The following is a 224,106-nucleotide window of genomic DNA, read 5'->3' on the forward strand; positions in this document are numbered from 1 at the left end:
CAGGCCCGTGGTATCGAGAAAATGCGGGGTTTCAGCCATTTTGCCTTCATTTCTGTGGGTTTGACGGGGTTCCAACGGCAAGATAACCTTCTGCAATGCGCATCGCAACTTATGATTTTCCGCGCTGTCGCCGTCATCGAATTAACCTTTTCTACACTCTATTCTGACAAAATTCGCCTCTAGGGTCCGCCCTATGGACTTACGGAATTTGATGTGTGCAGTTAAAGACAAGGTGACGATGCGGAACCGGATGGGTCATCCGTCGGAAATCAATCCCGACTACTTTAACCAGGGCAGAGCAACGGACGAGAAAAAGCCGTATCCTGCGTCGGGTGAGGTGAAGCATTACGAAATCGGCGAGGCCACGAGTTTCCTAAGACCCTTTGGCAAGACCTACCACGAAGCCCTTGAAAACCTTATCACCGGCAGTATCCAGATCATCGGTCTGGACGAGGTGAAAGCGCGCTATGCCGAGCAATGGGGCAACATCAAAAGAAATGTCATGGAAATCGCCGAGGCCTTCATCAGCCGCAAGCTGGATCGCCATGATATCTTCGTTCCGCTCGATGAGGGGCATTTTGCGCTGCTGTTCGCCGATGCGACGCGCAAGCAGGCGCTGGAACGCTCCAAGGCGATCGCGCAGGACCTGGTGAACAAGCTGTTCGGCGAACTTCCGGGCGGCGAGTTGATCTCCGTTGAGGCGGCGATGCTCAAAATCGAGGATTTCGAAGGCCTCGACAAGATTCGCTCCCTCGAAGGACTGGTCAAATGCTTCCGCGAGGCGATCGTCAAGGCGCAGACGCGGGAGGAGCGCGACTTCCAGGAACGCGAGATGGAACTCTCCGTTCGCTTTCGTCCGCTGATAAATCGCCGCAAGGGATTTATCGGCATGTATGAGGCGGTGAGCATCAAGGAAGCCGAAGGCAAGCAGGAAGACGTGGCCTCCGATGACCCGCTTTTCAACGGCTCGCCCCGCCTGCGCGCCGAGATGGATTGCGTGATTCTGCGGGAGGCCGGGAGTTTCATCGAAAAGCTTGGCGCCCAGGGCAACAAGCCGGTGATTTTCCTCTCCGTTCATTTCGAGACGCTGGCCAACAGTTACTTCCGGAGCAAATACGCCCGCCTTCTTGCGGCGCTGCCCAAATATACGGAACGCCATGTCCTCCTCAATGTGCAGGATATCGCGCCGGGCGTGCCGAACAGCCGCTATCGCCAGATTTTCACCTCCCTGCGCCAACTCGTGCTGGGTTTCACCTTCGAGGTCGGGCCCAGCTGGAACGAATTCGGCGCCATTCGCGATTTGCCCATTCTTGCCGTCACGCTCTCCGGGCATGAGAGCCTGCAGATTTCGGAGATCGAGGGATTGTTCGAGCGGGCGAAGAAGAACGGATTGAAATGCATCTGGCGCTCCGTCGATAACGATGCGCTGGCGCGTGCCGCCTTCAAGATGCAGGTCGATTATGTCAGCGGACCGATTTTCGGCGCGGTCCAGACCGCCCCCGCCAAGCCCTTTTCCCTGCCAAAATAAGCCTTGGGCCAGACCCCTAGGTCCGCGTCAGCAACGCCGCCATCTCGACATGCGGTGAAAAGAGGAACTGGTCGACCGGCTGCACCGGGCCGAGGCTGTATCCGCCATCGATCAGCGTTTTGACATCCCGCGCGAATGTGATCGGATTGCAGGAAATCGCCATGACTTTGGGGATGTCGCTCTTTGCGATTTCCTCGGCCTGCACCTTGGCGCCGGCGCGCGGCGGATCGAACAGCAACCCGTCATAGGCATTGAGCTCATCGGCGATCAGCGGCCGCTGGAACAGATCACGGGTCTCCGAGGTGACGGGAAGGATGGCCCGGTTGGCGGCGGCCTGTAGGGAGGCCGTCAGTTCCGCATCCCCCTCCACCGCATGGACGCGGGCGGCCCCGGCGAGGGGGAGGGAGAAGGTGCCCGCCCCGGCAAAGAGATCGGCAATCTGGCGCGCGCCGTCAAGGCCCGCCATCGCCGCCGCAATCAATACCTGTTCCCCGGCTTCCGTCGCCTGCAGAAAGCCGCCGGGGGAAAGCGCCACGGTAATGTCGCCAAGATGAATGTCGGGGCTGCGGATCGTCGCGATCACCTCGGGCAGGCTGCGGTCCGTCTGCCGCCAGGCGAGGCGGGCGAGATTATGGGTGCCTGCGAACCCGGCAAGCGCCTCGCGCATCTCCAGACCGAGATCGATTTTGGCGGTGATCATCAGATCTATGCCGGTCTCCGTCGCGGTTGCCGTAATCTTCGCCTCGCTGTTGCGGGGCAGCAGGGCGGGCAGCGCCGCCCTGAGTGGTTTGACGAGCGCTAGCAGTTCCGGCGCGATCAGCGGGCAATCACCGACATCGAATATCTGGTGGCTCTTGCGCAGGTGATAGCCGATCATCACCCCTTTCTTGCGTTTCGCGGCGATAAACTCGACGCGGCGGCGGCTCGCCAAGGGGCTGGTCATTGTGGGCCGCACATCGGCGTCCTCGATCCCGGCGCGTGCAAGGCAATCAATGATCCGCCGGCGTTTCCATTCCGCCGTGAAGGCCGGGGTCAGATGCTGCAACGCGCAGCCGCCGCAGGTGCCGAAATGACGGCAGAGGGGGGCGGTGCGATCCGCTCCCGCCTCAAGAAGATCGCCGAGCTCCCCAAGCGTGCCGTTGCCGCGCGCCTCCACCGCCGTTGCGGTCACGCGATCGCCGGGCGCGGTGAAGGGGACGTACCAGGTCTCGCCGCCCTGAACGGCGACGCCGTCGCCGCTCGCGCCGATATGATCGATGGTGAGGTCAACGGTCATGGTGGGCTCCAATCAGGAATTCAAGATTACCGTCGCTGCCGAGGATCGGGCTCTCGATCGTGCCGAGCGACGTCCAGCCGGGGCAGGCATTGATCCAGCTTTCCAGATCCACCGGCACGCGGCGGGCAAGCGCCTCATCGCGGACGATGCCGCCCTTGCCGACATTGCCCTTGCCGACTTCGAACTGTGGTTTGACGAGGGCGATCAGATGCGCGCCAGGGGCCGCGAGGGCGAGCGCCGCGGGCAGCGCCTTTGCAAGCGAGATAAAACTGACATCGGCGACGATGAGATCGAGCGGATCGGGGATGTGATCGCGGGTGAGGTCGCGGGCGTTGGTTTTTTCAAGATTGATCACGCGGGCATCCTCTGCGATCAGCGGGTCAAGCTGGCCATGGCCGACATCGACCGCATAGACGCGTTTTGCGCCTCTCTCCAGCAGGACCTGAGTGAAGCCACCGGTCGAAGCGCCAATATCGGCCGCGATCTTGCCCTCCGCGCCGATCCGGAAATGATCGAGGGCGGCGAGGAGTTTCTGAGCCCCGCGCCCGACCCAGTCCGTCTCCGGCTGATCGACGGTGATCTCCATCTCCGCCGTGACCTTGCGGTTCGCCTTGGTCGTGACGCCGCCATCGACGTAAACCCGACCGTCCGCAATCAGGCTCTGCGCTTTTGCGCGGCTCTTCACAAGATCACGGGCGACGAGCGCGAGATCAAGCCGATGCGGGGACTCTGTCATGTCAAATGCCTAGATGGCGGAGATATTCCGCTGTTTTGCCTTGCCGGAGTGGAGGGCGGTGAGGGCCGCCTCGACAATCTGTCCGTGATTGACCCCGGCCTCTTCATACATATCCTCAATTTTCTGCTGATCGATAAAGATATCTTTCATGCAGAGCGGCCGAACCTTCAGCCCTTCGTCCAGCAGGCCATTCATGGCGAGGAATTGCATCACATGGCTGCCGAAGCCGCCAACGGCGCCTTCCTCGACGGTAATCAGCACCTCATGGCGGGCCGCGAGATTTCTGATCATCTCTTCATCGAGGGGCTTGCAGAAGCGCGCGTCGGCAACGGTGGTGGAGATCCCCTTGGCCTCCAGTTCCTCCGCCGCGAGCAGGGCTTCCTTCAGGCGCGTGCCGAAGGACAGGATGGCAACCTTGTCGCCCTCCTTGATCATCCGGCCCTTGCCAATGTCGAGGATTTCGCCTTTTTCCGGCATCTCGATGCCGACGCCTTCGCCGCGCGGATAGCGAAAGGCGCAGGGCCCGTCGTTATAGGCGGCGGCGGTCGCCACCATATGCTTCAGCTCCGCCTCGTCCGCCGGGGCCATGACCATCATGTTGGGAAGCGTCGCCATATAGGTGATATCGAAGGAGCCCGCATGGGTCGCGCCGTCGGCACCGACAAGCCCGGCCCGGTCCATGGCGAACCGCACTGGCAGATTCTGGATCGCGACGTCATGGACCACCTGGTCATAGGCGCGCTGCAGGAAGGTCGAGTAGATCGCAACGAACGGCTTCAGCCCTTCCGTCGCCATGCCGGCGGCGAAAGTCACCGCATGCTGCTCGGCGATGCCGACATCGAAGGTGCGGTCCGGAAATTCCTTTTCGAACAGGTCGAGGCCGGTCCCGTCCGGCATGGCGGCGGTGATGGCGACGATCTTGTCGTCCGCCTTCGCCTGCTCGATCAGGCTTTGCGCGAAAACCTTGGTATAGGTCGGGGCGTTCGGCGTCGCCTTCGCCTGGGCGCCGGTGATCACGTCGAACTTCGAAACACCGTGGTATTTGTCCGGCGCGGCCTCGGCGGGCGGATAGCCCTTGCCCTTTTGCGTGACGCAATGGATCAGGATCGGCCCGTATTTCGATTCCCGTGCGTTTTTGAGGACCGGGATCAGATGTTCCAGATTATGCCCATCGATCGGCCCGACATAATAAAACCCCATCTCCTCGAACAGGGTGCCGCCGGTCATCATGCCGCGGGCGAATTCCTCGGCCCGGCGCGCCGTGCGTTCCAGCGGATCGGGGAGGAGGGAGGCCACCTGTTTCGCCAGCTCGCGCAGGCTCCGGTAGGGCTTGCCCGAGAGCAGGCGGGAGAGATAGGCGCTCATCGCGCCGACCGGCGGGGCGATGGACATGTCATTATCATTGAGGATGACGATCTGCCGCGCATCCATGGCGCCGGCATTGTTCATCGCCTCATAGGCCATGCCGGCGCTCAGGGCCCCGTCGCCAATCACCGAGATCACATTGTTATGTCGTCCCTGCAAATCACGCCCGACCGCCATGCCGAGCCCAGCGGAAATCGAGGTTGAGGAATGGGCCGCGCCAAAGGGGTCATAATCGCTTTCGGCCCGCTTGGTAAAACCCGACAGGCCGCCCGGCTGACGCAGGGTGCGGATGCGGTCGCGCCGCCCGGTCAGGATCTTGTGCGGATAGCATTGATGGCCGACATCCCAGATCAGCCGGTCCGTCGGCGTGTTGAAGACATGATGAAGCGCGACCGTCAGCTCGACCACGCCAAGGCCCGCGCCGAGATGCCCGCCGGTCACCGAAACCGCGCTGATCATTTCCTGGCGGAGTTCGTCCGCCAGCTGCTTCAACTGCGGCAGCGTCAAATCCCGCATATCCCGTGGATATTTGACGGTGTCCAGCAACGGGGTTTCCGGTCTCTTGGTCACTTTACTTACCCATCCTCAGTTGCGGCGCTCAATCGCGAAGCGCGCCGCATGTCTTAACAAGTCGGCCTTCGGCCCGAAAATCTCCAGATGCTTGATCGCCTGATCGACCAGCATGGCCGCGTGGATGCGCGCTTCCTCAAGCCCCATCAGCGATACGAATGTCGCCTTGCCCGCGGCCGCGTCCTTTCCGGTCGCCTTGCCCATTTCCTCAGGGCTGCCTTCGGCATCCAGTATGTCATCTGCAATCTGAAAGGCCAGCCCTAAATCATGGGCGTAGGCCTTAAGCGCCTGCTGCTGTGGCGGCGATGCATGGCCAAGGATTGCCCCCGCCTCGCAGGCGAAGGTAATCAGCGCGCCCGTCTTCATTTGCTGCAGGCGGGTGATGGTCACGATGTCGATATCGTCATCGCCCGCATACATGTCCATGGTCTGGCCGCCGACCATGCCGCGCGCGCCGATCGCTTGGGCGAGACTGCCCGCAAGCTTGATGCGCACTTCGGCGGAAGAATGGGTCTTCGCGTTGGCGATTATCTCGAAGGCGAGGGACTGCAGCGCATCCCCGGCAAGCACCGCCGTCGCCTCGTCGAATTTCCGATGCACCGTCGGCAGGCCGCGCCGCAGATCGTCATCATCCATGCAGGGCAGGTCATCATGGATGAGAGAATAGCTATGGACCATCTCGATCGCCGAGGCGACCCGCGTCGAATGCAGGCGCGGAACCGAGAAAAGGTCGGCGGCCTGGATCACGAGAAGCGCCCGCAGGCGCTTGCCGCCCGACAGCACCGAATAGCGCATCGCTTCGTAAAGCTGTCTTTCCAGCCCCTCGTTGAGTGGCAGAAATTCGCGCAGTTCCCTGTCCATCAATTCCGCTGTCTGACGGAGGGCCTTACTGAAATCATCTTCCATGTAAATGTCTCAAATCCGCACTGCGCATGATTATTCGATGTCGGCCGGCTCGGTGGACAGGGCGCCATTCCGGCCGACAATCTTGTCGACCCGCTCCTGCGCGTTCCTCAGCTTGGCGTCGCAATGCTGTTTGAGATGCGATCCGCGGGTATAGATTTCGATCGACTGGTCGAGGTCGACCTGGCCGGAATCAAGCTTTTCGACAATCTGTTCCAATTCTTTCAGAGCCTCTTCGAAGCTCATCTTGGCGATATCGTCCGGGATTTTTTGGCTATTCGGATCAGACATGTTTACTCCTTTGCCATCTTATACCCTTCTCCTAGGCGCGGAGCAATGCTTTCACATGGGCATCGACGCCGTCTGCAAGGCCTTCAAGATCGTAGCCTCCCTCCAGCGCCGAGACGATGCGGCCTTTCGCATGGGTATCGGCGATTTGCACAAGTTTTCGCGTGATCCAGGCATAATCGCTGCCGGTCAGGCTGAGATTGGCCAGCGGGTCCTTGGCATGCGCGTCGAAGCCCGCCGATATCAGAAGAAGCTCCGGGCGGAAGGCCGAAAGCGCCGGCAGGATCACCTCGTCATAGGCTTCGCGGAATTCCTTCGGCCCGGCGCCGGCGGCAAGCGGGACATTGACGATATTGCCAACGCCTGTTTCCGTTACCTCCCCGGTGCCCGGATAGAAGGGCGCCTGATGGCTGGAGGCATAGAACATGCCGGGATCGGTCCAGAAAATCGCCTGGGTCCCGTTGCCGTGATGCACGTCAAAATCGACGACGGCGATCCGCTCAAGGCCATATTGTTTGCGCGCGTGATAGGCCCCGATGGCGATATTGTTATACAGGCAAAAGCCCATGGCGCGGTCGGCCTCCGCATGATGGCCGGGCGGGCGGATGGCGCAGAAGGCATTCGCGGCGGGCTCCGTCATGACGACATCAACGGCGGCGACCACGGCGCCAACGGCGCGCAGCGCCGCCATCTGCGATCCCGGCGACATGGTGGTGTCCGGATCGAGATTGATGATCCCGGCCGCGGGCGCACGGGCGGCGACGCCGTTGATATGGGCCTCCGTATGGGCAAGCGCCAGATGCTCGCGCGTGCCGAGCGGGGCCTCTTTACGGACCAGGTCGGGGAAATTATCCGCATCCAGCTGATGCAGAACCGCGCGGACCCGGTCGGCCCGTTCCGGATGCCCCGCACCCGTATCGTGAAAAAGGCAATCGCGATGACTGAAAAGATAGGTTGTCATAGGCTGACGATCCCGGTTTTATCGTTTAATCAATTTTTAGTATGTGCAGACTTTTTTGTTGCTTTTCAAGCAATTCACACACAATTCTGTTAGGATACGGGCGGAGCGAAATAATAACTGAATGAACAAAACAGCACAATTCATCATCATTCTGGTGGTCGGGGCGCTGGGCTATGGCGCCTGGCACTATCAGGACCGGCTTCCCTTTATCGGTGGCAATGGCGACGCGCCGGCTGCGGTCAAGCGCGACCGGCCGCCGCAAAGCGTCATAGTATCTGCGGTTGTCAAAAGGCCGCTGCCGCGGACCATTACCGCCGTCGGCACGGCGCGGGCTAACGAATCCGTCAACATCACCTCGAAAGTGACGGGCAAGATCAGCACGCTCGATTTCAACGAGGGGCAGAGGGTGAAGGTCGGCAAGCTGCTGGTTCAGCTCGACGATACGGAGCTGCGCGCCAACCTGACCGAATCGGAGGCGGCGCGCGACAACGCCCAGAAGCTCTATGACCGGGCGATCAAGCTCTATGAGACGCGCAACGTCCCGAAGGCGCAGGTTGATTTGCTGCTCTCCGAATTGCAGGCAGCGGAGGCGGCCGTGTCCGCCGATAAAGCACGGATCAGCGATTACCGGATCGTTGCGCCGTTTTCGGGCGTGCTGGGATTTCGGGAGGTGAGCGTCGGCTCGCTCGTCCAGCCGGGCGTTGTCATCACGACGCTTGACGATATGGATACGATCCGGGTCGATTTCGATTTGCCCGAAGCCTTTATCGCCGATGTCGGGTCGGGGCAGAAATTCTCCGCGAAGAATATCGCCTATCCGGACCGGATATTCGAGGGCGTGGTCGATACGGTTGCTACCCGGGTCAATGAAACGACCCGCGCCGTCCGGGTGCGCGGATCGGTTCCGAACGGGGAAGGGCTGCTGAAGCCGGGAATGTTCCTATCCGTCGAACTGGAGGTCAGCGTCGATGAAGATGCGCTGCTGGTCGCCGAGGAAGCGGTGGTCCTGACGATTTCCGGGCCGCTCGTCTACGCCGTCCGGGAGGGCAAGGCCGTGCGTACGCCGATCAAGATTGGCCGCCGGATCAGGGGCTTCGCCGAAGTTATTGAGGGACTGGACGAAGGCGATCAAGTGATCATCGAAGGGCTCCAGAAAGTCAAGGACGGTGCGCCGGTTGACGCGACCTCTGCGGTCAAAACCTCCGAGGCCTCCTGATGCGGCTTCCTGACATTGCCATCAAGCGCCCCGTTCTCGCCATCGTCTTTTCGGCGGTTCTGGTGCTGTTCGGTCTGTTCTCCTATCAGACGCTGAGCGTGCGGGAATATCCCGATATCGACAGCCCGAATGTGTCGATCCAGACGGGCTATCGCGGCGCCTCGGCGGAGATTATCGAAAGCCAGATCACCCAGGTGATCGAGGATGCCGTTGCCGGTATCAGCGGGGTGGAGCGGATTTCCTCGAGCAGCCGGGAGGAATATTCGACGGTCAATGTCGAGTTCAGCCTCAGCCGCGATATTGAATCGGCGACCAACGACGTGCGCTCGCGTATCTCGCGCATCGTCAACCAGCTTCCCGTCGAGGCGGATACGCCGCAAATATCGAAGACCGAGAGCGACGCCCGGCCGATCCTCTGGCTGTCGCTCACCAGTAACCGGCTGAGCCAGCTGGAATTGACCGACTACGCCGAACGCAATCTCGTCGATCCGCTTTCAACGGTGGACGGGGTCGCACAGATCCGTATTGGCGGCGCCCGGCGCTATGCCATGCGAATCTGGCTCAATACCTCCGCCATGGCGGCGCGCGGTGTTACCATCAGCGATGTCGAATATGCGATCCGCGAGCAGAATGTGCAGATACCGTCGGGACGGATCGAATCCAACATGCGCGAATTCAGCATCAAGACGCAGTCGGATTTGAAGACGCCGGAGGAATTCCGCCGGATCATTATCTATGACGACGTCAACGGGCGAGTCCGTCTTGGCGATGTCGCGGACGTCGAAATCGCGGCGGAAAATGACCGGACGAACCTCCGGGTGAACGGGCGGGCCGCCATCGGTCTCGGCGTTGTCCGCCAGTCGGGCGCGAACGTGCTGGAGGTGGCCAACGGCGTCAAGGCAATCGTTGAGCGGCTCGAGCGCAATCTTCCCTCCGGCCTCAATATCCAGGTTTCCTACGACCAGTCGGTCTTCATCAGCCAGTCGATCAAGGAGGTGTTTATCGCCCTCGGTATCGCCATGGTACTGGTCATTCTGGTGATCTTCTTCTTCCTGCGCTCCATCGCCGCGACCTTCATTCCCGCCGTTGCCATCCCTGTCTCGATCATTGCGACCCTGACGGTGCTGGCGGCGCTCGATTATTCGGTGAATGTGCTGACCCTGCTGGCGCTGGTGCTGGCCATCGGGCTGGTGGTGGATGACGCCATCGTCGTGCTCGAGAATATCCACCGCCGGATCGAGGAGGGGGAACCACCGCTTCTCGCCGCCAGCCGCGGATCGAAACAGGTCGCATTTGCGGTCGTGGCGACAACCATCGTGCTGATCGCGGTGTTCATCCCGATTTCCTTCCTGGACGGGACAACCGGTCGGCTGTTCCGCGAATTCGGCGTCGCCGTTGCCGCGGCGGTGATGTTCTCCAGCTTCGTTGCGCTCACGCTGACGCCGATGCTCTGTTCGAAACTGCTGGTCGAGGCGAACAAGGAGGGCTGGTTCTACAAATCGACGGAGCGGATTTTTACCGGGCTTGCCGTCGGTTACGGCAAGGCCCTCAAATGGACGCTCAAGATTCCGCTGATCGTGGTTGCGGTGGCAGTCGGATTGTCGGCCATTGCCTATAATCTCTATGATGCCATCCCGAAGGAATTCGCGCCGACGGAGGATCGCGGCATTTTCTTCATCCCGGTCAAGGCGCCCGAAGGGGCGACGATGGACTACACCCGGGCCAATGTCGACAAGATCGAGGCCGTCCTCAAGCCGCTTGAGGAAAGCGGGGAGGCCTCCCGCATCTTCGCCTTTCTCGGCACCTTCCGCCAACCCGGCCCGGTGAACGAGGCCTTCATGTTCACGCGGCTTGTCCCCTGGGAGGAGCGGGAGCGGTCGCAGCAGGAAATCGTCAACAGCATTTTTCCAAAGTTGCTGTCGATCCCCGGCGTGCGGGCGTTCGCCATCAATCCGGCCAGCCTCGGTCAGCGCGGCTTCTCGGCGCCGGTGCAGATCAATATTGGTGGTCCGTCCTATGATGTGATCAATGAATGGGTCGACCGGGTTATCGAGCGGGCGCGGGAAAATCCGAAACTTCTCAATCTCGACAAGGATTTCGAGGAGACGCAGCCGCAGATCCATGTCGAAATCGACCGGGCGCGGGCGTCCAATCTGGGCGTGACCATCGAGACCATCGGCCGGACGCTGGAAACCCTGATGGGCGCGCGCAATGTCACCACCTACGATCAGGGCGGCAAGCAGTATGAGGTCATCGTCCAGGCGCGCAAGGAGGACCGCAGCAGCCGCGACGACCTCTCGAACGTCTATGTGCGGTCCGACGAATCCTGGCAGATCATTCCGCTTTCCGGCTTCGTGACTTTGAGCGAACAGGCGGGACCGGGCGAGCTCAAGCGCGTCGACCGGCTCCGTACGGTGCAGATCAGCGCGTCCCTCGGCCCGGATTACACGCTGGAAGAGGCCATCAGCTATCTTGAGGATATCATCAAGGAGGAAGCGGGCGAGGAGGCATCGATCTCCTACGACGGGCTGAGCCGGTCCTTCAAGGATTCGAACCAGGCGCTGATCTTCACCTTCGTCACTGCGCTGCTGGTGGTGTTCCTTGCGCTTGCCGCGCAGTTCGAGAGCTTTATCCATCCGTTCATCATCATGACGACGGTTCCGCTCGCCATCACGGGGGCGCTCGGCTCGATCCTGCTGACCGGGCTCACCCTCAATATCTACAGCCAGATCGGGATGATCATGCTGATCGGGCTGACGGCGAAAAACGCCATTCTGATCGTTGAGTTTGCCAATCAGCTCCGCGACGAGGGTGCTGATATCCTGACCGCCATACAGGAAGCGGCGATCATCCGTCTGCGCCCGATCCTGATGACGACGATTTCAACCGCGCTTGGCGCGGTGCCGCTTGCCATCGCGACCGGGGCGGGCGCCGAAAGCCGGGAGGCCATCGGCATCGTGATTATCGGCGGGATGATGTTCTCGACGATCCTCTCGCTGTTCGTCGTGCCGGTCGTCTATCTTCTGCTCGCCCGGTTCAGCAAACCTTCCGGTTACCTTGCCGCGCAGCTCAACGAACTCGAAGCCGCCCATTCGGCGGTCCGCGAATAATTCGGACGGCGGACGGCAGCGCTAGAGGGTTTTGCCGATCCAGCGGACGCGGCCAATGATGATCAGCTGATCGAGGTCGGCATCGCGGATCTGGTGCGGCGGGTAGAATTCCTTGTTATCGCTGACGATATCGATGCCGCCGAAAAACTTCTGCAGCCGCTTGATATAGGCGCAATCCTCGAAGACGAAGGCCATGATAGAGCCGGACACGTCCTGATCCATCTGGTCGACCATGACCAGGCTGCCATCGCTGATCGTCGGCTCCATGCTGTCGCCGCTCACTTCCAGAACCGCCAGCCCGTCGGCCGTGCCGCGGCCAAGCTTCTGCTGCAGGTAGGGCCGCGAGAAGGGCACATAGCCACGGATTTGCAGGCGGTCGTTGAGCGCCCCGTGCCCGGCGGCCAGCCGCGCCTCGATATGCGGAATATTGACGAGCGTGCCGCTGTCGTCGCCGCCTTCGATCATCGCGCCTTCGCCGGAGAGCAGCCAGTCGATGCTGACGCCTAACATATTAAGCCTTTGCAGGATACGCCCGCCCGGGAGGTTGTTGCCCGCCTCATATCCCTGCCAGGCCTGATAACTGCAGCCGAGCCTTTCGGAGATCGCCTTTTGCGACAGCCCCAGATATTCCCGCGTTTCCCTGATTCGCCTGTAAATGCTGTTGTCGCCCGTCATTCGCCCTGCATCGTCCGATCGATAGGTTGGGTCGGAGCATAGCCCATATATTCCAATGTCGTAACTAAAAATATAGTCATGAACACTGATTTAATATTTAAATGCCTAAAAAAATATATATACTGGCCGAAAATGGAACATAATAGGAACATATGAGGGCGAGACATTGGCATCGATAATGGCGGAAGTGATCGACGGATATGACCGGGTCCTGGACGGTGAATTGAGCGGCATCGCCTATCTGTTTGACCTGATCGATACCTATCGGCTCACCAATGATGAAATTCTCTATCTCGCCTATATGGCCGCGGATATTATCGAACGCCGACCGGTTGTCGAAATGGCCGCCGCAAAATGCCGATCCGGCTGATTTTTCGCGGTCACGCCGGAATCACTGTTTCATCACGGGCCGGGCGCAGCTATGATGGGGCGCGAAAGATGGCGATAAGGCCTCAATTCTCAGGGATCGGTTGAATGGCGGACAGACAGAAGGTTCTATTGCTGACCGGGGCGAGCCGGGGAATCGGACATGCCACGGTCAAGAGGTTTAGCGCGGCGGGCTGGCGGGTGCTGACGGTATCGCGTCAGGCCTTTTCCGAATATTGCCCCTGGGAAGGGGGCGAGAAGGATCATCTGCAGATTGACCTCGCGGATATCGAGGCCCTGCCGAAATCGATCGAGCGTATCCGCGAGAAACTGCCCGGCGGCGCCCTGCATGCGCTGGTGAACAATGCGGGGATTTCGCCGAAAGGGCCGGATGGCGCGCGGTTCAATACGCTCAACTCCCGATATGCCGACTGGCTGCATGTCTATAACGTCAATCTTTTTGCGCCGCTGATGCTGGCGCAGGGGCTGTTTGACGAGCTGGTGGCGGCCAAGGGTGCCATCGTTAATGTCACCTCGATCGCCGGTGGGCATGTCCATCCCTTCGCGGGCTCCGCCTACGGCACGTCGAAGGCGGCGCTCTCCGCGCTCACCCGTGAAATGGCGTCGGATTTCGGCCCCTTCGGGGTCCGCGTCAATGCCATTGCACCCGGCGAGATCGACACCTCGATCCTGTCGCCCGGCACCGAAGACATGATCAAGGATATTCCGCTCCGCCGTCTTGGACGACCGGAGGAGGTCGCCTCGACCATCTATTTCCTTTGCGATGCCCCGTCCTCCTACGTGACCGGCGCGGAGGTTCATATCAATGGCGGCCAGCATGTGTAGGACGGTGCGGTGAGCGGAGCGGAGAAATATCTCTCGCGGCTGATCGAGCGGTTTTATCACGAGGCCTGGAATGCGAAGGATGAGGATTGCGCGCGCGAGATCCTGCATAAGGACTTCGATTTTCGCGGCTCGCTCGGCCCGGTGCGGACGGGACCGGAGGGGTTCATCAAATATATGCATGAGCTCTGGGTTGGCCTGCCTGATTTCCGCTGTGATATCGAGGAGATTGTGGACGCCGGCGACAGTGCCGCCGCGAAGATGGCCTTTTCCGGAACGCATGACGGGCTGTTCTACGGCGTCCCCGGTACCGGCAAGAGGGTTGTCTGGTCGGGCGGTGCTTTCTTCAAAGGGGACGGCCGGCAGATCACCGCGCTTTGGGTGCTTGGCGATATCGATGCCATCAAGCGACAACTCGGCCCCGCCGCAAGCTCGGATTTTGTCTGAACGGGCGCGCGAATGAACCTTCCCGGAACAGCCGGCTATGTGGAGACGGCGGAGCGGTTGATTCCGCGCTATGAGGCGCTGGATTTTGACGAATTACATGCCGCCATGCTCGATCTGATGCCGGAAAAGCCGTTGCGTTTGCTGGATATCGGCGCGGGAACGGGGCGGGATGCCGCCTGCTTCGCGACAGAGGGCCATCAGGTGACCGCGGTGGAGCCGACCGACGCCCTTCGCAATGCGGGAATACGTCTCCATGCTGACCATGATATCGAATGGATTGACGACGGCTTGCCGGACCTTGCGACAATCAAGGGGCGCGAAGGGGCGTTCGATCATATCCTGCTGACAGGCGTCTGGATGCATCTGGAGAAGACAGAACGGATGAGAGCGATGCCGGTGCTTGCATCCCTCATGGCGCCGGGCGCGCGTCTCATGCTCTCGCTTCGTCACGGGCCGGTGCCGGAGGGGCGGCGGATGTTCGAAGTCACGGGCGCGGAAACAGCAGATCTCGCCGCAAAGGCGGGCTTGACCCTGATCCGGGAACGGCACACGGAGTCCATCCAGCCCGATAATCGCGCCCAGGGTGTTCATTGGACAATGCTTGCCTTCGACCGTTAAGCGTTAAAGGTTTTGAGTGCGGTTATGGCGATATGCGGGTTGTCGATGATGGCCGGGTCGGTGAAGCGGCCGTTCCTGATTTGCGCGAAGCCCGGAATGCCCGCAAGATCCTCCGCATTGACCGCGCGAAAACCCATCGACCAGCCCGGAAAGTTCCGCCTTTCCGTTTGTCCCTTGCGGAGCAGGATAAGCCCGTCATGGCGGGGATCCTTGCCGATCCGGGCATAGGTCTTTTCGATAACTTCCGCGCGTCCTTCCAGCACCTGCATGAAGCTGCCATCCTTATAGAGCAGCATGCCGGTGATATGGTCGGCCGTGTTGCGGGCGCGGCTGGTCTCCAAAATCGCCATCAGTTCCGCCTCATTCATGAGATGGCGGGCCGTGCTCACATAAACGAGATAGTGCATATCAACGCTCCTCTCGTGGTGGCGGGAGAGGAGAGACTAGTCCTCCCGCCAGTTTTCCCGGAACGCCATCGCGGCGACGTCGTCGAGGCCCTTTCCAAAGCGGTCGAACATCTCGTCGATTTCCGCCTCCGTGATGATCAGCGGCGGGCAGAGCGCGAGATTGTCACCGGCGACCGCGCGGCTGATAACCCCGGCATCCTGCATGGCCTGCGCGGTCTTCGGGCCCGCCTTGTATTTCGGATCGAAGGGACGCTTGGTCTTCTTGTCGGCCACCAGCTCGATCGCGCCGATCAGCCCCATTGAGCGGACTTCGCCGACCAGCGGGTGATCCGCGAGGGCGTTGAACCGTTCGTTGAAGCGTTTGGCGACATGGCGCACGTGACCCAGGATATTGCGCTCCTCCATCAGTTCCATCGTCCGCAGGCCGACGGCCGCCGGCACCGGATGGCCGGAATAGGTGAAGCCATGGGCGAAGGCGCCATGCTTCTCGCTCTGCTTAACCATTCCATCGAATATATCCTGCGATACCATTACTGCCGAGATTGGCAGATAGGCGCTGGAGAGGGCCTTCGCGCAGGAGAGGATGTCCGGCTGGATGCCAAAGGTCTGCGATCCCCACATCTGGCCGGTCCGACCAAAGCCGCAGATCACTTCATCGGCGATCATCAGCACGCCATATTTCTTCAGCACCGCCTGTATCTTCTCGAAATAGGTGGTGGGCGGAATGATGACGCCGCCGGCGCCCATGATCGGCTCGGCGATAAAGGCGGCGACCGTGTCCGGCCCCTCCTTCAGGATCAGCTTCTCCAGATCATCGGCCATCCGGCTTGCGAATTCCTCTTCCGTCTCTCCGTCCTTGCCATAGCGGTAATAATGCGGGCAGGAGGTATGCAGGATATTCTTAATCGGCAGGTCGAAGTCGTTGTGAAGCGGCGGCAGGCCCGTCAGGCTCGCCGCGGCCACCGTGACCCCGTGATAGCCTTTCTGCCGCGAAATGATCTTCTTCTTCTCCGGCCGCCCGAGGCTGTTATTGTAGTACCAGACGAGCTTCACCACCGTATCGTTCGCCTCCGACCCCGAATTCGCGAAGAAAACACGCGAAAACTCGACCGGCGCAATCTCCAGCAGCTTCTCGGAGAGGCGGATGCTGGGCTCCGTCGATTTGCTGGCGAAGGTGTGGTAGAAGGGGAGCTTGCGCATCTGCTCGATGGCGGCGTTGATCAACTCCTCCTCGCCGAAGCCGAAGGACGCGCACCAGAGACCCGCCAAACCCTCTATATATTCCTTTCCGCCGTCGTCATAGACATGGACGCCCTTGCCGCTTTCGATGATCAGCGGCCCGTCCGTGAGGTGGGTGGACAGGTTGGTATAGGCATGGATCATGCTTCTGGCATCGCGGGCGGCGAGGGAGTTTCCCTGGAGAAAGCTTGGGCTGTTCATGGCGATATCCTCGGTTTTTATAATTCGTATGGGATATTTGTAGAGCCATTGCCGAGGCGCTGTCAAAGGGCGTTTACAACTATATTGTCTGCGCGCGCCGTTCATGGCTTAATGGGACGGAGGGCGGAGCGTTGCAGGGGGCGTCAAGCGTATGCGAGAGGAGTTTACCTATTCAGGCACCGACGGGGTGCCGATCCATGTCTACCGCTGGCAGGGGGAGAAAAAGCCGAAGGGGATCGTGCAGATCGCCCATGGCATGGCGGAACATGCGGCGCGATACGGCCGCGTCGCCGACATGCTGAACGAATTCGGCTATATCGTCTATGCCAGCGATCATCGCGGGCACGGGCAAACCATCCCCGATGGCGCGGTGCCGGGCCATATGGGAGAGAGGGGCTGGAATAAGTCGGTGGAGGATCTCTTCCTGCTCAACCGGAATATCGCGGTGGAGCATCCGGGCCTGCCGATCCTGATGCTTGGCCATTCCATGGGCTCCTTCATGGTGCAGCAGTATCTGGCGCAGCATGGGGAGACAATCGCGGGGGCGGCCCTTTCGGCGACCAACGGACCGCCGGGCGCCCTGGGCCGGATCGCGCAAATTCTGATCCGCGTTGAAAGGCTGCGGTTCGGGGCGACCGGGCACAGCCCGCTGATCGCCGGCATGACCTTCAAGACCTTCAACAAGCAGTTCGCGCCTAACCGGACGGAATTCGACTGGCTTTCGCGCGACGAGGCGGAGGTCGATTTATATGTCGCCGATCCGCTGTGCGGCTTTGACTGTTCGGTCGCCACCTGGTGCGGGCTTCTGGACGCCCTGCCGAAGGTGGCCAGCGGCTCCGCACTCAAGAAGATGAACAGGCAGATGCCGATTTTCGTCTTCAGCGGCAGCGAGGATCCGGTGGGCGAGAACACCAAGGGCGTAAAACGCCTGCTCGCCGCCTATCACCGGCACAATTTCACCCGGGTCACCCATAAATTCTATATCGGCGGGCGGCATGAGATGCTGAACGAGATCAACCGCGATGAGGTGATGACCGATATCATCGCCTGGGCCAACAGCGTTATCGGCTGACCTTTTCCGCCGGTCACGCCGTTGCGTCTTGCGCTGGACAGGCTGCGGGCGTTGCCCTAGAGTTTTTCCGCTCTCAATCAATAAGGAACAACAACAGGAGCCCGGCCATGGATCGTTATACCCTTATCGGCGGCAATGCGTCGCCTTATTCCCTGAAAATGCGCGCCCATATGCATTACCGGCGGCTGCCCTATAACTGGATTTTGCGCACCGAAGAGAATGATCACCTGCTGGAAGGCTTGAGGCCTGTCCTGGTGCCGGTCCTGCAGCTGCCCGAGGATGGCAGCCTGCATCTCGACAGCACGCGGCTGATCTATATGCTCGAAGACCGGCACCCTGAGAACCGTTCGGTCATTCCCGATCACCCCGCTCATGCCTTCCTCGCCCATCTGATCGAGGATATGGCCGATGAATGGGTAACGAAGATGATGTTCCATTATCGCTGGGCCTATGAGGCGGATATTCACTACGCCGCGCGCTGGATCGCCGATGACCGCGCGCCCGCCGCGACGGAGGAAGAGCGGGAGAAATACGCGAAATTTTTTACCGACCGGCAGATCGGGCGGATGCCGATCGTCGGCTGTACACCGGAGAACGCCCCGATCATCGAGGCAGGCTTCCATCATATCCTGGCGCTGCTCAATGCCGATGTCGGCCAGTATAAATATCTGTTCGGAACGCGGCCTTCCATCGCCGACTTCGGGCTATATGGACAACTCAGGACGCTCTCCATCGATCCGACGCCCATGTCGATCATGCGCGATGAGGCCCAACGCGCCGAAAGCTGGCTGCGGCAACTCGATGACGCGTCCGGGATCGAAGGGGACTGGTATGAACTCGGCGATTTGCCGCCAATGACCAAGGGGATGATCGCCTATAGCGCGGAGGTTTATCTCCCCTTCCTTGCGGCCAATGCGGCGGCGATCGATAAAGGGGCCGAAACATTCTCCGTCGAACTTGAGGGCAGGCTCTATTCGCAGGGGGTCTTCAAATATCAGGTGAAATGCCTGGGTGAATTGAAGGCACGCTACAACGCACTCCCCGAGGCGGCCAAAGACATCGTGGGGGGGCTGATCGGGGAGGCGGGGGTTAAAATCCTGCGCTGACGTTAAACGGAGAAGCCGCCAAGCTTGGTTTCCAGATATTCCATGATCCCTTCCCTGGCACCTTCACGGCCGAGGCCGCTGTCCTTCATGCCGCCGAAGGGGGCGGCGGCGCTGGTCGGGTTGATGTCATTGATGCCGATGATGCCGAAACGGAGCCCTTCGAACATCCGCATGGCGCGGGAGATATCGCGGGTATAAACATAGGCCGCGAGGCCATATTCCGTATCGTTCGCCTTTTCCAGCACTTCGGCCTCACTCTCGAAGCGGATGATCGGCGCGACGGGACCAAAGGTTTCCTCGCGATAGATCAGCATGTCTTCCGTGACATTGGCGAGGACCGTCGGCGCGTAGAAATATCCTTTATCAAGCCCGTTGGATTTGAGAGCCATCCCGCCGGTCACAAGCTCGGCGCCTTTACTGATGGCGTCCTGCACCTGCCGGTCGACCTTGTCGATGGCCGCCTGATTGACGAGCGGACCGATGGCGACGCCGTCCTCGAACCCGCTGCCCGCCTTCATCTTGGAGACCCGCTCCTCAAAGGTGGCGACGAACTGATCGTAGGAGCCGTTCTGCACGAAAAAGCGGTTCGGGCTGATACAGGCCTGCCCGGTATTAAGGAATTTGACGAGGGAGCCGCCCTTGGCCGCATGGGCCGGGTCCACATCCTCGAACACCACGAACGGCGCATGACCGCCCAGCTCCGCCGAGACGCGCTTCATGTTGGCGCTGGCCTGACCGGCCAGCATCTTGCCGACATTGGTGGAGCCGGTGAAGGTGAGCTTGCGGACCGACGGATGGCTGGTGAACACCTCCCCAATGGGTTTCGGATCCAGCGCGGTCACCAGATTGACCACCCCCGGCGGGATACCCGCGGCCTCGAAAATCTCGAACATCGCGACGGCGCAGAGCGGGGTCGCTTCGGCAGGCTTCAATACGACCGTGCATCCGGCGGCAAGCGCGGGGCCGACTTTTCGCGTGATCATCGAAATCGGATAGTTCCAGGGCGTGACCGCCGCCACCACGCCGACGGGCTGATGCAGTACCATGAAACGTTGATCCCCGCGCGAGGAGGGGAGGATTTCCCCGTTCACGCGTTTCGCTTCCTCGGCATACCAGAGCAGGAAGTCGGCGCCGTATTGCACCTCGTTCCGGGCGGCTTTAAGTGGCTTGCCCTGTTCCTCGGTCATGATACGGGCGAGATCCTCTTTGCGCTCGATCATGATCTGATAGGCCTTGTAGAGATAGGCGCTCCGCTGATAGGCGGTGGTTTTCGACCAGTCGCGAAAGGCTGAGTCCGCCGCCTCGATCGCGCGGGTGGCCTCTGCCGCCCCGCCATCGGCGACTTGCTTGATCACATCGCCCGTCGCCGGGTTGGTCACCTCGAAGCTTTTGCCGCTGTCGGCGGCGACCCATTTTCCGTCTATATACATTCGTCTGAAACCTTTCGCGTCGGCGGGAAGTCCGTAATCTTGATTTTCGCGCAGTCTACTGATTTATCCGGGTCCGTAAAGCGGGTCAATCCGCCGCCTCCGCCGTCTGACCCGCAAGGCGGGCTTGTTCGCGCTCCTTGATCATCCGGGAGGTGAGGCGGGAGCCATCCTCGCTCCAGCCGGGCGGACCGAAGATATACATGAACGCCGCTTTCAGGCTCTTCGCATGGAGAAGATCGGAAAAAATCCCGGCCCATTCGTGAAAGGCGATGATCAGGGGATTGAAGCTTGCGATCTGCTTGACGATGCCATAGCGGCAGGGCTCGGCTTTATCCTCGGGCACGAAGGTTCCGAACAGCCTGTCCCAGATGATGAAGATGCCGGCATAATTGGCATCCAGATAGCGCGGATTGATGGCGTGATGCACCCGGTGATGCGAGGGGGTATTCATCACCGCCTCAACCGGTTTCCACATCCTGTCGATGGCTTCGGTATGGATCCAGAACTGATAGACCAGGCTGATCCCCTTCTGGAAGACAATCAGCGCCAGCGGAAATCCGATCAGCGAGAGCAGGAGCCAGGGAATCCAGGTGCCGATAAAGGAGCCGGTCCAGGTCTGGCGCAGCGCGGTCGACAGATTGTAATATTGCGATGAATGGTGATTGACATGCGCGGCCCACCAGATGCGATGCTCATGGCTCAGGCGGTGGAACCAGTAATAGCAGAAATCCTCCGCGAACAGGATCAGGACGAAGGCCCACCACTGATAGCCGATATCGAACAGGCGATACTGGTAAACCCAGAGCGAGACCGCGCCGACAACCCCGAAATTCACGAGCCCAATGGCGAAATTGCCGAGCCCCATCAGGAGGGAGGCGGCGCTGTCCCGCATCTCGTAGTTCGATTTCGCCGGCGCATAGCGGCCGATGACGGCCTCGATAATGATCAGCAGGACGAAGGCCGGTATGGCGAAGGTAACCGGATCAGGCAGCTGCATCAGTCTCTCCGTTCAGATAGTCCTCAAGCGTCGCGCGGTCCGTGTCGGGGACGGCGAAATTCACGGGCGGAAAAGCGAAGCCCTGACGCGGAATATAGAGCACTTTCTTTTCCTCTCGCCAGGCGCATTTCGCCAGCATGTCCGGGCCCAGCATCTCCAGCACGAGTTTATTGCCGAAACTGCGAACGAGGCCGATCCCCTTGCCGTTGTCCCAGCGCACAAGGGCATGGCGCTTGTCCTCGCTCAGGACCGAACTCACGATTTTCCCGCCCGGTTCCTGATGGCGGAGGAAGTCCGCGAGGCTCTCGGCTGTCAGCAAGGCTTCCCGCCGACCGGCCAGCAGCCGGATCAGAAGGATCACAATCAGCACCGCGAGCGCCGCTGCGGGCAGGAGGATCAGGGGGTCGATGGCCATTCCCGGAGACCTGTGATTCGTTGTTTTCTGCGCTATTGATACAAAAATTATGGCATTTTGACAAAATTACCCACGAACGGGGCCCGCTATCCCGCAGTTCCCTTACGTAAAGCAGGGCCGCCTGCGACAAAATCGCCCGAATCTCAAAGGGCCTTTACCTCGGGCGAGGGCGGTTTTATGCTGCGGCAAAGCTCAAACAAAATAAGCATGGGAGACAAAATGCTAGGTCTTATTCAGGATCGGCCACTGCTGATTTCTTCACTCATCGAATATTCCGGACTTAATCACGGCGACGTTGAAATCGTTTCGCGCACCGTCGAGGGCCCTATTCACCGCACCAATTACCGCACCCTCAATCTGCGCTCCAAGAAGCTGGCGCAGGCACTCGGCAAGCTGGGCGTCACGCTCGGTGACCGCATCGGCACGCTCGCCTGGAACAGTTACCGCCATATGGAGATTTACTTCGGTGTCTCCGGCATGGGCGCGGTCTGCCACACCATCAACCCGCGCCTGTTCCCCGAGCAGATCGCCTATATCGTCAATCACGCGGAAGACAAATATATCTTTGTCGACTTGACCTTCATCCCGCTACTGGAGGCGCTGAAGGATCACCTCAAGAACGTCAAGGGCTTCGTCATCATGACGGACGAGGCGCATATGCCGAAAACGACGCTCGATAACGTCCTTTGCTACGAGACGCTGGTCGAGGCGGAGGATGGCGATTATGAATGGCCGCAGTTCGACGAGATGACCGCTTCCTCGCTCTGCTACACCTCGGGCACGACGGGCAACCCGAAGGGCGTGCTCTATGCCAACCGCTCCACCGTGCTCCACAGCTTCTGCGTCTGCACGAATGACGGCCTCGGCGTCAGCAACCGCGACAGCATCCTCGCCGTGGTGCCGATGTTCCATGCCAATGCCTGGGGCCTGCCGTATGCGGCCGCCATGTGCGGCGCGAAGATGGTGATGCCGGGGGCGGCCATGGACGGCGCCTCCCTCTTTGAACTGATGGAGGCCGAGGAGGTTACGCTCGCCGCCGGGGTACCGACCATCTGGATGATGCTGCTTGGCCATGTGAAAGAGAATAATCTCAAGTTCTCGACGATGAAGCGCACGGTGATCGGCGGCTCCGCGGCACCGCGTACGATGATTGAAACCTTTGTCGATAAATACGGGGTTGAGGTGATCCACGCCTGGGGCATGACGGAGACGAGCCCGCTCGGCACGACGGGCAACCTGCTCAAGAAGCATGAAAATCTCTCCGGCAAGGAGAAGACCGATATCCGTGTCAAGCAGGGACGCGTCGTCTTTGGCGTTGAACTCAAGATCACCGGTGATGATGGCAAGGAGCTGCCGCGCGACGGCGTCGCGTTCGGCGATCTCAAGGTCCGCGGCCCATGGATCACCAGCGGCTACTTCAAAGGCGAGGGCGGGGACGTGCTGGACGCGGACGGCTGGTTCACGACCGGCGACGTCGGCACCATCGACCCCGACGGCTATATGCAGATCACCGACCGCTCCAAGGACGTGATCAAGTCCGGCGGCGAATGGATCTCTTCCATCGATGTCGAGAATGAGGCACTCGGCTGCCCCGGTATTGTCGAGGCCGCCGTGATCGCCATCCCGCATCCGAAGTGGGACGAACGCCCGCTGGTCATCGCGGTGAAGGAAAAGGACCATCCGGTCACCAGGGAAGATGTGATCAAGCATCTGGAGGGATGCCTCGCCAAATGGCAGCTTCCCGACGATGTGGTCTTCGTCGACGAACTCCCGCATACGGCGACCGGCAAGCTCCTCAAAACCAAACTCCGCGAGGACTTCAAGGACTACAAACTACCGACGGCGTAAGGCGGCACCTCAGGAACTAGATCAAAAAACAAGCCGGAAATTTCCGGCTTGTTTTGTAGAGACGTAAAAAAATTATCGTATTGATTGAATTGATCCCCTTGGCTATCATACGAAAAAATAGCTTTAGGTGGCTCCCAATGTTCCAATTACGTGTCCTTTTTTTTCTTGTCATTTCCGGCCTTTTTCTCTCGTCTTGCGCGCCGACATTTACAGAAAGCAAAACTGCAGGAAATGGCAGTGCAGAAAGTGTCGCGTTGGTATCCGATAATGAAACGCCGACGCTCTCTGACGTGCGAGATAGAACTGAGCGGCCCACGCCTAAGATCCAGCCGGCGAAAACGGTGACGGAGGGTGACTTGGGAGCTGGTAATAAAATCCGTATTAAAATGTTACCTGGATTTAGTTCGCAACCATATCTTTGCAGCAGCTCGAATAGCTGCGAGCCGGTAAAAATATTGTCTGCCACGTCAAGTAATGTGTCTATGCATAATCCAGACAATGGTTCCTCAAAAGAAGCCGCAAATATTATTGCAGACGTCGAATTGAGCGACGAAACTTTGGAGGTCGTTGGCAAGAAAATTGAGGATAGCGCAAAGGGAAAAAAGATTTTAATCATGACGCCGGATGCGGAATTGAGTGAACTTTCTGCCGGCGGCCTGACGGAACCAAATGCCCTCTGGACTTCAGCGGCGAAAGGCTATGTGACGGAATTCATGGCGCAGTATTTTACGGATTTGGGGTACAGCGTCGCAATTTATTCCGATGAAGCCCAACTCGTCCCGACGGAAACCGCGCAGGATCTTGTCGATCTGCATGAAGCTGTCGGACAGTCGATTTTCATTTATCAATACAACACGCTTTTTCAGCTTCCGACGAAAAAAGATGGCAGCTTTAACTGGACGCTCGGCAAGACGGCCCATGACCTGAAGGAAGCTTACGGCGCAGACTTGGGGCTGTTCGTTTATATCCGGGATTCCTATTCCAGTGGTTCGCGGGTTGCCGCTCAAATTCTTGCGGCGGCGGTTTTCGGCGTTGGTATTCCTGGGGGGCAACAGGTCGGTTTCGTTTCCCTCGTCGATCTCGAGACCGGGAATATCCTGTGGTATAATCGTTTGATTTCGGGCGGCGGCGACCTTCGAACATTCGAACCCGCTTTCGATGCGACAGAGAATCTTTTGGAAGACATTCCTTTATGAGATTGATAAGCGTAGCCGCAGGGGTGAGTTTTTTCATGTCGGCCTGCGCTAGCAGCGGACCAATCGGCGATGTGAAACCCGGTGAAGAGTTGAAGTTGACCTCTTTGGAAGCGGGCCTTCGCATGAAAATGGATGAAGCGGAGCGAAGTTTCTCGACAAGTGAACTAATCATCAAGGATCCGGAACTTCAAGATTATCTCGATGGGCTGGTTTGCCGACTTTCCGCAGATATTTGCCCGGATATAAGGCTTTACATTGTCAAAATACCATACTTCAACGCCTCTATGTCGCCGAACGGCGTGATGCAGGTCTGGACGGGGCTCATGCTGCGAGTAGAAAACGAGGCTCAGCTTGCGACAGTTCTTGCGCATGAACTGGTGCATTATAGGAAACGCCATTCCATCAAGATGTGGAATTCCGCAAGGAATACGACGGACTTTCTTGCGTTTTTCAATCTTACGCTGGGTGGCGTCGGTTATGGTCTGGTTGGTCTCGCCGCGACGTTGGGAGCGACGGGGTCAATTCAGGCTTACTCGCGAGATTTGGAAAGAGAAGCGGACGAAATAGGGCAGGACTCACTGTACGCCGCTGGATACGATCCGTCGGAATCCGCGAAACTTTGGGAAAACATCAAGGGCGAATATGACGCGGGAGAGCGGGAGACGACCGCCATCTTTTTTGCGTCTCACCCACCCGCCGAAGATCGGGTGGAAAATCTTAAGGGGCGGGCTGAAACCTATCCGGAGCGTTCTCTTCAAACTCAGCGGCTTACTGACAATCGCTTTCGGGAGTTGGTCGACGCGCGCTGGCAGGGCTGGATCAGAGACCTGATTGATACTGGTTCATACAAAGAGACGCTGTTTGTTATCGACAAGCTTGAAAAACGAAATTTCAGCCCTGTGGCGCTCGCTTTCTATCGTGGTGATGTCTATCGGCGACGTAGTGAGGAAGGGGACCTCGAAAAAGCAAAGGAAGCCTATTTGGCGGCCGCAGCGTCACCAGATGCGCCGCCTAAAACCTATAAAAATCTTGGTCTTGTCGCTAAACGCCAAAAAGAGAGTGGTAAAGCCATCGAATATTTTGAAATTTACCTCACTCGGTATCCGGAAGCGTCGGATCGTTTTCTGGTCGAGTCTTACATCACGCAACTGAGGGAATCATGAGACTTTTAATCATTCTGCTGCTGACATTGACCATCGCGAGCTGTGCGCCGACTTTCCAGCTCAAAAAAGCCGGTCAGGGAACCATGTGGGACAGTTATTCGGTGGCGACGTCCGAAGATATTAATGAACTTAAGGCCGAACGATCCGTAATGTGGACACAGGACGGACCTATTCTGGAGCGAGTGGAATTCTGGGCGCCGGTCGCGAATGACAATAAACTTCCATTGATATACGCGCCAGGAAATGACGAGCGCGCGGGAAAATTCCGATCGGACATGACTCCGGAAGAAATCGTCGAACTTGTCAGAAACGGGTTTTCGCTCACTGTCTCGACGCCGACTTTTATCGGTAATCTGCAACCCGTCCCCTTCGGTGACCTGCAGGGCTATATGATAGATGTCAATCTTTCCACCAAAGACGGAGCCGATTTCAAAGGAAAGCTTTTGTTTGCGACAATGGAAGGCAAGCTGATGGTTATTTTCTTCGCCGCCCGCGAAACCCATTATTATGAAGCGCGGTTACCCTATTTCAATAATATCGTGCATTCCATTAAACTTAGTTGAGTTTTACCAACTCTGGAGAAAGCCGGGCACCCGCCCGGCTTTTTGCTTGCTTCCGCCTTGCATTCCCGGGTGGTTGGTATATCTCAAAAGGGCGCAGGAGTAAGAACAGGAAATGACAGGAAAAAGCATGTCTCTAACCAACAAGCAATATCGTCTCGCGGCGCGGCCCGTCGGGGTACCGAAGGACAGCGACTGGGAGTTCACGACGGAGCCGGTGCCGGAGATTGGCGCGGGCGACGTGCTGGTGAAAAATCACTATGCCTCCCTCGATCCGGCCATGCGCGGCTGGATGAACGAGGGCCGCTCCTATATTCCGCCGGTCAAGATCGGCGCGGTGATGCGCGCCGGCACGGTCGGCGAGGTGATTGCCTCCAACAGCCCGGACATCAAGGTCGGCGAGTTCGTGAGCGGGATGCTCGGCATCCAGCAGTATGGCAAGGCCGCCGCGAAGGAGCTGACGAAGGTCGATCCGAACCTCGCGCCCATCGAAAATTATCTTGGCGGCCTCGGTATGCCGGGCCTGACCGCCTATTTCGGTCTGCTTGACGTCGGCGCGGTGAAGGAAGGCGATACGGTGCTCGTCTCCGGCGCGGCCGGGGCGGTGGGCTCTATTGTCGGCCAGATCGCCAAGATCAAGGGCGCGCGCGCCGTCGGCATCGCCGGAGGGGCGGAGAAATGCGCCTATGTGGTCGATGAGCTCGGATTTGATGCCTGCCTCGACTACAAGTCGGACAGTTTCAAGCAGGACCTGAAGGAGCCGCTCAAGACCGGCGTCGACGTCTATTTCGACAATGTCGGCGGCGAGATCCTCGATATCGCGCTGGCCCGCATCAACCGCCATGCCCGCATCGTCATTTGCGGGGCGATTTCGCAGTATAACAACACCACGCCCATGCGCGGGCCGCAGAATTATATCAACCTGCTGGTCCATCACGCGCGCATGGAGGGATTCGTCGTCTTCGACTATGTCACCCGCTATGGTGAGGGCGTTCAGGACCTGGCGACATGGTACCGCGAGGGCAAGCTCAAACTCCGCAACCAGATCGAGACCGGGATCGGGAATTTCCCCTCGGTCCTTCTCAAGCTGTTCAAGGGCGAAAATACCGGCAAACTGCTCTTGAAAGTCGTCGAGGACTGACAAAAATAACAAATACATCATGACGATGAGGGCGCCGCCGATTTACGGCGGCGCCTTTTCTCTGTAGGCTGCTAACTTAAGTAGGATGTATTGAAAGGCTGTCGATGGAGTCGCTTGAGTTAATTCTTGTATTTGTCTCGTTTCTGTTCCTGATCGGCTGCCTGCTTACGCCTGTCGCCGACCGACTCGGTGCGCCATTCCTGCTGCTGTTTCTCTGCATCGGCTTGCTGATGGGGGAGAACGGCATCGGCGGTGTCCGGTTTGGCGATTTCAACATGGCCTATAATATCGGCTCCATCGCGCTGGCGCTGATCCTGTTTTCCGGTGGTCTTGACACCAGTCGCGAGATTTTCAAAAAAGCGGCAGCGCCGGCCATGTCGCTGGCCGTTGTCGGCGTGATCGCGACCTGCGTGATTGTCGGGGTGCTGATCCATTTCCTGTTCGACTTTCCAATCGGCATTGCGCTGCTTCTGGGCGCGGTTATCGGCTCGACGGACGCGGCCGCGACCTTCCTGCTGCTGCGGCAGCGCAATATCCAGCTGAAAGACAATCTTGGCGAAACCCTGAAGGTGGAGGCGGGGATCAACGATCCCATGGCGATCTTCCTGACCATCACCATGGTGACGATCGTCGATAACGACCTGCCGGTCGACCTGCCGACGCTGGTCTCCTTCCTGCCGGAACTCGCGCGCCAGCTCGGCCTCGGCGTTATCGGCGGCGTTATCGGCGGATTTGTCAGCGCCTTCCTGATCAACAAGGTCAAGATGCCGGTCAGCCTGTTCGCGCCCTTCGCCATGGCCTCGGCCCTGCTGTTGTTCAATCTGACGGCCTTAAGCGGCGGCAGCGGCTTTCTCGCCGTCTTTATCTGCGGGGCGATCCTGCGCGATCGCATGACCCACCAGACAGAGCGGGTCCGCCAGTTCCATGACGGTCTTTCCTGGATCAGCCAGATTGTCCTGTTCCTGATGCTTGGCCTGCTGGTGACGCCGAAGGACGTGCTTGCCCATATTCCGCTCGGCCTCGGTGTGGCGGCGGTGCTGATCTTCATTGCCCGGCCCCTTGCGACCAGCCTGTCGCTGACGCCCTTCGGCATCGGCTGGCGGCAGCAGGCTTTCATCGGCTGGGTCGGGCTGCGCGGCGCGGTGCCGATCTTCCTCGCCATCATCCCGGTGATCAGCCCGGGCCCGCTCAGCACGGGCTTTTTCGACGTCGTCTTCGTGGTCGTCGTTTCCTCGCTCCTGCTGCAGGGCTGGACCATCTCGCTCGCCGCGCGCTGGCTTGGCCTTGTCGCCGAGCCGGAGGACGGGCCGGAGCTGCCGCTTCGCGAAGGCAAGGATTGATTTTTTCCGCCAAAGGCCTTATCTAGTCGCGAGCCCGCGATGGGAAATTTCCCGACCGCCGGCTCTTTTTTTCAACCTCCGGCGCCGCGTGCGCGGGAGATCGGGACATATCATGACGATACTGGAAGAACGGGTCGCCAACCGGCGGACCTTCGCGATTATCGCCCATCCGGATGCGGGCAAGACGACGCTGACCGAGAAGCTGCTGCTGTTCGGCGGCGCCATTCAGCTTGCCGGCGCGGTGAAGACACGCGGCGAACAGCGGCGCGCGCGCTCCGACTGGATGAAGGTGGAGCGCGAAAGGGGCATCTCGGTCGCCTCCTCGGTGATGACGTTCGACTATCGCGACAAGACCTTCAACCTGCTCGACACCCCGGGCCATGAGGATTTCAGCGAGGATACCTACCGCACCCTGACCGCGGTCGACAGCGCCGTCATGGTGCTCGACGGTGCCAAGGGTATCGAGAGCCAGACCCGCAAACTGTTCGAGGTCTGCCGCCTTCGTGATATGCCGATCACCACCTTCATCAACAAGTTCGACCGCGAGGCGCTGGATCCGTTCGACCTCCTCGATGATATCGAGCAGACGCTGGCGCTCGACGTCGTGCCGGCAAGCTGGCCGATCGGCATGGGCCGGAATTTTCTCGGCTGTTATGACCTGTTCAACGACCGGCTGGTGTTGGTCGCGAAGGGCAAGGACAACCATATGGACGAGGGGGTCACCTGCAACGGCCTCGACGATCCCAAGCTCGATGAACTGTTGCCCGCCGATGCGGTGCAGAAACTGCGCGAGGATGTCGAGATGGCGCGTGGCCTCTGCCCGGAATTCGACCTGCAGGCGTATCTCGAGGGCACTATGACTCCGGTCTATTTCGGCAGCGCAATCAATAATTTCGGTGTGGAAACCCTGCTCAACGGCCTGACCGAGGCGGCGCCGAGCCCGCGGGCCGCGCCGGCGGCGGGACGCAATATCTCACCGCTTGAAGACAAGGTCAGCGGCTTTATCTTCAAGATCCAGGCGAATATGGACCCCAAGCATCGCGACCGCATCGCCTTCATGCGGCTGGTCTCCGGCCATTTCAAGCGCGGCGCCAAGCTGAAGCATGTGCGCAGCGAGAAGACGCTCAATATCCATAACCCGGTGCTGTTCCTTGCGCAGGACCGCGAACTCGCGGAGGAAGCCTGGCCCGGCGATATCATCGGCATTCCGAACCATGGCAACCTGCGCATCGGCGATGCCCTGACGGAGGGCGAGGAAATCCGCTTTACCGGCATCCCGAGCTTCGCGCCCGAACTGCTGCAGAAGGTGCGCCCCGTCGATCCGATGCGCGCCAAGCATCTGGGCCGGGCGCTGGTACAGCTCGCCGAGGAGGGCGCGGCGCGGACCTTCAAGACCCGCATGGGTTCCGACTGGGTGGTCGGCGTCGTCGGCGGCCTGCAATTCGAGGTGCTGGCCGATCGCATCCGCACCGAGTATGATATCCCCGTCAATTTTCAGGCAACGGAGCTTTACACCGCGCGCTGGGTCGAATGCGACGATGCGCGCGAGATGAAGAAATTCACCGACGCCAACCAGGCCTCGCTCGCGGAAGATCATGATGATGCGCCGGTCTTCCTCGCGCGCAATTCATGGCATCTGGAGCGGGCGGAAAAGGACTGGCCGAAGATCCGGTTCCTCAAGACCAAAGAACAATCCGCGTAAGGACCAGAAGAGGGAGAGAAAACATGCCTTCATTCGATATTGTCTCCAAGACCGACATGGCGGAGGTGGAGAACGCGCTGAACAATATCCGCCGCGAGATCGAGACCCGCTATGACTTCAAGGGCAGCAATTGCAAGATCGAGCGGGCCGATACCGCGATCACCATCTTTGCCGATGACGATCTCAAGCTGAAACAGATGCATGAGCTGCTGGCGACGCATCTCACGCGCCGCAAGATCGATGCGGGCGTCCTCGACTACAAGACGCCGGAGAAAGCCGCCGGGCAAAGCGTGCGGCAGGTCGTGACCGTCCGCCAGGGCATCGACAAGGAACTGGCGAAGAAGCTGGTGAAGGAGATCAAGAACTCCAAGATCAAGGTGCAGGTCTCAATCCAGGGGGACGAGCTCCGCGTTACCGGCAAAAAACGCGACGATCTGCAGGAGACCATCGCGTTTTGCAAGGGGCTCAAGCAGGAGCTGCCGCTGCAATATGTGAATTTCCGGGACTAGCGGAGCCTACTCCGGGCCGAAATAGCGCATCTCGATCTTCGGCGGGCCGTCTTCGTAAATCTGCATGATGGCGATCTCGCCATATTTGTCCGGCTGGCGGCCGTCCCCGCCCAGCTGGCCATAGATCGTTTGCAGATTATCCGTATTACCGACCCACATCACCGTCTTGCCGGGATTTTCCTCGACCAGCCGTTTGGCGACATTGCTCACCTCGATGACCCGAAGCTCGATCCCGCGTTCCTCGATCAGCGGCGCGACGGTGTCGAGGTTGCGCTTCTTGTCGGGGCTGTAGATCACGTCGATGTCAAGATCGGCAACGGCGGCGGGCAGGGCCCTTGCCCGGGCGATTCCCTTTTCATTGAGATCGCTCTTGAACGGAATGCGGTCGGCATGGCGAAGGAGAATGACGGTCGTTTCCGTGCCGGGGGGAGAATGGACCGAACTGCAGGCGGCCAGCAGTAACACACCTATGAACGCAGCAAGCGCCGCGCGCACAAATCCTCTTTGTTTCATGACGATCCCTCTCCCATAAACCCCGTGTCTCGCGATACTACTCAATTTCCCCATAAAAAGGCAATAAAGGTCATTTTGCGGCGATCTTATTGCTGCCAGAATGTGATTTTAGGAATGTATTCTTTCTACAAGTGACTCTCTTTCTTGGACGGGACGATTTTTATGATTGATTTACTCCATACTATTTTAAAGTTTACTCATATAGGAAGCCTTGCACTTGGTATTGGCGGGGCGATTATTTCCGACCTGTTTGTTCTTGGGCTGTTGAATAAAGCCATTACAAGAAGTGATCTCCGATTGCTGGAGAATCTTGAAAAAATTGTGTTTCTCGGCTTGATGATGCTGTGGATTTCGGGCGTTGGCTTTTTTGTTGAGTATCAGCTGTTTTCGCCGGAGAATTTGAGCAATCCGAAGATCATGGCGAAACTGACGATTGTCATGATCGTGACCTTGAACGGCCTGTTATTTCACATGTTTTTTCACAACCGCGTCTTCCGGGAGGGGATGGTGATCGTTGAGTTGCCGGTGGTGACCTATTACTCGTTGATCCTGTTCGGAACGCTCAGTTGCTTCAGCTGGATCGGCGCGATGACCCTCGGCGCGGTGTCGCAGCTCAACTACGCCTTTCCCTATCTGCATATCATGGCGGGATATCTTGCCATCGTCGCCATCGGCATGGTGTGCGGTTGCACATTCGCCACCTTCAAGCGCTGGCATGCGAGCCGCAAGGCGGGGCTTGCCACCGGTGATGTCACGGAACAGCGGTTCCAGGCACCGCCGCAATTCGCCGTGAAACGTTAGGCCAGAACCCACCGGTCCGGGCTCACTCCCCGGGCCGGCTGATTTTCAGGTCAGCCTGTAAAGGTCCAACTCATCCCCGTCGCCATTCGCGCTGATCTCTCCGCTTTCGACCATATGCAGGATATGGGCGAAGACGGAGCGGGCGGCGGCCGGGTGCAGGGTCTCCGGGACATCGACATACATCCTTTTGACCATATCCTTGATGGTCATCGGACCGGAACTCAAACAGCTGCGGATCTGGTCCATGCGCTCATGGCGGTGGGCGATCAGCGCCTCGACGAAGGGTTTGGTCTCCGTGATCGCCGGGCCATGGGTCGGCCAGTAGGTGTCGTAATCGAATTGCAGCAGCTTTTCGAGGCTCTGCATATAATCGCTCATATTCCCGTCCGGCGGCGAGACGACGGTGGTGGACCAGCCCATGACGTGATCGCCGGTGAAGAGGGTTTTCTCCTCGCGCAGGCCGAAACAGACATGGTTCGACAGATGCCCCGGCGTATGGATCACATCGACGGTCCAGCCGTTTCCGAGGATGACGTCGCCATCCTCGAGCTTGATATCGGGCGTGAAGTCCATGTCGCCGCCTTCTTCCAACCCGGCCTCCGCCTTGCCGCCGCCATGCGGGCCGAAGCCGTAGGTTTTCGCACCGGTCAGCTGTTTAAGCGGCTCCGCGGCCGGGGAATGGTCGCGGTGGGTATGGGTGATCAGGATATGGGTGACCATCTCGCCCTTCAGCGCGGCCATCAGCGCGCCGACATGCGCGCCATCCAGCGGGCCGGGATCGATCACCGCCACTTCCCCCTTGCCGATGATATAGGTGCCGGTGCCGTGAAAGGTGAAAGCGCTCGGGTTCCGGGCGATCACCCGCCGGACAAACGGGCTCAGCTCGTCCGAGACGCCATATTCAAACTCGAGCTCTCTCTTGTAGGGAACCGTTACCGCCATAAACCTGCCTTCTGCATTTTTCCGGCAATTGTAACCATAAGCGCCATGGCGGCAACAGGAATGTTTGGAGGATCACTGATGTGAGAGAACACGGAAATCATTGAATACCGCCAAAGTAGTAAATACATAAATAATTGAAGAAAATCTCCGGGGAGAGAGAATGTGCCTGCCGGGAATTATGAAGAGGGTATCGAGCGAATAAATCTCACGGGTGCCGCCAATATGCCGGATCAGCGCGACTTACGCGCCCGGCAGCGCGAAAGAATGCGCTCAAAAATCATCGGCTGTGCCGTCGCAATAATTTTGGTCTTTGTCTTCTATGGTGGTTACTGGATACAGACTCTGGGTCGTACCGATGCCGCGGTAAAAACCGCAAATGCGGCGTCCCTGATATATGCGGGGGATTATGAACAGGCATTGGTGGTGGCGGACGATGTTGTAAATTCCGGCCATTACCAATGGTACGGCCATTTATATAAAATCGTCTCGCTCATTCATCTCCAGCGGTTTAAGGAAGCGGATGCCGAGGCGGATAAGCTGGCGTCCTATTATTCGAGCGGACTGACGATGCCGCGCCGGTTTTTCAAAACCTTTTTGCTCGCGAAAATGCTGAACAATAAATACGATGAGGATTTAAAGGGATCGCTCTCCGATCGCTATCCGCCGGCGATCGTGAAGATTATTCGTGAGGTGAGGGAGCTTAAGAATGTTTGCTATCCGATTGTGAGCGCTGCGGATATTGCGGATCTGCATTCGGTCCCGAAAGCGAAGGGCTGTTTCTCGTGGCCGAATTATTGACGTTTCTACCGGGCCAGAGAATAGGTCTGTTTGAGCGGGACGCCGGAGCGGTGTCGATTTGTTTGAGGCGGCTGACGCTCCGTCGGTCAGGCCTGTTTCACGAAATTTCTCATATGCGCGAGGACGAATTCCTCGGCCTCGTCATAGTCCGGGGTCGCGATCGCCTCCATCTCGATATCCTTGGTTAGGGCGATGGCCTTGATTAGCTTGATCATGTTGTCATAGGCGGGGTCGCTGGTGACAACGGCGTAATAGAACCGCTTGATGCCCTTGCTGACCAGCAGGTCGCCGAAATGCGACATATCCGAAATCGACAGCAGGCTCTCCCTGCCGGTTCGGTTGTCGAGGATGCAGAAATAATTTTCGGTTTTGTTGAGGTTGAGGGTTTCCTCATACACGGGCGCGCGATCATCGCGGTCGAGCAGGCCGCCCGGCGTCACAACATGCAGCAATTCACCGCCGCTTTCTTTCGTCTCATAATGCAGGTTATCGAAAGAGCCCGATGCGACATTACGCCATTTCATTTAATATCCTCACGACGCTTATTTCAGTTCGCTGCCCTCCGCCGGTGACAGCCAACCCAATATGAACAGTAAACCTAATGATTAACGCGTTCAAGTTATAGCCAAAACGGTTTCAAGGCCGAATTAAGCGGCCTTTTCGCGTTCCCTATTTATCGATAGGGCGCATTTTCCGAAAATCAAATATTCTTTAAATTTTTAAGCCGATTTCCGCATAATTTCTTGCGGGGGCAGGGGCGATGGGTGGCGGAATGACGGAGGCCTAGCTCCATTCCGCAAGTTCGACCGTGATATTCTCCGGACCGGTGATGAAGAACAGGCGGCGGTTATGGAAGGCCTTGAGCTCGCTCCTGACCTCGACCCCGTGGGATTTGAGATGACGAACCATTGCCGCCGCATCCTTCACCGCAAAGCAGATATGATTGAAGCCAAGCTTGTCGAGGCGCGCGTCATTTTGCGGCATCTGCGCCGCCACAGGATGGCGGTAATGCAGCACCTGCACCTCGAACCGCGGCGCGGCACCGGGAATGGCGAGGGTCACGTGATCGGCCTCGATATCCGGCACGCCCATGTAACCGGCAAAGGGCTCGCCGGCGATGACAACCCGTTTATCCTCCTCAAAGCCGAGGAGCGCGAAGAAGTCGATCGCCGCCTGAAGGTCGCGGACGGCAACGGTGACATGGTCGAAATGAGTGATCACGGGCGGTGTCTCCGAAATAATTACTGGATGGGATAGCAGGGGTCGTCCTTGCCTTCGCTTTCCCAGTTCACCCAGAGCTTCTCATCGGTGCCCATCTGCAGCGTCACATAGTTGCGGCGGCGGATATACTGGTCGGAGGCGAAGGGGGTGAGCATGGAAATGCGGATATCCCGATTTTCGTCGAGATATTCGGTGTCGTCATTGGTCACCGTCATGATGCCGATCCATTGCAGGCGGCTTGGCGCCGGATGGACGATGCCCGAGGAGACCACCTGATGCACCTTGCAGTGCCGTTTGCTGTCATGGATGACGCCGATGCAGCCGATATGCACGTCGCCCGAGAGGATCACCGTCTTGAGATCTTTCTGGGAATTGGCGCCGTCGCGTTTTTCGACATTATCCAGCAGCCGGTGGATCAGCCGCGCCCGCTCTCCCTGATGGTTTTTCGACCGCCAGTGATCCTTGAGGTCGTCCGTCAGTTCCTCCTCCCAGGGGGTGGCGTCGAACACCCCCTCGGTGAAGGAGAAATCGCGGTAGACGACCGGTACGGCGGAGAGAACCAGCAAATGGCCGTCCGTCTTCTTTTTCAAGTAATCGATCACCTTGTCCCACTGCGCCTCGCTCATTACCCGCTCCAGCGTCCGCTCCGCCCGGTTATCGAGCGCGAGGACATTATATCCCCGGAATTTAAGGGCGAAGGCATAATGATCCGCCTGATTGTCGAGCAGGCTCGCATTGAAGCGGGAGCGGATCTGGAACATCTCGAAATATTTCTTTGCGGTTGTGAAGATATACTGGAACACCTCGCATTCGAGAAGGTCATCGGGGAAGCTGCCCCAGCCATCGAAAATATCGTGATCGTCCCACATCATGACAGAGGGGATGGAGGCGAGCATCAGGCTCATATGCGGGTCGGTCCAGCGGCTCTGGTAAAGCTTGTCATAGAATTTGTCGATCTGCGGGCGCATGGTGGTGTTGGCGACGCGGGTGATCTTTTCGGTGCGGGGAAGCGCGTTCCATTCCTGCAGCTCGGGCACGGCGGTCCAGATACTGTCCGCATAGAGCTGGTCTCCGCCGAGGAGGAGGAGGGAGAAGGGAGCCTCATCCCCGTCACGATGTTTTTCGGCCATTTCTTGCCAGAGAAGATAGGGCTTTTCGGTCTTGTGCATGAGGTCGAGGGAAGAAAAGCCGTTGCAGGACGCATAGGCGAATTTGGGCCTCTCCCCCTTGCCGGGCACATAAAATTCCCAGTTGCTCCGCCCGTTTCCGCAGTCCGCCGTCGCGCCGTCGATCTCGATCCGATACTCGACTTTCTTGCCGGTCTGGCCGGTTGGCGCCGCAATCGTCTGCTCCCCCCGCCAGACACGGGAGGAGGGCGTTTCGCCCACGATCCTGCAGGGTTTGGGCGTGCCATCAACGATCCATTCCGCCGCCTGCACCTCCGGCGCGGTGGAGAAGATAACCGTATAGGCCGTCTCCGCCTCCACCCCCAGAATTGGTCCAACCTTCAGATTCGGCATCTCTCCCTCCCGCCTAGAATGCGCGCGATCAATACCCGCTGGCTCCGATACTACGTCGTGGACTTCATGGCATCAAGTGTTGCGGGGGAAGGAGGATTTTAAGATAAAATGGTCGAAGGAAGAGAATATTGGTGTTTCTCCCCGAACCAAAAGAAAAATTTTAGACATCCTATCAATGATTGGGTGACGCAATTGCGAAATCATTCATCTTTGTTAAAGTTTTGCGTATTAGAAATTTCCCGGATATGTTTTGGGAGGGGCGTCTAAACTACTAGCGGGGGTAAATACCAATGAACCGCGGATCATTTTTTTTACTTATGATTTGGTCGATTTTTTTCGGATGTAATGCGTCGGCTGAGGATCAACCCCTTTGGAAGACAGTAGGGGAATGGGAAGTAAGAGTAGATCTTTCACTAAACAATGGATGTTTTGTGCTCGCTAGATATGAAACAGGTACGTTTTTTAGGCTCGGTTTTAATCCTCCGGTTGGCAACGCGTATATAATGTTTGGTAGTCTGGATTGGCAATCTTTAGAGCACGGCAAGGAGTATTTGATAAAGATTCGGTTCGATGATGAAGAACCTTGGAGTGGTTATGCAACAGGCACAGGGTTATCAAAAGATCTAACCGCACTTACGCTAGTCGTCGATGAAGCTGATTTCATTCGAGAGTTTATGAAAAAAAATGTAATTGTCATTGAATACCGAGGAAAAGAAATAAGTCGGCTTTCTTTACGAGGATCATTTGCTGCAGGGATGGAATTGTTGCAATGCCAAACGGAATTTGATGACCATAAGAATAAAAAGAAGAAAATTGATCCCTTTTCAAATCATTCAAATAAGAAAGATCCATTTAGCAGTTAAATTTTTTATACGATTAGCAATTAAGCTGTCCATCTAATTTCGTTCCACCATGGACATGATGCTCTATTTTTGTGACAGCTTATAGAAGGCAGAAAGCCAGTTCATTATTCTATGCGGAGATAGGAAAAGTTTAGAAAAGAATGGTCGGGGCGAGAGGATTCGAACCTCCGACCCCATCGTCCCGAACGATGTGCGCTACCAGGCTGCGCCACGCCCNACGGCACTCCGGAGCAGCCGTTAGCTTGGCGAGTCCGTCAGGTTCGCGGTGTTATAGAGGCCGATTACCTTTTCGCTCGTCAGCAGCCCGCTGAAAAACCCGTCCTCCTTCTTTTTGGGGATGAACACGGCTTTCACCCAGAAGGCCTTATCGGGGGCGAGGGAGAATTTGCCGGGGACAATGCCGGTGACCCAGCCATTGCCATGGACAATATAGCGGCTGTCGTCGGAGAAGCCCTCCGGACCATCCTTGACCTCGCTGATGCGCAGCTGGACCTTGTCGCCGTCCAGCAGGCGGTCCATGAAGAAGGTGACAATGGAATATTCCGCCATATCCTGCGGCGCATTGGGATCGCCCACGGTCACCGCATGCGTCAGGATGTGGCTGCGGAAGGTCGTGTAGTCGCGCACCTCTGCCTCGGTCATCTGCTCAATCGCCGCAATCGGGACGATATAGCTTTCCGCGACCGGGAATTCGGCGCGCATATAGCCCCATTGGTGGCCCATCAGGACCACTTTTTCGTCCTTGAGCTCATAATCGGCGACAAACGATACGCCCACGCGGCGGCCCGTCGCATCGACCAGCACCAGGCTCGCGCCGAGCCGGTTGATCGCGGGCATATCTTTCGGATGGAAAAAATCGTTGAGCTGGACCTTCTCGACGCCGAACCAGGAAAGATCGATATTCTCGTCTGTGGCAATGCCAGCGCTGCCGACAACGTCGAACTCCTCATCGATGGCATCCGGTTCCCCGTCCTTGAGGCGGAGCACCGTCGCTGCCACCGCCGACTGGATATGCCAGGCAACCTCTCCGGGGTTCAGCGCGACGGCATTGATGACTTCCTCTTCCTCGTCGCTGGAGCCGAACGGGTTAGTGAAGATATTGGTGACGCTCTCGCTCACGCCCTCCTGACAGCCGCCAAGAAGCAGGGGCAGCAGGACGGCGCCGAGAGCGAAAAGCCGGTGGATGGGGATCGGTTTTGCGATTTCAGTCATTTTCGTTCCCCCTAAAAACGGTGCCGGTCGGCAAGGGCCTTGGTGACCGCTGCCTTCACATCGGGCGTAGCATAGTCCAGGTAATTCTTCGCCACTTCCGGATCCCGGAGCGCGGCCTGCACGGCCTTGTTGATCAAATCCTGTTTCTCCTTCTCCGCAGCCGCCGCGGCCGCTTTCGCCTTCACATCCGGATTTGACGCCGTCCAGAGGCCCTCCTGTGCCTGTTCCGGCGTCGCGGGGTTTGCCGACGGGCTTCGCTCGTAATAAAACTGCGGGAAGGTCAGGGCAAAAAGGAAATAGCGGATCGAGTGGGCGAAGACATACTGGAAAAAGGTAACGGTAAATTCGGTCGTCAGGGCCAGAATCGCGCGCGCCCTCAACGCCGGTGGCAGCGTCAGGATCTGCGGCCCGAACAGGTTGACGACGATGGCGTAACTCAACAGAACGATGGTAACAAAGGTCGTTGGCTTGGTGAAGGCCGACACCGTGTTCAGGATCACGATGCCGCCGCCATCCCCACTTGCCGAGGCCATCCGGATCGGGGTCCAGAGCATCAGAACCATTAACAGGACAGTGACTAATTTCCGCATCGGTAGTCCCCCTCGTTATATGATGTTTTTATACTAGAGAGACTGCCAAGTTGAGTCAAACCCGGCCGTATAATGCTAATATACGGTCTTTCATTCTTGTATTCTTAGGACATTTCCGCCTGCTTGCCGGGCGTCTTGTCTCTATCTATTGAGCTTATACAGCGCTATGGCGTTCTCATACCCAATCTTGCGCGCGACCTGCGGGGGTAACAAGGTCAGGAAATGATCCGTTCTCCGGCGAATTTTCTCCGCGTAACCCGAATAGCGGGAAGCCGCGCCGGAACTGAACGGCGCGGTAAAAAACTGGTCTCCACCCAGAACGAACCGGTCTGGAAAGTCTATCAGCAACTGCCGCCACTCCGGTCTAAGAATGCCTCCTGCGCCGATTGGATGGTTCATCTTTGCCGTGGCATCGCCTTGCCCGGCGCCCATGCGCAGGCTCATATAGAGGTTTGGATGTGCCGTCAGAAGGCGGCGGGAAACGTCTACCGTCCAATGTCCCACATTGTCTGAACCCGCATGAGCCCAAATTATTTTTGCTTTGATATTGTGGTCCAACAGACGTTCAAGCCCGTCGATGTTTTTGATCAGGGAAGGTGGGTTGGCAGGTGAGGAGAGCCATTCCGGTGTTTTTATGTCTTTCACTATCAGCTCATTATGGAAATCTATGACCACATCATGTTCCGCCGCAATGTCAGCAAGCAGCAACAGAAGCGGATGATCGGCCGGCACGGACTCAAAGGGATGATCGAAAGAGAACGACAGGTGCAATCCGGCGATCTCTCCAAACCCGACCGCGCCGAGGGCCAGTATCTCTTCCGCCCTCCGCCGGAAACGTTGCGCCAGTTCAGACGAAACAACCCCGTCCCGGGCTTCTTCATGAATCATGGGATTAAGCGTTCCGCCGCCCCCCAGGAATGCCAGGCGCCCCGAATAATTCTTTGCTTCATTCAGAAAATCCTCCAGGCGCCATCTCGCGGCGTTTTGCGGTGTCGGCATAAGCACCGCGCCGACCATGGCGGTCTCGTTAATTGTTTTCGCGATATCCTGAACGACGCCACTATAATCAGCATTCTTTGCCCCGGCGGCGGGATGCACATGGACATCGATCCAATCGATTATTTGGGAACTTTTATTTTGCCCGGAGGGCGAATTTTTCCGTCGACGATCAAGGAAAATGTCGATCTCATCACGCGTTAATACACCGTCCTTGTTGAGATCGAAATTGCGAAAGACGTGAGGTTGGCCTAACCATTCTTCTTTCGCAATCCGCCCATCCCCGTCCGTGTCCATACGGGCCAGCATTCTCTCGGCAGATGGCCCCTCTGCGGGGGTCGCGGAGACGCTTCCAATCAAGCAGAGGATTAATCCGCAAAAGACCATTAGACAGAAATTTCTCAATCTCATTGGCGGCCCTCCCACATGTGCGCCCTCACATCTTTTGCCCTTCCTTGGAGGCACGTTGTTTGCGCAGCGCTACTGATCCCGGCGGATTGTCCATTTGATTGGTACCCCATCGGGGTGGGTTAAACTCAGCCGATCGTCCTCACGAACCAGTCTGGGGCAAAGCTGTTGGCCATTGGCGAACCGAGAAAATTGCATACAGTATTTGTAATTTTCAACCCACCATTTCCCGGTTTCACGGTAAAATGTACCGGCCATGCTGCCAACCCGTTCCACTTCAAATTCAGCCACGCCGTCAGGCAAAACCCTTATCGTGAAAGGACCTCCTGTTTTCTTTGTCGTTCCCTGAATGATGAAGCCGGGCATCAACTCGCCTATTTGCTCCGCTTTGAGGGAGTCTGTCGAAAAATTGGCCGGTAACGTCGATAGTGATACGGGCGGCGTCGAAGCCTCTCGCCAAGCCATGAAACCGGCGAACAGTATCAAAAGAAATGCCGCGGCAGTTAGGCTGGCTATTGTCCGCCGGCCCAAAATTTTCCGTTTTCCCTGCGCTTTCCGGCCAGGCGCAATGGAAACGGGGCCGGGCATAATGCGGAACGCACCAACTGGATGCCCAATGTTTTTCACTTCCTGTGGACCGAGATCTTCAAATCCGATGGAAAGTTTGTCTTTGACCTGTTCAAATGTGTTGGCCGAAATACAGATACTACCAGGCTGGGCAAGACCTTCCAGCCTGGCGGCGATATTGACACCGTCGCCGAAAAGGTCTTCGCCTTCTATCATCACATCACCGACATTTATGCCGATGCGTAGCTTGATCTGCTTGTCGTCGGGCAATAGCGCATTTCGTGTGCTCAGTTCCTCTTGAATGGAAATGGCGCAGCGAACACACTCAACGGCGCTGTCGAATTCGGCGAGGACGGCATCGCCTGCTGTATTGAAGATGCGTCCACGATGCTTCTCTATCAGCCCATCAATAATTTTGCGGTAATTTCTAAAGGTCCGGAGGGTGTTTTCTTCGTCTTCCGACATCAATCGAGAGTAACCGACGACGTCGGCGGCCATGATGGTGGTCAGTTTGCGAACAACGTCATCCGTGCTCATACCCTGTTTCCCGCATATTTTATCTCCGCGCGCCAAGCGAACAGGATAAAATGAGGATACAGCTTCCGATTTTATCCACCGGCTGCGATACTTGTATACTAGCAACTATCTCGGACGACGTAAAATCAATATCTTGGAAAGAATGGTCGGGGCGAGAGGATTCGAACCTCCGACCCCATCGTCCCGAACGATGTGCGCTACCAGGCTGCGCCACGCCCNNNCGTGCCGTGCCCGTGGAATGATGGGCCCGGCGAAAAGCAAGAGGGTTATAATCAGGTTTGGGCGGCTTCTGCAAGGGCGAAATGATGCCGCCGCCCATTTTCCTCAAAAAATTCTAGAATGCCCGCTCGATGGAGAAATCGACAGCCTCCAGCAGCGCGGCCTTGATCTCGCTCTCCTCGAAGATGCCGAGGGCGTCCTTCGCCATCGCTCCGTAATGCCGCGCGCGTTCAATGGTATCCTCAAGCGCGTTGTGGCGGCGGATAATTTCGAGCGCCTTTTCTAAATCGCTGTCCGTCTGCTCGCCATCTTCGACGACGCGCTTCCAGAAGGCCCGCTCCTCGGTATTGCCACGGCGGAAGGCGAGAAGGATGGGGAGCGTCACTTTCCCCTCCCGGAAGTCATCGCCAATGGCCTTGCCGAGGGCCAGTTGCTCGGCGGAATAGTCAAGCGCGTCATCGACAAGCTGGAAGGCGATGCCGAGATTGCGGCCAAAGCTTTCAAGCGCCTCGGCCTCCGCCTTCGGCCGTCCGGCGACTACGGCCCCGACCTCGCAGGCGGCGGCGAAGAGCGCGGCGGTCTTGGAGGAGATGACCTGAAGGTAGCTGTCCTCCGTCGTGTTGGTGTCGCCGACATTCATCAGCTGCATTACCTCGCCCTCGGCGATGACGGCGGAGGCGTTGGAGAGAATCGACAGCACTTCGAGCGAGCCGTCCTCGACCATCAGCTGGAAGGAGCGGCTGAACAGGAAATCGCCGACCAGCACGCTTGCCTGGTTGCCCCAGAGCACATTCGCCGTCTCGTTGCCGCGGCGCAGGTTGCTCTCGTCGACCACATCGTCATGGAGGAGCGTCGCGGTATGGATGAACTCGACACAGGCCGCGAGCTTCTTCGCCCGATCCCCCTCATAGCCGCAGAGTTTCGCGGACCCGAGGGTGAGAACCGGGCGCAGCCGCTTGCCGCCCGCGGCGATCAGGTGGCGCGCCAGGGTCGGGATCAGCTCGACCTCGCTATGCATGCGCTTGAGAATGATGTCGTTCGTGTCCGCGAGATCCTGTTCCACGATTGCCAGCAGGCGGGCGATCGACGCCTTCGTCTCGCGATCTTTTCGCGCGTCCAGATTTACGATAATAGCCAATTTTTCCTCATTCGGCGGACTTGTCTTCCAATGAGCATAGCTTAAGATTGCGAAGGGTCAAGTAAGCGCGGTATATTGGCAATTCTGGTCCTGATACGGCGGTTTGGGGGATATGTGAAGGAACTGATACGGAGCAATGACCCGGTACTGCTGTCCTATCTGATGAGCGTGCTGGAAGAGGAGCGGATCGATGCGATCCTGCTCGATGAACATACGTCCATTCTGGAAGGCAGCATCGGCGCGATCCAGCGGCGGATCATGGTGCTGGAGGAGGATCTTGAGCGCGCCAAAGATATCCTCGACGATATCGGGGAGGGAGAGACGCCCGCATGACGTCGATTGAGAAACGGAACCTGCCCGAAACCGCCGGGGAGGGGCTGACGCGGGATATGTTCCTTGGCGGGGCGCTCAGTATCCTGCAGCCGCGCGACGGTTTTCGCGCCGGCTCCGACGCGGTGCTGCTGGCCTCGGCGGTCGAGGCGAAGGCGGGCGAGTCGCTGCTCGATATCGGCGCGGGCGTCGGCACGGCGGGGCTCTGCGCGCTTTACCGGCTCGCAGGAATAGAGCTTTGGGGGATCGAGCTGCAGGACGATCTTGCAGAACTCGCCCGGCTCAATGCGGCCAATAATGATTTTGCCGGACGCAGCCATATCATCGCCGCCGATATCGGCGCGCGTCAATCCTTCCGGGGCGTCGCGGGCCCATTGGGCAAGTCCTTTCTCGAGGCGGGGTTCGATCATGTGATCACCAATCCGCCCTTCTTCGGGCGGGGCCGCGCGCGTGAGGCGAAGACGGAAGGGCGGACGCTGGCCCGCGTCGAGGGGCATGTCAACCTTGCCGACTGGCTCAAATTCGCGGTGGCGCGGGCGAAAAGCCGGGGCACGGTCACCGTCATCCACCGGGCCGAGCGGCTCGGCGAGATTCTGGCGGGCCTTGGCGCCGGCTGCGGACGGCTCAGGGTCATTCCGCTCTGGCCGGAGTCGGGGATGCCGGCAAAACGCGTTATCGTTACCGGCCTCAAGGGCGACAAGGGGCCGCTGGAGCTTACCGCCGGGCTCGTCCTGCACGAGATGGGCGGCAAACCGACGGCCGCCGCCGACGCCATCTCCCGCCGCGGCGCGGCGCTCCGGGATGTCCTGTGATGAAAAGACTTGTACAGCGCAAGTAAATCCTTACCTTAACGGCCATGAAAATAATGGACTTCCTCAAGAAAACGCCGCTCAAGCGGTTCCTCGACAAGGCGCCTGTGGTCGCCGTGCTGCCGCTTTACGGCGTGATCGCGCCGGGCGGCAACAAGCTGCGCGGGGAGCATCTCAATCTCGCCAGCCTAGCGGAGCAGATCGAGGAGGCGTTCGAGACGAAGAATCTCTCGGCGGTGGCGCTCGCCGTCAATTCGCCCGGTGGCTCGCCGGTGCAGTCCGCGCTCATCTTCGATCGCATCCGCCAGCTCGCCGACGAGAAGGGCGTTTCCGTCTATGCCTTCGCGGAAGATGTGATGGCTTCGGGCGGCTATTGGCTCGGCCTCTGCGCCGACGAGATCTATATCAACCGGAATTCGGTGGTCGGCTCCATCGGCGTCGTCTCGGCGGGCTTCGGCTTTCCGGGGCTGCTTGAGAAGGTCGGTGTCGACCGGCGGCTCTATGCGGCGGGGGAGAACAAGGTGAAGCTCGATCCCTTCAGCCCGGAAAAGGACGAAGATATCGTCTGGCTGATGAAAATCCAGGGCGACATCCATGAGAATTTCAAGGAACTGGTGAAGACCCGGCGCGGCGAACGGCTCAAGAAACGCAAGGACAAGGAACTGTTTTCGGGCGATGTCTGGATCGGCGAGAAGGCGGTCGATCTCGGCCTTGTCGATGGCATTGCCGACATCCGGTCCTTCTGCCGTGAAAAATATGGCGAGAAGGTCAAATTCAAGCGGATCGAGGGGCGGCAGGGATTCCTGGCGCGCAAACTCGGCCTCGGTCAGCAGATCATCGGCGCGGACGCGGTGGATGCGCTTGTGGCGGCCATCCGCAACCGGTCCCTCTGGGGCCGGTTCGGCCTGTGATTCGCCACCGCCGCGACGAGGGGAGATAACGCATGCTGTCACCGGTCAAGATCATTCTCATCATTCTGGTGCTGATCGGGGTTTTCTTTGCCCATCGCTTCTATCGCAGCACCATCGCGCCCAGCCTCGATAAAGCCCGTAAGAACGGGAATATCAAGGGACGCTCTGGCGACAAGATGCTCGATCTTGAGGAATGTCCGGACTGCGGCGCCTTCGTCGCCGACCTCGACGGGCATCGCTGCAAGGATAAATAGGCGAAACCTCGAGAGGCCGGTTGACCCTTTCGGTGCAGGGCTTTATGTTGCACCGCAAATTCTCTCAAAGCAGTGTGGTCTGTAGTTATGGCGGGTAATCTGGCCTCCGCGCCGTCCAACTCTTTTCAGGACCTGATCCTGACCTTACAACATTTCTGGTCGTCGAAGGGCTGCGTGATCCTGCAGCCCTACGATATGGAGGTGGGCGCGGGGACCTTTCATCCGGCGACGACGCTCCGTGCGCTCGGTCCCGAGCCCTGGAATGCGGCCTATGTGCAGCCGTCGCGCCGTCCAACCGACGGGCGTTATGGCGAAAATCCGAACCGCACGCAGCATTACTATCAGTTCCAGGTCCTCCTGAAACCCTCCCCGGACAATATCCAGGAACTCTATCTGGAAAGCATCTATGCCCTCGGGATCGATCCGAAAAACCACGACATCCGCTTTGTCGAGGATGACTGGGAAAGCCCGACCTTGGGCGCTTGGGGGCTTGGCTGGGAAGTCTGGTGCGACGGGATGGAGGTAAGCCAGTTCACCTTCTTCCAGCAGGTCGGCGGGTTTGAATGCAGCCCCGTCTCCGGCGAGCTCACCTACGGGCTCGAGCGGCTTGCCATGTATGTCCAGGGCGTTGACCGCATGTTCGATCTTAAGTGGAATGACGCCGGCGTGACCTATGGCGACGTCTTCCTGCAGAACGAGAAGGAATTCTCCGCCTATAATTTCGAACATTCTAATGTCGATATCCTGCTCCGTCATTTCGAGGATGCGGAAATCCAGTGTCAGGAAATTCTGGCCGAGGGGCTTGCGCTGCCGGCCTATGACCAATGCATGAAGGCGAGCCATCTGTTCAATCTTCTGGACGCGCGCGGCGTCATCAGCGTGACCGAGCGCGCCGCCTATATCGCCCGCGTGCGGGCGCTCGCGAAGGGCTGCGCAACCCAATGGCTCAAGGGGCGCGGGCACCTGAAGGAGGAGGCGTAAATGGCGGAACTGCTGCTGGAGCTCTTCTCCGAGGAAATCCCTGCGCGCATGCAGAACAAGGCGGCGGACGATCTCGCCCGCCTTATCAGCGCCGGCCTGAAAGAGGCGGGGCTGGACTGCGACGACATCCGTGGCTTCGCAACCGCGCGGCGGCTTGCGGTTGTTGTGGATGGCCTGCCGGCCGCCCAGCTCGATACCTTCGAGGAGAAGCGCGGCCCCCGTGTCGGCGCGCCGGACAAGGCGGTCGAGGGCTTCATGAAATCCGCCGGGCTTAGTCGCGACCAGCTGGAGGAGCGGGAAACCGAGAAGGGCAGCTTCTATTACGCTGTGATCGAGAACAAGGGCCGCCCGACGATGGACGTGCTGCCGGGGCTTTTGAACACCGCCATCTCCGCCGTGCCCTGGCCCAAACCGATGCGTTGGGGCGCCTATTCGGCGCGCTGGGTGCGGCCGCTGCATAACATCCTCTGCCTGTTCGATGGGAAGACGGTGCCGCTTGCATGGGAGCATCTGACCGCCAACAACCAGACCTTCGGCCATCGCTTCATGGCGCCGGAGGCGATCACGGTGAAGGATTTCGCCGATTACCAGGCGCGGCTCAAATCCGCCTATGTGGTGCTCGATGCGACGGATCGCGAGAAGATCATCGCCAAGGATGCCGCCCGCCTCGCCGCGGCGGAAGGGCTGGCGCTGATCGAGGATCCGGCGCTGCTCTCCGAGGTTGCCGGCCTTGTCGAATGGCCGGAAAGCCTGATCGGCTCGATTGATACAAGCTTCCTTGAGGTGCCGCAGGAGGCCCTGATCTCCGCCATGCGCAGCCATCAGAAATATTTTTCCTTGGCAGGGAGTGACGGCAGGATGGCCCCGCGCTTTATTGTGGTCGCGAACCTCCGCGCGGAGGATGGCGGCAGGGAAATCACCGCCGGGAACGAGCGGGTGCTGAGCGCGCGCCTGTCGGATGCGAAATTCTTCTGGGACAAGGACCGGGAGAAGAGCCTGGAAAGCCGCGTTCCTGATCTAGAAAAAATCATCTTTCATGCGAAGCTCGGCACCGTGCGGGAGAAGGTGGAACGCATCATCAAACTCACCGCCGAGATTGCGCCCTTTGTGCCGAATTCCGATGCCGAGGCCGCGGCGCGCGCCGCGCTGCTCGCAAAAGCCGACCTCACCACGGAGATGGTCGGGGAGTTTGCCGATCTGCAAGGATTGATGGGCCGCTATTATGCGGCGCATGACGGCGAGAGCGTGGCCGTCGCGACGGCGATTGAGGAACATTATTCGCCCTTGGGCCCGAACGATAGCTGCCCGTCGGAACCCGCCAGCGTCATCGTCGCGCTGGCCGACAAGATCGATACGCTCACCGGCTTTTTCGCCATCGACGAAAAACCGACCGGATCGAAGGATCCCTATGCGCTTCGGCGCGCCGCGCTGGGCGTGATCCGGCTGGTGCTGGAAAACAGGCTGCGCCTTCCGCTCCTCGATATATTCCGCAAATCCGGCGCGTTACACGACGTTCCTGAGACACTGGATGAGTCTGAGCTGCTCGCGTTCTTTGCCGACCGGCTGAAGGTCCATCTGAAAGAACAGAATGTCCGCCACGATTATATCACCGCGGCCTTTGCGCTTGGCGAAGATGATCTGCTCCGTCTGATGGCGCGGGTTGAGGCGCTCTCCAGCTTCCTTGATTCCGAGGATGGGGCGAATTTGCTCATCGCCTACCGCCGCGCGGCCAATATCCTCCGGATCGAGGAGAAGAAGGACGGCGTAACCTATGATGCGCCGGTGGATGAAGCCCTGCTTGCCGACGCGGAGGAACTGGCGCTCGACAAGCGGATCAAGGAAGTCTCGGGCCTTGTCACTGCCGCGATCGACATGGACGAGTTCGAAGCCGCGGGGGCGGCGGCGGCGCGGCTCAGGAAGCCGGTCGATGCCTTCTTCGACAAGGTCACCGTGAATGCGGAGGATGCCGCGCTCCGGGCGAACCGGCTCCGGCTTCTCTCCACAATCCGCAACCTTTTGGATCAATTGGCGGATTTATCGAAAATCGAAGGCTAATCTTTACTTTTTAAGCGTATGTGCATGTGACGAACTCAGTAAGACGAGAGCATTAACATCAGAAGGGCGATATCGAGATGACGAAGTGGGTATATTCTTTTGGCGATGGCAAGGCAGACGGCACGGCGGATATGCGCAACCTGCTTGGCGGCAAGGGCGCGAACCTGGCGGAGATGAGCAACCTCGGCCTGCCGGTTCCGTCCGGTTTTACCATCACCACGGAAGTCTGCACGGCCTATCTTGAGAATAACGAAACCTATCCGGACACGCTGGCCGGTCAGGTGGATGCGGCGATTGCCGAGATTGAAGACTCTGTCGGCGGCGGCTTCGGCAATCCCGAAAAGCCGCTTCTCGTCTCGGTCCGGTCCGGCGCGCGGGCCTCGATGCCCGGCATGATGGACACCGTCCTCAACCTCGGCCTCAATGACGAGACGGTCAAGGGGCTGGAAGCGCAGAGCGGCGACAAGCGCTTCGCCTATGACAGCTACCGCCGCTTCATCCAGATGTATTCCGACGTGGTGCTCGGCGTCGAGCATTATCATTTCGAGGAACTGCTGGAAATCCTGAAAGAGGAAAACGGCTATCATCTCGATACAGATCTGGTGGCGGAAGACTGGGAACGCCTCGTCGGGCAGTATAAGGCGAAGGTCGAGGAAGAGCTCGGCCGGCCCTTCCCGCAGGATGTGCAGGACCAGCTCTGGGGTGCCATCGGCGCGGTGTTCAGTTCCTGGACGAACCAGCGCGCCATCACCTACCGCCGCCTGCATGACATCCCGGCCAGCTGGGGCACGGCGGTCAACGTGCAGGCCATGGTGTTCGGCAATATGGGCGACGACAGCGCGACCGGCGTTGCCTTCACCCGCGATCCGTCCACCGGGCAAAAGATTTTCTACGGCGAATTCCTGGTGAATGCGCAAGGGGAGGACGTGGTTGCCGGTATCCGCACGCCCCAGAACCTCACCAAACAGGCGCGGCTCGATGCGGGCTCAGAAATGCCGTCGATGGAGGAAATCTTCCCCGACGTCTTCGCCCAGCTTGTCGAGGTGTACAAGAAGCTGGAAGCCCATTACCGCGACATGCAGGATATCGAATTTACCGTCCAGCAGGGCAAGCTCTGGATGCTGCAGACCCGGTCCGGCAAGCGCACGGCGAAGGCCGCGCTCAAGATCGCCATCGACATGGTGAACGAAGGCCTGATCGACAAGAACGAGGCGGTGAAACGCATCGACCCGGCCTCCCTCGATCAGCTGTTGCACCCGACCCTTGATCCCGCGGCGGAGCGGGAGGTTATCGCCCGCGGACTGCCGGCCAGCCCCGGCGCCGCCTCTGGGCAGATCGTCTTCAACAGTGACGAGGCCGAAGCCCTGGCAGGCGAGGGGAAATCGGTCATCCTTGTCCGGATCGAGACGAGCCCTGAGGATATTCACGGCATGCATGCGGCGAAGGGCATTCTCACCAGCCGCGGCGGCATGACCAGCCACGCGGCCGTTGTTGCGCGCGGTATGGGCCGGGCCTGCGTCTCCGGCGCCGGCGCGCTCAATATCGATTACAAGAACGAGACCCTGAGCGTGCTCGGCGAGACCTATAACAAGGGTGATATCGTCACCATCGACGGCGGCAGCGGCGAGGTCATGCTGGGCGCGGTCGACATGATCATGCCGGAACTTTCCGGCGAGTTCGGGGAGCTGATGTCCTGGGCCGATGAAATCCGCCGCATGAAGGTGCGCGCCAATGCGGAAACGCCGCTGGATGCGGAAACCGCGCGGAAATTCGGCGCCGAAGGTGTCGGCCTCTGCCGCACAGAGCATATGTTCTTCGATGCCGAGCGGATTGTCTCTGTCCGCCAGATGATCCTGGCCGAAACGACGGAAGAGCGGCGCGCGGCGCTTGCGAAATTGCTGCCTTATCAGCGCAGCGACTTTGTCGAGCTGTTCCGCATCATGGCCGGGCTGCCCGTCACGATCCGCCTGCTCGATCCGCCGCTCCATGAATTCCTGCCGAAAACCGACGAGGAGATCGACGAGCTTGCCGAGGCCCTTGGCGCCGATCCGGGAAAACTCCGTCACCGGGCGCTGCAACTGCATGAGTTCAACCCGATGCTCGGCCATCGCGGCTGCCGTCTCGGCATTTCCTTCCCGGAAATCTACGAGATGCAGGCCCGCGCGATCCTGGAGGCCGCGGCCGAGGTCAGCAAGGAGCTCGGCGAGACCGTGATCCCCGAAATCATGATCCCGCTGGTCGCGACCCGGCGGGAGCTCGAAATCCTGAAAGGCAAGATCAAGGCGGTCGCCGATGCGATCCATGATGAGACCGGCAAGGAGATCGAGTATCTCATCGGCACGATGATCGAGCTGCCGCGCGCCGCGCTCCGGGCCGGCGATATCGCGCGGGAGGCGGAGTTCTTCTCCTTCGGCACCAATGACCTGACCCAGACGACCTATGGCATCAGCCGCGATGATAGCGGTTCGTTCCTTGAGGATTACGTGAACCAGGGCATCTATGAAACCGATCCCTTCGTCTCTCTCGATCAGGAAGGGGTGGGCGAGCTGGTGCAGATTGCCGCCGATCGCGGCCGCGAAACCCGCGAGGATATCAAGCTCGGGATTTGCGGGGAGCATGGCGGCGACCCGGCGAGTATCGATTTCTGTGAGCGGGTCGGCCTCGACTATGTCTCCTGCTCACCCTACCGTGTGCCGATCGCGAGATTGGCCGCCGCGCAGGCCGCCCTCGGCCTCCAGCGCGTCTCGGAAGCGTAAAATAAAAAGCCCGGAGCGATCCGGGCTTTTTCGTTATTCAATGACGATTTTCGGGCCTGAGGCGGTGGCTAGGCTCTGTTCGATCTTTTCCTGCACCTTTGCCGCCAGATCGCGGTAGATTTTGGCGTGGGCGCTGTCGGGCTCCGTCGCGGTGATGGGCGTGCCGGCGTCGGAGGTTTTGCGGATATCCATATGCAGGGGCACTTCGCCCAGGAAATCGACGCCGAGTTCCTTCGCCGTTTCATGGGCGCCGCCATGGCCGAAGATATCCGACCGCTCGCCGCAGGACGGGCAGAGAAAATAGCTCATATTCTCGATAATGCCAAACACCGGCACATCGACTTTGCGGAACATATTCAGACCTTTACGGGCGTCAATTAACGCAATATCCTGCGGGGTGGAGACGATCACCGCGCCGGCGAGCGGCACTTTCTGGGCCAGCGTCAACTGCGCGTCCCCGGTACCGGGCGGCATATCGACGATGAGCACGTCGAGTGCGCCCCAGTCCACATCGAACACCATCTGCTGCAGCGCGCTCATGATCATCGGTCCGCGCCAGATCATCGGCGTGTCCTCCTCCACCAGGAAACCCATGGACATGACCTTGAGGCCCCATTTCTCCATCGGGATCAGCTTCTTGCCGTCCTTTGACTGCGGCTTGCCCTTGAGGCCGAGCATGCGCGGGAGCGACGGGCCATAGACATCCGCATCCAGCATCCCGACCTTGAGGCCGAGAGCGGCAAGGCCGAGCGCAAGATTGACGGCGCAGGTCGATTTGCCGACGCCGCCTTTGCCGCTTGCGACCGCGACAATCGCGGCAACGCCCGGCACTTCCGGTTTCTGCGCCGGTTGTTGCTGGGGCGGCGTTTGCGGGCGGGACGGCGCGGCGGCCGCCTGCTCGGCGGTAAGCACAGCGCTCACCGATTTCACGCCGGGCAGCGCAAAGACGGCATCTTCGCATTTCTTGCGAAGAAGCTCCATCTCGTTTGCTTCCTTGGGATTGATTTCCAGCGCGAAACCGACATTACCGTCCTTGATCACCAGACCGGCGATCAACCCGAGCGCCACCGCGCTCTTGCCCGATTTCGGATCGATCACCTGATCGAGGCAATTGATGACAGTTTGCTCATTTATCGCTGACATGCTTGAAAACTCCGCTTCGGACACAAAATGGTAGGCATAGATTAAAAATCTGCACGAATGCGGATTGAGAGAAATAAAGCGTTTCTCTCTCCGTGTTCCGTTGCAGAAAGTTGCAGGGTGTCATATAACGCGACTACGCAAAGTTAGCAAACGCGCAAAATCTGCGCAGAAATAAAGGAGAGGCGACCATATGCCTTGGAACAATCAGGGTGGTAATGACGGAGGCTGGCAAGGCGGCGGTGGTAATCGCGGACCTTGGGGGCAGGGGCCAAGCGGCCAACAACCCCCCAATCTGGAAGACATCATCAAGAAGGGCCAGGACCGGCTGAAAGATATCATCCCGGGGGGCGGTGGCGGCAAGATCGGCATCATCATCCTGTTGCTGGTAATTCTCTGCGCCTGGCTGATCAGCGGCTTCTACAAGGTTGAGACCACGGAGCAGGGCGTTGTTCTTCGCTTCGGCAAATGGTCGGAAACCACCCAGCCCGGCCTGAACTATCATCTGCCATATCCGATTGAGACGGTCCTGACGCCCGAGGTAACGAAGGTCAACAGTGTCGAGATCGGCTTCCGCCCGACGCGCGGCGGCGGATCGACTCCGGTTGAGGCGGAAAGCCTGATGCTGACCGGGGACGAGAATATCGTCGATGTCGGCTTTACGGTTCTCTGGCGGATCGCCGATGCCGGCAAGTTCCTCTTTAATGTCGATCAGCCGGAGCTCACCATCAAGGCCGTGGGTGAGAGCGCCATGCGTGAGGTGATCGGGCGTACGGACCTGACGGCGGCCATTACCGAAGGCCGGCTGCTGGTCGAGACGGAAGTGTTGAAACGGCTTCAGGAAGTGCTCGACGAATATGGCGCGGGTGTTTCCATTCTGCAGGTACAGCTTAAAAATGCGGAACCACCGAGCCAGGTGATTGCCGCGTTCCGCGATGTGCAGGCCGCCGAGGCCGACAAGGAGCGGGCGCAGAACGAAGCGCTGGCCTATGCCAACGACATCATCCCGCGGGCCCGTGGTCAGGCGGAAATGATCCGCCAGGAAGCCGAAGGTTATAAGCAGCGTGTGATTGCCGAAGCCGAAGGTGAGGCGGCGCGCTTTATCTCCATCTATAACGAATATGCCAAGGCGCCCTATGTGACGCGTCAGCGTATCTATCTTGAAACGCTGCAGGAAGTGTTCACGGGTAAGCAGAAAATGATCATTGATATTGGTAAGGACGGCGCGCAAGGCGTTGTTCCCTACCTGCCACTCAATGAACTGCAGAAAGGGGCGACCAAGAAATGAATAAGACATTTTTGACAGTTATCGCCATTTTGCTGGTGGCGCTCGGTGTGGTGGCGTCCAGTGCGCTCTTTACCGTTTACCAGACGGAGCAGGCGATCGTCATGCAGTTTGGTAAGCCGCAACGGGTCATCCAGGAACCGGGGCTTAACTTCAAGCTCCCCTTCGTGCAGGATGTTGTCTATGTGGACAAGCGTGTCCTATCCGTCAGCACACAGCGTGAAGAGGTCGTGACACGGGACCAGAAGCGCCTGATGGTGGACAGTTTCGCCCGGTTCCGTATTGCCAACCCGCTGCAGTATTACCAGTCCTATGGCAATATCCAGATCGCCTATGCGCGTCTGGAAACGATCCTGAACTCGCAGCTCCGGCAGAACCTCGGTCGCCAGTCCCTGAACAATATCGTTTCGGGCGAGCGGTCCAACCTGATGAACCAGATCCGCGAACAGGTGAATACGGAAGCCAAGGCCTCCGGCATTGACGTGATCGATGTGCGGATCGTCCGGGCCGACCTGCCGAAGGAAAACAGCGAGAAGGTCTTTGACCGGATGCGGTCCCAGCGTGAGCAGGAAGCCAAGGAGATCCGGGCAACGGGTGCGGAAATCGCCCAGCGGATCACGGCCAATGCGGACAAGGAACGCACGGTCCTGATCGCCAATGCCCGGAAGGATTCGGAAATCCTCCGCGGTGAGGGCGACGGTGAGAAAAACCGTATCTTCGCTGAGGCGTTCGGCAAGGATGAGGATTTCTTCGCCTTCTATCGCTCCATGCAGGCCTATCGCGGGTCGATGGCGGATACGGACACAACCATGGTGCTGTCGCCGACTTCGCAGTTTTTCAAGTACTTCGATCGACAGAATGTCACCTCTGAAGAAGACAAATAGGTAACAGTATGAAAACGGCCCGTATCTGACTGCGGGCCGTTTTTTACAAGAGGCGGGACGCGTGGTAACGGATATTATGCTGGCGGCGGCGTTGGTGCTGTTTTTTGAAGGCGCGCTCTATGCCCTGTTTCCCGACGGCATGAAGCGGATGATGGTGACGGCGATGGGGACGCCCAGTCATATTTTGCGCATATTCGGCCTGGCGGCGGCGGTGATCGGCGTTATTCTGGTCTGGGTGATCCGGGGATAATGGGCTCATGGCTGTTGAAATTGCAGGAATTTTTAATTTAACCGACATTTCTTGAAAAACGGGTTCGTTTTGCACATTTCTGCCTTAATTGATTTCTAGGTACATACGGCGAAATGCAGCCGCCGGCCCCGCCGGAGGTTAGGGAAAAGAGGGGTTAATATTGTCAGTTGATCCTCTGCTTGCGATCTTTGGACCCCGGCAGAGAATCGAATTATAGAAGGAAGATGAGCTTGTATAACCGATACTCAGCACTGCCAAAATCGGCGGAGAATGACGTCCGGGTGGCGGCGGAACGCACGCCGGGCGCACGTAAGTACGGCGCCATGATCGTTACGACCTTGACGGTGTTCGCCGTCATGACCGTTTTCGCCTTTAACGCGAAGGCGCGTGGCGTCCCCGACAGCTTTGCCGACCTCGTCGAGAAACTCTCGCCGGCGGTCGTCAATATCTCGACGACACAGACCGTCAAGGGGCCGAGCGGCGCCTTCCCGAAACTGCCGGAAGGTCATCCGTTCGAGGATTTCTTCAAGGAATTCGGCAATCGCGACAAGAACGGCGAGGAGCGGGAGCGCAAGGCGACCTCGCTCGGGTCCGGCTTCGTGATCAATGCGAAGGACGGCTATGTCATCACCAATAACCACGTGATCGACGGCGCCGACGAGATCAAGGTGATCTTCCAGGACGGTGAAAAGGTACCGGCGACCCTGGTCGGCAAGGATCCGAAGACCGATATCGCGGTTCTCAAGATCGATCCGAAAGCGCATCCGCTGACCGACGTCAGCTGGGGCGATAGCGACAAGTCCCGCGTTGGCGACTGGGTGCTGGCGATCGGTAATCCCTATGGCCTGGGCGGCACGGTGACCGCCGGTATCATCTCGGCCCGGGGACGCGATATCCGCTCCGGTCCCTATGACGACTATATCCAGACGGACGCCTCCATCAACAAGGGCAACTCCGGTGGTCCGCTGTTCAATATGGATGGCGAGGTGATCGGCATCAACACGGCGATCTTCTCGCAGTCCGGCGGCAGCATCGGCATCGGCTTCTCGGTTCCCTCCGAGCTGGCAATGCCGGTTGTTGAGCAGCTGATCGAGTTCGGTAAGACGAGCCGCGGCTGGCTTGGCGTCGTCATCCAGCCGGTGACCGAGGAAATCGCCGAAGGGCTTGACCTCAAGAGCACCGACGGCGTTCTCGTGGCCGGTGTCCCCGAAGACGGCCCGGCCTTCAAGTCGGGCATCAAGGCCGGTGACGTGATCCTGAAGTTTAACGGCGAGAAAGTCAGCGAACCGCGCGAACTGTCCCGCCTGGTGGCTGAATCCAAGGTTGGTTCCGAAGTCGCGGTCGAACTCTGGCGGGGCGGCAAGACGACGGACGTGACGGTCACGCTCGGCGAGCTTGAGAAAGCCGAAACCGCCATGGCGAGCGCTTCGCCGTCGTCCGGCACGAGCCAGGCCGTCGAGCTTCTCGGCATGGAACTTTCGGCGATCAACGACAGCGCCCGTGAACAATACGGCATTGCCGCCGATCTGAACGGGGTTGTGGTGACGGATGTCGATCCGAACTCCGAAGCGGCGGAGAAGGGCATCCGCCCCGGTGACGTCGTCGCCGAGGCGCAGCTCGAGCCGGTCGCCAGCCCGGAGCAGATGAAGGAACGCATCGCTGAAATTCAGGCAACGGACAAGAAATCTGTCCTGCTGCTCCTCAAGCGCGGCGATAATTCCCGCTTCATCGCGCTCAAGCTGAACAAGGAAAGCTGAGGCTGACCTCCCTTTGACGGAAGATGGCGCCCCTCGCAAGAGGCGGCGCCATTTTTTATGCCTCCACGAATTCCTCGCGCCGGTAGCCCTGGAAATAGAGCAGCGTCGTCAGGTCGCCGTAGCGGATATTGGCATCCGCCGCCGCCGCGGCCTTTTCCTTCGCATGAAAGGCGACGCCGAGGCCCGCCGCCTCGATCATCGGGATATCGTTGGCCCCGTCGCCGATGGCCAGCGTTTCCTCCCGCCGCAGATTTTTCTCATGCCGCAGCGCTTCGAGCGTGTTGAGCTTGGCGGTGGAGTTCAGGATCGGCTCGGCGGCAATGCCGGTGAGCGCGCCCCCCTCGAACAATAGCTCGTTGCTCATGTCCATATGGAAGCCGACCTCGTCGCGGACCCGGTTGGTGAAAAAGGTGAACCCGCCGGAGACAAGCGCGGTATAGACGCCGTTCGCCCGCATCGTCCGGACCAGCGTCGCCGCGCCGGGGGTCAGCCGGACGCGCTCATCGAAGACCCGCTGCAGCGCCTCCTCCTTCAGGCCCTTCAGCATGGCGACACGGGCGCGAAAGGCCTCGTTGAACTCAAGCTCGCCATTCATCGCCCGCTCGGTGATCGCCGAGACTTCCTCGCGAAAGCCCGCGAAGTCGGCCAGCTCGTCAATGCATTCGACGGTGATGATGGTGCTGTCCATATCGGCGAGGAAAAGCTTCTTGCGCCGGTCGGCGAGCGGCTGGAGGCAGTAATCGATGCCCGCCGGCAGGTCCGCGTCCCGGACGCAGGCGTTGGCCGCTTTCGTTTCCAGCCCGGAAAAGGCGATATCAACCGCCTGATCGGCGGCAAGCCAGTCCGGCGCATCGCACCTCGCACCGGCGCGTTTGAGCGCCGCGGCGAGATCCTCTGCGATATTGCGAATTGTGCTTCCGGCTGTATGATCAGCGACGAGGGTGAGAACCGATTTCTGTATCATGACGTGAGGCTGTACTTCCTTGACGGATAAAAACGCAACGCCGATCCGGCGCCAGGCGGGGGCGGTCCTGTTGGCCGGGCCCACCGCCAGCGGCAAATCCGCTTTGGCCATTGCCATAGCAGAGGAATTTGACGGTGTCATCATCAATGCGGACAGTATGCAGGTTTATAGCGGCCTCCGCGTTCTCACGGCCCGCCCCGACGCGGAAGAGGAGGCGCGCGCGCCCCATCGGCTCTACGGCGTGCTCGATCCCGCCGATTACTGCAACGCCGCGCGCTGGCGCGATATGGCCCTCGAGGAGATCGAGGAAGTCCGGAGCGCGGGCAAGCTGCCCGTCATCGTCGGCGGCACCGGGCTCTATTTCGATATCCTGACCAAAGGCATCGCCGAGGTGCCGGAGATTTCCGACGCGGTGCGGGGCCGGTTGCGGGAGCTGCAAAAACGTGAGGGCAATGCGGTCATACATAAAATGCTCAGCCAAAAAGACCCCGAAATGGCGGCAAAGCTCAACGAGGGGGATACGCAGCGACTTCTCCGCGCGCTCGAGGTGGTGGAGGAGACGGGCGTGACCCTCGGCGAATGGCAGAAGCGCGCGCCCTCTGGCGATATTCTCGAAGGGCCGCGGCTCTGGCTCGCGCTCACTCCCGACCGCGCCTGGCTCTACGAAAGATGCGACCGCCGTCTCGACTGGATGGTGGCGGAGGGCGGCGCGCTCGACGAGGTGCGGGCGCTGCGGGCGCGCGGTCTCGATCCGGCGCTGCCCGCGATGAAGGCGCTCGGCGTGCCCGAACTGATCGCCGTTCTTGAGGGCAGGCTTGAACAGGCGGAGGCAGTGGATCGCATCAAGATGCTCACACGGCGCTATGCGAAACGTCAGTTAACCTGGGTCCGGAATAAGATGTGCGAAGCAAATCGATCTTTTGCGCAAGATTTGGAAAGTTTAAAAGACGAATTCTTTCCATTTATTCGTCGATTTTTGTTGACTGACGAGAATTGAAGGTCTAGTTTCGCCAATGAGGCCAAGGGTTCATGGCCCGTAAATGACGCCCGGTATTGCGCCGGGCGCTTTTTTTCTATTGGAATTTAACCGGTGCGTGCCAAGCACGAAAATCAGGATCAGGCAGATGGCAAACCAGGACATGACAGGAGCAGAAATCGTAATCAAAGCGCTCAAGGATCAGGGCGTGGAAGTGATTTTCGGATATCCTGGGGGCGCCGTGCTACCGCTCTATGACGAGATTTTCAAGCAGAACAGCATCCGTCATATCCTCGTCCGCCAGGAAGGCGGCGCGGTGCATGCGGCGGAGGGCTATGCCCGCTCGACCGGCAAGCCCGGCGTCGTCCTCGTCACCTCCGGCCCCGGCGCGACCAACGCGGTCACCGGCCTCGCCGACGCGCTGATGGACAGCATCCCCGTTATCTGCCTGACCGGGCAGGTGGCGACCCATATGATCGGCAATGACGCCTTTCAGGAGGCGGATACCGTCGGCATCACCCGCCCGGTGACCAAGCATAACTATCTCGTCAAGGACGCCAACGATCTTGCGCGGGTCATGCATGAGGCCTTCTATGTCGCGACCAACGGCCGTCCGGGCCCGGTCGTCGTCGACCTGCCGAAGGACGTGCAGCTGGCGACGGGCACCTATGTTCCGCCGGCGCTTGTCAAGCACAAGAGCTACAAGCCGCAGCTGAAAGGCGACCTCAAGGCGATCAAGGCGGCGGTCAAGCTGATCTCGCATGCCAAACGGCCGGTCTTCTATACGGGCGGCGGCGTCATCAATTCGGGCCCCAAGGCGTCGAAGCTGCTGACCCAGCTCGTCCGCCTGACCGGTTATCCGATCACCAATACGCTGATGGGCCTCGGCGCCTATCCGGCTTCGGACAAGCAGTTCCTCGGCATGCTCGGCATGCATGGCACGTTCGAGGCCAACAACGCCATGCATGACTGCGACGTCATGGTCTGTATCGGCGCGCGCTTCGATGACCGGATCACGGGGCGGCTCGATGCCTTCTCGCCGAAATCGAAGAAGATCCATATCGACATCGATCCGTCCTCGATCAACAAGAATGTGTCCGTTGATATCCCGATCGTCGGCGATGTCGCCCATGTGCTGGAAGACATGATCAAGGTCTGGAAGTCGGAAGTTCACAAATCCGACGGATCGGCGCTCAAGAAATGGTGGGCGCAGATCGACGAATGGCGGGGCAGGGAGTGCCTCAAGTTCGAACAGAAGGGCAAGTTCATCAAGCCGCAATATGCGCTGACCCGGCTGAACGAGCTGACGACGGGCATGGACCGCTACTTCACCACCGAGGTCGGCCAGCACCAGATGTGGGCGGCGCAGTTCCTCCAGTTCGAGGAGCCGAACCGTTGGATGACCTCGGGCGGGCTCGGCACCATGGGCTACGGCCTTCCCGCCGCGATGGGCGTGCAGATCGCCCATCCCGATGCGCTGGTCGTCGATATCGCGGGCGAGGCCTCGACAATGATGAATATCCAGGAACTCTCGACGATCCTGCAATACCGGCTGCCGGTGAAGGTGTTCATCCTCAACAATGAATATATGGGCATGGTCCGCCAGTGGCAGGAACTTCTCCACGGCGGGCGCTATTCGGAAAGCTACATGGAAAGCCTGCCCGATTTCGTGAAGCTGGCGGAAGCCTTCGGCTCGACGGGCCTGCGCTGCTCCGATCCCGACCAGGTCGATGACTGCATCAAGGAAATGCTGTCCATCAAGGGGCCGGTCGTGGTCGATATGATCGTCGACAAGGCGGAGAATGTCTTCCCCATGGTGCCCTCGGGCGCGGCGCATAACGAGATGCTGCTTGGCGACGAGGTGGAGGGCACGGGACCGAAAGTGACCTCCGACGGGCTGTCGCTGGTCTAAAATCCGCCGATTTTCCTTCGAAAAGCTATGGATTTAACTCTAATGCTGGTTTACAAGTGACCCGCGCTGGCAAAGGGATGTCTGGACAATGAGTAACGATAACGAAATTTTCCGCCATACCATCTCCGTTCTCGTGGATAACGAGTTCGGTGTGCTGGCCCGCGTGGTCGGCCTGTTCTCGGGCCGCGGATATAATATCGAAAGCCTGACGGTGGCCCGCGTCGACGAGGCGGAGAACCTGTCGCGTATCACCATCGTCACCACCGGCACGGCCATGGTGATCGAACAGATCAAGGCGCAGCTCGGCCGTCTGGTTCCGGTACACAAGATCGCCGACCTGACCACCGACGGGCCCAGCGTCGAGCGTGAAATGGCCCTTGTGAAGGTGGTGAGCCGGGGCGAGAAACGGGTGGAGGCGCTGCGCATGGCGGATATTTTCCGTGCCCGCGCCGTCGACACCACGGAGGATTCCTTTGTCTTCGAGGTGACCGGCGTCCCCGACAAGGTGAAGGCCTTCATCGGCCTGATGGAGCCGCTTGGCAAGGCGGAGGTCTGCCGCACCGGCGTCGTCGCCGTGCATCGCGGCACCGACGTCATGTGAGGCGGCTGGCCGGGAATTACTGAATAGAAAGCTTTATATCGAGAAGGAAGAGACAAGATGCGCGTTTACTACGACAGCGATGCCGATGTTAATCTGATCAAGGGCAAGAAAGTTGTCATCGTCGGCTATGGCAGCCAGGGCCATGCCCATGCCAACAACCTGAAGGATTCCGGTGTCAAGGAAGTGGCTGTCGCGCTGCGCGCGGGCTCGAGCTCCGCGGCGAAGGCCGACGCGGCCGGCCTCAAGGTCATGACCCCGGCGGATGCCGCCAAATGGGGCGATGTGATCATGATGCTCACCCCCGACGAATTGCAGGCGGAAATCTATGAAGAGGAACTCGCGCCGAACATGAAGGACGGCGCGGCGCTTGTCTTCGCCCACGGCCTGAATGTGCATTTCAACCTGATCGTGCCGCGCGCCGACATGGATGTGTTCATGATCGCGCCGAAGGGCCCGGGCCACACGGTCCGCTCCGAATATCAGCGTGGCGGCGGCGTGCCCTGCCTTGTCGCGGTTCATCAGGACGCGTCGGGCAATGCGCTCGATATCGGGCTCTCCTACGCCTCCGCCATCGGCGGCGGCCGCGCCGGCATCATCGAAACCAGCTTCAAGGAAGAATGCGAAACCGACCTCTTCGGCGAGCAGGCGGTCCTCTGCGGCGGCCTTGTCGAGCTGATCCGTGCCGGCTTCGAGACCCTGGTCGAGGGCGGCTATGCCCCGGAAATGGCCTATTTCGAATGTCTGCATGAAGTGAAGTTGATCGTCGATCTGATCTATGAGGGCGGCATCGCCAACATGAACTACTCCATCTCCAACACGGCGGAATATGGCGAATATGTCACCGGTCCGCGCATCGTGACATCGGAAACCAAGGCGGAGATGAAACGCGTTCTTGACGATATCCAGTCCGGCCGCTTCACCCGCGACTGGATGCTGGAAAACAAGGCGCGCCAGACCAGCTTCAAGGCGATCCGCGCCCGCAACGACGCCCACCAGATCGAGGAAGTCGGCGCCCGCCTGCGGGCCATGATGCCCTGGATCGCCGCCGGCCGTCTCGTCGATAAATCCAAGAACTAGGTCTCCCGTCGAGATTTTAGGAAAAGCCGGCCATTGCGCCGGCTTTTTGCGTTGGGGTTTTGCCGCCTCTCTTATATATCAGGAAAAAATTTTCGATTGTTCTTCATAATTTATGGTTAATGGCATTTGCGTAATCGTCGCATCTGCTTTACAAATCAGTTGCCTAAAATTGGGAATAAATCGTATTTGTCTGCGGATGGTGGGAAAAAATTAACTATCTTCTGCAATAACGGTAAAGCGGTGTCAGGGCCTGTATCGACAAGGGCCGCCGGCAACGCGGAAATCGGCGTGACGGCAGAATGTAGGCGAGGGATGAATTCGGTCCGAGCTTACGGCAAAAACGGGATGTTGGACGCGCATTCTATCGCAATTCAGGGGCCCGGCGCGGGTCCCGTCAAAGGGTATGTGAGGCAAATTTAATGTTAAACGGATTACTCGGCTGGATGTCGGCCGATATGGCCATCGACCTCGGAACGGCAAACACGCTGGTTTATGTCAAGGGCCGCGGTATTGTGTTGAATGAACCCTCGGTTGTGGCCATCCTCCATAATAAGGGCAAGAAACAGGTTCTGGCCGTTGGGGATGAGGCGAAGATGATGCTCGGCCGGACGCCGGGGAATATCGAGGCCATTCGCCCGCTGCGGGACGGGGTTATCGCCGACTTCGAGATTGCCGAGGAAATGATCCGGCATTTCATTCACAAGGTTCATCATCGCCGCAGCTTTGCGCGGCCGCTCATCATCATCTGCGTCCCGTCGGGCTCCACCGCCGTTGAACGCAAGGCCATCAAGGAGGCCGCCGAGAATGCCGGCGCCCGCCAGGCGATCCTGATTGACGAGCCGATGGCCGCGGCGATCGGCGCCGGCCTCCCGGTGACGGAGCCGACCGGCTCCATGGTTGTCGACATCGGCGGCGGGACGACGGAAGTCGCCGTTCTCTCCCTCGGCGGTATTGTCTATTCAAAAAGCGTCCGTGTCGGCGGCGACAAGATGGACGAGGCGATCATCGCCTATATCCGCCGCAATCATAACCTGCTCGTCGGCGAAAGCTCGGCGGAGCGGATCAAGAAGCTGATCGGATCGGCCTGCGCGCCGGAGGACGGCGAAGGCGAGACCATGGAAATCCGCGGTCGCGACCTGATGAACGGCGTGCCGAAGGAACTGATCATTAGCCAGCGGCAGATCGCCGAGAGCCTGGCCGAGCCGGTGGGCGCCATTATCGAGGCGGTGAAAGTCGCGCTCGAACATACCGCGCCGGAACTGGCCGCGGATATTGTTGACAAGGGCATCATCCTGACCGGCGGCGGCTCGCTGCTTGGGAATTTCGATCATGTGCTGCGCCAGGCGACGGGCCTTCCGGTCTCCATCGCCGAGGAGCCGCTCTCCTGCGTCGCCATCGGCACGGGACGGGCGCTTGAAGAAATTAAAACGCTCCGCCACGTCTTGAGCGGAGAAAACTAAACCCTTGGGCAAGAGGTATTTAAGTCCGGAGGGAAAGTGAATGGCGCCTCGACAGGGCAGTGTATTCAAACTGGCATGGCCGCTGAAGACAATCATTCAGCGCTTCGCCTTCCTTGCGCTCATTTCCCTCGCGATCGCGCTTCTTTTCCTTGGCAAGGCCAATATCGGCGTTGTCGAGAAGATGCGCACCTCCGCCACCGATTTTCTCGCCCCGATCCTCGCCACGATTTCCGAGCCCGTCGATGCCTTTCACAAGGCGGTCGCCCGCGTCCAGAAGCTGACCAGCCTGATCGAGGAAAATGAACGGCTACGCGAGGAGAATGCGCGACTGCTGAAATGGCAGGCCGTTGGCCGCACCCTGGAACAGGAAAACGATAATTTCCGCCAGCTCCTGAACGCCCTTTCCGATCCGCTGGTGCTGCCGATCACGGCGCGCGTGGTCGGCGATAGCGGCGGACCCTTTGTCCGGACGCTGCTTCTCAATGCCGGCCGGCGCGACGGTGTCCGCGTGGGGCAGGCGGTGGTTGCTCCGCTCGGACTGGTGGGGCGTATTGCCGAAGTAGGGGAGCGCTCGGCCCGGGTCCTGCTGCTCACCGACCTTAACTCCCGCATTCCCGTGGTGATGGAAAAATCGCGCCACAAGGGCATCCTGGTCGGGGATAACTCCTCCATGCCGCTGCTGGATTTCCTGCCGACCAATGCGACGGTCTCGCCGGGTGACCGGATCTTTACTTCGGGCGATGGCGGCATGTTGCCGGCCGGCCGTCCGATCGGATTTGTCTCCTCCCTCTCCGAAAAAGGGATCCGCGTGCAGGCCTATGCCGACTGGACCCGTCTGGAATATGTCAGCGTGCTGCGCTATGATCTACCGGGGATGAGCAGCCCGGACATGAACCCCGGCGATCTTGGCGAAAGCAGATTGGATGCAAAGTGAGCCCGACACTTGCCTATCAGTTTAACCGCTTCCTGCGCGGCAGTGTGCCGTTTGCGGTCACGGTGCTGCTGGCCTTGATGAGTGTTGTGCCGATCGGGATTGCGGGCTACGCCATCGTCACCCCGTCCTTCGCCGCGATTTCCGTCTTTTACTGGAGTATTCACCGGCCCTATCTGATGGCGCCGCCGCTCTGTTTCCTGCTCGGGCTGCTGTCCGACTGCCTGACGGGCGCGCCGCTTGGCCTGTCGTCCTTCCTCTATCTGCTGATCCATGGCATCACGGTGTCGCAGCGGCGGATTTTCATCGGCAAATCCTTTGTCCTGACCTGGTTCGGCTTCGCGCTGATCGGCTTCATTATCGCCATGCTGAGTTGGCTGATCGCCTGCCTCTATTCGCTGGCCCTCTTGCCGCTGACGCCCATCCTTGTGCAGTTCGCCCTATCGCTGCTCGTCTTTCCGATGTTCGCCTGGGGCTTCGGGATGCTCCAGAACAGCCTGTTGAGGACCACCTGATGGCGGGTGACCAGCATAAGGAGAAGGGCCGGGTCTTCACCCGCCGCTCGCTGCTGATGGCGGGCGGGCAGGCGGCGCTGATGTCCGCGCTCGCCGGCCGCCTCTATTATCTGCAGGTCATCCATTCCGACGAATATTCGGTGATGGCGGATGAAAACCGCATGAATTTGCAGCTGCTGCCGCCGCTCAGGGGCCGCATTGTCGACCGCTTCGGCGTCGAGATCGCCAGCAACCGCCATAACTACCGCGTCGTGCTGATCCCCGAACAGACGAAGAGCGTGACGGCGACGCTGGACGCGCTTGAACAATATGTCCCGGCGGAGGCCATCGACCGTGAGCGGATCCTGAAGGACGTCAAGCGCAAGCGCAGCTTCGTGCCCATCCCCGTGGTCGACAACCTGTCCTGGGAGCAGTTCGCCCGCATCAATGTCAACGCCCCGGACCTGCCGGGCATCCAGGTCGACGTGGGATCGACGCGCGACTATCCCTACGGCAATCTTTTCGCCCATATCGTCGGCTATGTCGGCGCGGTATCGGAGCGGGACCTGCAAAATCAGGAATATGACCCGCTTCTGGAACTGCCGGAATTCCGCATCGGCAAGAGCGGGATCGAGAAATATTACGACAGGACCCTGCGCGGCAAGGCCGGTCTCAGCCGGGTGGAGGCGAACGCCTATGGCCGCATCATCCGCGAGCTCAACCGCCAGGAAGGGATTCCCGGCAATGACGCGGTGCTGACCATCGACAAGCAGCTGCAGGAATTCGCCGTCCGCCGCATGGGGGAGGAGAGCGCCGCCGCGGTCGTCATCGATATTCACACGGGCGATGTTCTTTCGATGGTCTCCGTGCCGTCCTTCGATCCCAACGCCTTCGCCAGCGGCATCAGCTCCGCCGACTGGAAACAGCTCGTCGAGGATCCGAAGCGCCCGCTCGGCAACAAGGCGATCGGTGGCCAGTATCCGCCGGGCTCCACCTTCAAGATGATCGTGGCCCTGGCCGCGCTCGAATCCGGGGTGATCAATGCCGGCCATAAGGTCTTTTGCGCCGGCCATACGCAGCTTGGTTCGCACCGCTTTCACTGCTGGAAACGCGGCGGCCATGGCAAGCTCGATCTGGAGAATGCGATCTCCCAGTCCTGCGATATCTATTTCTACGACATCGCCCGCAAAGTCGGCGTCGACAAGATCGCCGAGATGGCGCATCGCTTTGGCCTCGGCGAGGAACTCAATATCGACATGCTTGGCGAGCGCGACGGCCTGATCCCGACCAAGGCCTGGAAACAGGCGGTGCAGGGCGTCGCCTGGCAGCTGGGCGAGACCTATAACACCGGGATCGGACAGGGCTATGTGCTGGCGACGCCCTTACAGCTCGCGGTGATGACGGCGCGGCTCGCCAATGGCGGCAAGAAAGTCTCGCCCCGGCTCGTCCGCTCGATCAACGGCGAGACGCTGGAAGGGGCGGTGCTGCCGCGCCCGGAACCGGAACTGGACAATCTCGATCTCGGTATCAGCCAGAAGTCGTTACAGCATGTTCTGAATGGTATGTATAAGGTGGTGAACGGCCCCCGCGGCTCGGCCCGCGCCGCCAAGATCCGCGTCGAGGGATGGGAAATGGCGGGCAAGACCGGCACCGCGCAGGTCCGCCGCATCACCCGCAAGGAACGCATCGAAGGCGTGCGCAAGTCGGACGAAAAACCATGGGAGGAGCGTGATCATGCCCTCTTCGTCGGTTACGCTCCCTTTGACGATCCGCGCTATGCGGTCTCGGTGATTGTCGAGCATGGCGGCAGCGGCTCCGGCGCGGCGGCACCGATCGCCCGCGACCTGCTGCAGGAGACGTTGCGCCTCGATCCGTTGCGTCGGCCCAGTTACGATATCGCGATCCGCCGTCCGGCAGGAGGTGAAGGTGCTTAGGGAGCTTGGCGCGAAAAATGTCCAGATCCCGCTCTCGCGCAAGATCTGGGAAATCAACTGGGGCTTCGTGCTGCTGATCTGCGCGACCGCCTCCATCGGCTTCCTGATGCTCTATTCCGCCGCCAACGGCAATCTCGAGCCCTGGGCGTCGCGGCAGATGATCCGCTTCGGCGCGGGGCTTGCGCTGATGTTCTGTGTCGCCCTTGTCGATATCCGGGTCTGGCTCAATCTCGCCTATCCGCTCTATGGGGTGGCTCTGCTGCTGCTCGGCGCGGTCGAGGTGATGGGCGTCATCGGCATGGGCGCGCGGCGCTGGATCGATTTCGGTCCGTTCCAGTTGCAACCCTCTGAGGTTATGAAAATCGCCATTGTCCTCGCGCTCGCCCGCTATTTCCATAACATCGGGCTCGATGACGTGCGGCGCATCCGCTGGCTGATCCCGCCGATCCTGCTGGTGCTGGCGCCGGTTACCCTGGTGCTGCGCCAGCCTGACCTCGGCACGGCGCTGCTGCTGGCGGCGGGGGCGGGGATCATCTTTTTCGTCGCCGGGGTGCGCCTCTGGAAATTCGCGCTGGTGATCGGCACGGCGATCCCGGCCGGCTTCTTCGCCTTCCAGTTCCTGCATGACTACCAGAAGAAGCGCGTGCTCACTTTCCTCAATCCGGAGAATGATCCGCTCGGCGCCGGTTATCATATCATGCAGTCGAAGATCGCGCTCGGCTCGGGCGGGGTGTTCGGCAAGGGGCTTTTGCAGGGAACCCAGAGCCATCTCAATTACCTGCCGGAGATGCGCACGGACTTTATCTTCAGCATGCTGGCGGAGGAATTCGGCATGGTCGGCGGGCTGCTCCTGTTCGCGCTCTATATCCTGCTGATCGCCTATGGCTATGCTATCGCCTATCGCTCGCGCAACCATTTCGGCAAGCTGCTGGCCATCGGCATGACCGGCATCTTCTTCCTCTATATCTTCATCAATGTCGCCATGGTCATGGGGATGGTGCCGGTGGTCGGCGTGCCGCTGCCGCTGATCTCCTACGGCGGCACGGCGATGCTGACCCTGCTCATCGGCTTCGGCATGACCATGAGCGTCTATATCCACCGCGACATCGATATTCCGGGCAAGCGCTAGGCGCCGCCTCCGCCTCTCTCGCGATCAATTCCACATCATGTAATTTAAGGTTTTCGCCGATTTTCGCGCGAGAAAACCCGGATTAGTGGAATAAAGTACCGGAATTTCCTTATTTACGCCTTTCTTCGACCACAAAGCGGAACAAGGCTAACCCCATTAAAGAAATAAGCTATTACCCGTCTCCGGCGTGCCGGAGGGATATTTTTAACAGGAGATTACGATGAGAGTACGCAATCCATTTCTCGACCGCCGTCCCAATTCCCGTGATCGTGATGATCGCCCGCCTCGCGACGAGGATCGTCAACGCGACCCCGCCAATGATGACAGCCGGGGAGAGAACAATCCGCGCGATCCGCGTCCGCCGCGCGATAACGACCCGCTTGATATCCCCGCCCGCCCGGTCGATGGCACCGGCACGGTTGAAGAAAACCCGGACTGGGGCGCGGCGGGCCAGACGCTGCTCCGGCTGGGGGAGGCGAATTTCGCCGACGGCATCTCGGCGATGAGTGAGGATCTTCCCGGCGCCCGCGAGGTCAGCAATGCCGTCGCCGCGCAATCGGAAGATATTCCCAATTCCTTCGGCGCCAGCGATCTTTTCTATGTCTGGGGGCAGTTCATCGATCATGATATTGACCTGACGCTCTCGGGCGAGACCGCCGCCTCGATTGATATCCCGGAAGACGACGAATGGTTCGATCCCGATGTCGACATGGCCTTCAGCCGCGCCGACCCGGTGGAGGGGACGGGGGTCGATACGCCCGCCCAATATGCCAACGGCATCACCGCGTTTATCGACGGCTCCATGGTCTATGGATCGGATGCGGAAACCGCCGCGGCCATCCGCACGGAAGACGGCAAGCTCCTCCTTGACGAGCTTGGGCTCGCGACCTTCGATGAGAACGGCAGCATCCTTGTCGGCGATATCCGCGGCGCGGAGAATGCCGGTCTCTATTCGATGCAAAGCCTGTTTGCGCGCGAGCATAACCGCTGGGTGGACGAGCTTTCGGACAAGCATCCCGACTGGACGGCGGACGAGTTGTTCGACGCCGCTCGCGTCCGGGTCGAGGCGGAAATCCAGGCCATCACCTATAATGAATATCTTCCCCTGCTGGTCGGCGAGGATGCCATTCCGGCCTATAGCGGCTATGACGCCAGCGTCAATCCCGGCATCGCCCTCGAATTTTCGACCGCCGCCTATCGCTTCGGGCACAGCCTCGTCTCGGCGGCCGTGGAACGGCTTGAGGAAAATGGCGAGTCGATCGAGGCCGGGGCCCTGTCGCTCCGTGATGCCTTTTTCAATCCGGGCGCCGTGGCGGAGAATGGCGGGGTAGAACCGATCCTGCGCGGCCTCGCCGATGGTGTCTCGCAGGAGCTGGACACGCAAATTGTCGACGATCTCCGGAATTTCCTGTTCAGCCAGGATGGCGGCGTCGGGCTCGACCTCGCCTCCTTCAATATCCAGCGCGGCCGCGATCTCGGCCTGCCCAGCTATAACGACCTGCGCGAGGCGGTGGGGCTCACGCGGGCCGAGGATTTCACCGACGTGACCTCCGATCCCGATCTCGCCGATGCGCTCGCCAGCGTCTATGACAGCGTTGAGGATATCGACGCCTGGGTCGGCGGGCTGGCCGAGGATCCGTCGGGCGGTGGCATGCTGGGCGAGCTGTTCGCGACCATTGTCACCGACCAGTTCATCCGCATTCGCGACGGCGATCCCTTCTGGAGCGAAAACTCAGACCTGTCGCAAAAGGAAATCGATGCGCTTTGGGATACCACGCTTGCCGATATCATCGAGCGTAACAGCGATATCGACTCGATCCAGGACAACATCATGATCGCCTATGACCGCATCGGCGGGGACGAGGGCGACGACATCCTTGAGGGCGGGGAGGACAGCGATCTCCTGCTCGGCTTTGATGGCGACGATACCCTGATCGGCGGCGGCGGTGATGACCAGCTCGAAGGCGGGCGGGGCGATGACATCTTTGTCTTCGATCATCTGTTCGGCGAGGACCTGATCAAGGATTTCGATGATCGCCATGACATCCTCGACCTCCAGCTCTTGGAGCTCGCCTCCCTGGAGGACGTGCAAAGCGCCGCCCGGCAGGACGGCAAGGATGTGGTGATCGATTTCGGCGCGGACGGCATCCTCACGCTCGAGGATATGCATCTTCGGGATATCGATTCCGATAATATCCTGATCTGATCCGTCGCTTGGATCTAGCGGATGGGTTCGCGGCTGTCCTTGAGCTGGAAGATATCCTGCTCATCGAAGCCGCGGACGTCCTGCTTGCCGCGGTATTCGAAGCGGAACGAATCCCGGAGCACGTCATAGACCGGACCGTTGGTCGTGATCTCCATCGCCTCCGACAGGTCCTGCAGGCGCGAGGCGAGGTTCACCGCGGGGCCGAAAATGTCATAGACATATTTCTGGATGCCGACGACGGAGCCGACGACCGGCCCGCTGGTAATCCCGATGCGGCAGCGCCACTGGTTGGGATGCCCCTCGTTCCGCCGCTCCAGATAGCGGATGAAGCGGATCGCCGCGTTGGCGACGGCGCGGGCATGGTCCGGCGTCGGGTCGGGCAGGCCGGCGACGGTGATATAGGCATCGCCCATGGTCTTGATCCGCTCGCAGCCATATTGCTCGCCGATGCGGTCAAACGCGCTGTAGATGTCATTGAGCTCGCTCACCGTCACCGCCGGATCGGCGGACGCCGCCATCTGGGTGAAGCCGACGAAATCGAGCATCAGCACGGACACCGGATCATAAAGCTTCGGGATGACCACGCCGAAGGTCTTGAATTCCTCATAGACCGAGCGCGGCATCATGTTGAGCAGGAGCTTTTCCACCTGTTCCTTCTCGCGCTTGATCTCGCGGGTGTTGCGCTCGACCATCTGGGAATAGCTGTCGATCATCGATTCCAGCTCGCGGATGCGCGACACATTCTGGCAGACCATGATGATCATGCTGCCGCCGGTGTCGTCCGACAGGGTGAAGTCCGCGGCATAGATCCGCTCGCGGCGCTTGACCTTGCGCTTGACCTCGACCGTGAAGCGGCCGTTCGTCTTCAGCTCCGCCGAGAAGGCGCCCATATCGAGGTCGGGAAACAGCTCGGCGAGCGTGTCCTGCGGCTCCTCGCTATTGAACCATTCCTGGAAGGTGTCATTGCGGAACACGAACCGCATATCCGCCGCCGACAGCACGGCAACGCCCACGCCGATCGCGCGCAGAAGCTGCTCATTGATGGCTTCAATCGACATTGTTGCTGACAATCGCCGATCTCCTCTGTTCAAGCGCGTCACGGACGGCGGCAACATCGTCGGCGCTGAAGCTGTGCTTTTTAAGCGTGTCGCTGAGTGTCTCCACCACCTCGTCGAAATGGCTGTTTTCCAGGTTGAGGCGCTCGTGCAGCCGGTGAAGCTGCTCGTCGGTATAGGAGGCGGGCCCGCCCAGCAGCGACGCGATAAATTTCGTCTGGTGATCGATCAGCCGCGCCATATCGATATCGTCGAAAAACGGCCCAACGTCGTCGCTGTCCAGCAGAACGTCATAAAAATCGAGAACGATTTTGCTGACGGTGGAGAAACCGCCATATTTTTCGAACAGGCTTTGCTTGGCCATTCATGGGTTCCTTGTTCGGAATGGTTGTTAATTCTCGGCGCAAGTGATTGATGCGATTATGATAAAGGCGTGAAAAACCAATGTCGAGCGATTAGTGCCGCTCTTTCTCTTGTCGGCGGGAAATTCCTGTGCTAAACAGTCGCTCCCGGCGCGGAACCTTGCGGTTTCCGGGCCGTTATGCCGATTGCGGATGGTACCGCCTTCCGGCTTGCCACGATAGATTAAGCTTATTGTGGGCGCTTAGCTCAGTTGGTAGAGCAGCTGACTCTTAATCAGCGGGTCACAGGTTCGAATCCTGTAGCGCCTACCATTTCCTCCCTTGCAATCCGGAACTATCCGCTTCAGGCGGGGCGGGGGGTGGCCAGCAGTTTTTCCAGCACGAAGTCCTCGGCGGCGCGCAGATCCGCGGTCGAGGTGAGCTCGACCTTGAAATCGGACGCCTCGGCCTTCGCCTGGGCCATGGCGATCAGGATGCCGTAGGCCTTGTCATGGGTCACCACCGCGCCGCGCACATAGCGGATGCCGCCATCGAACAGCATCTGGTTGAGCAAGGTCATGTCTTCGAACGACAGGCTGATTTCGTGCCCGCCGCGGTTATCGAGAATATAGAAGAAATTGCCCGACCGGTTGCTTCTCAGGATTTCCCGGAAGACAGGCACCCGCTCCGCGTAGCCGACGGGTCCCGTCGCGGTGATCAGATGCAGCTGCTCGCCGCCGTAATCACGTGTTTGCAAGGCGCAATTATCGAACGCGCGATCCTGCATGACCCGAAACTCAGATTTCATCCCCGATAATCCGCCGTACTTTAAATCATATTCGGATAATATGACGGCTATTTTTCGCTTAATCAACAAATCTTGGTGTTTCCTGTCGCGACGGATTATGCTGGGGCAATGGCCGGACCGGGCAGGTGGGGCGGCGGGAGAGAACAGAGCATCATGAACCTCAATTTTTTGCGCCATCCCTTTGTCATGCTGCAGACCGTGCCGGCAGGCATTGCGCTCTCGGTCGGCGCCGCGTCGCTGGTGTTCGTCTATCTTGAGAAATTCCTTATATTCGACGCGTTCGCGGCCTTTCTGCCCGAACTTGCGCCGGAGACGGCGCGGACTGTCCTTGCGGTGATCGCCGGCGGCGCCATGTCGGCGCTGACCCTGACCTACTCGATCGTCCTTGTGGTTTTTGCGCTGGCCGCGGGGAACCTCGCGCCGCGGATGCTCAAGCGCTTCACCTCCGACATTGTCAACCAGGTGACCGCCGGCGTCTTCGGCGGCACCTTTCTCTATGCCCTGCTGACGGCGTCCTTTGTCGAGGCGGATTTCGTGCCGCGCGCCGCGCTTCTCGGTGCCGAGATTCTCGCCACCCTCTGCGTGATGCAGCTGATCTATTTCGTCCGCAACGTCTCGGAGAGCGTCGCCATCGACGATGAGATCGCCGCCATCACGCGCAATCTCAAATCGGCGATCGAGGCGCGCTGGCGACGGAACGAGCAGGAAAAGGAAGACGCCGTCGGCAAGGAGTCGGAGGCGCCCGGCGACTTCACCTTCGAGATCATCGCCGGCAAGCCGGGATATCTCGGCTCCCTCGATGAGGACAAGCTGATCGCGATCGCGGCGGAGCAGGACGTGACCTTGGAGGTGCAGAAGGCGCGCGGCGTCTATACCCTCGGCGAGGAGGTGATGGTCAAGGCGACGAAGGAGCTTGACGAGGAGACGGTGGAGGCGATCCAGAAGCGCATCTCGATCCGCCCCTCGCGGTCCTCCGACAGTCCGGTGGAATTTTCCGTCAACCTGTTGCTCGAGATTGCACTCCGGGCGCTATCGCCGGGCGTCAATGATACCTTCACCGCCATCGCCACCGTCGACAGCCTCTCCGACGTGTTCTCCCAGGCCGCCGCCCAGGAAAATGGATCGTCGCTGGTCCATCGGGACAAGGAGGGGAACATCCGCCTGCTGGTGCCGGAGCTGTCCATCGAGAATCTGATCAACCAGGCCTTCCACCCGCTGCGTCAGGCCTCGGGCAACAATATCCTGATGGCGATCTGCCTCGCGCGGGCCTATGCGCGGCTCTGCGCGACCTGCAGTCGCGGCGTCCAGAACCGCCTGAAGGAGCATGGTCTGCTGCTGATCCGCGAGCTTGAGAGAGCCGGGCACCTGCCCGACGATATCGAAAGCGTCATCGAAATCCTGCCGCCGGAGATCCGCAAGGCGAACCGCGAACGGCAGGACAAAAAGAAAAAGTGAGAATGCGCCAAGGCCCTTTCATTTGGGGATGAAATTTCGCCGCGGCCATAGTAAAAGAGACAGGCGCCGCCATCGGATGCGGGCGGACGCGCAAGATTCTGAAGGACAAAAATCATGAAAATTCTGATTGTGGGCGCCGGCGGCGTCGGGGGCTATTTCGGGGCGAAGCTGATCGAGGCGGGGGCGGATGTCACCTTCCTGCTGCGCGAGAAGCGCCACAAGCTGATTTCCGAAAACGGCCTGACCATCGAGACGCCGGACGGGACGTTCACGGTGCATCCGGCAACCGTGACCGCCGATCGGCTGACGCCGGATTATGACCTGATCGTCCTTGCGCCCAAGAGCTATGACCTCGCGGATTCGCTCGCCTCCCTCGACAAGGCGTCGGCGAAGGGGCTCTTCCTGCCGTTCCTGAACGGCTATAATCATCTGGAATTTCTCGACAAGAAATATGGCCGGGACCGGGTGATGGGCGGCGTCGCCCATATCGCCGCGACGATCACGGAGACGGGCGCGGTCAAGCGCATGGGCGATCTTGCGGGCCTCATTGCGGGCCATCGCAGCGCCGCGCAGGAGCCAATCGCGCGGGAGTTTGCCGCGCTCTGCGACAAGGCGGAATTCAACTTCACCTACAGCGAGGATATCGAGCAGTCACTCTGGGAAAAATGGGTGATGCTGGCGACCCTTGCGGGCATGACGACGCTCTGTATCGGCTCTGTCGGGGAGATTGTCGCGACCCGCTATGGCGCCGAGATGGCCCGCCGCATGCATGCCGAGGGCTGCGCCATCGCCGCCGCGAATGATCATCCGATCCCCGATAAGGTCAAGGCCGGACAGCTCGCCATGCTGACCAAGGAAGGCTCGATCTTCACGGCCTCGATGATGCGCGACCTTGTGGGCGGCCTGCGCACCGAGCATGAGCATATCCTCGGCGATCTCGTCGAGAAGGGCGCACCCAGGGATATCGACTGCCCCCTCCTCAAAATCGCCTACACCCATATGGCGGTGACTGCAGCGCAGGGGTAGCGGGGCGCCCAAATAAGACTGAACCTTGGGGCCTTTTTTTGTGCGGGATTAATTCAGGCGTCCGTACCCGGTTTCAATTTCAAGACTTCGAATTTGTAGTTTCCGCGCCTCATATTCTCGCATTGTCCATCCGCGAGATTTTTTGTGCTGAGATATCCCAATAATTTCGCCTGTCCGACCGGTGCGGTAATGCCGCCAAATGAGCGTAGTATTTTTTCGAGATCCGGGGCCGGCCGGGAATTTCCGGGCTCGAGTTTTCCGACCTTGACCGCGTTGACCTTGCCTGCCTCGACTTCGAATACCTCCAATGTGGGCCGATAGCATTTGTAGAGGGTATGCGTGCTGAAAGGTAATCTACTGGTAACAATAATCTGCGCGATCACGTATTTCCCGGGCGGGATTTCTTTCAGGTGATAAGCGGGCGTCTTCGTCGTTTTATTGTCGCCAAGAATAATAGCCCTGCCATAGAGCTCGCCATTTTCCATATTGACGCTGCGAATGACGGCCAACGCGGTCGGCTTTATCCGATAGTCGAGAACGGCGATCATTGCGTTTTGACTGGACGCGGAATAGCTGAAATTCTGATCCAGTTTCGGCGCCGCACAGGCATTGAGGAGAAGTAAGCCTAAAAAAAAGAAAATGCTGCGTTTCATTCTGTCAAACCGAACTTATTCGACGGAAACGGACCGGTAATGGAAAGAAGGTGCTGGCAGACTGGCGCCAAGCACCTTTTTGTCCTAGGGGGCCGGTTATTCCGCGCCGATCTCATTATATTCAATCTGCGTGACAACGCCGGTCTTGGGATCATAAGACACGATAAGTTCCTTACGACGGGCAATAATCTCCAACCCGCTGACGGTTGTCTGGGAGTGGACATAGACCTTGGCCCGCTCGCCTTCTTTAGCGACAAGTGGATGGATATACTCGCCTGACGGCTGCCCCATGAGGGCAATTAATTCGTCTAAAGTCGTTGAATTCTCCTTGATCATACTGATTTTCGATTCATCGAATTTCGTGGAATCACTCGCAAAGGAACTGGAGAATTCGCTGCCGACCAGAACATCATCTTTGAAATAGAAGGCTTGAGCACGTGCCGGTGTTACGCCTTCCTTGTCCGGTGTACCACCGGCGTCGGCGAATACATATGCGATGAGATCATAGGTAATTCCATCTTTCGTCTCTGTACCTGTTTTACCCGGTGAGCCTTGCTTTTGGACGACGTCGACTGACGTGCTCTCCCCGTAGGTCAACTGATTTGAATCGAGTTTTTTGAAGTCTGTTCCGGCTGCGCAGGCGGCAAGCGTCAAAGCGAAGGCGACAACGGCAATGTATTTCATATCTGTATCCCAGTTTTTCTTCCGACGGCAATATATGCGTTTTAGTTTATTTGTCATTCTACCTTGTCGATAATATATCAAGCCAAGCCTTGCAAGTTCTAAACGCACAAATGGTGCGGTTTCGTTGGTAAATGAAATCGGGGGATGTGGGCCTCTGTTTCGCCATGAGGTAAAAGTCAGTTGCATCGCGCATCGAACGTCGTATCCTCAATTCATAACAAACAAGAACGGTCCGAAGGCCGGAGGGGGAGGAGATGAGCGATACCTGGGAGATTTATGCGCTGCGCTATGCGGCGAAGGAAAACCGCACGCGGCGGGAATCCTTCCTGTTTGCCGACGATCATGACGCGCCGCATCCCATCGATTTCTATGTCTGGGTGCTGAAGAACGGGAGCGAGACCATTCTCGTCGATACCGGCTTCGATGCGGAGGAGGGGAAGCTTCGCGACCGGCCGATCTTTCAGACCCCGGCGCAAATGCTCGCCGATTTTGGCCTGCCGGCCGCCAGCATCGACAAGGTCATCGTCACCCATATGCATTACGATCATGCCGGATCGCTCTACGAATTCCGCCATGCCAAGCTCTATGTGCAGCCAGCGGAAATCGAATATGTCACCGGCCCCTGTATGTGCCACGGCGTGCTCCGCCATCCCTTCACCGGGGAGCATGTGATCGAAATGGTCCGCTCGCTCTATGCGGGCAATGTCGTCTTCTGCGAGGGATCGCGGGAGATCGCGCCGGGGGTCGAGGTGCATCATATCGGCGGCCATACGCGCGGCCAGCAATGCGTGCGGGTACGGACGCGCCGCGGCTGGGTGGTGCTCGCCTCCGACAGCAGCCATTTTTATGAGAATTACCGCACTGGCAAGCCGTTTCCCATTGTCGTCGACATGGAGGCGACCCTGAAGGGCTACGACACCCTCCGCGCCCTCGCCGAGAGCGACGATCACATCATCCCCGGCCACGATCCGCTGACACGGGCCTGGTACCCGATCATCGACGGCGGCTCGGAGAATATCGTCCAGCTCCACGCCGCGCCGACGCTTTAGGCGGGAAGGGCCGCCGCACCGCGCGGGCTGCGCTTCGCATTTCCGGCCGGTTCCGCTGGTGATGCGAACCGGCCGGATGCGGTTAATCGGACTCGGTCACGTCGATATTGATTTCCACCTGTCCGCCGCCCTGTTTCTCCTCGGAATCGCCATCGGATTCGGTGATATCGAGTTGCATTCCTGCGGTCGTGAAGCCGGTCAAGGGCGCATCGTCCGTATTTCCCGGGGTCTCGGTATCCAAATTTGGCTCCTCTTCCTTTTTTTCCGCAGAATCATGCTCGTCGTCATCGGACGGATGGGTAATCTCGTGGTCACTTGACCGGGGAATGTATTGGAGGCCGACAGAGGCCGCGAAAATTGGCATCAAATCAGGTGGATAGACGAACTCGGCTGTCAGAAGCGCAAGGTCACGTGAAAATTCCGGATCCAGCGTCATGAGCAATTTCGCAATACCCGGTATGTTGATAGCCTCCCTAATCAGGTCCAATGCGGACACGTCCGGCATATTCTCTTGGTCGGGTAGCGCTTTCAGCCGCATGCCGAGGTATGAGAAATCTGGTCCAAAAATGTCGTCTAACAACACCTGGCGCATCTGGTTTTCAAGAATGTCGTTGGTCCAGCGATTGCCCGATTGCGCGACATTTGAAAAATAAACGCATCCGCAGCAAATAACGCTGAAAAACACTATTATAGCAGCGAGTATGGGTATTTCCTTGGACAGCAAAACGAGGGAAAGTACGATGATGATAAGCAGGAGAACGTAAACAGCCAGGGACTTATTGTTGCAAATATATTTAAAACTTTCGGACCGGTGCATAGATTTATGTTGGTTGATATCACCCACCAGAATTACATCATTTGCATGTTGGACGATGCCGAAATTAAAATTTTCCAAATTTACGTATTTTTTGGTTCTGTTGCCGATCTGGTGCGAAATATCCTCGATGAAAGCGGTTTTTATGTCTTCCTGCTCGGCATCGCTGCGTTTCTTGTCGCCAAAAGTCGCGCGGTAGTTTTCATAAGCCTCATTCAGATTTTCAGTGATTTGCCTGGCTTGATTTGGCGTAAAAATTTTTTCGACGAGGTAATCTGCGGCGTCGGCCGACAGGCCGATCCGAAGCGCCGAAAATCTAGGGAAGAATACGTTGTCTTCCTTGAGCGTAAGCTCTTCAATAATATTGTTAATAATCCTATCAAGCATCAAATTCATTCCTTGGGTGAAAATAGTTGGTTTTGGTAATACTCAATAACGACGGGTACTGCTGCCTGTGAACAAAAGACGGGCAATTCCGCCGCCAACGCCTCCGGATCGATGGGTCGGCGCTGCCTGTATATTTGGCTAGGTGGCGGGGGAGACATTTGCTATTCTCCGGCAAATGGAAAAAACAACAATAAAACAGCCATTTCCCCTCTGGGCTCTTGTCTCTCTCAGTACCGCCTATTTCATGGTCGGGACGTCCAGCCTGTCGGTGATTGCGCTGACCTGGCAGATCTCGGACGGGCTCAGGGTGCCGCCCGCGGATATCGCCTTTCTGGTGACGGTGTTTGCGCTCACCTTCGCATTCGCCGCGCCGCTGACCCAGGTGATTTTCAGCCGCTTTGCCCGTTTCAACATCCTCTGCGCGGGGCTCGCCATCCTCGCGCTTGCGCTCATTCTCGGCGCCGTCTCGACCAGTTACGAGATGCTGTTCGCCTCGCGCGGGCTGATGGGGCTCGGCGCGGCGGCGATCAGCCCGATGTGCTCCGCCATCGGCGCCGGGCTCGCCCCGCCGGAGCAGCAGGGCCGGGCCATGGGCATCGTTTTTGCCGGGCTGACCTTCGCCTCGGTGCTGGGCACGCCGATTTCCGCCTGGCTCGGCACACTGATCGGCTGGCGGCCGGTGCTGATCGTGCTCGCCGCTGTCTCGCTGGCCTCCCTCGCGGCGATCTGGCTGCTCGTCAAGGACCGGCAGGCGGGCGCGAAGATTTCCTATGGCCATATCTTCGAGGCGCTGACCCGCCTCCGCTCCTCCTTCGCGATCCTTATGACCTTCCTGCAGATGACCTCCATCTTCTGCACCTATGCGCTGATCGCCCCTTATATGTCGCACAAGTTCGGCATGGCCGAGAACCTGATCGCCGTGGTGCTGCTCGCCTATGGGGTGAATGGCGTGCTCGGCAATGTGTTCGCGGGCCCCTTGAGCGACCGTTTCGGGCCGGAGAAGGTGATTATCTTCAGCCTCATCGGCCTTGGTGCGGGATATCTCGCCATCTGGGAGATTGACGCGAACCTCTGGCTTGCCTTCGTCGCCATCGCCGTCTGGGCGATTTTCGGCATGATGTTCCACTCCCCACAGCAGCAGCGCATCGCCAATATCGATCCCGAACGGCGCAGCCTCCTGCTGGCGCTGCATGCGGCGGCGCTCTATCTCGGGATTTCCGTCGGCTCCTGGATTTCGAATTTCGTCTTTGTGCGCTGGGGCTATGAGGTGCTGCCGCTCGTCTCGCTCGCCGTATTGTTCTTATGTATCGCGATTTTCGCCGCCTCGGCCTATGCGGCGAAGAACGGGACAAGCCACGGAGGAAACCGGCAGTGAAGGAACAGGAAATTCGCGAAATCTTTGATAATCAGGGCGAGGCCTGCGAGCGGCTCGGCTCCCCCTTTACCGGCCGCCTCTGCCGGCTTGCGGGGAAACGGCTGGCCCAGGGCGGCGCGGTTGCCGACGTCATTCTCGGCTGGCGGGGAGATGCCTCGGCGCTCGGTGATTCCGTGCCGCTTCGTCTTGCCGGCGCGCTGCACGCCCTCGTCATCAAGGGCCGCAGCCTGTTGCTTGCCGCCGTCTATCCGCCGAACCATGAGGCGGTGACCGATGAGGCGCTCTGGGCGGCGATTGCGGCCGCACTCCGGACGGAGGAGGCCTTTATCCTCGACCGCCTGACCGGTCCGCCGCAGACGAACGAGGTGCGCCGCATCGGCGCGACCCTGCCGATGTTTCTGGAGGTTGCGCGCCGGACCGGCCTGCCGCTGGTTCTCTCGGAAGTCGGGGCGAGCGCCGGGCTCAATCTCTTTCTCGACCGTTATCACGTGATCCTCGGCGAACAAAGCTGGGGCGATCCGGCCGCCGCCGTGCATCATGCGCCGAAATGGAGGGGGGAGGCCGCGCCCGTTGGCGATCTCACCATCGCCGATCGCGCGGGCTGCGACCTGCTGCCCGTCGATCCGGGCAATCCGGCGGACCGGGAGCGGATGCTCTCTTTCATTTGGGCGGATCAGCAGGACCGGCTGGACCGCACGCGCGCCGCCCTCGATATCGCCGCGGCAAGCCCGATCCGGGTGGAGAAGGCGGACGCCATCGACTGGCTGGCGCGGTGCACCGCGACGCCAATGCAGGGCGTTGCCCATGTCATCTACAGCACCATCGCCTGGCAATATATCCCGAAGGCGGCCCGCGACGAGGGGGAGGCGATCATCCGCGCGGCAGGGGCGCGGGCAACGACGGACGCGCCGCTCGCCTGGGCGCGGATGGAGATTGACGGGAAGACACCCGGCACCGGCCTCACGCTCGCCCTCTGGCCGACCGGCGAAGAGCATCTCGTCGGCCGCGCCGATTTCCATGGCCGCTGGATCGACTGGTACGGCTGGCCTTAGGCCATTTTCTCCATCCAGGGTCTCAAGTCCATTTCATGGGTCCAGGCGGTCCGGTTCTGGGCATGCAGGTTCCAGTAATTCTCGGCGATATCGTCGGGTTGCAGCAGGCCGTCCTGCTCGCGGAGCTTGTAGCGCTCGGGGAAGCGTTCCTTGACAAACTGCGTATCGATGGCCCCGTCAATGATCACATGGGCGACATGGATGCCCTGCGGCCCGAGTTCGCGGGCGAGGCTCTGGGCGAGGGCGCGAAGGCCGTGCTTGGCTCCGGCAAAGGCGGAATAGCCCGCGCCGCCGCGGATCGAGGCCGTCGCCCCGGTAAAGAGGATGGTGCCTTTCCCGCGCGGGATCATCACCTTCGCCGCCTCCCGTCCGGTAAGAAATCCGGCAAAGCAGCTCATCTCCCAGACCTTGCGGTAGACGCGGGAAGTCATCTCCTGAATCGGGAAATTGACATTGCCGCCGATATTGAAGACGACGACGCCGAGGGGGGCGATATCTTTCTCGATTCTGGCGAACAGGTTGACGATCTCCTCCTCGTCGCGGGCATCGGCGCCGAAGGCATGGGCGCTGCCGCCCGCCGACCTTATTTCCTCGGCAAGGCCGTTCAGCTGGTCGATATGGCGGGCGCGGCGGACGATACAGGTCTCAAACCCTTCGCGGGCAAATCTCTTGGCGATAGCGCCGCCGGTCGCATCTCCCGCACCGACGACAAGACAGGATTGCTTCGTCATTTTATTATCCTTGTGTTGACGGTTCTGCGCAGAAAAAGGCTAGGCCGGGACGTGGCACAAGTCAATCGGCGGGGCGGTCAAAAAAGAAACATATTCCTGTGTAGGCATGGGGCGGCCGCATCTGCTAGAAATGGGGGGTGGCAAGGGGGATGAGTTCATGGCGCGTATCTGGCCATTGACATATCGGCGGCGCGGGACGCCGGCGGGCGCGGACCGGCGGCTCAAGGGCGGCCGGAGTGATCCCGCGCGGCCGCTCGAATTTCGCTATGGCGGCCGCCGCCTCACGGGATATGCGGGCGATACGCTGGCCTCGGCGCTGCTGGCCAATGGCCTGGACCTGCCGGAAGGTCCGGTCCTTGCCGGGCGGACCGGCGGCGTCCTGCGCCCCGCCAGTATCTGGGAGCAGGAATTGTTCGACGGGCTCACCGCCCGCCCGCAAAGCCGCCGCCACGCGCCGGTCAATGCGTTGCGCCGCCTGCTGCATCTGGAACGCCCCATGCCGCAACAGTCGACGCCCCCGCCGGGGGAGGTCGAACATGTCTATGAGCATGTCGACGTACTCGTCATCGGCAGCGGGGCGCGTGGCCTCGCGGCGGCGCGGGAGGCAGCGGAGGCGGGCGCGGATGTGCTGCTGATCGAGCGGGACTTCACCCTCGGCGGTTGCCTGCTGTATGATGACGAGCCTCTCGCCGGCATGGCGCCGCGCGACTGGCGGGCGCAGACTCTTGCACGGCTAGCGGCGCTTCCCAACGTCCGGATGCTGACCCGGACCGAGGCGATCGCGGAGGAGGGCGCGCATCTCCTGCATTGCCGGGCCCGGCTTCAGGATCATTTGGCGCGCCGCGATACGCATCTTGCCGATACCCGCTTCTATCATGTCGAGGCCCGCGAAATCCGCCTTGAGACCGGCTCCGTCGATCAATCCTTTTCCTTCAGAAACAGTGACTTGCCGGGTATTTTTGATTTCCGCAATGCGCTGTCACTGGTCAGCCGCCACGGGGTCCGCCCGGGCGGGAGACTTCTTCTCTACACCGCCGGGGACGCGGGCTACAGGCTGGCCCAATCCCTTGCGGCGCGGGGCGTGCCGCCCGCCGCCATCATCGATGCGCGCGAGGAGGTGCCGGGCCCCTGTCACCAGTTTGCCCGCCGCCTCGCCGTGCCGCTTTATCCCGGCCACCGCATCATCCGGGCGGAGGGGTTGTTCCGGCTCCGCGGGGTCGTTCTTCGGAAAACGACGGAGGAATCGGAGGGGCGCGAAATCCATCTTGAGGGCGATTGCCTGATCCAGTCGGCGGGGTTGATGCCGCGGGCACTGCCGGAGGGGCGGAAAATCCCACCGCCCGAACGGCTCTCCCGGCTCCGCCGCAGCCCGCTCCATGGCGCGCTTGAGAAGGCGGGCGCGGTGATGGGGGAACGCGGCGACTGGCGGGTCCCGAAATATATCCCCAAGGGAACCGAAGAGGAGGAGGCCGCCGCCGCGCGCGAGACCCTGGCTGTTCGTCAGGGCGCGGGGCTTGGCGATATTTCCGCCCTCGGCAAGATCGATATGCAAGGGCCGGATGTCGGGTCGCTGCTGTCGCGCGCCTTCGGGGACGCATTTCGCCTCCCCGAAGAGGGCCGGATGCGCTACGGGTTCCTGACGCGCGAGGATGGCATTCTGATCGCCGATGCGCTGATCTGGCGGATCGCGCCGACGCGTTTCCTGATCACCACGGCGCCGTGGTTTCTTGAGGCGGCAATGAACCGTCTCACGGCGCTGACGGCGGCCGGGGAGGCGCGCCGTCTACAGCTTACCGACGTCACCGACCAATGGGGCGGTGTCGCCCTCTCCGGCCCGAAGGCGGAGGCGATCCTTGCCGCCGCGCTCCCCCTCGCGGTGATGGCCGAGGCTTTGCCGCCGATGGGCTTTCGCGATCTCACCCAGGATGATTTACCGCTCCGGATCGCGCGGCTCAGCCATGCCGGCGGCGTGGGATACGAGATCCTGACCCCCGCCGGCTATGCCGATCTTCTCTGGCAGTTGCTGATGGAGAAGGGCCGGCCGAAGGGGTTGACGGCGGTCGGGACCGATGCGCGGGAGATCCTTAGGATCGAGGCGGGGCGGTTCGGTCCCCTGGAAATCAACGGCGAGATAACGGCGGCGGAGCTCCGGGCGCAGCTTGTCGGCCTCGTTCCCACGCGCGACGCGGCGGATGAAAAGGATATGGCGCCGCTGGCGCCCGGCATGATCCTGTTCGAAGGCGACGGCACCGAGCCGAAGGGCCGGGGCATCGGCCATGTCACCTCGGTCGCCATGAGTCCGGACCTCGGCCACCAGATCGCGCTCGCGCTGCTGACGGAGGGGCGGGCGCGGACCGGCACCCTGATCCGCGCGGTCGGCGGCGAGGGCGAGACGGTCGTCGATGTGAAGGTCGGCGCGCCGCGCTTCGTCAGTCCGAGAGTGGAGAAACGCCATGCTTGACCGCAATTCCGCCTTGAGGGGCATGCGCGTACCCGGCCGGTTCGGCGGGAATGCTGAAGAACCGGGCGTAACTATCGAGGAAATAAAGGAATTTTCGCTGCTCGAAATCGCACTCTGGGACGGGGAGAGCGCCAGCCTGCGCTCACGCCTGTCCGAATTGCTGAACCTGCAGGCCCTTCCCGAACTCGGCAGGGCGATGACGATCGGGGAGGGACGCTTGATCCGGCTCGCGGCGGGGCCGCTCCTCTATTTCGGCGCGGCGGGGCCGGCGGATATTCTGGCGGCGGCGGTCACGCCGGAGGAGGGAAGCGTCGTCAGCCTGAGCCATGGCCGCTGCTGCCTGCGTCTTGGCGGGCCGATGGCGGCGGACCTGCTCAAGCGGGGCATTCGCACCGATCTTCGCGAGGCGGCCTTTCCCGCGGGAAGCGCGATGGCGAGCGATATCGGCGGTCTTGGGGTTCTGCTGATCCGGAACGACGCGGCGTCCTTCGATCTGCTGCTGCCGCGCTCGCGTGCGACCGTCTTCTGGCGCTGGCTGACCCGGCGGGCGTCGGCCTTCGGCTATGACGTGCTATAGGCCTTCAAGGCGGTCGCGAATCTGCGCGATCCGCGCCGTTACCGCCGCCGCGTCATAGGGCACCGCCTCGCCCACGCCCCAGATCGGGCGCGGCCAGGCCGCATCCTCGCGGGTGCGGGCGATGACATGCAGATGCAGCTGCGGCACCATGTTGCCGAGCGCAGCGACATTCATCTTATGGGCGGCGAAAAGATCCTGCATCGCCGTCGTTGCGCCCCGTATCTCCTTCATCAGGCGGGCATAATCGGGATCATCCAGATCGGTGATCTCGACCAGGCCGGGCCGCTCCGGCACCAGGATGATCCAGGGCCAGCGGGCGTCATTGGCGAGCAGGACGCGCGAGAGGCCAAGCGAACAGACGGGGAGGCTGTCCTTTTCAAGCTGCGGGTGAAGCTGGAACATTTCTTTCTTTCCTGCGATAATGGCGAGCAACAAACACGCGCATCAGGGTAGGGAAATTCTCATGAAAGACCAACGGCTTTTTATTCGCGTCGCGGCGTTACTGGTCCCCTTGTTCCTGCTGTTCGCCCTGCCGCTCCGGGCGGAGCTGCGGAAAGCGCGCCGTGGTCATTCTTTCGCTTTGCGTTGACGGCGCTCTCCCGCTACATTGCGGGAAAATTGCCACGGCCTTTTCAGGGAGGCCGAAAGACCAAGAACGGAGTTATCATGAGCCAGACAATCCCCGCCGATCCCGCAAGCGAGAGCTTTCCCTTTATTCATTATGCCGAGCGTATCCGCCGCGCGGCCGCCGCCAACCCGACGCTTGAGGTCATCAAATGCGAGGGCGAGACACGGACCTGGGCCGAATTCCTGCCGCGCACCAATCAGGTCGCCAACATGCTGGCGGACCGTGGCCTCGGGCGCGGCGACATGGTGGCGGTGCTGGCGAAAAGCAGCATCGAGTATCTGGAGGTTTTCCTGGGTGCCTTGCAGGCCGGGCTCTGCATCGTGCCGCTCTCGGGCATGGCCTCCAGCGAGCAGTTGGAAGTGATGATCCGCGACAGCGGCTCGAAGCTGGTGTTCGCCTCCCAATCCACGCGGGAGTTGATCGAGCCCTTCCGGGGCAAGATCGACGGTGTTCCGGAAGATGGCTATGTCGCGTTTGATTTTGCGGGCGAGGGATGGACCGCCTATGAGGATTTGATCAAGGGCGCGTCCACCGATCCACTTTATGTGGATGTCCAGGAGACGGACCCGTTCAACCTCATCTATTCGTCGGGCACCACCGGCGTTCCCAAGGGCATCGAGCAGAGCCAGAAAATGCGCAGCCAGCATATCATGCGCTTCGAGGGGATGGGCCTGCATGGCAAGGCGGTGACGCTCGTCTCGACGGCACTTTATTCCAACACGACACTGGTCGCGCTGCTGCCGACCCTGGCGCTTGGCGGGCGGATCGTTGTCATGCCGAAATTCGACACCGAGAAATTCCTGAAAATCGCCGAGGCGGAGAAGGTCACCCATGCGATGCTGGTGCCGGTGCAGTATCAGCGCATTCTCGCCCATCCGGATTTCGATAAATACGACCTCAGCAGCTTCGAGGTGAAACTCTCCACCAGCGCGCCGCTCCGCGAGGGAGTGAAGCGCGACATCATCACCCGCTGGCCGGGCAAGATGATCGAGATTTATGGCCTGACCGAAGGCGGCATCGGCACGGCACTGTCCTGCACCGAATTTCCGGACAAGCTCGCCTCCGTCGGCAAGCCGGGCGAGGGGGTTGAGCTGCGCATCATCAACGAGGCGGGCGAAGAACTTCCGCAAGGCGAGATCGGCGAGATTGTCGGCCGCTCTGATGCCATGATGACCGGCTATCACGGCCGGCCCGACCTGACCGAGGCCATGATCTGGCGCGCGCCGGACGGAAAGGTCTTCTACAAGAGCGGCGACATGGGCCGCTTCGACGAAGATGGCTTCCTGTTCCTGCTCGATCGCAAGAAGGACATGATCATCTCCGGCGGGTTCAACATCTATGCCGCGGATATCGAGGTGGAACTCGCCAAACATGACGATGTCGCCGACGTCGCCGTGATCGGTATCCCGAGTGAGGAATGGGGCGAAACCCCCCTCGCGCTGGTGGTGCCGAGGGAAGGCTCCGACCTGACGGAAGCGGCGCTCAAGGACTGGGTCAATGCCCGCCTTGGCAAGACCCAGCGGATCAGCGGCGTCGAGTTCCGCGAGACCCTTCCGCGCAGCACCATCGGCAAGGTCATGAAACGGGAACTGCGCGCGCCTTACTGGGCGGCGGCTAACGCCTCCTGAAATCGCGGTTTTCCGGGGTTTTGACGAAAATTCCGGTTTTACGAAGGGTTAAGTTTTTCCTGCAATAATTGCTTGCAATCCGGTTGAAAATTGGTGGAGAGGCCGGAGCCGATGATCAGGTAATGGGATGAGCGCAGGAACAAACAACCCGGACATGGAGCCGAAGCAGTCTATCAAACATCGATTTAAGGCCTGGTGGGAGGGCTATGAACTTGAGGAGGACAAGGCGCCGCCGAAGACCCTCAAGGAACCGCCCGAGCGCGAGAAAGTCGCCCTCGATGACGGCCCGCCCACGGTCAAGGGCTGGAGCCTCGCGCGTCAGCGTTCCGTCGTCACCCTGTTCGGTGAGGGCATGACCCGCTGTGTGCCCGATGACGTGAAATCGAAACTGACGAAGCCGCTCGGCATCAACAAGAAGCTGAGCGTCGCCGAGCTGGGCTCGGGCCTTGGCGGTTTTTCGCGCTGGGTCTCCCATGAATATAATGCCTATGTCACCGGCTATGAGCAGGACCAGATCCTCCAGGATGCCGCCGTCGAGATGACGAAGATGGCCGGGCTTAACCGCAAGGTGAATTTCTTCCACGCCGATTTCGATGAGTTCAGGCCAAAGGAACGCTCCGCCGATGTGGTCTATGCGTCCGAGGCGCTGTTTCCCGTCAAGAACAAGGCCGGCTGCTTTCGCGCCATTCACGATATGCTGAAACCCTCGGGGCAGTTCATGATGTCGGATTACATGCTCGAAGGGATCGCACCGGACGCGGCGGAGCTCAAGGGCTGGCTCGATGCGGAGCCGCAGCGCCCCTATCTCCATGACGTGCAGGAAATGCGCAAATTCCTGACCGGCGCCGGGTTCGAGGTGAGCATCGCCGAGAATATCACCACCGAATACAAGGCCAATGTGCTGCGCGCCTTCTCCGATTATGCCAAGCGCACCAGCAATGGCGAGAAGAGCGGCCATCTGCATGAATGGATCCTGAAAGAGGGGGAACTCTGGATGCGGCGGATCAAGGTGATGGAGGCCGGGCATCTCAAGGTTTTCCGCATTTACGCCCGCAAGCCCGTCGAAATCACCTGATCGGACGGGCAATCGGAAAAAGCGGAATTTCTTCGTAAATTCCGCCCTATTCACCATTGACAGGGGGCGGGGAGGCCAGTATGTTCCGGCCTTCGAATTCACTTAGCTGTTAGGATCTGGACAATGAAAGTCTTGAACTCGCTCAAGTCCGCGAAGAAGCGTCATCGCGATTGCCGCGTGGTGCGCCGCAAGGGCCGCGTTTACGTTATCAATAAAACCAACCGCCGTTTCAAGGCGCGTCAGGGCTAAGCTGCTCTAACCGAGCCATAGCTTCTGTATTGTGAAAAAAACCGTAATGCCCCGGCATTGACGGTTTTTTTGTTTGCAAAGCCCCGGCTTTCCGCCCTATGTCAGGGGGAAAGGAATTATCCGGGGGACCCGCCATGTTGATGCCAAAGCCGAATGCCGATGTGTTGGCGAAGCGCGACGAGCTGGTGGCGGGGCTCCGGCGCATCGTCGCCGATGCGGACGCGGTTATCGACGACAAGGACGATCTGCGCGCCTTCGAATGTGACGGCCTCAGCGCCTATCGCCAGCTGCCGATGATCGCGGTGCTGCCCTCCACCGTTTCTGAAATCTCCGACATCCTCAAATTCTGCAAGGCCGAAGGGGTCAATGTGGTGCCGCGCGGCGCCGGAACCTCGCTTTCGGGCGGGGCGCTGCCGCTCGCCGACGGGGTGCTGCTCGGCCTTGGCAAGTTCAACCGGATCCTGGAAATCGATTATGACAACCGCTGCGTCGTGGCGCAGCCGGGCGTCACCAATCTCGCGATCACCGATGCGGTGAAAAGCGATGGCTTCTATTACGCACCGGATCCTTCCAGCCAGATCGCCTGCACCATCGGCGGCAATGTGGCGGAGAATTCCGGCGGCGTGCATTGCCTGAAATACGGCCTGACCACCCATAACGTCCTCGGAATCGAGATGGTGACCATGGACGGCGACATCATCCGGCTCGGCGGCAAGCATCTGGATGCGGAAGGCTATGATCTCCTCGGCGTGATGACCGGCTCGGAAGGGCTGCTTGGCGTGATAACCGAGGTGACGGTGCGTATTCTCAGAAGCCCTGAGCATATCTCGGCGCAGCTGATCGGCTTTCCCTCCGGCGAGCAGGCGGGCGATTGCGTGGGGAAAATCATCGGCGCGGGAATCATCCCGGCGGGCATGGAGATGATGGACCGCTACGCCATTCACGCGGCGGAGGAATTCTGCCACGCGGGCTATCCGCTGGATGTCGAGGCCCTGCTGATTGTCGAGCTGGACGGGCCAGAGGTCGAGATCGCCTATTACCAGACGCAGATCGACAAGATCGCCAAGGACTGCGGCGCGACCGTCAGCCGGATCAGCGAGACGGAGGAGGAACGCATGACCTTCTGGGCCGGTCGCAAGGCGGCCTTCCCGGCGGTCGGGCGTATCTCCCCCGATTATATGTGCATGGACGGCACCATTCCGCGCGGGGCATTGCCGAAGGTGCTGGCGCGGATGAACGAGCTGTCGAAACAGTATGGCCTGCGCGTCGCCAATGTCTTTCATGCGGGCGACGGGAACCTGCATCCGCTGATCCTGTTCGATGCGAACAATCCCGGCGAGCTTGAAAAATGCGAGGCCTTCGGCGCCGATATCCTGAAACTCTGTGTCGAGGTGGGCGGCGTGCTCACCGGTGAGCATGGCGTCGGGATCGAGAAACGCGACCTGATGGGGGAGATGTTTTCGGAAGACGACCTCAAGCAGCAGCAGCGGCTTAAATGCGCGTTCGATCCGGACGGGCGGCTCAATCCCGGGAAAGTCTTCCCCGTTCTCCATCGCTGCGCCGAGCTTGGCAAGATGCATGTTCATAACGGCGAATTGCCCTTCCCCGATATCCCGAGATTCTGAGCATCATGCAGATCAATAAAATCACCGAAGAACAGCAGATTGCCGACATGCTCGACTGGGCGCTTGCGGGCAGGCATGGCCTCGCGATCCGGGGCGGCGGCACGAAGGAGGGGATAGGCCGTCCGGTCACTGCGGAGCAGGGGCTTGATCTTTCCGGCCTCACCGGCGTTGAGATGTATGAACCGGCGGAACTGGTGATGAAGGCGAAGGCGGGCACGACCATATCCGATGTCAACGCGCTTCTCCGCCAGAGCGGGCAACGGCTCGCCTTCGATCCGCCGGATTACGGCCCGCTGCTGGGCCACGCGGCGGAGGCGGCGACGCTTGGCGGGATTTTCAGTGCCAATCTCTCCGGATCGGCCCGCATCAAGGCGGGCAGCGCCCGCGATCATCTGTTGGGGGTTCAGGGCTTCACCGGCCGCGCGCAGGCCTTCCAGACCGGCAGCCGGGTGATGAAGAATGTGACGGGTTATGACCTCTGCAAGCTGGTCGCGGGAAGCTACGGCACGCTTGCCATCGCCACCTCGCTCACCTTCAAGGTGCTGCCGCGCCCCGAGAAGACCCGCACGGTGCTGCTCTATGATGTACCGCTGGAAATGGCGCAGCCTCTCATGACCCGGGGGCTTTCCTCCGTTCATGATGTTGCCGCCGCCGCCTACTTGCCCGCCGATATCGCCGCGCAATGCGATATTGACTATGTTAAGGGTCCCGGCAAGGCGGTGCTGGCCCTCAAGATCGAGGGGCCGGGCCCGTCCGCAGAATTCCGATGCGCCGCCATCCGTGAGATGCTGCAAGGCGAGGGCGCGCTTGAGGAACTGCACGGCATGAATTCCGAGACATTCTGGGCGTTTGTTAAGAATGTTTCACCTTTTGTCGGAACTACGGGGACGATCTGGAAAGTCTCCATCCCGCCCGCCAACGCGGCCAAAGTAATCGCGGACATTCTCGGCAAGGCGCCGGAGGCCCGCTATTTCCTCGACTGGGGCGGCGGGCTTCTCTGGATTGCGATGCCCGACGGCCTTGAGGAGGGCGGCGACGGCGTCGTTCGCGGCGCGCTTTCAGGCGCCGGTCATGCCACCTTGATCCGGGGATCCAGTGATCTCCGCCAAAAAATCGCGCCGTTCCAGCCGCAGCCGGAGGCCATCCGCAAGATCACGGCCCGCATCAAGGACGGGTTCGATCCGGAAAACATCCTTAATCCGGGGCGCATGTATGAACATGAAGATGTGAAGGCAAGCATTTGAGATGAAAACAGAATTTTCCATCCTTCAGCTTGCCGACCCGACGTTCGCCCGCTCCAACGATATCCTGCGCAACTGCGTCCATTGCGGCTTCTGCACGGCGACCTGCCCGACCTATCTGGAGCTTGGCGACGAGCGCGACAGCCCGCGCGGGCGCATCTATCTGATGCAGCAGATGTTGGAAAGCGGCCAGCCGGCCCCGGCCTCCACCGTGCAGCATCTCGATCGCTGCCTCTCCTGCTTTTCCTGCATGACGACCTGTCCGTCGGGCGTCGATTACATGCATCTGGTTGAGCATGGCCGCGAGTATATCGAGGAGACCTACAGGCGCCCGCTCACCGAGCGCTTTTTGCGCGGCATTCTCGGGCTGGTGCTGCCGCGCCCGGCGCTGTTCCGTCTCTCGCTCTTCGGCGCGAAGCTGGCGCGGCCGATGAAGGATCTCTTCTCCGGGCCGCTCAAGGCGATGCTGGAAATGGCGCCGAGAAGCCTGCCGCCCGCGTCGCGGCTGGACGGCAAGCTGCTGCATCCGGCGGGCGGACGACGGAAAAAGCGGGTCGCGCTGATGACCGGCTGCGCGCAGAAGGTGCTGGCGCCCGAGATCAACGACGCCACCATCCGCCTGCTCAATCGCCACGGGATCGAGGTGATCATCCCGAAGGCGGCGGGCTGCTGCGGCGCGCTGCCGCTGCATATGGGCAAGGAGAAACAGGCGATCCCCTTCGCCCACGCCAATATCCGCGCCTGGGAACGCGAGCTGGACGGGGAGGGGCTGGATGCGATCATCATCAACACCTCCGGCTGCGGCACGACGGTCAAGGACTATGGGGAGCTGTTCGCCCATCACAAGGACAAAAAACTCGCCGAGGCGGCCTCCCGCGTTGCGGCGCTCGCCTGCGATATCACCGAATTCCTGAGCCGGATCGAGCTGGAGGCGCCGAAGGTGAAACCGGCGCTCAAAGTCGCCTATCACTCCGCCTGCTCGCTCCAGCATGGCCAGCAGATACGGCAGGAGCCGAAAATGCTCTTGAAAAAAATGGGCTTTGACGTCAGGGATATCCCGGAATCCCATATCTGCTGCGGCTCGGCCGGCACCTATAACTTGTTGCAGCCGGAATTGTCGGCAAGGCTGAAGGCGCGGAAAGTCGCGAATATTGCGAAAACCGAACCCGATCTCGTCGCGGCGGGGAATATCGGCTGCATCGCGCAGATCGCATCCGGCATGGATCTGCCGGTCCTGCATACGGTGGAGCTGATCGACTGGGTGACGGGCGGGCCGAAACCGGCGGCGCTGAAACGCAAGACATAAGCCCGCTCACAGATTTGTGTGCGGCGCGGGTGCTATCAAATCGCGCAAAAATGCCGTATATTGCTTTTATGGTCCGAAGAATAATTGGCATTTTGGTGGTGGCCGGCCTCATCCTCTGGGGCAATCCCTCCCTCGCGCGCCAGGACGATCCGAAACTGGATGAGCTGTTCACCTTGCTTGCCGAGACCGAAGACTTCCAGAAAGCCAAGGTGATTGAGGGCAGCATCTGGAAAATCTGGCTTACCTCGGGCAGCGATACGGTCGACTTCCTGATGCTCCAGGGCATGAGCTATATGAGCCGGGGGGAATTTGCCAAGGCCATCTCGCTCTTTTCCACCGTCATCAAGATCGATCCCGAATTCTCCGAAGGCTGGAACAAGCGGGCGACAGTGCTGTTCCTGATCGGCGAATATGACAGCTCGATCGAGGATATCGGCCGCACGCTGGAGCTGGAGCCCCGGCATTTCGGCGCGCTCTCCGGCCTTGGCCAGATCTACGACATCAAGAAGAGCGAGGAAGGCGCGCTCTCGGCCTATGAAAAGGCGATGGAGATCAACCCGCATATGCCGGGGGTGAAGGCGCGCATGGAACAGCTTATCGTCGAGCGCGACAAGAAGCGGATCTAGGCGGCTACTGCTCCCCGACCCAGGCAATCCTGAGAATATTGGTCGAGCCTGGCGTTCCGAACGGCACGCCCGCCATGATGACGACCCGGTCGCCCGGCCGCGTGAACCCCTCCGCGAAGGACTTGCGGCAGGCCTTGTTGACCATATCGGCGAAATTCTCCGCATCCGAGGTATGAACGCAATGCAGCCCCCAGACGAGGGCCAGCATCCGCGCCGTCTTGAGCGACGGGGTCAGCACCAGCACCGAGGTCTCGCCCCGCTCGCGCGCCGCCCGGAGCGCCGTCGAGCCCGAGGTGGTATAGGTGACGATGGCAGCCGCGCCGATGGTATGCGCGACCTGGGAGGCGGCGGCGCTGATTGCATCGGCGGTGGTCGCCTCCAGATGGCCGTGCTTGGCGTCGATGACGCTCCGGTACAGCGGATCGCGTTCGGTCACTTCGGCGATATCGCTCATCATCGTCACCGCCTCGAGCGGAAATTCCCCCGCCGCGCTCTCCGCCGAGAGCATCACCGCATCGGTGCCGTCATAGATGGCGTTGGCGACATCGGTTACCTCGGCCCGGGTCGGCACCGGCGAGGCAATCATGCTCTCCAGCATCTGCGTCGCGACGACGACGGGTTTGCCCGCCTCGCGCGCCTGGGTGATGATGCGCTTCTGGATCGAGGGGACTTCCTGGATCGGCATCTCGACGCCGAGATCGCCGCGCGCGACCATGATCGCATCGGACAGATCGATGATTCCCTCCAGCGCCTCGACCGCCGCCGGTTTCTCGATCTTTGCCATGACGGCGGCGCGCCCGGCGACGATCTTCTTGACCTCGGCGATATCCTCCGGCCGCTGCACGAAGGAAAGCGCGACCCAGTCGACGCCGAGCGAGAGGGCGAAATCGAGATCGCGCCGGTCCTTGTCGGTGAGCGGGCTCATGCGCACCAGCGCGTTCGGGATATTGACGCCCTTGCGGTCGGATATCTTGCCGCCGACGGCGACCTCGCAGTCGACAAAATCCTTGCCGACGTTCACCACCATCAGTTTCAGCTTGCCGTCATCGAGCAGGAGGATGCTGCCCTCGTCCAGGCTTTCGAGAACCGCCGGATGGGGCAGGGAGACGCGTTTCTCATCGCCCGGTGTCTCATCGAGATCGAGGCGGAATTTCGCGCCGTTGGTAAGCATTGTCGAGCCGTTCTTGAACGTCCCGATGCGGATTTTCGGCCCCTGCAGATCGGCGAGAATGCCAATCGGGCGGCCGACATCGCCCTCGAGCTTGCGGATCGCCGCGACCCGTTCCTCATGATCCTTGTGATCACCGTGGCTGAAATTGAGCCGGAACACATCGGCGCCCGCAAGATGCAGCGCCTCGATACTGTCGGGATCGGAACTGGCGGGCCCGAGGGTCGCAATTATCTTCGTCTTTCTAAGTCGTCGCATCGCTGATTTACTCGTTACAAAAGATTTGACCGATACTCACAGGACTATACTACCCTTTTTATGACAGCCATGTGAGGGATATTATCGGCTTTTTCGGATCGTGGACAATCGCCCGGGCGCGGCGCGCAAAATTGCGGGCGTTCCGTCAGGAATTATAGGCAAGAAGGTCTTTTTGCGGGGTTTTCGCAAGCCGTTCGAAATCCTCCACCGCAGTCGGTTCGCCGCCCGCGCCCTTAAAATCGCAAATATTTTCATAATTTGCCCGCAGGAAGGCAATGACGTCTCGCGCCGCCGCCTCGCCGACGAAGCGCGGGGAGAATTCGAAAAGGACGGGCAGGCCGCCGCCGAATGTCGCGTGGATCGTGCGTAATATTTCAAAATCGAAGCCCTCAAGGTCCATCCAGACAAGCTGGATATCCTCGCCGCTGACGCCCGCGTTCCGGGCGATACTGCCGACGGTAAAGGCGTCCACCTCGACCGCTTCAGTATTGCCGGGAAGGGCCAGAAGGGAATGGCCGCCGCTCACCCCTTCCTGCTTCAGATGCAGCGTGATGCGGCCATCCTCCGTATAGACGGCGGCATGGACGGGCGAAATGGCGTCCGCCCAGCCGTTGAGATGGACATTGGCGCGCAAAAGCTCGAAGTTGCGCGGCGCGGCCTCGACCGCGATCACCTTCGTAAACCTGCCGGTCAGCTTGAGATAGAGTGCCTGGCAGCCGACATTGGCGCCGAGATTGAGGGCGACGCCCGTGCCGTCGATCTTGCCGACCCGCTCGAGATAGGCGACGATGCGATCGACGGCGCCGCGCCCCCAACTGCCGTGCAGCACGACGGACCGCCCGACAAGATCGCGCGGATCAACCATGATCATGTGATCGCCCGCGCGCACGGTGAGTGCGGTAATATCATCGGGCAACGCCTTGCTGAGAATCTTGCGGCCGCGCTTACTGTCCAGAAACCGCCGGAGCAGCTTGTTGCGGAAGGTATCGACAAGGAGCGTTTCAAGCCTGTTGGGCATCGGTTTCCTGCACTCTGCTGGTTTTCAAAATGGTGGCCAATTCCCTTATAACCGGTCCCGGTCGACAGGGCGTAGCTTTTTTCCGGAGCTTTCTCCAATTCCTTCCATTGTAACGCGCGCGGCGATTGGGATAGTATTGGCGGGTTCCGTAATTATGTATGCAGCACCATGACAGACAGCACGCCCCCGATCTACGATATCCAGCATGAAGACAGCGAGAGCGCGTTGTTGCTCACCGTCGATCATGCGAGCCGCTATATCCCGGCGGAGTATGATAACCTCGGCCTTGAGGATCCGTCCGTGCTGGCGCGGCATATCGCCTGGGATATCGGGATCGAGGATGTCTCGAAACGCCTTGCCGACAAGCTGAACGCGACGGCGATTTTCGCGGGCTTCTCCCGCCTCTTGGTCGATGCCAACCGCTATCCGGACAATCCTGCGATCATGCCCGAGGTGAGCGACGGCGTCGATATTCCGGCCAACCGGAATCTGAGCGCGGCGGAGCGGGAGCGGCGGATCAGGACCTGGTTCACGCCCTATCACGACGCCATTCTCGGTCTCATCACGAAGAAAGAGGCGGCGCATGACTTTCCGCTTCTCATTTCCATGCACAGCTTCACCCCGGTGATGAATGAGTTCGAGCGGCCCTGGCATATCGGCGTCCTCTGGGATGACGATCCGCGCATTGCGCTGCCGCTGCTCGATATTCTGAGGCAGAACAGTTCCCTCGTCGTTGGCGACAACGAACCCTATTCGGCGCGCGAGCCGCTCGGCTATACGATGAACGAGCATGGCACGAAGCGTGGGCTCCCCAATGTCGCCATCGAGATCCGCCAGGACCTGATCGACACCCATCAGGGGGCGGAAAAATGGGCATCGATCATGGCCGACGCACTGAACCGGCTCGGCCCGCTGGCGCCAGACAAACCCGGCCGCGTCACCGCGTAACAGAAGGAGCGGGCATGAGTATCAAGGAACCAACCTTCACCATCGGGATCGAGGAGGAATATCTGCTGGTCGATCTCGAGACCCGCGATCTCGCCATCGAGCCGAGCGAGGACATCCTCAGCGAATGCGAGGCGCGGCTGCCCCGCCATTTGGTGACGCCGGAATTCCTCCGCTCGCAGATCGAGGTGGGGACCTGCATCTGCCACAATATCGGCGAGGCGCGCGCGGCGCTGCATGAATTGCGCGGCACGGTGTCCGATGTCGCGCGCAAGCACGGGCTTGGCCTGATGGCGGCGTCCATCCATCCCTTCGCCGACTGGCACCAGCTGAAACATACGCGGAAAGAGCGTTATGACATCATCGCCCGCGATTTGCAGGCGACGGTGCGGCGGATGATGATCTGCGGCATGCATGTGCATTGCGCCATCGAGGATCCGGAGCTGCGCATCGACCTGATGAACCAGGCGAGCTATTTCCTGCCGCATCTGCTGGCGCTCAGCACCTCGTCGCCCTTCTGGCGAGGGGAGGAGAGCGGCCTCAAATCCTACCGCGTCACGGTGTTCGACGCGCTACCGCGCACCGGGCTGCCGGACCGCTTTGAAAGCTATGGCGAGTTCACCCGCCTCGTCGATACGCTGGTCGAGGCCGGCACGATCGAGGATGGGACGAAACTCTGGTGGGACATGCGCCCGTCGGCGAAATTCCCGACGCTGGAGATGCGCCTCGCCGATGTCTGCCCGCTCTTGGAGGATGCGCTCACCGTCGCCGCGCTTTATTCCTGCATTCTCCGGATGCTCTATCGCCTGCGCCGCAATAACCAGCGCTGGCGCGTCTATCCGCAGACACTGGTGGAGGAGAACCGCTGGATCGCCCAGCGCTTCGGTGTCGAGGGCAAGCTGATCGATTTCGGCATCCCGGCGCCGGTGCCGCTCGCCGACCTGATCGAGGAGATCATCGCGCTCACCGCCGAGGATGCGGAGGCGCTGGGCTGTGTTGAAGAGGTCCAGCATGCGCGCGAGATTGTCCGCCGCGGCGCCTCCGCCGATCGGCAGATCGCCTGTTACCGCGCCGCGGTTGATGCGGGGGACAGCAAAGAGGCCGCCCTGATAAAAGTTGTCGATCAGGTCTTGAATGAAACGGTTCACGGCATAGAGTCATAAACAGACGACCAACAAGAAGGAAAGACGATGGATCAGGAAACACTGGAACTTGAAGCCGCGGCCTTCCGCCGCCTGCGCGATCATCTGCGCGAACGTACCGACGTGCAGAATATCGACCTGATGAACTTGGGCGGCTTCTGCCGCAACTGCCTCGCCAACTGGTATATGGAGGCGGCGGCGGAGAAGGGCATCGAGATGGACAAGATGCAGGCGCGCGAGATTGTCTACGGCATGCCGTTTGATGAATGGAAGGCGAAATACCAGAAAGAGGCGACGTCTGAGCAAAAGGCCGCCTTTGCGAAAAGCCATCCCGGCCACTAGGCGTAGGGTAAAATATTTTCCGAAAGGCATGGATTTATCCGCGCCAAAAATGTTAGAAAGCCCGTCCGGAAAAATTTCCGGTCAGTTCGCATATATATATTCACGGAGAAGGTAAGTCATGGCTGACATCGGCGGTGTCGCAGCGGATCATTTGCGGTCCTATATCGAAAGAATTGAGCGCCTCGAGGAAGAGAAAAAGGGTATCGCCGACGACATCAAGGAAATCTTCGCCGAGGCCAAGGGCACCGGCTTCGATGTCAAGGCCATGCGCGCGGTTCTGCGCCTTCGCAAGATGGATAAGGCTGACCTCCAGGAGCAGGAATATATGATCGACCTGTATAAACATGCGCTTGGCATGGCCGCCGATGAAAACCCGCCGGCGGAAGACGGCGCGGACGGCGAGGGGGAAGCCGCCGCTTTCTAAGGCGTCACCTGTCGCCACTTGTATTCCGGACCTGCAATAATTAAGTGCAGAACACACCTGTAATAACCTTCCAGGTGGTTTGGAGAGATGGCGAAATTTTCAACCGAGGCGGCGGGGTTCGCCGCCCTTACCATATCCGAGCTGATGTTGCAGCAATGCGTGATTTCCGGCCTGTTCACGGCGGAGGAGGCGCGGCGGCTGCTCGTCTCGGCGGCGCGCCGTCATGAAGAGGCGGCATCGGGACCGGACGAGAAAATCGCCCTCAATATGGAGGCGGCGCATCTGATCCGCGCCATGCTGAGCGGTCTGGAGCCCCTCTTTCGGGAGCCGCGGGGAAACACCCCGGCGCGGGATAAACAGACCCGCGGCGGCACGGGCAAGACGGAAACCTGGGTCCGCTTCCCCGACTGACTATGTCTTCGCCCGCACGCGTTTTGTGCTCTGCGGGTATTTTTCCATCAGTTTCGCGGGGCGCACGGGACGCAAGCTGAAATTCCCGCCGCAGTTCGGGCAGGCGCCTTTATGGACATCTTCCGCGCAAGTCTCGCAGAAGGTGCATTCAAAGGTGCAGATATAGGCATCGACCTCCCCGTTCGGCAGGTCTTTATCGCAAGTCTCGCAGTTTGGTCTCAGCTCTAGCATGATGCTCTCCTTTGCCCCTCTATAGCGGGAGAGGGCACCCCCGGACAGGTCCAATAGACCGCCGCCCGGGGAGCCTTTTTATTTCAACAATCAGGTTCGGTTTTAGTGCAGCTATTTTTTTTCTGATACTTTTCGATAAATTCCATAAGGTCCAACCGATCTACAAAAAAGGAGTTCATCGCATAGTGCAGGTTTTTAATCCAACTTCCGTCATTGTCGGCTTCTAAAAAATCAAGTTCTTTGGGCGATATTAGTGGCTTCTGAACGTGAAATATTGCATTGCGAAACCTCTTTAGCGTTTCTACCTTATCTCGTTCGGCTAATAATGCATCAATTTGTGCGTCGCGATAATTTAAAGCTTGGTATTCCTCCACAACAACATAGACCAAGGCATAGAAAACTTTCTGCACATCAAATACTGAGTGAGTCCTGCCGAGTGATAACAACTTCTCGGGCAAATCCACCGTCAAAGAAGAACTGGAGTTTTGATATGCGCGTAAGGCTTCCTTTACAGAATCTGCAATCAGCCAATGTTGATGTAGTTTAAATAGCTTTTGATCAAAGTCTTTCATAGTAATGTTCATGTTGTGGCTTAGATTCTGAGCAATTTAAATAATTACTCCGCTGCCTGTTTCTTCGGTTCAGGGCTTTTGTAGCTGGTGAGCAGGTTCTCGAGATCGCCGCGATAGACCTTGATCGCCTTGTCCTTCACATGGCCATAGCCGCGGATATGCTGGGGCAGGGCGGCGATTTCCACCGCGATGGCGTGATTGGCGGTGGTCAGGCCGGAGAGCAGCTCGTCGATGATGCCTTCAAACTCCTTGATCAGCGCCCGCTCGGTTTTACGTTCCTCCTGATAGCCGAAAATATCGAGCGGCGTGCCGCGTAAAGATTTGAATTTCGCGAGGAAGCCGAAGGCCTTCATCATATATTGCCCGTATTCCTTCTTCTTGAGCTCTCCTGTATCCGGGTCGCGCTTGGAGAAGAGCGGCGGGGCGAGATGGAATTTCAGCTCATATTCCCCGTCCATCATCCGCTCCACCCGCTGCATGAAGGTCGTGTCGGTGTAGAGCCGCGCGACCTCATATTCATCCTTGTAGGCGAGCAGCTTGAAATAGGAGCGGACCACCGCCTCCGACAGTGACGTCGTGCCCGGCATGACCTCGCTCTCGCGGGTGCGGACGCGGGCGATCAGATCGCTGTAGCGCTTGGCGTAGCGGGCATTCTGATATTGGGTAAGGAACTCGATACGGCGGGAGATCATTTCCTCCAGATCCTCCGTCGGCTGCATGCGAAGGGCCGGGCCTTTCAGCTCGGTCACTTCCTTCATGACCCGGTCGGGATCGGCCGCCATCACGCGGCCCCAGCCGAAGGCCTTCTTGTTGAAGGGAACGGCCACGCCGTTGAGTTCGACCGCGCGCAAGAGCGCCTCCTCAGTGAGCGGGATCAACCCCTTCTGATAGGCGAAGCCGAGCATGAAGAGGTTGGTGGCGATGGAATCACCCAGAAGCGTCGTCGCGATCTCGCTCGCCTCAATCAGATCGCATTGATCCGGTCCGATCGCCTCGCGGATATGATCGAGGGTGTCCTTCACCGGGAAGGGCGCGTCGGGATCGAGGGTGAAATCCATGGTTGGCGACGGATGCGCGTTGATCACCGCATGGGCGACATTCACATCAAACTTCGCGAGGCTGTCGTAGGAGCCCGAAACCACCATATCGCAGCCAATCAGCAGATCGGCGCGCCCGGCCGGGATGCGGACGGCGTTGATGTCTTCCGGCGCAGGGGCGATATGCACATGGCTGGTGACGGCGCCGCCCTTCTGGGCGAGACCGGCCTGATCGAGCACGGAAATGCCCTTGCCCTCCAGATGCGCGGCCATGCCGACGATGGCGCCGATGGTGACGACGCCGGTGCCGCCGATGCCGGTGATCAGGATGCGGTAGGGACCCTTGAGCTCACGCATTGCCGGGGCGGGAATGCCCTCCGCCGGGTTTTCCGCCGCATGGGGCGCGGCTTTGCGCAGCTCCCCGCCCTCGATGGTGACGAAGCTCGGGCAGAAGCCGTTGACGCAGGAATAGTCCTTGTTGCAGGTGGACTGGTTGATGGTCCGCTTGCGGCCGAATTCCGTCTCGATCGGCTCGACCGAGAGGCAGTTCGACTTGACGGAGCAATCGCCGCAGCCCTCGCAGACGAGATCATTGATGATCACGCGCTTGGCCGGGTCTGGGAAAGTGCCGCGCTTCCTGCGGCGGCGTTTTTCCGCGGCGCAGGTCTGATCGTAGATGAGGATCGAGACGCCCTTTTCCTCGCGCAGATGCCGCTGGATCTTGTCCAGATCGTCGCGGTGATGGATTGTCGTGCCCTTGGGCCAGGGCGTGCCTTCCGCATATTTTTCAGGCTCATCGGTCACCACGCGGATCACGGAAACGCCTTCCCCCTCCAGTTGCTGGGCGATCTGCCAGGGGGTGATATGCCCCTCCGTCGGTTGGCCGCCGGTCATGGCGACAGCGTCGTTATAGAGGATCTTGTAGGTTATATTGGCCTTCGCCGCGACCGCCTGGCGGATGGCGAGAATGCCGGAATGGTAATAGGTGCCGTCGCCGAGATTGGCGAAGATATGCTTCTCGTCGGTGAAATGCATCTGCCCGATCCAGGGCACGCCTTCGCCGCCCATCTGGGTGAAGGTGTCGGTGTTGCGGTTCATCCAGGTGACCATGAAATGGCAGCCGATCCCGGCAACCGCGCGGCTTCCCTCCGGCACCACGGTGGAAGTGTTATGCGGACAGCCGGAGCAATAAAACGGCGTGCGCACCAGCTTCGCCGGTTTCGCCTCAAGCTGCTTTTCCTTGCGGTCGAGGAAGGCGAGGCGGTTCTCGATCGATTCGGAGGTATAGAAACGGCGGATACGGCCCGCGATCACCCGCGCGACCATGGCCGGGGTCATCTCCCCGGTGGAGGGTTGCAGGGGTTTCTTGTCCTCATCGAACTTGCCGAGGATGCGCGGGCGCACCTTGGTGTCCCAGTTATAAAGCTGCTCCTTCATCTGGTTTTCGATGACGGCGCGTTTTTCCTCGATCACCAGCACTTCTTCCAGCCCTTCGGCGAACTGGCGGATGCCGTCGGGCTCCAGCGGCCAGGGCATGCCGACCTTGTAGACGGTGAGGCCGATATCGGCGGCGAGCTCGTCATTGATGCCAAGATCGCGGAGCGCCTGACGCACGTCGTAATAGGACTTGCCGACGGTCACGATACCAAAGCGGCGCTTCGGGCTGTCCATGGTGATATGGTCGATATTATTGGCCCTGGCGAAGGCGCGGGCGGCATAGACCTTGTGCTTGTTGAGCCGCACTTCCTGATCGAAGCGGTTGTCATGGGGCTGGATATTGAGGCCGCCTTCGGGCATTTCGATATTCGGGCGGATGAAATTGCCGCGATCGGGCGCGACATAGACGGAGGCGCCGCCTTCCACCGTCTCGGAGATGCATTTGAAGCCGATCCAGAGGCCGGAGAAGCGCGACATCTCGATCCCGAGGAGGCCGTAGTCGAGAATCTCCTGCACATTGGCGGGATGCAGCACGGGCATCATCCAGCCGGCGAAGCTATGCTCGCTCTGATGCGCGATGGAGGAGGAGACGATGCCGTGATCGTCGCCCGCAAGCGCGAGGACGCCGCCATATTTCGACGTGCCGGCGCTGTTGGCATGGCGGAAAACGTCGCCGGAGCGGTCCACGCCCGGGCCCTTGCCGTACCAGAGGCCGAAGACGCCGTCATAGCGCGCGCCCTTGAACATATTGAGCTGCTGGCTGCCCCAGACGGCGGTGGCGGCCAGATCCTCATTGACGCCCGGTTCGAAATGGATGTCGTTTTCCTTCAGGATCTTGTTGGCCTTCCAGAGCGACTGGTCATAGCCGGCGAGGGGGGAGCCGCGATAACCGGAAATAAAGCCCGCCGTATTGAGCCCGGCGGCGCGGTCGCGTTCCTTCTGCATCAGCGGCAGGCGCACCAGCGCCTGAATGCCGGTCAGGAAAATGCGACCTTCTTCCAGTGTGTATTTGTCGTCCAGCGTGACATTAGCCAACTGCATGTCTTCCCTCACTCCTGTTAGAATGCACCAATACTGATGATTGATATAAGCAGATTATCACGAAAGGCAAAAAGGGTCAATAATACTGACTTAAATCGATTTTAATGACGATTTCACGCGATTTTTTTTGACTTTTCCGGGGCAAAATGGCTTTTGAGAGGGTAGTCGGTTTTTCGAAATTTTAGAAGGATTTTCATGACCATTCTGGTGACAGGGGCGGCGGGATTTATCGGCATGCATGTCGCCGAGGCGTTGCTCGGCGGCGGCCGGACGGTTGTGGGCATCGACAATCTCAACCCCTATTATGACGTCGAGCTCAAGAAGAAGCGGCTTGATCGCCTCAGGATGTACAAGAACTTCACCTTCTATGAGCTTGATATTTCTGATCGTTCGGCGCTTTATGCGGCGCTGGGTGCGCATCCGGGCATCAGCCTCGCGATCCATCTGGCGGCGCAGGCGGGGGTGCGCCACAGCCTGACCCATCCGTTTGATTATACGGCGGCGAATGTGACGGGGTTCCTCGCGATTCTCGAGGTCAGCCGACAGCTCGATCATTTGAAGCATCTCGTCTATGCCAGCTCCAGCTCGGTCTATGGCGCCAATAACGATCTTCCCTACCGGGTCGATCAGCAGACGGACCGGCCCGTCTCGCTCTATGCGGCGACGAAGAAGGCGAACGAGCTGATGGCCCATGCGTATGCGCATCTTTACGGCATCCCGATGACGGGCCTGCGCTTTTTCACCGTCTATGGCCCGTGGGGCCGGCCGGACATGGCCTATTGGCGTTTCACCGAAAAGATTATGAAAGGCGAGAGCGTGCCGATCTATAATCACGGCGACATGAAGCGCGACTTCACCTATATTGACGATGTGGTGAAGGGCATTCTCGAGGTTCTCGTGCATCCGCCGGAAAAAGGGGGCGCGGAACCGCCGCACAAGGTCTATAACATCGGCAACAACCGGGCGGAAAAGCTGCTCGATTTCGTTGCCATCATCGAGAAGACACTGGGTCTGGAGGCAACGCGCGAGCTGCTGCCGATGCAGCCCGGCGATATCAAGGAAACCTTCGCCGATATTGACCCGCTCCGCCACGATGTGGGATATGAACCCGCGACCAGCCTTGACGAGGGGCTGCCGAAATTCGTCAGATGGTACCAGGAATACAGCGAGGACTAAGCGTTCATGTCGACCGAGTTCGATATCAGCCAGATACAGAATATCATTGATTACGGCATTCCCCATTGCGCGGATATCGGGGTAAAAGTGCATGAAATGGATGAGGAAGGGGTGGTCTTCAGCCTGCCCTATCAGGAGCGCTTCGCCGGCAATCCGGTCAATGGCGTCCTCCATGGCGGCATCATCACCACCCTGATCGATACGGCGGCGGGCATGTGCATTTATGCGCGGCTGAAGAAATATATGCCGATTGCGACGCTGGATTTGCGCATCGATTACCTGAAACCCGCAACGCCGGGAGAAGATGTTTTTACCCGCGCCACCTGCTACAAGACGACGAAGCAGATCGCCTTTGTCCGCGCCATCGCCTATCACAGCGATCCGGAGGACCCCGTCGCCAACGCCGTCGGCACCTTCATGCTGAGATCCACCAATACTCCGCCGCTGAATCTTTCGGCGGCGAAGAAGGGGGCGTCGGAATGAGTGAGATGACGCCGGAAAAATTCGTCGCCCTGCTCGAGGCATCGAAGGAAAGCAAGGACTGGCAGCCGCTGTTCGATATTATTCCTTATTTCAGCTATCTGGGCTTGCGGCTGGAAAACAGGGACGGGAGCCTGATCTGCGTACTGCCGGAGGACAAGAAATTCATCGGCAACCCGACCCTGCCGGCGCTGCATGGCGGGGTGGTCGGGGCGTTCCTTGAGAGCACCGCGCTGGTCCATCTGTTCGCGACGCAGGAAGTGACGCGCTTGCCGAAGATCATCAATATCACGGTGGAATATCTGCGCTCGGGCAAGCCGGTCGAGACTTACGCCGAGGCGGTGATCACCAAGCCCGGTCGCCGGGTCGCCAATATGCGCATTGAGGCCTGGCAGGGGAACCGCAAAAAGCCCATCGCCGCCGCCCATGCCAATTTCCTTGTTAGTTGAGGATGAATTCCTACGTTAAGACGAAAGCCTGTTTATTTCCGGAGTCTGCTGCACATGAGTAAATCTGCCCTCGCCAATCTGCCCGAATGGGACCTGACGGATCTGTACCCGTCCCGGACCTCGCCGGAACTGATGGAGGATCTGGAAACGGCGGCGCGCGATGCCAAGGCCTTCGCCGCCCAGTACAAGGGCACGCTCACCGGTCTCGATGGGCAGGGGCTCTATCTCGCCATCGCCAAATTCGAGGAGATCGGCGAGCTGGAGGGACGGATCATGTCCTATGCCTATCTCGTCTATGCGGGCAATATGTCGGACCCGGAAATCGGCAAGTTCTTCCAGACCATGCAGGAGAAGATCAGCGCCATCGGCACCGACCTGCTTTTCTTCACGCTGGAGCTCAACCGGATCGAGGAAGACCGGCTGCAATCCATGTATGAGGGGTCGAGCCTCAAGAAATACGAGCCCTGGCTTCGCAATGTCCGGGCGCTGAAACCCTACCAGCTGTCCGACGAGATTGAAAAACTCCTCCATGAGAAGGATATCTCCGGGCGGAGCGCCTGGGTGCGGCTGTTCGACGAGACGATTGCCGGCCTGAAATTCGAGGTGGACGGGGAGGAAATGGCCTCCCAGCAGGTGCTGCATCTGCTCTCCAGCCCCAACGGCGACATCCGCAAGAAAGCCGCGAAGAGTCTGGGCAAGGTGTTCGGGCAGAATGTCCGGCTCTTTTCCCTGATCACCAACACGCTCGCCAAGGACAAGGCGATCGAGGATGAGTGGCGCGGATCGCCCGAACCCGCGGCCATGCGCCATCTCGCCAACCAGGTCGAGGCCGAGGTCGTGGATGCCCTGAGCGAAGCCGTGCAGGCCGCCTATCCGCGCCTTTCTCATCGCTATTACGCGATCAAGGCGAAATGGATGGGGCAGGAGAAAATCGATTACTGGGACCGCAACGCGCCGCTGCCCGACGCGGATGAGCGGGTCATTCCCTGGGACGAGGCGCGCGATACGGTGCTGGAGGCCTATGGCCGCTTCTCGCCGGAGCTGTCCAAACTGGGCCAGCAATTCTTCGAAAAACCCTGGATCGACGCCGCCGTCCGGCCCGGAAAATCACCGGGCGCCTTCGCCCATCCGACGGTGCCGAGCGTGCATCCCTATCTGCTGCTGAACTATCAGGGCAATATCCGCGACGTGATGACGCTCGCCCATGAGCTGGGCCACGGCGTGCATCAGCTTCTCGCCGCGCCGCAGGGCGGATTGCTCGCCGATACGCCGCTCACGCTTGCCGAGACCGCCAGTGTCTTTGGCGAACAGCTGACGTTCCGCGCGCTGCTGGAGAAAGAGGCCGACCCGGACAAGCGGCGGATCATGCTGGCGGGCAAGGTCGAGGATATGCTGAACACCGTGGTGCGCCAGATCGCCTTTTATGACTTCGAGAAACGCCTTCACAGCGCGCGGAAAGACGAGGAACTCTCCCCCGACCAGATCGGCAAGATCTGGATGGAAGTGCAGAGTGAAAGCCTCGGTCCCGCTATCCGCCTGCATGATGAATACCAGTATTTCTGGAGCTATATCCCGCATTTCATCCATTCGCCCTTCTATGTCTATGCCTATGCCTTCGGCGACTGCCTGGTGAACGCGCTCTATGCCATCTATCAGGAGGCGGAGAGCGGCTTTCAGGACAAATATTTCGCCATGCTGAAGGCCGGCGGCACGCTCCGGCACAAGGAATTGCTGGCGCCGTTCAACCTCGATGCGTCGGACCCGGCCTTCTGGTCGAAGGGCCTTGGGGTGATCGAGGGATTCATCGACGAGCTGGAGGCGCTGTAAATCACGGCGCATTAGCTTTTTATTGCGTTGCACACGACAATCTGTTGCCCGGCGGGCATTTTTCGGTATATTTCAGGTCAAATTAAAACATGACCTGAAAAGAAGAGGGGTTTGTCATTATGCATGAAAACGGAAGTATGGATATCTCCGCACAGAAGGAAAGCTTTCACGCTTTCGTCAAGCTGTTTAAATACTGCACGATATTTCTGGTTATCCTGCTGATCCTGATGGGTATCTTTCTGACTTAGCGGACAAGCGGGCCGCCCAATTGGCAGGTCATACCCTGCGGCGCGGCGGGACGCCTGTCATTCCCGCCTCAAACAATAGACAAAAGGATCGATTATGAAAATCGCCATCCCCCGGGAGCGTCGGGAACATGAAAAGCGCGTCGCGGCGTCTCCGGACACCGTGAAGAAATTTGTCGGCCTTGGCGCGGAGGTCATTATCGAGACGGGCGCGGGGAGCGCCAGTTCCTTCTCGGACGCGGAGTATGAGGCCGCCGGCGCGAAAATCGCCGCCGACGAGGCCGCCGCCCTCAAAGATGCCGATATTGTCCTGAAAATCCAGCGCCCGCTCACCAAGGCGGAGGGCGAGGACGAAATTGCGCTCATGAAAAAGGGCGCCGTGCTGATCGGCCATCTCGCCGCGCTGCAGAACAAGGATCTGGCGGCGGACTATGCGAAGGCCGGGATCACCGCGATCTCGCTCGAGCTCCTGCCGCGCATCAGCCGCGCGCAGTCGATGGATATTCTCTCCAGCCAGTCCAATCTCGCCGGCTACAAGGCCGTGCTGGACGCGACGGCGGAATATGGCCGCGCGCTGCCGATGATGATGACGGCGGCCGGGACCATCGCGCCCGCCAAGATTTTCATTATGGGTGTCGGGGTTGCGGGTCTTCAGGCGATCGCCACCGCCCGCCGCCTCGGCGCCATCGTGACGGCGACGGATGTGCGCGCCGCGACGAAAGAGCAGGTCGAGAGCCTCGGCGCGAAATTCGTCATGGTCGAAAGCGACGAGACCGGCGAGACCGAGGGCGGCTACGCCAAGGAAATGAGCGAGGATTACAAGAAACGCCAGGCGGAACTTGTGTTCGAACATATCAAGAAACAGGACATCGTCATTACCACGGCGCTGATCCCGGGGCGCACCGCGCCGATCCTGATTACCGATGAAATGCTCGCCGTGATGAAGCCGGGCTCGGTCATCGTCGATCTCGCGGTCGAGGCGGGGGGCAATGTCGCCCAGGCGAAGCTTGGCGAAGTCGTCACCACCGCAAACGGCGTCAAGATCGTCGGCCATCACAATGTGCCGAGCCGGCTGGCGAGCGACGCCTCGTCGCTGTTCGCGAAAAATCTGTTCAATTTCCTGAACCCCATGATCGACAAGGAAACGGGGAACTTGAACCTGAACTGGGAGGACGAGCTTGTGACCGGCACCGCGCTCACCCGCGATGGCAACATTATCCACCCGCAACTGACCGAGGGAGGGAACTGATTATGGATATGGTAGATCCAACCGTTTTCCGGCTGGCCATTTTTGTGCTCGCCATTTTTGTCGGCTATTACGTCGTCTGGAGCGTGACGCCCGCGCTGCACACCCCGCTGATGGCCGTGACCAACGCCATTTCCTCGGTGATTATCGTCGGCGCGCTGATTGCCGCCGGACCGGCGGACCTGACGCTGGCGAAAGTCTTCGGCTTTGTCGCCATCGTGCTTGCCTCGGTCAATATCTTCGGCGGGTTCCTCGTGACCCAGCGGATGCTGTCCATGTACAAGAAAAAACAGAAATAAGGGGGACGATCCGTGTCAGCAAACTTTACGGCGCTTGCCTATCTGGTCTCCGCCATACTCTTTATTCTGGCGCTTCGCGGCCTGTCCTCACCGGACAGCTCCCGGCGCGGGAATATCATGGGCATGGCCGGTATGGCCATCGCCATCATCGTCACCATTCTCCGGCCCGACGTCCTCTCCTATGAGTGGATCATCGGCGGCATTGTCATCGGCGGCGCCATCGGCGCGGTGATTGCCCAGCGCATCGCCATGACCGCCATGCCGCAGCTTGTCGCGGCGTTCCATAGTCTCGTCGGTCTCGCCGCCGTGCTGGTCGCCGCCGCCGCCTTCTACAACCCGGACGCCTATGGCATCCTCGGGGCAGGGGGCGAGCTCACGGTGCTTTCGCGGATCGAGATGTCCATCGGCATTGTTGTCGGCGCCATCACCTTCTCGGGCTCCGTCATCGCCTTCACCAAGCTGCAGGGGCTGGTGTCCGGCAATCCGGTGACCTTTCCGGGCCAGCATTTCGTCAATCTGGTGATCGGCCTTGTTATCGTTGCGCTGATCGTCTGGTTCTGCGTCGATCTCGATCCGCGTATTTTCTGGGCCATGACCATCCTCGCCTTCGTCATCGGCTTCCTGATCATCATCCCGATCGGCGGCGCCGATATGCCGGTGGTGGTCTCGATGCTGAACAGCTATTCCGGCTGGGCGGCGGCAGGTATCGGCTTCACCTTGGAAAATACCGCGCTGATCATCGTCGGCGCGCTGGTCGGCTCCTCGGGCGCGATCCTCTCCTACATCATGTGCAAGGCGATGAACCGCTCCTTCTTCAGCGTGATCCTCGGCGGCTTCGGCGGCGATACGGCGGCCGCCGGTCCCGACAAGGGCGAGCGGCCGCACAAGGCGGGCTCCGCCGATGACGCGGCCTTCATCATGAAGAATGCCGGTAAGGTGATCATCGTGCCGGGCTACGGCCTCGCGGTCGCCCAGGCGCAGCATGCCCTCCGTGAAATGGGCGATGCCCTGAAAGCGGAGGGGGTCGAGGTGGTCTATGCCATTCATCCGGTGGCGGGCCGCATGCCCGGTCATATGAACGTACTGCTCGCCGAGGCGAACGTGCCCTATGACGAGGTGTTCGAGCTGGAGGAAATCAACTCCGACTTCTCCGGCGCCGATGTCGCCTTCGTGGTGGGCGCGAACGACGTGACCAACCCCGCCGCCCGCGACGACCCGTCCAGCCCGATCTTCGGCATGCCGATCCTCGACGTCGACAAGGCGCGCACGGTGCTCTTCGTGAAACGCTCCATGTCGGCCGGCTACGCCGGCATCGACAACGACCTGTTCTACAAGGACAACACCATGATGCTCCTCGCCGACGCGAAGAAAATGGTCGAGGATATTATCAAGGCGCTGTAACAACCGCGACACCCAAAACAAAAGCCGCTGGTGAGAGCCAGCGGCTTTTTTTGTGATCCTGCAATATCTGGTCTAAGCACATTTTTCTGGTGGTGAAACCCGCAAAATCTCAACTTCGCTTTCATCAATCGAAATAACTTCAACACAGGAGCCAATCTCAACAACTGAGGGGCTTAGCACTTTCTGCATCTCGCCTTCGGCAGTTTTGACTGAATAGAAAAAGCCGCTTGGTTCTTCAAACTTGGAATCTCTACGACCAAGTGAATCCCATTGTCCTCCGGCGAAAGCGCGATTTGCAAGCCGCGTGGTGGCCAACTCATTTACATCTAGTGACGTATTTGTTTTGCTGATCACCGTCCCAAAAAACAGAGTATCGAATGTCGTATTGGAGTTTCGTTCAAGGTACACGCTACTACAGCCACAGAGCGTAACAAAAATGAACAGGGAAAATAGTAACTTCATTGTTGGCGCCTTGCGAGGATATCATCCATGCCACTAAATATTGCCGCAGCAAACTCTTCCTCTTCTGTCCCGGTAATCTGATATTTGCGGTTTTTCTCTGAATGGACAAAGACACGGGTTCGATTGGTATCAATCTTGGTTATCAGAACCCTCCCTGACTCTCCCCAGCTAAATGCAGACATGGATTTTGTAAATAGTATCATGTAACCAATATCTTCGCGGGCGGAGTGAGTAATACTTAAGTCTAGGCCTTGTATACTCGCCTGAGCGGCCGCAATGACGAGTTCTGGATCTTCATTGAATTCCTTCGATATGCCTGCTTCGGGATTTGCTGTCGCGACGGTTTTCATTGGTGGCAGTGGCCCGCACGCAGATAAAGAGAACCCGATTACGAGTAATAAGAAGACTAAGGTTTTTTTCACGAACTCACTCCAAGACGCAACATTAAATTATATTGGAATGAGGTCATTTTTACTTAAAAGGGCGTGGGGGCGCAATATGTTCCGCACATTAAATTTCCGTTGAGATCGGTACAATGCATTACCCCACCACCATTTATCATCCGCCCCGCTTGACCTTCCCGGTGAAAAGCTCATTTCCCTGGAGTGGGGTTAATGAGGGAGGGGGGCGATGCGCATTTTACTGATCGGGGCGGTGCTGATGATGCTGGCCGCGTGCCAGACAACGACGGCGGCGCAGGATCCGAACCTGTTCTGCTGTACCTGGGGCAATCACCAGCGCCCGTGACGGGCGCGGCGCGCGCTCAGTAGAGATTTTCCTTATAGGCAATCTCGAGATAGGCGTCGGATTGTTCCGCGTCCATCCCGGCGATCTGGTCGGCGAGGACCTGGCCCAGCGTCGGAAAGGCGGAGCGTTCCACCTGCCGCGCCGGATCCCAGAGTTTTGAGCGGATCAGCGCCTTCGCGCAATGCATATAGGCGGACGTCACGGTCACCAGCAGGATCGAGCGCGGCAGCTTGCCGTCGACGGCATGGGCCTGCATGAGGTCGGGGTCAAGGCTGATCGACGCCGTGCCGTTGATGCGCAGGGTCTCGTTGATGCCCGGCACCAGGAAGATCATGCCGACGGCGGGATTGCGGACGATATTGATCAGGCTGTCGAGGCGGTTGTTGCCCGGCCGGTCGGGAAGGGCGAGCGTATTGTCATCGAGCACGGAGACGAATCCCGGCGCATCGCCGCGCGGGGAGGCATCGGCCGTCCCGTCGCCGCCATCGGTGCTGAGCACGAGGAAGGGGGAGAGCGCGATAAAGTTCCGGAAATGCCGGTCGAGCTTCGGCAGTTCCTTCTGCACCGCGCGTTCCGCCGGCTGCTTATAGACCTTGTAGAGCTCCTCGACGCTGGTAATTCTATGTGCTGTCATACCCTCAACTCCCGCTTTTTTTCCGGTCCGGGCACCGCGGCCCGGCGACAATTTTTCTGGGAATTTAATTTTGATCAATTCCGACGGATTGGTAAAGCGGTATCGTTAGATTAATATCCCCTGTTACTGACATTCCATCGGAGCTTTCCCATGTTCTATGACCGCTTGACCCGTCTGTTACATCTTCTGTTCGGCCTTGGCATCGTCGCGCAGCTTTTCATCAGCGAATGGATGGAGCATCCAAGACCGGACGAGCCGGGCAATTTCCTTTACGAGGTGCATGAGAAACTGGGGGTCGCGCTCTTCGCGGTGCTGATGATCCATTGGCTCTGGTCGCTGGTGCGCGGCGGTCCGGTGTCGCTGGCGCAGCTCTATCCCTGGTTTTCGCGCGATCGCCGCGCCGCGCTCTGGCAGGATATGCGGCATTATCTCGGCGCCATCGTGACCCTTCGCCTGCCGCCCGCCGATGAGCCGAGCCCGCTCGCCGGGGCGATCCAGGGGATCGGGCTGCTGGCCGCCACCCTGCTCGCGGCGACGGGGACGCTGATCTTCTTCAATGTCGGGGAGAATTGGCAGTTCAGCGCCTGGCTGAAACTGGTGAAGGAGGTGCATGAACTCCTCGGCCCGCTGATGTGGGGCTATCTGGTGGTCCATGTCGGGGCCTCGGTCCTGCACGAGATCTTCGGCCACCACGTCATCCGCACGATGTTCAGCGTGATCAAAAAAAATCCGGACAGCTGAGGCTGCCCGGATTTTTCCGTGGGGATATCGCGCCGGCCTAGCTGGCCATGGAGCGGATGTCTTTCAGGACGGAGTCCACTTCCTCGCGGAGCTTGTCCGAGAACTGGGTGAGCTCGCCGACGGAGCCGAGAAGCTGCGTCGCGCTCTCGCCGGAGACGGAGGCCATGTTCGAAACCTCTAGAACCGAGCGGGATACCTCGCCGGTGGAGGAGGAGGCCTGCTGCACATTCTGGGTGATTTCCTGCGTTGCGGTGCTCTGCTCCTCGAGCGCGGCAGCCATCGCCTGAACCGTCTCGTTGATCTGCACGATCCGCTCCTCGATCCGCTTCACGGCATCGACCGCCTCGGTCGTTGCGTTCTGCATATCGTCGATCTGGCGGGTGATTTCCTCGGTCGCGTTGGTGGTCTGCGAGGCGAGGCCCTTGACTTCGCTGGCGACGACGGCAAATCCCTTGCCCGCTTCACCGGCGCGCGCCGCCTCGATGGTCGCATTGAGCGCCAGCAGGTTGGTCTGCGAGGCGATATTGTTGATCAACTCGATGACATTGCCGATCTCGCCCGCGGAGACGGCTAGCTTGCCGACGACCTGGTCGGTGGATTCGGCGACATCCATGGTTTCACGCGACAGCTTGGCCGAGACATCGACCTGGCGGGCGATTTCCTGAAGCGAGGTCGAGAGTTCCTCGGCGGCGGCGGCAACGCCGCTCACATTGCCGGCGGCCTGTTCGGCGGCGGCGGCGATCGAGGTTGAGTGACGGTCCGTATCGGCGGCGCTGGTCACCATGCCCTTGGCCTTCTCCTCCATCACGGTGGCGGAGCCGGAAATCTGCTGGGCGACGGCATTGACCGTGCTTTCCAGTTTCTGGGCGATGGACTGGGCGAAGGAGACACGCTCGGCGGCGGCTTTCTCCGCTGCTTCCTGATCGCGGCGTTTCTCTTCTTCGGCGCGCGCGGCCTCTTCCTGGCGGCGCGCCTCGGCCTCGGCGGCCTTTTGCTGTTCGTCCTTCTGGCGCTCGATCTCAAGCGCCTTGACCTTCTCCGCATTGGCCTTGAAGACCTGGACGGCGCGGGACATGTCGCCGACATCGTCCTTGCGTTCCAGCCCGACGATGGTGATGTCGCTGTCGCCATTGGCGAGCGCAGTCATCGCCTCGGTCAACTGGCTGAGCGGTTTGCCGATAAAGCGGCTTAACAGGAAGCCGGTCAGCAGCATGATGCCGAGCAGTGCCGCGCCGGTCAGCAGCAGTTGCTGCATCAGGTTGGCGGAGATCTGGTCGTTGAGCCGGTTGAGGCTCCAGCCGACGGCGGCATAGCCGACAGTCTCGCCCTTGGCGTCGGTGACCGGCGTCAGGATGATGTGATGGCTGTCGGTCTTGCCGGTATAGATGCCGCCCGCGTCAAGCGCGCCTTTCTGCTCGCCGAGCAGTCCGGTCAGGCCGGCGGAAGGGACGGTCTCGGAATGATATTCGGTCACGATATTGCCGTCGTTGTCGAAGGTGACGATATCGGCAAGGACAGAATCCGGCTTGCTCGCCATCTCATGATAGACCTCGGCAATCTTGTCGGATTTCTTCCACTTCAGGGCCCCGGAGAGCTGCTCCGCCATCAGCGCCGTGATGGTCTGGTTATTGGCGGTCGCCAGCTCTTCCATGTCCTGCCGTTGGTTTTGCAGCCCCAGGAACACGAGGAGCGCGAGCCCCATCAACGTCGTCGCGAAAACAACGAGAAGGATCTTGCGGCTGACGGTCAACTGGACCGCGCCTTTCTTCTTGCCGGTTTCTGTGGGTTCATTCATCGGGATCTCGGCGCTCATCTCGTGCGTATCCTTATAATTTTCCGGGGATTTTTATGGATTTCGGAAAGGGGCTATTCCAGCATTTCGACATTGACGCCAACGGTGACGGCGCCAATCGGCTCCTTGGTTGCCGGATCGACGATCGCGACGCTGACCTGCGACTGGTAGGTCTGCGAGGAATCATCGAACTCGACCTCGTCAATCAGCACGCCGGCCGGGCCCGCGCCATAGGTCTTCTGCCATTTGGCTTCATCGCCCTGCCAGTAGTCGGAGGTGACGTCGCTCTGGCCGACATTGAGGCCCTTCATGTCCATGACGAAAATCTCGGTATATTTCCCCTGGGACTTTTCCTTGACGTCCTTGAGGTAGGCGGACAGGCTGTTCGCCAGCACCGCATTGATCATCTTCTGATCGCCGCCCTTGGTCTCGGCGCGCCACTGCTTGTCCTTGGCGTCGATATCGGCCTGGCTCAGCGCGGCGGAGGATTTGTTCTGCTCCTTGATGGCATTGACGACGGTGTCGCTTTGTGCCCAGCTGCGCACGTCGCTGTCGATCAGGTTGCCAAGAGCGACTTTATAGTCAGCGGCGGTTGCGTTCGCCGTAAAGCCGATGACGGCCGAAAGGACGGCGGCGGCGGCGATGGTTTTACGGATCATTGGTGTCTCCATTTATAGTTGATCGCGTTTTTGTTTAAAACTACGTGGGATTACTTCGTGATTTAACCCGTTCCCGCGCGTAGGGACAGCTTAGGGAAAAACTGTTTATTTATAGTTAATGGAGAGAAGGATTACGGGCGGAAAGGCGCGGAAAAACGGGCTTTTTTGGCCTCAGGCGACCATGCGGTCGCGGCTTCGGGGGAAGCTTATGGTAACGGTCGTGCCGCGGCCGACCTCGCTCTCGATATCCAGCGTGCCGTTATGGGCGGCGACGAAGGCCTTGACGATGGAGAGGCCGAGCCCGACCCCCTCATGGGTGACATGCGACGTGCTGTGGCCCTTGACGAAGGGTTCGGTGACGGTGGCGATCTGGTCCTTGCGGATGCCGTCGCCGGTATCGGCAACCGAGATGACGATATCGTCGCCGGTGGCCTGGGCGGAAACGGTGATCTTGTCGCCGGCATGGGAGAATTTGATCGCGTTGGTCAGCAGGTTGAGGAAGATCTGCCGCATCGCCGTCTTATCGGCGGGGATCGGTGACAGGTCGGACGGGGCGACCAGCGCGATCATGATCCGCTGGCAGTCGGCGCGCTGGCGGACCGATTTCACGCAGTCGGAGAGCAGGTCCTGCACGGCGAGTGGTTCGAGCTGGAGCTTGCGCCTGCCCAACTCGATGGCGGAAATGTCGAGCACCTCGTTGATGAGGGAGAGGAGGTGATGGCCGCTCTGGTTGATGTCCTTGACATATTCCATGTATCTGGCATTGCCGAGCGTGCCGAAATACTGCCCGATCAGGATATCGCTGAAACCGATGATGGCGTTGAGCGGCGTACGCAGCTCATGGCTCATGGTCGCGAGGAAGTTGGATTTCGACTGGTTCGCCTCCTCGGCCTTGATGAGCGCGTGGCGCAGCGTTTCCTCGGTTTTCTTGTTGGCGCTGATATTGGTATTGATGCCGCCCATCGCGATCAATTGCCCGTGGTTGTCGAAGATGGGGAATTTATGGACCAGCGCCGGCACCGTCGTGCCGTCGGCATGCGGGCTCATGGTCTCATATTCGACGGCCGCGGCGTCGCGGAGAACCTTGTCTTCCATCGCCTGTGATTCCCTGGCGTGATCGCCGGGATACAGGTCGATCAGCTTCATGCCTTCAATTTCCTTGTTCTCGGGATTGAACCATTCATGCCATTTCGAATTGACATGGATATAGCGCCCCTTCGTATCCTTGATGAAGATGGCGGACGGCGAATATTCGATGAAGGTACGGAATAGCTTGTCACTGGTATAAAGCTTCTTCTGGCGCACCATGGCGAGATGCATCAGCCAGGCAAAAGCCAGTGACAGCATCAGCAGGAAGGCGACGACCAGCGTCTCGATGATCGAGCTATGCTCGGCGATATTGGCGGGCGTCGGCGCGAGGGTGATGTCCCATTGGCGATCACCCATCGCGATGCTATGGCTGAACGAGCCGTTGCCGTCCAGTGCCGGCGCGCCGGGGCTCTGGTAGACGAGGGCGTCGCCATCGAGAATGCGGACGTCATAGAGCTGGAGGAAATCGGCCTCCATCATCGAGGTCAGCAACGGCTCGGTCCGGAAGACGATATTCAGCGAGCCGAGCAGCGTGCCCTTGCGAATGACCGGGATATAGGCGGCGAAGCCGCGACCGCCCTGGGCCAGCTCGATCGGCGGGGTGACACGCGGTTTTCCGGTTTTTTCGGCCGCGCGCAGGACGGGGCCGGGGACATTCAGATGACGGACATTGACATGGAGCGCCGGGCGGTTCTGCGCCTCCGGATAGATCCAGCGGATGACGCCGTTGGAATCGATCCAGTTGAAGGCCTGGAAATCGCGGAACAGCTCATGGAGCGCGCGCGCCTCGGACAGGAATTCGCTCTTGCCGAAGACATGGCCGACGATGATTTCGCGGCGGACATGCTCGGAGATCGTCAGGCGGGTCTGGAAATGCGCCTCAAGGCGGGCCGACAGATGCTCGAGATTGCGTTGCGTCTCCCGCGATAGTCCCCGTTCCGCGCTCGACGGCAGCAGCATCCAGCCGCCAATGATCAGCGCGACCATGGCAAGGCCGACGAGGGCAGGTAACACGACCGTATGCCGGATTAGCATGGCAGGCAGGATATGAAGATAGCGCAGCGAAAACGGTTTCGGCATCGTGTATTCTTGTTATCTCGTCCCAAAAGGTCCCAAACGAATAAACAAAAGTCTTCCTCTATCCTGGCGGCCCGCAAGCGCGCCATGAACGAAAAGCCTTCATTCTAAATCTGATCGTCAATGTCCCGGCCCTGTCCGGGAAATAACGCGGACGCCACCAAAGTCAGGCATCCCTTGCCGAACAAACGTTTGGTTGCAAACAATGGCCGGAAGCGCGCTGGATATAGGAAGAGCCATATGCTGTCAACCTAATATGGCGTCACGGCATGTAAATAATCAGATTTTTATCATATTGCAGCGCAAAATCTAATATTTGCAAAGAAACGGGCGGATTTACGCAATATCCCGCCCCGCGATCTTGCAAGGCCCGGTGAATCAACCTCAGGCGACCATGCGGCCGTTTTCCTTGGGCAGGGTTACGGTGACCGTGGTGCCGCGTCCGACTTCGCTCTCGATATGGAGGGTGCCCTTATGGGCGGCGACGAAGGATTTGACGATGGAGAGGCCGAGGCCGACCCCCTCGTGGGTGATATGCGAGGTGCTGTGGCCCTTGACGAAGGGCTCGGTGACGCTGGCGAGCTGCTCTTTGTTGATGCCTTCGCCCGTATCGGCGACGGTGATCACGACGGCCTCGTCCGCGGCCCGCGCCGTGACGATGATCTTGTCACCGGCATGGGAGAATTTGATGGCATTGGTCAGCAGGTTGAGGAAGATCTGCCGCACCGCCGTCTCGTCGGCGGAAATCGGCGGCAAGCTGCTGTCGGCGTTCAGCGCAACGGTGAGGCCCTGCGTCTCGGCGCGGTGGCGAACCGATTTCACGCAGTCGGACAGCAGGTCCTGCACGACCAGCGGTTCCAGCACCAGCTCGCGCTTGCCCAGCTCGATGGCGGAGATATCGAGCACCTCGTTGATCAGCGACAGCAGATGACGGCCGCTGTGGTTGATATCCTCGGCATATTCCATGTATTTCGCGCTGCCGACCGGGCCGAAATATTCGCCGAGCAGGATATCGCTAAAGCCGATAATGGCATTGAGCGGGGTGCGCAGCTCATGGCTCATGGTCGCGAGGAATTTCGATTTCGACTGGCTCGCCTCCTCGGCCTTGATCAGCGCCAGGCGGAGCGTTTCCTCGGTCTTCTTGTTGAGGCTGATATCGGTGATCGAGCCGCCGATGGCGATCACCTCGCCGGTGTCGTCCGTGATCGGGAACATCTGCACGAAGGTCGGGACCGTGCCGCCGCCCGTCAGCGGGCTCAGATATTCCTTCTCGATCATATCCCGGCGGTCGAGGATCTGCTCTTCCTGGCGGCGCACCTCCTCGGCATATCCGGCGGGGAAGACTTCCTCCGATGTCAGGCCGCGGATGTCGCGCCCCTCGGGGTTGAACCATTCATGCCACTGCGAATTGGCGTGGATATAGCGGCCCTCGGCGTCCTTGATGATGATCGCGGAGGGGGAATTCTCGATGAAGGTCCGGAACAGCTTGTCGCTCGCCTTGATCCGCAGCTGGCGGACCATCGCCAGATGGATGAGCCAGGCGATGACGATGCAGAGCAGGATGAGGGTGACCAGCACCAATTCGTCGACGATCGTGCCATAGGCGGCGATGACCTGCGCCTTCGGCTGCAGCGTGACCGCCCAGACCCGGTTGCCGATGACGATCCATTTATGGAAGGCGTCGTCGCGCTCCGCCGTCTCACTGAAGGTGGTGAACAGCGGGCTTGTCTCGTCCTGGATCATCACCTCGTATTTGTCGAGCATGTCGTCCGCCATGGCCGCGCGGATCAGCGGATCGGCGCGGAAAATGATATTCACGAAGCCCGTGACGCGGCCCATCTTGAGCACCGGGATATAGGCGACGAAGCCAACGCCGCCCTGGGCGAGCTCGATCGGCGGGGTGATCTGCAGCCGGCCCGTCTCCTCCGCCCTGGCAAGCGCGATACCGGGCAGCTTGAGCTTCTTGACGTCGAGATTCTGCGCCTGCTCGTTCCCCTTCAGGGGCGAGACCCAGCGGATGACGCCGAGCGAGTCCACCCAGCTGATCGCCTGGAAATCGGTGAACAGCTCATGGATGTAGGAGGTCTGGGTGAGGAAGTCGTCGCGGTCCTTGATCTGTCCGCCGATCAGCAGCCGGCGCAATTGCTCGCCGATGGCGAGGCGCGTCGCGATATGGCTCTCCAGCCGCGCCGAGAAATTGCCAAGGTCATTGCGGGCCTCCGTCGCGTAGCCGGTCGTCTCCGTCGTCGGCGTCACCAGCCAGACGATGGTGATCAGCACGATCATGCTCGCGCCGATGACCGTGGGCACCAGAATCGTGTGGCGCGGCAGGCGGCCGAGGCCGGCGTGCAGCCCGTCTATGAGGGAGGTCCATGTCATCGGGGGAATTCTAGTAAACAAACCCCTAATAAACCCTAAACAACTTTGCCCAGTTTTTATCTTTTTTCGTATTCTCGCGCGCCGCGATCAACTAACCGCGACGGCGCCGCGGTTATCGGTGCGCTGGCCCAGTGATTTATTGCGGTTTCGGGAGAAAATCCCGCCCCAACGGACCCCGCCCGCCCAAGAGCCGCGCCACCGCCCATCACCACGGCGAGGGCGGCGGCGGCAGCGATTTACACGGCGTCGCGGCGGACTGATCCGTCTCAGGCGCAGCAATCGTCCCCGGCCTGCTTCGGCGGGCAGGGGACAGTCCCGTAGGAGCAATAGACGCAGCAATCGCCGGCCTTCGGCCTCAGCACAGCGCCGCAGCCCTTGCAGTCATAGAACCACTGGCAGGCATCGGTCGGCATGGTCTCGGCCTCCGTATGTCCGCAGTCGGGGCAGGTCAGGACCGAGGTCAGTCGGGGACTGTTTTCTTGCGTTTCCATAGGGCATAGACCGTTATTGCGATAAACAGGGCGAGGGCGGGCAGCAGCACATAGTCGAGCAGCCCAAGCGCGGCGGAGAGCCCCACCGCGCCGAGCAGGATCACCAGGACCGGCGTAAAACAGCAGAGCGCCGCCACCACCGTCCCGATTATCCCGACCTTGAGCAATGTCCCGTCTTTCATCCCCCCATGCTACGCCCTACGCCCAAAAGGGCCATACATATCTCTACACAAATTGGTGAGGCGCGCGCGGGATTGAGTTTTACGCGGGCGGCGGTGATGTTGCCTCCGCATCGTCCCCCCGCAACCCAATCACATCGCGATTTTACCCGGCCACAGTTTCGCCCCGCAACTTATCGCATTGCGCGAGGATGGATAGAGGGAAGGGGGAGTTTGTTGTGGGGGTGAGGGGCGGTTGAATTGATGGCAACGGGATTTGCCGCTATTCAATCGGCCTCGGAGAATTCCTGATATTCGCGCAGGCCAATGACATTGTAATAGAGGAAGGTCGCCGTACTGACCCATACGGCGAGGGTGAGGGAGAAAATGACGCTCAGGCAGAGGGCCATGATCACCACCCCCGCAAAGCCGGAAAGGATGCTTCCGATGATCAGCGAGAGGGCCGCCGTTGCGCCGATTAGCGCGCCGGAAAGCAGGAGCCAGAGCAGGAATGCCAACACGATGGAGAAGCTGTATTCAACCCCTCGCCTCACAAACAGCTGGAACCGGAGCGGCTGGTCGAGGGCGATGGCCGGATAGAAAAAGACAAGCACGCAGGCCGGGAGCAGCATCAGGATAAGAGTCACGACGAGCGCAATTTCCTGCGGCAGGGACGCCAACAGAAACAGGAAGATGAAGACGAGCAGCATGCTGGCGATCAGCGCGAAGAGCCCGTATTTGACCTCCCGCATCCCCAGGCTGAACGGGAAACCCGTCTGGTTCCTCGCCGCCGGGATCAGCGAATAACGATGCCAGGAGACGGCGAAGGTGGCATAGAGCAGCACCAGAATTATGCCTCCCCACGCATTGAAGGTGCTATCCGCAAGGCTGCCCAGCATACCAATGAGGCTGCCGATCACGATCACGAGGGCCGCCCGGTGAAGGCAGGGACGGATATTCTGGAGCACGAAATAGAGCGCCGTCAGTCCGAGTTTCGGAACAGCCAGTAGATTTTCCAAAATAACCCCCGCGATTTTTACTCGGCCACAGTTTCGCCCCGCAACTTATCGCATTGCGCGCCGTCTGCACAAGAGGGAAGGGGTATGGAAGCTAAACTTAAATCTTTGTTGAACATCTACTAAAATAATTTACCAGCTTTTAGCTATTGAGCCAAGAATAGCACCGATAAAGATAGGGATCGTATTTACCGCCAAATTGATTTTCGAGATCAGCAACAAACCCGCTGGACCTCTGAAGTCATTGGGCAATCCCAACTGACCGGCTACGAATTGGCAGAGCTTTTGCAATGCGACGATAATCAGAAGCAAAATAAAGCATTTGAACAGGGCATGTTTCAGATTAAAGCGAAATAGCGATATAGGAACTGCCGATTACAGCAATGCAATAGGCAATGCTTATAAGCAAAACTCTTGAGAAACTAAACTTCATGGCCTCAGAAATTCTACCAGCGTGTCCTGCTCTTTCAGGACCAAACCAATGATTGTGAGAATTTCACCGAGGGCAGGGTGGCTGAGGGCGTTTTGTCTGGAAAGCATTTTTCCCAAAAGGTCGCTGTCAGGCCAAGGGGACTTGCCCGGTTCTATCACGTCAAGCTTGATTTTTTCACGCGCCATAGAGGCTTCTATACTGAAGCACACTCGATCATCCTTTGACGAATGATCATCCCATTCACCAATGGCCAAGGCGAAGGTTACGACTTTGTCTATATGTGCATCAGACCAGCCGGCATAATAAACTGCATATGAGTCGCCGTCCTTATAAACAAAGCCATGGCCAGTTGAAGAGGGGCGGCCACAACATTTGCAAATTTTTGAAATCTCGGCTTCACCAATCTCAATGTCGTATGTTGCCATCGGAATCCCTTGTTGTCTTCCCTGCGTATGTTCGGATGACAACTACTAAAGCCCATTTTCCTTGACAATTCATTAAATCTATACTAGTATAAACGCCTTCCCTAATCGTGACAAACTATCGTACCCAAGTCAATGATCAGGTGTGAGAGAGCCGCGCCGGGTTTCGGCGTGGCTCTCTGCGTCAGCGGGAGGATCTCAGGCAGTCCGGGGTTTTTGATCGCCCAGTCGCCTGAGGCTAACGGCCTGAAGGCTCGTGAGGACAGCAACGGCAATGGCGATGATCTCGACCACCCAGCTGCCCGCCACCGTCAGGCGGTCCTGGAACAGGAGGAGGGCAATTGCGCTCCCGACCACCCAGGCGACGTTGGCGGCAATGATGCCCTTCACGAACAGCGGATTGATGACTTTCCGCGTCGCCGTGAAGGCGACATCGGCGGCGAACAGAACCAAGCCTGCCCCAAGCGTATAGAGGACCCAATCGGCCATCCCCATCCAGTGCGCAAGCGGGCCCGCGAAGAGAAGCGCCACCCCTCCCGACAGAAGCGAGGTCCCTGCATCGATCAGCAGGGTCATTCGAAGTATGTTTGACTTGTCCGGCATCTTGATCTCCTTTCAGTTGAGCGAACCATGGGTTCGACTGACAGCAGGATGCCGGGTCAGGGTTATCATCTCAATTACCTCATGGGTAATGTTCCTGCGCGTGTTTTCGGGTTATTCTGGATGCCGGAAACATGGGAAGGAGAGAAGATGACCGCGTCAGCCATGCAAACCCCGGTGCCCGAGCTCGGTCGGCTCTTGAAGCACTGGCGGCAGGTTCAGGGGCTCAGCCAGCTCGATCTCGCGCTAGAGGCGGGAAGCTCGGCACGGCACCTGAGCTTTATTGAGACCGGCCGCTCGCAACCGAGCCGGGAGATGGTGCTGCGCCTTGGCGAGGCGCTGGAGCTGCCGTTGCGCGAGCGTAACCGGCTGCTCGGCGCCGCGGGCTACACCGCCGCCTATGGCGCGCGGTCGCTCGAGGATGCCGAGTTCGACAAGGTGCGCGAGGCGCTTGATTTCATGCTCCGCCAGCAGGAGCCCTTTCCCGCGATCGTCATGAACCGCGTCTTCGACGTGCTGATGATCAACCGGGCGGGGGCGCTGATGCTGGAAATGCTGGGGCTGCGGGCCGGCGCGGTGAAGGGGCCGCCGAATATTCTCCGCCTGACGCTGCATCCGGACGGGCTCCGGCGGGTGCTCAGGGACTGGGAGCAGGCGGCGGCGCATCTGGTTGAACGGGCGCACCGGCAGCTGAAGGGCGCGACGGAAAATGATCCGCTCCGCCAACTGCTGGCGGAGGTGCTGGACTATCCGGGCGTGCCGGAGAGCTTCGCGGTTGAAAATCCGTCTGCCGATGCGCTGCCTGTCCTGCCGCTCGAATTCCTGCTGGAGGGCGAGACCTTGTCCTGGATCACGACGGTGGCGAGTTTCGGAACCCCGCAGGATGTCACGGCGGAGGAAATCATGGTGGAGAGTTTCTTTCCCGCGAACGCGCAGACGGAAAAACTGGTCCGCGCGCGGATGGCGGCGGCGGGGGACTAGCCGGTTTTTTCGAGCATCACGCCAAAAACGCCAAAAGCCGCTGTCCGGATGCCCGGCGCGGCTTTTTGAATTCTGGTAACCCGGCGAGCCGGGGCGGGCTCAGCCTTCGCGCTGGAGGCGCTTGCGGGCGAGCTTGCGGGCGCGGCGAATGGCTTCCGCCTTCTGGCGGGCGCGCTTTTCGGACGGCTTCTCATAAGCGCCGCGGAGTTTCAGTTCACGGAAGATGCCTTCGCGCTGCATCTTCTTTTTCAGCGCCCGGAGCGCCTGGTCCACGTTGTTGTCACGTACAGAAACTTGCACAGTTAATCGTGCTCCTATCTAATTCCAAAAGTTAAGCCGGTTACGGAGTTGCGCGGGTGTATCACGCTTCATTTCCCCTGTGAAGGGGGAAACCGCATTTTTAAGGTGAATTCCTTAAAGAAAAGAGTAAATAACATAAAAGACGCGAAATTGGAAGGGCTTATGGCGATACAGGCGATACTTAAGATGGGGCATCCGGTTCTCCGGCGGCGGGCGGAGCCCCTGATTCCGCCTTTCGGCGACGAGATTTACCAGCTGGTCGAGGACATGCGCGACAGCCTGGCCGCCGTCGGCGGGGTCGGCCTCGCGGCGCCGCAGATCGGCGTGTCGAAATCCCTCGTGATCTTCGAAGTGCCGGAGGAGCGCGTGCAGATGGAGGAGGGGGACATGGCAGAATCCATCCCCTCCACCGTGCTGATCAATGCGAAGATCGAGCCGCTCACCGATGAGGTCGAGCTGGGATGGGAGGGCTGCCTCTCGGTTCCGGGGCTCCGCGGTCTGGTGCCGCGCGCGACCCATATCCGCTATAGCGGCCTTGGCCTCGATGGCAAGGAAATCAGCGTCGAGGCGCGCGGCTTCCATGCCCGCGTCGTGCAGCATGAATGCGACCATCTTTTCGGCATTCTCTATCCCGAAAGGATGACAGACCTGCGCTATCTGATGTATGAAAGTGAAGTACAGGCCTTCATGGAGGATTTGCGCGCCAAATCCGAACAGGCGGGAGACGGGACATGAGCAAAAAGGCGGAGACCGAGCGGGAATGGCGAACGCGTTTGCTTGATGCGGTGCTGCCCCATGTGCTTTTCGATGGCTGGAGCCGCAAGGCGATGACGGCCGCGGCCGCGGATATCGGCGCGCCGCTCTCGGAGTTTGAGCTGGCCTTCCCCGGCGGTGCCACCGACATGATCCGCCTTTTCATCGAGACCGCCGACGATGAGATGGAGGCGGAGCTGGAAAAACGCGGCGTGCGCTCCCTCAAGATCCGCGAGCGCATCACGCTCGCCATCCGGCTGCGGCTCGAGCTTTATGAGCAGAACAAGGAGGCCGTGCGCCGCGCCGTCAATGTCCTCGCCCTGCCGGCGAATGCGGGTCTCGCCCTGAAACTCACCGCCAATACGGTCAGCCGCATGTGGTGGGCGACCGGCGATACATCGAGCGATTATAACTGGTACACCAAGCGCCTCACCCTCGCGGGCGTTTACGCGGCGACGCTCCTCTACTGGCTCGCTGACAAGTCGGAGGGGCACCACAAGACCTGGGAATTCCTCGACCGCCGCATCGAGAATGTCATGCAGATCGAGACCGCAAAATTCAAATGCCGCGAGCGCTTGAAGGAAAAACCCGACTTTTCCAATATCCCGAGCGCGAAACGCTTCTGGCGGAATTTAACGGAGCGGTGAGGGAGTTAGTTCTTTTCCGCGTGTCGTTTGTGGATACTACTTCGTTATCAAGCAGATATCTAAAGCCATTAATAAGGTGTTTTGCGTGGCAGAGGTATTTGTATTGACTCGTATGGTTGGCCGAATGATTATCTCGCATTATGGAATTCCTAAAAGAGTATAAGCTCTATTTACACACGATCTTTAAGTATACGTGGGCCAATACATGGCGGCTTTTTAGCGGACATATTTTAGCTAGTATTCTCGTAGCAGTGATTTTTGCGTCGTCAGGGTTCATATACGGCGCCTTAGTTACGCCTATTGACCAATACAAAGAATTGGAAAATACATTTATTTCGGGAGTTGTTGTCGCTTTAATCGCTTTGGCATTTATGCTTGCTTTAGCACTTCTTTGGTATTTTGCGACTTCATCGTTCGGCATCTGGCGTCAGCAAGTATCGGAAATTAATGATCTTAAAAATGCAATCAAAAACAACTTAGATAAAACGCCAATATTGGAAGCATTTCACAGTTTGGCAGATACTGGCAACGCCCTTCGCATAAAGCGCATCAAAGAGGATGAGTTTGAGTCATGGCGGCGAGAGGTGGTTGAATTTAGGAATACTGCAATATCAATGATTAGAAATTATGTTTCTCGTACAGAGGCTATAGAATTTAATATAACTGACGTTCGCATTGATACAAAGTTTGATCACGCTATTGATGACAAGCATAATTTGGAAATATTAAGATTACGCATTCAAATCGATAAGTTATTAAAAAATATAAAGGTGTTTGAGAAAAATTAATTTCATTGGATGATTTTTCATAAAAAGGACAGCGTTTTATCCGCTGGCTTTTCTGTTTTATCATCTTTATCATCCCATCACCCTGCTGTTCTCAAGCGATCCGGCGCGGATTTGAAAAGTATTTCCCCTCGACCTGTCTGGCGTAGTCGCCGGCGTAAAAGCTCGCTGCTTTACGGTCTTCTATATGTCTATTTTGGACATTCCGGAAGGCTTAGAAGGTTGTTCTGATCCTCACCATCAGACTCTGTCTTAATGTACTTATTGCCAAAACGACTTGTCGCAACCACGATCCAGACACTTTCTCCACCAACGCTGACATAGAATTTCCATTTACCGCTTTCTATGCCTTCGATGGCTCTTGCCTGAGTAATTCTCCAGCGGGAATTGTCGTCATTAACGCCACCAATGTGCGTAATGCGTTCCCACGGATTGTCTCGGTCAACTTTGTTTATGCACCTAACTTGATGAGCCATATTCTCTTCCCATTAGAAATAACGAGAGAAAGACTGACTTAAATTCTACCATGAGTCAATGACTGGGTTTGTTAAGTATATACCCTCTCACAAAAAAAGGGCCGGAGAACCGGCCCTTTTTGCTGTTGGCGGTGAGGTGGGTTGGGTGTCAGGCGCTGGCGCCCTGGACCACATATTTCATCTCGTGGCGGAGCCCCATATAGAGGCAGACGCACATGGCGAGCAGCACCACCGTGAAGGGCAGGCCCACCGTGATCGCCGCCGCCTGTAGCGCGGTCAGGGCATCCGCCCCGCCGCCGAACAGGAGCGCCGCCGCGACCACGCCCTCGATGATCACCCAGAAGATCCGCTGCACCACCGGCGCGTCGACCTTGCCGCCCGCCGTGATCGCGTCGATCACGAGGGAGCCGCTGTCACTCGAGGTGATGAAGAAGACCAGCACCAGCACGATGCCGATGGCCGAGGTGAGGGTGGCGTAAGGAAGGTTCTCGAGCATCTGGAACATCGCAAGCTCCACCTTGTCGAGACCGCCGGCGAGCGCGCCCACGTTATTGACGATCTGATCAAGCGCCGAGCCGCCGAAGACGCTCATCCAGACCAGCGTCACCAGCGTCGGGATGATCAGCACGGCGATGATGAACTCGCGCACCGTCCGGCCTTTCGAGACACGGGCGATGAACATGCCGACGAACGGCGACCAGCTGATCCACCAGGCCCAGTAGAACACCGTCCAGCCCTGCATCCAGGCCTCGTCCTGGCGGTCGACGAAATTGCTGTAGGCGACGATATTGCCAAGATAGCCGATCAGGGTGTCGCCCATGGTCGCGAAGATGATCGCCGTCGGCCCGACGAAGAGAACGAACAGCAGCAGCACCGCGGCGATGCCCATATTGATGTTCGAGAGCAGCTTCACCCCGCCGTCAAGGCCGCGGATCACCGAAAAGAGCGCGAGCGCCGTGACCACGATGATCACCGCGATCTGGGTGTTGATCCCGGCCTCGAAGCCGAACAGATAGGCAAGCCCGGCCGAGGCCTGCTGCGCGCCGAAACCGAGCGAGGTGGCGAGCCCGAACAGCGTCGCCAGCACCGCCACGGTGTCGATCACATGGCCGAAGAAGCCCCAGCTGTGATCGCCGATCAGCGGATAGAAGGCCGAGCGGATGGTCAGCGGCAGCCCCTTGTTATAGGAAAAGAAGGCGAGCGACAGGGCCACCACCGCATAGATCGCCCAGGGATGCAGGCCCCAGTGGAACATCGTCGCGCTCATGGCCATGCTGGCCGCCTCCGGCGTGCGCGCCTCAACGCCGAGCGGCGTCTCGTACCAGCCGGTGTAATAGGCTGTCGGTTCGGCGACCGACCAGAACATCAGCCCGATGCCCATGCCCGCCGCGAACAGCATCGCGAACCAGGACATGGTCGAGAATTCCGGCTTCGCGTCCTGACCGCCAAGGCGTATTTTGCCGACCGGCAGGACGATCAGCGCCAGGCAGAAGATCACGAAGATATTGCCCCCCAGCATGAACAGCCAGTCGAAGGCCCCGATCGACCACCATTTCGCGCCGTCAAACGCGCCCTTTGCGGCGCCCGGCGCCATCAGCACGCCCAGCACGAACAGGATCACCAGGCCAGACGACACCCAGAAAACGGGGTGATGCACATCCATCCCCCAGCGTTGCAGGTTGCTTTGACCCACCTCATAGTCGGTTTCGTATAAGTCTTCACTCATATTTTCCCCCATGTTTCCCCGGGCATGACACATGTTATTTCGCTTTTTCCGGGAGTTACAGGATACTTGCGTCAATGCTAATGGACCCTAACAAAACCGACGGTTTCTGTCCAATCGCGGTCCCCCGGTCGCGACCAACGAGGGGCGCCGGAGCGGACGGGGCGGGGCCGATATCAGGAGTGAACTGGCGGTTTTCCGGGCTACTGGCGGAAATTCACCCGGCTGTTGCCATGGCCGTCGGCGCCGATGACGAGGGTGCCGTTGCCGATAATGCGGACGTCGTAAAAATGCTTATGTTCGAGATTGTCGAGCAGCCCCTTATAGAGCACGACGGCGTAGATCTCGGTCTCGTCGATCTGATAGGTTTTGGCGGCGATCCGGCCGCCGGAAACCGCGACGACGAGCAGTTCCTTCGATTTGTCCTTCGAATAGAGGATGATCTTCTTCACCTCCGCCGCCTTGCTGCCGGAAAGGTCGAATGTGATGTCTGCCATGTTGGCGTCTCCTTTTATTGCCGTATTGCGCATAAAAGGGAGACGGGCGGGCAGTTCGTCTTGTGAGGAAAAGAGGCGGTGCGGCGCCGAGATTTCGCTTTCAACCGGCCGGGATTTCTGCGTATTCTCAGGCGAAAAGGGAGGGCGCATGGGCGACAAACTCTATTTCGAGGATATCACAAAGGGCGATAAATTCGCCGGCGCGACGGTGACGGTGGAGCGCGCGGAAATGCTCGATTTCGGCCGCCGCTTCGATGACCAGCCGATGCATTTCGATGCCGCCGCGGCGAAGGCGATGGGTTTTCCGGATGTGGTTGCCTGCGGCGCCTATACCTTCGCGCTCTCCTCCAAGGCGGCGACGAAGGTCTGGCAGCAATGGCATTTCCTGCCCTCGGGCCTTGGTATCGAGCTCGATTTCCTCGCGCCGCTGTTCGCCGGCGATGTGCTGACGACGGAGATGGAGGTGCTGGATACCCGGCCGAGCTCGAAGGCCGGGCGCGGCTGGCTTGATACCGTGCTTCGCTGCACCACGCAGGAGGGCAAGCTCGCCTTCACCACGAAAGCGCATTTCCTGCTGCTCGGGCGGCCGGATCAGGGCGGGGCTGAATAATCAGGAAAAAAAGCCGTCCGACGGGAGTAGGGACGCCGGACGGCAAGGTCAGGACCATGAAAGGGGAGACCAGATCATGGCCCAGCGGGAATAGCTAGAATGAGCGGGACAAGGCGACGGAGAAGATACCGCAGGCATCATCACATTGACTGCTCGGAAGGTCGGTGTCGGTCCAGCCGGCGCTGAGGCCGAAACCGGCAATTTCGGTCGAGATACTGATGCCATAATCCATATAGTCATCGGTGCCCCAAGCGGCATTGTCGTCAATCGTCTGGTAGCCGATCGTGCCGCTTAAAGTGAAGTAATCGCCAAGCGGGATATCGATGCCGCCATGGGTGTAGAAGGCATCGCCGCTGTCCCCGAAATATTCGGGTGAATAGTTGACGCCGGCATTGACGGAAAGAACGCCGAAGTCATAGCCGACAGAGGGGGCAATCTCGAAAAAATCGTAGTTCAGATTGCCGTCCGCGCCGGGATAGGTGTAGTAGATGGCCGAAAGATCCCAGCTGAAGGCGTCGATGCTGCCGCCGACGCCCGCATAATAGTCAATCTCGATCGTCGCATCGCCGAATTTCACATTCGACGCCCAGACCCCGGCGCTCACGGCGGCCGGACCGAAGTCGTAGGAATAATCGAAACCGCCTTGGACGGCGGGATTATTTCCGGTTTGCGAGATGCCGCGGAAAATATAGTCGGAAGTCAGGGAAATATTCGCCGAGAACTCGCCGGGAACGTCGCTCTCCGCAACCAGCGGCTCGGCGCTGGCGAGGGACGCGGATGTCACTGCAATCATCGGGATAATAAGATACTTGGAAATGGTCATTCGGCTAATTCCTATACGCATGGTTGATGGTTCCAAGAATTGCAAAGGCTGTGCCAGAAAATAATGTGTATATTTTTCAATGGGTTGGAAAAATCGCTTCGCAACCGCACCCTAAAATTGCCTGGTTTTTCATCATTTTTTGTTGCGACGCAGCATTTTCGGCTATTTTTTGGGCAGCAAGTGGCTGGCGGCGCGGGGCGTTATCGCCTACATTGGCCCTGACTTTCAGGAGGAGAGACGCGTGCAGGCGGATATCGAGCGAAAACTGGCAGAGGCGACGGCGTTGCAGCGGCGCGGCGATTTGGCCGCGGCGGCGGCGATTTACCGGCAGATTCTGAAGATCGAGCGGCGTCTCGCCCCGGCCCATTACAATCTCGCGCTGATCCAGAAGGAGGAGGGCAAGGCGCTGGCGGCGGAAAAATCCTTCCGCGCCGCGATTGCCGCCGATCCTGCCTATAAATTGGCCTGGCGGGGGCTGGCGCGCTTCCTGTGTGAGAAGGAAAAGTTCCGCGAGGCCGTGCGCGCCGGGCTGAAGCTCGCCGCGCTCGATGATTTTGCGCCGCCCGCGCTGCAGGAACTGGCCGACCTGCTGGAGCGGATGCCGGTCGGCGATCTCGGTCCCGCCGGGGACGAGGCGATGCTGCGCTGCCTCAATACGGACGAGGTGGAGAGCGACCGCTTTATCCTCACCCTGCTCGCCCGCATCAACCGGCAGGCGGGCATCCGCAAGATGGCCAGCGGGGCGGAGGCGCTCGGCGTGCTTACCGGCGCCTTTAACGAGCCGGTGATCGCCGCCGCCTTCTCGAAGCTCATCCTGCCCTCCGCCGAGATCGGCGAATGGATCGCGGCGGCGCGGAGCAGCATCCTTGCGGGCGATGCCTTCCCCTCCTTCGAGGTGATCGCGCTGCTGGCGTTGCAGCTCGCGCTCGGCGAATATGCGCTGGAGCCGCCGAACGGCGAGCCGCCGGTGGTGACCGATCTTGAAAGCGCGCTGATCGCCGCGCTCTATGGCCGGATCGAGCCGGAGATCGCCGATGAAATCCTCGAGAAGGGGGAGGACCTGCTGGAGGCACTGCCCTGGTGCCGTCTCCTGCTGATCCGCATGGGGCCGCAGCAGCTCCGCGAATGGCAGCTGCGGGGGACCTTGCCCTGCCTCTCCAGCAGTGACGATGCGGTGTCAAAGGCGGTGCGCGAACAATATGAGGAAAGCCCCTATCCGCGCTGGCGCGGCCTTAGAAGTGGCGGCGAGACGACGCTCCCGGCGCTGCTCAAGTCCCTGTTTCCCGGCACCGCCTTCGCCGCGCTGCCCGACCGGCCGAAGGTGCTGATCGCCGGTTGCGGCACGGGGCGCCATGCGCTCCGGACGGCGCGGCGGATTACCGGATCGAAGGTGACGGCGATCGATCTATCGCGCACCTCGCTCGCCTATGGCGCCCGGCAGGCGGAGGCACTCGGCATCGACAATGTCAGCTTCGCCGAGGCGGACCTGGTGGCGCTTCCCGAAACCTTCGGCCGGTTTGATCTGATCGAGGCTTGCGGTGTCCTCCATCACATGGGCGACCCGGAGGCGGCGTGGCAGGGCCTGCTCGATCATCTTGCGCCCGCGGGCGTGATGAAGGTCGCGCTCTATAGCGAGGAAGCGCGGCAGGACGTTGCCGCCGTCCGTGACATGGTGGGGGAGGAGCGGATGGAGACGCTCACCCTCGACGATATCCGTCGGCTCCGGTCCGATATCCTGGCGCTGCCGGACGACCATCCGGCGAAGGAGGTGACGAAGGAGCTTGATTTCTACTCATTGAGCGGTTGCCGCGATCTGCTGTTCCACCGCCATGAGCAGCGCTTCGATATTCCGCGCATCAAGGCGGCGATCGAAACGCTCGGGCTCGAATTTCTCGGCTTCGAATTCACCGAAAGCCGCGTGAAGAAGGCCTATCGCGCGCGCCACAAGGACGATCCCGCCGGGCGCAACCTCGCCAACTGGGCGGCGGTGGAGGCGGAGCACCCGGCACTCTTCCGCGGCATGTATCAGTTCTGGTGCCGCAAGCAGAGGCCGTAGCGCCGAGCAAATTTGCTGCACTGCAATATAATTCTTTGCATTCGGGGGTTGTTCGGTTATAGTGCGGCCTTACGAAATTCCCCGAAATGGAAGAGATATATTGATCAAGCCAACGCTTGCCGCTGTTACCGGTTTGCTGTCTGCTGCCGGTGGCCGACGCGCTGAACCCCTTCGCTTTACCCCTGCCCGCGTGAAGACCGAGATTTTATCCGGCCTGACGGTCGCGCTCGCGCTGGTGCCGGAGGCGGTGGCCTTCGCCTTTGTCGCCGGGGTGCATCCGCTGGTCGGGCTCTATGCGGCCTTTATCGTCGGGCTGATCACGGCGCTGATCGGGGGGCGCGCCGGCATGATCTCCGGTGCGACCGGGGCGCTCGCTGTCGTCATGGTCTCGCTGGTCGCACTGCACGGGGTGGAGTATCTGTTCGCCGCCGTCGTGCTGATGGGCATCTTGCAGCTTCTCGCAGGCATCTTCCGGCTCGGGAAATTCATCCGCCTGGTGCCGCATCCGGTCATGCTCGGTTTCGTCAATGGCCTCGCCATCGTCATCTTCATGGCGCAGCTCACCCAGTTCAAGACCGTCGATACCTATGGCGAGATCGTCTGGATGAGCGGCGGGCCGCTGGCGCTGATGCTGGGGTTGGTGGCGCTGACCATGGCGGCAATCTGGCTGATGCCGAAGCTCACCACGGCGATCCCCGCACCGCTTGCCGGTATTGCCCTTGTCGCCGGGATCGTCATCGCCTTCGGCCTGGATGTGCCGCGCGTCGGCGATCTCGCCTCCATCAAGGGCGGCCTGCCGGAATTCCATATTCCCATGGTGCCGCTCAATCTGGAGACGCTCAAGATCATCTTCCCCTTCGCCCTGATCCTCGCGGCCATTGGCCTGATCGAGAGCCTGCTGACCCTCAATCTCGTCGGCGAGATCACCGAGGAGAGCGGCGGCGCGTCGCAGGAATGCATGGCGCAGGGCCTCGCCAATACGGTGACCGGCTTTTTCGGCGGCATGGGCGGCTGCGCCATGATCGGCCAGTCGATCATTAATATGAAGTCGGGCGGCCGGTCGCGGCTTTCCGGTATTGCGGCGGCACTCTTTCTGCTCTCCTTCATCCTCTTTGCGTCCCCGCTCATCGAGCAGATCCCGCTGGCCGCGCTGGTCGGCGTGATGTTCATGGTGGTGATCGGCACCTTCGCCTGGCAGAGCCTGCGGATCATGCGGATCATTCCGCTGGCCGATACCCTGGTGATTATCCTGGTGACCGTGGTGACGGTGCTCAGCGACCTTGCCGTCGCGGTTGTCGTCGGCGTGATTGTCTCGGCGCTTGTCTATGCCTGGAACAATGCGCGGCGCATTCATGCCGTCACAGAAATCACCGATGCGGGCGTGAAGATCTATAAGATCGAGGGGCCGCTCTTCTTTGGCTCCACCGATGGCTTTGCGGAGCTTTTCGACCTCAAGGGCGATCCCGACCTCGTCGTTGTCGACTTTATGAACAGCCGGGTGGTGGATCAGTCCGCCTTGCAGGCGATCGAGGTGCTGGCGTCGAAATATAACGCGCTCGGCAAGCATGTGCAGCTGCGCCATCTGTCGCGCGACTGTCACAAGCTCCTGAACCGGGCCGGGCAGTTGATGATCGATTCCGACGATGACCCCAACTACGGCGTGGCGGTGGATTATTCGGTCAAAACGGGAATATTGAGCGGCGGCCACTAAGGCCCCATATTGATCTTGCCTTTGCCGGGGCAGGTCCTATTCTGGTTCCCGATATCACTATAAAAAATCGGGACAAAAAAATGCTGAATAATAAAATCATCCTGATCACCGATGCGCTGCATTTTCTGGGAAAGACCGGCAGCCGTGTCATGACGGCGGAAGGCGCGACCGTCTATGCCCATGACGCGGCCTTCACCGACGCGGCCGCGCGCAAAAAATTTGAGGCGGACATCCCCGGCACGAAGGCGCTGGCCGAGCAGGACCCCACGGACATTGTCGAAAAAATCATAGCCGGCGAGGGGCGGATCGATGTGATGATCAATAATGATGCCTTCCCGGCGCTGAAGGCCGCCATTGACGAGGCGGATATCGGTGATTTCCGCCGCACGGTCGAGAATCTGATGGTGCGCGGCTTTCATTTCGCCAAGGAAGTCTCGAAACATATGAAGAAGGCGGGTCGCGGAAAAATCCTTTTTATCTCCTCCGCCGCGCCGAAGCATGGCATTCCCAACTATTCCATGTATGTGGCGGCGCGCGGCGGGACGAATGCGCTGGCGCAAAGCCTCGCCAAGGAGCTTGGCCGTTATAACATTCAGGTAAACGCGCTCGCGCCCAATTTCGTCGAGAGCCCGGACTATTTCCCCAAGGAATTGCTGGAAAACGAGGCCGCGTTCAAGAAGATCACCTCGCAGATACCGCTCGGTCGTCTCGGCACACAGGAAGAGGCGGGCGATTACCTTCTCTTCCTCGTCTCCGACAAGTCGAACTTCATCACCGGCCAGGTGCTCTATTTCGCGGGCGGCTGGGCCTGATCAGACTTTCGGCTTCTGGCTTAAGGGCATCAGGCGGGTGACATGGCCCATCTTGCGCCCCTCCCGCGCCTCTGCCTTGCCATAGAGATGCAGGCTGTTCTCCGGATCTTCGAGCAGGGCGCCCCAACGCTCCACATCCTTGCCGATCAGGTTCGTCATCACCGCGTTGGAATGGCGGTCGGGCCGGCCGAGCGGCAGGCCGCAGACGGCGCGGATGATCTGGCGGAACTGGCTGGTGGCGCATCCCTCGATCGTCCAGTGACCGGAATTATGCGGCCTGGGCGCCAGCTCGTTGACGAGGATCTGGTTATCCTTGGTGACGAACATTTCGACCGCGACCATGCCGACAAGATCGAGCCGGTTGGCGATCCGCTCGGCGATATCGATGGCCTTGTCGACGAGCCGCTTCGGGATATCGGCGGGGGCCAGCGTGACGTCGAGGATATGGTTCTTGTGGCGGTTCTCCACCGGGCAGAAGGCGGCGGTCTCGCCCCGGGCGCTGCGGGCGACGATCACCGAGATTTCCATCTTGAAATTGACGAAGCCTTCCAGGATCGACGGCGCGTCCTTCATCTCGGCCCAGATATCGTCGAGGCTGCTGGCGTTGGTGATCTTCACCTGCCCCTTGCCGTCATAGCCGAGGCGGCGGGTCTTCAGGATCGCCGGGGTCTTGATCTGCTTGACCGCCTGCACCAGCTCGTTGATCGACTGAACATTCGCGAAAGTTGCCGTGCCGATGCCGAGATTATTGACGAAGGTCTTCTCGAGCAGCCGGTCCTGGGTGATCTCCAGCACCTTCGCGCCGGGGCGGACGGGGACGATGCCGCTCAGGAACGCGACCGTGTCCGTCGGGATATTCTCGAACTCCAGCGTCACCACATCGACGCTTTTCGCGAAGGTTTCGAGCGCCGCCTTGTCGGCATAGGAGGCAACGGTCGAGCGATGCGCGACCTGCGCCGCCGGGCTGTCCTCCTCGGGGCCGAAGATATGCACGAAATACCCCATTTCGGCGGCGGCGATGGCCATCATCCGGCCAAGCTGTCCATCCCCGAGAATACCAATATGTCCGCCGGGTGCGATAACTGTCATGGAAACCTCTGTTATTTGGGGTCGAGAGCGACGGCGTCGGTCTGTTGATCGCGCCAGTCACGCACCGCCTTGGCGATGGCGGCATCGTTCAGGGCGAGGATCTGGCCCGCGAGCAGGGCGGCGTTGATCGCCCCCGCCTTGCCGATGGCCAGCGTCCCGACGGGCACGCCGCCCGGCATCTGGACGATGGAAAGAAGGCTGTCCATGCCTTTCAGCGCCTTGCTCTCGACGGGGACGCCGAGGACGGGGAGCGTGGTCATCGCGGCGGCCATGCCCGGCAGATGCGCCGCGCCGCCCGCGCCGGCGATAATCACCTTCAGCCCGCGCGCTGCCGCATGGCTCGCATATTCATAGAGGCGGTCCGGCGTCCGGTGGGCCGAGACGATTTTCGACTCATAGGCGACGCCCAGCCTCTCCAGCGTTTCGGCGGCGTTCTTCATGGTTTCCCAGTCGGACTGGCTGCCCATGATAATCCCGACTTGCACATCCCGAACGGTCATATTTTCCTGCCCCTGCGTTGACCCTGGCGGTTCGAAGCTGGCGATTATAGGCATGCCAGAAAAAGACGCAAGGGAAGCTTGCCGGTGAGGGGGCGTCATGGAATGTTTTGAATTTTCGCCATATTTACTTTAAACTTGTGTGAATATTCACTGGCGGGAGTTGGAGTACGTCATGAAAATCGGACCCATGGGCGAAAAACTGCCGGTCGGCAGGACCGCGGAGACAAAAAAGAAGGGCGCGGCGCCCTCGGCAAGCCTCTATAGCGGGAGCGAACCCCGCGACATCCATGACAGCATGAGCATCCTTGGCATTCCGGAGCCGGAACTGACGCCGAAGGTGCGCGAGGCGATCATGACCTTGATGGCGGAGGTAGAGGGGCTGCGCCAGAATATCCGCGACCTGACCCGCCGCCTCAAGGATGCGGAGGAGGTGGCGGACCGCGATCCGCTGCTGCCGATCTATAACCGCCGCGCCTTCGTGCGCGAGCTGACCCGCGTGCAGGCCTCGGTCGAGCGCTACCGCACGGAAGCGAGCCTCGTCTATCTCGATCTCAACCGCTTTAAGTCGATCAATGACGAGCTCGGGCATGAGGCTGGGGATTTCGTCCTCTCACAGGTCGCGCTGCGGCTGAAGGAGAGCGTGCGCGAAACCGACATTGTCGGGCGGCTCGGCGGGGACGAGTTCGGCATGATCCTGGCCCGCACCAAGCCCGAGGATGCGCGCCATCTCCTCGACCGGCTGCCCAAGCTGTTCGCCGAGAAGCCGATCATCTGGAAGGGAGCGGCGCTGCCGACCTCGCTGGCGACCGGCGTCGTCTCGATCCATGCGGGACAGAGCCCGGAACAGACGCTCAGCGCCGCGGACAGCGAAATGTACAAGGAAAAGCATAAAGAAAACCGCCCGCAGGCCTGATCCTCCCGCCGGCGATGGCGTCAGGCGATGATATCCGGCAGCAGCATGTTTTTCGTTGCATAGATCTGATCCTTCAGGATCAGCTTGCGTTTCTTCAGCCGTTGCAGCTGCAACGAATTGTAATTCCCGGATTCGATCAGGGCGTCGATGGCCCGATCCAGATCGCCATGTTCGGTTTTAAGCTGTTCCAATTTTGCCCGGAGCATTTCCTGCTCGTCAATTTCCGCCATTTTCCAAGGCACTCCGACAACTATTTTCCAATGAAGCGACAGCTATGCGCCCCCGCATTTCCCGCGCATATCAGGAGCGCAATAGTAACATCATTCGCCGCGAAAACCTAGCCGCGCGATGCGGATTTCGCGAATGACCGCTGGTGAAAGACCGGATGTCGCGCCCTTCGGCGGATCCGCGTCCGGCCGGTCTTCGCATCCTGCGCGGTGAATAGCCCGCCGCCGGTAAAAACCGCGCCGCCAACAAGAAGATTGATTCTTCATCCGTCCGGCAGGTATCGTAGGGGGCCGGTGACGGCGGGGCGGCGGTGGCCGCGACGAAGAGGGGGATGGGTTTTTGGCGATATTTTCGACGGCGGTTTTTCCGCCGAGCCAGCTCTGGGACTATGCGGTGAAGCTCTATAACGACGCCGGGGTGTCGGCGGCCTGCCTCCGGCTGCAGGACCGGCGCGGTCTGGATGTGAATATGCTGCTGTTCTGTCTCTGGGCGGCGGCGAGCGGGCGGGGCCGCCTCTCGGAGGAGGAACTCCGCGCCGGCATCGCGGCGGGGCAACGATGGCAGGCGGAGGTGGTTGCGCCGCTCCGTCATGTGCGCCGGTTCCTCAAGGGCCCGATCTCCCCCGCCGATAACCGGCTCGCCTCGGAACTTGGCAGGGGCGTCGCGGACGGCGAGCTGTTCGCCGAGCATATGGAAATCCAGTTTCTCAATGAAATCCTGAACCGCCCGGCGACCGGCTCCTTCGGGGTGGAGGAGCGGGGCGGCGCGGCCGCCGACAACCTCACCGCCTATCTCAACCATGTCACGGAGACCATCGATACGGAGGATCTGTCCGACCTCCTGATCATCTGGCAGCAGGCCTTCCCCGAGGCCGACCCCCGCCTGACCGGCCTGTTCGCCGCCTGATTTGAATTAAAAAAGAAAATAAGCGTAATGACCCGGTTTAGTTTTTTCGAACGATGTATTTTTCCCCTATTTATCCTTTTCGCGATCGGATTTGCCGTATCGGCCAATGCGGGGAGCAAGGAGGATGCGCTGCGAGATGCGCTGATTACCAACGGACAGGCTTGCGCAAAGAAGGGCGATCAGAAATGTGCGAAGGCCTGCCAATCGGCGTCTAAAAATATTGCGGATAAGGCCGGTGTGGACAATTGCTTCTGGCTCCACAAGAAAGCCGCGATGGGCGGCAGGCTCAAGCGCGGGGATCCCACGTTCGAAAAAATGCGGCAGCAGAGCAATATTTGTACCGGCCACCGGGATGCCCCTTGTGCAAAGGCCTGCAACGCTGCAGCGGAAGATCCGGCGAATACTCAGCTGGTTGCGCACTGTAATGGCGAATACCAGCGGGTCCTAGCTGCCAATCCACCGCCCAAGCCCAAGCCAGAGGAAAGCATGACCCTGGCGCAGCGCATCGCGCTGATGAAGGACAAGGGGGCCTATTGCAAGGCGAAAGAAAGCCATAGCCTCCCGGCTAATATTCAGCGGGCGATCATGAACTGCAAGAGAACCTGTCTCGACAAGCGGGTCAATCAGCCGAATTACCCCGAAAATCGCCGGGCAGCCGCTGTCAGTCAATGCGAGACAGCCTATTACAATGTCTATCGAAAACTCGGCAGTTAAGGGCCGGATGCAATTTTTTGCGTAAAGGAAAAAAAACGAAAAAAAGTGCTACGATTTAGTTGAAGCCATTCTCCATCACATTATCCACAATGATTGTTTTTTTGGTTTAACGCTTGTCGGGGCGGTTCACGCGGCGGAGCTGTCTCCGCGGCAGAAGCAGCTCAATAATCAGGCGGAGGCCTGCAAATCGAAAAAGGAATATGGCTGCGCGAAAATATGTCTGGTCGCGGCCAAAAATCCGGGAGATGCCGATCTTGGCGAGAAATGCGACCGGTTCTATCGGGACGCGATCCCGATGAGCAGCCAGCCCGCCGGTCAGCCGCAGCCAAAGCCCTTGCAATATACACTTCGGGATCAGGTGGGTTTTTGCAAGATGAAAAAGGACAGGTCCTGCGCCGAGGCCTGCGCAAACGCCATGAGGAAATCGAGTGATGCGTCTGCCGTCGAGCAATGCAATGCGGAGCATCAGCGGGTGCTCGCCGCCGATCCGCCGCCTCCGCCAAAGGCGGAGGAGGGTATGAGCCTGGCCCAACGGATCGTGTTGATGCCGGATAAAAAGGCCTATTGCGAGACGAAAAAGGCTGTGAATCGGGAGCGCGCGTTGCGTCGTCCGCTGGATGGCTGCATCGGCGCCTGCGGCGACAAACGGGTGACGGATCAAAGATATCCGGAAAGCCAGCGCGAGGGTTTCGTCGCCACGTGCGAACGGCTCTATTACGGCATTGTTGAAAAACTCGGGAAATAGGGGGTCAGGCGCCGCCCTTCAGCCCTGTCCATTCCCGGGCGATGTCGTTCTCGATTCCCATCAATCGCAGCAGATGGCCGGTGAACTGATCGACGATCTCGCTGGTGGTCTCGGGCTTCGTATAGAAGGCGGGGACCGGCGGGGCGATGATCGCGCCCATCTCGGACAGCTGGGTGAGGCTGCGCAGATGGCCCGTATGAAAGGGCGTTTCCCTAACGGCCAGTATAAGCTTACGGCGTTCTTTTAAACAAACGTCTGCGGCGCGGGTTAGCAGGCTCGAGGTCACGCCCGTCGCGATTTCCGACATCGAGCGGATGGAGCAGGGCACGACCACCATGCCCATGGTCGGATAGGAGCCCGAGGCAATCGCCGCGCCGATATCCGCCGACTTATGGGTGTGGGAGGCCAGCGCCTTCACCGCCGAGACGCTCATCTCCGTTTCCTGCGCGATGGTGATTTCCCCGGCCTTGGAGATGACGAGATGGGTCTCGATCCCGAGAGTTTTGCAGGCCTGAAGCAGGCGGATGCCGAGCGCCGCGCCGGACGCGCCGCTGATGCCGACGACAAGCCGTTGGTTTTCCGCCGCTTTCTTTTTGTCCGTCAAAATAATCTCGCCCCCGGGCATTGATTCATGGTCTTCGAGTTCATAATTCTGTAATATAAAGTTGTCCAGCGCTGGTGCGCCAGCGCCCTGTCGTTTCTAGCAGAGGAGATACACTATGAGCACAGCAGATCATGTAGCACAGCTGACCGAAAAGCATCATCAGATTGAGGAAAAAATCGAGAATGAACTGGCCAGCCCGTCCGCAGATCATGTGCATATCAGTGAACTCAAGCGCGAAAAACTCAGGCTCAAGGAGAAGATAGCGATGCTGTCGCGGACGGAGAAAGTAACCCATTAACGGGCCCTTATCTTCGTTCTTTCATCCAATAGTATGACGTAAGACAAGGCGCTGAAATTCGTTTCGGCGCTTCTTTTTTTACCCTCCGCGGCGTCCGGGCGGAGGGGCAGACCGCGCGGCGGAAGAGTTGGGCGCGTGGTTGGTGCCGCGTTTCGGTCCGGGCCCGGCGCGGGGTGGTGGCGCTGGTTTCGGGGTCGGAAAAACCCTAAAAAATGCCGAAACCGCCATTTGGCGATTCGTCAAGTTTTATTTTTTTAAAAAGTTTTCCACAAGCAGTTGACGCGGAAACCGGCTTTATACAATATGTAGTGGTCGATCGCGTTTTGCGGGGCAAATAACGTTCAATTAACGACACAGAAAATCGCTTATTGTTGTAATAACCGGAACGAACAACCAGCATATCCGGCAATTATTACAAAAATAAGGCAAGTTGAGCGAAATTTTATGACATGTACCCGGCCTGGCCGGTGTTGGACGCTATGAGAGTGAGAAGGGGTAAAAGCATGCTGGATACGGTCGATATGTTGACGGATATCGTACAGGTCAAAGGGGGCGCACGTGTACAGATCGACCATAGTCGGGATAAATATCTGACGGAATTCGGCAAGGCGGTCCTGAAAGACCGCTACCTGCTGCCGGGAGAAAGTTTCCAGGACCTGTTCGGCCGGGTGGCGAGCGCCTATGGCGAAGGCGATTCCCATGCCCAGCGTATCTATGAATATATCAGCAAGCTCTGGTTCATGCCCTCGACGCCGGTTCTCTCGAACGGTGGCTCGACCCGGGGCCTGCCGATCTCCTGCTTCCTCAATGAATCGAATGACAGCCTGAAGGGCATCGTCGATCTCTGGACCGAGAATGTCTGGCTCGCGGCCAAGGGCGGCGGCATCGGCAGCTATTGGGGAAATCTTCGCTCCATCGGCGAAGGCGTCGGTGCGGTCGGCAAAACCTCGGGCGTGGTGCCGTTCATCCGGGTGATGGACAGCCTGACGCTGGCCATCAGTCAAGGCTCGCTCCGTCGTGGCTCCGCGGCCGTTTATTTGCCCATCTCCCATCCGGAGATCGAGGAGTTTATCGAAATCCGCCGGCCGACCGGCGGCGATCCCAACCGCAAGACGCCGAACCTGCATCACGGCATTCTCGTCTCCGACGCCTTCATGCGCGCGGTGGAGGAGGATGCGGAATGGGCGCTGACCAGCCCGCATGATCATGCCGTCGTCCGCACGGTGAGCGCGCGCAGCCTCTGGATCCGTATTCTCACGGCGCGGGTCGAGACGGGCGAACCCTATATCATCTTCAACGACCGGGTGAACGCCCAGATGCCGGAGCATCACAAGCTCGCCGGGCTGGAGGTTAAAACCTCCAACCTCTGCGCGGAAATCACGCTCCCCACCGGGACTGATCATCTGGGTCAGGAACGGACGGCGGTCTGCTGCCTGTCGTCGCTCAACCTAGAGAAATATGACGAATGGGAAGGGCAGGAAGGCTTTATCGAGGATGTGATGCTGTTCCTTGATAACGTCTTGCAGGATTTCATCGACCGCGCACCGGACGAGATGGCGCGGGCGAAATACGCCGCGGCGCGCGAACGCAGCGTCGGCCTCGGCGTGATGGGCTTTCATTCCTTCCTGCAGGCCAAGCGCGTGCCCATGGAATCGGTCATGGCGAAAGTCTGGAACACCAAGATCTTCACCCATATCCAGAAGGGCGTCGATGCGGCGTCGAAATCGCTTGCGAAATTGCGCGGCGCCTGCCCGGATGCGGCGGATTACGGCTTTAACGAGCGGTTCTCGAACAAGACGGCGATCGCGCCCACGGCCTCCATCTCCATCATCTGCGGCGGTGCCAGCCCGGGGATCGAGCCGGCGGCCGCCAACAGCTATACCCACAAGACGCTCTCGGGCAGCTTCAACGTGCGCAACCCGCATCTGAAGGCGCTGCTCGCCGAGAAGGGCCATGACAACGAGGATGTCTGGAGTTCCATCACCGTGAAGGAAGGCTCCGTCCAGCATCTCGATTTCCTCGATGATCACGAAAAAGACGTCTTTAAGACCGCGTTCGAGCTCGATCAGCGCTGGATCGTCGAGCTGGCCGCCGACCGCACGCCGATGATCGACCAGTCGCAGTCGGTGAATATCTTCCTGCCGGCCGATGTGCATAAGCGCGATCTGCACCAGATCCATATGATGGCCTGGAAGCAGGGCGTGAAGAGCCTTTACTACTGCCGCTCCAAATCCATGCAGCGTGCGGAAGTGGTGGCGACGAAGGAGGAACTGCCCAAAGAGCTCCGCGAGCTCGCCGCCAGCCTCGCCCCCGCCATGGCCGAAGCGGTCGAGGCCGCCGGCGAAGCCGTCGATTACGAAGAATGCCTCGCCTGCCAGTAGGGCGGGGCACCCTCAACCGATTACGTTCAGAATAGATCCAGACCCATGTCCCTCCTTGATGCGAAGCCCGTCTACAAGCCCTTTTCCTATCCCTGGTGCTATGATGCCTGGCTGAAACAGCAGCAGATTCACTGGCTGCCAGAGGAAGTGCCGCTCGCCGATGACGTGAAGGACTGGCACAACAACCTGACCGAGTCGGAGCGGCATCTGCTGACGCAGATTTTCCGTTTCTTCACCCAGTCGGATATCGAGGTGAACAACTGCTACATGCGCCATTACACCCGCGTGTTCAAGCCGACCGAGGTGCAGATGATGCTCGCCGCCTTCTCCAATATGGAGACGGTGCATATTGCCGCCTATTCGCATCTGCTCGATACCATCGGCATGCCCGAGACGGAATATTCCGCCTTCCTCCATTACAAGGAGATGAAGGACAAATACGACTATATGCAGCAGTTCAACGTGGAGAATAAGTCGGAGATTGCGAAAACCCTCGCCGTCTTTGGCGCCTTTACCGAGGGGCTACAGCTGTTCGCGAGCTTCGCCATCCTGCTCAACTTCCCGCGCACCGGCAAGATGAAGGGCATGGGGCAGATCGTCACCTGGTCCGTCCGCGACGAGAGCCTGCATTGCCACTCCATCATCAAGCTGTTCAAGACGTTCGTCTCCGAAAACCCGGAAATCTGGACGAAGGAATTCTGCGAGGAGCTGTATCAGACCTGCCGCGAGATCGTCATCCATGAGGACGCCTTCATCGACCTCGCCTTCAGCGCCGGGGATATCGAGGGGCTGACGGCCGAGGAGATCAAGGGCTATATCCGCTATATCGCCGACCGCCGCCTGACCCAGCTCGGCCTCGATGAAATCTACCATATCGAGAAAAACCCGCTCCCCTGGCTCGACGCCATCCTCAACGCGGTGGAGCATACCAACTTCTTCGAAAATCGCGCGACCGAATATTCGAAAGCCGCGACAAAGGGCACATGGGAAGAGGCGTTTGCGTAGGGGGATTTACAGCCACCAGTAATATGATCATAATTCAGTTTCTAGTGTATAAAATCGCTTTGCGCTAAGTACGTTTTGTTATGTCATTGAGGCAGAAAGAATATGAATCTTGTTGTAAAGGCTCAGCTAAACGAGTTTCGCAAAAGCAATCCAAGCGCAAATTTGGAGGATTCCGAATTATTCGAAGTTTATTCAATATTTTCAGTAACTAATGGAATATTGGGAGAAAACGTAAATGCTTTTGATTTACATTTGCGGGGGCAGGAATTTGGTTTAGATGGTGTCGGAATTTTAGTACAGGGCGATGTCTGCATAGACAGCGATGCAGTTGCAGAGGCTTTGCAGCAAGGAAAAAAAGCAGTAGTTGATTTTCTCTTTTTTCAAGCTAAGACTAGCGAAAAACTTGATTATGGTGACCTCTCAAAATTCTTTGACGCTATATATTACTTCTTCACAGACAAGCTCGAGAATGTAAGCGATCAAATAGATGATCTTTTGGAAGCCAAAGCATCTGTATATGATGCGGCGCTGTCTAGAAATCCGAATATTAAGTGCTATTTTGTGACTACTGGTCAAGGTGACGTAAGCGATGCAATACAAACCTTGATTGATAGTAATCGCGCACGCTTAAAAGAACTTAATTTGTTTAATACAATAGAAATTGATTTAGTTGGAGCAGAAGGTTTACAAAATTCTTATCGAACGGCAACAAATTCTATTTCTGAGACGATTGAATTTCAAAAAGTGCTTACTTTACCTTCTCATAATTCGGTTAGCGAGGGATATACTGGTTATATTGATGCGGCGGAGCTACTAAAGCTTGTTACAATAGAATCTGGATCGGACACTGAACCAAAGATTAATCGAACAATATTTTTCGACAACATAAGAGATTTTGATAAAAATTCTTCAATAAATAAGGCTATTATAGAAGAGTTAAATAAAGGAGATGCAGAGTCCTTTATTTTCAAAAATAATGGAATTACTATAGTTGCCTAAGAAATTAGCAGAACCGGTGATAAATTTCGTTTAGACGATTATCAAATAGTTAATGGGTGTCAGACGAGTAATATTCTTTTTGAATGTAGAAATAACATTGACGGTGTATATATCCCGTTAAGAATTATTGGAAGCCAGGATTCTGAATTTATATCTGGAATTATTATTGGAACTAATAAACAAAATGCGGTGAAGGACGAACAATTTTGGGCGCTAAAGCCTTTTATGAAGGATTTAGAAGAATACTGCCGAAACCAAGGAGACGAGAAAAATATTTTTATCGAACGAAGAGATTACCAATACCGAGATGAGCCTATTGAAAGAACAAGGATTATTAAACCGCGGGAGATTATGAAAGCCGTAGCTGCAATGTTTTTGTTCCAACCAAACAGAGCGGCGAGAGACTACCGTGGCATTTTAGGTGAATTCGAAGGGAAAATCTTTCAAGAAGATCATAGCGTTCAATTATATCATTGCGCTTCTTTGGCTAGTTATAAGTTCGACTTTTCTGTTAGAAATCAGAGATTTGATAGCAGTTGGCGCATTTATAAATATTACGCGATTTATGCCCTCGGATTGGATGCAACGGGCGATGCTGATATTTTTTCTGCGCATAAAAAGAAACAGGAAAATATTTGCAAATCGATAATTGATCTAATTGTAGATGAAAATCAATTTATTGGCCACGTGAAGAAAGTTGCTAGTATTTTGGATAAAATGATTGTTGATGAAGGTGAGAAAACAAGGGAGCAAATCCGAGATAGTCTAAGATCAGAAACCTTCGCTGGAAAATTTAAAACGATATATCTATCCACTTCCAGCGAGCCCCCTCCAATATAAATCGCAAACCCGCCATAACGTTCCGCGCGAACGTAAAAGCCGGTGGATTTGCGATGCGGGAGGGGCGGTGGGGTTGGTTCTGCCCGCCGGGATTGCTTTGAGGCCGACGTGCCGCGTTAGAGCGTCAGCGTTCCCTCGATCATTATCTGGGTTTCGCCGCCGATGAGGATGCCGCGGGCGTCCTCGCGGATATGGACGCGGCCGGCGCGGCCGATGCGGGTTCCTTGCGCATGGACAAGGCCAGCCCTAAGCCTCTGTTGCGATTTCAGCCAGTGGGCGAGGGCGGCATTCAGCGAGCCGGTGATCGGATCCTCGTCCATCCCGCTGGAGGGGGCGAGCATCCGCACCTCGTAATCACATTCCGCGGCATCTTCATGCGCGCCGATCAGCCCGATCCCGACGAATTCGGGATAGCGCAGCCCCGTGCCGTCGATGGCCAGCACGTCGGCGGCGGATTGAAGCTCGATCGCCTGCCAGACCGGCCCGTTCTCCAGTACGGCGGTTCTCACCACGGTGGCGGGATCGAGGCTGAGCCGCGCGGCGATGGCGCGAAAACTCTCCTCCGGCATCGGCGCAATTTTCGTCGGCGGCGCGATAAAGGCGGGGACCGCACCGGTGATATCGATCTCGACGATGCCGACGCCGCATTTCTGGCGCACGGTGCCGGGCGCCTTCGGCTGGCCGCCCGCGTGCAGCCAGGCCGCGCAGCTCCCCAATGTCGGATGCCCCGCGAACAGCATCTCGCGCTTCGGCGTATAGATATGCAGGTGATAGTCGGCGCGCGGGTCATCGGCGGGCGCGAGGAAGGTCGTCTCGGCGAAATTCGTCCAGGCGGCGAAATCCTGCATCTGCTGGCGCGTCAGCCCCTCGCCGTCGAGCACGACCGCGAGGCCGTTGCCCTTGGTCGGGGTCGAGGTGAACACATCGCATTCGATAAAGCGTCTTTTCCGCATCGGGCTCTCCCGTCTGTAGGGTGGTTCTTCTGCCTCTATCACAAGGACGGGCGCGCCGCTACTTCGAATATCCGCTCTCGATAAAATCGGCGAGCGTCGCCGCCATCTCGTTGCGGGCCCCCGCCTTTTGCGCGAGGGTGACGTGGAATTTCGGCAGCTTCGGGAAGGCGTCGCCGAAAGGGATTTTCTCAAGCTCCGGCGGCACCAGGCTGCTGAGGAAGACACCGACGGCGAGATCCATGCGGATCATCGCGAACAGGGCGTCGAGATTGTTGCTCTCATAGACGCGCTTCCACGGCCGGGCGATGCGATCGAGTGCCTCCATCGCCGGCAGGCGGAAGACGCAGCCGGTGCTGGCGATCGACAGGGCGAGGGGGTTTCGCTCGCGCACCGTCCCGCCGCGGGCGCCGATCCAGGCAAGCTGGTCGGTGAACAGCGAGCGGCCGCTCCGGTCCTTGTCCAGCTCCTCGAGAAGCGACAGATCGAGCTCGCCATTGGCCAGCGCCGCCTTGAGCTCGAGCGTGCCGGCGCAGACGAGATTGATGCCGACATCGGGATATTGCTCGGCGAACAGCCGGAGGATATTGGGAAGCCGCCCGCCCATCAGGTCGAGCGGGATGCCGAGTGATAAAGTTCCCGCAAACTGCACCGGCGTCACGTCGCGCATGATCCGGTCGTTGAGGACGAGAAGCTGCCGCGCCTTGGAGAGCATCACCTCCCCGGCGTCGGTCAGGGTGAGCCCGGTTTTCTGCCGGTCGAGGAGCGGACTCGCGAGCTGTTCCTCGAGTTTGCGGATCTGCTGGCTGACCGCGCCCTGCGACATGTTGAGAAGCTGCGCGGCGCGGGTCATGCTCGCCGTCTCGGCAACCGCGCAGAAGGTCCGGAGCAGATGGAGATCGAGGAGGGGGCGTGCCTGTATCATTAGAAAATCTAATTCATTCCATAAAATAAATTAGTTTTAATAATTCTTGATTTGCGCCTAAAGTCAAGAACAAACAACTATCGCCATGAATGTCACAGAGAAAGGGACCGCCCCGATGCAGACCGTGAATTTACAGGAAAAATTTGACCAGTTCGATGCCTACTGGACCCCGCATATCGTCGCCGAGGCCAACGGCCAGCATGTCCGCATTGCCAAGCTGAAGAATTCCTTCGTCTGGCACAAGCATGATAAGGAGGATGAGCTGTTTATTGTCGTCAAGGGCACCCTGACCGTGAATTTCCGCGACCATGTGGAAACGGTGCGCGAGGGGGAGCTGCTGGTAATCCCGCGCGGGGTGGAGCATCTGCCGCAATCGGAGGAGGAGGTGCTGCTCATCAATATCACCAGGGCGGAAACCACCCATACCGGCGATACCGTCGCCGACGTCACGATCCCGCTGGAGAAGATGAAACGGCTCTAGCTATCCGCAGCGCCGCCCTTTATGATGCTGACGGACAGGCAAGCGGCAGAGGGGGCGGATGAGGCTCAGGAAGAAAGTCGGGATCGGGGTCAGTTCCGGAATGCTCGTGCTGATCCTCGCGGTGGTCAGCGTCGGCTATGCCCTCAGCGCCCATATCGCCGGCACGCGGCTTGCCCGCGTCGAGGCTTCGCCGAACTACCAGGACGGCGCCTTCGTCAATATCGAGCCTCCGGCACCCTTCGAGCTCGACTGGGGCTATGTGAAGGCGCAGTTCTTCGGCGAGGAGAAGCGGGTGCCGCCGGGCCCGATCCCCGTGGTGACGCTGGCGGAGAGTTATCTTGACGGACCGGCGCCCGAGGGGTTGCACGTGACTTGGCTCGGCCATGCGAGCGTGCTGATCGAGATTGACGGCCATCGCGTCCTCACCGATCCGGTACTGTCGGAGCGGGCCTCACCCTTCCAGTTTGTCGGGCCGAAGCGCTTTCATCCGCCGCCGCTGCCGCTGGAAAATCTCAAGGGTATCGATGCGGTAGTGATTTCCCACAGCCATTACGACCATCTCGACAAGGCGACGATCCGCCATCTCGCGGGGCAGGGGACGGAATTCTTCGTCCCCCTCGGCGTTGGCGCCTATCTGGAGGAGTGGGGCGTGCCGGCGGCGCAGATCCATGGCCTCGACTGGTGGGAGACGATGCCGCTCGGCGATCTCGCCATCGTTGCGACCCCGGCGCGGCATTATTCGGGGCGCGGCCTGTTCGACTACAAGGAAACGCTCTGGGCCTCCTGGTCGATCCTTGGTCCCGCCCACCGGGTCTATTACAGCGGCGACAGCGGCTATTCGAAACAATTCCGCGCGATCGGCGAGCGGTTCGGGCCGTTCGATCTCAATATCGTCAAGGTCGGCTCCTACGGGCCCGGCCAGTCCTGGCTCGATATCCATATGATTCCGGAGGATGCTGTCGAGGTCGTGCGCGATGTCGGCGGCGGGCCGATGCTGCCGGTGCATTGGGCGACCTTCAACCTGGCCATCCATGACTGGGACGAGCCGATCCGGCGCGCGGAAAAGGCGGCGGCGGAGAAGGGCGTGACGCTGCTGACGCCAAGACCGGGCGAGACGGTCGACCTCGCCGCCCCGGCCGCCTCCAGCCGCTGGTGGGAGAGCGTGGGCAACTAGCCATCTCCGGCTGCTCCCCTTGCAAAAAGCGACGCCGACCCGCGAGGGCCGGGGCCGGCCTCACTATGGGGTCAGATTTTTTTCCCGGCGATATTGAGCCGCGCCTTGGTGACGGTGGAGACGGGTTCGGCCTGAAGCTTGATCTTTACCTGCTTGGGCTTCTTGATTTCGCGGTTGCCGCGCTTGTTATTGCCTTTGGACATATGTCTATTCCTTTTGGGTGAGAGAACGGCCGCCCCGTCATCTGGCGGAGCGGCCGGTATTCGCTGTCGCGCGAAGGGTCTAGTCGGTTTTAAAATCCGCCTCGATCAGCTCAAGGCAGGCGGAGGCGACATTATCGTCGGGCGTTGCGCCGCCGGGAAAGGTGACCCAGCCGGCATCGCGCAGATGGTCATCGCGCTGCCAGGAACTGATGGCGTTCAGATTGACGATCAGCTCGCTGTCGGTCTTGGCGGCCATTGCGAACCGTTCGGCGCAGATCGGGGCGAGGGCGGATACCTTGGCGCTGATGCTCGCCTTGGCGACCTTCTTTTCGACCAGGCCGCCGGTTTCCCAGCCGCCAAAACCGAAGCCGATGGCCATCGTGGCGATTGCGCCGACGACAAGGCCCTGGAACAGGCGGACCGGTGCGCTGCCGTCAACATAGGGCGCTAAAAATGCAGGGGTTTTCATGAAATTTCCTTTTCATTTACAGGGCGGAGAATTCCACCCTGTCGCAACCACATCCGTTGTCAGGAGGTCCTGTTCGTCGAATTTTTTTGATGGAGCGGATAACAAAAGATGAAATTATGATAATACAAAATCGCCGAAAAAGCAATTATTTAATAAATATGACAAATTATTATTTCGTATTTCTTGTAATTTAAAAAAATAAAAACGAGATTATTATTTAAATTATACTTACAAAATATTGACTATATTTACATGATTCTGTTGATGTTTTATCCATTCCGCCGTTTTTTTTGGGAACGTAAGGATTTTATCCCGCGTCCCGCATTGGCGATCTCTTCGCGAGGGACGGGGGCGGTGCTGCGGGGCGGTGAAGGGGCGAAGACGGGCGGGGCGTCCTATTTCCCGCAGTAGCTTTCCAAAAGCGGCCGCAGCAGGGCGGTCAGCGCCGCCACCTGCCGCTTGGCGGGCCAGGTCTCGGGATTGAGGGTGGCGCGGGTGGCGATCCCGTCGATGGCGGCGACCAGCGCATCGGCGGTATCACGGGCAAGCTCCGGGTCCTGCGGCGCGCCCTGCAAGGTCTGCAGGCGCTCGGCGATCCGCTCGACGAAGGCGTCGAAATAGTCCCGGTTCATGAGGCGCAGCTGATCGTCGGTGACCGCGCGGCCCCAGAAGGCCAGCCAGATCCGCCATTCGCCGCGACTCTCGTCATCGATCGGAAGATAGCCGCAGACCCGGCGCACATAGGCGGTGATATCATTGGCCTTGCCGGCCTTGAACGGCATATCGACCCGCGCGAGCGTCCGCCGGACTACCTCGGCGAGGGCGGCGGCCAGCACCGCGTCCTTGCTGTCGAAATGATGGGTGACGGTGCCGACGGTCACTTTGCCAGCGCGGGCGACATCGCGAAGCCGGACATTTTCAACCCCGCCCTTTTCAATCAGGCGGATCGCCGCATCGGCGATCATCTGTTTTTGCGAATTCAGGTCCACAAGCTTCGGCATCGGAAAATTCTTGTACAAAAGCCGGGGTCTGTCAAGAAAAGCCGGAGATCGCCGGTTTTACCGGATCGGCCCGCACCCGGCGGTTTCAGCCGTGCTCTGCCAGGAAGGCATGGACGTCGCGCTCCAGCAGCGGCCAGACGGGATCGTTCTCGGGCACCAGGTGATTGTCCCCCTCATAGGAGACGAAACGGGCATTGGGAAGGCCGGCGGCGAGCTTTCGCCCTTCCTGGATCGGCTGCATCCGATCGCCGGTGCAATGGGCGACGAGGCAGGGCACGGTGACCTTAGGGAGAATGTCCGTGACGTCCAGATTATCGAGGGCTTCGCGGTAGCGGCCGAGATTTTCCGGCGTGATCATCTCCAGCATGTCCTCGGCGTAGCGGCGGCGATCCTCCTCGCTGGCGCCGGGGACGATGGTCTGCGCCAGCAGGTCGCGAAGCGAGGGATAGTCGTCCTCCCAACCCGCCGTCATCATGGCGCGGAAAGCCTCCGCCATTTTCTTGTCGCGGGCGCCGCTGCGCTTGGCTTTGCCTTGCGAAAATCCGCCAATCATGACGAGGGCCGACACCCGCTCCGGCCGGCGGGCGGCGAAGGCGGCGGAAATGGCGCAGCCCTGCGAAAAGGCGAGGATCGGCGCGCGCGCCACCCCCGCCGCGTCGAACACAGCCTCCATATCGTCGAGGAAGCGATCAAAGGAGATTTCGGCGACATCCCAGTCGGATAGTCCGTTGCCGCGCGCATCGAACCGCACCAGCCGGTATTTGCTGGAAATCGAGGTGGTCATCGGCGCAAACCCCGGTCCGCGCCAGTCGAGCTGGAGATGGCTGATCCAGTTCGGCGCCTTGATGACGGGCTCGCCCTCGCCTGTGGCCGTCCAGGCGAGGCGGACCTTGTCACGGGTCGTGCAGAACTTGATTTCCTGCGTCTCCGCCAGCTGCCGGCGGCGGGCCTTCACCTTCGGGTCCGTGAAATCGACGGAGAGCACCTCGATCGGCTGATCGATGCCCTTGAAGCTATGCGCGCCCTCCCGGTGGAGCTGGATATTGATGTTGCTGCCCGCCAGATCGCAGATGACGCGCGAGACGAGAATGCCGCCGGGCTTGGCTGCCGCCTGCAGCCGCGCCGCGATATTGACGCCATCGCCGAAGATATCCTCGCCCTCCACCACGACATCGCCCGCATGCAGGCCGGCGCGCAAGGCGATGGGTTCGGAAAAGCTGAAGGGAAGGTCGGGCGCCCGCATCTGCTGTTGGATATCGACCGCGCATCGGAGGGCATCGGCCGCGGCGGAAAATTCGATCAGGGCGCCGTCGCCGAGCAATTTGACGACGCGCCCGTGATGCCTATCGACGGCGGGCGTGATGATGGCGCGGTATATCTTGTTCAATGCCGCGAGGAGACCGGCAGAATCCAGCTGCATCATCCGGCTGAAGCCGACGACGTCGAGGGATACGATTGCGGCCAGTCTTCGGTGTTGCATGGTCTCCGCCCCTGACCTATACGCTCCGCGTGAGGCCGCCATCGATGCGGATATTCTGCCCCGTGATATAGGCCGCCGCGTCGGAGGCGAGATAGCTCACCAGGCCGGAGACTTCCTCCGCCTTGCCATAGCGGCCCATGGGGATGCGGGCGCGGCGATCCTCTGTCTCCGGCAGGCTGTCGATAAAGCCGGGGAGGATGTTATTCATCCGCACATTATCCCCCGCGAACTTGTCCGAGAACAGCTTGGTGAAGGAGGCAAGCCCCGCCCGGAACACACCCGACGTCGGGAAGAGGGGGTCGGGCTCAAACACCGCGAAGGTGGAGATATTGATGATTGTCCCGCCTCCTTGCTTGGCCATGATTGGCGCGACCATGCGCGCCGGGCGGATGGCGTTCAGGAGATAGACCTCCATGCCCTTGTGCCAGTCCTCATCGCTGATCTCCAGCACGTCGCCCTTCGGTCCATGCCCTGCGGAATTGACCAGCACATCGATGCGGCCCCATGTCTCCATCGCCAGATCGACGAGTTTCTGAAGATCCGCCTTCTCAAGGTTGGAGCCGGTAACACCGACACCGCCCAGTTCTTCGGCGAGTGCTTCGCCCTTGCCCGACGAGGAGAGGATGGCGACCTTAAAGCCGTCGTCCGCGAGTTTGCGCGCCGCGTCGGCGCCCATGCCGCTGCCGCCTGCGGTGATAAGAGCCACTTTTTCCGATGCCATTATCTTTCTCCCGATTGATCATTTTCTCCACTATAGGCGGGCGCTCTATCTTTTCCATTTATTTCGGCTAAACTTGCGGCGAAAAGGAGAAGAAATCTGTGCAACGCCGCCTGAGCGCCATTCTCGCCGCCGATGTGGTGAATTATTCCCGCCTGATGGGGGCGGATCAATCCGGCACGCTCGCGGCGCTCCGGGCAATGCGGAGGGACCTGTTCGAACCCGCCGTCGCCAGGCATCGCGGCGAGATCGTCAAGCGCATGGGCGATGGCTGGCTGGTCGAATTCGCCAGCGTCTCCGATGCGGTCGACTGCGCGATGCAGGTGCAGGAAGGGCTCGCGGACCATGATCTCCTGCGCCTCAGGATCGGCATCCATATTGGTGAGGTGGTTTTCGAGGAGGAGGATATCTATGGCGACGGCGTCAATATCGCCGCGCGGCTCGAAGCGTTGGCCGAGCCCGGTGGGCTGCTGATTTCCGACAGTGTGCGGAACAGTCTCGATGGCAAGGCGGCGGCGGTCTTTGCGGACGGCGGGGTGCAATCGCTCAAGAATATCGCGCGGCCGGTTTCCGTCTGGCGCTGGTCGGTCGGCGGCGGTGCGCCCGCGGGCGTCGCGGAACCACTCGCGCTGCCCGAGAAACCCTCCATCGCGGTGCTGCCCTTCACCAATATGTCCGGCGATCCGGAGCAGGACTATTTCGCCGACGGCATCACCGAGGATATCATCACCGAGCTGGCCCGCCTCCAGAGCCTGTTCGTCATCGCCCGCAATACCAGCTTCACCTTCAAGGGGGAAAGCCGCAATGTTCAGGATGTCGCGCGGACGCTAGGCGTGCATTACGTGCTGGAGGGCAGCGTGCGCAAGGCGGGCAACCGGGTGCGCGTGACCGGTCAGCTGATCGACGGCAAGAGCGGCGGCCATGCCTGGGCGGAGCGGTATGATCGCGATCTTGCCGACATCTTCGCGGTTCAGGACGATGTGACGGACAAGATCGTCAAGGCGCTGAAAGTCAGCCTTGTCGGCGCGGACGAACTGCCGGAACGGGTGGAAACGGCGGCGCCTGAGGCCTATGACTGCGTTCTCCGTGGGCGCGAGCAGTACCGGCTCTTTACCAAAGAGGCGCTGGCCAATGCCCGCGCCCTGTACGAGCGGGCCACCGCCATTGATCCGCACTATGCCGCGGCCTATGCCGGCCTTGCGGAGGTGTGCCTGCATGAATGGTTCCTTGGCGATGCGGCGGCAATTGACACGACATTCGAGCTGGCGCTGAAGGCGGCGAGCCTCAATCCCGACCTGCCGCTGGTTTATGAGGCGCTCGGCAATGCCTATCTGTTCACCGGCCGCCATGACGAGGCGATTGCGGCCTTCCTGCGCTGGATCGAGTTGGAGCCGAACAGCGCCGAGGCCTATGCCAACCTTGCCGGGGCTCATGTGTTCAACGGCGAGCCGGAAAAGGTCCATGACCTGATCGCCAGGGCGTCGCGCCTCAATCCCGTCTATCCCTTCTATTATCCGCTCTATCGCGGCCAGGCCTATTTCGTCGCCGGCCGGTATGAGGAGGCGGCGGATTTCATCACGCGGGCGGCGGATCTCAATCCGGCCTCGCCGCATCCGCCGATGTGCCTTGCCGCCAGTCTCGCCCTTCTGGGCCGGGAGGAGGAGGCGAAGGCCGCCGTCGCCGCGACCTATGCGATCATCCCGGACGCGCGCCTCGACTCCGTTCGGAAGAACCTGCCGTTCCGGCGGCCGGACGATCTCGACCGCCTGCTCGGCGCGATGCGGCGCGCGGGATTTACCGACTGACGGCTAGCGCCGCTACCACCCGCGATGACAATGCCCTTGCCCCCCGGGGTAATCCACTCCTGTACGCGGGCGGATGGTCAGTCGTCATGCCCGCCCCGGAGGGTGACCCATTTCAGGTGAATACCGGCAACGAGAGAGATCAGCGTGATCACCAAAAGCAGGGTGAGGAAGGGGATGGCCCCGGATGTCTCGCTCACCAGGGTGCCGGTGAGCGCGGTCAGCGCGCCGCCGCTGCCGACCGCAAGCGCGCCGATAAGCCCGACGGCGGACCCGGCAAGGTCCGGCCGGATCGACATGGCGCCGGCATTGGCGTTCGGCACGGTCAGGCCGTTTCCGGCGCCGATCAAGATCAGCGGCCCGAATAACGTCAGGGCGTTGCCCATATCGGCGAGGAAGAAGAGCAGGGAACTAACCGCACCCGTGACCGCGATGAAGCGACCGGCGAGGATCAGGCTGGTCAGTCGGACGCGATGGGCGAGGCGGCTGGAGAGGAAGGTGCTGCAGGTAAAACCAATGGTGATTGTCCCCATATAGACCCCGAGCAGCGCCGGCGACAGGCCGAGCATCACCACCGCAATCAGCGGGACCCCGGCAATAAAGACGTAAAAGCCGCTGTTGGAAAAGGCCATGCAAATGGCGTAATCCCAATAGCGGAGGGATTTCAGCAGGTAGGGATAGTTTTTGAGCTGTTGGCGGAAATTCTCGCTGCGGGTCAGGTTGGTTTCCCCCAGGTCAAACCAGCAGAGCAACAGCGCCAGCGTCCCGAACAGGGTATAGGTGACGAAGTTCGCGCGCCAGCCGAACAGCTCATCCAGCACGCCGCCCAGCATCGGGCCGAGCAGCGGCGCAATCGACATGGCCATGGTGAGGAGACTGATGCGCCGGGCCGCTTCCTTATGCTGGAAGGTGTCGCGGATGACCGCCATTGCAATGGCCCATCCGGCAATGATCGTTCCTTGCAGAACCCGGAACAAAAGGAAGACCCAGACGTTCGTCGCGAGCGTACAGACAAAGGACGCCATCACGAAGATGACCAGCGCGATGAGCATGACGGGCCGCCGCCCGTACCGGTCCGATAACGGACCGATGATCAGCATCAGCACCGCCGTAATCCCGAGATAGCCCGCAACGGCGAGGGTGAGCAGCGCATAGTCGGCCTCGAAATCCCGCGCCATGTTGGCGAGGGACGGGACGAACATGTTGAGTGACAGGGTCGACAAGGCCGTAAAGACAACCAGTGTGATCATGCGAGGCGGGGAGGTGGCGGCGGCGGGCATTATCTGTCTCGTTCTTGTTTTTGCATAAAAAAGCCCCCGCATGTTCATTGGGGGGCGCAGGGGAGGTCGATCCGGTCCTGATTACCGGCTCATGCGCCGTCGTCGCCTCACCCCTGGCACCGGCCTCCGTCGATCTTGTTGTTCCATAAGGCTCAGGCTAGGGCCGCCAGGATGCGCCGTCAACGGAAAATGACGGCGACAGTAGCCGCCGTTACAGAGGCGGGCTTTTCCGCTTGCATAACGGCCGGTCGCGTTTCATCCTTGGGCGGGAAAACAACAAGAAGAAAGCGCCGCCATGAGCAGTCAGAGCAAAGCCGAACCCGCCTATCGCTGGGTCATCGTCGCCGCCTCGGCGGTCATGCTGGCGGTCAGCATGGGCATGATGGTGAACGGCGCCTCCGTCTTCCTGATCCCGCTCAATGCGGAGTTCGGCTGGGACCGGGGGTCGGTTTCGCTGATCAATGTCGCCGGGCTGTTGGGGCTCGCCGTCGGCGGCATCGTCATGGGAAAGATCGCCGATCGCTCCTCGACACGGCGCGTCGCCCTGTTCGGCGCCATCGTTCTCGGCCTCTCGATCCTCGCCGCGTCACAGGCCGACCAGCTCTGGCAGTTCTATGGGCTGTTCTTCATCGCCGGGATGCTGGGCGCGGGCGCGCTGTTCGCGCCGCTCGTCGCCAATGTCGGCAACTGGTTCGTCGCCAGCGCCGGGCTCGCCGTCGGCATCGTCTCGGCGGGGCAGGCGCTCGGGCAGGGCGGCGTGCCCTATGGCATCGCCATCCTGATCGAGAGCATGGGCTGGCGGGAGGCGCTGATGGTCATGGGCGGCTTCACCCTTGTCGTGCTGGTGCCGCTCGCCCTCACCATCCGCCGCGCGCCGATCGCCGAGCAGGTTGCCGGTGGCGCCGCCGACGAGGCGCCGACGCCGCTGCCGCCGCATATCGTCACCATCTGGATCAGCGCCGCCGTGCTGTTCTGCTGCACCTGCATGGCGGTGCCACTGATGCATCTGGTGCCGCTCATCCAGGATCGCGGCCTGCCGCTCGAGGAGGCGGGCAGCGTCATGTTCGTGATGATGATCGTCGCTATCCTTGGCCGCATCGTCTTCGGCAAGCTTTCCGATATCCTGGGGGCGGTACGCGCCTACTGGATCGCCTCCTGCTGGCAGACGGTGCTGGTCTTCGGCTTCATGCAGATCGAGAGCCTTGGCGCCTTCTATATCTTCGCGATCATTTACGGCTTCGGCTATGCGGGGGTGATGACCGGCGTGATCGTCACGGTGCGCGAGCTGACCCCGGTGGCGAAGCGCGCCTCGGCCCTCGGCATCACCACGGTCTTCGCCTGGATCGGCCATGGCCTCGGCGGTTATCAGGGCGGGTTCTTCTTCGATCTGACGGGGAATTACACGCTCTCCTACGCCAATGCGGCGATGGCCGGGGTGATCAACCTGATCATCGTCGGCGCGCTCTATTTCACGATCCGGCGGAAGTCCGGCCCGACGCTGAGCGCCGCACCCGCCTGACGCCTGCCGCAATTACCGGCCGAACAGGCGCTTCGTGGGATCGCTCATCATCTCGAATTTCGCATTGGCGACGCGGCCCGCGGCATCCTCCGAATAGATTTCCTGGAGCCGGTCGAGGAAATACATTTTGATCGGCGCCTTGTTCTTGATCTCGATCGTGCCGCGCTCGGTGAAGTCGAAATAGGGGGCGGTCTGGCGGTAGATGCGCTCGGAGACATTGATCTTTCCGGCCTCCCCATGCGCTTCCAGCCGCGCCGCCACATTCACCGCATCGCCCCAGATATCATAGGTGACGCGCGTGCGCCCGACGAGACCGGCAATGACCGGGCCGCCATGCAGGCCGATGCGGAACTCAAAAAACGGCAGCCGCAGCTTCTGCCGCTCCGCCTTGAGTTGTTCCGCCGCCGCCTGCATCGCAAGCGCGGCGAGGCAGGCCTTGACCGTATGCAGCCGGTCGGTGCTCGGCACGCCGGCGACGGCCATATAGGCATCGCCGATGGTCTTGATCTTTTCAAGGCCGAACTGCTCCATGACGTGATCGAACGCCGCGAAATAGCTATTGAGCATGCCAATGAGCATGGCCGGTTCGGCCTTTTCCGTGAAGCCCGTAAATCCGACGACATCGGCGAAGAGAATGGTCGCATCGTTGAAAAAGCGCGGCGCGACCTTGTCATTTTCGAGAAGTTCCCGGGCGATCGGCTCGGGCAGCATGTTTGAGAGCAGGTTATCCGCCCGCGCCTTTTCCCGCGCCAGCGCCGTATGGGCGCTGTCCAGATCGCGCATGGTCTGGTCGAGCTCGATGATGCGGCGGCGATATTCCAGCTGCGCCATAGTCTGGTGGGCGAGGCGGCGGATCGCCTCCTGGCATTCGAAGGCCAATTCGCGCGGCTTGAAGTCCATGACGCAGATGGTGCCGATGGCAAAACCGTCCGGCGTCACCAGCGGCATGGCGCAATAAAATCCGAGGAAGGGATCGCCGACCACAAAGGGGAAATCCTTGTAATAATCGTCTTCCTTAAGATTGGGGACCAGAACCAGCTCGGAGCCGCAGACGGTCACCGAGCAGAAGGCAATCTCCCGCGGGCAGCCCTCAAAATCGGCGGGCAGCCCGTATTTCGACTTGAACCAGAAACGGTCGTCTTCGATGAAGCTGACATAGGCAACGGGGCAATCGCAAATCTGCGCGGCGAGCTGGCAGATATCCTCGAACGCGGCCTCCACGGGCGTATCCATGATGCGATAGGAGCGCAGGGCCGCGTTACGTTCGACTTCGTTTTCCGGGACGGGATAGGTCAAATCGAAGCCTCTCGCGTGTTCGGGGCCGGGCATTCGAACGGTGGCGCCTATTGCCGGGTGACGTCGTTCTTCATGCTGTAGAGAATGAAGAGTACCTCTTCCTTCTCGCGCTGGCCAACATTGTTTTTCTCGAGCGCGTCCAGGGCATCGTCGAGCATCGCCATGAATTCAGAACTGTTTATGTTCATGCCTTTATGGACAGAGACCATATCCGGGCCGGTATAATTACTCGGTCCGCCCGTTCCCATGATAAAGAAATCAGACGCAGAGCGTTTCGCCTTCGCCACATCGGTCTCGGCAAACCGCTTCGCGATTTCCGGGTTACTGATATGGTTATCGACCAGCACGTCGACGATTTTCTCGATTTTCTCAGTTCCGCCCAGCCGTTCGTAAAGTGATGCGCCCATGGTCCAAATTCCTGTTTTCTGTTTCCTGAAGGAAAAAGCTAGGGCATGATGCAAATGCCGTCCAGTTCAGGAACTGTACCGCGCCTCAGGGCCATATACATTTCTTAAGCAGGACATGCCGGTCACCAACGAACAGAGAAGGAGACCGTCATGCAGGCAAGCTACCGACAATTCTGCCCCGTTGCCATGGCCGCGGAAATCCTCGGGACCCGCTGGACCATCGTCCTGATCCGGGAACTGGTGGCGGGCTCGACCCGGTTTAACGACCTCCGCCGTGGCCTGCCGAGGATGTCGCCGGCGCTGCTTTCGCGGCGGCTGAAGGAGCTGGAAATTGCCGGAATTGTTGAAAAGACGGCCGCCGCCGCGGACCGAAGCCGCCATGAATATTGCCTGACGGAAGCGGGTCGGGATTTGCAGGCGGTTATCGAGAGCATCGGCATCTGGGGTCAGAGATGGGTCAGCACCGACCTGGCGCTCGATAATCTCGATCCGAACCTGCTGATGTGGGACATGCGGCGCAACCTCAAACCCTCGCCGCTGCCCTCGGTTCGCAATGTCGTCGAGTTCCATTACACCGACTTGCCCGCATCACAGGAGTACTGGTGGCTGATCGTCGAGCCGGATGGGGAGGTGGATATCTGTTCCGTCGATCCGGGCTTCGAGGTTGAGCTCTACGTCCGGACGACGCTCAGAACCATGACCGCCATCTGGATGGGGTTCTCGACCGTCGCAACGGAACGCAAGACGGAATGCCTTGTCCTTGAGGGCGATCCCGGGCTCGCGAAGAACATGCAGACATGGCTCGGCCTCAGTCATTTCGCCAATGAGAAAAAGCGCATCTAGCGCGGTCGGCAACGGGTCGGCGATCCCTCACTTCGTGCCGATCTGGTCCATGGAGACTTTGCGGTTGAAGAGTTTTTCCGCCGTTTTATAGGCGATCTGCTCGGCGGTTTCGCGCGGCAGCAGGGCGAGCCATTGACGGTTGAGGGAAATCAGCTCGGAATAATTGTCCCACTGGCCGTTGACCCAGGTATCGGTGCCGACCATCAGCCGGTCGGCAAAGCGCATGAGGATGCGGCGCCAGTGCGGGTCGAGCTGGTCGTTGGAGGCGAGGATATCCCGCTCTCGAAAGGAGGTATCTGCATAGAGCGTCGGATAGGTTTCCAGCATCGTCTCGACCACATCGGCGGGCTCGCTCATCCCCGCATGGGCCCAGATGATGGTGAGGGAGGGCTCCAGCTCATAGAGCAGATGCACCGGATCGGCGCCGGAATGGACATGGATCGGGATCGAGCGCTTTTTCGCCATCGCCGTCACCTTTTGCAGCAAGGGCCGGTCGGTCGGGTCGAGATTATGGATATGAAACTCGCCAATGCCCTCATGCGGATATTTCGCGAGCCGTTCCTCGAGATATTCCTCCATCCCCGGCGCTTTCGTCCAGTTACCGGAGCCGGCGTTGCCGTGATAGGGACGCAGCTCCGGCACGATGCGGTTCGGCGCATATTCCCACAGCATGATCGTCCCCTCGTCGGGGGTCGAGGAAACCAGCCCCATGGCGACGCCGTTCCGATCCATCAGCTCGATCACGCTTTTGACGGGGTAGGGCTCCCAGGCGGGCTCCTTGTAATGGATATGCGCATCGAACAGCGGAACATCCTTGATCGCCCGCCCAATCGGGGCATGATCGCCATCGGCCTGCGCGGTCGTGGCGGTGGCGATGGCCATCGCGAAAGCAAGGCAAAGCAAAGTCCGGGTCATGATGTCTCCATTGGTATTCCGATGAAGACATCATAGCATAGGTCCGGATTGCTCCGCTACTCCGGCAGGACGTCGCCGGTGCCGCCGAGCTCGACCGGGAAGTCCCGCAGCTTCGGCAGGCCATCCGTCATCCGTAGCACGGTCTCGGCATAGTTTACATGCACACCGGGCTCGAACCGGAGGGTCGGGATCGTCGCTGCATAGACGTCGGTCAGCCCCATCGCCGGATGATCCGTCATGAGATGGCCGCCGCAAAGTCTGCAGAATTGCCGCACGCTGCTCGGGTTCTTCGAAAAGCTTGCGAGATGTTCCGCGCCCTTGGTGACCTTGACGGCCTTGGGTTTCCAGAGCGTGAAGGCATTGACGGGGCCCGCCGACCAGGAACGGCAGGACGCGCAATGACAATAGCCCATTCCTTCGGGCGCGCCACTCACCTGTATTTCGACAGCGCCGCAAAAGCAGGTACCCGTGTTGGTATCGGCCAATTTAGTCTCTCCTCCCATAAATATTCCGAAAATGGAATATAAAGACTATAGGGCAGCGCGGAGAATAGTCGACAAGCTTCTGGAATAGCGCGTCGGCCCCTAGCGCATCCGGCGGTGGCGGCGGTGACCGCGGGATCCGTGATAGCTCCGCCGGATGGAGCCGGCGGCGGCAAGCAGGCCGAACGCCGCGCAGCCGATGACGATGGCCGCGCCGAGAAGGGCGGTGAAGACCCAGGGATCGAGCCGCGCCAGCAACCAGCCGAGAATGGCGACGCCCGGCGCAATAAAGAGGAGAATGACCCCGGCCGCCTTCAGGCTGCGGTCAAGCCGCCCGTTGGCATCGAGCAGTTTGTCGACCAGCGCCTCGTCGAGCGGCTGGCCGCTGTCGATCAGGTGGCGGAGGGTTTCCTGCTGCGCGTCGCTGCGGCGCGCCGCATACCAGATTCCGGCGGCGATGATGATGGCGAGAAACGCCCAGAAAGCGGCCGCGCCAAGACCGCTGCCCCATCCCATAGTTTCCATCACACTCTCCTTCCGTCGATAGACAGGCGTGTAAGCGGGATACCGCGGGGGAAATGACGGGAACGGGGAGATACGCAAATTACCCCACACCACAACTATCACGGTATCAGGGGACCATGCTCTTGAATAAGGAACAGTTTAGCGGCTCCGGCGGGAGTTCGCCAGCAGGAGTTCATTTTTTCTTCTTTTTCGGCTTCGCCTTCTTCGTCGACTTGCTGTCCTTCTTCTTGCTGTCTTTTTTCGCCTTGCTGTCCTTCTGGGGCTTTTTGTCCTTCTTGTCCTTCGTCGGCTTCGCGGCCTTTTTGGATTTTTCAGCCTTTTCGGATTTCTTCGCTTTCGCGGGCTTCGCGTCCTTCTTCTTGTCTTTCTTTGGTTTCCCGGCCTTCTTCACCTTATCGGTTTTCACCTTCTTGGCCTTCGCCTTTTCCGGCTTCGCCTTGGCGTCCGCCGGGGGGCTGGTCTTCACCGCCGTCGCCGGTACGGATTTCGCGACAGGGGCGGGCGTCGGTGTCGGCGCCGGAGCCAGAGCGGCCTTCGCGGCGGCAATCAGTCCCTTCGCACGCGCTTCGCCAATCCCGGGAACAAAGAGCAAGTCGGCGACGTCGGCCCCGGCAAGCTGTTCGGCGGTGGTAATTCCCTTTTCGGTAAGGCCCGTGCCCGTTGTTGGACCGACGCCCTTCACATCAAATACTGTCAGCATAGTTGTCATCCTTTTCGCGCGGGTAAAAAGGCCGGCGCGATGGCCAGCCTTTGTCGGAGTAATCGCCGTCAGGCGGCTTTTTTCAGGGCTTTTCTGGCCTTTTTCAGCTTGCCTTCCTGCTTGGCGATTTTTGCCTTGCGGGATTTGATTTCCTTTTTCAGATCCTTGATCTTCACTTTCTTCGCCATATCGGTTTTTCCTTGCTAGTGAATTGAAATATGCAGGGGCTCAATCCGAGGCGGCATGCTGCTTCAGGAAATCGCGGATGAAACGACGGACCTCGCGCGCGGCGCTGGTGTCAAGCTCTTCGCAAAGCGCGACAAACTGATCCCGTTCCTTACCCTTGATGCGAATGATCAACTGGCTGTCTTTCCGTTCCTTCTTCTTCCGCTTTTTTTCTGCCGGCATGGGTAAATTTGCTCCTTGCATAGGCATGAGTGTATCGAATGCATATCGTATGTATATACATTTTATGTTAAAATTTTGTGACAGGCGGGACCGGTCCGCCCGCCCGGATGTGACCGTTATTTGTAGATCAGCGTGCCGTCGTCAAGGTCCGCCGCGGCGATGGTTTCCTTGTCGGAATAATAGTCCTGGGTATGCAGCCAGGGGTCGCGGTCGCCCTGCTTGGGCATCAGTTTCAGCGCTCGGATCAGATAACCGGCGTTGAAGTTTTCGGGATCGACAAAGGGTTTTTCGGGCATGTCCCTGTCTTCCTCCCGCAACTCCGGCACCACCATGCGCGCGCCTTTCTCAGCCATATGCTTCAACAGGCGGCAGACGAATTCCGCCACCAAGTCGGAGCGCATGGTCCAGCTGGTGCGCAAATATCCGAATACCCAGGCCATGTTCGGGATGCCCGAGAACATGATTGCCCGGTGCGACCAGCAGTCGCCGAACTTGAGCGGCTTCCCATCGATGGTGAAGTCGATATCGCCAAGCACGCTCATATTGAAGCCGGTGGCCGAGATGATGATATCGGCCTTGAGCTCCTTGCCGGACTTGAGCAGGATGCCGTTTTCCGTGAAATGATCGATATGGTCGGTGACAACCGAGGCCTTGCCGCCCCTGATCGCCTGGAACAGATCGCCGTCGGGCACGAAGGCGATGCGCTGCCGCCAGGGGCGGTAGCTCGGCGTGAAATGCGGGTCCACCGGCACGCTGTCGCCAAGATAGCTCTTCGCGCCCTCGATCAGTTCCTCGCGCAGTTTTTCGGGCTCCGTGAAGGAGCGGCGGGTGATTTCCTTCTGGTCAAAGAGGATTTTGCGCCGCGTGATCTCATGCACCCATTCGTCCGGCACCTCCAGCGCGCGCAGGGTTTCCGCGATCTCCTCGCGGTTGGCGCGGGCCGAGAAGAAGGTGGGGGAGCGTTGCAGCATCGTGATATGGCCGGCCTCCTCCGCCATCGCCGGGATCAGGGTCGCCGCCGTCGCGCCGGAGCCGATGACGATCACCTGCTTGCCCTTGTAGTCGAGATCCTCCGGCCAGGTTTGCGGATGGACGACAGCCCCCTTGAAATTCTCCCGCCCCGGATAGTCGGGCATATAGCCTTCGCTATGCCGGTAATAGCCCTGGCACATCCAGAGGAAATTGCATTCATACTTACGAATTACGTCGTTTTTCTTATCCAGAACCTCAAGTGACCAGCGGGCCTCCTCGCTCGACCAGCGGGCGGTTTTCACCTCGTGGTTGAAGCGGATATGGCGGCGCAGGTCGTTCTCATCCAGGCTCTCGTCGAGATAACGGAGGATCTTGTCCGCCGTCGCGATGGGCTTGTCGGTCCAGGGCTTCCATTTGAAACCGAAGGTGAAGAGATCGCTGTCCGAGCGGATGCCGGGATATTTATGGATCGCCCAGGTGCCGCCGAATGTCTCTTGCGTCTCGAGAAGGGCAAAGTTCTTTTCCGGGCAGTATTTCTGCAGATGATAGGCCGCATCGATGCCGGAAATGCCCGCCCCGATGATCAGCACGTCAAAATACTGGGTTTTACCGTCGATTTCCCGGTTGCTGTCGACCGCTGCATCCATGGTCCTGCCTCCTCGTCGTCGCCTTTGGCGTTGTTGTTCTTGAAAGACAGAATACCAATCTCCACGGGCGCCGCAATAGCCAATTGCGGGCGGGTGGCACTCCATGCGATGATGCGGCCGCGTTCATTTTTCGGGGAGGGAGGCCCATGAACAGTTTCACTCTGGCAAATCCGGTATTTGCCGCCTATGCGATCGCGGCGTCTCTGATGGTGTTGAAAATCATGGGGCAGGGCTGGGTGACGGTCTACCGCATGCTGAAAATCGGCGGCGGCTATGCGAGCCCCGAAGACCTGAAGGCGGGCATGATCAACAAGAACCCGCGGCCCGAGCAGCTGGAAGTCAATGATTATGTCGACCGCTCGCGGCGGATGCACCGCAATGATCTTGAGAATATCCCGGCCTTCCTGATTGCCGGGCTTCTGTTCGTCGCGGTCGATCCGGACCTGCTGCTCGCGCAAATCCTGTTTTACGGCTTCGTCATCTCGCGGCTGCTGCATGCCATCGCCTATGCGACGAAACAGTCCCACGAGATGCGCGCGACCTTCTATACCATCGGCAGCGTGATTGTGATTTATCTGGCAATCCATGTTCTGGTTGTGGCGATCGCCCGCGCCGCCGGATAAAACCAAGTAATTGTTGCGGAGAGGGCCGATCGTGGGGCAGTATTGACGGTCTCAATACAATTGAACCAACAGCGGAGTAAAGAAACATGGCAGGCAAATTCGAGCTTTACAAGGACAAGGCGGGAGAATTCCGTTTCCGGCTGAAAGCGGGCAATGGCGAGGTCGTTGGCACCTCGGAAGGCTACAAGGCGAAAGCCAGCGCCGAAAATGGCATCGAATCGGTCAAGAAAAATGCCGGTGACGAAGGCCGCTACGAGTTCAAGGAAGGCAAGAACGGCAAATGGTACTTCAACCTGAAGGCCTCCAACGGCCAGGTCATCCTTGCCAGCCAGGGCTATGCCGATGAGAGCGGCGCGAAGGCCGGCACGGGCGCCGTGGGCCGCGCGGCGGACGGCGCGAAGACCGACGATCAGACCTAAGCGGCAGATATATCGCGAGCGGAGGCCGGGGGGCGAATTTCCCGGCCTCTCTTTTTGAGTGAGTGCGGGTGAACAGATGACAGAGACGACGATCGAGACAACGCTGGACAGCTATTACAAGGCCCTGCAATCCGGCAAGGAAAGCGATCTTCGGGAAATTGTCGCACCGGATATCCTGGTTCAGTATCACGATGCGACAGGCTTGCTGCCCTGGGGAGGGACCTGGCAGGGGTTCGATGCCTTCCGGACCTTCCTCTCCCATGTGGCGGAGCATCTCGTCATCGAAAATGTGGAACCGCTTGAGAGGCTGATCGCGGAGGACTCGGTGGTTGTCGTGCTGCGCGGGAGATGGCTGGCGAAGGCAACGGGACGCCGCATCGAGGCCGTCGTCAGCAATATCTTCACCATCCGGGAGGGACGCGTCGCCGGGTATCAGGTTTTCCCGGACAGTGCCGCCTTTGCCATGGCGCTGGACAGACTGGCTGTGGTAGAGGCAGGAACGTAAGCCCGAATGCGGGCAGGCAGGAACAAGTGAGATGGAATTACCGGTTTTTCTGATCGTGCTGCTGGCGGCGCTGCTTCATGCGTCGTGGAACGCCTTCGTCAAGATGAACGGCGATCGCGTGCTGTTCATGGCGGTGATGATGGCGGCAAGCGGGCTGATCGCCTTTGCCGTTGCCCTCTTTCTGCCGCTGCCGGCGGTGGAAAGCTGGCCCTATCTCGCGACGTCGGTCTTGATCCATATCGGATATCAGGTGTTTTTGCTGTCGGCCTATAAATTCGGCGATTTGAGCCATGTCTACCCGCTCGCGCGCGGCTCCGCGCCCTTGATCGTTGCGCTGGTCTCGGTCTTCGTGATCGGGGAGGCGCTGGACTCGCAGGCGATGATCGCCGTGGTGATCATGGCGCTCGGGATCATGAGCCTGTCGCTCACCCGCGGGGCGCAGAAGCTCTGGAACCCGCCCGCCGTTTTCTTCGCTCTCGGCACGGGCCTGTTCATCGCCTTCTATACCCTGACCGACGGAATCGGCGCGCGCATTGCCGGCAACGCCCATAGCTACACCGTCTGGATGATGGGGCTGCAGGGGATTCCCTTTATCGCCTATGTCCTGGCAACGCGGCGGGGGCGGGCCCTGCCGGAAATTGGCCGGGTGTGGAAAACCGCCGCCCTGATGGGGCTGATGAGCCTGACCGCCTACTGGTCGGTGATCTGGGCGATGACGGTCGCGCCGATTGCCCTTGTCGCCGCGGTCCGCGAGACGAGCATCATCTTCGCGCTGCTCTTCGGCGTCTTCTTCCTGAAAGAACGGCTGAGCCTGCTCCAGCTCGTCGCCACCTTCATGACGCTCACCGGCGTCGTGCTCCTCAAGATAAACCGGAACTGACGCGCGCAGAAATGCCGGACGGAAATTCCCGCCCGGCATCGCGCCTGTTGCCGAATCCGGCAGTCTTATATATTGATGGCTTCCACGACCTCGACGGTCCCGCCGCTTTCTGTAATAGGACAGCCTTTTGCGATGGATATTGCCGCGTCCATATCGGCGGCGTTGACAAGGGCATAGCCTGAGAGCGGATTACTACCGCCGTTATCTTCAACACCTGTCGCAGTTACGGTTTTTGACATGCCGACGGGGTTGCCCGGGTCGAGGAAATCCTTCTCGTGTTTTTGCATCCAGGCGCCCCAGGCGGCCATCAATTTAGCGCCTTCTTCTTCTGTCTCGGGCATTCCACCACCATGATAGGCAAATACAAATTTTGGCATCTTTCTTCTCCTCCTGTTGGCTAAGGGTAAAGGTCAGCTTGCAAGTCGTTCCAGTTTGCGAAGGCAGGACGTCCAGCCCTCGTTATGGTTGGCGGCGCTTTCATCATCGGGCAGGTCGGAATGGATCAGGCGGAACACCGCGCCGCCGGACCCGTTCGGCTCGACCTCGAACCGCACCCGGCTTTCATGGCCGCGCGCATCCGTGTCGTCATGCCAGCCCCAGGTAAACTCGACGGAGCGGGGCGGATCGACCTTGGTCACCTCGCCGGTCACCTTGTGGCGGCCGCCCTCGGCATTGACCATCACCGACATCCATTTGCCGGGCTTCGAGAGATCGAGATTATGTTCAGGGACGCTCATCCCCTCCGGTCCCCACCATTTCAGCAGATGCTTGGTCTGGGTGACGAAATCGAAAACGGTTTTCGGATCGACGGGGAAGCTGCGTTCAAGGGTGAGTGTGCTCATTTTTTCTTGCTCTCCTTAATTAGGGCCATTTCAAGCCGGTCAAGGCTCTTCTGCCAGAAGTCGCGGTAGCTCATCGACCAGGCGCCGATCGCCTGCACCGCTTCGGGACGGACGGAATAGAGGCGGCGCTGCGCATCGATACGCTGCTCGACGACGCCCGCCTTGCGCAGGACTTTCAGATGCCGCGAGATGGCGGGGGCGGAAATCTGCCCCACGGATCGCAGCTCCCCGGCGGGCAGCTCTCCCTCCTGAAGCAGCTTTTCGACAATCGCGAAGCGCGTGGCGTCACCCAGCGCGGCAAAGGTACTCGATAAATTGGACATGGATGCTCTTTTGTTTAACTATTATGTTAATTAACATATTAGAAAAATAAAAAGAGTCAATGGAAATTTTGAACTCTCCGGTTAACCGGGTGCGGCGCGGGCCTTCTAAATAATTATAAATAAAAATAAATAAAAATTGAAAATTACATAAAGTAAACTAAGTAAAAAAAATCTATTTTTAATTTATTATTTAATATATTGGGAAATTGATATGGCAATAATTTATGGAACCGACGATACTTTATATGCGGCGGCGGGAACGCCGGATCTGTACGGGGACGAGCACGATATCTCCAGCGGCGATTATGCCGGCGGCGAGGACAGCCTCTACGGCGACAGCCAGTCGAACGGCCTCTATGGCGACGCCTTCAATATGTATAACATCACGAATTATATCAGCCTCATCGGCGGCGATGATTTCTTGGACGGCGCGGACAGCTTCGTCTATGACGGCGTCGCGCCGGATGCGGGCGGCGTTCTGACCATCACCGAGGGCCATGACCGGATCATCGATTTCGACGCGTCCGAGGGCGATGTCATCGATCTTGACGGCATTTTCGATGCGCTGGGCGTCGCCGCGGCAGAGGACCGCGCGGGCATGGTCAACTTTGACGAACAGGGAAGCCGGACCATCCTCACGGTCGAGGGACAGGCGGATTTCTCCGTCACCCTCGCGCATAGCAGTCTCGGAACGACCGAGGGCGGGCTTACGGACGCGGAGCTTCAGGGCCTCGGGATTACCGTCGGCGACGCGAGCTGACGGGGCGGCTTCACCGGAATGACAGACAGGTAATCAGTCGTTCTTTTTCCCGGCGGGTGGCTTCAAGCGGATGCGCATGGAGCCGCCCTTCGGGGTTTCGATATCGAAGGCGTTTGTCTTGCGCACGAGGTCGCTCAGTTTCGGGACGCCGTAGTTGCGCGGGTCGAAGTCCGAATTGAGGTTGAGGAGCTGGTTGCCCACATGGCCGAGCGCGAACCAGCCATCGTCGCTGTCGAGCTCGGCAATGGCCTTCTTGATCTGCTGGGTTGCCTTGGAAATCGGTTCCAGCGATTTTTTCGGGGCGCCGCCACCTTTCTGGCTCTCCTCGGTGACGCCGCGCAGGTTTTCCGTATAGATAAAACGGCGGCAGGCCTGCCGGAAGCTTTCGGGGGTTTTCTGCTCCCCGAAGCCATAGACGTCGATCCCCTGTTCGCGGATGCGGGCGGCGAGGGTCGTAAAATCGCTGTCCGAGGAGACGAGGCAGAAGCCGTCGAAGCGCCCGCTGTGCAAGAGGTCCATGGCGTCGATCACCAGCGCGATGTCGGAGGCATTCTTGCCCGTCGTATAGGCGAACTGCTGATGCGGCATGATGGCATGCTTCTGGAGCACATCGGCCCAGCTTTTCGACCGGGCATGCGAGAAATCGCCATAAATCCGCCGCACGCTGGCCTCCCCGATCTTGGCGATTTCCTCGAACAGGCCATCGGCAATCCGGGCGGAGGCGTTGTCGGCATCGATCAGGACGGCAAGGCGGGGGGAGCGAGGTTCGGGCATCATCAAATCTCTTGTCGGCTATAATGAAATTACTCCCCGGACAATGTCGCATTTACCGCCGGAATTCAACTGTCTTCACATAAAAACGGCCGCCCGCCTGCGCGCGCGACCGTTTCGGAGAGAAAGGGTTAAATCAGGCGGCGAGGGCGTCTTGCGTCCGTACCGCGATTTGCGCGATCCGCTCCCCATAGAGCCGCGCGGTCTCGAGATCGCCCTTGCGCGGCGCTTCGTCGGGGGAGGCGTCGGAGGGGGAAACCGCCAGCGCCCCGGCGAAACCGCCGGTCCAGTTCACGTCGTCCGGGCCGTGCTGCTTCTGGTTGGACGGAAGCAGGCCGGTGCCGACCCAGATCTGGCCATGCTGCTGCGACAGGGTGAAGAAATAATTGATCGTCGCGCCCTTGTCGCCGTTCACGGTGGCGGAGTTGGTGAAGCCGCCGGCGATCTTGTCCTTCCAGGCGGAGGCAAACCACGGCTTGGAGCTCTCATCGGCGAATTTCTTGAACTGCCAGGCCGGTCCGCCCATGTAGGTCGGGCTGCCGTAGATGATGGCGTCCGCCTCTTTCAACGTGTCCCAATCGGTTTCGGTAAGATCGCCCGTCTCGGGGATGCGGATGACGCTGACCGCGGCGCTGTTGACGCCGGCGGCGCCCTCTTTCACGGCCTCGGCCTGTTTTTCCGTGTGGCCGTAGCCGCTGAAATAGATGATCGCAATTTTCGTCATTTTGTACTCCTGTCTGGCGTGACGCCCTTTAAAATAATTCGTGATATTCAACAGCTGGGCCCTTTACTTTCTTTTTGCAAGTAGTTACCTAATGGTAAGTATTGAGAAAGTTCGGAGAAAAATGCAATGAGCCCGAAACATAACCCCAACCAATGCCCGATGGAGAGCATTCTCGGCCAGATCATGGGCCCCTGGACGCCCTATATCCTGTGGCTGCTGTCGAATGAAAACAGCCTGCGATTTGGCGAACTGGCGGCGCGCATTCCCGATATCTCGGCGAAGGTGCTGACCGATCGCCTGCGCAAGCTGGAGGCCTCGGGCCTTGTCCATCGCGACTATCAGCCGACGGTGCCGCCGACGGTTTATTATTCGCTGACCACGCGGGGATCTGAGCTGCATGGCGTGTTGCAGGGCCTCAATGAAGTTGCACTCCGCTGGGACGAGGAAGACAGGCTGACGGCGGACGATAGGAAAATTGCCGCCGAGTAGGGAGCGTGCTAGCCTAGCCGCGCCATAACAAGAAAAAGGGAGGCCCGCGCCTTGGAAAAGATCCATATCCAGTTCACGCTTTTCTCGGCTTTTTACTCGCCGCTGATCTCGACCATGTCGGGCGGCTTTCTGAAGGCGGAGGGGCTTGAGCCTGTCTGGTCCGTCTCGGCGCCCGGGAAAAGCGCCATCGATGCGTTGAAGGACGGCAGCGCCCATGTGGTGCAATCGGCCCTGAGCCATGGCTTTGGCGCGCTCGCCCGGGGGGAGGAGATGACGATTTCCCATTTCGCGCAGATCAACGAGATGGATGGATTCTTTCTCACCGCGCGGGAGCCCGACCCCGATTTCACCTGGAAGAAGCTGGAGGGGGCGGAGGTTGTCCTCTTTGGCGGCGGGCAGCCGCTCGTCATGTTCAAATATGCCTGCCACAAGGCCGGGATCGACTATGACAGGATCAAGGTCATCAATGTCGGCGGCGCGGCGGCCATGGACAAGGCCTTCCGCGAAGGGCAAGGCCACTATGTGCAGCAGCAGGGCCCGTTCCCGCAGCAGCTGGAGGCGGAGGGTATCGGCCATATCGTCGCTGAGGTCGGCAAACAGATCGGAACTTGCGGTTTTTCCAGCCTTGCCGCCACCAAGGACTGGCTGAAAAGCGATATGGCGGCGGCCTTCATGCGCGCCTATCGCAAGACGCGGGCCTATATGACGGAAACCCCCGCCGCGGAGATTGCGAAGGCGGAGAAACCCTATTTCCCGGATATCGACGAGGCGGCGCTCACGCGCTGTATCGCCACATACCAGACGCTCGGCTGCTGGACGCCGCATGTGGAAATCACGCAAGCCGCCTATGAGGCGACCATGGATATCTTCGCCTATAACGGCCTTCTCAAGGAGCGCTACGCTTACGATCTGATCTGCGGCCGCCCGCCCGCCTAGACCAGATAATCAAGGGCCACGCCGCCCGCCGCCGCGACCAGCAGGACCGGCGTGATCGGCCAGTGCCGGTAGAGCAGCAGGAAGCCGCTGATCAGCGCGAGTGCCAGGACACGGGCATCGAAGGAGGCAAGCATGGGCTGCCAGAGGGTGAGGGGGCCGGCCTCCCGCATAGTCACCTCGGTAAAGAAGACATGCAGCGCGAACCAGAGGGAGAGGTTGAGGATCACCCCGACCACCGCCGCCGTGATGGCATTGAGCGCGCCCGCGAGCCGCGGCTGGTTCGAAATCCGGTCGATATAGGGCGCGCCTGCGAAGATCCAGAGAAAACAGGGCACGAAGGTCACCCAGAGGGTGAGCGCCGCCCCGGCAAGCCCTAACAGAAACCCACCTTCGCGAAAGGCCGCGAGGAAGCCGACGAATTCGGTCACCAGGATGAGCGGCCCCGGCGTCGTCTCGGCGAGGCCGAGGCCGTCCATCATCTGTCCGGCATTGAGCCAGCCGAAACTCACCACTACATCCTGCGCCATATAGGCGAGCACCGCATAGGCGCCGCCGAAGGTCACCACCGCGAGCTTCGAGAAGAAGAGCGCGATCTCGGTGAGGATGGGGGTTTCGGAGAGCTGATCGATGAGGAGCACCGGCGCCCACCAGATCACCAGCCCGAGCGCGATGGTGAGCGCCGTCTGCAAGGGGGCGGTTTTCCGGACGGCGGGCAGCGTTTCGCTCTCATGGGTCTCATCGCGCCAGAAAAAGCCGAATAGCGCGGCGGCGAACACGATGAGCGGGAAGGGGAGCGCGAGGAAGAAGATGCCGATAAAGGCAAGGGCGGCGATGATCCAGTAGATCATTTTTTTAAGCGCGCGGCGCGCCACCTTCAACAGCGCCTCGATCACGATGATGACCACGGCCGCCTTGATCCCGAGGAAGAGCGCCGCCATCAGCGGGACCGAGCCGAAATACGCGTAAAGGCCCGCGAGCGCGAGGATCACGGCGGCGCCGGGCAGGACGAACAGCAATCCCGCCATCAACCCGCCCCAAAGCCCCTTCAGCCGCCAGCCCGCATAGGTGGCGAGCTGCATTGCCTCGGGCCCCGGCAGCAGCATGCAGAAGCTGAGCGCATTCAGATACCGCCGCTCGGAAAGCCATCTCTTCTCATCGACCAGCACCCGGTGCATCAGCGCGATCTGCGCCGCCGGCCCGCCAAAGGAGAGCAGCCCGATGCGCCCGAAGGCGGCGAACAGCTCACCGATTTCCGGCGCCTCTTTCGCTGGTGTGGCGTCGATGTTCATGCTCAAAAGTCCTGTCGTTGCGATGCGGGCAGGTCGAGCATGATAGACGCAACAGCAGGGCTAATCTGTCAACCGGATTTTTATGACGCCTTGGTGACTTTCGCCTCGACATTGCGCTTGATATTGGCGAGGGAAACCTCGGCCTCCGCGTCCATCCGCGCGATTTGATCCTCGGTTGGCGGTTTGGGGCGCGCCGGATTGATCATTGTGCGGGTGAAGCGGACCTCACCATTGCCTTCCTCCTTTACGTCATAACGGACGATGATGGTGCCGATGAAATCCGTTTTCGTCTCGCCGATCCAGAGATGCGGCGGCTCGCAATCGGTCACCACCCAGTCAAGCTGCGCCGGACCGCTCCGCGTGCTCCATTGCTCGATAAAGGTATCGCCCTTTCGCATGGGGCGGTCGGGGCTGTCGATCTCGTGGGACGAGGCGATCCATTCGGGCCAGGAATTGGGGTTGCTGACATAATCGAGCACGGCACTCGCCGGTGCCGTGATCAGGATATCGTGGCTGCGTTTGAAGGCGTGGGTTTCGCTCATTATTCTTATCCTTTTTTATGGGCGTTTTGTCATCATGACTCAGAGTTCCTTCTCAAGCAACTCGAAGCCGGAGCGGGGGTGAAATCCGGTTTTGACATAGAAGGCGCGGGCCCTCGTATTCCGCTGACCGACCTGCAGCATTAGACTCCGGCATCCGCGTGCCCGGGCTGTCGCTTCCGCCGCCGCGAGAAGGGCCGCGCCGGTCCCTTTCGACCGATGCGCGTCAGCGATATAGAATTCGTCGATATCCGCCATCAGCCCGGCATGCTCGAGGCTGAAATTATAGACGAGGAGGAGATAGCCGATTGCCTGTCCGCGTTTGAGAGCGAGATGGACCTCGCCCGCATCGCGATGCCTAAAAAGCCAGTCAAGGTTTCGCCGGATGCGCGCCTCTTCAAAATTTGGAAATCCTTCAAATCGCCAGTACCCCTCGATCAATGGGAGGAGGGCGTCGATATCGCTTTTTTCAGCAAGTCGGATCATCGGGGTCCGCTTTTCGTCTCCGCTTTTTTAAAGAGGGCGCGGGCGATGCGTTCGTTCTGGATTTCGGTTGTGCCGTCCACATAATTGGCGATGCGCGCGCAGGCGATCTGGCGACCGATCGGGTAGTCGCGTTTCAGCCCCGCCGCGCCCATCACCTGCATGCAGCGCGACAGCTGCTCATCGGCCATGCGGGCGGCGAATTTCTTGGCATGGGCGGCGGGAATTTCGGCCTCCGTCCCATTCTCCACCGCAAGCACGGCGCGATAGGCGAGAAGGCGCGCGGCCTCCACCTCCGTCTGGGCATCGGCAAGCCGCCAGCGAAGCCCCTGGAAATCGGCGATATGCCCGCCGAAGGCAGCACGCTCGCTTGCGTATTTCGCGGCCAGCTCGATCGCCGCCTCGGTCATGCCGCAGCACATGGTCGCAACATAGCTGCGCGCGGCATTGACGCCGGCCATGGCCGCCTTGAAGCCATCGCCCGGCGCGCTCATCATCCGGATGTCGGGAACGAAATGATCTTCCAGCCTGAACCCGCCGGTGCCGATGGCATGGCCGCCCATGATCTGGAACGGCGGCACACGGGACACACCGTCCTCCCGCGCATCAACGAGGAAACCGGCCACCCCGCGCCAGCCCGCCGCCGGATCCGTCTGCGCATAGAGGAACATCAGGTCCGCATGCGCCGCATTGGTGATCCAGGCCTTCTCGCCATTGAGGATCCAGCCGCCCTCAACCTTTTTCGCGCGGGTGGTAATCGCGGAGAAATCGCTGCCGGCCGCGGGCTCGGTCAGGGCGGTGCAGCCGATGGCCTCTCCCGCCAGCATTTCCGGCAGGTATTTTCCGGCAATCTCCCTGGGCGCGTCGCGGGCGATCTTCCCGGCGAGGCCCATATGGTTGATCAGGGAGAAGGAAAAGGCGAAGCAATGCCGCGCCATTTCCTCGGCGAGGCGGGCTTTGAGGCGGAACCGGCCGCCGAACCCGCCGAGATTCTCCGGCACTTCCAGTCCGGCGAAACCGGCGAGGGAGGCGGCCTTCAGCGCCTCGATCGGCTGGCGGCGGTCGTCTTCCCAGGCCTGCGCCTTCGGGGCGACCTCGATTTGTGCGAATTCCACGGCACGGGCGAGCATCGCCGATTCTGCATCACTTAGGGGTAAATCCATGAGCCATCCCTGTTCTTCTTGTTCTTGCTTGGCAGCGACTATAGCCGAGGGCGCGCCGACGGGGAAGCCGCTCCGTCAATCCAGCGTTTTCTCCATGCGGAAATTGGCGAGGGCGACGCCGTTCCTTACCGGCTGTTGTTCGCGCAGGACCTGCCAGCCCTGGCGCTCGAAAAACGGGCGGGCGAGGAGGCTGGCGTCGCTGGTCAGCCGTGAAAGGCCCGATTGCCGCGCATATTGCTCAACAGGGCCGTAAAGCGCCTTGGCGACGCCCGCGCCGATCCAGTCGGGATGAACGAAGGCTAGATCAAGGTGACCTGTGGGCGTCACCGACATGAAACCGGCCATTTTTCCCTCCACCTCGGCAATCCAGGTACGCAATCCGCCAAGCCGGTCGCGCCATTCCGCGGGGTCCGGAAGGTCCGGTGCCCAGGCCTGCCGCTGCGCCTCGCTATACCGGGTGGCGGCCCCACGCCGGACGCTTTCGAAGAAAAGCCGGGCGGTGGCCGCGGCGTCTTTTTCGTCAAAATCGCGAATGGTTATTTCCATCTTCCCGTCCATCCTGTGTCGCGCCGGAATATCCGAAATTTTTTGCTGCACTGCAACCTGAATTCCACCGGCTAAGTTTTTGTTGCAAAGACAAAAAATTAGTGGAGAATAAATTGCAAAGACTATATTAGCCAATAAGACGCTGACAAAGCGCGTTTGATTCTTAGACCTACAATATTCGGGAGGAATAGAAAATATGCGTAAAGCATTATTGGTCGCGGCTGCGACCGCATTATTGATGGCATCCGGCACCGCCGCCTATGCGCAGTGCGATGCGGGCGAAATCGTTATCAAGTTCAGCCATGTGACCAACACCGACAAGCATCCGAAAGGCATCGCCGCAAGTCTCTTGCAGCAGCGGGTGAATGACGAGATGCAGGGCAAGGCATGCATGGAAGTCTATCCGAACTCGACTCTTTATAACGACGACAAGGTTCTCGAAGCCCTGCTGAACGGCGACGTCCAGCTGGCCGCGCCGTCGCTGTCGAAGTTCGAGCAGTTCACCAAGCAGTTCCGCATCTTCGACCTGCCCTTCATGTTCAAGGATATCGACGCGGTGGACGGATTCCAGAATTCCGACACCGGCCAGAAGATGAAGGAAAGCATGAAGAAACGCGGCCTGCTCGGGCTCGCTTTCTGGCATAACGGCATGAAGCAGTTCTCGGCCAACAAGCCGCTGATCCTGCCGGAAGACGCCAAGGGGCTGAAGTTCCGCGTGCAATCCTCTGACGTGCTCGTCGCGCAGATGGACGCCCTCGGCGCGAATCCCCAGAAAATGGCCTTCTCCGAAGTCTATGGCGCCCTGCAGCAGGGCACGGTGGACGGACAGGAAAATACCTGGTCCAACATCTACGGCCAGAAATTCTTCGAAGTCCAGGACGGCACGACCGAAACCAACCATGGCGTGATCGACTATCTCGTCGTCACATCGACGGGTTTCTGGGATGGTCTTCCCGATGACGTCCGCACCCAGCTCGCCACGATCATGAAGGAAGTGACGGAAGCGCGGAATGCGGAATCGACCAAGGTCAACGCGGAAGCCAAGCAGGCGATCATCGATGCCGGTGGCGTCGTCCGCACCCTGACCCCGGAAGAGCGGCAGAAATGGGTTGATGCCATGAAGCCGGTCTGGGCGAAGTTCGAAGCCGATGTCGGCGCCGACAACATCGCCGAGGCGCAGAATTTCAATATGACCAACTGATGTTGGCAACGGCTGGCGCGGATGACCTCCGCGCCAGTTGCTTTTTCGGTACCGGGCAAGGGGGGAGGCCATGTCGGGTTTAAATCCACATAAAGCGAGGACCTTTGTCGACAGGCTGGAGGAAACGCTGATCGCGATCATGCTGGGTCTGATGACCCTGATCACCTTCGCCAATGTCGTCGCCCGCTACGTTTTCAATTCCAATATTCTCTGGGGTCTGGAGACCACGTCGATCCTGTTCGCCTGGCTGGTGCTTCTCGGCGTCAGCTACTGCGTCAAGATGACGGCGCATCTGGGTGTCGATGCGGTGGTCAACCTGCTCTCGCCGCCGGTGCGAAAGGCCTGCACGCTGATCGCCGTTACCTGCTGTCTTGTCTATGCCTTCCTGCTGCTGAAGGGCGGATGGGATTTCTGGGCGAATTTCGCCAATCTCCCGGCGACGACCGGCCGCTGGTTCCCGACCGGGTTCCAGGAGAATTATCTCGCCAAGGGCTGGTATGAAACCAACGACGTCTTCATGCCGGACATGTTCCAGTTCCTCAGCAACTGGTTCAACGACGGGGAGCGGTACGAGAAAATCCCGCGTTTCATCCCCTATGTAATGCTGCCAATCGGCATGGGGCTGCTGTTCTATCGTTTTTTGCAGGCCGCCTGGGCCGTCTATACCGGCAGGCAGATGCTTATCATCGTCAGCCATGAAGCCGAGGATGCGGTCGAGGAAGCCGCCGCCAAAGTGAAGCGGGAGGAATAGTCCATGGAAGTCGTCCTCCTGTTCGTCATTATCATCGGTCTCCTGCTGCTCGGCGTTCCCATCGCCATTGCGCTGGGGCTCAGTTCCATCGTCTTCCTGCTGACGCTCTCCGACAGCTCGCTCGCCTCCGTTGCCCAGACCTTCTACGAGGCCATGGCCGGGCATTACACGCTGCTGGCGATCCCCTTCTTCATCCTCGCCTCCAGCTTCATGTCGACGGGCGGCGTGGCGAAGCGGGTCATCCGTTTCTCGATCGCCATCGTCGGGCATTTCAGCGGCGGCCTTGCCATCGCCGGGGTGTTCGCCTGCATGATGTTCGCGGCCCTCTCGGGCTCCAGCCCCGCGACCGTGGTCGCCATCGGCTCCATCGTCATCGCCGGCATGACCCAGGTCGGCTACAAGAAGGATTTCGCCGCCGGCATCATCTGTAACGCCGGGACTCTCGGCATCCTGATCCCGCCCTCCATCGTCATGGTGGTCTATGCGGCGGCGACGGATGTGTCGGTCGGGCGGATGTTCCTGGCGGGCGTCATCCCGGGCCTGCTGGCGGGCTTCATGCTGATGGTCGGCATCTATATCGCCGCGAAATACAAGGGCCTGCCGAAGGGCGACTGGCTGGGCTGGGGCGAGGTGTTCGCCGCCGCCCGCGACGCCGCCTGGGGCCTGTTCCTCATCATCATCATTCTCGGCGGCATTTACGGCGGGGTCTTCACCCCGACCGAGGCGGCGGCCGTCGCCTCCGTATATGCCTTCCTGATCGCCAATTTCATCTATTGCGACATGGGCCCGCTGCACCGCGGGGAGGGGCAGGATCCGATCCCGCTCTGGCGTAAACCGCAGGCGCTGATCACCGTGTTCTTCCACAAGGACACCCGCGACACCCTGTTCGAGGCGGGCAAGCTAACGGTCACCCTGATGTTCATCATCGCCAACGCGCTGATCCTCAAGCATGTGCTGACCGACGAGCAGATCCCGCAGCAGATCGCCGGCGCGATGTTGGACGCCGGGTTTAACTGGTGGGTCTTCCTGATCATCGTCAATGTCATCCTGCTTGTCGGCGGGCAGTTCATGGAGCCGTCGGGCCTCATCGTCATCGTTGCGCCGCTGGTCTTCCCGATCGCCATCGAGCTCGGGATCAACCCGATCCATCTCGGCATCATCATGGTGGTGAATATGGAGATTGGCATGATCACGCCCCCGGTGGGGCTCAATCTGTTCGTGACCTCGGGGATAGCGGGCATGCCGATCATGCGCGTGGTGAAGGCCGCGCTGCCCTGGCTCGGCATCCTCTTCTTGTTCCTGATCATGGTGACCTACATCCCGTTCTTGTCGACCTGGCTGCCGACAACCTTCATGGGGCCGGAGCTGGTCGTGAAATAGGGAGGGCGGCGGTTCAGCTGTCGCGGTAGAGGCGTTTCTTGAAGCGCCGGAGCGCCAGCCAGACCGCCGTGATCACCACCGGGATCGAGGCGCCCTTCACCAGATCGACATTGACCGCCAGGCCGAGATTATGCCCGGCCTCGGCGCCGTAGCCGATCAGGCTGACGAGATAATAACTGATTGCCGCGATCGACAGCCCCTCCACCGTTTCCTGCAGGCGGAGCTGGCGCTGCGCCCGCCGGTTCATGGCGGCGAGCTGCTGCTGGCTCTGTTCGGCGAGGGCGAAATCCGTCTTGGTGCGCAGCAGGTTGGCCGAGCGCGTCGCCCGCCGTGACAGGTCACCCAGCCGGTCGGCCACCGAATTACAGGTGCGGACCGCGGGCGCGAGGCGGCGGTCGAGAAATTCCGCGACCGTCTGATAGGGATCGACCGGCATCTCCTTGAGTTCGGCGATGCGCGAGAGCACGATGGGGTAATAGGCCCGCGTCGCGCTGAAGCGATAGGCGGTGCGCGCCGACAGGGTCTCGATCTCGGCGGAAACGCGGGTGAGATCGCGCAGCAGCGCGGCTTCCATTTCGGCGTCGCCGGCCTCGCTCAACTGCTCGGTCAGGTCCGCAAGTTCGCTGTTGATCAGCGCGACTTTCAGGCTGACCTCGCGGGCGAGCGGCAGGGCGAGGAGCGCGAGATTGCGGTAGACGGCGATCTCGAATATCCGCAACAAAACCCGCCCGGCCTTGCGCGGCGTCATGCCATGGTCATAGACGAGGGTGCGGTTATAGCCGTCCTTGTCGATGCGCAAATCCGTCCAGAGCTGCGCGGCGTTGCCGCCGATGAGGCTGCTGACCAGGCTTTCGGAGACGAAATATTTCTCAAGCTCGCTCTCCTCGGGGCGCGGCTGGTCCTTCGCCAGGATCTCCGCCTTTATCGCCGTCAGCAGGAAGCCGGGCAGGCCGCTCAGCCATTCCTTGGGCACCTCGGCGCAGGCGGTCGTGGCGAAGGGCTCCGCCTTCCGGTTGGCACGAAAGAAGGTATAAGTGGTGAATTCCGCATGGCGTTCCCAGCGCAGGCGGAAATTGCCGAAATCGGCGGAGAAATGACTGGCCTTCTCGGCGGGCGGATGCAGGCCGTAGCGGCGGCAGAGATCGCAGATATGCCGGTATTCCTGCTCTTCCAGATGCTCCTCGTGAAACATCGCGTAATGGGTGGCCGTCAGCGGCGCGACGATCTGCTCGAATGGGCGCGCATGCAGCTCGTTGCTGATATCGAACCGCAAGGGGTGGGGCGTCAGCCCGGCGCAATCCCCGGATGCATTGACGGTGGTTTCCATCATCTTTCGCCTGCGTCATATTAGGTAACTGTAAAATCGGAATGCAAGCACTAGTCTTTCCGATATTCAATGTCAACCTGAGAGGAGGGGACGGCGGCTTTTTGCCCCGGGGACCGGTCAGCCTTGTGTGGATAACCTGTAAAACCCACTAAATATAGAGGGTTTATCCTTCTTTTTTATGAAATTCGTCGAAATAATTTGCGAATTAACTCTATTTGACTCATGATGATTGACCTGGGGGAAAGTAAGCGTATGTGTAAGAGTAATGATTACATCCGTTGAGGGTAAATCGCCGGTCCCGCCGGCGGCACGAAATTCACGTCTGTTCGGTCCGGCACCGAGACGGAAAGTCTTGCTGGTTTCAATCAACATTCCAAAGAATAATGATCCCTACGGATCGCTCGATACCTTTGTTTTCGGCCATGTGCCGGTCGTCTTCCTGATCGCCGAAACAGCGGCGGCCGCGGCGCAGATGCTGGAGGAAAATCCCGACATCGCGGTTCTTATCGTCGATGTCTCGGGCGAGAAGGGCGAAAGCGGCCTTGCTCTGGTCCGGAAGATCCGCGAGGAGATGGGCAACCGCACCGTTCGCGTGGTATTGCTTGGCGAAACGCCAGAGGATGGGCAGGCGCAGAACCGGTTCCTCGATTATGACGTCAGCGATTACCGGGACATTTCGGCGATCAACCTGCCGAAGCTTTTCACCAGCCTGACCATCGCGCTGCAATCCTACGAACGGCTGGTCTCGGAGGAGGACAGCAAGCAGTCCCTGCAGACCATCCTCGATATCACGCGGGAGCTTTACGGCGTGCGCTCGGTCGAGGATTTCTGCCTGACCATCCTGACCCAGCTCCAGGTCATCTGCAAGAATGTCGAGGATTGCTTCTTCGCCATTCCGAATGAACATTCCGGGGAACTTTCCGTGACGGCGGGCAAGGGCCGCTTCCTCGCCGCGAACAAACGGCGCGTCACCGAGACGGTCGATGAGGACCTGTTCGAGATGATCCTGGCCGCGTCGGTCGCCCGCGAAAATCTGTTCACCGATGCGGTCAGCATCCTCTGTATCTGCCGCGACGACCGGCTGAAGGGCGTTGTCGTGCTTGAAAACCGGGCGCCGCTCACCTTCCTCGAGACCCGGCAGATGGAACTGATCTGCGCGAATATCACCCTCGGTCTCGAGAATGCCGACATGTTCGAGGAGATCAAGCGCCTCGCCTTCAACGACAGCCTGACCGGGCTGGATAGCCGCGCGAAATTCCGCTCCGACGTGCAGTCCTATATCGAGACGGTGGCGAAACCGATGAAGAAGCGCTTCGCCGTCGTGCAGTTCACGCTCGAGCATCTGCCGGAGCTTAATATCGCGCTCGGCCATGACGCGGGCGACGAGTTGCTGCAGTTCGTGTCCGAGCAGTTGACGCAGCTGTTCCCCGATGCCATTTCGCTGGCGCGCACCTCGGGCAACGGGTTCGGCCTCTGTCTGCCCTATATGCGCAACCGCGAGCTCAAGGAAATCCCGAAGGTCATTCACCGCCTGTTCGAGCATGGCCCGTCATCGCGCGAGAACATGCCGCATATCAGCCCGCGCATCGGCCTTGCGCTCTATCCCGCCGATGCCGACAACGGCACGACGCTCTGGCGCAACACCAATATTGCGCTCGCCAATCTCAAGGTCCGCAACGGCACCTATTTCTGTTTCTACAACAGCGCGATCGCCAATGACATCAACGCCCGCGTCGAGATGAACAATGCGCTCCGGGCGGGGATTATGCGCAAGGATCTTTCGCTCAATTACCAGCCGCAGGTCAATCTGGAAAACGGCGAGATCATCGGTGTCGAGGCGCTGATCCGCTGGCAGCGGGAGGCGGGGCAGTTCACCGCGCCCAACGAATTCATCCCGGTCGCGGAAAGCTCCGGTCTGATCATGCCGATCAGCGAATGGGTGCTGTTCGAGGCCTGCCGCCAGCGCAAGGAATGGCTCGATCTGGGGGCGGACGGTTGGCGCGTTGCGGTCAATCTGTCGCTGTCGATCTTCCAGAATGACGACTTTGCCGAGCTGATCAAGAAGACGCTGAGCGAAACCGGCTGCCCGCCGCGGCTTCTCGAGCTTGAGGTGACGGAGAGCGTGATCATGGAAAACCCGGAGCAGACGCTCGGCAATTTCCGCGATCTGCGCGCGCTCGGCGTCAGTTTCGCCATCGATGATTTCGGCACCGGATATTCCTCGCTCAGCTACCTCCGCCAGTTGCCCGTCTCGTCACTGAAGATCGACAAGGCCTTCATCGACGGCCTCACCGACAATGCCGACGATGCTGCGATTGCCCGGACGGTGATCTCGCTCGGTCGCAGCCTCGGCCTCACGGTGCTCGCCGAAGGGGTGGAATCAATGGATCAGGTGGAATTCCTCTGGTCGGCGAAATGCCATCAGGCGCAGGGCTTCTTCTTCTCCCGGCCCGTCGCCGCGGACGAAATCCTGCCCTTTATCCGCAATCCCGGATTTTCAAGTTTCGGCCAGCCGACCCTATTTTAGGAGCTTGCCCGGATTCATGATGCCGTCGGGATCGAAGGCCTTCTTGATCCGGCGCATCAGATCAATTTCGATCGCCGGCTTGTAATGCACCAGATCGTCCGCCTTCAGCCGGCCGATGCCATGCTCGGCGCTGATCGAGCCGCGCATGCTGACCGCGATATCATGGACGGCGCGGCTCACTTCCTCCCAATGGGAGAGATATTCCTCCCGGTCCATGTCGGCGGGTTGCATCGGGTTGTAATGTACATTGCCATCGCCGATATGCCCGAAGACGACAGTGCGGAACGTCGGGATAATCTTGCCGACGGCAATATCGGCCTCGCGGATGAAATCGGCGTAGCGCGAGACGGGGACCGAGATATCATGCTTGATGCTGCCGCCCTCGGGCTTTTGGGCCGCCGAGATTTCCTCGCGCAGGCGCCAGAGATGCTGCTGCTGCGCCTCGCTCGCGGGCACCACGGCATCGACGACGATGTCCTGCTCATATCCCGCGGCGAGAATGCTCTCCATCAGGTCTTTTAACTCCGGCGTCGCGCTCGAGGACAGCTCGATCAGCACATGCCAGTCATAGCGGGCGGGCATCGGGTCGGTGAAATCCGGCACATGACGCACCACCATATCGATGCAGTAGCGCGAGATAAGCTCGATCGCGGTCACCTGATCGCCGCTCATGGCGCGGGCGAGGCCGAGGAGTTCGATGGCCGCCTCGACCGAGGGCACGGCGGCGAGCGCGACCTGCTGGTATTTTGGTTTGGGATACATTTTCACCACGGCGCCGGTGACGATGCCAAGCGTGCCCTCCGCGCCGATAAAGAGCTGCTTGATATCATAGCCGGTATTGTCTTTTCGCAGCCCCGTAAGCCCGTCCCAGATCTGCCCGTCGGGGAGCACGACCTCAAGGCCCAGCACCTGCTCGCGTGTATTGCCGTAATGCAGGACCTGCACACCGCCCGCATTGGTCGAGATATTGCCGCCGATCTGGCAGCTTCCTTCCGAGCCGATCCGGAGCGGGAAGATAAAGCCATTGTCCTCCGCCACCTCCTGCAGATTGGCGAGGATGCAGCCCGCATCGACGGTGAGCGTGCCGTTCCGCCGGTCAATCTCCCGCACCTTGTTCATGCGGGCGGTGGAGAGGATGATCTCGTCGCCGCCCATGAAGGGGATCGATCCACCAACAAGGCTGGTATTGCCGCCCTGCGGCACCAGCTTGGTTTTCGTCTCCGCGCAGAGTTTGACGATGGCGGCGACTTCCGCCGTCGTTTTCGGCTGCACCACGGCGCGGGCGCGGCCGACGAACTTGTCGCGCCATTCGACGACGAATCCCTGCATGTCGGAATCCTCGGTAATGACATGCTTGGTGCCGACAATGGCCTTCATTTCGTCAAGGATATTCATGTTCCTACCGCTTCCTTCTCCTCCCGGGGGGCCGCAGCCCGCCGCAGGCGGTCGTTGATCGCCCGCCCGAGCCCGACTTCCGGGATCGGGCCGACGGCGATGCGTTTGAATTTCATCTCGTCAAGGAAATGCAGCGCCGAGAAAAGCAGCGCCGCCGCCTCGGTCAGATCGCCGGTCAGGCTCAAGTTGACATCGGCGATGGCGTCATGGTCGCGCCCGAAGGCGAGATAGGCCTCGCCGGGCTCCTTGTTCGTCGCATTGAGGCGCACCGCCGCGTCAGGCGCGTAATGGCTCTGCAGCATGCCAGGGCTCGGGCTGGTGCCGTCCGCCTCATGGGTGAGGAGGGGACCGACGCAGGCCTCCAGTTGTTCGCGGGTGATGCCGCCCGGACGCAGGAGGACGGGCTGTCCCCCTTCCGCGAAGCCGACCACCGTGCTCTCGACGCCGACCGGGCAGGGGCCGCCGTCCAGCACGCCGGCGATCTTTCCGCCAAGTCCGGCAACGACATGCGGCGCCGTCGTCGGGCTGATCCCGCCGGACGGATTGGCGCTCGGCGCCGCCAGCGGCCGGTCGCAGCTTTTAAGAAACTCAAGCGCGAGTTTATGCCCGGGTACGCGGATCGCCAATGTCTCCAGCCCGGCGCTGGCGAGGCGCGAGACGGGGCAGTCGTCCACGCGCGGCAGCACGAGGGTGAGGGCGCCCGGCCAGAATTTCGCGGCGAGCCGCTCGGCAATCTCGTTGAACGCGACATAGGTGCGCGCCGTCTCAAGGCACGGCACATGGACAATCAGCGGATTGAAGCTCGGCCGGCCCTTGGCCTCGTAAATCGCCGCAACGGCGCGGTCATTCGTCGCATCCGCGCCAAGGCCATAGACGGTCTCGGTCGCGAAGGCGACAAGGCGGCCTGCGCGAATTTCCCCCGCCGCCGCCGCAATTCCGTCCTTGTCCGCCTTGAAAATCCGCATATGCCCGCATTATCTCTCGAAAGAATACCTCAACAAAGCCGCCCGGGCGCATCGCAAAGCTTCGAAATGCTTTTTTCCCGGCGCGGGATATGTCATAACAATTACTGTGACCTGACACAAAAAGGCAAGAATAACCAGATCGAAAGGGGTTCCTCCATGGCTGAATATAGCGCGCCGGTAAAAGACATGCGCTTTGTTCTCGATAATATCGCCGGTCTTGACGACCTGTCCAAGCTAGATGGCTTCGCGCATGTGGAAGGGGATGTCGTCGATGCAATCCTGGAGGAGGCGTCGAAATTCGCGGGCAATGTGCTCTCGCCGCTGAACAAGCCGGGCGACCTTACGGGCTCGCATGTGAAGGACGGCGTGGTGACGACGCCGCCGGGCTGGAAGGAAGCCTATCAGGGCTTCGTCGAAGGCGGCTGGAACGGCATCTCCGCGCCCGAGGAATATGACGGCGGCGGCCTGCCGCAGGCGGTCACCATGGCGACGCTGGAGATGTGGAACGCCGCCAATCTTTCCTTCGCGCTCTGTCCGCTCCTGACCCAGGGCGCGATCGAAAGCATCCGGGCCCATGGCACCAAGGAGCAGCAGGACAAATATCTTAAAAAACTGGTGAGCGGCGAATGGGCGGCGACCATGAACCTCACCGAATCCCAGGCCGGATCGGATGTCGGCGCGCTGCGTAGCAAGGCCGAGCCCGCGGCGGACGGCAGCTGGCGGATCTCGGGGCAGAAAATCTTCATCACCTATGGCGATCACGAGATGAGCGAGAATATCATCCATCTGGTGCTGGCCCGCACCCCCGGCGCGCCCGCCGGCACGCGCGGCATCTCGCTCTTTATCGTGCCGAAATATCTGGTCAATGACAACGGTACGCTGGGCGCGCGCAACGATCTTAAATGCGTCTCGCTGGAAGAGAAGATCGGTATTCACGCGAGCCCGACGGCGGTCATGTCCTATGGCGATAACGGCAATTGCGTCGGCTATCTGCTGGGCGAGGAAAACAAGGGCATGGCCTGCATGTTCACCATGATGAACAGCGCCCGCCTCGGCGTCGGCGTGCAGGGCCTTGCGGTTGCCGAGCGCGCCTATCAGCAGGCCGTTGAATATGCCCGCGACCGCCGGCAGGGACAGGCGCCGGGCATGCCCAAGGGCGAGATGACGCCGATCATCCATCATGCGGATGTGCGCCGGATGCTGATGACCATGCGCGCGAATATCGAGGCCATGCGCTGCCTGATCTATCTGAACGGCGCCTGCCTTGACCGGGCGCATCACGGCCCCGATGCGGAGACCCGCGAGATCGCCATGGGCATGGCGGAGCTGTTGACACCGCTCTCCAAGGCCTGGTGCACGGATCTTGGTGTCGAGATTGCCTCCACCGCCGTGCAGGTGCATGGCGGCATGGGCTTTGTCGAGGAAACCGGCGTCGGGCAATATTACCGCGATGCCCGCATCCTGCCGATTTACGAGGGCACGAACGGCATCCAGGCGCTCGATCTGGTGGGCCGCAAGCTCGGCCTTCGGGGCGGGGAGCCGGTGAAGCAGATGTTCGCCGATATGCAGGAGACGGTGAAAGGTCTGGCCGCGGCGGGGGATGAGATGGCGGCGATGTCATTGCAGCTCAACCTCGCGGTCTCGGCCCTGAAAGACGCGACCGACTGGCTCTACAGCAATGCGCCGAACGATCCCCATGCCGCGCCCGCCGGGGCGACGCCCTATCTTCGCATGTTCGCGACCACCGTTGGCGGGCATCTTCTTGCGAAGTCGGCCCTCAAGGCGAAGGCGATGCTGGAGGGCGGGGCGTCGGATACGGACTTCCTGAAAGCGAAGATCGTCACTGCCCGGTTTTTCATGGGCCAGATCCTGCCGACGGCGACGGCGCTCCTCGGTCCCGTTACGGAAGGCCCGGAGACCCTGTTCGCGATTGACGAAGAATTGCTTTCCGCATGAGCGGGAAGCAGATTTGACACTAACGTTAACGTAAACGTAAAATAGTATAACAAGAGCGGCGGGCGTCCTGCCCAGCCGCCGATAGGACGAGTTCTGAATGACCCATAGCGAAATAACCTATCCCGTCGACGGCCGCCCCGGTGATGGCGAGGCACTTGAGTTGCGAGAGGGAATCTTCTGGGTGCGCATGCCCATTCCGATCCCGGGCCTTGACTATATCAATCTCTACCTGCTGGAAGATGACGACGGCTGGACAATGGTCGATTCCGGCCTGGCGACGCCGCAGATCCGCGAGCTCTGGCGGGAAATCTACGGCAAATACCTCAAGGGCAAACCGGTCACGCGGCTGATCTGCACCCATTTTCATCCTGATCATATGGGGCAGGCGGGCTGGGTGACCTATAAATGGAACATCCCGCTGACCATGACCTTCTCCGAATGGACCTTCGGGCGCATGCTCTATCTGGAGTCGCAGGAGAAAACGCCGCAGTTCGCCCTCGATTTCTACGCCTCCATCGGCTTCGATGAAGAAATGCTGGCGCGGGTGCGGGATCGCGGCTTCAACCATTTCCGGCAGGCGATGTCACCGGTACCCATGGGCTTCAACCGCATCGCCGACGGCGATATTCTCCGCATCGGCAAGCGCGACTGGCAAGTGATCGTCGGCAAGGGCCATTCGCCGGAACATGCCTGCCTCTACTGTGCGTCCGAGAAGGTGCTGATCTCCGGCGATCAGGTGCTGCCGCGGATCACGCCGCATATCGGGGTCTATCCGGCGGAGCCCTTCGCAAATCCGTTGAAGAAATTTATTGATTCCATTGAAATATTTAAGAAACTCCCGAGGGATGTTTTCGTTCTCCCGGCCCATAACGACGTCTTTTTCGGGCTGCATAACCAGCTCGACTACTATCAATCACACCATGATGACCGTCTTAACCGGTTAATTGACGCCTGCGAATCGCCGCAGTCGGCCTTCGACCTACTGCCGGTGCTGTTCGACCGGGAGCTTGGCGAGAATGACAAGGGCATGGGCATTGCCGAGGGGCTGGCGCATTGTCATTATCTGGTCGGCGAGGGGCGTCTTGCCCGCGTCAAGGGCGAGGACGGGGTGTGGAAATTCAGCAAATCCGGCGCCCGGCGCAAGGCCGTCGCCTGATCGGCACAAGATTCACGTCAACAACAAAAATAAAAAGGAAAACAAAGAGATGTCAGACGATCTTCTATATGAAAAGAACGGCGCGATTGCGACCATCACCCTCAACCGGCCGGAGGCGCGCAACGCGCTTAGCATGGATATGCGCGAGGGGCTGTTCCAGGCGTTCAGCGACGCCGAGGTTGATGACGCGATCCGCTGCGTCGTCGTGCGGGGCGCCGGCGAGCATTTCCAGGCGGGCGGCGACGTCAAGGCCTTCAACGAATATGCCAAGCTGTCCCCGACGGAGCGTCAGCAGACGTTCGAGCGGCGCATCCATGGCCTGCATCCCACCGTTTTCACCATGATGCGGATGCCGAAACCGATCATTGCCAGCGTGCGCGGCGGCGCGGCGGGCTTCGGCCTGTCGCTGATGATGGCCTGCGACATGGTCATCGCGTCGGAGGATGCCTTTATCACGCTGGCCTATATCGGCATCGGGACGACGCCGGACGGCTCGGGCACCTATACGCTGCCGCGCATTGTCGGCTTGAAAAAGGCGATGGAGATTGCCATGCTGGGGGACCGGATCAAGGCGGCGGAGGCGAAGGATCTCGGCCTCATCAATTTCGTGGTGCCGACGGGCGAGCTGGAGGCGGAGACGGCGAAACTCGCAAAAAGGCTGGCGAATGGCCCGACGGTCGCGCTCGGCCGGACGAAGCAGCTCCTGAACGCCTCGCTCAACAACAGTCTGGAGGCGCAGCTCTCGCTGGAGGCGCAGAATTTCGCGGCCTGCGCGGCCAGCAACGACTGGGTCGAGGGCGTGACGGCTTTCAAGGAAAAGCGCAAACCCGACTATCAAGGCAACTGACACAAAGGGAGGAACAGCGATGGCGGATCTCAAGGGCAAGACACTCTTCATCACCGGTGCGAGCCGGGGGATCGGCCTCGCCATCGGCAAGCGGGCGGCCATGGACGGCGCGAATGTCGTCATCGCCGCCAAGACGGCGGAGCCGCATGCCAAGCTGAAAGGCACGATCTACAGCGCCGCCGAGGCGATCGAGGCGGCGGGCGGCAAGGCGCTTCCCATCGTTGTCGATGTGCGCGAGGAGGAAATGGTCGAGGCGGCGATGAAACAGGCGGCGGAGACTTTCGGCGGCATCGATATCCTGGTCAACAATGCCTCCGCCATCAGCCTCACCGGCACGCTGGAAACGCCGATGAAGCGCTATGACCTGATGCATCAGATCAATATTCGCGGCACCTTCCTCTGTTCGCAGAAGGCGATTCCCTATCTCAAAAAGGCCGAGAACCCGCATGTTCTCAACCTGTCGCCGCCGCTTAATTTCGAGGCCCACTGGTTCGCGCCGCATGTCGCCTACAGCATGGCGAAATACGGCATGAGCCTCTGCGTGCTCGGCATGGCGGAGGAATTCAAAAAAGCGGGGATTGCCTTCAACGCGCTCTGGCCGCGCACGGCAATCGCGACGGCGGCGATGGACCTGATCGGCGGACCGCAGGTGCGGAACAGATGCCGCAAGGATACGATCATGTCCGATGCGGCGCATGTCATCCTGACCAAGCCGTCCCGGGAATTCACCGGCAATTTCTGTATCGATGACGAGATATTGAAAGAAGCCGGGGTAACGGATTTTTCGAAATACCGTTTTGAAGGCGTGGAGGAGGGGGACCTTCTCCCCGACTTCTTTGTCTGATCAGGCGGCCTGACGCAATTCCAGGCGGAGCCAGACATCCTTGAGCGCGCTCGTCAACTCGGCCATCATCGCATCGTCATGGAACGGCGTCGGCGTGATGCGCAGGCGTTCCAGACCGCGCGGCACCGTCGGATAATTGATCGGCTGGATATAGAGGCCGTAATCATCGAGCAGCATATCGCTCGCCTGCTTGCACAGCTCCGCATCATAGACCATCAGCGGCACGATATGGGTGACCGAGGGGAGGACGGGTAGACCCGCCTCCGCGAGCAGCCGTTTCAACGTGGCGGCGCGTTCCTGATGGCAATCCCGCTCAACCTGGCTGTTCTTGAGATGGCGGACGCTGGCAAGCGCGCCGGCGCTCATCACCGGGGAGAGGGTGGTGGTAAAGATAAAGCCCGAGGCGTAGGAGCGGATGGCATCGACAATGCACTGCTTCGCCGTGATAAAGCCGCCGACCACGCCGAACGCCTTGCCAAGCGTGCCCTCGATGATGTCGATCCGGTGCATCAGCCCCTCGCGCTCCGCCACGCCGCCGCCGCGCGGGCCGTAGAGGCCGACCGCATGCACTTCGTCAAGATAGGTCATGGCGTTGTATTTATCGGCGAGATCGCAGAATTCCTTGATCGGCGAGATATCGCCATCCATGGAATAGACCGATTCAAAGGCGATCACCTTCGGCCGGTCGGGGGCGATGGTTTTCAGCTTGTCCTCGAGGTCGCGCGCGTCGTTATGGCGGAAAATCCGCTTCTCGCAGCCCGAATGGCGGACACCGTCGATCATCGAGGCATGGTTGAGCTCATCGGAGAGGATCACGCAGCCGGGCAGCAGCTTGCCGAGGGTGGAAAGGGTCGCGTCGTTGGACACAAAGCCCGAGGTGAAGACGAGCGCCGCCTCCGTCTGGTGAAGGTCGGCCAGCTCGCGCTCAAGTTCGCAGATCATCCGCGTGTTGCCGGAGATATTGCGCGTTCCGCCCGCGCCCGCGCCGTAGGTATCGGTGGCCTCCTTGATGGCCTGCAGCACATCCGGATGCTGGCCCATGCCGAGATAGTCGTTGGAGCACCAGATGGTGATATCCTGCGTGCTGCCGTCTTCGAGATGGCGGGTGGCTTTGGGGAAGTTACCGGCGTGGCGGCCAAGTTCGGTGAAGACGCGATACCGCTTCTCCTGTTTCAGAGCGGCGATCGCCTGCTCGAACATGCTTTCGTAATCCATGGGCCGCGTTCAACCTCAATTCGTGTCACTCGACTGATGAAACCCTAATACCGCTTCGACGGCGCGCCTGACAAGGGACAAATGGTCGCAATGTGACGGCGCTCTCGTTGATGTGAACGGCGGTTCGCACCGGCCGCGTTACCCTCGCGCGCGCTCAATGCGCCATAAAGACCGGGATCGGGCAGTTGTTCAGCACTTCCTCCGTCACCGCGCCGAAAAACAGGCGGCGCAACCGGCTCCGCGTATAGGCGCCCATCACCAGCAGGTCCGACTCGCTTTTCGCCGCCGCCGCCAGGATCGATTCGGCCGTTGATTTACCGCTCGATCCGGTAATCTCGCAGCGGTCCGCATGCACCCCGTACATGGTCAGATAGCGCTGTACCGCAAGCGGGTGAATATCCTCATCGAGGTCATCGACCGCGGAGATCAGCATGACCTTTTCGGCCGTCTGCAGGAAGGGCAGCGAATAGGAGAGGGCGCGCGCCGATTCCACGGAGCCGTTCCAGGCGAAGGCCACCCGCTTGCCGACATCCTTGGCGAGCGGCTTGTCGAGCAGCAGCACCGGCCGCCCCGTCTCGCGGAGTGCGGTATTGATCAGCAGCGAGTTGTTGATCTGCTCCTCGCCGTCCTGCTTGCAGATGATAATCAGGTCGAACAAGCGCCCGTAACTATGCAAGGTATCTTCGCTATTTCCTTGCTTCTCAACGAAGCGCGTGGACGGTCCTTTATCGTCCTTGCGATCGGTGATATCGGTGATCACCGGCACCCCCATGCGCCCCGACATTTCCTTGAACAGGGTGCGGGCGCGGGTGCGGCGTTCCTCGCCGTCCTTTTCCGCCATCTCGATGACGCTCTCGATCATCGTTGACGTCATGCCCTCGCCGACGAAGGCGGCGGCCGAGCGCGGGTCGATCTTGATATGCAGCGCATTCACATGGGCGCCGAAGCGGGTCGCCAGATTAAACGCGCTTTCCAGCGCCGCGGCATCGCTGTCATTGGCCGCGCCGGAAAGGGGAACAAGAATGTTTTTAAAATGCATGGAATACCTCTGCCTGCGAATTTTCTTTTAAATGTAACATTAACGCACTGGCATATAAAGGTTTATGTCCAATGCCGCGTCAGTCGTCGCCCGACCGGTTCTCCGCCTCGTTCTCCACGAAGATCGGGTCCTGATGGATGATCGGCTCGGCTTCCGGATATTCGGCCATCAGCCGCGCCTCGACGGCGTCCGAGATGGTATGGGCATCGCGCAGGGAAATGCGTCCGTCCATGTCGATATGCATCTGCATGAAGACCTGCTGGCCGGAGCGGCGCGTGCGCAAATCATGGATGCCGAGGACGCCCGGCTGCTTGAGGACGATCGCCTTGATCGTCTCGCGGTCCTCGTCGCCCAGCTCCTCGTCCATCAGGTCGGCGAAGGAGGCGCGCATGATCTGCCAGGCGCTGTAGATCAGGACGAGGGCGATCAGGATGCCGAAAACCCCGTCGGCGTAATGCCACTGGAAATAGCTGCTGAGGATCAGCGCGGCGATGACGCCGCCATTGATCAGCACATCGCCGACATAATGCAGGGAATCGGCGGAAATGGCGACGGAGCGGGTCCGCCGGATGACGAAGCGCTGATAGACGACGAGGCCGATGGTGAGGCCGATGGACACCACCATGACGATGATGCCGATGCTTTCCGCTGCCAGCGGCTTGGGATTGAGCAATCGCTCGCCCGCCTGGAACAGCAGGAAGACCGAGGATCCGGTAATAATCGCCGACTGGAACAGCCCGGCCAGCGCCTCCGCCTTGCCATGGCCGAAGCGGTGATCGCGGTCGGCGGGCACCAGGGAATGACGCACGGCGACAAGATTGATGAAGGAGGCAACGAGATCAAGCAGGGAATCGACGAGGGTCGAGAGCATCGCCACCGAATTGGTGGCGAAATAGGCGAACAGCTTGATGGCGATCAGGATCAACGCAACGCCGACCGCCGCATAGGTGGCCGAGCGCATCAGGCGGGCATTGCCGTCATTGCCATTTTGCTGAAATACTTTATCCGGGTCGGCTGTCACGAAACATCACCTGCTTTTCGGCTCCGGCGGCGCGGCGCGCGCGGCTCTTTCGCCATCTTAGGGGAAAAGAATGCTCTCTGTCCAACCGCTGTCGGTTTTCTCATAATGCCGCCGCTCATGCAGGCGGAAGGGCCGGTCGCGCCAGAATTCCATCCGCTCGGGCAGGATGCGAAAGCCGGACCAGTAGTCGGGCCGGGGAATATCACCGAGGGCATATTTCGCGGCATATTTCGCAACCTCCGCCTCCAGCTTGAATCGCCCTTCCATCGGGCGCGACTGCTGGCTCGCCCAGGCGCCGATGCGGCTGTCGCGCGGGCGGCTGTTGAAATAGGCGTCGGCCTCGGCATCGGTGACTTTCTCGACGGTGCCCTGGACGCGGATCTGCCGGCGTAGGCTTTTCCAGTGAAAACAGAGCGCCGCCTTCGGATTTTCAAGGAGTTCCTGCCCTTTCTGGCTGCCGAAATTCGTGTAAAAGACGAAGCCCCGCTCATCGGCGGCCTTCAGCAGCACCATGCGCACCGAGGGCTGGCCATCCTTGTCGGCCGTCGCCAATGCCATGGCCGTCGGATCGTTGGGCTCGCTTTTTTCCGCTTCCGCCATCCAAGCGCGGAATTCGGCCAGAAGGTCGGTGAAGTTTTTCACAGTCATTTTCGGTTACTCGTCATATGTCACTGCTTTGCCGCAATTGGTTGCCAAACTTAATCCGCCGCGACGGAATTGTCGACCGGTCCCGTATAAACTAAGATAGGTATCTGAAATTATTTGTGATGTGCCTGTCGCTATTAATCTGCGAACGGACCCTATATAGTATGAGAAGATAAGGTCCCGGCAGGTTGTCAGGGGTAGAAATTGCGATGACAAGGATTGAGAACATGCAGAAATCGAGAATGATGATGGTGGTGACGATGGCGGGCGCGCTGGCGCTTGCGGGCTGCGCGGATGCGCAGAACAACCCGAAAACAACCGGAGGCGCCATTATCGGCGGTATCGGCGGCGCACTGCTGGGCTCGATGTTCGGCAAGGGCACGGGACGGCTTGTCGCCGTTGGCGTGGGGACGCTCGCCGGTGCGATGGTCGGCAGCGAGGTCGGCAAGACGCTGGATGCGGCGGACCGGGCGCAGATCGACCGCGCCGAAAAGCAGGCGACGACCGCGCCGATCGGCCAGACGATCGCCTGGAATAACCCGCAGAGCGGCAATTCCGGCACGATCACCCCGGTACGCGACGGCAACCATACGGATGGCCGCTATTGCCGGGAATTCCAGCAGACCATCGAAATCGGCGGCAAGCTTGAAAAAGGCTATGGCACCGCCTGCCGTCAGGCCGACGGCTCCTGGCAGATCATGAATTAAGGGGTGGAAATCGGCCTGTCTGTTCAAGCGATGGACGCCAAGGGCCGGACAACAGCGTCAATGAAACGAAATAAGATACTCACAGCGGCCCTGGCGGCAGCGTTGCTGGCCTCGGCCGCGATGATTAATCCCGCTTGGGCCGGTTTCAACGACGGGGTCGCCGCCTATGAGGCCGGCGACTACAAGACCGCCTTCAATGAATGGCTGCCGCTCGCTCAGGCCAATGATCCGGCGGCGATGCGCAATATCGGCCATATGTACCGCCGCGGCCTCGGCGTCGAGCAGGACTACAACAAGGCGATGACCTGGTACAAGCGCGCGGCGACCCTCGGTTTCGACCGGGCGCAGGCCAATGTCGCGGGCATGTATCTGGCGGGCGAGGGGGTCGATCAGGACTATGCCCAGGCCGCCAGCTGGTTCGCCCGCGCCGCCCAGCAGGGGCATGTCGTCTCCCAGTATAATCTCGCGCTGCTGCTCGAAAACGGGCTTGGCGTGAAAAAGGACGAGGAGCGGGCGCTCGGCTGGTTCGTGATCGCCGCGAAATCTGGACATCCGGCGGCGCAGAAGAAGGCGATGGAGCTCGCGGCGGCGCTCAAGAACAAAAAGGGCGATGACGTAAAGGATGTCGCGGAGGATGCCGCGCCCGGCACCGGCGGCCCGCTGATCGCTGCGGCGGTGGACGAGGAGAGCGAGACGACCGCTGGCAAGACGCCGGAGACGGCGAGTGACCCCGCGACCGCGGAGACGGCGGCAAAAGCAGAGGCGCCAGCCGCAGAGAAAGCGCCTGACGCCGAGGAGGCGAAAACGGTTGAGACCGTCGCCGCTGAGCCGAGCCAGGGCGTTCAGAAAAAAGGATTTTACGAGGCGCTCCGTTCCCTGATCATGTCGCCGGACGCCAAGGATACGGCCGCCGCCTCTACCGCGCCGGCGACAGAAACACCGCCGGCGGATACCGCTGCGGCGGCGACGGCGGCACCGGCGAAAGACAGCGGGAAAGATACCGCGAAAGAGATGGCGGCTGCCGCGAAAAAACCGGCGGACACGGTCGCGGTCGCGAAAGCCGAGCCGGTCATTGCCCCGGCGGATGGGGGCAAGTCTGAGGCCGCGAGCGCCCCGGTAATCGTTCCCAAGCCGCAAGCGGCGGCCAAACCGGAGGTCGTCGCCGTGCCCGTGAAAAAGGTGGCAAGCGCGCCGGTCCCGCCGCCCGAGCCGAAGACCGAGACGGCCTCTCTCTCAGGGGCGACCGGCCTGCCGCCGGGAACCGGCCTCTCGACGGCGGAGAAGCTGGAAATGGCGGATCTTGCCTATACGCTCAAGCAGTATCAGCAATCGCTCAGCATCTGGGCGCAGCTGGCCGAAGCGGGCAATGCGGAGGCGCAATACCGCCTTGGCGGGCTGTTTAACGCGGGCGTTGCGGTTCCCGTCGACCGGGTGCGGGCCTATTACTGGTGGGACAAGGCGAAGGCCAACGGCTCCGCCGAGGCCGCGGCCGCCCTTGCCGATCTCCAGCAAACCCTGACTTATCTTGAAAAAAGACAGATTGAACGCGTGAATTAGTTAAATCCTAAGACAAAAGTTTTATATATTGGTTTCTGGGTATTTTTGGCATTTGGTGAGGGCGCGTTGGCGCCCGGCATGACAACGAATGAAGAATTTATACGATATTCTTGGAATTTCGAAGGGCGCGAGCCAGCAGGAGATTAAATCCGCCTATCGCAAGCTCGCGAAAAAGCATCATCCGGACGCCAATCCCGGCGATACGAAGGTGGAGGAGAAATTCAAGGAAATCTCCGCCGCCTATCATATCCTCGGTGATGAAAAACTGCGCGCGCGCTATGACCGGGGCGAGATTGACGAGCATGGCCAGGAGAAAATGGCCGGCTTTCGCGGCCAGCGCGCCTCGGCCTCCGCCGGGTTCGGCGGCGCGGAGGATATCTTTTCCGAGATTTTTGGCAATTTCCGGGGTGGCGGCTTTCGCGGCCGGGTTCCCGAAAAGGGACGCGACCGCAAATTCGCGATCGAGATCGATTTCATGCAGGCCGCCCTTGGCGACAAGCGGCGACTGACCATGGGCGATGGCGGACGCACGCTCGACGTGGCGATCCCGGCGGGCGTCACCGACGGTCAGCAGATCCGCCTGCGCGGCCAGGGCGAGCCGGGCATCGCCGGCGGGCCGAACGGCGATATCCTGATCAATGTCACCGTCAAGCCGCACAGCTTCTTCCGCCGCGAGGGGCAGAATGTCCTGATCGAACTGCCGATCAGCCTGCCCGAGGCCGTACTCGGCGCGACGGTCAAGGTGCCGACGGTGGACGGCACGGTGAATTTGAAGGTGCCGCAGGGTTCGAATACCGGCACGACGCTCCGCCTCAAGGGCAAGGGGATCGCCGGGTCCGGCAAGGGCGCGCGGGGCGACCAGCTGGTGAAGCTGAAGGTCGTGCTGCCGGACAAGCAAGACAAGGAACTGCAGGACTGGGTGGAGAAATGGGCGGAAAAACACGCCTATGATGCCCGCTCCAAGCTGAAGGCCGACTGATCCGCGACGCCCATCGGCGGGACCGGGCGCGAATAAGTCTTTTGACTGCCCCCTCCAAGCGCGATAAAAAGATAGAACAATTGGTTTCGTAGATGGTAACGAGGGGATGCGGATGACGCAGCACAAGGGTTTGATGGCTGGCAAAAAGGGCCTGATCATGGGGGTCGCCAATAATCATTCGCTGGCGTGGGGAATTGCACAGGCGCTACATGAACATGGCGCGGAGATCGCATTTACCTACCAGGGCGAAGCGCTCGGAAAACGGGTTATACCACTGGCGGAAAGTCTCGGATCGGACACGGTTCTGGAATGCGATGTCACCAACGACGCGTCCATGGACGCGGTGTTCGCGGCGCTCAAGGAAAAATGGGGCAAGATCGACTTTTTCGTCCATGCCATCGGCTTCTCCGACAAGACGCAATTGCGCGGCAATTTCTCCGACACCACCCGCGATAATTTCAACATGACGATGGAGATTTCCTGCTTCTCCTTCATCACGCTGGCCAAGCGCGCGGCGGATCTGATGACCGATGGCGGCAGCATGGTCACGCTCACCTATTACGGGGCGGAGCGGGTGATTCCCCATTACAATGTCATGGGCGTCGCCAAGGCGGGGCTGGAGGCGGCGACCCGCTATCTCGCGGTGGAGATGGGCAAACGGAATATCCGCGTGAACGCGCTGTCGGCCGGGCCGATCAAGACCCTGGCGGCGAGCGGGATCGGCGATTTCCGCTATATCCTGAAATGGAATGAATATCATTCACCCTTGAAGCGCAACGTCACCATTGACGATGTCGGCGGATCGGCGCTCTATCTGCTCAGCGATCTCGGCGCCGGTGTGTCCGGGGAAACCCATCATGTGGATGCCGGGTATCATGTTGTCGGCATGAAGGCGGAAGACGCGCCCGACATCACCAAGTAAGCAAGCTTTAGGCGGAAGACCCTATGTCCCACAATAGTTTCGGCCACCTGTTCCGGGTGACAACCTGGGGGGAAAGCCACGGCCCCGCGCTCGGCTGCGTGATCGACGGCTGCCCGCCGTTGATCGAGGTGAGCGAGGAGGAGCTTCAGCACTGGATGGACCGGCGCAAGCCCGGCCAGTCGCGCTTTACGACCCAGCGCAAAGAGCCCGACCAGGTCAAAATCCTCTCCGGCGTGTTCGAGGGGAAAACCACCGGCACGCCGATCAGCCTGATGATCGAGAATGTCGACCAGAGGTCCAAGGACTATGGTGACATCAAGGACAAGTTCCGTCCGGGCCATGCGGATTTCACCTACCAGACGAAATACGGCATCCGCGATTATCGCGGCGGCGGCCGGTCGAGTGCGCGCGAAACGGCGGCGCGCGTCGCGGCGGGCGGGATTGCGCGCAAGGTGCTGGGCGAGGGGGTGTCCATCAAGGGCTATCTCATCCAGATCGGCGACAAGGCGATCGACCGTTCCCGCGCCGATTTTTCCGAAATTGACAACAACCCCTTCTGGTCGCCCGATCCCGGCATTGTCGAGGAATGGACGGTCTATCTCGATGCGATCCGCAAAGCCGGTTCCTCCGTCGGCGCGATTATCGAGGTCGTGGCCTCCGGCGTGCCCGCCGGGCTCGGCGCTCCGGTCTATGGCAAGCTCGATTCCGATCTCGCCATGGCGATGATGACGATCAATGCGGTGAAGGGAGTGGAAATCGGCGACGGCTTCTCCGCCGCCGCGCTCACCGGCGAGACGAACGCGGACGAGATGCGCGCCGGCAATCAGGGCTTTCCCCGGTTCCTGAGCAACCATGCAGGCGGGATTCTGGGCGGTATTTCATCCGGGCAGGATATTATTGTTCGCTTCGCCGTAAAGCCCACATCCTCCATCCTGAAGCCGCGCGATACCATCGATATCGCGGGGAACGAGACCGAAATCCAGACCAAGGGCCGCCATGACCCCTGCGTCGGCATTCGCGCCGTGCCCGTGGGGGAGGCGATGATGGCCTGCGTGCTCGCCGATCATCTTTTGCGTCACCGCGGCCAGAACGGCTAAGATATAAAAACAAAAGCAACCAGAGGAGAGCGCCATGTCCCACCAGCCCAAATATGTTCATGCCCTGAAGGGGGTTCCGGTTCCGGCCCGTGAGGAACTGGATGCGGGAACGCAGAAATATTTTGCGCTTTGCGATGAAAAACTCGGCATGGTGCCGAATGTGCTCGCCTCCTACAGCTTCGATGCGGTGAAGCTGCGCGCCTTTTCGGATATGTATGGCGATCTGATGCTGGGCAACTCCGGCCTCTCCAAGCTGGAGCGGGAAATGATCGCGGTCGTCGTCTCCTCCGTCAATCATTGCTACTATTGCCTGACCGCCCATGGCGCGGCGGTGCGGGAACTGTCGGGCGATCCGATCCTCGGCGAGCTGATGGTGATGAACTACCGCGCGGCGGAGTTGCCCGCGAACCAGCGCGCCATGCTCGATTTCGCCTATAAGCTGACGAAAACGCCCAACGAGATCGAGGAAAGCGACCGCCAGGCGCTCCGCGATGCGGGCTGGACCGACCGGGATATCTGGGACATCTCCGCGACGGCGGCCTTCTTCAACATGAGCAACCGCATGTCCGCCGCCATCGACATGATGCCGAATGAGGAATATCACGCCCAGGCGCGTTAGGGGGTCGTCACCGCTCTTTTCCGGAACAGATCGGCGAGGAGTCGCCCGGCGGGGCCGAGTTTCTCCGGCGCCGGGATGACGAGGCTGAGCGGTATCAGCGCCTCCAGCTTGTCGCGGGTATCGAGACGGCAGAGATTGCCGCCGTCAATATCCTCCTGAAACAGATGCGCGGGCAACCAGCAGAACCCGATACCGGAGAGCAGGATGTCGCGCGCCTGGTGAAACCCGCTGACGGTCCAGCGCTGCTCCGATTTCAGCCAGCCGACGGTGATGGGCAATTCCGTTTTGGTCCCGTCACTGATGACAATCTGCAGATGCCGCTGCAATTCGCCCGTCTCGATCGGGCTGTTCTGGGCAATCAGCGGGTGATCCTTCCCGGCGAAGGGGCTGAGCGGCACCCGCATCAACGGGGTGCCAAGGAAGCCGGAGGGAACGATCGGACTGACGACCATGTCTGCCGCAGCCGTCCGGATCGCCTCCACCGCGCCGTTGAGAAAGACATTTTCGATCTTGAGCCGTGTCCCGTGCCCCTGTTCGTGAAATTCCCGAAGAACCTCGATTAGGCGGTCTTTGGGGTAGATACCCTCGACCGCCACCCTGATTTCGGTTTCCCAGCCCTGCAGCGCCGTTTCGGCAAGCCGTTCCAGATCCTTCGCATCCTCAATCAATTGCAGGGAGCGCCGCCGCATGACCTCCCCGATCGGGGTGAGGCGGACCTGCTTTCCCGCGACGGTGACAAGCTGCATCCCGAGCTGGTCCTGCAGTTTTTGCACCGCGTGATGGAGGGAGGAATGGCTGCGGTTCAGCTTTTCGGCCGCCTGAAGATACCCGCCGTGATCGATGACGGCGTTGAAAATCTGCCATTGTGTGAGGGTCGCTTTTAACATGTCTAATAATTAGACATTATATGCCGAAATTATTCAATTTATATTCTAAAAAGCAGACATATATTCGGCAAATAACGCTTGATGTAGGATGGAGTTGATGTCGATGTTAGAAAAATTGAACCCCTTATTTGACCTTGCGGGTCGGATATTTATCGCGATCCTGTTTGTCCCGGCAGGAATCAGCAAGATCACCGGCTATAGCGGCACGGCCGGCTATATGGAGTCTGTGGGTGTGCCGGGCATCCTGCTGCCGCTGGTTATTTTGGTCGAGCTTGGCGGCGGACTTGCCATTCTCGCCGGCTGGCAGACGCGGATCGTGGCCTTTCTGCTTGCTGGTTTCTGCCTCGTTTCGGCGCTGATATTCCATTACCAGCCCGCCGAGCAGATGCAGATGATCCTGTTCATGAAGAATATCGCGATCGCGGGCGGCCTGTTGTTCCTTGTCGCGAACGGCGCCGGCGCCTACAGCCTCGATGCGCGGTTGAAGAAAGACTGATCGACAATCGCTTTTATTAAAGGGGCGGCGGGATGGCAATATTCCGCCGCCCTTTTTTTGATCAGGATCATGGCGCCCCGCCGGCGGGAAGTCTAGATTTCAGGCTTGGCAACGAAGGAGTGCGACAATGACTTTCACAAGAAAAATCACGATGGCTGCCGCCGTCCTCGCGCTCTCGCTCGGGTTGCTGGGCGGCCCCGTCGGGACCGCGCAGGCCCAGCAGAAGGACGAGCCGATCTACGGCAGTCAGATGATGACGGAACAGGAGCGGATGGAATACCGCAACCAGATGATGAACGCCAAGTCCGATCAGGAACGCGAGCAGATCCGCATGGAGCATCACACGCAGATGCAGGCCCGCGCGAAGGAACGCGGCGTCACGCTCCCCGAAAACCCGCCGATGGGCAAGGGCATGGGGTCAGGCATGGGGCCCGGCAAGGGCATGGATTCCGGCATGGGAACGGGGTCCGGCATGGGAATGAAGAAAAAAGGCGGCGGCTGATCTAGTCATGCTGCGGGCTGCGCCAGCCCGCGGCGAGGGCGTCGCTCTCTGAGCAGAACCAGCGCTCCCCCCGCTTTTCGTTGATCTGCGTGTCGTCATACCAGCGGCTGCCCGGCAGATGGTAGATTTTGCCGTTTTTGCTGATATTGCCCTTGATATTGCAGTCGCGGCGCACAACCGAGGCGGTGCGCTGATCCTGCCGCCAGGTCCAGGGCATCCGGAAATTTCCCTGCCAGAGCCCGGCGCCCTCCGCCTTGGCGGTCCGTTCCTCGGGCAGGTAGCGCTCGCTATAGCGGCGGAAGGCGACGGCCCAACCCGCGCGCACCATCTCGGCATTGAGATTGACCTCTCCGGCGAAGCAGGTCGCCAGCAGTCGGTGATATATATCCTGTTCCGTGCCCTCGCAGCGGAGGGTGGCAGGGCCCGCAAGCGCCGCGAGGTGGGATTTTGCGCGCGCCCCGCAAGGATAGGAGCTGCCATCCCCGGCGAAGCAGCTCTGGTCCCTCTCCGGCGCATCGATCCCGACAAGCCGCACGCGCGTTCCCTTTATATCCAGCGTATCGCCATCGATGATCCGGGCGGGGCCGACAAGGCCGTTGCCGCTCTCCTCATGTGCAACGACGGGGCGGGAAGGGGCCATGCCGCTCATATCTGAGGGGAGGGTGGCGATGACGACACCCGCGATCACGCTGAGGGCGGCCACAAGCGCGAAGGGAGAGACGGGCTTCCGGCGCCGCTTGTGTCTTTCACGTGAAAAATCTATCGGCTGTTTGAAGACAGATTTGCGCCGCCGCTCGGCCTTTGCCCAGGGGCTTTGGGATGGTTTTTTCCTAGATACACTCACAAATCGCATAACCGCGTCGTCCATTGCAGAAAGACGTCTGCGGGTCGATTATGTGACGGGGTGGGTTAAGAAACCGTTTGAGGGGCGGAATTTGGCCGTTAGCGGGTCCTGGTGGCCGCCTCGGTCAGGACATTGATATCGGCGCCCTTTTTATGCGCGTTCTCGGAGAGATGACGCCGCCAGGCGCGGGCGCCGGGCCGTCCTTGAAAGAGGCCGAGCATATGCCGCGTGATCGAGTTGAGCGGCACGCCCGCCGCCATTTCCCGCGCGACATAAGGGAGCATCTGATCGATCACCTCGCGCCGCTCCGGCGTGTCATCCTCCACGCCATAGTAGCGCCGGTCGATCTCGGCGAGAAAATAGGGGTTCTGATAGGCCTCGCGCCCGATCATCACGCCATCCACCTGCTGAAGATGGGCGTCAATCTCCTCATGGCTCGAAATCCCGCCATTGAGGATGATCTCCAGCTCCGGCATGTCCTGCTTCAACCGGTAGACGCGGTCATAATCGAGCGGCGGGATGGTGCGGTTCTCCTTCGGGCTCAGGCCCGTGAGCCAGGCCTTGCGGGCATGGATGATGAAGGTTTTGATGCCCGTCTCCGCCACCCGCTCGATAAAGCCCTTGAAATAGTCATAGCTGTCGAGATCGTCGATGCCGATGCGCGTTTTCACCGTGACGGGGAGGGAAGTCGCCCCCTGCATCGCCGCGACGCAGGCCGCCACCGTCTCCGGCTCCGCCATCAGGCAGGCACCGAAGCGGCCGTTCTGCACCCGATCGGACGGGCAGCCGACATTGAGATTGATCTCCTGATAGCCATAGCCTTCCGCGATTTCCGAACATTTGGCCAGCGCCTCCGGCTCACTCCCGCCGAGCTGCAGGGCAAGCGGCTGCTCCGCCGGATCAAAGCGCAGAAAGCGGTCCGTATCGCCATGGATAATCGCCCCCGTCGTCACCATCTCCGTATAGAGCAGCGCACGCGAGGAAATCAGGCGCAGAAAATACCGGTCATGCCGATCCGTCCAGTCCATCATCGGGGCTATGCTGATTGTGCGGTCGAGTTTGGTCATTTCTGTTATTCAACATTGCTTCTTAAATTATCATTATATCTTGTTTGGAATGATCGCAGTACTCGATTGTGCGGTTCTAGTCTTCTATCTTTGAATCTGCATGTTTGAACTTTCCATGGCCTGCGTCCGTATTTTTCATTAATTGAATTATATAGCCAATTATCGATCGCTATTATTTGTCGTTTTGTTAGTTCCGAATAGTCGTCGATTTCATGTTTCCGTACATCGGGAATATTACCATCACCGTGCGCAATACCTCCTCGGCGCGATACAAGATCGTCAATAAATATTCCATTCGACCTTCCTTCATTACTCAAATAGTCCCAACAATTGCCACGAATCCATGGAAATTCATTTTTCGAGACACCAGCTATATTTGAGAAAATTTTTTCAACCTGCGGTGACTTCGGGGTATTGAATTTCACTAACTCTTCATCAACCAAGCCTTTCACATTTTTTACCCAATCATTTTCTATTAAACTCATCGCTTTGTCAGAGAGCTTTGCATTATTGGAAGCAAATGCAGATTTCAAATGGTTATTAAGATATACAGATAAATGACTTAAGCGTTCATCTGAAAGCGAACTGCACCTTTGACAAATAAAGATAGTAGATTCTCTGATTATGTCCTCAATATACACTTGCCAAGCGGAACATAAAATTACTACGGCACTTTTTGTGATGTGCCCTAGAGCAACTCTTCCTCGTTGATTGTTATTGCCTTGGGCTTCCCGAACAATTTCATACGCTTCGAGAAGACCGGAAACTTCACCGAAATTTCTTTCAAATTTTCTTAGAGCTTGAGACATTGTATTCACCCCATTCAGTATTTTTATATTACATTATAACTAAAGGGAGAATTTATCGTAGTGAATTATACTAAGTGGTAGAAGTTCACAAATTTAGTAAATTAGTGAAGCGCATTTGATTTCAACGTGCTTTGGTGAAGAAAGCTAAAATGAAAAGTTGGGGGGCTTCGCTGTAATATATCTCACGGCACTTGCCGAAAGGCGGCGACAGGCGCTACACTTCTTCGCAAAAAGGAGAAGAAAATGGGAGAAACCCTTCGGTCCGTTGGCGGCTTTACGGTCGAGCCGCTGGATAAAAGCTTCGGCGCGGTGGTGCGGGAGATTGATCTGCGCACTCTCGATGCGGCGACCTTTGACGATCTCTATCAGGCCTGGCTGACCTATGGCCTGCTGATCTTTCCGGAGCAGGGGCTCGGAAAATCCGAGCAGGTGGCCTTTGCCCGGCGCTTTGGCGATCTGATCGAGGAGCTGAAGGCCGTCGAGATCAGCAATGTCAAGCCGGACGGCAGCCTCCGCGATGCGCCGGACGATGACATGATGAAGATCATCCGCGGCAATATGCACTGGCACCAGGACAGCACCTATATGCCGGTGCAGGCGAAGGGCGCGGTGTTCAGCGCCCATGTCGTGCCGAAGCGGCAGGGCGATACCGCCTTTGCCGATATGCGCGATGCCTATGATGCGCTGGATGACGAGACGAAGGCGCAGATCAGCACGCTTTCGGCCTTTCACTCCCTCGAATACAGCCAGCGGGCCGTGGGGGAGGAGACCAAGAAGGAAAACAGCGAATATATCGGCTATGGCCTGAATGTGGGCGAGGTGCCGCTGCGGCCGCTGGTGAAGATCCATCCGGAAACCGGGCGCAAGGCGCTGGCCGTCGGGCGCCATGCCTATGGTATTCCGGGCCTGTCAGAGGCGGACTCGGAGGCACTCATCGCCCGGCTCAACGACTTTGCCGTCAGTGATGAGCGGCGGATCTATCAGCACCGCTGGAGCGCCGGGGATATCGTCGTCTGGGATAACCGCTGCCTGATGCATAAAGCCTGCGAATGGGATTTCTCCGAACCGCGCATCATGCTGCATTCGCGCATCGCCGGCGATCCTTTGAGCGAACGGGCCTTAGCGCCGTAACTCATCAGCCGGGCGGCGGAACCTTTTCCGAAAAGCGCCCGGCGTTGTTTGCGTGTATCGCTCAAATAGACGGCGGAAGGCGGAGATATCCTCATATCCGATGTCATTTGATATCTGCTGCAGGCTTCTGTCGCTCATCCTCAGCAGTTCCTTGGCTTTGCCAATTCTTTCCGATTGCAGATATTCCAATGGCGTCATCCCGCGCTCTTTCTTGTACCGCCGCTGCAGCGTTCTTGGTGTAACAGCCGCATAGTGCGCGAGATTTTCGAGGGAATAGGATTTTTGCATATTCGCAACCAGCCAGTTTTCCACTTTCGCGATGAAGTCGGATCGCTTGCGGGTAAACAGGGCTTGGTCGGCGTAGGGCCCCTGGCTCGTCCGCGCACCGTCCAGCAACCCGAGGTTAAGGGTCTTTTGCGCGGCGTCTGCGCCAATAAATTTTTTGATCAGATGGATTGCGACATCAAAAGCGGCGGAAAAGGCGCCGGAAGTTGTGATATTGCCGTCCGTGACGATCAGCGCGTTCGCTTTCACTTTCGCGGCCGGGACCATTTTTTGCAGCAAAGACGCCATAAACCATGCCGTCGTACATCTGACGTCCGTCAGCAAGCCTGCCTTGCCCAATAAAAAGGCACCGCCGCAAATGGAGACGAGTTCCGTCCCGTCTTTGGGGGCATTGGCCAGCAGCCTTGTTTCCGCATCCAGCCGGTCTAGTCGGCTTTTGAAATCGTGAATATTCACAAACATGAACGCCGGGACGAGAATGATGTCGAACGCCGGGCGAGGGACATAGGGGCAATCCAGTGTCTCGCCGCCGGACAGTTTGACCTTCTGCCGCCGTGCCCGGAACAGGGAGATATCGATTTCCGTTTTTGCCGAGGCGGCGGCCAGGGCATTGGCGATTTCAAGGGTGTCCCGGAACCCGAATACCTCTGAGCCGAGGCAGCCCGGATAAATGAGAATGCCGATCGATAGATTTTTCTTCATCATGACATATTGTCTATATTGACACTAATAATGTCAATAACGCCTTTTGATTTAGCGCGCCCGCCTTGCCAGACTGCGGATCTGACATGGACAGATTTGAAAGGCTTCAGATGAAAATCACTTTTGTATTATTCGACGGATATACCGCCCTCGATTTTATCGGCGGCTATGAAGTGCTTGCGCGGCTGCCGGGCGCGACCGCGAATTTTGCCGCATTGGAAACCGGGATAGTAGCCTCTGATACAAGACGGCTGGGTGTCGTTGCCTATCAGAAGCTGGAGGATATCACGGAGCCGGGCATATTATTTATCCCCGGTGGCCCGGGCGCACGGGTGGCGCTTCAGAACCGGCAACTCCTCGAAGAAATTCGCCGTCTGCATAAAACCAGCGACTGGACCGTCGGTGTCTGCAATGGCGTGGAACTGCTCGGCAAGGCCGGGTTGCTCGAAGGCGTCACTGTTACGACGAATTATTTCTCCCGCGATGATGTTACCGGATATGGCGCGAATGTGGTGCCGGAGCGCTTTACGGCCGATGGCAAGATCGTCACCGGCGCGGGCGTTTCGGCCAGCATTGATACGGCATTTTTTCTTGCCGCCAAGATCGCCGGTGAGAGCACGTCGCGGGCGCTGCAGCTTGGCATTGAATATTATCCGGCACCACCATTTCCGGACACTAAAGCTGTTGATGAGGCGCCGGATTTCATCAAGCAGATTATCGGAGCCTTTGAGGATTCCGATGCCGAACGCGCCATGCTTGCCCAACCCACACCTTTTTAAATGGGAGAAAACCCGATGACCATCCTCTATTTCAGCCCCATGGCCTGCTCGCTCGCCAGCAGGATTGCCCTGCTGCTTGCCGGCGCAGAGGCGAATTTCGTCAGTATCGATCTGAAAACGCATAAATTGAGCGATACGCAGGCGGATTACTTTGACGTGACGGTGAAAGGGAAGGTGCCGGTCCTGGATAGGGAGGACGGGGGAAGACTTTCAGAAAATGCAGCCGTATTGCAATATATCGCCGATCTCAATCCGACGGCCGGGCTTGCGCCGCCGGCCGGAAGTCCGGAACGGTATAAATTGCAGGAATGGCTGTCCTTTCTGGGCACGGAACTGCATAAAGCAATCGTGTTCCTTCTTTATGCGCCGGATGTCCCGGAAGATGTTCGCCGGTTTGCCGTATCAAAAGCGCCTGAAATCCTGGCGGTTGTTGAGGACGCATTGACGGAAGGTCCGTTTCTGCTTGGAGATAATTTCTCCGTCGCGGACGCCTATTTGTTCTGGGCGGTCCTGTTGCTGCGCAACAAGGGTATCGATCTCTCGGCATATTCCCATCTGGCGGCCTATTTCGAGAAGGTCTCCGCGATCCCGGAGGTTCGGCAAGCCGTGGGAACGGAAATGGCGCTTATCGCCCAAGCAAGACAAACGCGGACAGCCCGCTAGTCTGAATGCGGCGCTGCCCGGCGGGAGGCCGGGCAGGCTGTTGGTGGGGGCCGTCCGTTATTTCGGGCTGGGCTTGGGCTCTATCTGGCGGAGATAGGCGATCAGCGCGGCCATGTCCTCCTCCGTGATATTGGCGTAGTAATAAACACCCATCGGCGGCAGCAGGCGCGAGCCGTCGGGCCGGACGCCGGTGCGGATCACCGTCTCAAGCTCGGCGTCGCTGTAATGGGCGATGCCGTCCTCATGCGGGGTGATATTGGCGGAAATCGATACGCCCCAGGGTCCGGGAAACGACAGGCCCCCGGCGCCAAGCTGATGCTCGACATCCGGCTTGCCATTGGCCATCGGGCTGTGGCATTCGATGCAGTGCCCGGCCGGTCCGGCGAGATAGGCGCCATAGGCGATGATGTCCGCGCGTGGCACATCCGGCACCTGGGTGACCGGCGGCCCGTAGGACGGCGGCAGCGGGATCTGGTAGATCGATTTCTCGACGACATTCTTCACCGGCGTCACCTGCCGGAGATAGGCGACGATCGCCTTGACGTCGGTGTCGGACATGTTGCGATACTGCTCGATCGGCATGGGCGGCCCGATGATCGTGCCGTCGGGGCGCTTGCCCTCGCGGATGGCGGCGATGATCTGCTCATCGGTCCAGTTTCCGATCCCGGTTTCCTTGTCCTGGGTGATGTTGGGCGCGAAGACCTTGAAGAGCCCCGGCTCCTCGATCAGGAACTGGCCGGCCAGTTCCATGCCCGCCGCCGGACCGGCCGGCGTTTGCGGTGTATGACAGTTGCCACAGGCAACGATACTTTTCATCAGATAGGTGCCCCGCTCCAGCGGGGACTCGGCAGACATTGCCTGGGACTGCACGGTGGCAGCTAGGGCAAAGGCAATAACCAGCTTCTTCATGTGCGTATCCTGAAAAAGGAAAGTTGACGTATTTTTCTTGAATTATTTTAGCCCCGAATCCGCAGATTCTTGCGCGGAGTATCTTAGAGAAATCGAATTTGCGCAATGGATTTCATGGGGATGGCACTGTGAACGCCGTCACAAATTCAAAATTTTTTTGGCCGGATTGACGCGTCACATCCTTGACCTAAATCAAAGCTATTCTCCGCGTATCCGGTTATGGTTAACAAATGGACAGGCAAAACGATGGAGGCGACAGATGACGGATAAAAAAGTTTCATCAGAAAAAGGCGAGGAACTGCAGGGACTGGGCATGCCTTTCGATGTCGAGGCCTTGTACGGGATGAACCAGAAATTCTACAAGATGATGTTGTCCTGCAACGAGGAACTGATGACCTTCGGCCGCAACCGCCTGAAGGAGGATCTTGACATGCCGCAGAAGCTTGCCGAATGCAAGACGCCACAGGATATGGCGAATGTCTGCATCGGTTTTTACCAGACGGCCTTCAAGCAATATACCGATGAAGCAACCCAGATTTCCAAGATCTGCGCCGAAGTGACGGCGGAGGCGCCGGAAATTTTCAAGCTGCCCGGCGACTGATCGCGGGGAAGGGCGCTGGTTCGGTTGACTGTATGCCGCGCAGAATGAAAGCCATGGTTCTTGAGAAGGCGGGCACCCGGCTCGCCCTTCAGGACCTGCCCCGGCTCGAGCCCGGCGCGGGCCAGATTCTCATTGATGTCAAGGCCTGCGCCGTCTGCCGGACCGATCTTCATGTGGTCGATGGCGACCTCCACGATCCCAAGCTGCCGCTGATTCCCGGTCATGAGGTGATTGGCCGTGTCGCTGAACTGGGGAGCGGGGTGGACGCCTTCGCCCTCGGTGATCGGGTCGGCGTGCCCTGGCTCGGCTGGACCTGCGGCACCTGCCGCTATTGCCGGCGGGGGCAGGAGAATCTCTGCCCCGAGGCGCGCTTCACCGGCTATACCCTCGATGGCGGGTTTGCCGACTATATGGTCGCGGACGCGCGCTATTGCTTCGCCGTGCCCGATGTCTATTCGGATGTCGAGGCGGCGCCGCTGATGTGCGCCGGGCTGATCGGCTTCCGGTCCTACCGCATGGTGGGGGAGGCAAGGCGCATCGGCCTTTACGGGTTCGGCGCGGCCGCCCATATCATCGCCCAAATCGCCATCGCCGAGGGGCGGGAGATTTATGCCTTCAGCAAGGACGGCGATGTCAAGGCGCAGGACTTCGCCCGCAGCCTTGGTGCGAGCTGGGCGGGCGGAAGCGGCGATGCGCCACCTGAGCCGCTTGATGCGGCGATCCTGTTTGCACCCGTCGGCGCGCTGGTGCCTGCCGCCCTCCGTGCGGTTGAACCGGGCGGGACGGTTGTCTGTGCCGGCATCCATATGAGCGATATACCGGGCTTTCCCTATGACCTGCTCTGGCGCGAGCGGACGCTGCGCTCGGTCGCCAACCTGACCCGGGAGGATGGGGACGCCTTCCTCGCCGCCGCGCCGAGGGCCGGAGTGAGCACGACGACCCATGAATATCCCCTGTCCAAGGCGAACGAGGCGCTGGATGATCTCCGCGCCGGGCGGTTCGAGGGGGCGGCGGTGCTGACCATGGGCGACTGACACGGAATTTTGATAAGGATCAATGCGCAGGCGCGGGTTATGGTTAATATGGCAGATACGGGATAGGCTCAGGGAGGTTTTGACATGCCCCATCGCAGAAACAGGGAATGGATTGTGCTCGCCGACAAGGCGCATGCGCGCATCTATGTCCGCGACGGCGTGAACGGCCCGCTGAAACTGCATCTTGACGAGGCGCATCCGGCGGCGCGGCAAAAGCAGAGCGAACAGGGCACCGGTCGGCCGGGACGCGGCTTCAAATCGACGCAGCCGGGCCGCTATGCCTATGAGGATCACGCCGATTTTTCCGAACAGGAAAGCGCGGCCTTCCTTGGCGAAATTGCCGGACGGTTGAATGACGCGGTCGCGCATGACAAACTGGACAATATCATTCTCGTGGCCCTGCCCAGGTCGATGACCCATATCAAGTCGGCGATGACCGCCGCGGCGAAGGGGAAAATCGGCGAGGAATGGGCCAAAAACCTGATCGGTGTCGCCGAAACAAGTCTGGCGGATCGGTTAATTGCTTTAAAAGCGTAACAAAGGAGTGAGACCAATGAGACAATTCGTATCCCCGATATCCGCAGGAACCATGCGGGCCGCTATGGTCGGCGTCCTGTGTCTTGGGCTGGCCGCCTGCGCGACGGAAATGACCGAAACCGAGAAGATGGCCATCGACGGGGCCAAGATGGATGCGGCCCAGGCGAAAGCGGATGCGGCCAAATCCCTGATGATCATGGAAGAACTGAAGGCGATGAATGCTGAAACCATGATGGCCAGCAAGGAAGCGGCGGCCGCGGCCGTTGCGGCGCAGGAAGCAGCGGACCGGGCAGTCCGGATCGCGGCGGAACTCGAAGCCATGTATAACAAGCAGCTCCGGAAATAGGGCGCCGGTCTACTCGGCGATCTTTTCAGGAACTCCGCGCCTTTCCCGGACGATGCGCCGGAACGCGGCCCAGTCGATACGGGAAAGGCCAAGGTCGCGCGCGCGTTTGACGGCCTCGCGCGCGATCGCCGTCGTCTCGACGGGGGCGGGGGCGAAGTCGCCGGTAACCTCGATCTGGTCGGCCTCGGCGCCGGTCGGATGCGATTCCAGATAGAGTGCGTCGCCGTCATAGCCCAGCTTGACCGGCTCGTCGACGATGGTGACCGGCATGCCGACCCTGGCGAGCCCGAAAACCTCCCGGATATCCGCATCATACAGGCGCAGGCAGCCGCTGCTGACCCGTCGTCCGACGCCGGCCTGCTTGTTGGTGCCGTGGATGACATAACCCTCCCAGCCGATCCGCACCGCATATTTCCCGAGTGGATTGGCGGGCCCCGGCGGCACCGCGGCGGGCAGTTCGGGATCCAGCGCCCGCATCTCCTTCGTCGGCCGCCAGGTCGGGTTCTCGCGCAGCTCCGTGACGCGCAGGTCCCCCGTCGGCGTCCGCCGTCCTTCCCGGCCGATCCCGACCGGCCAGGAGCGGATGTCGGTGCCGTCCGCATTGCTGTAGTAAAGTCGCATGTCGCCGATATTGACGGTGAATCCGGGCTCGAGATCGCGCGGCAGGATATGCCGGTCCGGGATCAGCAGCTTCGTTCCCGGCGCCACCGCCCAGGGATCGACATCGGGATTGACGACGCGCAGCTCGACAAAGCCGACGCCGGTCTTGATGGCGATGTTGGAGAGGATTTCGGGCGCGCCCACCCTGTAGACGGTCTCCTTGCCGATGATGTCGGCCGCCGCGACGGGAAAGCTCCAGACAAGGAGGAGCAGCGCCGCCAGCGGGGCGAGAAGACGCGCTTTTTCTGCCGATTTGATGCTCACTGGCCTCACCGCTACCGTTTGTTCCGGAATTCAGGGACACTTGTTGGTCTCTGAAGGTCAGAATAGGCGGTCTGGGGCAATTTTCAACCGTCAGGCCGGTCAGGAAAGACAAATAAATTCAACGACAATCATGATCTTGTCGACGGTCTCGTGATCGAAAGCGAGCGGCATGGCCAGGGATCCGATGCCGATGAAATCCCGGTTCGGCCCGACATAGGGCACGCCCTGCAGGCGCGGCCTGGCGGTCGTGGCGATGGCTTTCAGATTATCGAAAACCCGCGATCCCGCATATATCACCACAAATGCCTGAATATATGGCTGCTAACAGCAGTTAGAGATGCATTAGAAACTGGGAATGAACTCAACCAGTATCATAATCTTGTCGACATTATTCCGGTCTTCCGCAAAGGGCAGGGCGAGGGTGTGGATGGTCTTGAAATCCCGGTTCGGCCCGACATACGGGACCTTCAGCAGGTTTGGCTGCCCGGTTTCGACGATAAATTTCAACGTCTCGAATATTTTTGAGCCAGGGCCCTTGCCGGGAACCTCGGAAATTGCCTTGCCGGTAAAGTTCGATGTGAAGTTGTTCAGCGCTTCCTCACCGATGATCTTGTAAATAAAGTCTATCGGGTTGGTCTGAACGGAAAAAAGTACGATATTCGGCAAGACCGGGATTAACACAGCCATATCGAGATCGGCTTTCGCCGGAAGCAGATACGGTCCCCTTACCTCCTCCCAATAGGCAAGCAGCCGCTTGTGAGCGTCGGTTGTTATATCTAGGTATAGGGGCGGGCGGCTATTCTTGCCGGGAGCCGGGATTGCGTGCTCATATGACAAATCAGTAAATTCCTTCATGCCTTCAGCACGACTATTATCCATTTGATATCCTTTGCCCGTGTGTCCCAAGCTCCATCATTCTAGTGGTAGCTGTCATAAGTTCACATTTGGTTAACGCCGGAAAATGGGCTTTGTCGCATGGTTTGTTTTGCCCCGCTCCCTATCTTCCTGTAAAAGAGCGCAACAACGTTCAGCTTACAGAAGAATCAGGAAGCAGCAGACAAGATGACCCGGCACCTTATTACCTCCGCCTTGCCCTATATCAATGGCGTCAAGCATTTAGGGAACCTGATCGGGTCCATGTTGCCCTCCGATCTCTATGCCCGATATTTGCGCGCCCGCGGGGAAGAGGTGCTGTTTATCTGCGCCACCGACGAGCACGGCACGCCCGCCGAGCTCGCCGCCCGTGAAAAAGGGCAGGATGTGGCGGAATTCTGCGCAGAGCAGCATAAAGTGCAGGCCGATCTTGGTGCAAAATTCGATCTTTCCTTCGATTACTTCGGCCGTTCCTCTTCACCACAGAACAGGGAATTGACCCAGCATTTCGGCAACAAGCTGTTCGAGAACGGCTTTATCGACGAGCGGGTGACGCGTCAGGTCTATTCGATTGACGATGACCGCTTCCTGCCGGATCGTTACGTGGAGGGGACCTGCCCGCATTGCGGCTATGACAAGGCGCGCGGCGATCAGTGCGAGAACTGCACGCGGCTGCTCGATCCGACGGACCTGCTGGAGCCACGCTCGGCGGTCTCCGGCAGCACCAATCTTGAAATCCGGGAGAGCACGCATCTCTTCCTGCTGCAATCAAAGCTGGCGGGTGAAATCCGTGTCTGGGTCAACAAGCATCAGGATTGGCCGGTGCTGGTGTCCTCCATCGCGCTCAAATGGCTCGATGAAGGGCTGCATGACCGCGGCATCACCCGCGACCTCAAATGGGGCGTGCCGGTCGACCGGCCGGGACTGGAGGACAAGGTCTATTACGTCTGGTTCGACGCGCCGATCGAATATATCGCGGCGACCAAGGAATGGGCCGATGAGGACCCGGCGAACCGCGACTGGAAAAGCTGGTGGTATGAGGCCGAAGACGTGCGCTATGTGCAGGTGATGGCGAAGGACAATGTGCCGTTCCATACGGTCACTTTCCCGGGCACCCTGATCGGCAGCCGCGAGCCCTGGAAAATGGTCGATTATATCAAGGGATTCAACTGGTTGAACTATTACGGCGGGAAGTTTTCAACCAGCCAGAAACGCGGCATCTTTATGTCCGACGCGGTCGAGCTGCTCCCCTCCGACTACTGGCGCTATTACCTGCTCGCCAATGCGCCGGAAACCTCCGACGCGAGCTTCACCTGGGAGGGGTTTGCCAGCACGGTCAACAAGGATCTTGCCGATATTCTTGGCAATTTCGTCAACCGGACGCTGAAATTCTGTTCCTCCAAATTCGGCGATCAGCTTCCCGAAGGCGGGGAGGCGGGCGAAGCCGAGGCGGCGCTGGCAAAAGCGCTGAGCGAGCGGCTTGCGGCCTATAACACCCATATGGGCGATTTGCAGATCCGCAAGGCAATGCAGGAGCTGCGGGCGATCTGGGCGCTGGGCAACGAATATCTGACCGAAGCGGCGCCCTGGACGGCCTTCAAGACCGATCCGGACGCGGCCGCGCAATCCCTTCGCATCGCCATCAACCTGATCCGCATCTTCGCGACCTTAAGTGCGCCGGTGATCCCGAACGCCGCGCAGAAAATGGCGGCCTGCCTCGGTCTCGAGCTGTCGTCCGGTGACTGGATCGAGGGCGAGATGATGGCGGAATTGCAGAGCCTCAAGGCCGGGCATGGCTTCGAGATCCCGGAGGTCCTGTTCCGCAAGATTTCCGATGACGAGGTCGCCGCCTGGGAAGAGCGCTTCGGCGGCACGGAATAGCCCGCCGCCGCGCCCGCCGTTCCGGCTAATTTTATCCAATTTAACCTTAGTTCTTAACGGGGCTTTAAGGGGCTTTCGCTATCCTTATGCATATTTTTGCAGAAGGGTCGATCGGCTATGACGATAGGTAAGCTTCTAAAACGTAAGGTTTTGAACGCCTTTGCCCAGGATACTCTTGGCGCGACCGCTGTTGAGTTGGCGATGATCGCGCCGGTACTGATCCTTGTTCTGGTGGGCGTTATCGAGCTCAGCATGGCGATGTTCATCAATACCGTGGTGGAGGGCAGCCTGAAGGACGCCTCCCGTCTCGGTCTGACCGGGCAGATCCAGGAAGGATCGAGCAATACCCAGGCCCTTGTCGATATGCTGAACGAGGCGTCCCTTGGCCTTCTCGGTCTGACAACGGCGGATGTGACAACCCTCGTCTATGAGAATTTCGCCTATGTCGGCCAGGGGGAGGAATTCACCGACCTTGACGGCGATGGCAGCTGGACGCCGGGTCCCTATACCCATACCGACGGCACCGTCTATCTCGACGGCGAGCCTTGGGTTGAAGTGAACGGCAACGGTGTCTATGATGAGGATTTCGGTGTCGCCGGCCTCGGCGCGCAGGGCGATATCGTGCTCTACACCGTTGAATATAATTGGAACTTCCTGAGCGGGCAGGTGATCCCGATCCTCGGCGGCATCATCCCGATGCGGGCGTCCATCGTTGTACGCAACGAGCCCTATTAATGCGCTATTCCCTTAGATTGAGGTCGAAATGAAGCGTTTACTCCAAACTACAGGCAACCGGATGCTCAGGCGCGTCGGCGGCTTTATCCGCAACCATCGCGGCGTCGCGATGGCGGAATTCGCCCTGATGCTGCCGGTTCTGATGCTACTGACGGCAGGTAGCTTCGAAGTTGCCCGCTACGCCTTGATGACGCAGAAGCTGGACCGGATTGCGGCGACGCTTTCGGACCTGATCGCGCGCTCGAATGTCGAGAATATCACCGAGACGGAAATCTCGAACATCATCGACAGCGCGCTCTATATGGCGCAGCCTTTCGATATCGCGGGCGAGAATATGATCATTCTGACGTCGGTCCAGGGGCGCGCCGGTGAGGCGCCGGAAATCCTGAGCCAGCGGATCTCCGGATCAATTCCCAGCACCAGCAGCGTCATCGGCAGCACGATTGGTGGCGATGCGACCTTGCCGGCCGCTTTTCCCGATGCCGGATCGGGCGAGACCCTGGCGGATGGCGAGACATTGATCATCGCCGAGGTCTACTATAACTTCTCGCCCTATCTTGTTGGTGATATTGGATTTTTTGGAGATATGAAGATCCGCGCCAATGCCTTCTTCCGGCCGCGCTTCACCGATACCATTACCTTCCCCGCCGCTCCCTAGGCGATCCTGCTGGCCCGGCCCTCGCGAGAGGCGCCGGGCTTTTTAATTCAGACATCAGTAAGGCCACTCTCTCCGGGTGGCCTTTTTCATGCCGTTTCGAGGTGGCGTCGAAGAGGGGCAGGGACAGGATCCGCTCCGGTCTTCCTGCGCCTTGCCTGTACATGTCGGGACAAGCGGTCGGATTCCTCTCAGCATGTCTATACAGGCGGGCCGTTGTTGTCTTTACCTGCCTGTACAACGGCACGGACAGTCCCTGCGGTCTTGGCCGCGGCTGCTGCTGCATTTGTCGATGCCAGGTAAGCCGGACCGGGACATGAGCGGGGCAGGGCGGAACGGCACGGAGCAGAGCCGAACCGAACGCAACAGAGCGGGAGATTAGAAAGCAGGAGGGGTCAGGGAGCGGAAAGCGCACTGGGCATAACGCATTCCTTACCAGGGCGAATAATGCCGACAAAAAAGGGCGGTAGCCGCAGCCACCGCCCCTGGTTTCCTTGACCAGACCGTTACTTCGAGATCCGCAGGTTGCTGAGCTCTTCACCGATGGTGTTGAAGTTATCTTCGAGCTCCGCGGCGGATGTTGCGACAAAGGCGTGCTTGGGCGATGTCGCGCAAGCCTCCATCATCGCGGAATCGCCATCAACGAGCAGCACGGTATAGATAATGATCCCGGCGCTCTTCATCGCCGAGCAGGTGGCCAGCACCTTGGCATCCAATATTTGGGGATAGCTTGAATAGCCACTGCCGCTGAGGGCGCTCTGTTTCAGAAAGCCCCGGTAATCATATTTGCTGGATGTCGGGGTCAAATCGAAGCGTTCCTGCCGGGCAAAGGCATGATAAATATCGTAGGAACTGCTGTTTGTTCCAAGGGTGTTCAGGCCGTCGGTCATCAGCACGACGACCTTGTCCATGAACTGCTCGCCGTAATTGAGCGGCAGCGCCGTATAGCCGGAGGGAAGATTCAGCGTCGAGGATCCGTACCACAGGCCATTCCAGTTCGGAGACAGGGCGCGCCAGCCCCAGACCATGCCGATATTGATGGCCGTACCGCCGTCCGCCACCATCGAATCGATATGATTTTTAATGGTGGTTTTTTCAGACGTCAGCGGTAGTATTTTGGCCGTAGGGCAGTATTTGTTCGGGCCGCGTTCGGATCCGATCGTGGTGGAAATAGAGTAGTAATTTCCGCCTTTTGACGATTTATATCTCTTCCAGTCATTTTCCATTACGGAGGCGTCGTTTTCGAAGCTGTTGTCCGAGTTACGATGATAATCGTTCCAGAAGTAGGGCACAAAATCATCGTTTGGCGCGTCGTCGGAAATGTCGACAGTACCATTGAGCAGGTGATCGCGCATCTCGACGCAACCCCGCCAGCCATAGACCGTGTCATTGACGCCGTCACCGGTCACGTCGCGGCCAAGGGTGGTATTTGTGGAATCCTGCGTGAAGATACTCGTCGAGTTATTGGTGAGATTTGTTTTGTAGGTGTTTTTAAGCCAGTCGATATTCTGCGGACCGACATTAACGGCCATGGTGTAGGGAACGATACCGACCCAGAGTTTCTCCTGCGTCTCGTCATTGCCGTACAGAATGTCAATCAGGTTCTTGGCGGAATTTTTCAAGACCGACATGCGCGTGCCGCTGCCCAGGCTGTAATCCATGGATCCCGTATTATCCAGAACCAGGACCAGTTCCATGCCGCGGTTGTCGCGCTTGATCTCGGTCACCGCACCGACAGACAGGGAGGAATGTCCGAGAACATTCATGAAGGTGGTGCCCATGTCCGCGCGGACGGTGAGGGAGATATTCTCGCGTGTCGAATCCCAGGTTACGGTCGAGGAATCCATCGTAATCGGAGAGGTGCCCATAAAGCCCGACGGGAAATTGGCATCGAAATATTTCTGGGCGTCAGCGTAGATTTCCGCATCCGTTGGCGCGAAGATGTTGCGTCCGACCGCGAGGCCCGCCGCATCCAGGGCCGTTGACAGCTTCGATTTCAGGACGTAGGCCCGGCCGAGATCGATGGAAAGGCCGACAGCGCCGAAAATGGGAATTGCCAGAAACGCTATGATAACCGCAGACGCACCGCGATTGCTTTTTGTAAAACGTGCGACGGTCCGGCGTAGCGAACCGAAAGTAATTTTCTTGGTCATGCTGACACCATGCAATTCAAAATAAATTTTTCTGCATACAGCATCAGACAAAACTTTTAAGAAATCCTTAAAAACAAAAACCGATTTCAATAAAATTATACTAATTACATTAAAATATTTCGGATAATAGACAAATTACACGTTATTATATATAGGAAAGAAATACAAAAGTAATAAAATGTAAATATAGTTAAAAAAATAAATAAAAAAATGTAAACGAATACTATTTTTAATAAAATTTTATGAAGTTTTAGTTTCCCTGCCTTATGAAAAAAATTGAATTCTTTAACTATTGATTAATGAATTACGGTTTAAATGTGGCTCAAGGCGCGAGGCAAGACGAACTTGGGAAGCGCTTTAAACTATAAGGGCTTTTCAGGTTGCGGGTTTAACGCGGGCTAAAAAGTCTGGATACCAATGGGTCTGTAAAACCCGGCGGGACAAAACCAAGTTTTGTTAAGTGTCAGGAAATATTTCCTGAATTTTAGGAGACTCAAAATGATTAAAGTTATCCGTTCTTTTGTAACTGACGAGTCTGGTGCTACGGCTATCGAATATGGCCTGATTGCTGCTCTCGTCGCTCTGGTTGGTGTTGTTGCCTTTACGGCACTCGGTGACACTGTTTCTATCGCATTCAGCGATATTGCGCAGGCGCTCTGTGAAGGCACCGGCGGTACCTATTCGCTTACGGCAAATGGCGTTGGCAGCTGCACATAAGCTTGCCCTGCCTTGTTTATTGGAGTGGGGCGCGGACACTTGCGCCCCACTCAAATACCTACCCAGGGTAGGTCCGCCTTTCAAGACTGTTTTAATGTATTGATTCGGAGGTTGTTATGGTTGACTTTATAAAGCATTTTATCGAAGACGAAACCGGTGCAACAGCCATTGAATACGGCCTCATCGCAGCCCTTGTTTCCATCGCGGCAGTTGTCGCTTTTGGAGCAACCGGCGATACAATTCTTACGGCATTTACAAATATCGCCGAGGGATTCTGTACGGCGACTGGCGGCAATTTCTCCATGACGGCTAATGGGGTCGGTAGCTGCACTTGAGTTTGTGCACCCGCTCCTTTTCTTTTTCTTCCCTTCGCGATTTCGGCATTCCGCCAGAACCCCCTCCCGCTTCGGCAAATCCGTCAAATTTTATGCAATTTTTACGTGCATTTTACGCCAGTTTTTAAGGCCCAATTTTACCCTGCTTCTCCGAAATTTAGTGCGTAAAACGCGACAAATTTAACCGGAAATTAATGTCTTCCGGTCTAGGCTGTCCCATATTTGAAACATGATGGAATTAACACCATGGCGCGAAAAATTATTTTAATCGTCTTTGCACTGCTCATTACGGGCTCCACCGTATGGTTCGTTCGCAACTGGGCGGGCAGCCAGAAACCGGCCACTGTCGAAACGGCGGCTGTTGAAGTGCAACCGGTCTCCCAGAATGTTAAAATCCTTGTCGCGGCCACCGATCTGCCGGCAGGCACCCTGGTGCAGGAGCAGCATCTGAAATGGCAGGCCTGGCCCGAAGATGACGATATCGAGGATATGTATATCGTAGAAAAGGCCCGTCCGCTCGACGACTTTATCGGTACCGTCGTGCGCCAGGGTATCGTCGCCGGTGAACCGATCACCGACGCCCGCATGGTCAAGCCGGGCCAGAGCGGCTTCCTCGCCGCGGTTCTCAACCCGGGCAAGCGCGCCGTTTCCATTCCCGTTGACATCACCTCCGGTATCGCCGGCTTCGTCTTTCCGGGCGACCGGGTCGATGTGATCCTGACCCATTCATTGGTTGCGGAATCGGAAGTTGAAGGCGAGACGAGCGCGGCCCGCCGGGCAAGTGAAACCATTCTTACCGATGTGCGCGTGGTCGCCATGGACCAGTCGACGAACGATCAGGAGCAGGAAGCCTCCGTCCGCCGCGTGGCGACGCTGGAAGTCTCTCCCAAGGGCGCGGAAATCATCGCGGTCGCGAAGGAACTGGGTCAGTTGACTTTGTCGCTGCGCGCCCTCGCGCGGATCGAGGATGAAGAGAAGAGCAAGGACGGCCAGGTGGCCTTCAAGGCCGAACGTGGCCGCGGCCACACCTGGGACAGCGAGGCGAGCCGCCTGATTACCGGCGGATCTCCGCGCATGGGTATCCCTACAACAGTCATCAATGTCGTGCGTGCTGGCGAAGCCAAGCAGAAGTTGTTCGACTAAGGAGTAGTTTCGATGCTGACCAGACTTTTACAACCATTGGCCGCACTCGGGCTGGGATTGATGTTGGCCTTGGGCGCTCCGGCGAAAGTCGACGCGGCGCAGGTGATCAACTCGAAGGGTGATATACTCGCGCTGACCCTGAATTCGGGCAAACTCGTTCAGCTCGACCAGCCGGCGACCTCTGTTTTCGTCGGAAATCCGGAACTTGCCGATGTGCAGATCCAGTCGCCGACCATCATCTATGTATTCGGCAAGGGCACGGGCAGCACGAATCTCTTCGCGCTCGACGCCAAGGGCCGGGTGCTTCTGAACTCGCCGGTGTCCATTACCCATGACGTGACGTCGCTGAACGCGGCGCTGCAGGATATCAGCCCGAACGGCGCCCTGCGTGCCCGCTCGACACCGACCGGCATCATGCTGACGGGCCGGGTGAAATCCGCGGCCCAGGCCGAAGATGCCCGCCGCATGGCGGAATTGTATCTTGGCGGCGGCACTGTTTTTAATCGCATCGAGGTGGCGGGCGCCATGCAGGTCAACCTGCGCGTCCGCATTGCCGAGGTGTCGCGCTCCGTCACCAAGCAGTTCGGCGTCAACTGGGAAGTCTTCGGCCAGATCGGCGATGCCTTTCTCGGATTTGCGACGCCGACCGACATCGTGAGCGATGCTGCGACCGGTACGCTGAACCGTCTCGGGTCCGGCACGAACTTCGTCTCCGGCTATTCCGACAGCAACGTCGATATATTGAATGTCATTGACGCGCTTGATGAGGAGGGCCTCCTGACCATCCTTGCCGAGCCGAACCTGACGGCCCTCTCCGGTGAGAGAGCGCAGTTCCTGGCGGGTGGCGAGTTCCCGATTCCGGTTCCGCAGGAAGACGGCGCGATCACCGTCGAATATAAGCCGTTCGGTGTGTCGCTTGAATTCACGCCGACGATTGTCGATGACAACCTGATCAACCTGCAGGTCCGGCCGGAAGTTAGCCAGCTGTCCTCCAACTCGGCGATCAATGTCGGCGGCGCCTTTATCCAGTCGCTGCTGACCCGCCGCGCGGAGACAACCGTGGAACTGGCCAGCGGGCAGAGCTTCGCCATTGGCGGCCTGCTCAGCAACGACGGGGACAACAATATCTCCAAGACACCGTTCCTCGGCGATATCCCGATCCTGGGTGCGCTGTTCCGCTCCTCCTCGTTCCAGCGGAACGAAACCGAGCTGCTGATCATCGTCACCCCGTATCTGGTGAAACCGAGCAATTCGCGGATCGCCGAGCCGACGGACGGGTACATCCCGCCGAACGACAAGGATATTTATGTCCGCGGCGAGAATTTCCGCCCGACGCTGGGAGAAAACGCCCCGGAGAAAGACGGCCGTGATACCGCCAAGGCTGCGGCGCCAACCGATGTCAAGCTTGCTGGCCCTGCTGGCTTTATCCTGGAGTAGACCTGATGCAACAGAAATTATTCATGAAATCCGCGACGCTGGCCGGCCTGATGGGAATGCTTCTGCTGACGGCGTCCTGCACCTCGCCGGAAGCTCTCTTCGGACAACTCGACGATACGGCGAGCCCGGAAAAAGCGAAACTTGAGAAAAAGATCATGGTCAGCGAACTGACGCCGACGATTGCCGTCGGGTTCGAATCGGGTCGCTCCGGCCTTGCGGATATCGAGAAGGGCCGTCTGCTTGGCTTTATCGATGCCCAGGAAATCGAATTCGGTGAAACCG

The 224,106-nt window shown here is 59.5% G+C and carries 231 protein-coding genes, 3 tRNA genes and 1 pseudogene (2 of these 235 running past the window's edge); 131 read left to right on the top strand and 104 right to left on the bottom strand.

Going from position 1 to position 224,106, the window contains the following annotated elements:
• A protein-coding gene (locus GQF03_RS07275; RefSeq protein WP_161338586.1) for a sulfurtransferase TusA family protein crosses the window boundary here: on the bottom strand, positions 1-39 show its 5' end (the start). 231 nt of this gene lie to the left of the window's left edge; the window shows 39 of its 270 coding nt (coding positions 1-39); its start codon is at positions 37-39; its stop codon lies beyond the left edge, outside the window.
• A 172-nt stretch (positions 40-211) separates the two neighbouring features.
• Between GQF03_RS07275 and GQF03_RS07280 the strand changes: the two genes are divergently transcribed.
• A complete protein-coding gene (locus GQF03_RS07280; protein WP_161338588.1) occupies positions 212-1,528 on the top strand; it encodes an EAL domain-containing protein in 1,317 nt (438 codons plus the stop codon).
• A gap of 16 nt (positions 1,529-1,544) precedes the next feature.
• On the opposite strand, the gene GQF03_RS07285 is transcribed toward GQF03_RS07280, so the two are convergent.
• From GQF03_RS07285 to GQF03_RS07310, 6 genes are all read right to left on the bottom strand, one after another.
• The gene (locus tag GQF03_RS07285) at positions 1,545-2,804 is read right to left on the bottom strand and encodes a class I SAM-dependent RNA methyltransferase (RefSeq protein WP_161338590.1); all 1,260 of its coding nucleotides are present in this window, start codon (positions 2,802-2,804) and stop codon (positions 1,545-1,547) included.
• Positions 2,794-3,540 carry a TlyA family RNA methyltransferase gene (locus GQF03_RS07290; protein ID WP_161338591.1) on the bottom strand — a complete coding sequence of 249 codons (747 nt, stop codon included), beginning with the start codon at positions 3,538-3,540 and terminating at the stop codon, positions 2,794-2,796. The genes GQF03_RS07285 and GQF03_RS07290 overlap by 11 nt, the downstream gene beginning before the upstream one ends.
• A 9-nt stretch (positions 3,541-3,549) precedes the next feature.
• On the bottom strand, positions 3,550-5,421 hold the full coding sequence (gene dxs / locus GQF03_RS07295; protein ID WP_240958760.1) for a 1-deoxy-D-xylulose-5-phosphate synthase: 1,872 nt from the start codon (positions 5,419-5,421) through the stop codon (positions 3,550-3,552).
• 69 nt (positions 5,422-5,490) lie between these two features.
• A complete protein-coding gene (locus tag GQF03_RS07300; protein ID WP_161338593.1) occupies positions 5,491-6,381 on the bottom strand; it encodes a polyprenyl synthetase family protein in 891 nt (296 codons plus the stop codon).
• A 30-nt stretch (positions 6,382-6,411) separates the two neighbouring features.
• Positions 6,412-6,669 carry an exodeoxyribonuclease VII small subunit gene (locus GQF03_RS07305; RefSeq protein ID WP_161338594.1) on the bottom strand — a complete coding sequence of 86 codons (258 nt, stop codon included), beginning with the start codon at positions 6,667-6,669 and terminating at the stop codon, positions 6,412-6,414.
• A 31-nt stretch (positions 6,670-6,700) separates the two neighbouring features.
• On the bottom strand, positions 6,701-7,627 hold the full coding sequence (locus tag GQF03_RS07310; protein ID WP_161338595.1) for a histone deacetylase family protein: 927 nt from the start codon (positions 7,625-7,627) through the stop codon (positions 6,701-6,703).
• Positions 7,628-7,748: 121 nt separating this feature from the next.
• On the opposite strand from GQF03_RS07310, the gene GQF03_RS07315 reads away from it, so the two are divergent.
• On the top strand, positions 7,749-8,843 hold the full coding sequence (locus GQF03_RS07315) for an efflux RND transporter periplasmic adaptor subunit (protein ID WP_161338596.1): 1,095 nt from the start codon (positions 7,749-7,751) through the stop codon (positions 8,841-8,843).
• Positions 8,843-11,953 carry an efflux RND transporter permease subunit gene (locus tag GQF03_RS07320; protein WP_161338597.1) on the top strand — a complete coding sequence of 1,037 codons (3,111 nt, stop codon included), beginning with the start codon at positions 8,843-8,845 and terminating at the stop codon, positions 11,951-11,953. Before GQF03_RS07315 ends, GQF03_RS07320 begins: the two co-directional genes overlap by 1 nt.
• A gap of 21 nt (positions 11,954-11,974) precedes the next feature.
• On the opposite strand, the gene GQF03_RS07325 is transcribed toward GQF03_RS07320, so the two are convergent.
• Positions 11,975-12,628 carry an XRE family transcriptional regulator gene (locus GQF03_RS07325; RefSeq protein ID WP_161338598.1) on the bottom strand — a complete coding sequence of 218 codons (654 nt, stop codon included), beginning with the start codon at positions 12,626-12,628 and terminating at the stop codon, positions 11,975-11,977.
• A 166-nt stretch (positions 12,629-12,794) separates the two neighbouring features.
• On the opposite strand from GQF03_RS07325, the gene GQF03_RS07330 reads away from it, so the two are divergent.
• The 4 genes from GQF03_RS07330 to GQF03_RS07345 all read left to right on the top strand — a co-directional run bounded on the left by GQF03_RS07330 (position 12,795) and on the right by GQF03_RS07345 (position 14,902).
• A complete protein-coding gene (locus GQF03_RS07330; protein WP_161338599.1) occupies positions 12,795-12,998 on the top strand; it encodes a hypothetical protein in 204 nt (67 codons plus the stop codon).
• Between the two features lie 104 nt (positions 12,999-13,102).
• Positions 13,103-13,840, top strand: coding sequence for an SDR family NAD(P)-dependent oxidoreductase (locus tag GQF03_RS07335; protein ID WP_161338600.1), 738 nt, complete (start codon positions 13,103-13,105; stop codon positions 13,838-13,840).
• A 9-nt stretch (positions 13,841-13,849) separates the two neighbouring features.
• Positions 13,850-14,284: an ester cyclase gene (locus GQF03_RS07340; RefSeq protein WP_161338601.1), complete on the top strand. Its 435-nt coding sequence runs from the start codon at positions 13,850-13,852 to the stop codon at positions 14,282-14,284.
• 12 nt (positions 14,285-14,296) lie between these two features.
• Positions 14,297-14,902, top strand: a complete 606-nt coding sequence (locus GQF03_RS07345) for a class I SAM-dependent methyltransferase (RefSeq protein WP_161338602.1) — start codon at positions 14,297-14,299, stop codon at positions 14,900-14,902.
• On the opposite strand, the gene GQF03_RS07350 is transcribed toward GQF03_RS07345, so the two are convergent.
• Both GQF03_RS07350 and GQF03_RS07355 read right to left on the bottom strand, forming a co-directional pair.
• Positions 14,899-15,309 (bottom strand): BLUF domain-containing protein, encoded by a 411-nt coding sequence (locus GQF03_RS07350; protein WP_161338603.1) that lies wholly within the window; start codon positions 15,307-15,309, stop codon positions 14,899-14,901. The genes GQF03_RS07345 and GQF03_RS07350 overlap by 4 nt on opposite strands.
• A 36-nt stretch (positions 15,310-15,345) precedes the next feature.
• A complete protein-coding gene (locus GQF03_RS07355; RefSeq protein ID WP_161338604.1) occupies positions 15,346-16,749 on the bottom strand; it encodes an aspartate aminotransferase family protein in 1,404 nt (467 codons plus the stop codon).
• Positions 16,750-16,900: 151 nt separating this feature from the next.
• On the opposite strand from GQF03_RS07355, the gene GQF03_RS07360 reads away from it, so the two are divergent.
• Positions 16,901-17,821: an alpha/beta hydrolase gene (locus GQF03_RS07360; RefSeq protein WP_161338605.1), complete on the top strand. Its 921-nt coding sequence runs from the start codon at positions 16,901-16,903 to the stop codon at positions 17,819-17,821.
• 107 nt (positions 17,822-17,928) lie between these two features.
• Positions 17,929-18,927: a glutathione S-transferase N-terminal domain-containing protein gene (locus tag GQF03_RS07365; protein ID WP_161338606.1), complete on the top strand. Its 999-nt coding sequence runs from the start codon at positions 17,929-17,931 to the stop codon at positions 18,925-18,927.
• A gap of 2 nt (positions 18,928-18,929) precedes the next feature.
• Here the strand turns inward: GQF03_RS07365 and GQF03_RS07370 are convergent, their stop codons facing one another.
• The 3 genes from GQF03_RS07370 to GQF03_RS07380 form a co-directional block, all read right to left on the bottom strand.
• Positions 18,930-20,357, bottom strand: coding sequence for an NAD-dependent succinate-semialdehyde dehydrogenase (locus GQF03_RS07370; RefSeq protein WP_161338607.1), 1,428 nt, complete (start codon positions 20,355-20,357; stop codon positions 18,930-18,932).
• 85 nt (positions 20,358-20,442) lie between these two features.
• Positions 20,443-21,354 (bottom strand): sterol desaturase family protein, encoded by a 912-nt coding sequence (locus GQF03_RS07375; RefSeq protein WP_162858444.1) that lies wholly within the window; start codon positions 21,352-21,354, stop codon positions 20,443-20,445.
• Complete coding sequence (locus GQF03_RS07380; protein ID WP_161338608.1) at positions 21,341-21,769, bottom strand: hypothetical protein; 429 nt, start codon at positions 21,767-21,769, stop codon at positions 21,341-21,343. Before GQF03_RS07380 ends, GQF03_RS07375 begins: the two co-directional genes overlap by 14 nt.
• 207 nt (positions 21,770-21,976) lie before the next feature.
• Between GQF03_RS07380 and GQF03_RS07385 the strand changes: the two genes are divergently transcribed.
• The 8 genes from GQF03_RS07385 (at position 21,977) to GQF03_RS07420 (ending at position 31,228) form a co-directional block, all read left to right on the top strand.
• Positions 21,977-23,617 carry a 3-(methylthio)propionyl-CoA ligase gene (locus GQF03_RS07385; protein ID WP_162858445.1) on the top strand — a complete coding sequence of 547 codons (1,641 nt, stop codon included), beginning with the start codon at positions 21,977-21,979 and terminating at the stop codon, positions 23,615-23,617.
• Between the two features lie 137 nt (positions 23,618-23,754).
• The gene (locus GQF03_RS07390) at positions 23,755-24,813 is read left to right on the top strand and encodes a hypothetical protein (RefSeq protein ID WP_161338610.1); all 1,059 of its coding nucleotides are present in this window, start codon (positions 23,755-23,757) and stop codon (positions 24,811-24,813) included.
• A complete protein-coding gene (locus tag GQF03_RS07395; RefSeq protein ID WP_161338611.1) occupies positions 24,810-25,976 on the top strand; it encodes a M48 family metallopeptidase in 1,167 nt (388 codons plus the stop codon). The genes GQF03_RS07390 and GQF03_RS07395 overlap by 4 nt, the downstream gene beginning before the upstream one ends.
• Complete coding sequence (locus GQF03_RS07400) at positions 25,973-26,539, top strand: hypothetical protein (RefSeq protein WP_161338612.1); 567 nt, start codon at positions 25,973-25,975, stop codon at positions 26,537-26,539. Before GQF03_RS07395 ends, GQF03_RS07400 begins: the two co-directional genes overlap by 4 nt.
• Positions 26,540-26,666: 127 nt before the next feature.
• Entirely contained in the window at positions 26,667-27,677 is a 1,011-nt protein-coding gene (locus GQF03_RS07405; RefSeq protein WP_161338613.1) for an NADP-dependent oxidoreductase, read from the top strand.
• A gap of 104 nt (positions 27,678-27,781) precedes the next feature.
• Positions 27,782-29,017 (top strand): potassium/proton antiporter, encoded by a 1,236-nt coding sequence (locus GQF03_RS07410; protein WP_161338614.1) that lies wholly within the window; start codon positions 27,782-27,784, stop codon positions 29,015-29,017.
• Between the two features lie 112 nt (positions 29,018-29,129).
• Positions 29,130-30,719, top strand: coding sequence for a peptide chain release factor 3 (locus GQF03_RS07415; RefSeq protein WP_161338615.1), 1,590 nt, complete (start codon positions 29,130-29,132; stop codon positions 30,717-30,719).
• 23 nt (positions 30,720-30,742) lie between these two features.
• Positions 30,743-31,228 carry a YajQ family cyclic di-GMP-binding protein gene (locus tag GQF03_RS07420; protein ID WP_161338616.1) on the top strand — a complete coding sequence of 162 codons (486 nt, stop codon included), beginning with the start codon at positions 30,743-30,745 and terminating at the stop codon, positions 31,226-31,228.
• 6 nt (positions 31,229-31,234) lie between these two features.
• On the opposite strand, the gene GQF03_RS07425 is transcribed toward GQF03_RS07420, so the two are convergent.
• Positions 31,235-31,741: a histidine phosphatase family protein gene (locus tag GQF03_RS07425; protein WP_161338617.1), complete on the bottom strand. Its 507-nt coding sequence runs from the start codon at positions 31,739-31,741 to the stop codon at positions 31,235-31,237.
• Between the two features lie 162 nt (positions 31,742-31,903).
• On the opposite strand from GQF03_RS07425, the gene GQF03_RS07430 reads away from it, so the two are divergent.
• Positions 31,904-32,542: a hypothetical protein gene (locus GQF03_RS07430; RefSeq protein ID WP_161338618.1), complete on the top strand. Its 639-nt coding sequence runs from the start codon at positions 31,904-31,906 to the stop codon at positions 32,540-32,542.
• Between the two features lie 45 nt (positions 32,543-32,587).
• On the opposite strand, the gene GQF03_RS07435 is transcribed toward GQF03_RS07430, so the two are convergent.
• Positions 32,588-33,484, bottom strand: coding sequence for an MBL fold metallo-hydrolase (locus GQF03_RS07435; RefSeq protein WP_161338619.1), 897 nt, complete (start codon positions 33,482-33,484; stop codon positions 32,588-32,590).
• Positions 33,485-33,646: 162 nt separating this feature from the next.
• Here GQF03_RS07435 and GQF03_RS07440 point away from each other — a divergent pair, with 162 nt between their 5' ends.
• Entirely contained in the window at positions 33,647-34,282 is a 636-nt protein-coding gene (locus GQF03_RS07440) for a hypothetical protein (protein WP_161338620.1), read from the top strand.
• A gap of 86 nt (positions 34,283-34,368) precedes the next feature.
• On the opposite strand, the gene GQF03_RS07445 is transcribed toward GQF03_RS07440, so the two are convergent.
• The 3 genes from GQF03_RS07445 to GQF03_RS07455 form a co-directional block, all read right to left on the bottom strand.
• Positions 34,369-34,806, bottom strand: coding sequence for a hypothetical protein (locus GQF03_RS07445; protein ID WP_161338621.1), 438 nt, complete (start codon positions 34,804-34,806; stop codon positions 34,369-34,371).
• A gap of 259 nt (positions 34,807-35,065) precedes the next feature.
• Positions 35,066-35,503 (bottom strand): VOC family protein, encoded by a 438-nt coding sequence (locus GQF03_RS07450; protein WP_161338622.1) that lies wholly within the window; start codon positions 35,501-35,503, stop codon positions 35,066-35,068.
• 20 nt (positions 35,504-35,523) lie between these two features.
• Positions 35,524-37,023, bottom strand: a complete 1,500-nt coding sequence (locus GQF03_RS07455) for an alkaline phosphatase D family protein (protein ID WP_161338623.1) — start codon at positions 37,021-37,023, stop codon at positions 35,524-35,526.
• Between the two features lie 290 nt (positions 37,024-37,313).
• Between GQF03_RS07455 and GQF03_RS07460 the strand changes: the two genes are divergently transcribed.
• Entirely contained in the window at positions 37,314-37,886 is a 573-nt protein-coding gene (locus GQF03_RS07460) for a hypothetical protein (protein WP_161338624.1), read from the top strand.
• A 141-nt stretch (positions 37,887-38,027) separates the two neighbouring features.
• Here the strand turns inward: GQF03_RS07460 and GQF03_RS07465 are convergent.
• The 7 genes from GQF03_RS07465 to GQF03_RS07495 all read right to left on the bottom strand — a co-directional run bounded on the left by GQF03_RS07465 (position 38,028) and on the right by GQF03_RS07495 (position 43,553).
• Positions 38,028-38,104: transfer RNA gene (locus GQF03_RS07465), tRNA-Pro, on the bottom strand.
• A 19-nt stretch (positions 38,105-38,123) separates the two neighbouring features.
• Positions 38,124-39,098 (bottom strand): hypothetical protein, encoded by a 975-nt coding sequence (locus GQF03_RS07470; protein ID WP_161338625.1) that lies wholly within the window; start codon positions 39,096-39,098, stop codon positions 38,124-38,126.
• A gap of 11 nt (positions 39,099-39,109) precedes the next feature.
• Positions 39,110-39,688: a hypothetical protein gene (locus GQF03_RS07475; protein WP_161338626.1), complete on the bottom strand. Its 579-nt coding sequence runs from the start codon at positions 39,686-39,688 to the stop codon at positions 39,110-39,112.
• A gap of 141 nt (positions 39,689-39,829) precedes the next feature.
• Positions 39,830-40,993 (bottom strand): amidohydrolase family protein, encoded by a 1,164-nt coding sequence (locus tag GQF03_RS07480; RefSeq protein WP_161338627.1) that lies wholly within the window; start codon positions 40,991-40,993, stop codon positions 39,830-39,832.
• Positions 40,994-41,164: 171 nt separating this feature from the next.
• Positions 41,165-42,196, bottom strand: a complete 1,032-nt coding sequence (locus tag GQF03_RS07485) for an adenylate/guanylate cyclase domain-containing protein (RefSeq protein WP_161338628.1) — start codon at positions 42,194-42,196, stop codon at positions 41,165-41,167.
• 143 nt (positions 42,197-42,339) lie between these two features.
• A tRNA-Pro gene (locus GQF03_RS07490) sits at positions 42,340-42,414 on the bottom strand.
• A 116-nt stretch (positions 42,415-42,530) separates the two neighbouring features.
• Entirely contained in the window at positions 42,531-43,553 is a 1,023-nt protein-coding gene (locus GQF03_RS07495; protein ID WP_161338629.1) for a polyprenyl synthetase family protein, read from the bottom strand.
• 75 nt (positions 43,554-43,628) lie between these two features.
• Between GQF03_RS07495 and GQF03_RS07500 the strand changes: the two genes are divergently transcribed.
• From GQF03_RS07500 to ppdK, 7 genes are all read left to right on the top strand, one after another.
• The gene (locus GQF03_RS07500) at positions 43,629-43,886 is read left to right on the top strand and encodes a putative signal transducing protein (protein ID WP_206376331.1); all 258 of its coding nucleotides are present in this window, start codon (positions 43,629-43,631) and stop codon (positions 43,884-43,886) included.
• Positions 43,883-44,695, top strand: coding sequence for a tRNA1(Val) (adenine(37)-N6)-methyltransferase (locus GQF03_RS07505; protein ID WP_161338630.1), 813 nt, complete (start codon positions 43,883-43,885; stop codon positions 44,693-44,695). The genes GQF03_RS07500 and GQF03_RS07505 overlap by 4 nt, the downstream gene beginning before the upstream one ends.
• Before the next feature lie 53 nt (positions 44,696-44,748).
• On the top strand, positions 44,749-45,603 hold the full coding sequence (locus tag GQF03_RS07510) for a S49 family peptidase (protein ID WP_206376330.1): 855 nt from the start codon (positions 44,749-44,751) through the stop codon (positions 45,601-45,603).
• A 32-nt stretch (positions 45,604-45,635) separates the two neighbouring features.
• Complete coding sequence (locus GQF03_RS07515; RefSeq protein ID WP_161338632.1) at positions 45,636-45,857, top strand: hypothetical protein; 222 nt, start codon at positions 45,636-45,638, stop codon at positions 45,855-45,857.
• An 87-nt stretch (positions 45,858-45,944) separates the two neighbouring features.
• Positions 45,945-46,838 (top strand): glycine--tRNA ligase subunit alpha, encoded by an 894-nt coding sequence (locus tag GQF03_RS07520; protein WP_161338633.1) that lies wholly within the window; start codon positions 45,945-45,947, stop codon positions 46,836-46,838.
• Positions 46,839-48,893 carry a glycine--tRNA ligase subunit beta gene (gene glyS / locus GQF03_RS07525; RefSeq protein ID WP_161338634.1) on the top strand — a complete coding sequence of 685 codons (2,055 nt, stop codon included), beginning with the start codon at positions 46,839-46,841 and terminating at the stop codon, positions 48,891-48,893. It abuts the gene before it with no gap.
• A 77-nt stretch (positions 48,894-48,970) separates the two neighbouring features.
• On the top strand, positions 48,971-51,649 hold the full coding sequence (gene ppdK, locus GQF03_RS07530) for a pyruvate, phosphate dikinase (RefSeq protein WP_161338635.1): 2,679 nt from the start codon (positions 48,971-48,973) through the stop codon (positions 51,647-51,649).
• A gap of 33 nt (positions 51,650-51,682) precedes the next feature.
• Here ppdK and apbC read toward each other — a convergent pair whose 3' ends face one another.
• Complete coding sequence (gene apbC / locus GQF03_RS07535) at positions 51,683-52,792, bottom strand: iron-sulfur cluster carrier protein ApbC (RefSeq protein WP_161338636.1); 1,110 nt, start codon at positions 52,790-52,792, stop codon at positions 51,683-51,685.
• A 190-nt stretch (positions 52,793-52,982) separates the two neighbouring features.
• Between apbC and hflK the strand changes: the two genes are divergently transcribed.
• The 4 genes from hflK (at position 52,983) to GQF03_RS07555 (ending at position 56,965) form a co-directional block, all read left to right on the top strand.
• Positions 52,983-54,077 (top strand): FtsH protease activity modulator HflK, encoded by a 1,095-nt coding sequence (hflK, locus tag GQF03_RS07540; protein ID WP_161338637.1) that lies wholly within the window; start codon positions 52,983-52,985, stop codon positions 54,075-54,077.
• Positions 54,074-54,958 carry a protease modulator HflC gene (hflC, locus tag GQF03_RS07545; protein WP_161338638.1) on the top strand — a complete coding sequence of 295 codons (885 nt, stop codon included), beginning with the start codon at positions 54,074-54,076 and terminating at the stop codon, positions 54,956-54,958. The genes hflK and hflC overlap by 4 nt, the downstream gene beginning before the upstream one ends.
• 61 nt (positions 54,959-55,019) lie before the next feature.
• Complete coding sequence (locus GQF03_RS07550) at positions 55,020-55,208, top strand: DUF2065 family protein (protein WP_206376328.1); 189 nt, start codon at positions 55,020-55,022, stop codon at positions 55,206-55,208.
• A gap of 224 nt (positions 55,209-55,432) precedes the next feature.
• Positions 55,433-56,965, top strand: a complete 1,533-nt coding sequence (locus GQF03_RS07555; RefSeq protein WP_161338639.1) for a DegQ family serine endoprotease — start codon at positions 55,433-55,435, stop codon at positions 56,963-56,965.
• 55 nt (positions 56,966-57,020) lie between these two features.
• Here GQF03_RS07555 and serB read toward each other — a convergent pair whose 3' ends face one another.
• Positions 57,021-57,929 (bottom strand): phosphoserine phosphatase SerB, encoded by a 909-nt coding sequence (gene serB, locus GQF03_RS07560; RefSeq protein WP_161338640.1) that lies wholly within the window; start codon positions 57,927-57,929, stop codon positions 57,021-57,023.
• A gap of 19 nt (positions 57,930-57,948) precedes the next feature.
• Between serB and miaA the strand changes: the two genes are divergently transcribed.
• The 10 genes from miaA to GQF03_RS07610 all read left to right on the top strand — a co-directional run bounded on the left by miaA (position 57,949) and on the right by GQF03_RS07610 (position 70,649).
• Positions 57,949-58,926: a tRNA (adenosine(37)-N6)-dimethylallyltransferase MiaA gene (gene miaA, locus GQF03_RS07565; RefSeq protein WP_162858446.1), complete on the top strand. Its 978-nt coding sequence runs from the start codon at positions 57,949-57,951 to the stop codon at positions 58,924-58,926.
• 127 nt (positions 58,927-59,053) lie between these two features.
• Positions 59,054-60,817 carry an acetolactate synthase 3 large subunit gene (locus GQF03_RS07570; RefSeq protein ID WP_161338641.1) on the top strand — a complete coding sequence of 588 codons (1,764 nt, stop codon included), beginning with the start codon at positions 59,054-59,056 and terminating at the stop codon, positions 60,815-60,817.
• 88 nt (positions 60,818-60,905) lie between these two features.
• A complete protein-coding gene (ilvN, locus tag GQF03_RS07575; protein ID WP_161338642.1) occupies positions 60,906-61,418 on the top strand; it encodes an acetolactate synthase small subunit in 513 nt (170 codons plus the stop codon).
• A 57-nt stretch (positions 61,419-61,475) separates the two neighbouring features.
• Positions 61,476-62,495, top strand: coding sequence for a ketol-acid reductoisomerase (ilvC, locus tag GQF03_RS07580; RefSeq protein ID WP_161338643.1), 1,020 nt, complete (start codon positions 61,476-61,478; stop codon positions 62,493-62,495).
• 419 nt (positions 62,496-62,914) lie between these two features.
• Positions 62,915-63,955 carry a rod shape-determining protein gene (locus tag GQF03_RS07585; protein WP_161338644.1) on the top strand — a complete coding sequence of 347 codons (1,041 nt, stop codon included), beginning with the start codon at positions 62,915-62,917 and terminating at the stop codon, positions 63,953-63,955.
• Between the two features lie 40 nt (positions 63,956-63,995).
• The gene (mreC, locus tag GQF03_RS07590) at positions 63,996-64,889 is read left to right on the top strand and encodes a rod shape-determining protein MreC (protein WP_161338645.1); all 894 of its coding nucleotides are present in this window, start codon (positions 63,996-63,998) and stop codon (positions 64,887-64,889) included.
• Positions 64,886-65,401, top strand: a complete 516-nt coding sequence (gene mreD / locus GQF03_RS07595) for a rod shape-determining protein MreD (protein WP_161338646.1) — start codon at positions 64,886-64,888, stop codon at positions 65,399-65,401. The genes mreC and mreD overlap by 4 nt, the downstream gene beginning before the upstream one ends.
• Positions 65,401-67,314 (top strand): penicillin-binding protein 2, encoded by a 1,914-nt coding sequence (gene mrdA, locus GQF03_RS07600; RefSeq protein ID WP_161338647.1) that lies wholly within the window; start codon positions 65,401-65,403, stop codon positions 67,312-67,314. Before mreD ends, mrdA begins: the two co-directional genes overlap by 1 nt.
• Complete coding sequence (gene rodA, locus GQF03_RS07605) at positions 67,301-68,443, top strand: rod shape-determining protein RodA (RefSeq protein ID WP_380744305.1); 1,143 nt, start codon at positions 67,301-67,303, stop codon at positions 68,441-68,443. Before mrdA ends, rodA begins: the two co-directional genes overlap by 14 nt.
• A 220-nt stretch (positions 68,444-68,663) precedes the next feature.
• Positions 68,664-70,649: a peroxidase family protein gene (locus tag GQF03_RS07610; protein WP_161338649.1), complete on the top strand. Its 1,986-nt coding sequence runs from the start codon at positions 68,664-68,666 to the stop codon at positions 70,647-70,649.
• Positions 70,650-70,663: 14 nt separating this feature from the next.
• Here GQF03_RS07610 and GQF03_RS07615 read toward each other — a convergent pair whose 3' ends face one another.
• Positions 70,664-71,719 (bottom strand): adenylate/guanylate cyclase domain-containing protein, encoded by a 1,056-nt coding sequence (locus tag GQF03_RS07615; protein WP_206376326.1) that lies wholly within the window; start codon positions 71,717-71,719, stop codon positions 70,664-70,666.
• A complete protein-coding gene (locus tag GQF03_RS07620) occupies positions 71,697-72,068 on the bottom strand; it encodes a group I truncated hemoglobin (RefSeq protein ID WP_161338650.1) in 372 nt (123 codons plus the stop codon). The genes GQF03_RS07615 and GQF03_RS07620 overlap by 23 nt, the downstream gene beginning before the upstream one ends.
• Positions 72,069-72,302: 234 nt before the next feature.
• On the opposite strand from GQF03_RS07620, the gene GQF03_RS07625 reads away from it, so the two are divergent.
• Positions 72,303-72,378 (top strand) — tRNA-Lys (locus tag GQF03_RS07625).
• A 31-nt stretch (positions 72,379-72,409) separates the two neighbouring features.
• Here GQF03_RS07625 and GQF03_RS07630 read toward each other — a convergent pair.
• Positions 72,410-72,853, bottom strand: a complete 444-nt coding sequence (locus GQF03_RS07630) for a hypothetical protein (RefSeq protein ID WP_161338651.1) — start codon at positions 72,851-72,853, stop codon at positions 72,410-72,412.
• Positions 72,854-73,006: 153 nt separating this feature from the next.
• Here GQF03_RS07630 and GQF03_RS07635 point away from each other — a divergent pair, with 153 nt between their 5' ends.
• Both GQF03_RS07635 and GQF03_RS07640 read left to right on the top strand, forming a co-directional pair.
• Positions 73,007-74,308, top strand: coding sequence for a DUF2254 domain-containing protein (locus tag GQF03_RS07635; protein ID WP_161338652.1), 1,302 nt, complete (start codon positions 73,007-73,009; stop codon positions 74,306-74,308).
• Positions 74,309-74,422: 114 nt separating this feature from the next.
• Entirely contained in the window at positions 74,423-75,334 is a 912-nt protein-coding gene (locus GQF03_RS07640; RefSeq protein ID WP_161338653.1) for a ketopantoate reductase family protein, read from the top strand.
• A 53-nt stretch (positions 75,335-75,387) separates the two neighbouring features.
• On the opposite strand, the gene GQF03_RS07645 is transcribed toward GQF03_RS07640, so the two are convergent.
• Together GQF03_RS07645 and GQF03_RS07650 are read right to left on the bottom strand one after the other, a co-directional pair.
• Positions 75,388-75,987: a hypothetical protein gene (locus tag GQF03_RS07645; protein WP_161338654.1), complete on the bottom strand. Its 600-nt coding sequence runs from the start codon at positions 75,985-75,987 to the stop codon at positions 75,388-75,390.
• Positions 75,988-76,083: 96 nt separating this feature from the next.
• Positions 76,084-76,671 carry a hypothetical protein gene (locus GQF03_RS07650; RefSeq protein WP_161338655.1) on the bottom strand — a complete coding sequence of 196 codons (588 nt, stop codon included), beginning with the start codon at positions 76,669-76,671 and terminating at the stop codon, positions 76,084-76,086.
• Between the two features lie 254 nt (positions 76,672-76,925).
• On the opposite strand from GQF03_RS07650, the gene GQF03_RS07655 reads away from it, so the two are divergent.
• The gene (locus GQF03_RS07655) at positions 76,926-77,720 is read left to right on the top strand and encodes an N-acyl homoserine lactonase family protein (RefSeq protein ID WP_161338656.1); all 795 of its coding nucleotides are present in this window, start codon (positions 76,926-76,928) and stop codon (positions 77,718-77,720) included.
• A gap of 82 nt (positions 77,721-77,802) precedes the next feature.
• Here GQF03_RS07655 and GQF03_RS07660 read toward each other — a convergent pair whose 3' ends face one another.
• A complete protein-coding gene (locus tag GQF03_RS07660; RefSeq protein ID WP_161338657.1) occupies positions 77,803-78,921 on the bottom strand; it encodes a hypothetical protein in 1,119 nt (372 codons plus the stop codon).
• Positions 78,922-79,096: 175 nt separating this feature from the next.
• Between GQF03_RS07660 and GQF03_RS07665 the strand changes: the two genes are divergently transcribed.
• Positions 79,097-80,296: an MFS transporter gene (locus tag GQF03_RS07665; protein ID WP_161338658.1), complete on the top strand. Its 1,200-nt coding sequence runs from the start codon at positions 79,097-79,099 to the stop codon at positions 80,294-80,296.
• Complete coding sequence (locus tag GQF03_RS07670) at positions 80,293-81,348, top strand: DUF2332 family protein (RefSeq protein WP_206376325.1); 1,056 nt, start codon at positions 80,293-80,295, stop codon at positions 81,346-81,348. Before GQF03_RS07665 ends, GQF03_RS07670 begins: the two co-directional genes overlap by 4 nt.
• Here the strand turns inward: GQF03_RS07670 and GQF03_RS07675 are convergent.
• Positions 81,345-82,079, bottom strand: coding sequence for an SDR family oxidoreductase (locus GQF03_RS07675; RefSeq protein WP_161338660.1), 735 nt, complete (start codon positions 82,077-82,079; stop codon positions 81,345-81,347). The genes GQF03_RS07670 and GQF03_RS07675 overlap by 4 nt on opposite strands.
• Positions 82,080-82,236: 157 nt before the next feature.
• On the opposite strand from GQF03_RS07675, the gene GQF03_RS07680 reads away from it, so the two are divergent.
• Positions 82,237-84,540: a glycine cleavage T C-terminal barrel domain-containing protein gene (locus tag GQF03_RS07680; RefSeq protein WP_161338661.1), complete on the top strand. Its 2,304-nt coding sequence runs from the start codon at positions 82,237-82,239 to the stop codon at positions 84,538-84,540.
• Entirely contained in the window at positions 84,533-85,117 is a 585-nt protein-coding gene (locus GQF03_RS07685; protein WP_161338662.1) for a sarcosine oxidase subunit gamma, read from the top strand. The genes GQF03_RS07680 and GQF03_RS07685 overlap by 8 nt, the downstream gene beginning before the upstream one ends.
• On the opposite strand, the gene GQF03_RS07690 is transcribed toward GQF03_RS07685, so the two are convergent.
• Positions 85,112-85,519, bottom strand: a complete 408-nt coding sequence (locus tag GQF03_RS07690; protein WP_161338663.1) for an HIT domain-containing protein — start codon at positions 85,517-85,519, stop codon at positions 85,112-85,114. The two genes, GQF03_RS07685 and GQF03_RS07690, sit on opposite strands and share 6 nt — an antisense overlap.
• Positions 85,520-85,580: 61 nt before the next feature.
• Here GQF03_RS07690 and GQF03_RS19020 point away from each other — a divergent pair, with 61 nt between their 5' ends.
• From GQF03_RS19020 to GQF03_RS07725, 8 genes are all read left to right on the top strand, one after another.
• The gene (locus tag GQF03_RS19020; protein WP_277346477.1) at positions 85,581-85,706 is read left to right on the top strand and encodes a hypothetical protein; all 126 of its coding nucleotides are present in this window, start codon (positions 85,581-85,583) and stop codon (positions 85,704-85,706) included.
• Between the two features lie 77 nt (positions 85,707-85,783).
• Complete coding sequence (locus GQF03_RS07695; protein WP_161338664.1) at positions 85,784-87,373, top strand: class I adenylate-forming enzyme family protein; 1,590 nt, start codon at positions 85,784-85,786, stop codon at positions 87,371-87,373.
• A 127-nt stretch (positions 87,374-87,500) separates the two neighbouring features.
• Positions 87,501-88,448: a class I SAM-dependent methyltransferase gene (locus GQF03_RS07700; protein WP_161338665.1), complete on the top strand. Its 948-nt coding sequence runs from the start codon at positions 87,501-87,503 to the stop codon at positions 88,446-88,448.
• Between the two features lie 123 nt (positions 88,449-88,571).
• The gene (ykgO, locus tag GQF03_RS07705; protein WP_161316603.1) at positions 88,572-88,697 is read left to right on the top strand and encodes a type B 50S ribosomal protein L36; all 126 of its coding nucleotides are present in this window, start codon (positions 88,572-88,574) and stop codon (positions 88,695-88,697) included.
• A gap of 134 nt (positions 88,698-88,831) precedes the next feature.
• Complete coding sequence (locus tag GQF03_RS07710; protein WP_161338666.1) at positions 88,832-90,322, top strand: FAD-linked oxidase C-terminal domain-containing protein; 1,491 nt, start codon at positions 88,832-88,834, stop codon at positions 90,320-90,322.
• Between the two features lie 5 nt (positions 90,323-90,327).
• Positions 90,328-91,566 carry an FAD-binding protein gene (locus GQF03_RS07715; RefSeq protein ID WP_161338667.1) on the top strand — a complete coding sequence of 413 codons (1,239 nt, stop codon included), beginning with the start codon at positions 90,328-90,330 and terminating at the stop codon, positions 91,564-91,566.
• 1 nt (position 91,567) lies between these two features.
• The gene (gene glcF / locus GQF03_RS07720) at positions 91,568-92,869 is read left to right on the top strand and encodes a glycolate oxidase subunit GlcF (RefSeq protein WP_161338668.1); all 1,302 of its coding nucleotides are present in this window, start codon (positions 91,568-91,570) and stop codon (positions 92,867-92,869) included.
• A gap of 68 nt (positions 92,870-92,937) precedes the next feature.
• Positions 92,938-93,495, top strand: coding sequence for a tetratricopeptide repeat protein (locus GQF03_RS07725; protein ID WP_161338669.1), 558 nt, complete (start codon positions 92,938-92,940; stop codon positions 93,493-93,495).
• Between the two features lie 4 nt (positions 93,496-93,499).
• Here GQF03_RS07725 and pyk read toward each other — a convergent pair whose 3' ends face one another.
• Positions 93,500-94,921 (bottom strand): pyruvate kinase, encoded by a 1,422-nt coding sequence (pyk, locus tag GQF03_RS07730; protein WP_161338670.1) that lies wholly within the window; start codon positions 94,919-94,921, stop codon positions 93,500-93,502.
• Between the two features lie 145 nt (positions 94,922-95,066).
• Positions 95,067-95,939: an FkbM family methyltransferase gene (locus GQF03_RS07735; RefSeq protein WP_161338671.1), complete on the bottom strand. Its 873-nt coding sequence runs from the start codon at positions 95,937-95,939 to the stop codon at positions 95,067-95,069.
• Between the two features lie 168 nt (positions 95,940-96,107).
• Here GQF03_RS07735 and GQF03_RS07740 point away from each other — a divergent pair, with 168 nt between their 5' ends.
• The 5 genes from GQF03_RS07740 (at position 96,108) to GQF03_RS07760 (ending at position 99,203) form a co-directional block, all read left to right on the top strand.
• Positions 96,108-96,887, top strand: a complete 780-nt coding sequence (locus tag GQF03_RS07740; RefSeq protein ID WP_161338672.1) for an N-formylglutamate amidohydrolase — start codon at positions 96,108-96,110, stop codon at positions 96,885-96,887.
• A 20-nt stretch (positions 96,888-96,907) separates the two neighbouring features.
• Positions 96,908-98,047: a carboxylate-amine ligase gene (locus GQF03_RS07745; RefSeq protein ID WP_161338971.1), complete on the top strand. Its 1,140-nt coding sequence runs from the start codon at positions 96,908-96,910 to the stop codon at positions 98,045-98,047.
• Between the two features lie 27 nt (positions 98,048-98,074).
• Positions 98,075-98,368 (top strand): DUF1244 domain-containing protein, encoded by a 294-nt coding sequence (locus GQF03_RS07750; protein ID WP_161338673.1) that lies wholly within the window; start codon positions 98,075-98,077, stop codon positions 98,366-98,368.
• A 118-nt stretch (positions 98,369-98,486) separates the two neighbouring features.
• On the top strand, positions 98,487-98,792 hold the full coding sequence (locus GQF03_RS07755; RefSeq protein ID WP_161338674.1) for a DUF2312 domain-containing protein: 306 nt from the start codon (positions 98,487-98,489) through the stop codon (positions 98,790-98,792).
• 87 nt (positions 98,793-98,879) lie between these two features.
• Positions 98,880-99,203: a hypothetical protein gene (locus tag GQF03_RS07760; RefSeq protein ID WP_161338675.1), complete on the top strand. Its 324-nt coding sequence runs from the start codon at positions 98,880-98,882 to the stop codon at positions 99,201-99,203.
• Here the strand turns inward: GQF03_RS07760 and GQF03_RS07765 are convergent, their stop codons facing one another.
• The 3 genes from GQF03_RS07765 to GQF03_RS07775 all read right to left on the bottom strand — a co-directional run bounded on the left by GQF03_RS07765 (position 99,204) and on the right by GQF03_RS07775 (position 103,521).
• A complete protein-coding gene (locus GQF03_RS07765) occupies positions 99,204-99,434 on the bottom strand; it encodes a DUF1272 domain-containing protein (protein ID WP_161338676.1) in 231 nt (76 codons plus the stop codon).
• An 83-nt stretch (positions 99,435-99,517) separates the two neighbouring features.
• On the bottom strand, positions 99,518-100,006 hold the full coding sequence (locus tag GQF03_RS07770) for a hypothetical protein (protein WP_161338677.1): 489 nt from the start codon (positions 100,004-100,006) through the stop codon (positions 99,518-99,520).
• Positions 100,007-100,050: 44 nt separating this feature from the next.
• Positions 100,051-103,521 (bottom strand): indolepyruvate ferredoxin oxidoreductase family protein, encoded by a 3,471-nt coding sequence (locus tag GQF03_RS07775; protein ID WP_161338678.1) that lies wholly within the window; start codon positions 103,519-103,521, stop codon positions 100,051-100,053.
• 195 nt (positions 103,522-103,716) lie between these two features.
• Between GQF03_RS07775 and GQF03_RS07780 the strand changes: the two genes are divergently transcribed.
• From GQF03_RS07780 to GQF03_RS07815, 8 genes and pseudogenes are all read left to right on the top strand, one after another.
• Entirely contained in the window at positions 103,717-104,697 is a 981-nt protein-coding gene (locus GQF03_RS07780; protein WP_161338679.1) for an NAD-dependent epimerase/dehydratase family protein, read from the top strand.
• A 6-nt stretch (positions 104,698-104,703) separates the two neighbouring features.
• Positions 104,704-105,180, top strand: a complete 477-nt coding sequence (locus GQF03_RS07785; RefSeq protein ID WP_161338680.1) for a PaaI family thioesterase — start codon at positions 104,704-104,706, stop codon at positions 105,178-105,180.
• The gene (locus tag GQF03_RS07790) at positions 105,177-105,626 is read left to right on the top strand and encodes a PaaI family thioesterase (protein WP_206376324.1); all 450 of its coding nucleotides are present in this window, start codon (positions 105,177-105,179) and stop codon (positions 105,624-105,626) included. Before GQF03_RS07785 ends, GQF03_RS07790 begins: the two co-directional genes overlap by 4 nt.
• A 54-nt stretch (positions 105,627-105,680) precedes the next feature.
• Positions 105,681-107,453: a M3 family oligoendopeptidase gene (locus GQF03_RS07795; RefSeq protein ID WP_161338681.1), complete on the top strand. Its 1,773-nt coding sequence runs from the start codon at positions 105,681-105,683 to the stop codon at positions 107,451-107,453.
• Positions 107,454-107,572: 119 nt separating this feature from the next.
• The gene (locus GQF03_RS07800) at positions 107,573-107,701 is read left to right on the top strand and encodes an aa3-type cytochrome c oxidase subunit IV (RefSeq protein ID WP_161338682.1); all 129 of its coding nucleotides are present in this window, start codon (positions 107,573-107,575) and stop codon (positions 107,699-107,701) included.
• A gap of 94 nt (positions 107,702-107,795) precedes the next feature.
• Entirely contained in the window at positions 107,796-108,947 is a 1,152-nt protein-coding gene (locus GQF03_RS07805) for a Re/Si-specific NAD(P)(+) transhydrogenase subunit alpha (RefSeq protein WP_161338683.1), read from the top strand.
• Between the two features lie 11 nt (positions 108,948-108,958).
• Positions 108,959-109,243: pseudogene (locus GQF03_RS07810) on the top strand (NAD(P) transhydrogenase subunit alpha part 2); the annotation flags it as partial.
• Between the two features lie 12 nt (positions 109,244-109,255).
• On the top strand, positions 109,256-110,644 hold the full coding sequence (locus tag GQF03_RS07815) for an NAD(P)(+) transhydrogenase (Re/Si-specific) subunit beta (protein WP_161338685.1): 1,389 nt from the start codon (positions 109,256-109,258) through the stop codon (positions 110,642-110,644).
• Between the two features lie 72 nt (positions 110,645-110,716).
• Here GQF03_RS07815 and GQF03_RS07820 read toward each other — a convergent pair whose 3' ends face one another.
• The 3 genes from GQF03_RS07820 to GQF03_RS07830 all read right to left on the bottom strand — a co-directional run bounded on the left by GQF03_RS07820 (position 110,717) and on the right by GQF03_RS07830 (position 112,487).
• Positions 110,717-111,106 carry a hypothetical protein gene (locus GQF03_RS07820; RefSeq protein ID WP_161338686.1) on the bottom strand — a complete coding sequence of 130 codons (390 nt, stop codon included), beginning with the start codon at positions 111,104-111,106 and terminating at the stop codon, positions 110,717-110,719.
• The gene (locus tag GQF03_RS07825; protein ID WP_161338687.1) at positions 111,103-111,528 is read right to left on the bottom strand and encodes a hypothetical protein; all 426 of its coding nucleotides are present in this window, start codon (positions 111,526-111,528) and stop codon (positions 111,103-111,105) included. Before GQF03_RS07825 ends, GQF03_RS07820 begins: the two co-directional genes overlap by 4 nt.
• A 341-nt stretch (positions 111,529-111,869) precedes the next feature.
• Positions 111,870-112,487 carry a pyridoxamine 5'-phosphate oxidase family protein gene (locus GQF03_RS07830; protein ID WP_161338688.1) on the bottom strand — a complete coding sequence of 206 codons (618 nt, stop codon included), beginning with the start codon at positions 112,485-112,487 and terminating at the stop codon, positions 111,870-111,872.
• 150 nt (positions 112,488-112,637) lie between these two features.
• Between GQF03_RS07830 and GQF03_RS07835 the strand changes: the two genes are divergently transcribed.
• A complete protein-coding gene (locus tag GQF03_RS07835) occupies positions 112,638-113,228 on the top strand; it encodes a cytochrome b/b6 domain-containing protein (protein ID WP_161338689.1) in 591 nt (196 codons plus the stop codon).
• Between the two features lie 37 nt (positions 113,229-113,265).
• On the opposite strand, the gene GQF03_RS07840 is transcribed toward GQF03_RS07835, so the two are convergent.
• The 9 genes from GQF03_RS07840 to GQF03_RS07880 all read right to left on the bottom strand — a co-directional run bounded on the left by GQF03_RS07840 (position 113,266) and on the right by GQF03_RS07880 (position 123,347).
• On the bottom strand, positions 113,266-115,041 hold the full coding sequence (locus tag GQF03_RS07840; protein WP_161338690.1) for a methyl-accepting chemotaxis protein: 1,776 nt from the start codon (positions 115,039-115,041) through the stop codon (positions 113,266-113,268).
• Positions 115,042-115,094: 53 nt separating this feature from the next.
• The gene (locus GQF03_RS07845) at positions 115,095-115,676 is read right to left on the bottom strand and encodes a hypothetical protein (RefSeq protein WP_380744547.1); all 582 of its coding nucleotides are present in this window, start codon (positions 115,674-115,676) and stop codon (positions 115,095-115,097) included.
• 174 nt (positions 115,677-115,850) lie between these two features.
• Positions 115,851-117,848 carry an ATP-binding protein gene (locus tag GQF03_RS07850; protein WP_161338692.1) on the bottom strand — a complete coding sequence of 666 codons (1,998 nt, stop codon included), beginning with the start codon at positions 117,846-117,848 and terminating at the stop codon, positions 115,851-115,853.
• Positions 117,849-118,229: 381 nt separating this feature from the next.
• On the bottom strand, positions 118,230-120,224 hold the full coding sequence (locus tag GQF03_RS07855) for a sensor histidine kinase (RefSeq protein WP_161338693.1): 1,995 nt from the start codon (positions 120,222-120,224) through the stop codon (positions 118,230-118,232).
• A gap of 266 nt (positions 120,225-120,490) precedes the next feature.
• On the bottom strand, positions 120,491-120,715 hold the full coding sequence (locus GQF03_RS07860; protein WP_161338694.1) for a GDCCVxC domain-containing (seleno)protein: 225 nt from the start codon (positions 120,713-120,715) through the stop codon (positions 120,491-120,493).
• Complete coding sequence (gene merF / locus GQF03_RS07865; protein ID WP_161338695.1) at positions 120,685-120,897, bottom strand: mercury resistance system transport protein MerF; 213 nt, start codon at positions 120,895-120,897, stop codon at positions 120,685-120,687. Before merF ends, GQF03_RS07860 begins: the two co-directional genes overlap by 31 nt.
• 263 nt (positions 120,898-121,160) lie before the next feature.
• A complete protein-coding gene (locus GQF03_RS07870; RefSeq protein ID WP_161338696.1) occupies positions 121,161-121,892 on the bottom strand; it encodes a hypothetical protein in 732 nt (243 codons plus the stop codon).
• A 426-nt stretch (positions 121,893-122,318) separates the two neighbouring features.
• Positions 122,319-122,747 (bottom strand): hypothetical protein, encoded by a 429-nt coding sequence (locus GQF03_RS07875; protein ID WP_161338697.1) that lies wholly within the window; start codon positions 122,745-122,747, stop codon positions 122,319-122,321.
• Positions 122,748-122,942: 195 nt separating this feature from the next.
• A complete protein-coding gene (locus GQF03_RS07880; protein WP_161338698.1) occupies positions 122,943-123,347 on the bottom strand; it encodes a hypothetical protein in 405 nt (134 codons plus the stop codon).
• Positions 123,348-123,494: 147 nt separating this feature from the next.
• Between GQF03_RS07880 and GQF03_RS07885 the strand changes: the two genes are divergently transcribed.
• Entirely contained in the window at positions 123,495-124,325 is an 831-nt protein-coding gene (locus GQF03_RS07885; RefSeq protein WP_161338699.1) for a helix-turn-helix domain-containing protein, read from the top strand.
• 99 nt (positions 124,326-124,424) lie between these two features.
• Here GQF03_RS07885 and rpsU read toward each other — a convergent pair whose 3' ends face one another.
• Entirely contained in the window at positions 124,425-124,643 is a 219-nt protein-coding gene (gene rpsU / locus GQF03_RS07890) for a 30S ribosomal protein S21 (RefSeq protein ID WP_380744550.1), read from the bottom strand.
• Positions 124,644-124,787: 144 nt separating this feature from the next.
• Between rpsU and def the strand changes: the two genes are divergently transcribed.
• The 3 genes from def (at position 124,788) to GQF03_RS07905 (ending at position 126,813) form a co-directional block, all read left to right on the top strand.
• Positions 124,788-125,360: a peptide deformylase gene (gene def / locus GQF03_RS07895; RefSeq protein ID WP_161338701.1), complete on the top strand. Its 573-nt coding sequence runs from the start codon at positions 124,788-124,790 to the stop codon at positions 125,358-125,360.
• Positions 125,357-126,025 carry a COQ9 family protein gene (locus GQF03_RS07900; RefSeq protein ID WP_161338702.1) on the top strand — a complete coding sequence of 223 codons (669 nt, stop codon included), beginning with the start codon at positions 125,357-125,359 and terminating at the stop codon, positions 126,023-126,025. The genes def and GQF03_RS07900 overlap by 4 nt, the downstream gene beginning before the upstream one ends.
• Positions 126,026-126,165: 140 nt before the next feature.
• Complete coding sequence (locus GQF03_RS07905; protein WP_161338703.1) at positions 126,166-126,813, top strand: hypothetical protein; 648 nt, start codon at positions 126,166-126,168, stop codon at positions 126,811-126,813.
• 188 nt (positions 126,814-127,001) lie between these two features.
• Here the strand turns inward: GQF03_RS07905 and GQF03_RS07910 are convergent, their stop codons facing one another.
• From GQF03_RS07910 to GQF03_RS07920, 3 genes are all read right to left on the bottom strand, one after another.
• Positions 127,002-127,286: a DUF3892 domain-containing protein gene (locus tag GQF03_RS07910; protein ID WP_161338704.1), complete on the bottom strand. Its 285-nt coding sequence runs from the start codon at positions 127,284-127,286 to the stop codon at positions 127,002-127,004.
• Positions 127,287-127,434: 148 nt separating this feature from the next.
• Positions 127,435-129,012: a BCCT family transporter gene (locus GQF03_RS07915; protein ID WP_206376322.1), complete on the bottom strand. Its 1,578-nt coding sequence runs from the start codon at positions 129,010-129,012 to the stop codon at positions 127,435-127,437.
• A 200-nt stretch (positions 129,013-129,212) separates the two neighbouring features.
• On the bottom strand, positions 129,213-129,506 hold the full coding sequence (locus GQF03_RS07920) for a hypothetical protein (protein WP_161338706.1): 294 nt from the start codon (positions 129,504-129,506) through the stop codon (positions 129,213-129,215).
• A gap of 148 nt (positions 129,507-129,654) precedes the next feature.
• On the opposite strand from GQF03_RS07920, the gene GQF03_RS07925 reads away from it, so the two are divergent.
• The gene (locus tag GQF03_RS07925; protein WP_161338707.1) at positions 129,655-130,116 is read left to right on the top strand and encodes a MaoC family dehydratase; all 462 of its coding nucleotides are present in this window, start codon (positions 129,655-129,657) and stop codon (positions 130,114-130,116) included.
• Between the two features lie 94 nt (positions 130,117-130,210).
• On the opposite strand, the gene GQF03_RS07930 is transcribed toward GQF03_RS07925, so the two are convergent.
• Positions 130,211-130,939, bottom strand: coding sequence for a TorF family putative porin (locus GQF03_RS07930; protein WP_161338708.1), 729 nt, complete (start codon positions 130,937-130,939; stop codon positions 130,211-130,213).
• A gap of 169 nt (positions 130,940-131,108) precedes the next feature.
• Between GQF03_RS07930 and GQF03_RS07935 the strand changes: the two genes are divergently transcribed.
• The 3 genes from GQF03_RS07935 to GQF03_RS07945 all read left to right on the top strand — a co-directional run bounded on the left by GQF03_RS07935 (position 131,109) and on the right by GQF03_RS07945 (position 135,518).
• The gene (locus GQF03_RS07935) at positions 131,109-132,995 is read left to right on the top strand and encodes a class I SAM-dependent methyltransferase (protein WP_161338709.1); all 1,887 of its coding nucleotides are present in this window, start codon (positions 131,109-131,111) and stop codon (positions 132,993-132,995) included.
• 136 nt (positions 132,996-133,131) lie between these two features.
• The gene (locus tag GQF03_RS07940; protein WP_380744553.1) at positions 133,132-134,706 is read left to right on the top strand and encodes a SulP family inorganic anion transporter; all 1,575 of its coding nucleotides are present in this window, start codon (positions 133,132-133,134) and stop codon (positions 134,704-134,706) included.
• Positions 134,707-134,786: 80 nt separating this feature from the next.
• Positions 134,787-135,518: an SDR family oxidoreductase gene (locus GQF03_RS07945; RefSeq protein WP_161338711.1), complete on the top strand. Its 732-nt coding sequence runs from the start codon at positions 134,787-134,789 to the stop codon at positions 135,516-135,518.
• Here GQF03_RS07945 and GQF03_RS07950 read toward each other — a convergent pair whose 3' ends face one another.
• A complete protein-coding gene (locus GQF03_RS07950; protein WP_161338712.1) occupies positions 135,519-136,607 on the bottom strand; it encodes a 5-(carboxyamino)imidazole ribonucleotide synthase in 1,089 nt (362 codons plus the stop codon).
• Between the two features lie 11 nt (positions 136,608-136,618).
• Positions 136,619-137,107, bottom strand: coding sequence for a 5-(carboxyamino)imidazole ribonucleotide mutase (purE, locus tag GQF03_RS07955; RefSeq protein ID WP_161338713.1), 489 nt, complete (start codon positions 137,105-137,107; stop codon positions 136,619-136,621).
• A 172-nt stretch (positions 137,108-137,279) separates the two neighbouring features.
• On the opposite strand from purE, the gene GQF03_RS07960 reads away from it, so the two are divergent.
• Positions 137,280-138,020 carry a GGDEF domain-containing protein gene (locus tag GQF03_RS07960; protein ID WP_161338714.1) on the top strand — a complete coding sequence of 247 codons (741 nt, stop codon included), beginning with the start codon at positions 137,280-137,282 and terminating at the stop codon, positions 138,018-138,020.
• Positions 138,021-138,040: 20 nt separating this feature from the next.
• Here GQF03_RS07960 and GQF03_RS07965 read toward each other — a convergent pair whose 3' ends face one another.
• On the bottom strand, positions 138,041-138,250 hold the full coding sequence (locus GQF03_RS07965) for a YdcH family protein (protein WP_161338715.1): 210 nt from the start codon (positions 138,248-138,250) through the stop codon (positions 138,041-138,043).
• A gap of 337 nt (positions 138,251-138,587) precedes the next feature.
• Here GQF03_RS07965 and GQF03_RS07970 point away from each other — a divergent pair, with 337 nt between their 5' ends.
• The 3 genes from GQF03_RS07970 (at position 138,588) to GQF03_RS07980 (ending at position 140,613) form a co-directional block, all read left to right on the top strand.
• The gene (locus GQF03_RS07970) at positions 138,588-139,154 is read left to right on the top strand and encodes a TIGR02444 family protein (protein WP_161338716.1); all 567 of its coding nucleotides are present in this window, start codon (positions 138,588-138,590) and stop codon (positions 139,152-139,154) included.
• Between the two features lie 27 nt (positions 139,155-139,181).
• On the top strand, positions 139,182-139,868 hold the full coding sequence (locus GQF03_RS07975) for a hypothetical protein (RefSeq protein ID WP_161338717.1): 687 nt from the start codon (positions 139,182-139,184) through the stop codon (positions 139,866-139,868).
• A gap of 295 nt (positions 139,869-140,163) precedes the next feature.
• Positions 140,164-140,613, top strand: coding sequence for a hypothetical protein (locus GQF03_RS07980; protein ID WP_161338718.1), 450 nt, complete (start codon positions 140,164-140,166; stop codon positions 140,611-140,613).
• A gap of 4 nt (positions 140,614-140,617) precedes the next feature.
• Here the strand turns inward: GQF03_RS07980 and GQF03_RS07985 are convergent, their stop codons facing one another.
• Positions 140,618-141,217, bottom strand: a complete 600-nt coding sequence (locus GQF03_RS07985; RefSeq protein ID WP_206376321.1) for a UbiX family flavin prenyltransferase — start codon at positions 141,215-141,217, stop codon at positions 140,618-140,620.
• 115 nt (positions 141,218-141,332) lie between these two features.
• On the opposite strand from GQF03_RS07985, the gene GQF03_RS07990 reads away from it, so the two are divergent.
• The 5 genes from GQF03_RS07990 to GQF03_RS19245 all read left to right on the top strand — a co-directional run bounded on the left by GQF03_RS07990 (position 141,333) and on the right by GQF03_RS19245 (position 146,740).
• Positions 141,333-141,515: a YdcH family protein gene (locus tag GQF03_RS07990; protein ID WP_161338720.1), complete on the top strand. Its 183-nt coding sequence runs from the start codon at positions 141,333-141,335 to the stop codon at positions 141,513-141,515.
• 503 nt (positions 141,516-142,018) lie between these two features.
• On the top strand, positions 142,019-143,896 hold the full coding sequence (locus tag GQF03_RS07995; protein WP_174238725.1) for a ribonucleoside-diphosphate reductase subunit alpha: 1,878 nt from the start codon (positions 142,019-142,021) through the stop codon (positions 143,894-143,896).
• A 45-nt stretch (positions 143,897-143,941) separates the two neighbouring features.
• A complete protein-coding gene (locus tag GQF03_RS08000; RefSeq protein ID WP_161338722.1) occupies positions 143,942-144,901 on the top strand; it encodes a ribonucleotide-diphosphate reductase subunit beta in 960 nt (319 codons plus the stop codon).
• Between the two features lie 102 nt (positions 144,902-145,003).
• Positions 145,004-145,900, top strand: a complete 897-nt coding sequence (locus GQF03_RS19240; protein WP_161338723.1) for an AIPR family protein — start codon at positions 145,004-145,006, stop codon at positions 145,898-145,900.
• A gap of 3 nt (positions 145,901-145,903) precedes the next feature.
• Positions 145,904-146,740: an AIPR family protein gene (locus GQF03_RS19245; protein WP_161338973.1), complete on the top strand. Its 837-nt coding sequence runs from the start codon at positions 145,904-145,906 to the stop codon at positions 146,738-146,740.
• Between the two features lie 116 nt (positions 146,741-146,856).
• Here GQF03_RS19245 and GQF03_RS08015 read toward each other — a convergent pair whose 3' ends face one another.
• Together GQF03_RS08015 and GQF03_RS08020 are read right to left on the bottom strand one after the other, a co-directional pair.
• Positions 146,857-147,693 carry a PhzF family phenazine biosynthesis protein gene (locus GQF03_RS08015; RefSeq protein WP_161338724.1) on the bottom strand — a complete coding sequence of 279 codons (837 nt, stop codon included), beginning with the start codon at positions 147,691-147,693 and terminating at the stop codon, positions 146,857-146,859.
• Between the two features lie 58 nt (positions 147,694-147,751).
• Positions 147,752-148,615, bottom strand: a complete 864-nt coding sequence (locus tag GQF03_RS08020; protein WP_161338725.1) for a LysR family transcriptional regulator — start codon at positions 148,613-148,615, stop codon at positions 147,752-147,754.
• Between the two features lie 115 nt (positions 148,616-148,730).
• Between GQF03_RS08020 and GQF03_RS08025 the strand changes: the two genes are divergently transcribed.
• Together GQF03_RS08025 and GQF03_RS08030 are read left to right on the top strand one after the other, a co-directional pair.
• Complete coding sequence (locus GQF03_RS08025) at positions 148,731-149,096, top strand: cupin domain-containing protein (RefSeq protein WP_161338726.1); 366 nt, start codon at positions 148,731-148,733, stop codon at positions 149,094-149,096.
• Between the two features lie 58 nt (positions 149,097-149,154).
• Entirely contained in the window at positions 149,155-150,270 is a 1,116-nt protein-coding gene (locus tag GQF03_RS08030; RefSeq protein WP_161338727.1) for an MBL fold metallo-hydrolase, read from the top strand.
• A gap of 71 nt (positions 150,271-150,341) precedes the next feature.
• On the opposite strand, the gene GQF03_RS19025 is transcribed toward GQF03_RS08030, so the two are convergent.
• From GQF03_RS19025 to GQF03_RS08050, 5 genes are all read right to left on the bottom strand, one after another.
• On the bottom strand, positions 150,342-150,473 hold the full coding sequence (locus GQF03_RS19025; RefSeq protein ID WP_277346476.1) for a hypothetical protein: 132 nt from the start codon (positions 150,471-150,473) through the stop codon (positions 150,342-150,344).
• A gap of 79 nt (positions 150,474-150,552) precedes the next feature.
• Complete coding sequence (locus GQF03_RS08035; protein WP_161338728.1) at positions 150,553-150,942, bottom strand: hypothetical protein; 390 nt, start codon at positions 150,940-150,942, stop codon at positions 150,553-150,555.
• Between the two features lie 395 nt (positions 150,943-151,337).
• A complete protein-coding gene (locus GQF03_RS08040; RefSeq protein WP_161338729.1) occupies positions 151,338-151,943 on the bottom strand; it encodes a TetR/AcrR family transcriptional regulator in 606 nt (201 codons plus the stop codon).
• 85 nt (positions 151,944-152,028) lie between these two features.
• Positions 152,029-153,423 (bottom strand): alpha/beta fold hydrolase, encoded by a 1,395-nt coding sequence (locus GQF03_RS08045; protein ID WP_161338730.1) that lies wholly within the window; start codon positions 153,421-153,423, stop codon positions 152,029-152,031.
• Positions 153,424-153,439: 16 nt separating this feature from the next.
• Positions 153,440-154,144 carry an SDR family oxidoreductase gene (locus tag GQF03_RS08050; protein WP_161338731.1) on the bottom strand — a complete coding sequence of 235 codons (705 nt, stop codon included), beginning with the start codon at positions 154,142-154,144 and terminating at the stop codon, positions 153,440-153,442.
• A gap of 98 nt (positions 154,145-154,242) precedes the next feature.
• Here GQF03_RS08050 and GQF03_RS08055 point away from each other — a divergent pair, with 98 nt between their 5' ends.
• Positions 154,243-155,946, top strand: coding sequence for a tetratricopeptide repeat protein (locus GQF03_RS08055; RefSeq protein WP_161338732.1), 1,704 nt, complete (start codon positions 154,243-154,245; stop codon positions 155,944-155,946).
• Between the two features lie 77 nt (positions 155,947-156,023).
• On the opposite strand, the gene GQF03_RS08060 is transcribed toward GQF03_RS08055, so the two are convergent.
• A complete protein-coding gene (locus GQF03_RS08060; RefSeq protein WP_206376319.1) occupies positions 156,024-157,223 on the bottom strand; it encodes a multidrug effflux MFS transporter in 1,200 nt (399 codons plus the stop codon).
• A 295-nt stretch (positions 157,224-157,518) separates the two neighbouring features.
• Here GQF03_RS08060 and GQF03_RS08065 point away from each other — a divergent pair, with 295 nt between their 5' ends.
• Positions 157,519-158,742, top strand: coding sequence for an MFS transporter (locus GQF03_RS08065; RefSeq protein WP_161338733.1), 1,224 nt, complete (start codon positions 157,519-157,521; stop codon positions 158,740-158,742).
• 12 nt (positions 158,743-158,754) lie between these two features.
• Here the strand turns inward: GQF03_RS08065 and GQF03_RS08070 are convergent, their stop codons facing one another.
• Together GQF03_RS08070 and GQF03_RS08075 are read right to left on the bottom strand one after the other, a co-directional pair.
• Positions 158,755-160,071 (bottom strand): adenylate/guanylate cyclase domain-containing protein, encoded by a 1,317-nt coding sequence (locus GQF03_RS08070; protein WP_161338734.1) that lies wholly within the window; start codon positions 160,069-160,071, stop codon positions 158,755-158,757.
• Between the two features lie 14 nt (positions 160,072-160,085).
• On the bottom strand, positions 160,086-160,445 hold the full coding sequence (locus GQF03_RS08075) for a group I truncated hemoglobin (protein WP_161338735.1): 360 nt from the start codon (positions 160,443-160,445) through the stop codon (positions 160,086-160,088).
• A gap of 150 nt (positions 160,446-160,595) precedes the next feature.
• Here GQF03_RS08075 and GQF03_RS08080 point away from each other — a divergent pair, with 150 nt between their 5' ends.
• Positions 160,596-161,288 carry a winged helix-turn-helix transcriptional regulator gene (locus tag GQF03_RS08080; RefSeq protein ID WP_161338736.1) on the top strand — a complete coding sequence of 231 codons (693 nt, stop codon included), beginning with the start codon at positions 160,596-160,598 and terminating at the stop codon, positions 161,286-161,288.
• A gap of 27 nt (positions 161,289-161,315) precedes the next feature.
• On the opposite strand, the gene GQF03_RS08085 is transcribed toward GQF03_RS08080, so the two are convergent.
• The 6 genes from GQF03_RS08085 to GQF03_RS08110 all read right to left on the bottom strand — a co-directional run bounded on the left by GQF03_RS08085 (position 161,316) and on the right by GQF03_RS08110 (position 165,937).
• Positions 161,316-162,203, bottom strand: a complete 888-nt coding sequence (locus GQF03_RS08085; RefSeq protein ID WP_161338737.1) for an amidohydrolase family protein — start codon at positions 162,201-162,203, stop codon at positions 161,316-161,318.
• Positions 162,204-162,259: 56 nt separating this feature from the next.
• Positions 162,260-162,688 carry a GFA family protein gene (locus GQF03_RS08090; protein ID WP_206376318.1) on the bottom strand — a complete coding sequence of 143 codons (429 nt, stop codon included), beginning with the start codon at positions 162,686-162,688 and terminating at the stop codon, positions 162,260-162,262.
• Positions 162,689-162,787: 99 nt separating this feature from the next.
• The gene (locus GQF03_RS08095; protein ID WP_161338739.1) at positions 162,788-163,210 is read right to left on the bottom strand and encodes a DUF6249 domain-containing protein; all 423 of its coding nucleotides are present in this window, start codon (positions 163,208-163,210) and stop codon (positions 162,788-162,790) included.
• A gap of 172 nt (positions 163,211-163,382) precedes the next feature.
• Positions 163,383-163,910, bottom strand: coding sequence for a helix-hairpin-helix domain-containing protein (locus GQF03_RS08100; RefSeq protein WP_161338740.1), 528 nt, complete (start codon positions 163,908-163,910; stop codon positions 163,383-163,385).
• A 228-nt stretch (positions 163,911-164,138) separates the two neighbouring features.
• Positions 164,139-164,318, bottom strand: coding sequence for a hypothetical protein (locus tag GQF03_RS08105; RefSeq protein WP_161338741.1), 180 nt, complete (start codon positions 164,316-164,318; stop codon positions 164,139-164,141).
• Between the two features lie 116 nt (positions 164,319-164,434).
• Entirely contained in the window at positions 164,435-165,937 is a 1,503-nt protein-coding gene (locus GQF03_RS08110; protein ID WP_161338742.1) for a flavin-containing monooxygenase, read from the bottom strand.
• Positions 165,938-166,083: 146 nt separating this feature from the next.
• On the opposite strand from GQF03_RS08110, the gene GQF03_RS08115 reads away from it, so the two are divergent.
• The 4 genes from GQF03_RS08115 (at position 166,084) to GQF03_RS08130 (ending at position 168,364) form a co-directional block, all read left to right on the top strand.
• Positions 166,084-166,560, top strand: a complete 477-nt coding sequence (locus GQF03_RS08115; RefSeq protein WP_161338743.1) for an MAPEG family protein — start codon at positions 166,084-166,086, stop codon at positions 166,558-166,560.
• Between the two features lie 86 nt (positions 166,561-166,646).
• Positions 166,647-166,979 carry a YegP family protein gene (locus tag GQF03_RS08120; protein ID WP_161338744.1) on the top strand — a complete coding sequence of 111 codons (333 nt, stop codon included), beginning with the start codon at positions 166,647-166,649 and terminating at the stop codon, positions 166,977-166,979.
• Positions 166,980-167,055: 76 nt separating this feature from the next.
• The gene (locus tag GQF03_RS08125; protein WP_161338745.1) at positions 167,056-167,484 is read left to right on the top strand and encodes a nuclear transport factor 2 family protein; all 429 of its coding nucleotides are present in this window, start codon (positions 167,056-167,058) and stop codon (positions 167,482-167,484) included.
• A 31-nt stretch (positions 167,485-167,515) separates the two neighbouring features.
• Positions 167,516-168,364 carry a DMT family transporter gene (locus tag GQF03_RS08130; protein ID WP_161338746.1) on the top strand — a complete coding sequence of 283 codons (849 nt, stop codon included), beginning with the start codon at positions 167,516-167,518 and terminating at the stop codon, positions 168,362-168,364.
• Between the two features lie 65 nt (positions 168,365-168,429).
• On the opposite strand, the gene GQF03_RS08135 is transcribed toward GQF03_RS08130, so the two are convergent.
• From GQF03_RS08135 to GQF03_RS08145, 3 genes are read right to left on the bottom strand one after another with little or no spacing between them, the layout of a single operon-like run.
• Positions 168,430-168,741: a YciI family protein gene (locus GQF03_RS08135; RefSeq protein ID WP_161338747.1), complete on the bottom strand. Its 312-nt coding sequence runs from the start codon at positions 168,739-168,741 to the stop codon at positions 168,430-168,432.
• 33 nt (positions 168,742-168,774) lie between these two features.
• Positions 168,775-169,206, bottom strand: a complete 432-nt coding sequence (locus GQF03_RS08140; RefSeq protein ID WP_161338748.1) for an SRPBCC family protein — start codon at positions 169,204-169,206, stop codon at positions 168,775-168,777.
• Positions 169,203-169,529 carry an ArsR/SmtB family transcription factor gene (locus tag GQF03_RS08145; protein WP_161338749.1) on the bottom strand — a complete coding sequence of 109 codons (327 nt, stop codon included), beginning with the start codon at positions 169,527-169,529 and terminating at the stop codon, positions 169,203-169,205. Before GQF03_RS08145 ends, GQF03_RS08140 begins: the two co-directional genes overlap by 4 nt.
• Before the next feature lie 211 nt (positions 169,530-169,740).
• Between GQF03_RS08145 and GQF03_RS08150 the strand changes: the two genes are divergently transcribed.
• Positions 169,741-170,289, top strand: coding sequence for a type I secretion C-terminal target domain-containing protein (locus GQF03_RS08150; RefSeq protein ID WP_161338750.1), 549 nt, complete (start codon positions 169,741-169,743; stop codon positions 170,287-170,289).
• A 33-nt stretch (positions 170,290-170,322) separates the two neighbouring features.
• On the opposite strand, the gene GQF03_RS08155 is transcribed toward GQF03_RS08150, so the two are convergent.
• A complete protein-coding gene (locus tag GQF03_RS08155) occupies positions 170,323-171,066 on the bottom strand; it encodes an NYN domain-containing protein (RefSeq protein WP_161338751.1) in 744 nt (247 codons plus the stop codon).
• A 130-nt stretch (positions 171,067-171,196) separates the two neighbouring features.
• Positions 171,197-171,784, bottom strand: coding sequence for a flavodoxin family protein (locus tag GQF03_RS08160; RefSeq protein ID WP_161338752.1), 588 nt, complete (start codon positions 171,782-171,784; stop codon positions 171,197-171,199).
• Positions 171,785-171,910: 126 nt separating this feature from the next.
• Between GQF03_RS08160 and GQF03_RS08165 the strand changes: the two genes are divergently transcribed.
• A complete protein-coding gene (locus GQF03_RS08165) occupies positions 171,911-172,273 on the top strand; it encodes a winged helix-turn-helix transcriptional regulator (RefSeq protein ID WP_206376310.1) in 363 nt (120 codons plus the stop codon).
• A gap of 51 nt (positions 172,274-172,324) precedes the next feature.
• Positions 172,325-173,209, top strand: a complete 885-nt coding sequence (locus GQF03_RS08170; RefSeq protein ID WP_161338753.1) for an ABC transporter substrate-binding protein — start codon at positions 172,325-172,327, stop codon at positions 173,207-173,209.
• On the opposite strand, the gene chrA is transcribed toward GQF03_RS08170, so the two are convergent.
• The 5 genes from chrA to GQF03_RS08195 all read right to left on the bottom strand — a co-directional run bounded on the left by chrA (position 173,206) and on the right by GQF03_RS08195 (position 177,229).
• Entirely contained in the window at positions 173,206-174,498 is a 1,293-nt protein-coding gene (gene chrA / locus GQF03_RS08175; protein ID WP_161338754.1) for a chromate efflux transporter, read from the bottom strand. The genes GQF03_RS08170 and chrA overlap by 4 nt on opposite strands.
• 80 nt (positions 174,499-174,578) lie before the next feature.
• Positions 174,579-175,040 (bottom strand): SRPBCC family protein, encoded by a 462-nt coding sequence (locus tag GQF03_RS08180; protein WP_161338755.1) that lies wholly within the window; start codon positions 175,038-175,040, stop codon positions 174,579-174,581.
• Positions 175,041-175,079: 39 nt separating this feature from the next.
• On the bottom strand, positions 175,080-175,523 hold the full coding sequence (locus GQF03_RS08185; RefSeq protein ID WP_161338756.1) for a GNAT family N-acetyltransferase: 444 nt from the start codon (positions 175,521-175,523) through the stop codon (positions 175,080-175,082).
• Positions 175,520-176,683, bottom strand: coding sequence for an acyl-CoA dehydrogenase family protein (locus GQF03_RS08190; protein WP_161338757.1), 1,164 nt, complete (start codon positions 176,681-176,683; stop codon positions 175,520-175,522). Before GQF03_RS08190 ends, GQF03_RS08185 begins: the two co-directional genes overlap by 4 nt.
• Positions 176,684-176,758: 75 nt before the next feature.
• Positions 176,759-177,229 carry a GNAT family N-acetyltransferase gene (locus GQF03_RS08195; RefSeq protein WP_161338758.1) on the bottom strand — a complete coding sequence of 157 codons (471 nt, stop codon included), beginning with the start codon at positions 177,227-177,229 and terminating at the stop codon, positions 176,759-176,761.
• Between the two features lie 196 nt (positions 177,230-177,425).
• On the opposite strand from GQF03_RS08195, the gene GQF03_RS08200 reads away from it, so the two are divergent.
• The 3 genes from GQF03_RS08200 to GQF03_RS08210 all read left to right on the top strand — a co-directional run bounded on the left by GQF03_RS08200 (position 177,426) and on the right by GQF03_RS08210 (position 180,561).
• Positions 177,426-178,430 carry a TRAP transporter substrate-binding protein gene (locus GQF03_RS08200; protein WP_161338759.1) on the top strand — a complete coding sequence of 335 codons (1,005 nt, stop codon included), beginning with the start codon at positions 177,426-177,428 and terminating at the stop codon, positions 178,428-178,430.
• Between the two features lie 70 nt (positions 178,431-178,500).
• Complete coding sequence (locus GQF03_RS08205) at positions 178,501-179,181, top strand: TRAP transporter small permease (protein ID WP_161338760.1); 681 nt, start codon at positions 178,501-178,503, stop codon at positions 179,179-179,181.
• A 3-nt stretch (positions 179,182-179,184) separates the two neighbouring features.
• Positions 179,185-180,561, top strand: a complete 1,377-nt coding sequence (locus GQF03_RS08210; RefSeq protein WP_161338761.1) for a TRAP transporter large permease — start codon at positions 179,185-179,187, stop codon at positions 180,559-180,561.
• Positions 180,562-180,574: 13 nt separating this feature from the next.
• On the opposite strand, the gene GQF03_RS08215 is transcribed toward GQF03_RS08210, so the two are convergent.
• A complete protein-coding gene (locus GQF03_RS08215; protein WP_161338762.1) occupies positions 180,575-181,891 on the bottom strand; it encodes a DUF3422 family protein in 1,317 nt (438 codons plus the stop codon).
• A 262-nt stretch (positions 181,892-182,153) separates the two neighbouring features.
• On the opposite strand from GQF03_RS08215, the gene GQF03_RS08220 reads away from it, so the two are divergent.
• Positions 182,154-184,415 carry a bifunctional diguanylate cyclase/phosphodiesterase gene (locus GQF03_RS08220; protein WP_161338763.1) on the top strand — a complete coding sequence of 754 codons (2,262 nt, stop codon included), beginning with the start codon at positions 182,154-182,156 and terminating at the stop codon, positions 184,413-184,415.
• Here the strand turns inward: GQF03_RS08220 and GQF03_RS08225 are convergent.
• Positions 184,407-185,810: an FAD-binding oxidoreductase gene (locus GQF03_RS08225; RefSeq protein ID WP_161338764.1), complete on the bottom strand. Its 1,404-nt coding sequence runs from the start codon at positions 185,808-185,810 to the stop codon at positions 184,407-184,409. The genes GQF03_RS08220 and GQF03_RS08225 overlap by 9 nt on opposite strands.
• On the bottom strand, positions 185,807-186,775 hold the full coding sequence (locus GQF03_RS08230; RefSeq protein ID WP_161338765.1) for an L-threonylcarbamoyladenylate synthase: 969 nt from the start codon (positions 186,773-186,775) through the stop codon (positions 185,807-185,809). The genes GQF03_RS08225 and GQF03_RS08230 overlap by 4 nt, the downstream gene beginning before the upstream one ends.
• A gap of 156 nt (positions 186,776-186,931) precedes the next feature.
• Between GQF03_RS08230 and GQF03_RS08235 the strand changes: the two genes are divergently transcribed.
• The 4 genes from GQF03_RS08235 to GQF03_RS08250 all read left to right on the top strand — a co-directional run bounded on the left by GQF03_RS08235 (position 186,932) and on the right by GQF03_RS08250 (position 191,578).
• Positions 186,932-188,731 carry an acyl-CoA dehydrogenase family protein gene (locus tag GQF03_RS08235; RefSeq protein WP_161338766.1) on the top strand — a complete coding sequence of 600 codons (1,800 nt, stop codon included), beginning with the start codon at positions 186,932-186,934 and terminating at the stop codon, positions 188,729-188,731.
• 97 nt (positions 188,732-188,828) lie between these two features.
• The gene (locus GQF03_RS08240; protein ID WP_161338767.1) at positions 188,829-189,887 is read left to right on the top strand and encodes an MBL fold metallo-hydrolase; all 1,059 of its coding nucleotides are present in this window, start codon (positions 188,829-188,831) and stop codon (positions 189,885-189,887) included.
• Positions 189,888-189,936: 49 nt separating this feature from the next.
• Complete coding sequence (locus GQF03_RS08245) at positions 189,937-190,734, top strand: enoyl-CoA hydratase/isomerase family protein (protein ID WP_161338768.1); 798 nt, start codon at positions 189,937-189,939, stop codon at positions 190,732-190,734.
• Positions 190,735-190,753: 19 nt separating this feature from the next.
• Entirely contained in the window at positions 190,754-191,578 is an 825-nt protein-coding gene (locus GQF03_RS08250) for an SDR family oxidoreductase (RefSeq protein ID WP_161338769.1), read from the top strand.
• Here GQF03_RS08250 and hemA read toward each other — a convergent pair whose 3' ends face one another.
• The 4 genes from hemA to pdxH all read right to left on the bottom strand — a co-directional run bounded on the left by hemA (position 191,579) and on the right by pdxH (position 195,501).
• Positions 191,579-192,793 carry a 5-aminolevulinate synthase gene (hemA, locus tag GQF03_RS08255; RefSeq protein WP_161338770.1) on the bottom strand — a complete coding sequence of 405 codons (1,215 nt, stop codon included), beginning with the start codon at positions 192,791-192,793 and terminating at the stop codon, positions 191,579-191,581. It lies immediately after the preceding gene.
• Between the two features lie 154 nt (positions 192,794-192,947).
• Positions 192,948-193,832 (bottom strand): universal stress protein, encoded by an 885-nt coding sequence (locus GQF03_RS08260; RefSeq protein WP_161338771.1) that lies wholly within the window; start codon positions 193,830-193,832, stop codon positions 192,948-192,950.
• Between the two features lie 79 nt (positions 193,833-193,911).
• A complete protein-coding gene (locus tag GQF03_RS08265) occupies positions 193,912-194,853 on the bottom strand; it encodes a cation diffusion facilitator family transporter (RefSeq protein WP_206376307.1) in 942 nt (313 codons plus the stop codon).
• Positions 194,854-194,910: 57 nt separating this feature from the next.
• The gene (pdxH, locus tag GQF03_RS08270) at positions 194,911-195,501 is read right to left on the bottom strand and encodes a pyridoxamine 5'-phosphate oxidase (protein WP_161338772.1); all 591 of its coding nucleotides are present in this window, start codon (positions 195,499-195,501) and stop codon (positions 194,911-194,913) included.
• Between the two features lie 224 nt (positions 195,502-195,725).
• On the opposite strand from pdxH, the gene GQF03_RS08275 reads away from it, so the two are divergent.
• The 6 genes from GQF03_RS08275 to GQF03_RS08300 all read left to right on the top strand — a co-directional run bounded on the left by GQF03_RS08275 (position 195,726) and on the right by GQF03_RS08300 (position 201,379).
• Positions 195,726-196,205: an RT0821/Lpp0805 family surface protein gene (locus GQF03_RS08275; protein ID WP_206376304.1), complete on the top strand. Its 480-nt coding sequence runs from the start codon at positions 195,726-195,728 to the stop codon at positions 196,203-196,205.
• A gap of 60 nt (positions 196,206-196,265) precedes the next feature.
• Positions 196,266-197,762 (top strand): SEL1-like repeat protein, encoded by a 1,497-nt coding sequence (locus GQF03_RS08280; protein WP_161338773.1) that lies wholly within the window; start codon positions 196,266-196,268, stop codon positions 197,760-197,762.
• An 88-nt stretch (positions 197,763-197,850) separates the two neighbouring features.
• The gene (locus GQF03_RS08285; RefSeq protein ID WP_161338774.1) at positions 197,851-198,741 is read left to right on the top strand and encodes a DnaJ C-terminal domain-containing protein; all 891 of its coding nucleotides are present in this window, start codon (positions 197,851-197,853) and stop codon (positions 198,739-198,741) included.
• A 112-nt stretch (positions 198,742-198,853) separates the two neighbouring features.
• The gene (gene fabI, locus GQF03_RS08290) at positions 198,854-199,663 is read left to right on the top strand and encodes an enoyl-ACP reductase FabI (RefSeq protein ID WP_161338775.1); all 810 of its coding nucleotides are present in this window, start codon (positions 198,854-198,856) and stop codon (positions 199,661-199,663) included.
• Positions 199,664-199,686: 23 nt separating this feature from the next.
• Complete coding sequence (aroC, locus tag GQF03_RS08295; RefSeq protein ID WP_161338776.1) at positions 199,687-200,760, top strand: chorismate synthase; 1,074 nt, start codon at positions 199,687-199,689, stop codon at positions 200,758-200,760.
• 34 nt (positions 200,761-200,794) lie between these two features.
• Entirely contained in the window at positions 200,795-201,379 is a 585-nt protein-coding gene (locus GQF03_RS08300) for a peroxidase-related enzyme (protein WP_161338777.1), read from the top strand.
• Here GQF03_RS08300 and GQF03_RS08305 read toward each other — a convergent pair.
• Positions 201,376-202,266, bottom strand: coding sequence for a LysR family transcriptional regulator (locus GQF03_RS08305; protein WP_161338778.1), 891 nt, complete (start codon positions 202,264-202,266; stop codon positions 201,376-201,378). The genes GQF03_RS08300 and GQF03_RS08305 overlap by 4 nt on opposite strands.
• A 103-nt stretch (positions 202,267-202,369) precedes the next feature.
• On the opposite strand from GQF03_RS08305, the gene GQF03_RS08310 reads away from it, so the two are divergent.
• Positions 202,370-202,762: a DoxX family protein gene (locus GQF03_RS08310; RefSeq protein ID WP_161338978.1), complete on the top strand. Its 393-nt coding sequence runs from the start codon at positions 202,370-202,372 to the stop codon at positions 202,760-202,762.
• 127 nt (positions 202,763-202,889) lie between these two features.
• Positions 202,890-203,264, top strand: coding sequence for a hypothetical protein (locus GQF03_RS08315; RefSeq protein WP_206376300.1), 375 nt, complete (start codon positions 202,890-202,892; stop codon positions 203,262-203,264).
• 1 nt (position 203,265) lies between these two features.
• Here the strand turns inward: GQF03_RS08315 and GQF03_RS08320 are convergent, their stop codons facing one another.
• The 3 genes from GQF03_RS08320 to GQF03_RS08330 form a co-directional block, all read right to left on the bottom strand.
• Complete coding sequence (locus GQF03_RS08320; RefSeq protein ID WP_206376298.1) at positions 203,266-204,108, bottom strand: sunset domain-containing protein; 843 nt, start codon at positions 204,106-204,108, stop codon at positions 203,266-203,268.
• 98 nt (positions 204,109-204,206) lie between these two features.
• Positions 204,207-205,175 (bottom strand): tRNA dihydrouridine(20/20a) synthase DusA, encoded by a 969-nt coding sequence (dusA, locus tag GQF03_RS08325; protein WP_161338779.1) that lies wholly within the window; start codon positions 205,173-205,175, stop codon positions 204,207-204,209.
• Positions 205,176-205,180: 5 nt separating this feature from the next.
• Complete coding sequence (locus tag GQF03_RS08330; protein WP_161338780.1) at positions 205,181-205,984, bottom strand: HEPN domain-containing protein; 804 nt, start codon at positions 205,982-205,984, stop codon at positions 205,181-205,183.
• A gap of 243 nt (positions 205,985-206,227) precedes the next feature.
• On the opposite strand from GQF03_RS08330, the gene GQF03_RS08335 reads away from it, so the two are divergent.
• Entirely contained in the window at positions 206,228-207,115 is an 888-nt protein-coding gene (locus GQF03_RS08335) for a TauD/TfdA dioxygenase family protein (RefSeq protein ID WP_161338781.1), read from the top strand.
• On the opposite strand, the gene GQF03_RS08340 is transcribed toward GQF03_RS08335, so the two are convergent.
• Positions 207,104-208,105, bottom strand: a complete 1,002-nt coding sequence (locus tag GQF03_RS08340) for a GlxA family transcriptional regulator (protein ID WP_161338782.1) — start codon at positions 208,103-208,105, stop codon at positions 207,104-207,106. The genes GQF03_RS08335 and GQF03_RS08340 overlap by 12 nt on opposite strands.
• An 83-nt stretch (positions 208,106-208,188) precedes the next feature.
• Between GQF03_RS08340 and GQF03_RS08345 the strand changes: the two genes are divergently transcribed.
• Complete coding sequence (locus GQF03_RS08345) at positions 208,189-208,881, top strand: DJ-1/PfpI family protein (RefSeq protein WP_161338783.1); 693 nt, start codon at positions 208,189-208,191, stop codon at positions 208,879-208,881.
• A 15-nt stretch (positions 208,882-208,896) separates the two neighbouring features.
• Entirely contained in the window at positions 208,897-209,544 is a 648-nt protein-coding gene (locus tag GQF03_RS08350) for a glutathione S-transferase family protein (protein ID WP_161338784.1), read from the top strand.
• A 57-nt stretch (positions 209,545-209,601) separates the two neighbouring features.
• Here the strand turns inward: GQF03_RS08350 and GQF03_RS08355 are convergent, their stop codons facing one another.
• Positions 209,602-210,453, bottom strand: coding sequence for a c-type cytochrome (locus GQF03_RS08355; RefSeq protein WP_161338785.1), 852 nt, complete (start codon positions 210,451-210,453; stop codon positions 209,602-209,604).
• A 259-nt stretch (positions 210,454-210,712) separates the two neighbouring features.
• Here GQF03_RS08355 and GQF03_RS08360 point away from each other — a divergent pair, with 259 nt between their 5' ends.
• From GQF03_RS08360 to GQF03_RS08375, 4 genes are all read left to right on the top strand, one after another.
• Positions 210,713-211,054: a phasin family protein gene (locus tag GQF03_RS08360; RefSeq protein ID WP_161338786.1), complete on the top strand. Its 342-nt coding sequence runs from the start codon at positions 210,713-210,715 to the stop codon at positions 211,052-211,054.
• Between the two features lie 44 nt (positions 211,055-211,098).
• Positions 211,099-212,088 (top strand): zinc-dependent alcohol dehydrogenase family protein, encoded by a 990-nt coding sequence (locus GQF03_RS08365; RefSeq protein WP_161338981.1) that lies wholly within the window; start codon positions 211,099-211,101, stop codon positions 212,086-212,088.
• An 84-nt stretch (positions 212,089-212,172) separates the two neighbouring features.
• The gene (locus GQF03_RS08370) at positions 212,173-212,625 is read left to right on the top strand and encodes a host attachment protein (protein ID WP_161338787.1); all 453 of its coding nucleotides are present in this window, start codon (positions 212,173-212,175) and stop codon (positions 212,623-212,625) included.
• 16 nt (positions 212,626-212,641) lie between these two features.
• On the top strand, positions 212,642-212,971 hold the full coding sequence (locus GQF03_RS08375) for a hypothetical protein (protein ID WP_161338788.1): 330 nt from the start codon (positions 212,642-212,644) through the stop codon (positions 212,969-212,971).
• A 9-nt stretch (positions 212,972-212,980) separates the two neighbouring features.
• On the opposite strand, the gene GQF03_RS08380 is transcribed toward GQF03_RS08375, so the two are convergent.
• The 3 genes from GQF03_RS08380 to GQF03_RS08390 form a co-directional block, all read right to left on the bottom strand.
• Positions 212,981-213,895 carry a L,D-transpeptidase family protein gene (locus tag GQF03_RS08380; protein WP_161338789.1) on the bottom strand — a complete coding sequence of 305 codons (915 nt, stop codon included), beginning with the start codon at positions 213,893-213,895 and terminating at the stop codon, positions 212,981-212,983.
• A gap of 99 nt (positions 213,896-213,994) precedes the next feature.
• A complete protein-coding gene (locus GQF03_RS08385; RefSeq protein WP_161338790.1) occupies positions 213,995-214,192 on the bottom strand; it encodes a hypothetical protein in 198 nt (65 codons plus the stop codon).
• Between the two features lie 45 nt (positions 214,193-214,237).
• Positions 214,238-214,774 carry a PAS domain-containing protein gene (locus GQF03_RS08390; protein WP_161338791.1) on the bottom strand — a complete coding sequence of 179 codons (537 nt, stop codon included), beginning with the start codon at positions 214,772-214,774 and terminating at the stop codon, positions 214,238-214,240.
• 183 nt (positions 214,775-214,957) lie between these two features.
• Between GQF03_RS08390 and metG the strand changes: the two genes are divergently transcribed.
• From metG to GQF03_RS08405, 3 genes are all read left to right on the top strand, one after another.
• Positions 214,958-216,649 carry a methionine--tRNA ligase gene (gene metG, locus GQF03_RS08395; protein WP_161338792.1) on the top strand — a complete coding sequence of 564 codons (1,692 nt, stop codon included), beginning with the start codon at positions 214,958-214,960 and terminating at the stop codon, positions 216,647-216,649.
• 117 nt (positions 216,650-216,766) lie between these two features.
• A complete protein-coding gene (locus GQF03_RS08400) occupies positions 216,767-217,384 on the top strand; it encodes a TadE/TadG family type IV pilus assembly protein (RefSeq protein WP_161338793.1) in 618 nt (205 codons plus the stop codon).
• Positions 217,385-217,412: 28 nt separating this feature from the next.
• Positions 217,413-218,042 (top strand): TadE/TadG family type IV pilus assembly protein, encoded by a 630-nt coding sequence (locus tag GQF03_RS08405; protein ID WP_161338794.1) that lies wholly within the window; start codon positions 217,413-217,415, stop codon positions 218,040-218,042.
• A 503-nt stretch (positions 218,043-218,545) separates the two neighbouring features.
• On the opposite strand, the gene GQF03_RS08410 is transcribed toward GQF03_RS08405, so the two are convergent.
• Positions 218,546-220,192, bottom strand: coding sequence for a pilus assembly protein (locus GQF03_RS08410; RefSeq protein WP_161338795.1), 1,647 nt, complete (start codon positions 220,190-220,192; stop codon positions 218,546-218,548).
• 498 nt (positions 220,193-220,690) lie between these two features.
• Between GQF03_RS08410 and GQF03_RS08415 the strand changes: the two genes are divergently transcribed.
• The 5 genes from GQF03_RS08415 to GQF03_RS08435 all read left to right on the top strand — a co-directional run.
• Positions 220,691-220,909, top strand: coding sequence for a Flp family type IVb pilin (locus GQF03_RS08415; RefSeq protein ID WP_161338796.1), 219 nt, complete (start codon positions 220,691-220,693; stop codon positions 220,907-220,909).
• Between the two features lie 116 nt (positions 220,910-221,025).
• On the top strand, positions 221,026-221,244 hold the full coding sequence (locus GQF03_RS08420) for a Flp family type IVb pilin (protein ID WP_161338797.1): 219 nt from the start codon (positions 221,026-221,028) through the stop codon (positions 221,242-221,244).
• 246 nt (positions 221,245-221,490) lie between these two features.
• Positions 221,491-222,387, top strand: coding sequence for a Flp pilus assembly protein CpaB (cpaB, locus tag GQF03_RS08425; protein ID WP_161338798.1), 897 nt, complete (start codon positions 221,491-221,493; stop codon positions 222,385-222,387).
• 12 nt (positions 222,388-222,399) lie between these two features.
• Positions 222,400-223,824, top strand: a complete 1,425-nt coding sequence (locus GQF03_RS08430; RefSeq protein WP_161338799.1) for a type II and III secretion system protein family protein — start codon at positions 222,400-222,402, stop codon at positions 223,822-223,824.
• Positions 223,825-223,829: 5 nt separating this feature from the next.
• On the top strand, positions 223,830-224,106 hold the beginning of the coding sequence (locus tag GQF03_RS08435; protein WP_161338800.1) for a CpaD family pilus assembly lipoprotein. 404 nt of this gene lie beyond the right edge of the window; 277 of the gene's 681 nt are visible here — the first part of the coding sequence; the start codon lies at positions 223,830-223,832; the stop codon falls past the right edge of the window.

It is taken from the genome of Sneathiella chungangensis (assembly GCF_009882935.1).
GTDB classification, from domain to species: domain Bacteria; phylum Pseudomonadota; class Alphaproteobacteria; order Sneathiellales; family Sneathiellaceae; genus Sneathiella; species Sneathiella chungangensis.

Excerpts from the sequence above, each read along its gene's own strand:
- GQF03_RS08060 (WP_206376319.1), bottom strand. The coding sequence starts at position 157,223 with ATGCCCGCCGCCGCCACCTCCCCGCCTCGCATGATCACACTGGTTGTC.
- GQF03_RS08235 (WP_161338766.1), top strand. The coding sequence starts at position 186,932 with ATGGCTGAATATAGCGCGCCGGTAAAAGACATGCGCTTTGTTCTCGAT.
- GQF03_RS08315 (WP_206376300.1), top strand. The coding sequence starts at position 202,890 with ATGACTTTCACAAGAAAAATCACGATGGCTGCCGCCGTCCTCGCGCTC.
- aroC (WP_161338776.1), top strand. The coding sequence starts at position 199,687 with ATGTCCCACAATAGTTTCGGCCACCTGTTCCGGGTGACAACCTGGGGG.
- GQF03_RS07780 (WP_161338679.1), top strand. The coding sequence starts at position 103,717 with ATGACCATTCTGGTGACAGGGGCGGCGGGATTTATCGGCATGCATGTC.
- GQF03_RS08330 (WP_161338780.1), bottom strand. The coding sequence starts at position 205,984 with ATGTCTCAAGCTCTAAGAAAATTTGAAAGAAATTTCGGTGAAGTTTCC.
- GQF03_RS07510 (WP_206376330.1), top strand. The coding sequence starts at position 44,749 with ATGGACTTCCTCAAGAAAACGCCGCTCAAGCGGTTCCTCGACAAGGCG.
- GQF03_RS07315 (WP_161338596.1), top strand. The coding sequence starts at position 7,749 with ATGAACAAAACAGCACAATTCATCATCATTCTGGTGGTCGGGGCGCTG.
- GQF03_RS08085 (WP_161338737.1), bottom strand. The coding sequence starts at position 162,203 with ATGACCCGGACTTTGCTTTGCCTTGCTTTCGCGATGGCCATCGCCACC.
- GQF03_RS07715 (WP_161338667.1), top strand. The coding sequence starts at position 90,328 with ATGCAGATCAATAAAATCACCGAAGAACAGCAGATTGCCGACATGCTC.
- GQF03_RS08160 (WP_161338752.1), bottom strand. The coding sequence starts at position 171,784 with ATGACGAAAATTGCGATCATCTATTTCAGCGGCTACGGCCACACGGAA.
- GQF03_RS07960 (WP_161338714.1), top strand. The coding sequence starts at position 137,280 with ATGAAAATCGGACCCATGGGCGAAAAACTGCCGGTCGGCAGGACCGCG.
- GQF03_RS08145 (WP_161338749.1), bottom strand. The coding sequence starts at position 169,529 with ATGTCCAATTTATCGAGTACCTTTGCCGCGCTGGGTGACGCCACGCGC.
- GQF03_RS08335 (WP_161338781.1), top strand. The coding sequence starts at position 206,228 with ATGGGAGAAACCCTTCGGTCCGTTGGCGGCTTTACGGTCGAGCCGCTG.
- GQF03_RS07795 (WP_161338681.1), top strand. The coding sequence starts at position 105,681 with ATGAGTAAATCTGCCCTCGCCAATCTGCCCGAATGGGACCTGACGGAT.
- GQF03_RS08340 (WP_161338782.1), bottom strand. The coding sequence starts at position 208,105 with ATGATGAAGAAAAATCTATCGATCGGCATTCTCATTTATCCGGGCTGC.
- GQF03_RS08135 (WP_161338747.1), bottom strand. The coding sequence starts at position 168,741 with ATGCCAAAATTTGTATTTGCCTATCATGGTGGTGGAATGCCCGAGACA.
- merF (WP_161338695.1), bottom strand. The coding sequence starts at position 120,897 with ATGAAAGACGGGACATTGCTCAAGGTCGGGATAATCGGGACGGTGGTG.
- metG (WP_161338792.1), top strand. The coding sequence starts at position 214,958 with ATGACCCGGCACCTTATTACCTCCGCCTTGCCCTATATCAATGGCGTC.
- GQF03_RS07305 (WP_161338594.1), bottom strand. The coding sequence starts at position 6,669 with ATGTCTGATCCGAATAGCCAAAAAATCCCGGACGATATCGCCAAGATG.
- GQF03_RS07975 (WP_161338717.1), top strand. The coding sequence starts at position 139,182 with ATGACCCGGTTTAGTTTTTTCGAACGATGTATTTTTCCCCTATTTATC.
- GQF03_RS08030 (WP_161338727.1), top strand. The coding sequence starts at position 149,155 with ATGAGGCTCAGGAAGAAAGTCGGGATCGGGGTCAGTTCCGGAATGCTC.
- ppdK (WP_161338635.1), top strand. The coding sequence starts at position 48,971 with ATGACGAAGTGGGTATATTCTTTTGGCGATGGCAAGGCAGACGGCACG.
- GQF03_RS08025 (WP_161338726.1), top strand. The coding sequence starts at position 148,731 with ATGCAGACCGTGAATTTACAGGAAAAATTTGACCAGTTCGATGCCTAC.
- pdxH (WP_161338772.1), bottom strand. The coding sequence starts at position 195,501 with ATGACTGTGAAAAACTTCACCGACCTTCTGGCCGAATTCCGCGCTTGG.
- GQF03_RS07365 (WP_161338606.1), top strand. The coding sequence starts at position 17,929 with ATGGATCGTTATACCCTTATCGGCGGCAATGCGTCGCCTTATTCCCTG.
- GQF03_RS08360 (WP_161338786.1), top strand. The coding sequence starts at position 210,713 with ATGACGGATAAAAAAGTTTCATCAGAAAAAGGCGAGGAACTGCAGGGA.
- GQF03_RS07965 (WP_161338715.1), bottom strand. The coding sequence starts at position 138,250 with ATGGCGGAAATTGACGAGCAGGAAATGCTCCGGGCAAAATTGGAACAG.
- GQF03_RS08250 (WP_161338769.1), top strand. The coding sequence starts at position 190,754 with ATGGCGGATCTCAAGGGCAAGACACTCTTCATCACCGGTGCGAGCCGG.
- purE (WP_161338713.1), bottom strand. The coding sequence starts at position 137,107 with ATGACCGTTCGGGATGTGCAAGTCGGGATTATCATGGGCAGCCAGTCC.
- GQF03_RS07345 (WP_161338602.1), top strand. The coding sequence starts at position 14,297 with ATGAACCTTCCCGGAACAGCCGGCTATGTGGAGACGGCGGAGCGGTTG.
- GQF03_RS07725 (WP_161338669.1), top strand. The coding sequence starts at position 92,938 with ATGGTCCGAAGAATAATTGGCATTTTGGTGGTGGCCGGCCTCATCCTC.
- dxs (WP_240958760.1), bottom strand. The coding sequence starts at position 5,421 with ATGCGGGATTTGACGCTGCCGCAGTTGAAGCAGCTGGCGGACGAACTC.
- GQF03_RS07570 (WP_161338641.1), top strand. The coding sequence starts at position 59,054 with ATGGCAAACCAGGACATGACAGGAGCAGAAATCGTAATCAAAGCGCTC.
- GQF03_RS07990 (WP_161338720.1), top strand. The coding sequence starts at position 141,333 with ATGAGCACAGCAGATCATGTAGCACAGCTGACCGAAAAGCATCATCAG.
- GQF03_RS07740 (WP_161338672.1), top strand. The coding sequence starts at position 96,108 with ATGACAGACAGCACGCCCCCGATCTACGATATCCAGCATGAAGACAGC.
- GQF03_RS08205 (WP_161338760.1), top strand. The coding sequence starts at position 178,501 with ATGTCGGGTTTAAATCCACATAAAGCGAGGACCTTTGTCGACAGGCTG.
- dusA (WP_161338779.1), bottom strand. The coding sequence starts at position 205,175 with ATGACCAAACTCGACCGCACAATCAGCATAGCCCCGATGATGGACTGG.
- GQF03_RS07950 (WP_161338712.1), bottom strand. The coding sequence starts at position 136,607 with ATGACAGTTATCGCACCCGGCGGACATATTGGTATTCTCGGGGATGGA.
- ykgO (WP_161316603.1), top strand. The coding sequence starts at position 88,572 with ATGAAAGTCTTGAACTCGCTCAAGTCCGCGAAGAAGCGTCATCGCGAT.
- GQF03_RS07995 (WP_174238725.1), top strand. The coding sequence starts at position 142,019 with ATGCTGGATACGGTCGATATGTTGACGGATATCGTACAGGTCAAAGGG.
- GQF03_RS07945 (WP_161338711.1), top strand. The coding sequence starts at position 134,787 with ATGCTGAATAATAAAATCATCCTGATCACCGATGCGCTGCATTTTCTG.
- GQF03_RS08050 (WP_161338731.1), bottom strand. The coding sequence starts at position 154,144 with ATGGCATCGGAAAAAGTGGCTCTTATCACCGCAGGCGGCAGCGGCATG.
- GQF03_RS08035 (WP_161338728.1), bottom strand. The coding sequence starts at position 150,942 with ATGAAAACCCCTGCATTTTTAGCGCCCTATGTTGACGGCAGCGCACCG.
- GQF03_RS07735 (WP_161338671.1), bottom strand. The coding sequence starts at position 95,939 with ATGCCCAACAGGCTTGAAACGCTCCTTGTCGATACCTTCCGCAACAAG.
- GQF03_RS07445 (WP_161338621.1), bottom strand. The coding sequence starts at position 34,806 with ATGAAATGGCGTAATGTCGCATCGGGCTCTTTCGATAACCTGCATTAT.
- GQF03_RS07320 (WP_161338597.1), top strand. The coding sequence starts at position 8,843 with ATGCGGCTTCCTGACATTGCCATCAAGCGCCCCGTTCTCGCCATCGTC.
- GQF03_RS07650 (WP_161338655.1), bottom strand. The coding sequence starts at position 76,671 with ATGAAATACATTGCCGTTGTCGCCTTCGCTTTGACGCTTGCCGCCTGC.
- GQF03_RS08280 (WP_161338773.1), top strand. The coding sequence starts at position 196,266 with ATGAAACGAAATAAGATACTCACAGCGGCCCTGGCGGCAGCGTTGCTG.
- GQF03_RS08155 (WP_161338751.1), bottom strand. The coding sequence starts at position 171,066 with ATGATGCCCGAACCTCGCTCCCCCCGCCTTGCCGTCCTGATCGATGCC.
- GQF03_RS08180 (WP_161338755.1), bottom strand. The coding sequence starts at position 175,040 with ATGAGCGAAACCCACGCCTTCAAACGCAGCCACGATATCCTGATCACG.
- GQF03_RS08130 (WP_161338746.1), top strand. The coding sequence starts at position 167,516 with ATGGAATTACCGGTTTTTCTGATCGTGCTGCTGGCGGCGCTGCTTCAT.
- GQF03_RS07380 (WP_161338608.1), bottom strand. The coding sequence starts at position 21,769 with ATGGCCATCGACCCCCTGATCCTCCTGCCCGCAGCGGCGCTCGCGGTG.
- GQF03_RS07485 (WP_161338628.1), bottom strand. The coding sequence starts at position 42,196 with ATGAGCACGGATGACGTTGTTCGCAAACTGACCACCATCATGGCCGCC.
- GQF03_RS07840 (WP_161338690.1), bottom strand. The coding sequence starts at position 115,041 with ATGAGCGCCGAGATCCCGATGAATGAACCCACAGAAACCGGCAAGAAG.
- GQF03_RS07400 (WP_161338612.1), top strand. The coding sequence starts at position 25,973 with ATGAGACTTTTAATCATTCTGCTGCTGACATTGACCATCGCGAGCTGT.
- GQF03_RS07410 (WP_161338614.1), top strand. The coding sequence starts at position 27,782 with ATGGAGTCGCTTGAGTTAATTCTTGTATTTGTCTCGTTTCTGTTCCTG.
- GQF03_RS08105 (WP_161338741.1), bottom strand. The coding sequence starts at position 164,318 with ATGCCGGCAGAAAAAAAGCGGAAGAAGAAGGAACGGAAAGACAGCCAG.
- GQF03_RS07280 (WP_161338588.1), top strand. The coding sequence starts at position 212 with ATGTGTGCAGTTAAAGACAAGGTGACGATGCGGAACCGGATGGGTCAT.
- GQF03_RS07335 (WP_161338600.1), top strand. The coding sequence starts at position 13,103 with ATGGCGGACAGACAGAAGGTTCTATTGCTGACCGGGGCGAGCCGGGGA.
- hflK (WP_161338637.1), top strand. The coding sequence starts at position 52,983 with ATGCCTTGGAACAATCAGGGTGGTAATGACGGAGGCTGGCAAGGCGGC.
- GQF03_RS07300 (WP_161338593.1), bottom strand. The coding sequence starts at position 6,381 with ATGGAAGATGATTTCAGTAAGGCCCTCCGTCAGACAGCGGAATTGATG.
- GQF03_RS07480 (WP_161338627.1), bottom strand. The coding sequence starts at position 40,993 with ATGCTGGCCCGTATGGACACGGACGGGGATGGGCGGATTGCGAAAGAA.
- GQF03_RS08405 (WP_161338794.1), top strand. The coding sequence starts at position 217,413 with ATGAAGCGTTTACTCCAAACTACAGGCAACCGGATGCTCAGGCGCGTC.
- cpaB (WP_161338798.1), top strand. The coding sequence starts at position 221,491 with ATGGCGCGAAAAATTATTTTAATCGTCTTTGCACTGCTCATTACGGGC.
- GQF03_RS08040 (WP_161338729.1), bottom strand. The coding sequence starts at position 151,943 with ATGCCGAAGCTTGTGGACCTGAATTCGCAAAAACAGATGATCGCCGAT.
- GQF03_RS07455 (WP_161338623.1), bottom strand. The coding sequence starts at position 37,023 with ATGCCGAATCTGAAGGTTGGACCAATTCTGGGGGTGGAGGCGGAGACG.
- GQF03_RS19025 (WP_277346476.1), bottom strand. The coding sequence starts at position 150,473 with ATGTCCAAAGGCAATAACAAGCGCGGCAACCGCGAAATCAAGAAGCCC.
- GQF03_RS07350 (WP_161338603.1), bottom strand. The coding sequence starts at position 15,309 with ATGCACTATCTCGTTTATGTGAGCACGGCCCGCCATCTCATGAATGAG.
- GQF03_RS07770 (WP_161338677.1), bottom strand. The coding sequence starts at position 100,006 with ATGAAAGACTTTGATCAAAAGCTATTTAAACTACATCAACATTGGCTG.
- GQF03_RS07610 (WP_161338649.1), top strand. The coding sequence starts at position 68,664 with ATGAGAGTACGCAATCCATTTCTCGACCGCCGTCCCAATTCCCGTGAT.
- GQF03_RS08410 (WP_161338795.1), bottom strand. The coding sequence starts at position 220,192 with ATGACCAAGAAAATTACTTTCGGTTCGCTACGCCGGACCGTCGCACGT.
- GQF03_RS08275 (WP_206376304.1), top strand. The coding sequence starts at position 195,726 with ATGCAGAAATCGAGAATGATGATGGTGGTGACGATGGCGGGCGCGCTG.
- GQF03_RS07635 (WP_161338652.1), top strand. The coding sequence starts at position 73,007 with ATGAACCTCAATTTTTTGCGCCATCCCTTTGTCATGCTGCAGACCGTG.
- GQF03_RS07905 (WP_161338703.1), top strand. The coding sequence starts at position 126,166 with ATGGAATTCCTAAAAGAGTATAAGCTCTATTTACACACGATCTTTAAG.
- GQF03_RS07930 (WP_161338708.1), bottom strand. The coding sequence starts at position 130,939 with ATGACCATTTCCAAGTATCTTATTATCCCGATGATTGCAGTGACATCC.
- GQF03_RS08065 (WP_161338733.1), top strand. The coding sequence starts at position 157,519 with ATGAGCAGTCAGAGCAAAGCCGAACCCGCCTATCGCTGGGTCATCGTC.
- GQF03_RS07435 (WP_161338619.1), bottom strand. The coding sequence starts at position 33,484 with ATGGCGGTAACGGTTCCCTACAAGAGAGAGCTCGAGTTTGAATATGGC.
- GQF03_RS07370 (WP_161338607.1), bottom strand. The coding sequence starts at position 20,357 with ATGTATATAGACGGAAAATGGGTCGCCGCCGACAGCGGCAAAAGCTTC.
- GQF03_RS08220 (WP_161338763.1), top strand. The coding sequence starts at position 182,154 with ATGATTACATCCGTTGAGGGTAAATCGCCGGTCCCGCCGGCGGCACGA.
- glyS (WP_161338634.1), top strand. The coding sequence starts at position 46,839 with ATGGCGGAACTGCTGCTGGAGCTCTTCTCCGAGGAAATCCCTGCGCGC.
- apbC (WP_161338636.1), bottom strand. The coding sequence starts at position 52,792 with ATGTCAGCGATAAATGAGCAAACTGTCATCAATTGCCTCGATCAGGTG.
- mreC (WP_161338645.1), top strand. The coding sequence starts at position 63,996 with ATGGCGCCTCGACAGGGCAGTGTATTCAAACTGGCATGGCCGCTGAAG.
- GQF03_RS07760 (WP_161338675.1), top strand. The coding sequence starts at position 98,880 with ATGGCGAAATTTTCAACCGAGGCGGCGGGGTTCGCCGCCCTTACCATA.
- GQF03_RS08195 (WP_161338758.1), bottom strand. The coding sequence starts at position 177,229 with ATGGAAATAACCATTCGCGATTTTGACGAAAAAGACGCCGCGGCCACC.
- GQF03_RS07875 (WP_161338697.1), bottom strand. The coding sequence starts at position 122,747 with ATGGCAACATACGACATTGAGATTGGTGAAGCCGAGATTTCAAAAATT.
- GQF03_RS08355 (WP_161338785.1), bottom strand. The coding sequence starts at position 210,453 with ATGAAGAAGCTGGTTATTGCCTTTGCCCTAGCTGCCACCGTGCAGTCC.
- GQF03_RS08215 (WP_161338762.1), bottom strand. The coding sequence starts at position 181,891 with ATGATGGAAACCACCGTCAATGCATCCGGGGATTGCGCCGGGCTGACG.
- GQF03_RS07805 (WP_161338683.1), top strand. The coding sequence starts at position 107,796 with ATGAAAATCGCCATCCCCCGGGAGCGTCGGGAACATGAAAAGCGCGTC.
- fabI (WP_161338775.1), top strand. The coding sequence starts at position 198,854 with ATGACGCAGCACAAGGGTTTGATGGCTGGCAAAAAGGGCCTGATCATG.
- def (WP_161338701.1), top strand. The coding sequence starts at position 124,788 with ATGGCGATACAGGCGATACTTAAGATGGGGCATCCGGTTCTCCGGCGG.
- GQF03_RS07360 (WP_161338605.1), top strand. The coding sequence starts at position 16,901 with ATGCGAGAGGAGTTTACCTATTCAGGCACCGACGGGGTGCCGATCCAT.
- GQF03_RS07290 (WP_161338591.1), bottom strand. The coding sequence starts at position 3,540 with ATGACAGAGTCCCCGCATCGGCTTGATCTCGCGCTCGTCGCCCGTGAT.
- GQF03_RS08430 (WP_161338799.1), top strand. The coding sequence starts at position 222,400 with ATGCTGACCAGACTTTTACAACCATTGGCCGCACTCGGGCTGGGATTG.
- GQF03_RS08020 (WP_161338725.1), bottom strand. The coding sequence starts at position 148,615 with ATGATACAGGCACGCCCCCTCCTCGATCTCCATCTGCTCCGGACCTTC.
- GQF03_RS07640 (WP_161338653.1), top strand. The coding sequence starts at position 74,423 with ATGAAAATTCTGATTGTGGGCGCCGGCGGCGTCGGGGGCTATTTCGGG.
- GQF03_RS08110 (WP_161338742.1), bottom strand. The coding sequence starts at position 165,937 with ATGGATGCAGCGGTCGACAGCAACCGGGAAATCGACGGTAAAACCCAG.
- GQF03_RS08305 (WP_161338778.1), bottom strand. The coding sequence starts at position 202,266 with ATGTTAAAAGCGACCCTCACACAATGGCAGATTTTCAACGCCGTCATC.
- GQF03_RS07430 (WP_161338618.1), top strand. The coding sequence starts at position 31,904 with ATGATTGATTTACTCCATACTATTTTAAAGTTTACTCATATAGGAAGC.
- GQF03_RS08390 (WP_161338791.1), bottom strand. The coding sequence starts at position 214,774 with ATGGATAATAGTCGTGCTGAAGGCATGAAGGAATTTACTGATTTGTCA.
- GQF03_RS07750 (WP_161338673.1), top strand. The coding sequence starts at position 98,075 with ATGGATCAGGAAACACTGGAACTTGAAGCCGCGGCCTTCCGCCGCCTG.
- GQF03_RS07775 (WP_161338678.1), bottom strand. The coding sequence starts at position 103,521 with ATGCAGTTGGCTAATGTCACGCTGGACGACAAATACACACTGGAAGAA.
- GQF03_RS07460 (WP_161338624.1), top strand. The coding sequence starts at position 37,314 with ATGAACCGCGGATCATTTTTTTTACTTATGATTTGGTCGATTTTTTTC.
- GQF03_RS07885 (WP_161338699.1), top strand. The coding sequence starts at position 123,495 with ATGACCGCGTCAGCCATGCAAACCCCGGTGCCCGAGCTCGGTCGGCTC.
- GQF03_RS07585 (WP_161338644.1), top strand. The coding sequence starts at position 62,915 with ATGTTAAACGGATTACTCGGCTGGATGTCGGCCGATATGGCCATCGAC.
- GQF03_RS08210 (WP_161338761.1), top strand. The coding sequence starts at position 179,185 with ATGGAAGTCGTCCTCCTGTTCGTCATTATCATCGGTCTCCTGCTGCTC.
- hflC (WP_161338638.1), top strand. The coding sequence starts at position 54,074 with ATGAATAAGACATTTTTGACAGTTATCGCCATTTTGCTGGTGGCGCTC.
- GQF03_RS07425 (WP_161338617.1), bottom strand. The coding sequence starts at position 31,741 with ATGAAACAAAGAGGATTTGTGCGCGCGGCGCTTGCTGCGTTCATAGGT.
- GQF03_RS07415 (WP_161338615.1), top strand. The coding sequence starts at position 29,130 with ATGACGATACTGGAAGAACGGGTCGCCAACCGGCGGACCTTCGCGATT.
- GQF03_RS07520 (WP_161338633.1), top strand. The coding sequence starts at position 45,945 with ATGGCGGGTAATCTGGCCTCCGCGCCGTCCAACTCTTTTCAGGACCTG.
- GQF03_RS08140 (WP_161338748.1), bottom strand. The coding sequence starts at position 169,206 with ATGAGCACACTCACCCTTGAACGCAGCTTCCCCGTCGATCCGAAAACC.
- GQF03_RS08000 (WP_161338722.1), top strand. The coding sequence starts at position 143,942 with ATGTCCCTCCTTGATGCGAAGCCCGTCTACAAGCCCTTTTCCTATCCC.
- GQF03_RS07880 (WP_161338698.1), bottom strand. The coding sequence starts at position 123,347 with ATGCCGGACAAGTCAAACATACTTCGAATGACCCTGCTGATCGATGCA.
- GQF03_RS07765 (WP_161338676.1), bottom strand. The coding sequence starts at position 99,434 with ATGCTAGAGCTGAGACCAAACTGCGAGACTTGCGATAAAGACCTGCCG.
- ilvN (WP_161338642.1), top strand. The coding sequence starts at position 60,906 with ATGAGTAACGATAACGAAATTTTCCGCCATACCATCTCCGTTCTCGTG.
- GQF03_RS07910 (WP_161338704.1), bottom strand. The coding sequence starts at position 127,286 with ATGGCTCATCAAGTTAGGTGCATAAACAAAGTTGACCGAGACAATCCG.
- GQF03_RS08415 (WP_161338796.1), top strand. The coding sequence starts at position 220,691 with ATGATTAAAGTTATCCGTTCTTTTGTAACTGACGAGTCTGGTGCTACG.
- ilvC (WP_161338643.1), top strand. The coding sequence starts at position 61,476 with ATGCGCGTTTACTACGACAGCGATGCCGATGTTAATCTGATCAAGGGC.
- GQF03_RS08200 (WP_161338759.1), top strand. The coding sequence starts at position 177,426 with ATGCGTAAAGCATTATTGGTCGCGGCTGCGACCGCATTATTGATGGCA.
- chrA (WP_161338754.1), bottom strand. The coding sequence starts at position 174,498 with ATGAACATCGACGCCACACCAGCGAAAGAGGCGCCGGAAATCGGTGAG.
- GQF03_RS07375 (WP_162858444.1), bottom strand. The coding sequence starts at position 21,354 with ATGCAGCTGCCTGATCCGGTTACCTTCGCCATACCGGCCTTCGTCCTG.
- GQF03_RS08185 (WP_161338756.1), bottom strand. The coding sequence starts at position 175,523 with ATGATCCGACTTGCTGAAAAAAGCGATATCGACGCCCTCCTCCCATTG.
- GQF03_RS07830 (WP_161338688.1), bottom strand. The coding sequence starts at position 112,487 with ATGACAGCACATAGAATTACCAGCGTCGAGGAGCTCTACAAGGTCTAT.
- GQF03_RS08075 (WP_161338735.1), bottom strand. The coding sequence starts at position 160,445 with ATGGGCGCATCACTTTACGAACGGCTGGGCGGAACTGAGAAAATCGAG.
- GQF03_RS08190 (WP_161338757.1), bottom strand. The coding sequence starts at position 176,683 with ATGGATTTACCCCTAAGTGATGCAGAATCGGCGATGCTCGCCCGTGCC.
- GQF03_RS07675 (WP_161338660.1), bottom strand. The coding sequence starts at position 82,079 with ATGACGAAGCAATCCTGTCTTGTCGTCGGTGCGGGAGATGCGACCGGC.
- GQF03_RS08230 (WP_161338765.1), bottom strand. The coding sequence starts at position 186,775 with ATGCGGATTTTCAAGGCGGACAAGGACGGAATTGCGGCGGCGGCGGGG.
- GQF03_RS07690 (WP_161338663.1), bottom strand. The coding sequence starts at position 85,519 with ATGTTCCAGCTTCACCCGCAGCTTGAAAAGGACAGCCTCCCCGTCTGT.
- GQF03_RS07710 (WP_161338666.1), top strand. The coding sequence starts at position 88,832 with ATGTTGATGCCAAAGCCGAATGCCGATGTGTTGGCGAAGCGCGACGAG.
- GQF03_RS07505 (WP_161338630.1), top strand. The coding sequence starts at position 43,883 with ATGACGTCGATTGAGAAACGGAACCTGCCCGAAACCGCCGGGGAGGGG.
- GQF03_RS08310 (WP_161338978.1), top strand. The coding sequence starts at position 202,370 with ATGTTAGAAAAATTGAACCCCTTATTTGACCTTGCGGGTCGGATATTT.
- GQF03_RS08080 (WP_161338736.1), top strand. The coding sequence starts at position 160,596 with ATGCAGGCAAGCTACCGACAATTCTGCCCCGTTGCCATGGCCGCGGAA.
- GQF03_RS07385 (WP_162858445.1), top strand. The coding sequence starts at position 21,977 with ATGGGAGACAAAATGCTAGGTCTTATTCAGGATCGGCCACTGCTGATT.
- GQF03_RS07420 (WP_161338616.1), top strand. The coding sequence starts at position 30,743 with ATGCCTTCATTCGATATTGTCTCCAAGACCGACATGGCGGAGGTGGAG.
- GQF03_RS08150 (WP_161338750.1), top strand. The coding sequence starts at position 169,741 with ATGGCAATAATTTATGGAACCGACGATACTTTATATGCGGCGGCGGGA.
- GQF03_RS07835 (WP_161338689.1), top strand. The coding sequence starts at position 112,638 with ATGTTCTATGACCGCTTGACCCGTCTGTTACATCTTCTGTTCGGCCTT.
- GQF03_RS07855 (WP_161338693.1), bottom strand. The coding sequence starts at position 120,224 with ATGACATGGACCTCCCTCATAGACGGGCTGCACGCCGGCCTCGGCCGC.
- GQF03_RS07405 (WP_161338613.1), top strand. The coding sequence starts at position 26,667 with ATGTCTCTAACCAACAAGCAATATCGTCTCGCGGCGCGGCCCGTCGGG.
- GQF03_RS08015 (WP_161338724.1), bottom strand. The coding sequence starts at position 147,693 with ATGCGGAAAAGACGCTTTATCGAATGCGATGTGTTCACCTCGACCCCG.
- GQF03_RS07790 (WP_206376324.1), top strand. The coding sequence starts at position 105,177 with ATGAGTGAGATGACGCCGGAAAAATTCGTCGCCCTGCTCGAGGCATCG.
- GQF03_RS07695 (WP_161338664.1), top strand. The coding sequence starts at position 85,784 with ATGAGCCAGACAATCCCCGCCGATCCCGCAAGCGAGAGCTTTCCCTTT.
- GQF03_RS08045 (WP_161338730.1), bottom strand. The coding sequence starts at position 153,423 with ATGCAACACCGAAGACTGGCCGCAATCGTATCCCTCGACGTCGTCGGC.
- GQF03_RS08260 (WP_161338771.1), bottom strand. The coding sequence starts at position 193,832 with ATGCATTTTAAAAACATTCTTGTTCCCCTTTCCGGCGCGGCCAATGAC.
- GQF03_RS07620 (WP_161338650.1), bottom strand. The coding sequence starts at position 72,068 with ATGGCCAAGCAAAGCCTGTTCGAAAAATATGGCGGTTTCTCCACCGTC.
- GQF03_RS08125 (WP_161338745.1), top strand. The coding sequence starts at position 167,056 with ATGACAGAGACGACGATCGAGACAACGCTGGACAGCTATTACAAGGCC.
- GQF03_RS08095 (WP_161338739.1), bottom strand. The coding sequence starts at position 163,210 with ATGGAAACTATGGGATGGGGCAGCGGTCTTGGCGCGGCCGCTTTCTGG.
- GQF03_RS19020 (WP_277346477.1), top strand. The coding sequence starts at position 85,581 with ATGAAAGACCAACGGCTTTTTATTCGCGTCGCGGCGTTACTGGTCCCC.
- GQF03_RS07310 (WP_161338595.1), bottom strand. The coding sequence starts at position 7,627 with ATGACAACCTATCTTTTCAGTCATCGCGATTGCCTTTTTCACGATACG.
- GQF03_RS07470 (WP_161338625.1), bottom strand. The coding sequence starts at position 39,098 with ATGACTGAAATCGCAAAACCGATCCCCATCCACCGGCTTTTCGCTCTC.
- GQF03_RS07785 (WP_161338680.1), top strand. The coding sequence starts at position 104,704 with ATGTCGACCGAGTTCGATATCAGCCAGATACAGAATATCATTGATTAC.
- GQF03_RS07755 (WP_161338674.1), top strand. The coding sequence starts at position 98,487 with ATGGCTGACATCGGCGGTGTCGCAGCGGATCATTTGCGGTCCTATATC.
- GQF03_RS07515 (WP_161338632.1), top strand. The coding sequence starts at position 45,636 with ATGCTGTCACCGGTCAAGATCATTCTCATCATTCTGGTGCTGATCGGG.
- GQF03_RS07630 (WP_161338651.1), bottom strand. The coding sequence starts at position 72,853 with ATGAAATCTGAGTTTCGGGTCATGCAGGATCGCGCGTTCGATAATTGC.
- GQF03_RS08285 (WP_161338774.1), top strand. The coding sequence starts at position 197,851 with ATGAAGAATTTATACGATATTCTTGGAATTTCGAAGGGCGCGAGCCAG.
- GQF03_RS07980 (WP_161338718.1), top strand. The coding sequence starts at position 140,164 with ATGAGCAGCCAGCCCGCCGGTCAGCCGCAGCCAAAGCCCTTGCAATAT.
- GQF03_RS07395 (WP_161338611.1), top strand. The coding sequence starts at position 24,810 with ATGAGATTGATAAGCGTAGCCGCAGGGGTGAGTTTTTTCATGTCGGCC.
- GQF03_RS08165 (WP_206376310.1), top strand. The coding sequence starts at position 171,911 with ATGAGCCCGAAACATAACCCCAACCAATGCCCGATGGAGAGCATTCTC.
- GQF03_RS08100 (WP_161338740.1), bottom strand. The coding sequence starts at position 163,910 with ATGCTGACAGTATTTGATGTGAAGGGCGTCGGTCCAACAACGGGCACG.
- GQF03_RS07660 (WP_161338657.1), bottom strand. The coding sequence starts at position 78,921 with ATGCTTGATAGGATTATTAACAATATTATTGAAGAGCTTACGCTCAAG.
- GQF03_RS07555 (WP_161338639.1), top strand. The coding sequence starts at position 55,433 with ATGAGCTTGTATAACCGATACTCAGCACTGCCAAAATCGGCGGAGAAT.
- pyk (WP_161338670.1), bottom strand. The coding sequence starts at position 94,921 with ATGCGACGACTTAGAAAGACGAAGATAATTGCGACCCTCGGGCCCGCC.
- GQF03_RS07900 (WP_161338702.1), top strand. The coding sequence starts at position 125,357 with ATGAGCAAAAAGGCGGAGACCGAGCGGGAATGGCGAACGCGTTTGCTT.
- GQF03_RS07700 (WP_161338665.1), top strand. The coding sequence starts at position 87,501 with ATGAGCGCAGGAACAAACAACCCGGACATGGAGCCGAAGCAGTCTATC.
- serB (WP_161338640.1), bottom strand. The coding sequence starts at position 57,929 with ATGATACAGAAATCGGTTCTCACCCTCGTCGCTGATCATACAGCCGGA.
- GQF03_RS07860 (WP_161338694.1), bottom strand. The coding sequence starts at position 120,715 with ATGGAAACGCAAGAAAACAGTCCCCGACTGACCTCGGTCCTGACCTGC.
- GQF03_RS07285 (WP_161338590.1), bottom strand. The coding sequence starts at position 2,804 with ATGACCGTTGACCTCACCATCGATCATATCGGCGCGAGCGGCGACGGC.
- hemA (WP_161338770.1), bottom strand. The coding sequence starts at position 192,793 with ATGGATTACGAAAGCATGTTCGAGCAGGCGATCGCCGCTCTGAAACAG.
- GQF03_RS08370 (WP_161338787.1), top strand. The coding sequence starts at position 212,173 with ATGCCCCATCGCAGAAACAGGGAATGGATTGTGCTCGCCGACAAGGCG.
- GQF03_RS08245 (WP_161338768.1), top strand. The coding sequence starts at position 189,937 with ATGTCAGACGATCTTCTATATGAAAAGAACGGCGCGATTGCGACCATC.
- GQF03_RS08345 (WP_161338783.1), top strand. The coding sequence starts at position 208,189 with ATGGACAGATTTGAAAGGCTTCAGATGAAAATCACTTTTGTATTATTC.
- GQF03_RS07850 (WP_161338692.1), bottom strand. The coding sequence starts at position 117,848 with ATGCCGAAACCGTTTTCGCTGCGCTATCTTCATATCCTGCCTGCCATG.
- GQF03_RS08365 (WP_161338981.1), top strand. The coding sequence starts at position 211,099 with ATGAAAGCCATGGTTCTTGAGAAGGCGGGCACCCGGCTCGCCCTTCAG.
- GQF03_RS07645 (WP_161338654.1), bottom strand. The coding sequence starts at position 75,987 with ATGAAACGCAGCATTTTCTTTTTTTTAGGCTTACTTCTCCTCAATGCC.
- GQF03_RS08120 (WP_161338744.1), top strand. The coding sequence starts at position 166,647 with ATGGCAGGCAAATTCGAGCTTTACAAGGACAAGGCGGGAGAATTCCGT.
- GQF03_RS07665 (WP_161338658.1), top strand. The coding sequence starts at position 79,097 with ATGGAAAAAACAACAATAAAACAGCCATTTCCCCTCTGGGCTCTTGTC.
- GQF03_RS08350 (WP_161338784.1), top strand. The coding sequence starts at position 208,897 with ATGACCATCCTCTATTTCAGCCCCATGGCCTGCTCGCTCGCCAGCAGG.
- GQF03_RS07920 (WP_161338706.1), bottom strand. The coding sequence starts at position 129,506 with ATGGCAGACATCACATTCGACCTTTCCGGCAGCAAGGCGGCGGAGGTG.
- GQF03_RS08375 (WP_161338788.1), top strand. The coding sequence starts at position 212,642 with ATGAGACAATTCGTATCCCCGATATCCGCAGGAACCATGCGGGCCGCT.
- GQF03_RS07915 (WP_206376322.1), bottom strand. The coding sequence starts at position 129,012 with ATGAGTGAAGACTTATACGAAACCGACTATGAGGTGGGTCAAAGCAAC.
- glcF (WP_161338668.1), top strand. The coding sequence starts at position 91,568 with ATGAAAACAGAATTTTCCATCCTTCAGCTTGCCGACCCGACGTTCGCC.
- GQF03_RS07475 (WP_161338626.1), bottom strand. The coding sequence starts at position 39,688 with ATGCGGAAATTAGTCACTGTCCTGTTAATGGTTCTGATGCTCTGGACC.
- mrdA (WP_161338647.1), top strand. The coding sequence starts at position 65,401 with ATGGCGGGTGACCAGCATAAGGAGAAGGGCCGGGTCTTCACCCGCCGC.
- GQF03_RS08400 (WP_161338793.1), top strand. The coding sequence starts at position 216,767 with ATGACGATAGGTAAGCTTCTAAAACGTAAGGTTTTGAACGCCTTTGCC.
- GQF03_RS08070 (WP_161338734.1), bottom strand. The coding sequence starts at position 160,071 with ATGCCCGGCCCCGAACACGCGAGAGGCTTCGATTTGACCTATCCCGTC.
- GQF03_RS08115 (WP_161338743.1), top strand. The coding sequence starts at position 166,084 with ATGAACAGTTTCACTCTGGCAAATCCGGTATTTGCCGCCTATGCGATC.
- GQF03_RS07800 (WP_161338682.1), top strand. The coding sequence starts at position 107,573 with ATGCATGAAAACGGAAGTATGGATATCTCCGCACAGAAGGAAAGCTTT.
- GQF03_RS07925 (WP_161338707.1), top strand. The coding sequence starts at position 129,655 with ATGGGCGACAAACTCTATTTCGAGGATATCACAAAGGGCGATAAATTC.
- GQF03_RS07325 (WP_161338598.1), bottom strand. The coding sequence starts at position 12,628 with ATGACGGGCGACAACAGCATTTACAGGCGAATCAGGGAAACGCGGGAA.
- GQF03_RS08225 (WP_161338764.1), bottom strand. The coding sequence starts at position 185,810 with ATGAATATCCTTGACGAAATGAAGGCCATTGTCGGCACCAAGCATGTC.
- GQF03_RS07355 (WP_161338604.1), bottom strand. The coding sequence starts at position 16,749 with ATGAACAGCCCAAGCTTTCTCCAGGGAAACTCCCTCGCCGCCCGCGAT.
- GQF03_RS19240 (WP_161338723.1), top strand. The coding sequence starts at position 145,004 with ATGAATCTTGTTGTAAAGGCTCAGCTAAACGAGTTTCGCAAAAGCAAT.
- GQF03_RS07685 (WP_161338662.1), top strand. The coding sequence starts at position 84,533 with ATGCTTGACCGCAATTCCGCCTTGAGGGGCATGCGCGTACCCGGCCGG.
- GQF03_RS08420 (WP_161338797.1), top strand. The coding sequence starts at position 221,026 with ATGGTTGACTTTATAAAGCATTTTATCGAAGACGAAACCGGTGCAACA.
- GQF03_RS08240 (WP_161338767.1), top strand. The coding sequence starts at position 188,829 with ATGACCCATAGCGAAATAACCTATCCCGTCGACGGCCGCCCCGGTGAT.
- GQF03_RS07820 (WP_161338686.1), bottom strand. The coding sequence starts at position 111,106 with ATGAAGTTACTATTTTCCCTGTTCATTTTTGTTACGCTCTGTGGCTGT.
- GQF03_RS07680 (WP_161338661.1), top strand. The coding sequence starts at position 82,237 with ATGGCGCGTATCTGGCCATTGACATATCGGCGGCGCGGGACGCCGGCG.
- GQF03_RS08300 (WP_161338777.1), top strand. The coding sequence starts at position 200,795 with ATGTCCCACCAGCCCAAATATGTTCATGCCCTGAAGGGGGTTCCGGTT.
- GQF03_RS07390 (WP_161338610.1), top strand. The coding sequence starts at position 23,755 with ATGTTCCAATTACGTGTCCTTTTTTTTCTTGTCATTTCCGGCCTTTTT.
- GQF03_RS07655 (WP_161338656.1), top strand. The coding sequence starts at position 76,926 with ATGAGCGATACCTGGGAGATTTATGCGCTGCGCTATGCGGCGAAGGAA.